Annotated in this window: 190 protein-coding genes, 5 tRNA genes, 1 other RNA gene and 1 pseudogene (2 of these 197 running past the window's edge); 83 read left to right on the top strand and 114 right to left on the bottom strand. The window is 47.7% G+C overall.

The window, feature by feature from the left end:
• From H6629_12270 to H6629_12260, 3 genes are all read left to right on the top strand, one after another.
• Positions 1-817, top strand: partial view of a S8 family serine peptidase gene (locus tag H6629_12270; GenBank protein MCB9068568.1) — the final stretch only. It extends 2,039 nt beyond the left edge of the window; the window shows 817 of its 2,856 coding nt (coding positions 2,040-2,856); the start codon falls outside the window, past its left edge; its stop codon occupies positions 815-817.
• A 152-nt stretch (positions 818-969) separates the two neighbouring features.
• Positions 970-1,455, top strand: a complete 486-nt coding sequence (locus H6629_12265) for an Lrp/AsnC family transcriptional regulator (GenBank protein MCB9068567.1) — start codon at positions 970-972, stop codon at positions 1,453-1,455.
• Positions 1,456-1,466: 11 nt separating this feature from the next.
• Positions 1,467-2,666, top strand: a complete 1,200-nt coding sequence (locus H6629_12260) for an aminotransferase class I/II-fold pyridoxal phosphate-dependent enzyme (GenBank protein MCB9068566.1) — start codon at positions 1,467-1,469, stop codon at positions 2,664-2,666.
• Between the two features lie 2 nt (positions 2,667-2,668).
• Here H6629_12260 and H6629_12255 read toward each other — a convergent pair whose 3' ends face one another.
• From H6629_12255 to H6629_12245, 3 genes are all read right to left on the bottom strand, one after another.
• The gene (locus H6629_12255) at positions 2,669-6,382 is read right to left on the bottom strand and encodes a glutamine synthetase adenylyltransferase (GenBank protein MCB9068565.1); all 3,714 of its coding nucleotides are present in this window, start codon (positions 6,380-6,382) and stop codon (positions 2,669-2,671) included.
• A 12-nt stretch (positions 6,383-6,394) separates the two neighbouring features.
• Positions 6,395-7,336, bottom strand: coding sequence for a carbamate kinase (arcC, locus tag H6629_12250; protein ID MCB9068564.1), 942 nt, complete (start codon positions 7,334-7,336; stop codon positions 6,395-6,397).
• 119 nt (positions 7,337-7,455) lie between these two features.
• Complete coding sequence (locus H6629_12245; GenBank protein ID MCB9068563.1) at positions 7,456-8,769, bottom strand: GTPase; 1,314 nt, start codon at positions 8,767-8,769, stop codon at positions 7,456-7,458.
• A 283-nt stretch (positions 8,770-9,052) separates the two neighbouring features.
• On the opposite strand from H6629_12245, the gene H6629_12240 reads away from it, so the two are divergent.
• Complete coding sequence (locus tag H6629_12240; protein ID MCB9068562.1) at positions 9,053-9,412, top strand: hypothetical protein; 360 nt, start codon at positions 9,053-9,055, stop codon at positions 9,410-9,412.
• Positions 9,413-9,489: 77 nt separating this feature from the next.
• Here H6629_12240 and H6629_12235 read toward each other — a convergent pair whose 3' ends face one another.
• Positions 9,490-10,362, bottom strand: a complete 873-nt coding sequence (locus H6629_12235) for a LytR C-terminal domain-containing protein (protein ID MCB9068561.1) — start codon at positions 10,360-10,362, stop codon at positions 9,490-9,492.
• The gene (locus tag H6629_12230; protein MCB9068560.1) at positions 10,359-11,606 is read right to left on the bottom strand and encodes an NERD domain-containing protein; all 1,248 of its coding nucleotides are present in this window, start codon (positions 11,604-11,606) and stop codon (positions 10,359-10,361) included. Before H6629_12230 ends, H6629_12235 begins: the two co-directional genes overlap by 4 nt.
• Positions 11,607-11,817: 211 nt before the next feature.
• On the opposite strand from H6629_12230, the gene H6629_12225 reads away from it, so the two are divergent.
• Positions 11,818-13,560 carry an ABC transporter ATP-binding protein gene (locus H6629_12225; GenBank protein MCB9068559.1) on the top strand — a complete coding sequence of 581 codons (1,743 nt, stop codon included), beginning with the start codon at positions 11,818-11,820 and terminating at the stop codon, positions 13,558-13,560.
• Positions 13,561-13,579: 19 nt separating this feature from the next.
• Here H6629_12225 and H6629_12220 read toward each other — a convergent pair whose 3' ends face one another.
• The 15 genes from H6629_12220 to H6629_12150 form a co-directional block, all read right to left on the bottom strand.
• Complete coding sequence (locus tag H6629_12220; protein ID MCB9068558.1) at positions 13,580-13,795, bottom strand: hypothetical protein; 216 nt, start codon at positions 13,793-13,795, stop codon at positions 13,580-13,582.
• A 12-nt stretch (positions 13,796-13,807) separates the two neighbouring features.
• A complete protein-coding gene (gene pepF / locus H6629_12215; GenBank protein ID MCB9068557.1) occupies positions 13,808-15,649 on the bottom strand; it encodes an oligoendopeptidase F in 1,842 nt (613 codons plus the stop codon).
• Between the two features lie 113 nt (positions 15,650-15,762).
• The gene (gene sohB, locus H6629_12210) at positions 15,763-16,803 is read right to left on the bottom strand and encodes a protease SohB (protein ID MCB9068556.1); all 1,041 of its coding nucleotides are present in this window, start codon (positions 16,801-16,803) and stop codon (positions 15,763-15,765) included.
• A 16-nt stretch (positions 16,804-16,819) separates the two neighbouring features.
• Complete coding sequence (locus H6629_12205) at positions 16,820-17,650, bottom strand: 2,4-dienoyl-CoA reductase (GenBank protein MCB9068555.1); 831 nt, start codon at positions 17,648-17,650, stop codon at positions 16,820-16,822.
• A 218-nt stretch (positions 17,651-17,868) separates the two neighbouring features.
• A complete protein-coding gene (locus H6629_12200) occupies positions 17,869-19,140 on the bottom strand; it encodes a tyrosine--tRNA ligase (protein MCB9068554.1) in 1,272 nt (423 codons plus the stop codon).
• A 94-nt stretch (positions 19,141-19,234) separates the two neighbouring features.
• On the bottom strand, positions 19,235-19,708 hold the full coding sequence (gene smpB / locus H6629_12195; GenBank protein ID MCB9068553.1) for an SsrA-binding protein SmpB: 474 nt from the start codon (positions 19,706-19,708) through the stop codon (positions 19,235-19,237).
• A 121-nt stretch (positions 19,709-19,829) separates the two neighbouring features.
• Positions 19,830-20,603: a sulfite exporter TauE/SafE family protein gene (locus H6629_12190; GenBank protein MCB9068552.1), complete on the bottom strand. Its 774-nt coding sequence runs from the start codon at positions 20,601-20,603 to the stop codon at positions 19,830-19,832.
• 11 nt (positions 20,604-20,614) lie between these two features.
• Complete coding sequence (locus H6629_12185) at positions 20,615-21,805, bottom strand: TraB/GumN family protein (protein ID MCB9068551.1); 1,191 nt, start codon at positions 21,803-21,805, stop codon at positions 20,615-20,617.
• Positions 21,806-21,970: 165 nt separating this feature from the next.
• Complete coding sequence (gene lgt, locus H6629_12180) at positions 21,971-22,843, bottom strand: prolipoprotein diacylglyceryl transferase (GenBank protein ID MCB9068550.1); 873 nt, start codon at positions 22,841-22,843, stop codon at positions 21,971-21,973.
• Between the two features lie 78 nt (positions 22,844-22,921).
• The gene (gene ugpC, locus H6629_12175; GenBank protein ID MCB9068549.1) at positions 22,922-24,022 is read right to left on the bottom strand and encodes a sn-glycerol-3-phosphate ABC transporter ATP-binding protein UgpC; all 1,101 of its coding nucleotides are present in this window, start codon (positions 24,020-24,022) and stop codon (positions 22,922-22,924) included.
• Between the two features lie 198 nt (positions 24,023-24,220).
• Positions 24,221-24,895, bottom strand: a complete 675-nt coding sequence (locus H6629_12170) for a M23 family metallopeptidase (GenBank protein MCB9068548.1) — start codon at positions 24,893-24,895, stop codon at positions 24,221-24,223.
• Between the two features lie 872 nt (positions 24,896-25,767).
• Positions 25,768-26,166, bottom strand: coding sequence for a BlaI/MecI/CopY family transcriptional regulator (locus H6629_12165; protein MCB9068547.1), 399 nt, complete (start codon positions 26,164-26,166; stop codon positions 25,768-25,770).
• Positions 26,167-26,374: 208 nt separating this feature from the next.
• Positions 26,375-27,214: a hypothetical protein gene (locus tag H6629_12160; protein ID MCB9068546.1), complete on the bottom strand. Its 840-nt coding sequence runs from the start codon at positions 27,212-27,214 to the stop codon at positions 26,375-26,377.
• A 193-nt stretch (positions 27,215-27,407) separates the two neighbouring features.
• Entirely contained in the window at positions 27,408-28,358 is a 951-nt protein-coding gene (locus H6629_12155) for a methylenetetrahydrofolate reductase (GenBank protein ID MCB9068545.1), read from the bottom strand.
• Positions 28,359-28,466: 108 nt separating this feature from the next.
• Complete coding sequence (locus H6629_12150) at positions 28,467-29,876, bottom strand: 6-phosphofructokinase (protein ID MCB9068544.1); 1,410 nt, start codon at positions 29,874-29,876, stop codon at positions 28,467-28,469.
• A gap of 308 nt (positions 29,877-30,184) precedes the next feature.
• On the opposite strand from H6629_12150, the gene H6629_12145 reads away from it, so the two are divergent.
• Both H6629_12145 and H6629_12140 read left to right on the top strand, forming a co-directional pair.
• The gene (locus tag H6629_12145; GenBank protein ID MCB9068543.1) at positions 30,185-30,823 is read left to right on the top strand and encodes an outer membrane protein transport protein; all 639 of its coding nucleotides are present in this window, start codon (positions 30,185-30,187) and stop codon (positions 30,821-30,823) included.
• Positions 30,824-31,055: 232 nt separating this feature from the next.
• Positions 31,056-31,442 carry an outer membrane protein transport protein gene (locus H6629_12140; GenBank protein ID MCB9068542.1) on the top strand — a complete coding sequence of 129 codons (387 nt, stop codon included), beginning with the start codon at positions 31,056-31,058 and terminating at the stop codon, positions 31,440-31,442.
• A 245-nt stretch (positions 31,443-31,687) separates the two neighbouring features.
• Here H6629_12140 and H6629_12135 read toward each other — a convergent pair whose 3' ends face one another.
• Positions 31,688-31,864 carry a hypothetical protein gene (locus H6629_12135; protein ID MCB9068541.1) on the bottom strand — a complete coding sequence of 59 codons (177 nt, stop codon included), beginning with the start codon at positions 31,862-31,864 and terminating at the stop codon, positions 31,688-31,690.
• Between the two features lie 476 nt (positions 31,865-32,340).
• Here H6629_12135 and H6629_12130 point away from each other — a divergent pair, with 476 nt between their 5' ends.
• Together H6629_12130 and H6629_12125 are read left to right on the top strand one after the other, a co-directional pair.
• Positions 32,341-32,904 (top strand): hypothetical protein, encoded by a 564-nt coding sequence (locus tag H6629_12130; protein MCB9068540.1) that lies wholly within the window; start codon positions 32,341-32,343, stop codon positions 32,902-32,904.
• A 306-nt stretch (positions 32,905-33,210) separates the two neighbouring features.
• Positions 33,211-33,768, top strand: coding sequence for a DNA alkylation repair protein (locus H6629_12125; GenBank protein ID MCB9068539.1), 558 nt, complete (start codon positions 33,211-33,213; stop codon positions 33,766-33,768).
• A 54-nt stretch (positions 33,769-33,822) separates the two neighbouring features.
• Here H6629_12125 and H6629_12120 read toward each other — a convergent pair whose 3' ends face one another.
• The 4 genes from H6629_12120 to H6629_12105 all read right to left on the bottom strand — a co-directional run bounded on the left by H6629_12120 (position 33,823) and on the right by H6629_12105 (position 39,208).
• Positions 33,823-35,130: a serine hydroxymethyltransferase gene (locus tag H6629_12120; GenBank protein MCB9068538.1), complete on the bottom strand. Its 1,308-nt coding sequence runs from the start codon at positions 35,128-35,130 to the stop codon at positions 33,823-33,825.
• 187 nt (positions 35,131-35,317) lie between these two features.
• A complete protein-coding gene (locus H6629_12115; GenBank protein ID MCB9068537.1) occupies positions 35,318-36,598 on the bottom strand; it encodes a tetratricopeptide repeat protein in 1,281 nt (426 codons plus the stop codon).
• Positions 36,599-36,713: 115 nt separating this feature from the next.
• Positions 36,714-37,919, bottom strand: coding sequence for a hypothetical protein (locus H6629_12110; protein ID MCB9068536.1), 1,206 nt, complete (start codon positions 37,917-37,919; stop codon positions 36,714-36,716).
• Between the two features lie 29 nt (positions 37,920-37,948).
• Complete coding sequence (locus H6629_12105; protein ID MCB9068535.1) at positions 37,949-39,208, bottom strand: hypothetical protein; 1,260 nt, start codon at positions 39,206-39,208, stop codon at positions 37,949-37,951.
• A gap of 244 nt (positions 39,209-39,452) precedes the next feature.
• On the opposite strand from H6629_12105, the gene H6629_12100 reads away from it, so the two are divergent.
• From H6629_12100 to selA, 10 genes are all read left to right on the top strand, one after another.
• Positions 39,453-40,556, top strand: a complete 1,104-nt coding sequence (locus H6629_12100; GenBank protein ID MCB9068534.1) for a histidine kinase — start codon at positions 39,453-39,455, stop codon at positions 40,554-40,556.
• 108 nt (positions 40,557-40,664) lie between these two features.
• On the top strand, positions 40,665-41,696 hold the full coding sequence (gene galT, locus H6629_12095; protein ID MCB9068533.1) for a galactose-1-phosphate uridylyltransferase: 1,032 nt from the start codon (positions 40,665-40,667) through the stop codon (positions 41,694-41,696).
• Positions 41,697-43,184 (top strand): glycogen synthase, encoded by a 1,488-nt coding sequence (locus tag H6629_12090; GenBank protein ID MCB9068532.1) that lies wholly within the window; start codon positions 41,697-41,699, stop codon positions 43,182-43,184.
• Positions 43,185-43,281: 97 nt separating this feature from the next.
• Positions 43,282-43,355: transfer RNA gene (locus H6629_12085), tRNA-Ile, on the top strand.
• Between the two features lie 182 nt (positions 43,356-43,537).
• Complete coding sequence (locus tag H6629_12080) at positions 43,538-44,248, top strand: hypothetical protein (GenBank protein ID MCB9068531.1); 711 nt, start codon at positions 43,538-43,540, stop codon at positions 44,246-44,248.
• 10 nt (positions 44,249-44,258) lie between these two features.
• An RNA gene (rnpB, locus tag H6629_12075) (RNase P RNA component class A) lies at positions 44,259-44,676 on the top strand.
• A gap of 163 nt (positions 44,677-44,839) precedes the next feature.
• Entirely contained in the window at positions 44,840-47,260 is a 2,421-nt protein-coding gene (locus H6629_12070) for an HDIG domain-containing protein (GenBank protein MCB9068530.1), read from the top strand.
• On the top strand, positions 47,244-47,687 hold the full coding sequence (gene ybeY / locus H6629_12065; GenBank protein MCB9068529.1) for an rRNA maturation RNase YbeY: 444 nt from the start codon (positions 47,244-47,246) through the stop codon (positions 47,685-47,687). The genes H6629_12070 and ybeY overlap by 17 nt, the downstream gene beginning before the upstream one ends.
• 86 nt (positions 47,688-47,773) lie before the next feature.
• Positions 47,774-49,078, top strand: a complete 1,305-nt coding sequence (locus H6629_12060; protein MCB9068528.1) for an HlyC/CorC family transporter — start codon at positions 47,774-47,776, stop codon at positions 49,076-49,078.
• Positions 49,062-50,453, top strand: coding sequence for an L-seryl-tRNA(Sec) selenium transferase (selA, locus tag H6629_12055; protein MCB9068527.1), 1,392 nt, complete (start codon positions 49,062-49,064; stop codon positions 50,451-50,453). The genes H6629_12060 and selA overlap by 17 nt, the downstream gene beginning before the upstream one ends.
• 9 nt (positions 50,454-50,462) lie before the next feature.
• Here selA and H6629_12050 read toward each other — a convergent pair whose 3' ends face one another.
• On the bottom strand, positions 50,463-50,630 hold the full coding sequence (locus tag H6629_12050) for a SelT/SelW/SelH family protein (protein ID MCB9068526.1): 168 nt from the start codon (positions 50,628-50,630) through the stop codon (positions 50,463-50,465).
• Positions 50,631-50,767: 137 nt separating this feature from the next.
• Positions 50,768-54,436, bottom strand: coding sequence for a hypothetical protein (locus tag H6629_12045; protein MCB9068525.1), 3,669 nt, complete (start codon positions 54,434-54,436; stop codon positions 50,768-50,770).
• Between the two features lie 447 nt (positions 54,437-54,883).
• Here H6629_12045 and lon point away from each other — a divergent pair, with 447 nt between their 5' ends.
• From lon to H6629_12030, 3 genes are all read left to right on the top strand, one after another.
• Entirely contained in the window at positions 54,884-57,307 is a 2,424-nt protein-coding gene (gene lon, locus H6629_12040) for an endopeptidase La (protein MCB9068524.1), read from the top strand.
• On the top strand, positions 57,304-58,233 hold the full coding sequence (locus tag H6629_12035; protein MCB9068523.1) for a J domain-containing protein: 930 nt from the start codon (positions 57,304-57,306) through the stop codon (positions 58,231-58,233). Before lon ends, H6629_12035 begins: the two co-directional genes overlap by 4 nt.
• 205 nt (positions 58,234-58,438) lie before the next feature.
• On the top strand, positions 58,439-59,527 hold the full coding sequence (locus tag H6629_12030; GenBank protein ID MCB9068522.1) for a hypothetical protein: 1,089 nt from the start codon (positions 58,439-58,441) through the stop codon (positions 59,525-59,527).
• An 88-nt stretch (positions 59,528-59,615) separates the two neighbouring features.
• Here the strand turns inward: H6629_12030 and H6629_12025 are convergent, their stop codons facing one another.
• From H6629_12025 to H6629_11960, 14 genes are all read right to left on the bottom strand, one after another.
• Entirely contained in the window at positions 59,616-61,715 is a 2,100-nt protein-coding gene (locus H6629_12025) for an ammonia-forming cytochrome c nitrite reductase subunit c552 (protein MCB9068521.1), read from the bottom strand.
• Entirely contained in the window at positions 61,712-63,406 is a 1,695-nt protein-coding gene (locus H6629_12020) for a c-type cytochrome (protein ID MCB9068520.1), read from the bottom strand. Before H6629_12020 ends, H6629_12025 begins: the two co-directional genes overlap by 4 nt.
• 16 nt (positions 63,407-63,422) lie before the next feature.
• On the bottom strand, positions 63,423-64,538 hold the full coding sequence (locus H6629_12015) for a PQQ-binding-like beta-propeller repeat protein (GenBank protein MCB9068519.1): 1,116 nt from the start codon (positions 64,536-64,538) through the stop codon (positions 63,423-63,425).
• Between the two features lie 121 nt (positions 64,539-64,659).
• Positions 64,660-65,928 carry a GWxTD domain-containing protein gene (locus tag H6629_12010; protein ID MCB9068518.1) on the bottom strand — a complete coding sequence of 423 codons (1,269 nt, stop codon included), beginning with the start codon at positions 65,926-65,928 and terminating at the stop codon, positions 64,660-64,662.
• Between the two features lie 314 nt (positions 65,929-66,242).
• The gene (locus H6629_12005; GenBank protein MCB9068517.1) at positions 66,243-67,277 is read right to left on the bottom strand and encodes a PorV/PorQ family protein; all 1,035 of its coding nucleotides are present in this window, start codon (positions 67,275-67,277) and stop codon (positions 66,243-66,245) included.
• Between the two features lie 75 nt (positions 67,278-67,352).
• On the bottom strand, positions 67,353-67,829 hold the full coding sequence (locus H6629_12000; protein ID MCB9068516.1) for a T9SS type A sorting domain-containing protein: 477 nt from the start codon (positions 67,827-67,829) through the stop codon (positions 67,353-67,355).
• Positions 67,792-68,031 carry a hypothetical protein gene (locus tag H6629_11995; protein ID MCB9068515.1) on the bottom strand — a complete coding sequence of 80 codons (240 nt, stop codon included), beginning with the start codon at positions 68,029-68,031 and terminating at the stop codon, positions 67,792-67,794. The genes H6629_12000 and H6629_11995 overlap by 38 nt, the downstream gene beginning before the upstream one ends.
• Positions 68,021-68,209: a hypothetical protein gene (locus H6629_11990; protein ID MCB9068514.1), complete on the bottom strand. Its 189-nt coding sequence runs from the start codon at positions 68,207-68,209 to the stop codon at positions 68,021-68,023. The genes H6629_11995 and H6629_11990 overlap by 11 nt, the downstream gene beginning before the upstream one ends.
• 373 nt (positions 68,210-68,582) lie before the next feature.
• Positions 68,583-69,068: a hypothetical protein gene (locus tag H6629_11985; GenBank protein ID MCB9068513.1), complete on the bottom strand. Its 486-nt coding sequence runs from the start codon at positions 69,066-69,068 to the stop codon at positions 68,583-68,585.
• A 148-nt stretch (positions 69,069-69,216) separates the two neighbouring features.
• The gene (locus tag H6629_11980) at positions 69,217-69,432 is read right to left on the bottom strand and encodes a hypothetical protein (GenBank protein ID MCB9068512.1); all 216 of its coding nucleotides are present in this window, start codon (positions 69,430-69,432) and stop codon (positions 69,217-69,219) included.
• Positions 69,433-69,481: 49 nt separating this feature from the next.
• A complete protein-coding gene (locus H6629_11975; protein MCB9068511.1) occupies positions 69,482-69,781 on the bottom strand; it encodes a hypothetical protein in 300 nt (99 codons plus the stop codon).
• A 231-nt stretch (positions 69,782-70,012) separates the two neighbouring features.
• Entirely contained in the window at positions 70,013-70,768 is a 756-nt protein-coding gene (locus H6629_11970; GenBank protein ID MCB9068510.1) for a hypothetical protein, read from the bottom strand.
• A 48-nt stretch (positions 70,769-70,816) separates the two neighbouring features.
• Entirely contained in the window at positions 70,817-71,575 is a 759-nt protein-coding gene (locus H6629_11965; GenBank protein ID MCB9068509.1) for a hypothetical protein, read from the bottom strand.
• Between the two features lie 37 nt (positions 71,576-71,612).
• Positions 71,613-73,817, bottom strand: a complete 2,205-nt coding sequence (locus H6629_11960) for a TonB-dependent receptor (GenBank protein ID MCB9068508.1) — start codon at positions 73,815-73,817, stop codon at positions 71,613-71,615.
• 750 nt (positions 73,818-74,567) lie between these two features.
• Here H6629_11960 and H6629_11955 point away from each other — a divergent pair.
• From H6629_11955 to amrB, 4 genes are all read left to right on the top strand, one after another.
• Complete coding sequence (locus H6629_11955; protein ID MCB9068507.1) at positions 74,568-75,866, top strand: GWxTD domain-containing protein; 1,299 nt, start codon at positions 74,568-74,570, stop codon at positions 75,864-75,866.
• A gap of 7 nt (positions 75,867-75,873) precedes the next feature.
• The gene (locus tag H6629_11950) at positions 75,874-76,899 is read left to right on the top strand and encodes a Gfo/Idh/MocA family oxidoreductase (GenBank protein MCB9068506.1); all 1,026 of its coding nucleotides are present in this window, start codon (positions 75,874-75,876) and stop codon (positions 76,897-76,899) included.
• Positions 76,856-77,467, top strand: a complete 612-nt coding sequence (locus H6629_11945; GenBank protein MCB9068505.1) for an isoprenylcysteine carboxylmethyltransferase family protein — start codon at positions 76,856-76,858, stop codon at positions 77,465-77,467. The genes H6629_11950 and H6629_11945 overlap by 44 nt, the downstream gene beginning before the upstream one ends.
• A gap of 159 nt (positions 77,468-77,626) precedes the next feature.
• A complete protein-coding gene (gene amrB, locus H6629_11940) occupies positions 77,627-78,901 on the top strand; it encodes an AmmeMemoRadiSam system protein B (protein ID MCB9068504.1) in 1,275 nt (424 codons plus the stop codon).
• On the opposite strand, the gene H6629_11935 is transcribed toward amrB, so the two are convergent.
• The 4 genes from H6629_11935 to H6629_11920 form a co-directional block, all read right to left on the bottom strand.
• A complete protein-coding gene (locus tag H6629_11935; protein MCB9068503.1) occupies positions 78,893-79,987 on the bottom strand; it encodes a response regulator in 1,095 nt (364 codons plus the stop codon). The genes amrB and H6629_11935 overlap by 9 nt on opposite strands.
• Positions 79,988-80,137: 150 nt before the next feature.
• A complete protein-coding gene (locus tag H6629_11930) occupies positions 80,138-81,298 on the bottom strand; it encodes a methionine adenosyltransferase (GenBank protein ID MCB9068502.1) in 1,161 nt (386 codons plus the stop codon).
• 88 nt (positions 81,299-81,386) lie between these two features.
• A complete protein-coding gene (locus tag H6629_11925) occupies positions 81,387-81,782 on the bottom strand; it encodes a VOC family protein (GenBank protein ID MCB9068501.1) in 396 nt (131 codons plus the stop codon).
• An 8-nt stretch (positions 81,783-81,790) separates the two neighbouring features.
• The gene (locus H6629_11920; protein MCB9068500.1) at positions 81,791-82,336 is read right to left on the bottom strand and encodes a DUF4920 domain-containing protein; all 546 of its coding nucleotides are present in this window, start codon (positions 82,334-82,336) and stop codon (positions 81,791-81,793) included.
• Positions 82,337-82,547: 211 nt separating this feature from the next.
• Between H6629_11920 and H6629_11915 the strand changes: the two genes are divergently transcribed.
• From H6629_11915 to H6629_11840, 16 genes are all read left to right on the top strand, one after another.
• Positions 82,548-83,045 carry a DUF177 domain-containing protein gene (locus H6629_11915; protein MCB9068499.1) on the top strand — a complete coding sequence of 166 codons (498 nt, stop codon included), beginning with the start codon at positions 82,548-82,550 and terminating at the stop codon, positions 83,043-83,045.
• Between the two features lie 94 nt (positions 83,046-83,139).
• A complete protein-coding gene (rpmF, locus tag H6629_11910) occupies positions 83,140-83,328 on the top strand; it encodes a 50S ribosomal protein L32 (GenBank protein MCB9068498.1) in 189 nt (62 codons plus the stop codon).
• 44 nt (positions 83,329-83,372) lie between these two features.
• Positions 83,373-84,404, top strand: a complete 1,032-nt coding sequence (gene plsX, locus H6629_11905) for a phosphate acyltransferase PlsX (protein ID MCB9068497.1) — start codon at positions 83,373-83,375, stop codon at positions 84,402-84,404.
• Positions 84,374-85,366 carry a ketoacyl-ACP synthase III gene (locus tag H6629_11900; protein MCB9068496.1) on the top strand — a complete coding sequence of 331 codons (993 nt, stop codon included), beginning with the start codon at positions 84,374-84,376 and terminating at the stop codon, positions 85,364-85,366. Before plsX ends, H6629_11900 begins: the two co-directional genes overlap by 31 nt.
• Positions 85,367-85,407: 41 nt before the next feature.
• Entirely contained in the window at positions 85,408-86,331 is a 924-nt protein-coding gene (gene fabD / locus H6629_11895; protein MCB9068495.1) for an ACP S-malonyltransferase, read from the top strand.
• A 73-nt stretch (positions 86,332-86,404) separates the two neighbouring features.
• Positions 86,405-87,154 carry a 3-oxoacyl-[acyl-carrier-protein] reductase gene (gene fabG, locus H6629_11890; GenBank protein ID MCB9068494.1) on the top strand — a complete coding sequence of 250 codons (750 nt, stop codon included), beginning with the start codon at positions 86,405-86,407 and terminating at the stop codon, positions 87,152-87,154.
• Positions 87,155-87,346: 192 nt separating this feature from the next.
• Entirely contained in the window at positions 87,347-87,583 is a 237-nt protein-coding gene (locus H6629_11885; protein ID MCB9068493.1) for an acyl carrier protein, read from the top strand.
• 114 nt (positions 87,584-87,697) lie between these two features.
• The gene (gene fabF / locus H6629_11880) at positions 87,698-88,933 is read left to right on the top strand and encodes a beta-ketoacyl-ACP synthase II (protein MCB9068492.1); all 1,236 of its coding nucleotides are present in this window, start codon (positions 87,698-87,700) and stop codon (positions 88,931-88,933) included.
• Between the two features lie 200 nt (positions 88,934-89,133).
• Positions 89,134-89,946, top strand: a complete 813-nt coding sequence (gene rnc / locus H6629_11875) for a ribonuclease III (protein MCB9068491.1) — start codon at positions 89,134-89,136, stop codon at positions 89,944-89,946.
• A 70-nt stretch (positions 89,947-90,016) separates the two neighbouring features.
• The gene (locus H6629_11870; GenBank protein ID MCB9068490.1) at positions 90,017-91,237 is read left to right on the top strand and encodes an SLBB domain-containing protein; all 1,221 of its coding nucleotides are present in this window, start codon (positions 90,017-90,019) and stop codon (positions 91,235-91,237) included.
• 59 nt (positions 91,238-91,296) lie between these two features.
• Complete coding sequence (locus H6629_11865) at positions 91,297-91,704, top strand: hypothetical protein (protein ID MCB9068489.1); 408 nt, start codon at positions 91,297-91,299, stop codon at positions 91,702-91,704.
• Positions 91,705-92,056: 352 nt separating this feature from the next.
• Positions 92,057-92,386, top strand: a complete 330-nt coding sequence (locus H6629_11860; protein MCB9068488.1) for a hypothetical protein — start codon at positions 92,057-92,059, stop codon at positions 92,384-92,386.
• Between the two features lie 95 nt (positions 92,387-92,481).
• Positions 92,482-93,738 carry an MOP flippase family protein gene (locus tag H6629_11855; GenBank protein MCB9068487.1) on the top strand — a complete coding sequence of 419 codons (1,257 nt, stop codon included), beginning with the start codon at positions 92,482-92,484 and terminating at the stop codon, positions 93,736-93,738.
• A 781-nt stretch (positions 93,739-94,519) separates the two neighbouring features.
• Entirely contained in the window at positions 94,520-95,020 is a 501-nt protein-coding gene (locus H6629_11850; protein MCB9068486.1) for an O-antigen ligase family protein, read from the top strand.
• 943 nt (positions 95,021-95,963) lie between these two features.
• Positions 95,964-96,425 (top strand): glycosyltransferase, encoded by a 462-nt coding sequence (locus H6629_11845; GenBank protein MCB9068485.1) that lies wholly within the window; start codon positions 95,964-95,966, stop codon positions 96,423-96,425.
• A gap of 230 nt (positions 96,426-96,655) precedes the next feature.
• Positions 96,656-97,015 (top strand): DUF1972 domain-containing protein, encoded by a 360-nt coding sequence (locus H6629_11840; protein MCB9068484.1) that lies wholly within the window; start codon positions 96,656-96,658, stop codon positions 97,013-97,015.
• A gap of 657 nt (positions 97,016-97,672) precedes the next feature.
• Here the strand turns inward: H6629_11840 and H6629_11835 are convergent.
• The 4 genes from H6629_11835 to H6629_11820 all read right to left on the bottom strand — a co-directional run bounded on the left by H6629_11835 (position 97,673) and on the right by H6629_11820 (position 100,005).
• A complete protein-coding gene (locus tag H6629_11835; GenBank protein MCB9068483.1) occupies positions 97,673-98,209 on the bottom strand; it encodes a hypothetical protein in 537 nt (178 codons plus the stop codon).
• Between the two features lie 303 nt (positions 98,210-98,512).
• Complete coding sequence (locus tag H6629_11830; GenBank protein MCB9068482.1) at positions 98,513-98,830, bottom strand: hypothetical protein; 318 nt, start codon at positions 98,828-98,830, stop codon at positions 98,513-98,515.
• Between the two features lie 94 nt (positions 98,831-98,924).
• A complete protein-coding gene (locus tag H6629_11825) occupies positions 98,925-99,212 on the bottom strand; it encodes a hypothetical protein (protein MCB9068481.1) in 288 nt (95 codons plus the stop codon).
• A 139-nt stretch (positions 99,213-99,351) separates the two neighbouring features.
• Entirely contained in the window at positions 99,352-100,005 is a 654-nt protein-coding gene (locus H6629_11820; GenBank protein ID MCB9068480.1) for a class I SAM-dependent methyltransferase, read from the bottom strand.
• Positions 100,006-100,467: 462 nt separating this feature from the next.
• Here H6629_11820 and H6629_11815 point away from each other — a divergent pair, with 462 nt between their 5' ends.
• The 6 genes from H6629_11815 to H6629_11790 all read left to right on the top strand — a co-directional run bounded on the left by H6629_11815 (position 100,468) and on the right by H6629_11790 (position 105,336).
• A complete protein-coding gene (locus H6629_11815) occupies positions 100,468-101,121 on the top strand; it encodes a hypothetical protein (GenBank protein MCB9068479.1) in 654 nt (217 codons plus the stop codon).
• A gap of 142 nt (positions 101,122-101,263) precedes the next feature.
• Positions 101,264-102,928 (top strand): hypothetical protein, encoded by a 1,665-nt coding sequence (locus H6629_11810; protein ID MCB9068478.1) that lies wholly within the window; start codon positions 101,264-101,266, stop codon positions 102,926-102,928.
• 160 nt (positions 102,929-103,088) lie between these two features.
• On the top strand, positions 103,089-103,484 hold the full coding sequence (locus H6629_11805; protein ID MCB9068477.1) for a hypothetical protein: 396 nt from the start codon (positions 103,089-103,091) through the stop codon (positions 103,482-103,484).
• Between the two features lie 32 nt (positions 103,485-103,516).
• A complete protein-coding gene (locus tag H6629_11800) occupies positions 103,517-103,822 on the top strand; it encodes a Rieske (2Fe-2S) protein (protein MCB9068476.1) in 306 nt (101 codons plus the stop codon).
• A 24-nt stretch (positions 103,823-103,846) separates the two neighbouring features.
• Positions 103,847-104,476, top strand: a complete 630-nt coding sequence (locus H6629_11795) for an O-methyltransferase (GenBank protein MCB9068475.1) — start codon at positions 103,847-103,849, stop codon at positions 104,474-104,476.
• Positions 104,477-104,481: 5 nt separating this feature from the next.
• Positions 104,482-105,336, top strand: coding sequence for a patatin-like phospholipase family protein (locus H6629_11790; protein ID MCB9068474.1), 855 nt, complete (start codon positions 104,482-104,484; stop codon positions 105,334-105,336).
• A 55-nt stretch (positions 105,337-105,391) separates the two neighbouring features.
• On the opposite strand, the gene H6629_11785 is transcribed toward H6629_11790, so the two are convergent.
• From H6629_11785 to lepA, 9 genes are all read right to left on the bottom strand, one after another.
• A complete protein-coding gene (locus tag H6629_11785; GenBank protein ID MCB9068473.1) occupies positions 105,392-106,681 on the bottom strand; it encodes a peptidylprolyl isomerase in 1,290 nt (429 codons plus the stop codon).
• 80 nt (positions 106,682-106,761) lie between these two features.
• Positions 106,762-107,589: a peptidyl-prolyl cis-trans isomerase gene (locus H6629_11780; protein ID MCB9068472.1), complete on the bottom strand. Its 828-nt coding sequence runs from the start codon at positions 107,587-107,589 to the stop codon at positions 106,762-106,764.
• A gap of 14 nt (positions 107,590-107,603) precedes the next feature.
• Positions 107,604-109,331: a peptidyl-prolyl cis-trans isomerase gene (locus tag H6629_11775; GenBank protein MCB9068471.1), complete on the bottom strand. Its 1,728-nt coding sequence runs from the start codon at positions 109,329-109,331 to the stop codon at positions 107,604-107,606.
• Between the two features lie 65 nt (positions 109,332-109,396).
• Positions 109,397-112,705 (bottom strand): transcription-repair coupling factor, encoded by a 3,309-nt coding sequence (mfd, locus tag H6629_11770; GenBank protein ID MCB9068470.1) that lies wholly within the window; start codon positions 112,703-112,705, stop codon positions 109,397-109,399.
• A 182-nt stretch (positions 112,706-112,887) separates the two neighbouring features.
• The gene (locus H6629_11765; protein ID MCB9068469.1) at positions 112,888-114,117 is read right to left on the bottom strand and encodes an asparagine synthetase B; all 1,230 of its coding nucleotides are present in this window, start codon (positions 114,115-114,117) and stop codon (positions 112,888-112,890) included.
• Positions 114,118-114,229: 112 nt separating this feature from the next.
• Complete coding sequence (locus H6629_11760; protein ID MCB9068468.1) at positions 114,230-116,068, bottom strand: tetratricopeptide repeat protein; 1,839 nt, start codon at positions 116,066-116,068, stop codon at positions 114,230-114,232.
• 79 nt (positions 116,069-116,147) lie between these two features.
• Positions 116,148-117,311 carry a radical SAM family heme chaperone HemW gene (hemW, locus tag H6629_11755; protein ID MCB9068467.1) on the bottom strand — a complete coding sequence of 388 codons (1,164 nt, stop codon included), beginning with the start codon at positions 117,309-117,311 and terminating at the stop codon, positions 116,148-116,150.
• 120 nt (positions 117,312-117,431) lie between these two features.
• Entirely contained in the window at positions 117,432-118,214 is a 783-nt protein-coding gene (gene lepB / locus H6629_11750; protein MCB9068466.1) for a signal peptidase I, read from the bottom strand.
• A gap of 102 nt (positions 118,215-118,316) precedes the next feature.
• Positions 118,317-120,113 carry an elongation factor 4 gene (gene lepA, locus H6629_11745; protein ID MCB9068465.1) on the bottom strand — a complete coding sequence of 599 codons (1,797 nt, stop codon included), beginning with the start codon at positions 120,111-120,113 and terminating at the stop codon, positions 118,317-118,319.
• Between the two features lie 187 nt (positions 120,114-120,300).
• On the opposite strand from lepA, the gene H6629_11740 reads away from it, so the two are divergent.
• Positions 120,301-121,332: a hypothetical protein gene (locus H6629_11740; GenBank protein MCB9068464.1), complete on the top strand. Its 1,032-nt coding sequence runs from the start codon at positions 120,301-120,303 to the stop codon at positions 121,330-121,332.
• A gap of 7 nt (positions 121,333-121,339) precedes the next feature.
• Positions 121,340-121,672 carry a hypothetical protein gene (locus H6629_11735; GenBank protein MCB9068463.1) on the top strand — a complete coding sequence of 111 codons (333 nt, stop codon included), beginning with the start codon at positions 121,340-121,342 and terminating at the stop codon, positions 121,670-121,672.
• Here H6629_11735 and H6629_11730 read toward each other — a convergent pair.
• Positions 121,669-122,520 (bottom strand): sulfurtransferase, encoded by an 852-nt coding sequence (locus H6629_11730; protein MCB9068462.1) that lies wholly within the window; start codon positions 122,518-122,520, stop codon positions 121,669-121,671. The genes H6629_11735 and H6629_11730 overlap by 4 nt on opposite strands.
• A 62-nt stretch (positions 122,521-122,582) precedes the next feature.
• On the bottom strand, positions 122,583-123,860 hold the full coding sequence (locus H6629_11725) for a hypothetical protein (protein MCB9068461.1): 1,278 nt from the start codon (positions 123,858-123,860) through the stop codon (positions 122,583-122,585).
• A gap of 308 nt (positions 123,861-124,168) precedes the next feature.
• Between H6629_11725 and H6629_11720 the strand changes: the two genes are divergently transcribed.
• The 5 genes from H6629_11720 to H6629_11700 all read left to right on the top strand — a co-directional run bounded on the left by H6629_11720 (position 124,169) and on the right by H6629_11700 (position 128,974).
• A complete protein-coding gene (locus H6629_11720) occupies positions 124,169-125,206 on the top strand; it encodes a branched-chain amino acid aminotransferase (GenBank protein ID MCB9068460.1) in 1,038 nt (345 codons plus the stop codon).
• A 162-nt stretch (positions 125,207-125,368) separates the two neighbouring features.
• The gene (locus H6629_11715) at positions 125,369-126,085 is read left to right on the top strand and encodes a hypothetical protein (protein ID MCB9068459.1); all 717 of its coding nucleotides are present in this window, start codon (positions 125,369-125,371) and stop codon (positions 126,083-126,085) included.
• A gap of 58 nt (positions 126,086-126,143) precedes the next feature.
• The gene (locus H6629_11710; protein MCB9068458.1) at positions 126,144-126,767 is read left to right on the top strand and encodes a hypothetical protein; all 624 of its coding nucleotides are present in this window, start codon (positions 126,144-126,146) and stop codon (positions 126,765-126,767) included.
• Positions 126,768-126,928: 161 nt separating this feature from the next.
• A complete protein-coding gene (locus tag H6629_11705) occupies positions 126,929-128,215 on the top strand; it encodes a SpoIID/LytB domain-containing protein (GenBank protein ID MCB9068457.1) in 1,287 nt (428 codons plus the stop codon).
• A 9-nt stretch (positions 128,216-128,224) separates the two neighbouring features.
• Positions 128,225-128,974, top strand: coding sequence for an SPOR domain-containing protein (locus H6629_11700; protein MCB9068456.1), 750 nt, complete (start codon positions 128,225-128,227; stop codon positions 128,972-128,974).
• 31 nt (positions 128,975-129,005) lie between these two features.
• On the opposite strand, the gene H6629_11695 is transcribed toward H6629_11700, so the two are convergent.
• The 16 genes from H6629_11695 to H6629_11620 all read right to left on the bottom strand — a co-directional run bounded on the left by H6629_11695 (position 129,006) and on the right by H6629_11620 (position 148,853).
• Entirely contained in the window at positions 129,006-131,366 is a 2,361-nt protein-coding gene (locus tag H6629_11695) for a PAS domain S-box protein (protein ID MCB9068455.1), read from the bottom strand.
• A 151-nt stretch (positions 131,367-131,517) separates the two neighbouring features.
• Complete coding sequence (locus H6629_11690; protein ID MCB9068454.1) at positions 131,518-133,545, bottom strand: PAS domain S-box protein; 2,028 nt, start codon at positions 133,543-133,545, stop codon at positions 131,518-131,520.
• Between the two features lie 516 nt (positions 133,546-134,061).
• Positions 134,062-135,594: an aldehyde dehydrogenase family protein gene (locus H6629_11685; GenBank protein ID MCB9068453.1), complete on the bottom strand. Its 1,533-nt coding sequence runs from the start codon at positions 135,592-135,594 to the stop codon at positions 134,062-134,064.
• 120 nt (positions 135,595-135,714) lie between these two features.
• Complete coding sequence (locus tag H6629_11680) at positions 135,715-137,406, bottom strand: HD domain-containing protein (GenBank protein ID MCB9068452.1); 1,692 nt, start codon at positions 137,404-137,406, stop codon at positions 135,715-135,717.
• A gap of 11 nt (positions 137,407-137,417) precedes the next feature.
• Positions 137,418-137,681 (bottom strand): hypothetical protein, encoded by a 264-nt coding sequence (locus tag H6629_11675; GenBank protein MCB9068451.1) that lies wholly within the window; start codon positions 137,679-137,681, stop codon positions 137,418-137,420.
• Positions 137,682-137,693: 12 nt separating this feature from the next.
• Positions 137,694-138,335: a deoxynucleoside kinase gene (locus tag H6629_11670; protein ID MCB9068450.1), complete on the bottom strand. Its 642-nt coding sequence runs from the start codon at positions 138,333-138,335 to the stop codon at positions 137,694-137,696.
• A complete protein-coding gene (folK, locus tag H6629_11665) occupies positions 138,325-138,834 on the bottom strand; it encodes a 2-amino-4-hydroxy-6-hydroxymethyldihydropteridine diphosphokinase (GenBank protein MCB9068449.1) in 510 nt (169 codons plus the stop codon). The genes H6629_11670 and folK overlap by 11 nt, the downstream gene beginning before the upstream one ends.
• Positions 138,831-139,193, bottom strand: coding sequence for a dihydroneopterin aldolase (folB, locus tag H6629_11660; GenBank protein ID MCB9068448.1), 363 nt, complete (start codon positions 139,191-139,193; stop codon positions 138,831-138,833). The genes folK and folB overlap by 4 nt, the downstream gene beginning before the upstream one ends.
• A 3-nt stretch (positions 139,194-139,196) precedes the next feature.
• Positions 139,197-140,579, bottom strand: a complete 1,383-nt coding sequence (purF, locus tag H6629_11655) for an amidophosphoribosyltransferase (GenBank protein MCB9068447.1) — start codon at positions 140,577-140,579, stop codon at positions 139,197-139,199.
• A 154-nt stretch (positions 140,580-140,733) separates the two neighbouring features.
• Entirely contained in the window at positions 140,734-142,485 is a 1,752-nt protein-coding gene (gene pabB / locus H6629_11650; protein ID MCB9068446.1) for an aminodeoxychorismate synthase component I, read from the bottom strand.
• Positions 142,486-142,606: 121 nt separating this feature from the next.
• On the bottom strand, positions 142,607-143,614 hold the full coding sequence (locus tag H6629_11645; protein MCB9068445.1) for a phosphatase PAP2 family protein: 1,008 nt from the start codon (positions 143,612-143,614) through the stop codon (positions 142,607-142,609).
• Between the two features lie 53 nt (positions 143,615-143,667).
• Positions 143,668-144,324: a phosphatase PAP2 family protein gene (locus H6629_11640; GenBank protein ID MCB9068444.1), complete on the bottom strand. Its 657-nt coding sequence runs from the start codon at positions 144,322-144,324 to the stop codon at positions 143,668-143,670.
• Between the two features lie 243 nt (positions 144,325-144,567).
• Positions 144,568-145,419, bottom strand: a complete 852-nt coding sequence (locus H6629_11635; protein ID MCB9068443.1) for a phosphatase PAP2 family protein — start codon at positions 145,417-145,419, stop codon at positions 144,568-144,570.
• A gap of 34 nt (positions 145,420-145,453) precedes the next feature.
• Entirely contained in the window at positions 145,454-146,506 is a 1,053-nt protein-coding gene (locus H6629_11630) for a sulfotransferase (GenBank protein ID MCB9068442.1), read from the bottom strand.
• 269 nt (positions 146,507-146,775) lie between these two features.
• The gene (locus H6629_11625) at positions 146,776-148,182 is read right to left on the bottom strand and encodes a HAMP domain-containing protein (GenBank protein MCB9068441.1); all 1,407 of its coding nucleotides are present in this window, start codon (positions 148,180-148,182) and stop codon (positions 146,776-146,778) included.
• Positions 148,179-148,853 carry a response regulator transcription factor gene (locus H6629_11620; protein MCB9068440.1) on the bottom strand — a complete coding sequence of 225 codons (675 nt, stop codon included), beginning with the start codon at positions 148,851-148,853 and terminating at the stop codon, positions 148,179-148,181. Before H6629_11620 ends, H6629_11625 begins: the two co-directional genes overlap by 4 nt.
• Before the next feature lie 383 nt (positions 148,854-149,236).
• On the opposite strand from H6629_11620, the gene H6629_11615 reads away from it, so the two are divergent.
• Entirely contained in the window at positions 149,237-151,417 is a 2,181-nt protein-coding gene (locus tag H6629_11615) for a S9 family peptidase (GenBank protein ID MCB9068439.1), read from the top strand.
• Entirely contained in the window at positions 151,418-151,906 is a 489-nt protein-coding gene (locus H6629_11610; protein ID MCB9068438.1) for an N-acetyltransferase, read from the top strand.
• A gap of 37 nt (positions 151,907-151,943) precedes the next feature.
• On the opposite strand, the gene H6629_11605 is transcribed toward H6629_11610, so the two are convergent.
• From H6629_11605 to H6629_11535, 15 genes are all read right to left on the bottom strand, one after another.
• Positions 151,944-152,795 carry a hypothetical protein gene (locus tag H6629_11605; GenBank protein ID MCB9068437.1) on the bottom strand — a complete coding sequence of 284 codons (852 nt, stop codon included), beginning with the start codon at positions 152,793-152,795 and terminating at the stop codon, positions 151,944-151,946.
• 176 nt (positions 152,796-152,971) lie between these two features.
• Positions 152,972-153,961, bottom strand: a complete 990-nt coding sequence (gene dusA, locus H6629_11600; GenBank protein MCB9068436.1) for a tRNA dihydrouridine(20/20a) synthase DusA — start codon at positions 153,959-153,961, stop codon at positions 152,972-152,974.
• A gap of 59 nt (positions 153,962-154,020) precedes the next feature.
• Positions 154,021-154,974 carry a thioredoxin-disulfide reductase gene (gene trxB / locus H6629_11595; GenBank protein ID MCB9068435.1) on the bottom strand — a complete coding sequence of 318 codons (954 nt, stop codon included), beginning with the start codon at positions 154,972-154,974 and terminating at the stop codon, positions 154,021-154,023.
• 104 nt (positions 154,975-155,078) lie between these two features.
• Positions 155,079-155,894 carry an LOG family protein gene (locus H6629_11590; GenBank protein MCB9068434.1) on the bottom strand — a complete coding sequence of 272 codons (816 nt, stop codon included), beginning with the start codon at positions 155,892-155,894 and terminating at the stop codon, positions 155,079-155,081.
• A gap of 118 nt (positions 155,895-156,012) precedes the next feature.
• Complete coding sequence (locus H6629_11585) at positions 156,013-157,701, bottom strand: S41 family peptidase (protein ID MCB9068433.1); 1,689 nt, start codon at positions 157,699-157,701, stop codon at positions 156,013-156,015.
• A 141-nt stretch (positions 157,702-157,842) separates the two neighbouring features.
• Positions 157,843-158,478, bottom strand: coding sequence for a dTMP kinase (locus tag H6629_11580; GenBank protein ID MCB9068432.1), 636 nt, complete (start codon positions 158,476-158,478; stop codon positions 157,843-157,845).
• Between the two features lie 2 nt (positions 158,479-158,480).
• Positions 158,481-159,827 (bottom strand): MATE family efflux transporter, encoded by a 1,347-nt coding sequence (locus H6629_11575; protein MCB9068431.1) that lies wholly within the window; start codon positions 159,825-159,827, stop codon positions 158,481-158,483.
• Positions 159,828-159,983: 156 nt separating this feature from the next.
• Positions 159,984-161,312: an inositol-3-phosphate synthase gene (locus H6629_11570; protein ID MCB9068430.1), complete on the bottom strand. Its 1,329-nt coding sequence runs from the start codon at positions 161,310-161,312 to the stop codon at positions 159,984-159,986.
• Positions 161,313-161,453: 141 nt separating this feature from the next.
• A complete protein-coding gene (locus H6629_11565; protein ID MCB9068429.1) occupies positions 161,454-162,083 on the bottom strand; it encodes a CDP-alcohol phosphatidyltransferase family protein in 630 nt (209 codons plus the stop codon).
• A 12-nt stretch (positions 162,084-162,095) separates the two neighbouring features.
• Positions 162,096-162,977, bottom strand: coding sequence for a 16S rRNA (cytidine(1402)-2'-O)-methyltransferase (rsmI, locus tag H6629_11560; protein ID MCB9068428.1), 882 nt, complete (start codon positions 162,975-162,977; stop codon positions 162,096-162,098).
• Complete coding sequence (locus H6629_11555) at positions 162,883-164,295, bottom strand: hypothetical protein (protein MCB9068427.1); 1,413 nt, start codon at positions 164,293-164,295, stop codon at positions 162,883-162,885. Before H6629_11555 ends, rsmI begins: the two co-directional genes overlap by 95 nt.
• Positions 164,288-164,965: a response regulator transcription factor gene (locus H6629_11550; GenBank protein ID MCB9068426.1), complete on the bottom strand. Its 678-nt coding sequence runs from the start codon at positions 164,963-164,965 to the stop codon at positions 164,288-164,290. Before H6629_11550 ends, H6629_11555 begins: the two co-directional genes overlap by 8 nt.
• Positions 164,966-165,045: 80 nt before the next feature.
• Entirely contained in the window at positions 165,046-168,168 is a 3,123-nt protein-coding gene (locus tag H6629_11545; GenBank protein MCB9068425.1) for an efflux RND transporter permease subunit, read from the bottom strand.
• A gap of 6 nt (positions 168,169-168,174) precedes the next feature.
• Positions 168,175-169,368 carry an efflux RND transporter periplasmic adaptor subunit gene (locus tag H6629_11540; protein ID MCB9068424.1) on the bottom strand — a complete coding sequence of 398 codons (1,194 nt, stop codon included), beginning with the start codon at positions 169,366-169,368 and terminating at the stop codon, positions 168,175-168,177.
• Between the two features lie 116 nt (positions 169,369-169,484).
• Positions 169,485-170,744 (bottom strand): TolC family protein, encoded by a 1,260-nt coding sequence (locus H6629_11535; GenBank protein ID MCB9068423.1) that lies wholly within the window; start codon positions 170,742-170,744, stop codon positions 169,485-169,487.
• Positions 170,745-170,958: 214 nt separating this feature from the next.
• Here H6629_11535 and queC point away from each other — a divergent pair, with 214 nt between their 5' ends.
• The 3 genes from queC (at position 170,959) to H6629_11520 (ending at position 172,770) form a co-directional block, all read left to right on the top strand.
• A complete protein-coding gene (gene queC / locus H6629_11530) occupies positions 170,959-171,657 on the top strand; it encodes a 7-cyano-7-deazaguanine synthase QueC (protein MCB9068422.1) in 699 nt (232 codons plus the stop codon).
• Between the two features lie 49 nt (positions 171,658-171,706).
• Positions 171,707-172,342 carry a 7-carboxy-7-deazaguanine synthase gene (gene queE / locus H6629_11525; GenBank protein MCB9068421.1) on the top strand — a complete coding sequence of 212 codons (636 nt, stop codon included), beginning with the start codon at positions 171,707-171,709 and terminating at the stop codon, positions 172,340-172,342.
• Positions 172,343-172,497: 155 nt separating this feature from the next.
• Positions 172,498-172,770 carry a Smr/MutS family protein gene (locus H6629_11520; protein MCB9068420.1) on the top strand — a complete coding sequence of 91 codons (273 nt, stop codon included), beginning with the start codon at positions 172,498-172,500 and terminating at the stop codon, positions 172,768-172,770.
• A 552-nt stretch (positions 172,771-173,322) separates the two neighbouring features.
• Here the strand turns inward: H6629_11520 and H6629_11515 are convergent.
• Entirely contained in the window at positions 173,323-174,432 is a 1,110-nt protein-coding gene (locus H6629_11515) for an aminotransferase class I/II-fold pyridoxal phosphate-dependent enzyme (protein MCB9068419.1), read from the bottom strand.
• Between the two features lie 166 nt (positions 174,433-174,598).
• Here H6629_11515 and H6629_11510 point away from each other — a divergent pair, with 166 nt between their 5' ends.
• The 4 genes from H6629_11510 (at position 174,599) to H6629_11495 (ending at position 180,124) form a co-directional block, all read left to right on the top strand.
• Entirely contained in the window at positions 174,599-175,873 is a 1,275-nt protein-coding gene (locus H6629_11510; protein MCB9068418.1) for a DUF4114 domain-containing protein, read from the top strand.
• Between the two features lie 14 nt (positions 175,874-175,887).
• The gene (locus H6629_11505) at positions 175,888-176,676 is read left to right on the top strand and encodes an LruC domain-containing protein (protein MCB9068417.1); all 789 of its coding nucleotides are present in this window, start codon (positions 175,888-175,890) and stop codon (positions 176,674-176,676) included.
• A gap of 127 nt (positions 176,677-176,803) precedes the next feature.
• Complete coding sequence (locus H6629_11500; GenBank protein ID MCB9068416.1) at positions 176,804-177,394, top strand: AraC family transcriptional regulator; 591 nt, start codon at positions 176,804-176,806, stop codon at positions 177,392-177,394.
• A 201-nt stretch (positions 177,395-177,595) separates the two neighbouring features.
• Entirely contained in the window at positions 177,596-180,124 is a 2,529-nt protein-coding gene (locus tag H6629_11495) for a copper-translocating P-type ATPase (GenBank protein ID MCB9068415.1), read from the top strand.
• A gap of 77 nt (positions 180,125-180,201) precedes the next feature.
• Here H6629_11495 and H6629_11490 read toward each other — a convergent pair whose 3' ends face one another.
• The 3 genes from H6629_11490 to H6629_11480 form a co-directional block, all read right to left on the bottom strand.
• Positions 180,202-181,284 (bottom strand): methyl-accepting chemotaxis protein, encoded by a 1,083-nt coding sequence (locus H6629_11490; protein MCB9068414.1) that lies wholly within the window; start codon positions 181,282-181,284, stop codon positions 180,202-180,204.
• Positions 181,218-182,507 (bottom strand): HAMP domain-containing protein, encoded by a 1,290-nt coding sequence (locus H6629_11485; protein MCB9068413.1) that lies wholly within the window; start codon positions 182,505-182,507, stop codon positions 181,218-181,220. Before H6629_11485 ends, H6629_11490 begins: the two co-directional genes overlap by 67 nt.
• 256 nt (positions 182,508-182,763) lie before the next feature.
• Positions 182,764-184,749, bottom strand: a complete 1,986-nt coding sequence (locus tag H6629_11480; protein ID MCB9068412.1) for an acyl-CoA synthetase — start codon at positions 184,747-184,749, stop codon at positions 182,764-182,766.
• Between the two features lie 337 nt (positions 184,750-185,086).
• Between H6629_11480 and H6629_11475 the strand changes: the two genes are divergently transcribed.
• Positions 185,087-186,607 carry a CHASE domain-containing protein gene (locus tag H6629_11475; protein MCB9068411.1) on the top strand — a complete coding sequence of 507 codons (1,521 nt, stop codon included), beginning with the start codon at positions 185,087-185,089 and terminating at the stop codon, positions 186,605-186,607.
• A 4-nt stretch (positions 186,608-186,611) separates the two neighbouring features.
• Positions 186,612-187,049, top strand: a complete 438-nt coding sequence (locus tag H6629_11470) for a response regulator (protein ID MCB9068410.1) — start codon at positions 186,612-186,614, stop codon at positions 187,047-187,049.
• A gap of 83 nt (positions 187,050-187,132) precedes the next feature.
• On the opposite strand, the gene H6629_11465 is transcribed toward H6629_11470, so the two are convergent.
• The 7 genes from H6629_11465 to H6629_11435 all read right to left on the bottom strand — a co-directional run bounded on the left by H6629_11465 (position 187,133) and on the right by H6629_11435 (position 193,737).
• On the bottom strand, positions 187,133-190,252 hold the full coding sequence (locus H6629_11465) for an efflux RND transporter permease subunit (GenBank protein ID MCB9068409.1): 3,120 nt from the start codon (positions 190,250-190,252) through the stop codon (positions 187,133-187,135).
• A gap of 48 nt (positions 190,253-190,300) precedes the next feature.
• Positions 190,301-191,380 carry an efflux RND transporter periplasmic adaptor subunit gene (locus H6629_11460; GenBank protein ID MCB9068408.1) on the bottom strand — a complete coding sequence of 360 codons (1,080 nt, stop codon included), beginning with the start codon at positions 191,378-191,380 and terminating at the stop codon, positions 190,301-190,303.
• A 12-nt stretch (positions 191,381-191,392) separates the two neighbouring features.
• Positions 191,393-192,994 carry a TolC family protein gene (locus H6629_11455; GenBank protein ID MCB9068407.1) on the bottom strand — a complete coding sequence of 534 codons (1,602 nt, stop codon included), beginning with the start codon at positions 192,992-192,994 and terminating at the stop codon, positions 191,393-191,395.
• A gap of 309 nt (positions 192,995-193,303) precedes the next feature.
• A tRNA-Glu gene (locus H6629_11450) sits at positions 193,304-193,376 on the bottom strand.
• A gap of 65 nt (positions 193,377-193,441) precedes the next feature.
• Positions 193,442-193,515: transfer RNA gene (locus tag H6629_11445), tRNA-His, on the bottom strand.
• Between the two features lie 63 nt (positions 193,516-193,578).
• Positions 193,579-193,651 (bottom strand) — tRNA-Arg (locus H6629_11440).
• Between the two features lie 9 nt (positions 193,652-193,660).
• Positions 193,661-193,737 (bottom strand) — tRNA-Pro (locus H6629_11435).
• Positions 193,738-193,852: 115 nt separating this feature from the next.
• Between H6629_11435 and H6629_11430 the strand changes: the two genes are divergently transcribed.
• Both H6629_11430 and H6629_11425 read left to right on the top strand, forming a co-directional pair.
• A complete protein-coding gene (locus tag H6629_11430; GenBank protein MCB9068406.1) occupies positions 193,853-194,440 on the top strand; it encodes a class IV adenylate cyclase in 588 nt (195 codons plus the stop codon).
• On the top strand, positions 194,441-195,037 hold the full coding sequence (locus H6629_11425) for an XTP/dITP diphosphatase (GenBank protein ID MCB9068405.1): 597 nt from the start codon (positions 194,441-194,443) through the stop codon (positions 195,035-195,037). It abuts the gene before it with no gap.
• A gap of 7 nt (positions 195,038-195,044) precedes the next feature.
• Here H6629_11425 and H6629_11420 read toward each other — a convergent pair whose 3' ends face one another.
• The 6 genes and pseudogenes from H6629_11420 to H6629_11395 form a co-directional block, all read right to left on the bottom strand.
• Complete coding sequence (locus H6629_11420; protein MCB9068404.1) at positions 195,045-197,219, bottom strand: TonB-dependent receptor; 2,175 nt, start codon at positions 197,217-197,219, stop codon at positions 195,045-195,047.
• 136 nt (positions 197,220-197,355) lie between these two features.
• Positions 197,356-198,420, bottom strand: coding sequence for a DUF4397 domain-containing protein (locus H6629_11415; protein ID MCB9068403.1), 1,065 nt, complete (start codon positions 198,418-198,420; stop codon positions 197,356-197,358).
• Positions 198,421-198,459: 39 nt separating this feature from the next.
• A complete protein-coding gene (locus H6629_11410; protein ID MCB9068402.1) occupies positions 198,460-198,972 on the bottom strand; it encodes a hypothetical protein in 513 nt (170 codons plus the stop codon).
• A gap of 42 nt (positions 198,973-199,014) precedes the next feature.
• Positions 199,015-199,701, bottom strand: a complete 687-nt coding sequence (locus H6629_11405) for a ribonuclease H-like domain-containing protein (GenBank protein MCB9068401.1) — start codon at positions 199,699-199,701, stop codon at positions 199,015-199,017.
• A 220-nt stretch (positions 199,702-199,921) separates the two neighbouring features.
• A pseudogene (locus tag H6629_11400) lies at positions 199,922-201,531 on the bottom strand (methylcrotonoyl-CoA carboxylase).
• A 189-nt stretch (positions 201,532-201,720) separates the two neighbouring features.
• On the bottom strand, positions 201,721-202,482 hold the full coding sequence (locus H6629_11395; protein MCB9068400.1) for a hypothetical protein: 762 nt from the start codon (positions 202,480-202,482) through the stop codon (positions 201,721-201,723).
• Between the two features lie 238 nt (positions 202,483-202,720).
• Here H6629_11395 and H6629_11390 point away from each other — a divergent pair, with 238 nt between their 5' ends.
• Together H6629_11390 and H6629_11385 are read left to right on the top strand one after the other, a co-directional pair.
• The gene (locus H6629_11390; protein MCB9068399.1) at positions 202,721-204,394 is read left to right on the top strand and encodes a M1 family metallopeptidase; all 1,674 of its coding nucleotides are present in this window, start codon (positions 202,721-202,723) and stop codon (positions 204,392-204,394) included.
• 42 nt (positions 204,395-204,436) lie between these two features.
• Positions 204,437-207,061, top strand: a complete 2,625-nt coding sequence (locus tag H6629_11385) for a glucosidase (GenBank protein ID MCB9068398.1) — start codon at positions 204,437-204,439, stop codon at positions 207,059-207,061.
• Positions 207,062-207,203: 142 nt separating this feature from the next.
• On the opposite strand, the gene H6629_11380 is transcribed toward H6629_11385, so the two are convergent.
• Entirely contained in the window at positions 207,204-208,220 is a 1,017-nt protein-coding gene (locus H6629_11380; GenBank protein MCB9068397.1) for a hypothetical protein, read from the bottom strand.
• A gap of 286 nt (positions 208,221-208,506) precedes the next feature.
• On the opposite strand from H6629_11380, the gene H6629_11375 reads away from it, so the two are divergent.
• Positions 208,507-210,531, top strand: coding sequence for a carboxy terminal-processing peptidase (locus H6629_11375; GenBank protein MCB9068396.1), 2,025 nt, complete (start codon positions 208,507-208,509; stop codon positions 210,529-210,531).
• Between the two features lie 14 nt (positions 210,532-210,545).
• Positions 210,546-210,872, top strand: coding sequence for a DUF1992 domain-containing protein (locus tag H6629_11370; protein ID MCB9068395.1), 327 nt, complete (start codon positions 210,546-210,548; stop codon positions 210,870-210,872).
• Here the strand turns inward: H6629_11370 and H6629_11365 are convergent.
• The 4 genes from H6629_11365 to H6629_11350 all read right to left on the bottom strand — a co-directional run bounded on the left by H6629_11365 (position 210,869) and on the right by H6629_11350 (position 216,911).
• Positions 210,869-215,263, bottom strand: coding sequence for a hypothetical protein (locus tag H6629_11365; protein MCB9068394.1), 4,395 nt, complete (start codon positions 215,261-215,263; stop codon positions 210,869-210,871). The two genes, H6629_11370 and H6629_11365, sit on opposite strands and share 4 nt — an antisense overlap.
• Positions 215,264-215,376: 113 nt before the next feature.
• On the bottom strand, positions 215,377-215,646 hold the full coding sequence (locus H6629_11360; protein MCB9068393.1) for a type II toxin-antitoxin system RelE/ParE family toxin: 270 nt from the start codon (positions 215,644-215,646) through the stop codon (positions 215,377-215,379).
• Entirely contained in the window at positions 215,643-215,843 is a 201-nt protein-coding gene (locus tag H6629_11355) for a hypothetical protein (GenBank protein ID MCB9068392.1), read from the bottom strand. The genes H6629_11360 and H6629_11355 overlap by 4 nt, the downstream gene beginning before the upstream one ends.
• A gap of 132 nt (positions 215,844-215,975) precedes the next feature.
• A complete protein-coding gene (locus H6629_11350; protein MCB9068391.1) occupies positions 215,976-216,911 on the bottom strand; it encodes an FAD-dependent thymidylate synthase in 936 nt (311 codons plus the stop codon).
• 555 nt (positions 216,912-217,466) lie between these two features.
• On the opposite strand from H6629_11350, the gene H6629_11345 reads away from it, so the two are divergent.
• From H6629_11345 to H6629_11300, 10 genes are all read left to right on the top strand, one after another.
• On the top strand, positions 217,467-217,910 hold the full coding sequence (locus tag H6629_11345) for a hypothetical protein (protein MCB9068390.1): 444 nt from the start codon (positions 217,467-217,469) through the stop codon (positions 217,908-217,910).
• Positions 217,911-218,000: 90 nt separating this feature from the next.
• Positions 218,001-219,344, top strand: a complete 1,344-nt coding sequence (locus H6629_11340; GenBank protein MCB9068389.1) for a type II secretion system F family protein — start codon at positions 218,001-218,003, stop codon at positions 219,342-219,344.
• A gap of 111 nt (positions 219,345-219,455) precedes the next feature.
• On the top strand, positions 219,456-221,234 hold the full coding sequence (tadA, locus tag H6629_11335) for a Flp pilus assembly complex ATPase component TadA (protein ID MCB9068388.1): 1,779 nt from the start codon (positions 219,456-219,458) through the stop codon (positions 221,232-221,234).
• Positions 221,235-221,297: 63 nt separating this feature from the next.
• A complete protein-coding gene (locus tag H6629_11330; protein ID MCB9068387.1) occupies positions 221,298-221,834 on the top strand; it encodes a hypothetical protein in 537 nt (178 codons plus the stop codon).
• A 10-nt stretch (positions 221,835-221,844) separates the two neighbouring features.
• A complete protein-coding gene (locus H6629_11325) occupies positions 221,845-222,540 on the top strand; it encodes a hypothetical protein (protein ID MCB9068386.1) in 696 nt (231 codons plus the stop codon).
• 66 nt (positions 222,541-222,606) lie between these two features.
• On the top strand, positions 222,607-223,833 hold the full coding sequence (locus H6629_11320) for a hypothetical protein (protein MCB9068385.1): 1,227 nt from the start codon (positions 222,607-222,609) through the stop codon (positions 223,831-223,833).
• 135 nt (positions 223,834-223,968) lie between these two features.
• Positions 223,969-225,213, top strand: coding sequence for a PilT/PilU family type 4a pilus ATPase (locus tag H6629_11315; protein MCB9068384.1), 1,245 nt, complete (start codon positions 223,969-223,971; stop codon positions 225,211-225,213).
• 81 nt (positions 225,214-225,294) lie between these two features.
• Entirely contained in the window at positions 225,295-226,893 is a 1,599-nt protein-coding gene (locus H6629_11310; protein MCB9068383.1) for a hypothetical protein, read from the top strand.
• Positions 226,894-227,029: 136 nt separating this feature from the next.
• Positions 227,030-227,845 carry a hypothetical protein gene (locus H6629_11305; protein ID MCB9068382.1) on the top strand — a complete coding sequence of 272 codons (816 nt, stop codon included), beginning with the start codon at positions 227,030-227,032 and terminating at the stop codon, positions 227,843-227,845.
• A 7-nt stretch (positions 227,846-227,852) separates the two neighbouring features.
• Entirely contained in the window at positions 227,853-229,106 is a 1,254-nt protein-coding gene (locus H6629_11300; protein MCB9068381.1) for a type II and III secretion system protein, read from the top strand.
• A 281-nt stretch (positions 229,107-229,387) separates the two neighbouring features.
• Here the strand turns inward: H6629_11300 and H6629_11295 are convergent, their stop codons facing one another.
• Complete coding sequence (locus H6629_11295) at positions 229,388-229,768, bottom strand: hypothetical protein (protein ID MCB9068380.1); 381 nt, start codon at positions 229,766-229,768, stop codon at positions 229,388-229,390.
• 483 nt (positions 229,769-230,251) lie between these two features.
• Here H6629_11295 and H6629_11290 point away from each other — a divergent pair, with 483 nt between their 5' ends.
• A protein-coding gene (locus H6629_11290; protein MCB9068379.1) for a VCBS repeat-containing protein crosses the window boundary here: on the top strand, positions 230,252-230,686 show its 5' portion. Its footprint extends 339 nt past the window's final position; the window shows 435 of its 774 coding nt (coding positions 1-435); its start codon is at positions 230,252-230,254; its stop codon lies beyond the right edge, outside the window.

Raw genomic sequence — 230,686 nt, 5'->3', positions numbered from 1 at the left:
TCTCCAAAAATCGTATGCCGATAACCGCACGGAAAACCAGGATTTCGTAATTTTTCATTACACCATTTTTAACAACAACGCCACTGCGCTGAACAACGTGCACGCCGGACTGTTTTTCGATTGGGACATCAACAGCACCGCCAACGATTACGTGCGCTACGACAGCGATCGCAACATGCTGTACGCGATGAACAACGCATCCGCACCCACGCGATTGGTGGGAACGCGATTGCTCACAAATGTCGCTGGTGGTTCGTTCAAAGCAGTCCACAATTCCAACGAAATTTATGATGGTTTTTCGGACAGCGAAAAATGGAATTTTTTGAGCGGCGGGCTGCAAACCCAATCGCTGGATAACACAGATATTTCCACCCTCGTTGGCACCGGACCACTGAGCATTCCGCCGAACAGTTCGGTGGAAATTGCGTTCGCCGTTATCGGCGCAAATACCCTCGCGGATTTGCAGCAACATGCAGATAACGCGCAAACGCTGTGGGACAATCCCACCGCCATCGACGATTTGCCGAATCCGGTTGCGGACGATTTTGAGCTGGCGCAGAATTACCCGAATCCGTTCAACCCGACCACAACCATCGAATACCGGTTGGCAACCGCCGGCAATATCTCATTGAAAATATTCAACATAGCCGGGCAGGAAGTGCGCACATTGGTGAACGCGGCACAAACCGCCGGACGTTACAGCGTCAATTGGGACGGGCGCGATAATCGTGGAATGCCGGTTGCCAGCGGCGTTTATTTTTATCGGCTGGAAACGCAGGCTGCAGTGCAGTCTCGAAAAATGCTGCTCATTCGCTGACAATCCCCACATTTTTTCTACTTCGGGGCGCTGAACCATCAGCGCCCTTTTTTGACCCGCCGAAATCACTTTTTACAATTATTCTTTTTTTTACGTTTTCACCTAATTATATTTGTCTGAAAATAAATTTTACAAAATATACTTAGGAAACAATGCAACAACCCGTTTACAATCTCGATGCCGTCGATCAGCAGATATTGCAGATCATGCAAAAAAAAGGGCGCATCACCAATGCGCAGCTCGCCGAAAAAGTGGGCATCTCCCCGCCGGCAATGCTGGAGCGCGTCAAACGGCTGGAAAAAGCCGGCGTCATCACCGGATACAGCGCCCGGGTCGATCCCAAAGCGGTGGGCATCGATATCACCGCGTGGATTTCCGTCACGCTGTCGATGCACCAGTTGCAATCCATCGATCTGTTCCAAAACGCCATTCACGAGCTGCCGGAAGTGCTGGAATGTTACCACATCACCGGTGAAGCTGATTTTCTGCTGAAAGTGGTGGCAGCGTCCATTTCTGATTACGAAAATTTTATTCTGCATAAATTGGCGAAAATTCCCGGAATGAGCAAAATGCAAACCACGCTGGTTCTTTCCGAGGTGAAAAATGTGCCGTCAATTCCAATAGAAACAACAAAATAAGGAGCGTCATCATGGCGTTTGATCCGGGAAGCAACATTCAGGATTATCTGGTTTTCGGCGAATTTGGCGATGTCAATCCTTCCATCACAGATTCATCGACTTACACTTTTCTCAGCCCAAAAACAATGGAAGAAGTGTTCGAGCACGAAATAGAAGGCTGTTTTTTGTATTCGCGACACTGGAACCCGAGCAACAAATATCTGGCGCAGGCACTGGCGCGAATGGAGGACAGCGAAGCTGCGCAGGTGACCGCTTCCGGCATGTCCGCAATCAGCTCCACGCTGCTGCAGCTTTGCCAAACCGGCGACGAAATTATTTCCAGTCGCACGATTTACGGCGGCAGCTATGCGCTGTTCAAGAATTTTTTCCCGCGTTTGGGTATCCGCACCACTTTTGTAAACGCACTCAATTTGGCGGAAGTTGAAGCCGCAATCACCCCGAAAACGCGGGTCATTTATTGCGAAACGATGAGCAATCCCTTGCTGGAAATCGCTGATATTCCTGCACTTAGCCGCATTGCCAAACGGCATAACCTGAAGCTGGTGGTGGACAATACCTTCAGCCCGATGATTTTTTCACCGATCCGGATGGGCGCGGATGTGGTGGTACACAGCATGACCAAATTTATCAACGGCACCAGCGATTGTGTGGCAGGTTGCGTTTGCGCCAGCAGCGAATTTATCAATCAATTGATGGATGTAAATTCCGGTGCGAATATGCTGCTCGGTCCGGTGCTGGACAGTTTCCGGGCAGCCAGCATTCTCAAAAATTTGCATTCGCTGCACATCCGGATGGAAAAACATTCCACCAACGCGCTGTGGCTGAGCAAACAATTGCACGAAGCCGGGCAAATTGTGCACTATCCCGGATTGCCGCATCATCCGCAATTCGATGTGATGAAATCGCTGATGAATCCGCAGTTTGGCTTTGGCGGGATGATGACGATCGACATGGGCGATGCCGAAACCGCCAACGCGCTGATGGTGAACATGCAGGAAGCCAAAGTGGGTTATCTGGCGGTGAGTTTGGGCTATTTTAAAACGCTGTTCAGCTCGCCGGGACACAGCACGTCATCCGAAATTCCGGTCGAAGAACGCGCGCAAATGGGTTTGAGCGAGGGTTTGGTGCGGATTTCGGTGGGATTGGACAGCGATATCCAACGCACGTTTGAGCGCATTGTGGGTTGCCTGAAAGCGGTCGGGAAGCTGTAAATTCAGCGCAGCAATTTTTTGCTGATTTTCTGGATGAACGCAGTGTGTGTCAGCATATCTTCGTGAAGGCGGTCGATATCGTCGCCGTAGTTGAGGCGTTTCGCCAGAAAATTGAACTCGTCGCTGTCTTCCGGCGGGATGGTCAGGTCTTTCGCGTTGCCGCGCACCATTCGCTGCGCCTCAATCAACCGGCGTAAAAATAGGTGCGCATCCATCAATCCGGCGTGATCTTTTTTGGATATGATGCCGCAATTTTCCAGCGCTGCCAACGCTTTTCGGGTGTTGGTCTGGCGCAGTTCCGGGTGATTTTTGCCGTGTAAAATCTGCAATCCTTGCACCAGATATTCCAGCTCGACCAACGCACCGGGGCTGAATTTGGCGTTCACGGTGCCGCCGGCGACGAGTTGGCGCACCTGTTTTTCGCGGATTGCACGCATCGCTGCAGCGTCGAAAGCGGCGCTTTCGTATAAAAATTGATCGCGCAGCGCCACTATTTTTTTTGCGAGCGCGTCATCGCCAAAAATCGGGCGCAGCCGCACCAGCGATTGCCGTTCGTAATTCCACGCCGGACCTTCCGGCGCAAAATATTCCGCAAATGCACTCAACAGCACCGCCATTCGCCCTGCTTTGCCGTAGGGTCGCAGCCGCAAATCGAGTTCAAAAATACCCTCTTTTCGCGCTTCGATGAGTTGCGCAATCGTGACGACCAGTTTTTCGAAATATTCTGTGTTCGTGAGTGATTTTTCGCCATCGGTGCTGCCGGTTTCGCTGAACAGGAACATCAGTTCCACATCGGATGCGAAACCCATTTCGCGCCCCCCGAATTTTCCCAATGCGCAAACGCACAGCGGACAGCGCGCGCCGGTTGCTGTGCGGGGAACGCCGTGCTGCGCTTCCAGTTCCGGCAGCGCAATTTCCACAGCTTGCCGGATAACGATTTCCACCAAATCGCTCAATTCTTCCGAAAAATCCCAAAAAGACCCGGTGAAACCCTGAATGTAGCGCATGTCGATGCGAAACATTTCGCGATCTTTAAACGCGTTGAGGATTTGGCGACGGGTTGTTGTATCGGCAGCGGTTTCGAGCGCAGATTTCAGATCGTTGCGCAATTCTTCCGGCGTTGCGGCTTCTTTCAGCAATTCGAGATTTTGCAGCACCGGAAACAGATTCGCGTGTTGCATCCGCAAAAAATCTTCCCACAAAAAATCGCTGACGCCGAGCAATCGCGCCAGTGCGTCCAGCACTTCCGGGCGTTCCAGCGTCGCCAGTTCCACATAACTTTCCGGCTGGCTGAACACCTGGCTGACAAACTGCTGGAAATGGAGCATCGCTGCGGCGGGATTGGGCGATTGCGGCAGCAAATGGGTGAACTGTTTCACCAAAACGGTTGCGGCGCGTAAACGGCGCTGTTTCTGGGGATCGGTAATTTTGTTGCCGCGCACATCGGTGACGAACAGCGTGTCGTGTGCCCGATTGCCCACCGAACGGATTTCCACCCGGATGAGGTCGATCCCGTTGAGCGCCAGCGCGTTGGTGAGTTCGTAGAGAAAACCGATCGTGTCCGGCGCGTCGATGCGCAGCACGGTAAAATCGGGTGAGGCGGTGTTGTCAATTTCGATATCCACCGGCAGCAGGGTTTGCGCTGCAGCGGACTCCGGCAGTGCTTTCGCGAACAATCGCGCCAGTTTGCCACGGGCTTCGTCGCGGCGCTGGTCGCGCAGCAGTTCCCAAAATTGGGTCAGCCGCTGCTGATAATTATCCCACGTTTCCGGCAAAGCCGGTTCGTTTCGCTGAACGGTCAGCACATCCAGCACCCGGCGTCCGGGCACGGCAACGGCTTTTTTTCGCAGATTTTGCAATTGGCTCATCGGCAATCTGCGCCGGCGATACACACCGGGTTTCGATTTATCGGGCGCATCGTAAGTAAAAATATGCCCTTCCACAATGTTGAAATGCTGCACAAACAGCAGCCCGCAAATCACCGACAGCACACCGAGATAATCGTAACCGACCACCGTGAGTTGCCAGCGATTCTCATCCAGTTGCAGCGTGTGGATTTTCACCGGCTGTTCCGGGCTAAGTTCCGCCGCCATTTGCTGGTGTTGGGTAATTTCAATTTGGGAAAAAAGGGTGTTGTAAACCGCATCCAAACTGAGCGCGGAGGGAATGGAAACCGGCTGTTGCGTCGTCTGGCTGCGCTGCATTTGTCCGGCGTAACCGGCATCGAGATAGCGCCGGTAAATTTCCCGGATCGCCTGCCGGTGCTGGCGATAGCGATTCACCAATTGGGTGCCGCTGTTTTTTCCCTCAAACCCGAGCCGCCGCGCGAGAAATTGCAATTCCCGTTCATCTTCCGGTAATTGGTGGGTTTGCTGGTTGTGCATCATCTGCAAATAATGTTCGATCGAGCGCAAAAAGGTGTAACCGTCCGTCAACACACGAAAATTCCGGGCGGGTAAAATATTCGCAGCAGCCATTCGCGCCAGCGCATCCAGCGTGCTGCGGGTCAAAATTTGCGGGTATTCGTCGCCGTAAATGAGCTGCAAATATTGGGTGGTAAATTCCACATCGCGGATGGAGCCGATACCGCTTTTCACTTCGCCAAACTCGCCGCCGTGCCGTTTGAGCTTCTGTTCGATTTTCTGTTTCATACCGTGAACTTCGCTGCGAACGGCATCTGTTCGCTGATCGTCCGGGGCTTTTCGCAAAAAAATCAGCGGGCGCGACTGGCGGGTAAACGCCTGCCCGATCGCCTCGTCCCCGGCGATAAACCGCGATTTAAGCAGCGCCTGTTTTTCCCAAGATTGGGCGTGCGTTTTCAAATACTCGAGATATTCTGCCAGCGCGGGCGTCAGCCGTCCGGCGTTTCCCCACGGGCGCAGCCGCATGTCCACGCGATACAAAAATCCTTCGGCGGTGGGGCGTGTTAGCAAATCAATCAGCTTTCGCCCGAGTTGCTGGGTAACATCCTCGCCGCTTTGCGATACGAAAACCAGATCGATATCCGAGCTGTAATTCAGCTCGCGCCCGCCGAGTTTGCCCATGCCCAGCACCGCAAAATGATGCGCTTCGGGTGGGAGATCGCTGAGGGATAATTTCAGGCAAATCTGGATAATCGCATCCGCAAGATTGGATAACTGGCGAATCACCGCGCGAAAATCGATGATGCTGAGCAAATCGCCCATGCCGATGCGCAGCAATTCTTTCCGCTGAAAACGGCGCAGCAGGTCAACCGAATCCAGTCCGGCGCTGTCTGTTTGCAAAAATGCGTTGCCTTCGGTGACCAGTTTTTCGGTGCTTTTGATGACCGCCAGTTGCCGGACATCGCTTAAATCATGCAAATACTCGGGATGGCGCAATAAAATATCGCTGAGAAACTGGCTGCCGGTAAACAGCGTGAGCAACATTTCCAGCAATCGCGGCTGCGACATCAGCGATTTCAGCATCGTTGCATCGCGGCTTTGGTCGATAAATCGTTCGAGATTGAGCAACGCGCGATTCGGGCTGGCGGTTTTCTCCAAACCCAAAAACAGGGCTGGCACAAAACTGTCGATCCAGTCCGCAACTGCTGGATGTACAGCAATCCGTTGCAGCGCTGAATGAGCCATTTCAACGTTATCAAACCCGTGCGCACGGTAGATTGCTTCCATTTCAGCAGGCGAAAACCCGTCCGGCTGAACCAGCTTTTCGTATGTTTCTCTCGGGAAAATTTCCATTGTTTATTTCTGTTACATGGTGATGACGGTGCCGTTGCGGCCGCGCAGCGCATCCGATGCATTTTCAACCGAAGTGATGAGCACTTTTTGCCCGCCGGATTCGACAAACTGGATCGCCGCCTCGATTTTTGGGCCCATGCTGCCTTTCGGGAAATGTCCGTCCGCCAAAAAATTACGGGCCATTTCCACCGTCAGGTGGTCGAACCAGGTTTCGCCGGGTTTGCCGTAATTGATGGCGACTTTGTCCACTCCGGTGAGGATGATCATTTCCTGTGCGCCGACATCCGCCGCCAGCACCGCCGATGCGAGATCTTTGTCCACCACCGCGTCAAGGCCTTCCAGCCAGCCGTTGTCTTCCAGATACACCGGAATGCCGCCACCGCCGGCCGCGATGACCACAATTTCGCTTTCCACCAATTGGCGAATAATATTTTTCTCGATGATTTGCAACGGTTTTGGCGATGGCACCACCCGCCGCCAGCCGCGCCCGGGATCTTCTTTCAGCGCCCAGCCACGGGTCCGGCGCAGGTTTTCGACTTCGTGCGCCTCATAAAATGGTCCCACAAATTTGGTGGGATTTTTCAACGAGGGATCACTTTTATCCACCAACGTTTGGGTGATGATGCAGGCAACCTGATTGTATAACCCGCGATCGTGCAGCACATTCAGCAAACATTGTTCGAGCATATAGCCCATGCCGCCCTGTGTATCCGCAACCAGCAGTCCGAGCGGCAGCTCCGGCACCAGATTGCTGGCGGATTCCACCCGGATGAGTTCGTTGCCCACTTGCGGGCCGTTTCCGTGGGTTAAAATTACCCGGTCGCCATTTTTCAGCAGATCGCAAACCACATCCATGCTGCTGCGAGTATTTGCAAACTGCTGATAAATGGTGCCTTTTTCGCCCTTTTGTTGAATGGCGTTCCCGCCGAGCGCAACCACAACTGTTTTTGCCAATTCCATTTCGGACCTTTCCTGAGCAACGGTTTTCGAAAGCACAAAATCAAAAAAGCTACCCGGGAAAAATCCCGGATAGCTTAAATAAAGACATTTTTTGTCGCGAATAAAATCAATATTTACAGGAACTTTGCCATTACTTCTTTTAAATCCGGCATGCCGATTTCCTGCAGATCGTAACTAACCCGGACACTCGGTTTGTTGAGCTTCAACAGCTTGCGCAAATCGATGGGCGTGCCAATAATAACGGCATCGCAATCGGCATTGTTAATCGTTTTTTCGAGATCGCGCATTTGCGTTTCGCCGTAGCCCATTGCCGGCAGCAGCGTACCTATTTCCGGATATTTCTCGAACGTATCGATAATTTTGCCGACCAAAAACGGTCGCGGATCGACAATTTCCGAAGCGCCGTATTTTTGCGCAGCGACGATGCCCGCGCCATACGCCATTTCGCCGTGGGTGAGCGTGGGTCCGTCTTCCACCACCAGCACCCGTTTGCCGCGAATTTGCGACGGGTCATCCACCGAAATCGGTGATGCGGCATCGATGATGATCGCATCCGGATTCACCGCACGAATGGACTCGCGAACCGCCTGAATGCCCTGCGGATCGGCCGTATCGATCTTGTTGATCAGCGCGACATCGGCCATCCGCAAATTTGCCTCGCCGGGATAATAATACAGCTCATCGCCGGGACGGTGCGGATCGACCAGCGTGATGTGCAGATCGGCGTGATAAAACGGCAGATCGTTATTGCCGCCGTCCCACACAATCACATCCGCTTCTTTTTCCGCTTCGCGGAGAATGGCTTCGTAATCGACACCTGCGTAAATCACATTACCGCGCACGATATGCGGCTCGTATTCCTCCCGTTCCTCGATGGTGCACTCATGCAAATCGAGGTCGGAGAGTTGCGCGAATCGCTGAACGCGCTGTTTGGCGAGATCGCCATACGGCATCGGGTGACGGATTGCAGCCACTTTTTTTCCGGCGGCGTGCAAAATTTCCACCACTTTGCGGGATGTCTGGCTTTTGCCAATGCCCGTTCGCACGGCGCAAACCGCAATCACCGGTTTTGTAGAGCGCACTGCTGTTTGTCGCGATCCCAGCAGCGAAAATTGCGCACCGGCGGCGTTCACCAACGCGGATTTGGACATCACATAATCATACGGCACGTCGGAATAGGAAAACACCACTTCATCAACATTGTATTTTTTGATGAGATCCGGCAATGCCGATTCGGGGTGAATGTCAATCCCCTTCGGATAATGTTCGCCGGCCAGTTCCGCCGGGTATTTGCGCCCGTCGATATCCGGAATTTGCGTCGCGGTAAATGCGACAACTTCAACAGCAGGGTTGTTGCGGAAACACACATTGAAATTGTGAAAATCGCGTCCTGCAGCCCCCATAATAATCACACGTTTACGTTGCATTTTGGCCCTCCTTATGCTGTTTCGGTGTGGGGAGAAATTTACAAAACGCAATATCGCTTTCCAAGCGTTCCCGACAAATCCCGGCTTGCGCACCCGTCCGAACCCGTTAAAAAAATATCCGAAAGCGGATTTTTATTTTGAGAATCCTCAAATTGTTGATATATTGCTCTGTGACATTCGTCAATTGAATATCGCTTCAGGGTTTTGCAGAAAATCACCTGCAAAACAGAAAAAACCAGCAAATCAATTATTTATTCACAGGGAAACGAGAAGAGGATTTCCAATGATCGTTTTACTTCCGGTTGTATTTTCAGTATTGCTCACCATTGGCATGATCGTTACGATTATGATTGGCACGTGGTTTTTCCGCTCCAATTATTTTAAGGCGAGCTATATTACGGCGGGTTTACTGTTGATTGCAGCCATCATTTTGGGTAACGAAGCCCTGACATTTTTTATGGATTTGCAGGATTACACAACGGCAAATGAATTGTTTGCCGGTCGTGTGCTGGCAATGAGTGCAGCAATTCCGGCAATTGTTGCGATGGTTGGCGGTTCTATTTTAACCGTAAATGCCGTTTACCGGCAATGGTCATATCGTCAACTGATGCAAAGCAGGCTCCGTGATATGGTCGAGGCCTGAGCAAAAAATTTAAGGCAGGTGATTCACCTGCCTTTTTTGTATCCAACCGTTAAAATTTACCCAACAAAACAACCAACCTATCGCCGGGCTTTCAGCGCCTGATAATCCCGCCCGATAACCACGGAAATATTATATCCCGGCCATTTGCCGCGACCGGGCTGGATACGCTCCACCGGAATGCCGAGCAGCCGGGCAACCTGCTGCGCTTCGTCGGGATAATCGCCGTTGAGGAAAATTAGCGAATTGCCGTATTGGAAATTGTCCGCATTTTCCGCGTTGGTTACGGCAAAATTTTCCGCGTTCAAAAAGTTGACAAAATTTTTGGCGACGCCATCTACCCCACAACCGTTGAGCACCTGAATTTTCGGCGCCACATAAGTGTTCGCGGGGGTTGTTACCGGCGTTTGGCGTTGCGGCTGTTGCGGTTCGACGGTGCGTTGCGGCATTGCAGTGGATGCGGTATTGTTAACCGGCGTTCCCTGATAAAAATACATAAACGCCGAAAAAAACAGCACGAACATCACCAAAATATTGATGAACAGGAAAAATTTCAGCTTGCGCACTTCCTGCCGGAGCATATCGCGATCCGGCGCCACAAACCGCGACAATTTCTCGTCGATATTTTGCAGCGTGGTTTGCAATCCCGCGTTGATGTTCCGGGTGAAATTCTGGCTCATTTCGTCCATATCCTTGCGTACCTGCTGGGATTTTTGCTGGGTAAACAGCAGCGCCCGGCGGGTTTCTTCAAAATGCTGGGTCATATCCGTTTGCGACTGCCCGAGCGCCCGAAAGGTTTTGCTCAATTCCTCAATTTCATGCGCCACATTTTGGGTGGCGCTGGATGCCGTATCGATGCTGTCCAACGCGGTTTTGTATTTGATCAGCTGTTTTTGCAAATCGCTGAGCAATTGGGCAATTTTGGTAATTTCACTTTCAGAAGGATTGGTCATTCTCTACTCCAGATACGTTGCAAAAGTTGTTGGTTGTTTTCCAAAAGATCGATGAGCACCCGCTCCAGCGCAGTTGCGCCCTCTCTCGACCAATTGCCGGTCGGGGCGACAGGCTCCGGTTGTGGTTTCGGCTGTGATTGCGGTTCGGTCACCCGGTTTTTTTCGTGCTCGATAACGGTTTGATACGGGAAAACTTCCCGACCGTCGCGCTCCTCTTCCAGAATTTCAGTTTCGTAATCGGAAAGCGCGTCGTGCTCAATTTCCGGGCGCGTTTCCGGCTCGGCATCCAATTCGTCATCTTCGATGATTTCCGGAACGCCGGATGCATCATCCGCATCATCCGGTTCATCGAAATCCAAAATGTTGTCGTCATCAGCTGCAACAGCCGGTTCGGGTTCAATTGGCTGCGTTTCTAATTCTGCAAATTCTTCCGATTGATCAAGCGGTGGCGTCATTTCCGGCGAAACGTCTTCATCAGAAAACGGGTCGCTTACTTCAATAAAATCAAGTGGTTGCGATGGCGCACTTTCAGCAAATATGTCGATCGGTTGCGGCTCACTGCGCTCCGGCAGTTCAGGCGCAATCCATTCGTCTGGCGAATCGTCAGCTTCCTCGCCGGTCAATTCGACACTCGGATTGAGCAACCGGTTGATCGCGGCGATCTGCGCTTTGGTCAGCCCGAGGTGGTTCAAAAATCGGGGCGAGCGTTTTTCGATGAGCAGGTTTTCCAGCTCAATCGCATCCATTTTGGGATTGCGGATCACATCCGCCGTGATAATCTGGTGCTCCGGGAACATCCCGTAAATATCCCGCGCTTCCATTTCCGCTTTGGACATGTTACTAAACACCACCACGTGATGCACCGGGAACAGCAAATTCCCCTCGAAACGCCCTTTTCCGTGCATCAGCAGCGGCTCATCAGCCAACAAATTGCGCACGGGATAGTGGTTTTCGCGGGCCTGGCGAATGGGATTGCGCTGCTCAACTTCCTGCCCGTTCATCTGCAGGCGGCAGGTTTCCGGGTCGATGCGCCGGAGCTGGTTGATCAGCCAATCTTTCACCTCAATCACCCAAACGCCGTATTTCGGATGCAGCAGCACCATATCGATTTCTTTTTGGGTTCGCGGCTCGATGATATTGTGCCAAACGTGAAAATAATCCGGCAGCGTTTGCGCAAAAAACTCGTACAAATGGCGTTCGCCATCGGTTTCTTTGCCGCGTAATTGGGTGTGCATTTTCGCCATTTTTCTCGCCAAACCTCTTGTTTGTTATGAAAATACGCACATAAATGTAGCAAAGCCAGCAGGGGATTTCAACGCTTTTTGTCACCCGTTTTGAGGAATAAATGGACTTTCAGCCAAAAATTTACGATGTTATATGGCTTTTTTGAAAAAATGAAACCCATTGCCCGGCAACTTTGCCGGGATAAAACAACCCGAAGCAGATTGATTTTTTATGAATACCGTTCGATTACTTCTGCCTTATGTCAAAAAATACCGTAACAAATACATTGCCGGCGTGTTTTTTCTTGTGTTCACGAACGCGTTTCGCATGGCTAACCCGAAAGTGGTACAACACGCCATCGATTATCTGAAACAGACATTTGTGCTGTCCGAATTGGCGATGTTTGCCGGTTTGATCATCCTGTTTGCTGCGCTGGAGGGCGTTTTCAGCTTTTTGATGCGCCGCAGTATTATTGTTGCATCGCGGGAAATTGAGAACGATTTGCGCAACGATTTTTTCGCGAAGCTGCTCACCTTGCCGCAATCGTATTACCAGAATCATCCCACCGGCGATATCATGTCCCGCGCAACCAACGACCTTTCCGCCGTGCGGATGATTTTTGGTCCGGGCATCGCCTATTCCACCAACACGGTGATGGCATTTCTGTTCGTCATTCCGATGATGCTGCACATCAGCCCGACGCTGACGATGTTTGCGCTCATCCCCTTCCCGATTGTCGCGATTTTGGTGAATCGCTTTGGCAAAGCCATTTACAAACGCTTCGAAAAAGTGCAGGAGCAGCTCGGCGACCTCACGACTGTTGCGCAGGAAAATTTGTCCGGAAACACCGTAATTAAGTGGTTTACGCAGGAAAAGCACGAGATCGAAAAATTCCGTGTCCAGAATGAAACATACATGCACCGCAGCATCGATCATGTGAAAGTGCAGGCGGCATTCCACCCGTCGCTGGCGCTGACCGCCGGTTTGGCACTCGCGATGATTATTTTGTTCGGCGGCAGACTGGTGATTAACGATCAAATTACGATTGGCGAGTTCACCGCATTTATGCTGTATGCCAGCATTTTGATTTGGCCGTTTATCGCGCTCGGTTGGGTGATCGGCGTGTTCCAGCAGGGCGCCGCATCGATGAAACGCATGCAAAAGGTGTTCGATGCGCAATCGGACATCATCGAAAAAGAAAACGCGCTGAAACCGGATGTGCTGCACGGCGAAATTGAATTCAGCAAACTGGCGTTTGAATATGAGGAAAATCGCCCGGTGCTCAGCGATATCACGCTGCACGTGCCAGCGCAGCAAACGCTCGGCGTTATCGGTCCGACCGGTTCCGGGAAAACCACGCTCATCAAACTGATTTCGCATTTGTATCCGCTACCGGATGGCGTGCTGAAAATCGACGGAAAGGACATCAACGATTACGCACTGTCCGCGCTGCGCGAATTTATCGGATATGTGCCGCAGGAAAACTTCCTGTTCTCCGCGTCCATCCGCGAAAATATCGCCTACGGACGAAAAGACGCGACGCAGGAAGACATCGAATGGGCAGCCAAAATGGCTGATATTCACGAGCAGATTGTGGAATTCCCCGATGGCTATGAATCGCTATTGGGTGAGAAAGGGCTGAACCTCAGTGGCGGGCAAAAGCAACGGATTTCCATCGCGCGGGCGATTTTGTGCAAACCGCGCATCCTTATTTTAGACGACGCATTTTCCGCACTCGATACCCACACCGAAGACCGGATTTTGGGAAATCTGGAAACATTTTTCCCGGATCGCACGGTGATTCTGGTGTCGCACCGCGTGTCCACCCTCCAAAATTGTGACCAGATTATTGTGCTGGAAGACGGGCGCATCACCGAAAAAGGCACCCACGAAGAACTGGTTCGCAACCGCAAACTTTACACCTGGATTTACGAAAAGCAGTTGCTGGAAGAAGAATTGGAACAGGTGGATTAATTGTTTGTTTTTACAAAAGTTACAGCGCGAAAATTTGTTGGTTTTCATTCCTGCGAAGGCGTCGAGGGTGCTTCTTTGGAGCAGGAATCTCCCCGTAAAAAACACAGCCTTCGACTGCGTTCAGGCTGACTGCCATTTCGCTCAGGCTGACCGTCATGCTGAGCGAAGTCGAAGCAATTATCAATTGTTGCAAAAAAAAGGCAAGCCAGCGGCTTGCCCCTAGAGATATTGACATTTTCAGAAAAATTTATCCTGCCACAATCGCTTCCATCTGGTCGAGCAATTCGTCCATTAACTTTGCTGTGGCGGCAATCGGCTCCGGCGAAGTCATGTCCACACCCGCATCCTTCAGCAAATTGATCGAATAATCCGAACAGCCGCGCGTCAAAAATCGCAGATACGCATCGCGTGCAGCGGTGTCGCCATCCAGAATTTTCCGCGACAGCGCAGTTGCCGCAGACAATCCCGTGGAATATTGATACACATAAAAATTGTAATAAAAATGGGGAATCCGGCACCAGTTGAACGGATACAGTTCGTCCATTTCAAACACATCGCCATAGTAGCGGGCGTATAAATCGCGCATCATTTCCGTGAACAGTTCAGCGGTCAGCGCCTCGCCGCTTTCGGCTTTTTCGTGAATCGCTTTCTCAAACGCGGCAAACAGCGACTGAATGAACACCGTTCCGCGAATCGTGTCCACATGCTGGTTGAGCAGGTAGAGCTTTTTCTGCGGATCGTCGGTGGTTTTGAGCAAATAATCCATCAACAGCGCCTCGTTCAGCGTGGAGGCGACTTCCGCCACAAAAATCGTGTAATTGCTGTAGTGATACGGCTGGTGGCGATTCGTGTAAAACGAGTGCATCGCGTGCCCGAGTTCGTGCGCGATGGTGAACATGTTGTCCAGCGTTTTGTTGTAATTCAACAAAATATAGGGATGCACGCCAAACGTTGACCACGAATACGCGCCGGAACGCTTGCCCTGATTTTCGAAAACATCGATCCAGCCATCGCGGAATGCGCTTTCCAGATCCGCCAGATAACCGTCGCCGAGCGGCGCAAGCCCGTTGCGGATGGTGTCTACCGCTTCGTTGTAGGGAATTTCCATTTTCATTTCGCTGAGCAGCGGAACGTTCATATCCCACGGCTTCAGCGCATCCAGCTTGAGCATTTTTTTGCGCAGCGCCGAATAGCGATGCAGCGGTTGCAAATTATCGCCGATGGTTTGCACCACATTTTCGTACACTTCGGCCGGAATATTGTCATCGTGGAGTGCGGCAGCCAACGCACCGGGATATTGTCGCGCCTGCGCGAAAAACATGTTGCGTTTCACCGCGCCGGAAAGCGTGGCAGCCAGCGTGTTCGTCCATTTGCGATATTCGCCATACATCGCTTCGTACGCGTCTTTGCGCACCCGGCGATCGGACGATTCCATCAGCACGCTCATGCGCCCTTTGGTCACTTCAATTTCCTGCCCGTTTTCATCGGTGATTGATGGAAATTTGATGTCCGCATTGTTGAACATGCTGAATACATTATACGGCGACTGCGCGATTTCGCCGGTCATCGCCAGCAGTTTTTCCTGCTCCGGCGGCAGCGTATGGGCTTTGGCGCGCAAAATATCTTCCAAATAATGGCGATAGTCGCCCAATCCGGCGGTTTCGCTAACATATTTCCGGAGATTGGCTTCGGGAATTGCCAGAATTTCCGGGCGAAAAAACGATGCCGCCTGCCCGTATTTCACCGAGAGAGATGTGGCGCGATCGCGAAATCCCTGATAGGTGGACACGCGGGTGTCCTGATCGCTTTTCAATCCGGCGTAGAGATAAAGTTGGTAGAGCAGCGCTTCCAATTCATCGCGGGTTTGCAGCGCTTTCAGCAGCGTTTCGCCGGATTCGCCAAGTTTGCCGGAGAATTCCTGCAATTTTGGCAAACCGGATTCCACGGTTTTGAACGCGGCATTCCAGCTATCGTCATCGGGAAAAATATCGCTCAATCGCCATTGATATGTGGCGTCCATTTCCTTCCGGTCGGGCAGCTTCCCGCCGCCGTTGTTCGCTGTTTCAAAAAATGGGTTGCTGAATTTCATGGGCTATCGAATCCGTTTAATTTTTTGTTTTTTCTCAATTTGTGGCTAATGCAAGGATAAAGGGTTAAGGATAAAGGATAAATAAATCCAAAATCCAGAATCCAGAGTCCAGCCTACTGCAACCGCAAATCCTGCAGCCGTTTCCAAATCGCGCCAAGGCTGTCGCGGAACAACTTGGTAAAGGGCAGGGCAATTTTTTCCTGCCACGGCGTCGGCTCGTGATATTCAATTTTGAGGATGTCTGCATCTTTGCGTTTGCCGAGCAGCCAGTCATCGCTGGTGATCAATTCGTCCACCAGTTTTAAATCGACCGCCTGACTGCCAAACCAGATTTCGCCGGTGGCCAGCTTTTCGATGTCCAATTCCGGGCGATGCTGCACCACATGCGTTTTGAACAGGCCGTGCATTTCGTTGAGTTCTTCGGTCAGTTTTTCGCGCCCTTTCGGGGTATTTTCGCCGAAAACCGTCAGCGTGCGTTTGAATTCCCCGGCGGTGATTTGTTCGTAATCGATGTCCAGTTTTTTGAGCAGGCGATTGACATTGGGCATCTCGGCAATCACGCCGATGGAGCCGACAATCGCGAACGGTGCCGCCACCAGTTTATCGGCGACGCAAGCCATCATGTATCCGCCGCTGGCGGCAACTTTGTCCACCGAAACAGTCAACGGAATTTTGCGTTCGCGAATGCGCTGCAACTGCGATGCGCCGAGTCCGTATCCGACCATCGTGCCGCCGCCGCTTTCCAGGCGCACGACCACTTCATCTTTTTCGGTAGCGTTGGTTAAAATTGCGGTGATTTCCTTCCGCAGCGAATCGACCTGATTGGCGCCGACATCACCCTCAAAATCCAGCACAAACACCCGTTTTTTGGGATCTTCCGGCTCTTTTTTCTGCTTTTTGGCTTTGGCTTTTTCGTCCTTTTTTTCCTGTTTGAGAAAGCGCTTCCACTCCGAATCGCTCATCAAAAAACTTTTGAGTTGGCGTTCCATATTGTCGTAAGTGTCATTCAGGTTTTTGATTTTAATGCGCGGTCGCTCTTCCATAAATTCGCGTTGGCGAATGGCGTTCACTGCAAAAGCAATTACGGCGACAACGCCCAAAACGATGGTAACCGTTTTCGCCAAAAACAACCCGTATTCATACAAAAATTCGATCATTTACATTTCCACATTATGATTGTTCACGTTTGGCGCGTTTGGCGGCTTCGCGCATTTGGACAAATTCGTCCAGATTTTCCACCATATCGCCGATGCCTTTGCCGAGCCACGCACCGCCGTCGATTGTCAGGCATTCGCCGGTGATGTACGATGCATACGGCGAACTCAGATAGAGCGCCGCTTGCGCTACTTCTTCCACACCAGCGAATCGTTTTAACGGCACTTTGTTGCGAATGTTCGCTTCGATTTCCTCAGTTGGCCACAGCCGCACTTTCGCGCCCTGCGAATCGAACGGTCCGGGTGCGATGGCGTTTACGCGAATGTTGTGCTGCGCCCATTCCACCGCAAGCGTTCGGGTCATTGCCAGTACACCGGCTTTGGCGCTGGCGCTGTGAATCGTTCCCGGTCCGCCGGTCCAGGCGTATGTTGCCAGAATGTTGAGAATTTGCCCGCTGTTCCGTTTGATCATTTCCTGCCCGATGATTTGCGAGCAGAAAAAGCTGCCGTTCAGCACGATGTCGATCACCGATTTCCAACCGCGCAGGGGCAGTTTTTCCGCCGGATAAATGAAGTTGCCGGCAGCATTGTTTACTAAAATATCGATGCGCCCGAAGCGCTCCATCACCGCTTTGGTGAATATTTTGATCTGGTCGGTTTCGCGAACGTCCAGTTGCCAGGTCATCACTTCCGCACCGGTTGTTTCTATATCCGCTTTGCCAGATTCGAGATGCTCCGCGCTGCGGCTGCAGATCACGATTTTCGCACCGTGTTTGGCGTACTGAACGGCTATGGCTTTGCCCAGTCCGGTGCCACCGCCGGTAACGATGGCAACTTGATCCTGCAAAATGGGTTTTTCAAACATGGGTTTTCGAAGGATAAAGGGTTAAGGAGAATGGATATTTTTTTATTTATACCTGGAAACAGACGAACCATTCCCACGTTTTTTTCGAGACTCTCTCTTTTATAGAATCTGGATGCCCGATAAAGACAATCGGGCATGACCAATAAATTGCATTTCTACTTATTTAATTCGAAGCCATTTGCGAAAAGTATGGCTCAAACTCAACCCACAATCCGCACAAACTGGTAATTTTTGCGCCCTTTACGGAGCACTAAAAACTGCCCGTCGATGCTGTCGTTCAGCGTTACGGATTGGGTCATTTCGGTTTTGCGGTTGTTGAGATACACACCGCCGCCCTGCAACAGTCGCCGCGCTTCGCCTTTGGATTTTGCTACGCCGGATTCTGCCAGCAGGTCAATCATGCTCATGCCTTCGCCTTCGAACGCGGTTTTGGCGATATCGCAGGATGGCACATCCTGGAAAATATCCTGCACTTCTGCGGCGCTCATGCCTTCAATTTCACCGCCGAACAGCACTTGCGAGGCTTTTTCGGCGCTGTCCACGCCATTTTGACCGTGCACCATTTGGGTTACTTCTTTTGCCAGCGTGCGTTGCGCTTCGCGCTGTTCCGGGCGTTCTTCGAGTGCGGATTGCAGTTCGGCAATTTCTGCCTGTTTCAGCCAGGTGAAATATTTGAGATACGGCAGCACGTCAGCGTCATCCGTATTCAGCCAGAACTGATAGAAGCGATACGGCGATGTCAATGCCGCATCCAGCCACACCGCACCGGCCTCAGTTTTCCCGAATTTCACGCCGGTCGAGGTAGTCACCAACGGCGATACAAGCCCGTAAGCTTTGGCACCGCGTAACCTGCGCACCAGATCCGCACCGGATACGATATTCCCCCACTGGTCGCTGCCGCCCATTTGCAACCGGCAATTGTGGCGATCGTAAAGCACCAGATAATCATACGATTGCAGCAAACTATAGCTGAATTCGGTGAACGAAATCCCGTCTTCCGATTCGATGCGGCGTTTAACAGATTCCTTTGCAAGCATCGAATTTACCGTGAAATATTTGCCGACATCCCGCAAAAAGTCCACAAAACTGATGCTGCCCAGCCAGTCGATATTGTTCAACAATTTGGCGGGATTTTGTTTCGCATCGAAATCCAGAAAGCGGGCGAGCTGATCGCGGATACCGGCGACATTTTCCTCGACATCCGCTTTGGTGAGCAACTGGCGCTCTTTGGTTTTCCCGCTGGGATCGCCGATGAGTCCGGTGCCGCCGCCAACCAGCGCGATGGGCGTGTGCCCGAATCGTTGAAATCGCGCCAAATTCATAATCTGCAGCAGGCTACCAACGTGCAGGCTTTTTGCCGTGGGATCGAACCCGATATATCCGGTCAATTTTTCTTTCGCGATCACTTCTGCCACACCTTCGGTTGCATCGTACAGTGCACCGCGCCACTTCAATTCGTCATACAAGCTCATGAATCCCAATCCTCTGTTCAGAACATTTGATAATTATAAAACGATCAAAAATTAGTATTACCCGTGGTAGGGGCAATTCATGAATTGCCTCTACTCACCGGACGCGGTATTGTTTCTCCAGCCGCTTCATTTCGCGATGCTGGTCGCGTTCCGCAATATCGTGCCGTTTGTCGTATTTGCGCTTTCCGCTGGCCAACCCGATTTCCACTTTCGCCCAGCCATTTTTGAAATATACTTTTAGCGGAATCAGCGTTATGCCTTTTTCCATCACTTTGCGATATAATTTGCTGATTTCGTCGCGATTGAGCAGCAATTTCCGTTTGGCGGTCGGGTCGTGCGTTACGTATCCCTGATTGTCGTACAGGCTGATGTTCAACCCGATAATCCACATTTCATCTTTAATCACCCGGCAATAGCTGTCGGTGATGTTGCATTTACCCGCCCGCAACGATTTTACCTCGGTGCCTTTGAGCACCAAACCGGCTTCCACGGTGTCGGAAATGTGATAATCGAACCGCGCTTTTTTGTTCGTGGTAACGATTTTTATATTGTTGTTTTCTGCTGACATATTCAAATTCCTCAATAAGTTAGCAAAAATAGAGAAAGACGCTCCGGTATTCAAGTAAAATGTGAATCTGCGAATGTGGAAAATTGGAAAGATTTTTTGGCAATTTGAAAAATTTTAGCGATCAGATGATACCGGCACCCAGCGCCAATCCCAATAAAATCAGCAAGATAGAAACGATCGTTTGCACGATATTCATCGTCACCTTTTTGAGCAATTTGCTACCGATGTATGCACCCAAAAACGCGGTGAGCATCGCGGCGATCAACAGTAAATAATTGCCCTCGAAATGCTGACCGGAAAATCGTTCGCTGTAAATGAAAATTCGTGAAATATCGATTACGCAGGCGATGACCACGCCGGTGGCGATGAACGCTTCTTTCGTGAGTCCGGCACGCAGCAAAAAGATGGAACGTAACGCGCCCTGATGCCCGGAAAGCCCGCCGAAAAATCCGCTGAGTGCGCCGCCAAACGGCAGCCATTTTTGTTCGAGAGAGAAATTTTTGAGGTTCGGCAGAATTTCCACGATTGCAAAAAGGATCATCAAAATGCCAATCGTCAAATTGACCGGTGTGATTGAAAAATGGAAATCTGCCATTTGCCAATTATAAATCGATGGCAAATTTGCGATGAAAAGCAACATTTTTGCGCCAATCAGCGCAGCGAAAATAGCCGGAATACCGAAACGCATCGCCACAGATTTATCCGCATGTTTGCCGAGCAGCGCAAATTTGAAAAGATTATTGGCGAGGTGCACAACTGCCGTCATCCCGACGGCGACTTCTGCGGGGAAAAATAGCGCAAATGCCGGCAGCAGCAACGTTCCCAACCCGAATCCGGAAAACAGGGTCAGCCCCGCCGCAATTAAAGAAACGCTGCAAATGATCAGATATTCCATTTGAATATGTGTTAGAATAGATTGCGAATAATTTCGTACGCGCCGACGTATGTGCCAATCAGGCTGCCGAGACTGGTGAGAATAAACACCAAAAATACCCGTAACAATTTATTTTTCCACCAGTTACGCGGCTCTGCAATATGCTCGCTGACCGTCTGAAATTCCCGCACAACCGGCGGCTGCAAATACGCCTGAACAAATGCACACACATATCCGGCGCCAATCACCGGCGTTAAGCTGGTGAACGGTGCGGCAAAAAATCCGGTTACGATCGTCAGCGGATGCGCCAGCGCGGCTATCCCGCCAATTGCACAGGGAATGCCGTTCGCCAAAAACCAGTACAGCGCGTTGTCGCCCGCTGCGCCCAGCCCTTTGCTCCAGCCGATATATGCGATCGAGGCGATAATAATTGCCGGAATGCCCCAGCCAACCACTTTCCACATCGGCGACATCGGCGGTATTTTTTCGATTTCTGCCAAATCGCGGGTGCGATGATTTTTTAACGTTTCCAGCATACCCTGAACGTGTCCGGCACCGACAATCGCCACAATTTTATCGCCCTTCGCATCACGGATTTTTTGGGCGAGATAGCTATCGCGCTCGTCAATCAGCACGGTTTTTAGGGTAGGCATGGCTTTGCCCATTTCGGCAATCAACTCTGTGAGCACATCTTTTTGGCGAATTTCCGCCAATTGTTCTTCGGAGATTTCCTGCTTTTCGAAAACACCCGCAAATCCGGCGGTGAGCAGCTTGGCTTTGTCCACAAATGTCATCGAATTCCATGCGCGGCGCAGCGTGACGCGAATATCACGGTCGCACAGCGCGATGGGAATATTGTTGTCTTCCGCAGCTTTGACGGCTTCCAGCAGCTCAACGCCGGGCTGAACGCCCAGCTGCTGCCCGAGCCGTTTTTGATACGATGCCAACAGCAAATTGATGAGCAGCGTCGCCAATTGTTTTTGGCGAATCACCGATTTCAGGTCGAGGTTTTCCCATTTGCGCTGTTCGGCGAGCGACTTGTATCGCTGTTGATCCAGTTCAACGCAAACGGTGTCCGGCTGCTCTTTTTCGATCACTTCGCGCACCAGCCGGGCGGATTCTTTGGAAATATGCGCCGTGCCAACCAGTATAAATTTGCGGTTGTCCAGTTCCACAACGTGAACGTCGGATGAGTATGTCTCTTCGGGAATTTGTTCAGTCATATGTTTCGATTCTCTCTTTTTTGGCGATCAAAAATCGCACAGAAACCACGACAATCCAAACGGAAAAATTTGCAAAAGGATACAAAATTCCCGCAAAAATGCGTCTGCCGCAAATTGGTATCTGCCGACGAAAGTTGGTTGTAAGTGATGTTTTGGAGAAAATTTCTATCGTTTTTTCCGTTTTCGGGAGCTGGCATTGTTTTCGGTTGCCGGTTTGGCGGGAGGTAACTCCGGTTCGCCGATTTGTTTCGCCCGATAAATCAGCCAGATACCCAGCAGCACAAACGGGATGCTCAGCCACTGTCCCATTTTCAACGGAATAGTTGCTTCCCACGCTTCCTGATATTCTTTTAAAAATTCCACAAAAAAACGAAATCCAAAAATCCCGACGAAAAAAATACCGAGCAGCAATCCCCGTTCGGTGCGCTCTTTTTTGGATTGGTAAATTTTGTATAAAAATATAAAAATCAACAGGTAAGCGATGGCTTCGTATAATTGGGCGGGATGCCGCGCGACCGGATTCATCGCGTATTGCGTGTTGTTCATCTGCTCATACAGCGGGAATTTGAATCCCCACGGCATTTCTGTCGGGCTGCCGACAATTTCGGAATTGAACAAATTGCCGAGCCGGATAAAAAATCCGGCCAACGCAACCACAATTACCACACGGTCGATCACCCACAAAAACGGCTGATCCGGGCGTTTCCGGGAGTACAGATACAGCGCAATCGGAATGCCGATTGCTGCGCCGTGGCTGGCTAATCCGCCTTCCCAAACTTTTAGAATTTCGATGGGATTGCTGAAATAAAATCCGGGGCTGTAAAAAAGGACGTGCCCCAATCGCGCACCAAAAACCGTGGCGATAAACGTGAAGAGAAACAGATCCTCCACATCGCTTTCGGGCTTGCCTTCCTGGCGGAAAAATTTGCGGGTCAAATAGTAGCCGGCTAAAAATGCCAGCATAAACATCAGGCTGTACCAACGTAAAGTAATCGGGCCGATGGAAAATACTTCCCGGCTCACATTCCATTCAATCAATTGTTTTTCCTGTCAATTTTGGGAATAGCAACAAACCATTCCGCACATTTTTGTTTGATAACCGATTCCGTCAAAAAATTAGACAATCCGTGCTTCGGTGTTCACATCAAAGAAATAGAGCTTGCCCAAATCCAGCGCGAACGAGAAATTTTCCCGCACCGTATAGGTTTGCTCCGGCGATGTGCGCATGCACAAATTTTCATTTCCGGCGTTGAAATAGACAAAAATTTCGTTGCCGATCGGTTCGACCACATCAATATTGGTTTCCTGTGTTTCGGAAATCAGCCGTCCGTTTTTGTTGCGCACATCGTGCAAATGTTCCGGGCGAACGCCCAAAATGACTTCCTGAGCGCCGTGTTTCTGGAGTTGTGCAGCTTTGTCTTCCGGCAGGGTAATTTGCAATTTGCCGGATTGGAACTGCATTTTGCCGGAATTCACCAGTTGTCCGCGAATAAAATTCATTGCCGGGCTGCCGATAAATCCGGCGACAAACAGGTTTGCCGGCTGATTATACAAATTCAGCGGCGAATCGACCTGCTGGATAACGCCATCTTTGAGCACGACAATTTTGTCGCCCATGGTCATCGCTTCGATCTGGTCGTGGGTCACATAAATCATGGTGGATTGCAGGCGGGTGTGCAACCGGTTGATTTCGATGCGCATTTGCACACGCAATTTGGCATCGAGATTGGAGAGCGGTTCGTCGAACAAAAAGACTTTCGGTTTGCGAACAATGGCGCGACCGAGCGCCACACGCTGGCGTTGTCCGCCGGAAAGCGCTTTCGGTTTGCGCTGCAAATATTCGCGGATGCCCAAAATTTCCGATGCGTCTTCCACCCGTTTCTGGATATCTTCTTTGGGAAATTTGCGCAGCTTTAGCCCGAACGCCATGTTGTCGAAAACGCTCATGTGCGGATAGAGCGCGTAATTCTGGAACACCATCGCGATATCGCGATCTTTCGGCGGAACATCGTTTACTTTACGACCGTCGATCACCAAATCGCCGCCGGAAATTTCTTCCAAACCGGCAATCATCCGCAGCAAAGTCGATTTGCCGCAACCGGACGGCCCGACCAGCACTACAAATTCTTTATCTTCGATAACAAGGTTTGCGTTTTTAATCGCGTGGACATTTTTGTCGTAATATTTATTAACATTTTGCAGTTCAACACGTGCCACTGGACTCTCCTTTTTGAATTCTGTTGGCATCTTATAGCCCCAAAAATTAGGCTTTTTGGGGCATATATGCAAGGTTTTTCGTGAGGTCTGAATTATGGCAACGTATCAAAACGTTATTGTTAAACAGGTATTTTGTCGTACCGCATGATGGGCATTTTCAACACCAAACTTGGTGCAGAAAGGTGAAAATGGTGCCAACTACTGATGATTAACGCGATCTTTTTTAAACGCTGAAAAATCAATGAGGCTTGCCGGGTTGATCGCTTTATCATTATTCAACACTTCAAAATGCAGGTGCGGCGCAGTTGACAAACCGGTACTGCCGACTTTTCCGATCATTTCCCCGGCTTTTACAATTTGACCGTTTTGAACTAACAACGTATCCATCGCGCTGTATCGGGTTAAATAGCCATCCGGATGCATCAGTTCGACCAGCAAACCATATTTCTCTTTCCTGTCGGAAAAAATAACTTTCCCGTCTGCCGCTGCGAAAACCGCTATCCCTTTCGGTGCAGCAACATCCACTCCCCTGTGGAACTGTTTCTTTTTGGTAACAGGATGAATGCGATCCCCGAAATCAGAGCTGATGTATCCTTGATGGATAGGCAAAACCCATTTGATTTCCGGTTCATCCGCAGCTTCTGCGGCATGTAGCTTGTTTAATGTTGGTGATAAATTTGCCATCGGCAGCAAAAAACATCCCAACATAACCAGTAAAAATGTGGTGACAAATACGGATTTTCTGGTGTGCATTGTTTTTCCCCTTTTGATATCGTTTATGCGTTGAAACAGTTGTTTTTGTTGTTTTCCAAACCCGGCTGTCCATTCCGGCGTTACCCCGCCAAACAGGTTTAATTGAAGAATTTGAAGCATACTTTTTCCATATTCCCTGGCGGAAATTACATTTTTCGACAAAACCATACGGTCACAAATTCTCTCACGTGCGTAACCCATTTGCCTGATCGCATACCAGCTAACCGGGTGAAAGAAAAAAATAATGTGTACCAGGTTTTGCAGTTTGATCCACATGGCATCGAAACGCTTGATGTGCGCTGCTTCGTGAGCGATAACTGCATTTAAAACAGATAGTTGGCCGTTTTGGATTAACTGGGTCGGCAAAAAAATTACCGGGTGAAATACGCCCATCGTAAAAGGTGAGAGAAAAGCATCCGAACAAACAAGCCGTATCGATCGGCGAATGCGGAATTGGCGTCGCCAATTTTCAACGAGAAGTTGCAATTGTGCATCCTGAATTGTTGAAGCCCGTCGCACCAAGCGCTTAATTCGAACAAGCTGCCAGAATAAAATTCCGCCGAACAATGCGCCACCGATCAGCCAACAGATGATAAAATATGTGCGCCAGGAAAATGAAGTCCGATTTTCCTGAACCAACGCAATATCACCGGTTGCATTTTGACCAGACTGAATCGTCATTTGTTGATTAGCTGCATCTGTCAGAATATTGTTTTTTAATGACGAAAGCACTCCGGCGGAATCTTCGAAATATACCAACAGTTGATCGAGCCCGTTACGCGCGCTGTATGTAAATGAGATATCCAAAGGCAGGACAAACCGGAGCAAAACCAACGCCCATAGTCCATAGAGCATCAATGGAAAACGCTTACGAATAAGCAACGACAACAGTAAAACGGGCACAAAAACAATTGTCACATAGACAGCTTGTTGTCGCAAAAAGTGAAAAATGGTATCGCAAACAATGATGAATCCAACCATAATGTCCGCCATTATTCGTTCTCCTCATCTTCCGGGTTTTCAGCCAACAGACGAGAAAGCTCTTCGATTTCTTCGGCGGAAACCAGTTTACTGCGGGCAAACAAAGCGATCACTGAACCGTAATCCAATTCCAACACCCGGTCAGCAAAATATTTTACCATTTTTACCAATCCCACCGGCTTTGAAATAAGCGGCTTATAAATGAACACACCGTGGAAATTTTTTCGGGCGAGCAATTCCTTTTTCACCATCCGACGCATCATTGTTTTTGTGGTGGAATATGCCCATTTGTTGGTTTCGCTCAATTGATCGTGAACTTCCCGCACACTTTGCTGACCATTCTGCCATAAAACGCTGAGGATGTCGTATTCCGCTTTTGAGAGATCGGGAAATACATTTTCTGAAGTCATAACAATCTCGCTAATGGTTAAATGAGTCGTTACATTGTAACAGCTCTGCGAATATAGGTTAACATTGTGAAAATGTCAAGATTTTTTTCGAGATGTGAAAAAAGTAGCTGGTCTTATTCGAGGGAAATATCCGGTTCGCATCACTGCAAACCGGATGTGCAATGCTTTTTGTTAATCGCCGCTCCGCTTTGCGGTGGCAAAAAACTGACTATTGGCAAGTGATGTCGATCAACCCGTTGTCGAGCGTATCCCAGCAGTGTCGGTCGGCGTCACCAAAATGCATCGGATCGATGATATTCCCGTGAAAATCGCTGCGATTCCATTCGATGTTGGTCAGGTTGTTCAGCTCAACATTCCAAATATCGTAAAATGCATTGAATGGGGAATTATTGGTAATTCCGTAAAAAATATAACCGCCGTTTCCGGGATTGTTGGGGATGACATTTGTGTAACGCACATCCGCTGTGCCCTGCTGCGGGTTGCGGTGCCACAAAATATCGATATACGGTTTGGGATCATTCGGCGAAAAATTCAACTGCCAGGTGCCTTCGGTCGCGGTGAGATTGGACACGCCGGTGAACCACAAAAAATCGGTGTATTGGTTGGGTTTGGTGATGCGCATTTCCCAATTAATCTCGTTGTTTTCGGCAAATGCGCGCAGTTTTGCGCTGTTCCCGATGCCAAAATTGTATGCCCACACCCACGATCCGTCGCTTTGCTGCACCGGTTCGTGTTTGAAGGATTCCACAAATGCGGCAACCGGAATCGCCAGATTAACCGTGATGACCACATTCCAGACACCCACTTTGAAACCCGCCCAACGCCAGTTGGCATCCTGTTGCTGAAGGGCATTTCCGCCAATTTTTGGCAATGCGGCTGTTGTATCGAAGCTGTTAAAATCCATCAGAAATGTGGACAGCGGCGGGATTTCCGGCGCTTCCTCCTGCGGATTGGTCGCTGCTTTGTCATCACATCCGGCAAAAAATATCAGCAAGACTACAAACAAAACCGGCAGTCCAAACCTGTTGTGTTGATTCATTGTTTTCATGACATATTCCTCCATTGGTTGTGTTCCGTTTTCCCATGGATTAAAGGACAAATTAAATGCCACATTTTTTTAACGCCGTATCAACAATTACGCAAGCGACTGTTTTTCAATCACTTGCGTTGATATTTTTCGATGTCGGTTTTCCGAAAGCGGGTGTGAATAATACTCACAGTAGCGGCAAAATTATCACAGGTCAGGCGTTTAGAGCCATCAACAAATCTTTGGTGGCGCGACCGCGACCCATCGTGTATAAATGGATGCCGGGCACTTTGTAATCGATTAATTGTTTGCACAACGTCGAAATTTTTTCCGTGGCAACCTTGCGAGCTTGCTCCGGTGTTTTGGCGGCTTCCATTCCGTCCACAATTTCGTTGGGAATAGTTACGTGGAATGTCCGGGGAATAGCGTGCAATTGTTTAACGCTGGACAGCGGTTTAATTCCCGGAATAATCGGAACGGTGATGCCGACATCGCGGGCTTTTTCCACAAAATTTTTGTAATACGAAAAATCGAAAAACATTTGGGTGATGATGTAATGCGCCCCTTGTTCCACTTTCTTTTTGAGGTGCAGCAAATCTTTTTCGCTATTGGGCGATTCAAAATGTTTTTCCGGATATCCGGCAACGCCGATGCAAAAATTGGTTGGCTGCGGATCTTCCAGATCTTCGATGTATAATCCGCGGTTCATATCGGTGATTTGTTTGACCAATTCCCACGCGAACCGGTGCCCGCCTTTTTCCGGAATAAACTGGTTGTAGCCCAACGGCGGATCGCCGCGTAGCGCCAGAATATTGTGCAAACCGAGGTAATGCAGATCGATCAGCGCATCTTCGGTTTCGTATTTATCGAAACCACCGCAGCTAAAATGCGGGACCATATCAATATTATAGCGGTTGGCAATGGATGCGCAAATCCCCACCGTTCCCGGTTTTTTGCGTTTCGGCACCCGGTGAATAACCCCGTCAATTTCTTCGTAAACCACCTGCGGCTGGTGATAAGTAACGTTAATAAACGCCGGATTGAACGGCATTAATTCATCCAGCGTTGTGTATAATTCATCGATGCTCGTGCCTTTATTTGGCGGCGTTATCTCCAATGAAATCAACATTTTTTTGGCATTTTTCAGCGCGTCAATAACATGCATTTCTGTTTGGATTCCTTTTCAACTGATGAAGGGGTAATTACGGAAATGCCCGGCGCTGCCGCTAACCGGCAGAATCCGGGCATTTATCCGAACGTTGGCTATGGCGAATCAGCCTTTCTTTTCGGTGTCCGCCTTCTTTTCGCTATCCGGTTTCTTTTTGGCTTTCTGTTCGTAAACGAGATTGCTTTCCGTTACCGTCGCTTTGATGATATCTTTCTCATTACTGTCATCTTTGCGGACGCGCTGTTTTACCTGATACAGTTTGTCGTTATCGATGATATTGCGGAAACGCTTCTCAAAATTTTTGAGCGACATCCCGCAGGTAGCGGCATATTTTGCCAATTCATGCGGATCTTCGAAATCGGATTTATTCAGGCGAAGCATGTATCGCCGGGCGATAAAAAACGATTCCGCACTGACATCCACCATCCGCACTTTGGTGCGTTTGGTTGTGGGATCGATGATATCTTTAAAATACAGCGGCACAAAATGCCCTTCCTGAATAGAAACCATTGCCGCGTTGCCGCCTTCCAGCACAAATTGGGCGGCGCAAAAACCGAGGTCGCGGGTGTATTCCATGTCGAACGGAATGGGATCGGCGCAGCGAAGTTCGTAGCCGATATTTTTGGCAACGATCGTGGTTTTCAGCGAAAGTTCTTTCAATTTTGCCTGAACGTGATATTTGAGGATTTCACCAAAGTTCACTTCGGCAAGCCGGACGTTATCGTGCGCATCGCGCTCCACATTCAGCAGCACTTCCAGATCAGCCGGATCCAGCCGTTCCACCAAACCTTCTGCGATGATGGCCACACCGTCCGAACGGCCGTAGCTCATCCGTTTGATGATGGCACCAACCAGAATATCCACCATTTGATCCAGCCGGATGGTTTCGTTCGGGAATTCTTCGGGAATAAGCGTCAGCGTTGCGCCGGCAGCTTTCCCGATGCCCAATGCCAGGTGCCCGGCTTTGCGACCCATGGATACCACAAAATACCAGCGGGATGTGGTTTGGGCATCTACCATCAGGCTTTTGACAATTTCCACGCCGATGTGCCGGGCGGTTTGGTAGCCGAATGTGGGAATGCCGTGCGGTAAATCCAGATCGTTATCGATGGTTTTGGGAACGTGGCAAACCCGGATGCGACCGGCAGCCATTTCTTCCACCTTCAGCGCGCTGTATGCGGTGTCGTCACCACCAATGGTGATCAACTTATCCACATTCAAACGCAACAGTGATGTTACGGTATTTTCCAGATGTTTGTCGTCTTTGGTCGGGTTATCGCGGGCAATGCCAATATATGATCCACCACGGAAATGAATCCGGCTGGTGTTATCGATTGTCAATTCGCGGGTATGATCGATATCTCCCTGCATTAACCATTTGAATCCGTCTAAAACACCAACAACTTCCACACCTTCCAGAATGGCGCGAATGGTGGCAGCACTGATAACACTATTGATACCCGGCGCAGGTCCCCCACCCACTAAAATAGCCAATTTTTTTGGCGCACGAGACATAAACAACTCCTTTCTTAGTCTGCATTTGGCAGATAACTGCATATTTTTGTTTACATGCGTAATATTTTAAATCATAAAGTTCAAAATTAACCCCAAACCGGGGTAAATTCAAACAGATTATGGTAATATTTGATATCGGTGGCGGGTGTTTCTAGTTGCCATTCGTTCACTGCACTTTGTTCTATTTTCATTGCATTTTGATTAATTTTTCACAAAATTTTCTAATCGTATTCTTATACATTATTAACTTAACGGAAATCCGTATTAAAAATGATTTCTCAATTAGGTCAACTGTTATTGGAGGACAAATGATGGGTAAATCTTTATTTTCAACAATCGCCTGCCTGTTGCTCAGCAGCTCGCTGATGGCTGGCGGGTTTAGCATTGGTGAATTTGGGGCGCGTTCCGCATCAATGGGAAATGCCGTTGTTGCACAGGCGTATGATGCATCCACGCTGTTTTATAACCCTGCAGGGCTTGGTTTTTTAAAGGGGACGCACTTTTATGGCGGTATTACGGGTATCGCTGCCAAATCCCGTTTTATTGGCGCTGACCCGGTTTTTGACCAGACGATCCACAAAGGAAAAGATCAGTTTTTCCCGCCGGTGGGTATCCACCTGACTCACCAGCTTACAGACAAGTTTGCGGCTGGTATTTCATTAACCAACCCCTTTGGACTGGGTGTGGCATGGAAAGATGATTTTCCGGGGCGTTTTATTTCCAAGGATGTGACCTTGCAAACTTTTTATTTGACACCCGTAGTTTCTTACCGGATAAACGAAAATCTGAGCATCGGCGTTGGGGCACAGATTATTTTTTCCAATGTAAATTTACAACGGAATATCCTCCTTTTCAATACGGAAGGTGTTGGCGGAACCGGCACAGAAGTTGGTACCGTTGAGTTGGATGGGGCGGCGACCCGACGTTTGGTTTTTCAGGCGGTTTAATGTACAAAACAGATCGGTTAGGGCTGGGACTAAGCTACAGCCACTCCGTAACAACCGAGTTTAATGAAGCAACCGCAGATTTTACGGTTTTGATAACCTTGATCCAAAACAGCAGCATTGGCCAATGGACTGTTTGTTGACCAAAAAGGCAGGCAGCTTATCGATATTCCCAATATATTGGCAACAGGTATCTATTATAAATTTATGGATAATTTCGGCGCAGAAATTGGCTATGCCTGGTATAACTGGAGCGTATTCGAAGAAAATCGACCTTTTGTTCGATGATGCCCGCCTGAATCAAACCATCCCGGAAGATTACGAGAATTCTTATCAAATCCGGTTGGGCGCCCATTATGACCTGAACACAATCTGGCAATTACGCGCCGGGTATATTTATGATAAAACTCCGCAGCCGATCCAATCTGTCAGCCCGTTGCTGCCGGACGACACCCGCAACGACTATTCCGTTGGTGTTGGGTATAAAGCAGGCAAATTTAATGTGGACGCCGGATATATGTTTGTGGACATTGGCAAACGTTCCACCGTCGAAGACGGCGTTGGCAAAACGACAACGGCTTTAATGGCGAATATAATTCCCGGGCAGATTTATTCATGCTGAGTTTTGGTTACCAGATTCGCTAATACAAACACGATTGAAAATTCTATATTTAGGAGAACTAAAATGAAAAAATTCTGACCTTTATATTATTTGCTGTGCTGGTCGTGTTTACTGCCTGTGAACTGAAAGACCCGACCCAGCCTGAAATTACTACCATTAAAAAGATCAACTGGCATTAAACAAAGTAGTGTTTATCGGCAACAGCCTGACTGCCGGTTTTCAATCCGGCGGTTTAGCGAAGATTTTCAGGTAAACAGTTTTCCGGCGCTCATCGCCCGGCAAATGGGAAAATCGGAACATTTCGAGCAACCGCTGATCGGCAATCCCGGTATCAGCAGCACACCGGGCGTTGGCGTGCTGGATTTAATTCCGCTACCGGACAATTGCACACGCGGACATACCAATCCATTAGCACTGCTCAAAATGCAACCCTCGCACGTCCGTATGACAATCTTGGCATTCCCGGTGCAAACTTAAATCAGGGACTCAATGCCACCGGCGCGGCAAGCGCAGGCAATAATCCATTCTTTGACCTCATCCTGCGCAATCCCAATTTGCCAATATGACTCAGGTGGAACAGCCAAAATTCTGAATCCGACACTTGTGGTGCCTGGCTGGGTAACAACGATGTTTTGGGCGCAGCCCTTGCTGGCGGCGACCTGACAAATCACCATCGCCAATTTTCAGGCAGATTATACCAAACTGATTCAGGAACTTGGCAAAATCCGCGATGGAAACGTCGGCATCGTTTTATTAAACATTCCCAACGTTACTGATATTCCTTACGTCAATATCCTCGACGGGCTATCTATAAAGAACGTCCCGGCATCGGCAGCCCGGTTCCGGTTGTATTTGATCCACTTCCCAACCCGTAGATTTTGATCCGGGTGCAGGCGAGTTGTATCTGCCTTTAATTACAGCAGAAACCGGCAGCACCATCAAACATATTCTTCTGCCGTTTATCGGCGAATATCGGGCAAACGGATTGGGCATTCCTGATTCAGCCGCAATTGCCATCCTGTTAATCAGCCTTGGCACGCCGCAGGCAGTTGCCGCAGCGCAGGCACAGGCAACCGTTCAGGGGATGATCGCAGGGATTAACCCCCAGCGGCATTTCAATTCCGACAGCCTGACGATTACTGCAGCCGAAGAAACTGCGTTGATTCAGGCGGTTGCGGAGTTTAATCAAATCATTTCGGCATTGCAGCCGCTGCCGGAATCCCTGGTAGATGCAAACGCCAAATTGACCGAACTGAACCAATCGGCATCGATGGATTTAGCGGCAGATTTGTTTTTCTCGATCCGGCGAATACCGCTTTCAGCTTGGACGGTGTCATCCCAACAGTGCAGGTTATGCCATCATTGCCAACGAAATCATCAAAAGAACTCACTCTCAGCAGATATTTCCATACCACTGGTTAATGCCGATGATTTCCGGGGACATATACCGGTGCACAGATGAGCAATTTCTCTGTTGAAGCAGCGAACCAGGCAAAAGCTATTTTCGTGCAATAGCCTGAATTAAATTTGCTTTCTATTTTTATTCGAGCCGCCGGATTTTCCGGCGGCTTTTTTATCCACCGCAATTGATTCGGTTGAAAAAATGGTTTATTTTTCAAATCGAAAAATCCGGAGACCAAATGACCGGAACAGATGTTTTGCAATTATTACAGAAAACCGCAACGAACGTGGTGTGGCTATTGGGAAAAATCACCGCAAATTCCTGGTTTGAGCAGCTTATGGCATCGGGTTAACCCAACTCAAAAAATTGGCCAAACAGGTTGGCAAAAATCACGAACTGGCAATGGAATTGTGGCATGAAACCAACTATGACGCAAAAATATTGGCAATTCTGATTGATGAAGCGAAACAAGTTACCCGTGAACAGGTTGACCGGCAGGTTGCAGAGCTTACACCCTGGTCTTTGACGCACGTGTATTGCAGCACGCTTCTCCCAAAAGTCGGATTTTTGGTGCCGCTTGCCGAAGATTGGATGACCAACAGCGACAGCCTGAAACGCAGTTGCGGCTTCCAGTTGCTTTACCAGATCGCCAAAAATGACAAAAAATTGCCCGATGACTATTTTTTGCCCTATATCGAACGCATCGAACGGGAGTTGCAAACGGAGGAAAATTTTGTAAAAGATGGAATGAATAGCGCGTTACTGATGATTGGGCAGCGCAGCAAACCGCTGTACGAACGCAGCGTTGCCGCCGCCCGCGCTATCGGCAAAGTAACGGTGGATTACGGCGACAATTCCTGCCAGGCGATGGACGTGCTGGCGCATCTCACCGGCGACCGTATCCGCAACAAATTTTCGGCATAAAAAAAGCGCCACTATTCATGGCGCTTTCGCAATAAACCTATGTTTTAGCTCAACTTACGATTTCATTTTTCCAAAATCATACAGCGGGAAACCTTTGCACATTTCGGCGATTTCGCCGCGAACCTGGGCGTACACCGTTTCGTTGCCCACATTTTTGAGCACCCGATCGATCATTTGTGCAATGCGTTTCATTTCATCTTCAGTGAATCCGCGAGTGGTCAGCGCGGCGGCGCCCAACCGGATGCCGCTGGTGACAAACGGGCTGCGCGAATCGAACGGCACCATATTTTTGTTCACGGTAATTCCTGCTTCGTGCAGCGCATCTTCCGCATCGCGGCCGGTAACGCCGCTTTCGGTCAAATCGACCAGCATCACGTGATTTTCTGTTCCGCCGGAAACGATTTTGTAACCATTTTCCACCAGTGCACTTGCCAAAGCTTGCGCATTTTTGATCACCTGTTTGGCATAAGCTTTAAACTCCGGCTGCAATGCTTCTTTAAATGCAACAGCTTTCGCAGCGATGATGTGCATCAGCGGTCCACCCTGAATCCCTGGCATCACGGTGCTGTCCATTATTTCGGAAAGCATTTTCACCCGCCCGGATTTCGGTGCGACAATGCCCATTTTATTTTCGCGATCTTTGCCCATCAAAATCATCCCACCGCGCGGACCCCGCAGGGTTTTGTGGGTAGTAGTGGTTACGACATCGCAGAACGGAATCGGCGAGGGATGCACACCGGCAGCAATGAGTCCGGCCGGATGGGCAATATCTGCCCATAAAATCGCACCCACTTCATCGGCAATTTCCCGGAATTTATCAAATTCATAAAAACGGCTGTATGCGCTGGCACCAACGATAATTAATCGCGGTTTGTGCTCGCGGGCTTTTTTGGCGACCTCATCCATATCAATTCGCCCGGTATCTTTACCGACGCCGTAAGGGACAATATTGTATAGTTTGCCAGAAAAATTAACCGGGCTGCCGTGGGTCAAATGACCGCCGTGCGCGAGATTCATTCCCAAAACCGTATCGCCGGGTTGGCAAAATGTGAAATACACCGCCTGATTTGCCTGCGCACCGGCATGCGGTTGAACATTCGCATATTCCGCACCGAACAGCGCTTTGGCGCGATCCCGTGCAAGGTCTTCGGCTATGTCCACAAATTCGCAACCGCCGTAATACCGTTTGGACGGGTAGCCTTCGGCGTATTTATTGGTCATCACACAACCGGCGGTTTCCAGCACGGCCTGGCTAACAAAATTTTCCGATGCGATCAATTCCAGCGTGGTATTTTCCCGCTGAACTTCTCCCTGAATTGCCGCAAACACCTCCGGATCGAACGCTTTCAAATGATCTAACATGGCTGCTCCATTGCTTTCGATTTGGCATTATTTCATTTACGAATAATTTGTAAAAATAGGTATGATTTCGGTTTTTTCATAACCGAAAAAGAATCTTTCATCTTGTCCGGCACATTGGCAGAAATAAAAAAACTCCTGCAGGATGCAAATGCAGGAGTTTTAGCAATTTTGTTTAAATCACATATTTTTAATAAGATAACCAGCTTGTGTAGCAGGCATCTTTGATGGTCGTGTTGTTCTGGCGAAGAAAAACTTGCTCTTTGGTGCGGTAAAACGGCTTCAGCGCATTAATGCGGCTATCGGCACGCGCCGCGTAATTCGGGTCGCGTTTGGCTTTGGCATATTCACGTCCGGCGATTTCGAATGCCAGATTATCATCATAATTGTATTCGTTTTTGCCGCGTTTGTTGGAGCAATAATCGATCGCTTCTTCAATAATTTGCCCGAGCGTGATAAACGGCAATCCGTTTTGGGAATCCATCGAAATAGCTTTGTTCACCTGCGATTTTGCCGCGGAAAAATTTTTGACACTGGCATAAGCCAACGCCAGAGAGCAATACGCATTTACATTGTCCGGATCGGCATTGGTAATTTCTCGATAGCTGGATATGGCATCGTTCATTCTGCCCAAACCTTCGAAAGCCTTCGCCTGGGAATCCAGCAGCGGAACATTGTTGGATTCAATTTTCAATCCTGCGGCAGCAGCGCGCAACACCAGTTCGTAGCTGCCCCGTTGCAACGCTTCGGTTGCCAGGTTAATGCAGACGGTCAAATTGGTGCTGTCTTTTTCAAAAGCTTCGACAACGGCTTTCATCGGATCGCGACCAAAGCGTTCCAAAATATTTTTGTATTTGAGCTGCTCTTCCAGTGAAGGATCCATTTCCGTCACTTTTTTCTGGGCGTCGATGGCTTGTTCGTCATCAACATCCAAATAAAGGTCAACCAGTGCTTTCAGATAATTTACTTCTTTCGGATATGCTTTGACCATTTCCTGATAATGCGGAATGGCGCATTCGCTTTGCCCGAGCCCGCGATGCAGGTTGCCGGCATGGAAATGGAGGCTGGCGTTATCCGGATATTTTTCCAGCCCGCGATAAATAACCAAAAATGTGCTGTCCAGATATACTTTGTTGTCGCTGGCTGTTTTACCGATATTTTTGTAACAATCGACCAGTTTGCCGTAGGTTACTTTTTCCAGACGTCCGGTTTGGTCGTTTACCATTACTTTCCAGTAATAAGAAACGGCTTTTTCCCACTGCTCATGTTTGTAATTTTCGTAAGCGTAGCTATACCAAATGTTCACCTGCTGGGGATCGAGGCTGTCGTCTTTAAATTTATCGTACGGCGATTCAAGGCTGGCGGGACGACAATCAGCGGGTTCGGATTCTTCTTCCTGGGCAAACCCGGATATGTTTATCATCAACAATGTTGTCGCCAAAAATAATAAAAAACCTTGCGTTGACTTCATTTTCTCGATATTCCTCCTCGTTAATTACCGCAAAAACACCGTATTGTTTTACGTAGGAACGCACCGTTATAATACGCCAATCGATGTAAATAGACAAGCAAAAAATGGCTGGTGTTTATCTGATTCTCTGGAACCATTGTTCGCCGATCGAAAGCGATATATTCATTTTTATAAAGCGTTCTTCAGCTAGATTTTTGGTCAGATCACCGCGAAATCCGCCGACAAACGCGACATCAAAGCGATTGGTATAGAAACCAAACGGGAATCCCATTCCCAGATGAAGCGCATATTCGGAAACCGTGTTTCCGTTAAATTTGTATCCGAGTTTTGCAGCTGAAAATCCGGCGCGCAAATCATTTCCGCCCAAAAAACCGGCTTTTCGTTCGCGCTTTGCTTCCCGTTCAAACCCGACACCAAACAGTTGCCAGGTATCAAAATCGGCATTGGGAACGGTAAGTGCATCTGCCCAGTTTTGGCTGGTGTAATCGATTGCGGCGTTCCAACCCTTTCCGAGATCGAACGCACTACCGATGCCAAACTGAAGCGGAAAGGAATCGAAATTGCGTTCTTCGTCGTCGGAAATCTGTAATGTGGATGTGTAACTTACCGCCAAATCGACCGATGGCTGGAAATCCACAAATCCGGCAATTCTGGCGCGGGAAATGGGCTGCCAATCCGCACCGATGCCAAATCCGGGACCGGAAAAACGGTAGGTGATTTTGTGACTGGTATCCCGAAAGCTGTTATCCTCAAAATCGAAATCGTACTGATCGTTCAGCGATCCGAAAAAATAGCTGTAGTTTGCAGAGATACCGAAGCTCGGCGTCGGCGCCCATGCCAAACTAAACTGCGCCCGGGACACATTTCCGGTGTAGGAACTGATTTGGGTAAACGTTTCACCGTCGCTGGTGATGGTGTTGTTTGTTTTAAAATCCATTTCAGCGTAGGGCGAAATAGATAAACCGATTGCCCATTTTTTGGAAACGAGCGGCACTGCAAGGTTCAATCCGCCAAAATCCGCAGTGGAATTGTAGGCTTCCGCACCGCCATCAAAATCCGAACTGATGCCCTGATAGGAAATACCGATTGTTGCCCGCGTGGTTGAGATATAACGCCACTGGGTAAGCGCAAAACTGTTGAGCTGTAAACTATCCGCAGATGCGATGCCGGTAAAACCCATTCCCATTCCGCGAACGCCGGTGTTGTATTGGCGAATGCCAATGCCTTTCGACTTTGTGGAAAAATAGGAACCGCCAAACAACGAAAAACCCACGGCGCTAAAGGTGATACATACAATTGTGTTGAGCAAAATTTGCTTCATTCCATCCTCGTGATAATCTTTTTTTCTGATTACAAACGTTCCTGCGGTAATTTTAGCAGCCGGAGAATCAGCCGTGGGCGTTTGGAAATATCCGCATCATTAAAGCGGTAAAATGAAAATTTGCGCAGTGTGGCTGTCGGGCTGAAATCCGAGATATAAAATCCGGCAAATGTTGTGGAATCGTTCAACAGCGGCTGAATATAATTGGCTGCAAGCTCTCGTTCTTCCGTTTCGGATGCGTTGAGCAACCGGGTTGAATCGGCGTTGAATCGCGTGAGTAAAATTTCGCTGCCAATCGAGTTCAGATAATCGTTATTAATGGTGTAATTATCCGATGTGAATCCGCTGGAATCGGCGAGCGGTAACAATTCCAGAAACCCGGTGTCGTAAAACGAATCATCGCCATCGATGGAAAGCTCCAGCGCGGCGCTTTCGACAATCACGCCATCGGGATAATCGCTCCACAGCGATCCGACGTTAAATTTCATAAGCGAAACGTAGCTGCTGCGCAACGTTGAGGTATAAATCCGGTTGGGTTGAGTGGGTACCTGACCTTCGTCGAGATAAACATCCAGCCCAACGAGCAATGTGTCAACTTTGGGAATACTGTCTGTGTAGTGCAAATAGAGGGTTGGTCCGGAGCTTCCCGATAAATCGCGGGCAAGAATTTCGACCATAAAATTTGCAGAATTGAAACCAAAACCCATTCCGTGATTATCGATGCCGCTGCTGGTATCTGCCCAACCCTGGAAAAAATTCAGCCCGGTTTGGTTCAGGCGCATCCGGACAATCTGGCTGTCTTCGGGTGCCAGCGTAAACTCGCCGAGCGGCTGCGCGATATCAATATTTGAATTGAAATCGTTATCCCGCCAGATCGCGGATGTATCTGCAACCCATTCTTCAGTGATGGGATATGCGGTTACGGTAAACCCTGTTGCCATCGCATCGCCGATAAATCTGCCGGTTTTCAGCTCGATAAATGCGCTGTCGAAAACGGCAATGCTTTCCGGCAGGGAGATAAAACGCATCAACGGGCGGCAGGTGATATCGGCAAAATTACCGATCAGCAATTTGCTGGTGCTCAATGTGGTCAGCGTTTCCCGGCTTCTTACGAAAGTTACATCAGATGTGGCGTAAAGTGTGTCCGTTACCAGTTCGGCGTTGCTGTCGTTCAAATTCACTGCTTCCGGATTCTCTTCGCAAGCCCAAAAAGCGCTTAAAACAAAGCAAAGTGTCGCAATTTGCCAAATCCGGCGGCGGATTGATGATGTGCTGTTAATCTGAATCAATACTTTCCCTTCTGTAGATTGATATACAAAGCAGCGAATATAAGTAAATAAACTTTATATTTCAAAGGTGGATTTCTTTTATCCGCTTCAAAATCCGGCTAATTATAACCCGGAAGCCGGTTTGTGGTTCCGCAAATCAACGCATTTGCCGCAATTTTTATCGAAATGTAAAAACGTTTTGAATTATCTGACGCGGATTTTATTTTCATTTCCTTTTTTTGAACATAAACAAATATGGATACAAATGCAGAAAAAACAATCTGTTACTATTCGCGTAAAACCGAACTTGCTGCCCGATGACGAACAAGTTTTCATCGTTGGAAATCACGAACAATTGGGAAACTGGCGCCCGGATGCCATCCCGATGGTGCCAAACCCGGAAGGTGACGGCTATTGGATTCGCGAATTCCAGTTCCGCAAAAATATAGAAATCGAATACAAATTCACGCGCGGCAGCTGGGATTCCGAAGCGGCAGATGAATCCGGAACTCCGGTCGGCAATTTCCGCTTTCTGGTAGACAGCGACGTCACCATTTCGCAGGAAGTGGACACATGGCGGGATATTGCCCGGCAAAACGCCGAAAAAACCGTCCACACCCGCGTTACCGGAACGGTAAAATATCACCGGGATCTCAGCGACGGCATACTCGCACAGCGCGATTTGATTGTCTGGCTGCCGGAAAGTTATGCGACGAACAGCGACAAACACTATCCGGTTTTATACATGCACGACGGGCAAAACGTGTTCGATCCGATTACCGCATACACCGGATACGATTGGCAAGCCGATGAAACCGCAACCCGGCTCATCCGGGAAGGTCGCATTCGCGACATCATTATTGTTGGCATTTACAACACAAACGACCGGCTGGAGGAATACTCCGCATCGCCGCTGGGCGAAGCATATCGGCGGTTTGTTGTGGAAACCGTCAAACCGCTGATCGACAGCAATTACCGGACATTGCCGGGGCGGGCACACACCGCAACCATCGGCTCATCGATGGGCGGGTTGGTTTCTTTTCTGCTGGCCTGGCATCACCCGGATATTTTTGGGATGGCCAGCTGCCTTTCGCCATCATTTATATTCCGGAAAAATCAGGCTATCCGGCAAATCAAAAAGAGCGCGTTACCGGCGCAACCGCTCAAAATTTTTATGGATTGCGGCGGTATCGGCGGGGAACGCCTGCTGCATCGCGGCTGCAAACGCGTGTTGCGCACCCTCCGTTTCAAAGGATTTATGGCGCACCACACGATTTATTTTTCATATTTTCGAAATCACCGCCATGCCGAACAAGACTGGGCGAAACGCCTGGAAAATCATTTGGAATTATTGTTTGGAGAGCAATAATCTGGCATCTCCTGCCTTTGTGCGCAAATTTTAAAACTTGATTATACAGCGTTATTTGCGTAAATTTTAAAATATTTTTGTTATAAGGATTAAATAAACAAGTAGGGCATGCCAGAATTTCGCAAAGATCCCATCTCCGGTAGATGGGTCATTATATCGACTGACCGTGGAAGCCGACCATCGGAGTTTTTGACGCACATACAGCACAATCCCAATCAAGATTCGCCTTTTTCGCCGGGAAACGAAGCGCAAACCCCGCCGGAAGTGCTGGCCTTTCGATTGCCGGAAACATTGCCAGATACACCGGGCTGGTCATTACGGGTTGTACCAAACAAGTATCCTGCCATCCACACAAATGGCGATACGAAAACCGGTGATATGCAGAGCGACGAATGGTTTTCGAATATTCCGGCAAGCGGTATTCACGAAGTAATTATCGAATCGACGGATGTCAAAGAAAAATTTTCAACAATGGATACCGGGCAGATTTTTGATGTGCTCCGGGCGTATCAGAAACGAATCCGATCGATCAAACAAGATACACGCTGGCAGTATGTCCAGATTTTCAAAAATCATGGTTATTTGGCGGGCGCAACGCTGCACCACCCGCATTCACAACTGATGGCATTGCCGTTTATCCCGCAAGTTGTTCAAACAGAGCTGGATGCGGCAGAAACACATTTTCGACATCACAACCGCTGTATTTTTTGCGACCTGCATCAGCAGGAACTAAAAAATAAGGATCGCGTAATTATTGAGGGTGAATTGTTTTCGGTAATTTCGGCTTATGCTGCACGGTTTTCATACGAATGCTGGATTTTGCCCAAAGCTCACCTGGCGCATTTCGAACTGGCCGGAGAGAAAAAATTGCGTGAACTATCGATCGTATTGAAAGACATTATCCAAAGGCTGGACACATTGCTCAGCAATCCTGCCTACAATATGATATTACACACCGCCCCGCTCCAATCGGCAGATACGGAACACTATCACTGGCATTTGGAAATTCTGCCACGACTGGCATTTGTGGCCGGATTTGAACAAAGCAGTGGCGTGTACATCAATTCGACATCTCCCGAACATGCCGCACAGCAGTTACGGGAAATTGTCACAAAATCGTTACCATTAAGAGGAATGTAAATGAAGTCGTTTAAAGTCTGCTACGTTTCATCGGAAATTACTCCCTTTGCCAAAACATCGATCGCCAACGGACTGGCTGCAACGTCCAGCGCGTTGCCTACGGCGTTAAAAGAAATGGAGCAGGACATTCGTTTGATGATGCCCAAATACAAATCGATCAACGACCGAAAATATGTCCTGCGCGAAGTGATTCGCCTTCGGGAAGTAAACATACAACTGGGTGACGCCACCCGGGTTGGCAACGGGAAAACGGCATTTTTACCCAATTCCAAAGTTCACGTTTATTTTTTATCCGTTCCGGAACTGTTTGACCGCAAAGGATTTTATGTCGATCCGCAATCCGGCGAACCATATGAAGACAACGCGGAACGCTTCGGCTTTTTTTGCAAATCCGTACTGGAAACGCTAAAGCTGCTTTACTGGCAACCGGATATCATCCATTGTGCAGACTGGAGCACGGCGCTCATTCCATTCTATTTGAAAACGCTTTACAAAGATGACGAATTTTTCGAAAACACCCGCACGGTTCTCACAGTGCACAACCTTTCGCAACAAGGTGTATTTGATAAAAAAATCGCTAAAACCATTGGCATCGACAGCGAACATGTAAAAAGCGGCGCAGCACTGGAACTGGAAGGAAAACTGAATTTTCTGAAAGGCGGGTTACTCTTTTCAGACATTATCAACCTGACCAGCAGCAGCCTCACTACCAACCTGCTCGCCAATGGCGATCCGGCATTCGGAATGGCAGAAGTGCTCAAAAAACGCAAAAAAGATATTTTCGGGATTGCCTCCGGGGCAGATTACGCAACCTGGAATCCGCTCGAAGATAAGCTGCTCACCGCCCAATTCGATGCAAAAACACTCGCGAAGCGGCTGGAAAACAAATCCACACTCGCAACCGAACTGCGACTTAACGATGACAGCAAAATTCCGTTGGTTGGCGTAATGCTTAACTTCCAGATTGCGGATGACGTAAGGTTGGTGCAGGAAACGTTACCGGGATTGCTGAAAGACGATGTGCAAGCCGTTGTGCTAAACACCGGAGAATTTCGCTCGATTACCGAACTAAAAGATCTGCAGAAACAATTTCCCGGCAAACTGGCACTCCGGGAACGTATGGATAAACGCATCGCCCACTTGCTGCTTGGCAGTGCGGATATCACCTTTATCCCATCGGAAATATCCGCCGGCGAACAATTTCATTTGAACAGCATGCGCTATGGTGCGATTCCGGTAGTCCAGCACAGCGGCAGCCTGGCAGATACCATTCACCAATTTTCCATCGAAAACGGAAAAGGCAACGGCTTCTGCTTCGATTCACCAACTGCCGAAATCGCTTTGGAAGCCATCCAGAATGCACTGCAAATCCGGGATTCCGCAAAAGCCTGGGCACGCGTTCAGCGAAACGCCATGAAAACCGATTTTTCCTGGGAGACAACTGCAAAAGATTATCTTAAACTGTACGAAAAGGCTCAAAAAAAATAAACATGGTATTATCCGAATAACATAATTCGGAATTGTAAAATGTCGCTTGATTTTTTAGGCTGCCATACATAAATTCATTTTTGCAATTGAGTTAATTGGGCCTATAGCTCAGTTGGTTAGAGCATCCGACTCATAATCGGACGGTCCCAGGTTCAAGTCCTGGTGGGCCCACTTTTGAAATGAGGAGATAGTTTTGCAGTATACTTCGCAGATCATGCGATCACTAGTTTTTTTCAAAATATCGATAACAAATAATTAAAAGATACAGTAGGTGCACCCGCTAAAACGAGTGCACCTTTTTTTATGCCGGTGGCCCCGTTATCTCAGTATTCGACCGGAAAGGAGGTTAGTGTATGAAAGAATTGGTGGCAGATTTAATCAAATTACAGGAGTATGACAATCGCCTAAATACCCTGGAACTGCAAAAAGGCGATCTTCCCACTGTTATTAAACAAATTGATAGCGATTTGCATCAAAAAAAGAGTCGCTCCACGGAGTTGGAAGAACAAACGCAAAAATTGCACAAAGACCGGAAGATTTTTGAGAAAGAAATAGAGGCCAGCAAGCAACAGCTAAAGAAGTATGAAGAACAACTGTATCATGTCCAAAACAACAAAGAATATGATGCCTTGACGCTCGAAATTGACACGAAAAAGATGGAAATTGAGAGCCTCGAGAACAAGATTATTCAATCGATGGAAGAAGAGGAGCGGGTAAAATCGGAGATTGAACAACTGGGTAGCGAAGTCGGGAATCTCGATGAACAATTGTCCACAAATCGCGACGAGCTTTCAGAAATCAACGATTATACCGAAGCTGAAGAATCGCGCCTGAAACGGATGCGTGATGAATTGGCAGCCAAAATAGACACCCGTTATTTACGGATGTATGAACGCATTCGTAAAGCAAAAGCCGGATTGGCTGTAGCTCCCGTCAAACGAAATTCCTGCAGTGGTTGTTTTTCTGCATTACCGCCACAGCGCATCGTTGAAATTCGCAAAGCAAACCGTTTGTACAACTGCGAACATTGCGGACGCATTTTGGTTTGGGACGAAACAGAATAAATTGGTATTAGCGACGGTTCAGGCGATCGCACCGGGTTTCTGGCAACAGCTATCCGGCGAGGAAAGTCCGAACGCCACAGAGCAGAATGCCCGGAGAGAATCCGGGGCATTTATTGCCCAAGCGATAAATGACGGAAAGTGTCACAGAAACGATACCGTCCCGGTTTTCCGGGATAAGGGTGAAATGGCAGGGTAAGAGCCTACCGGCCGGTTTCCGAAAGGAAATGCCGTTGGCATCAGCAATGACCGGGCCGGACAAACCCCATTCGGCGCAAGATCAAATAGGGTAGAATTTTCGTTCGCGAAAAACGTGGCTGCTCGCTGCGTTCCCCGGCTTGCCGGGGTGAACTTCCGGGTGGATCGCTTAGATAAATGATCGCCCTCCGGTCAACCGGAGACAGAATTCGGCTTATCGAACCGTCGCCGGTACCATAATTGAAGCAATTTCCTGCCTCAGCAATTAATTTATATCTCACAACTATCCGAAATTAAATTAGCGTATATTGAGAATAACCATTGCGATGCACTGGTTTCGCGCTTATTTTTGTTATTTTATTATATCTTTTTTCAGGATAATAGGATTTTTAAGGAATGAAAAACTGGCATAAACGCTGGAAAAATTTCGTTAACTTCCTTCAGGAAAACAAAATTCGCAACGTTTCTCTGGACGACCTGCTGCTAAAATTTATTTTTATCAGCGTGCTGGTAATTGCCACACTGTGGCTGATGCCTGCTGAACGCCCGTTCGAATACAGCAATCTGAACGTAAACAGCATCGCGCCGGAAGAAATTATTGCCCCGTTCAAATTTGCCATCCAAAAAACACCGGATGAGTTGGAAAAGGAACGCCAACAAGCCAATTTAAGCGTGCCCGTTCTGTTCGATCGCAACCCGGATATCCTCAGCCGCCAATCGCTGACGCTAAAGCAATTTCAGGAAGAGCTGGTTAATTTTCTAAAACGCAACAATCTGGATGGTCAGCAGCGCGATGATACGCTCACCCGAAACACAAAAGTTCCGGTCGATAGTTTTTTGCAGGTGCTCAACATAAAATATTCGCTTCAATTAAATTTTGATGCATTTCTGGATTTGTATGAGCTTCAGCGGGAAAACCTGTTATCGGGCTGGTTCAAAGTCGTTCGCAACAATTTAAGCCAGATGTATACAACCGGCATTCTCGATCGCAGCAAAGCGGAATTTCAGGAAAAACAAATCGTTGTGTCCGAAAACAGTATCGAAACAACTTATAATCCGGAAGATTTGCTGGAAATCCGCGAGGCAAACAATCTGGTAAAAAGCCAACTGCAAAACCAGTTCCCCCAAAACCAGCGGGTGCTTCGTTTGGCAGAGCAAATTTTGCCGGGGTTTCTGATTCCGAACCTGAATTACAACGAAAAAATTACCCAAACGCGTAAAGAAGAAGCCGTTCATGATGTGCCGCTAACCCGCGGCTATGTTGAGCAGGATGAACGAATCATCGACAGTAACGAAAAAATAACCGACGAAGTTTACCAGAAATTGCGGTCGCTGGAAATCGCCCAAAAAGAACGTTCCGCCACCCAACAAGGCTGGCAACAAATCAAGTTTCATGGCGGGCGGTTGCTGTTTGCGTTGACGATGATTTTTCTGACAGTTGTCTACCTTTATTATTATCGTCGGCAAATTTTCCGCAACAACTTGATGGTGGGGATGATCACCTTGATTTTCCTGATCGAATTATTTTTGGCCGGTTTGGTGGAAAAATTTACAGATTGGTCGCAACTGACAATCCCAATTATTCTGGCGCCAATGCTGCTGGCAATGCTGTTGGATTTTGGCGTTGCTTTTATCAGCGTTGTTACGCTGGGATTAATTTTGGGTTCTACTTTGGCTTACGATTATCAATTTACATTTATGGCGCTGATTGTCGGCAGTGTTTCCATTTTTTCGGTGCAAAAAATTCGCAATCGCCGGCAAATGTTCCGGGCCATTTTTTACATTTTGATGGGCTATTTTCTGGTTCACCTGATTTTTGGATTGATGCATTACAAACCCATCAACGAAATTTTTACGGAATTTATCTACTATTTGCTGCCCAACGCGATTTTGACACCCACAATCGTTTATTTTATGATCGGGATTTTCGAGCGATTTTTTGATGTTACCACAGACATTTCCCTTCTCGAATTATCCGATCTCAACCACCCGTTGCTAAAACAGCTTTCGGTTAAAGCGCCGGGCAGCTTTCACCACAGCATTGTTGTGGCCAATTTGGCGGAAGCCGGGGCATTGGCGATTCGCGCGAATGCGCTGCTGACCCGGGTGGGCTGCTATTTTCACGATGTTGGGAAAATGGACAAACCCGAATATTTTGTGGAAAATCAGCACGGCGGCATCAACAAACACGACAATTTATCGCCGCATATGAGCTACCTGATTTTGGTGAATCACGTTAAAGAAGGGCTCAAAATGGCGGAAAAGCACAAGCTGCCCAACGCAGTCCGGCAATTTGTGGCCGAACATCATGGCACAACGGTGGTATCGTATTTTTACAATAAAGCGATCCAAAATGCCGATGAAACCGAAGTTCGTGAAAGCGATTTCCGCTATCCCGGACCGATGCCGCAATCCAAAGAAACCGCTATTTGCATGCTGGCGGATACGGTCGAAGCCGCCTCCCGGACGCTAAAAGATCCGTCACCGCAACGTATTCGCAATATTGTGGAACAACTGGTGGATCACAAAATTAAGGAAAGCCAGTTGGACGAATGCGATCTGACATTTAAAGAAATTGATCAGATCAAAGAAGCATTTATTCCGATTTTGACAGGCATTCACCACCTGCGCATCGAATATCCGGAAAGCGACAAAGAGAAAAAAGGCAGCCGGGAAAAGAATGGCAAACCTGCGGAAACCTCCCGGGAAAAGCAGCAGCCTAAAGAAAAATCGACCAATGGTGACAGCAAATCGTCACAAACAGATACGCCCAATCCAGAAATTAAAAGCGACTCATCCCATGAAAACAACCATTGAAGTGTATAACGATTACAGCGAATTGCCATTATGGGATGAAGCCATTGTCGAGTTTATTCAGTTGATTCAGAAAGATGAGCAATTGGATGCGACGAGTATTACGGTAGTGCTGGTAACTGATGAATATTTGCGAAATTTACATCGCGAATATCTCGACGACGATACGGTAACGGATGTAATGACCTTTAACATGGTTGAAGGAAAACCGGTTGAGGGAGAAATTTATATTTCTGTTGATCGCGCATTGGATCAGGCGGCAGTTTATAACGCGAGCATCGAAACGGAATTGGCGCGATTGATTGTTCACGGTTTGTTGCATCTCAACGGAATGGATGATCATCTGGAAGAAGAACGCCTGATGATGCGCACCAGCGAAGATCATTATCTTGCAAAATATCGCCAAAAAATCAGCAATTTTTCTATGTGAAATTGGTTTTTCCCGCTCGGAAGATTATATTTTAAGCGGTCAAAAACAGTATTTATTGATACCAAACTGGGGGTAAAAAAACAGCAGTGGAATATGAAATATTCCTCTATATCCTTGTTTTTATTGGATTATTAGGACTTTCCGCTTTTTTTTCGGGTTCGGAAACCGCTTTTTTTGCGCTCTCTAAATCTGATATAGAAAAATTAAAACATTCGACGGACAAAGCAGAATTACGGGTTGCCAACCTGCTGCTTGATTCACGCCAGTTGCTGGTTACGATCGTTGTCGGTAATACCATCGTCAACATATCAACGGCATCGCTCGCTGCGGTTCTCACAACGCAAATAGCCCATCAATTCGGATTTAACCACAACATCGCACTTTTTGTTGATATTGTAGTGGTCACATTGGTGCTGCTCATTACCAGCGAAATTATCCCTAAAGTGATTGCCGTACGCAATCCGCACACTTATTCGCGAATTGCCGGCGCACCGTTGCAATTACTGCACTACATGTTTTTCCCGATCACTATTTTTCTCACAAATCTCAGCAAATTTGTGCAAAATTCATTGGGATTATCCGCAGACAAAACCCGGCTTTCAGAAGACGAATTGAAAACACTGGTGCTCCTCGGCGAAGAAGAGGGGCGTTTGGAAGCGGATGAAAAAGAGATGATCCACAGCATTTTCGAATTTGGCGAAACGACCGTGCGGGAAATTATGGTGCCGCGCACCGACATGGTTTGTGTAGAAGTAAACGCCACGCTGGACGAGGTGCTGGAAGATATTAAAGATAACCTGCTTTCAAGAATCCCGGTTTTTGAAGGGCGAATTGATAACGTGATCGGCATTTTATACGTAAAAGATTTGCTCCCGTTACTCAAAAAAAATCGCAGCGACAGCTTCAATCTGCGAACCATTGTCCGGGAAGCGTATTTTGTGCCGGAGCAAAAAATGATCGACGATTTGCTGCGGCATTTTCAAAAAGAGCGCATTCACATGGCGCTGGTGGTGGACGAATACGGCGGCATTTCCGGATTGGTAACGCTGGAAGATGTAATTGAAGAAATCGTTGGCGAAATTCAGGACGAATACGATGAGGAAGAACCATTGATCACTCCCGTCAACGACGAAACATATATTGTTGACGGCAGGCTGAATCTGGAAGAATTGAACGATGAACTGCACCTCAATTTGCCCACGGAAGAAGGGGTGGAAACCATCAGTGGATTTATCCTTAACCTGATTGGCGCACTGCCCCAGGAAAATGAAACCGTAAAATACAACGGTCACGAATTTACCGTGGAAATGATCGACCGAAACCGCATTCTGAAAGTGCGCATCGCCAGAAATAACACAGATACCGATGTCGAAAATGAAAAAATCGACTGATTTGCAGGCACTTTTTCGGGCGATTCCGTCTGTCCAGCAATTGTTGCAATCGGAATCGCTGAACCGGTTTCCCGTTTCGCCCATTTACCTCAAACGTATCATTCAGTCCGAAATCGATAACTTCCGACAGCAGCTGAACGAAAATTCCCGGATGTCACCGGAAGCGGTTCCGGCGATTCTCGAAAAGCGTATCTCCCAGAAAATACAGACATTTACCTCCCCTACTTTGCGACGTGCAATTAACGCAACGGGCATTATTTTGCACACAAACATGGGTCGCGCACCGTTGGCAACATCCGCGATAGCCGGATTGCTTTCCGCAGCGGAACACTATTGCAGCGTGGAATTTGATCTCGATAACGGCAAACGTGGCAGCCGGATGTCGCATGTGGAACACCTGATATGCCTGATTACCGGTGCGGAAGCTGCGGTGGTGGTTAACAACTGTGCGGCAGCAATTTTTTTGACGCTATCTGCGCTGTGCCGCCGGAAAGAAGTGCCCGTTTCGCGGGGCGAATTGGTGGAAATCGGCGGATCGTTTCGCATCCCCGAAGTGATGAAATCCAGCGGTGCAAAAATGCTGGAAATCGGCACCACCAACAAAACCCGGCTGGCGGATTACCGCGCGGTAATTTCCCCAAAAACCGGCGCGCTGCTAAAAGTGCACACCAGCAATTACCGAATTGTGGGGTTCACCGAAAGCGCATCGCTGGCGGAACTGGCGGAGTTGGCCAAATCACACGATATTCCGTTGATTTACGACATGGGCAGCGGCGCATTAACCGATCCCAAAAATTGGGGGCTTTCCGGCGAACCGCTCGCCGGCGACGTGCTCAACAGCGGAACAGATGTGATCACATTCAGCGGCGACAAACTGCTCGGCGGACCACAAACCGGTATCATCGCCGGGAAAAAACGGTTTGTCGAGAAAATTCGCAAACATCATTTGGCCCGGGCATTGCGCTGTGACAAATTGATTTTAGCCGCACTCGCTGAAACGTTACGGCTCTATTTGCAACCGGAAACGCTGACGGAAACACTCCCGGCAGCCAAATTGTTGTCGATGGAAGTTGAAAAAATACAACAGGTTGCGGAACTTGTCGTTCAACAGATCAACAATCCGGCAATTCAACTGGATATTATCGAAACCGTTTCTCAGGTGGGTAGCGGCGCGCTGCCGCTGGAGCAGTTGCCATCCATCGCGGTGCGCATTTTTGCCGCAAACGGAAAATCCGCGGACCAGCTCAGCCAACGATTACGCGAATGGGAAACGCCGGTCATCGGCTATATTCAGGATGATGCGCTGCTGCTAAACCTGCGCACCGTTCGCGATGACGAGGTGCCGATCATCATTAGGGCGTTGAATTCGCTGTAAAATTTGCGTTCAACGATTATTCTTCAACATCTCGAGAATTTCTTCATGCATGGGAAACCGTTTTTCCCGTTTTTTGGAAAAAATCAGCCTGTCCCCCACTTTCACCTCAAAAACACCACCGCTGGATTCAATCAGTAATGCTTCAATGCCAACAGCATTTTTTAGCGTAGCCGCCAAACTGACAGCTTTGGGTTGATAATTTCACATCACACAATATTCAATACTAACTTGCTTCATGCTATTGTTCCTATTGGATTTAACAGATTTTTATTGAACGAAAAACGCGGGAAGAATCGGCGAGCGAATGAGGAAATCTATTTTTTTTTCAACAAATTTTGCAACTGCAAAACAGCTTCTGCGTTGAGCGTCCCGTTAACGGTTTGGATGGCGTGCAACAATTCTTTGCGCATTTCGCTGTCGATAATCAATCGGCTGTTCCGGAGAAAATCGGGCAGATAGAGCAGCTGTCGTGCAGCATCCGACAATTGGCCGCCGCTCAGGTTCAGTCGCAACACTTCGCGCCAGCAGGAAAAAGCTTCGGCTGCCAAGCCTTGCTTTTGATTTACGATGCTCAGCAAAAACAAACACTTACGTATCCAAAAAGTATTGGATTTTTCTCTGAAAATTGCCAATGCGGCAGTTAGCAGGTTAGTTGCAGTCGCAAATTGTTCGCGCTCCAGCGCTATTTCGCCCAGCGAATAATTGGACTCGGCAAGCTCATCTGTCATTTTCAGCCGGTCAGCCAAATTTTTGCATTGCCGGAAAACGGTTGCTGCCGATTCAAAATTCCGGAGTTCCATGAAATGCTGCCCGATTTTCCGGAGCGTTTGGCACTCACATTCCAAATTACCGACAATCCGGCAGAGATTCAATTGTTCATCGAGAAAGTGCAAAATGCGCTGATATTCGTTGCGATGCCCGGCAATATCGATGAGGTGCGAAAGCACTTTTTTACACAGTGATCGATCGGCAATTTCCTGCCCGATGGTTAGTGCAGCTTCAAAATCTTTTGTCGCTTCGGATAGCTCGCCATTCAGACGGTATAATTTTCCCCGGAGAAAATGGGTTTGGGCGATTTTACTGCGAAAATTTTGCCGGGTGGCATTTTCGAGTGCCAAATCCAGTTCATTCAGCGCATCATCGGTGTTGCCCTGCATTTCAAAAGCATCGGATAATTTGGTTTGAATATGCCATATTTCCCGCGGATCGTTCAGTTTTTCGGCAAGCTTTTGGGCATTTTGTAACTGTTTTACGGCTGCAGATTTATCGCCCAACACCAAATTTAACTCACCGAGTGAGCGCAGTATTCGACATTCCGCAACGGTATCCTGCAGTTCACGGCACAATTTGAGGCAGGCTAAATACATTTTTTTTGCGGTTTGAACATCTGCCGTTTTGTGGCAGTTTTCAGCAATTCCCTCGTAGGCGATTCGCATAAATTGGCGATTTTTTTCCCGGTTTGCCCGTTGCAGCAGTTGGTGCCAGGTTTTCTGGGCGGCGGGATAGCGTTCCAGCTTCGATAACAAATCTGCGAGCTGGCGCAGTTCTACCATCCCAAAACGGCTGGCGGAAACGCTGTTCATTCGCCGCAAAACCTCGATTGCTGCATCAAAATTACCATCAGTAATCAATTGTTTGATGAGCAATTGTCCGGTTTTTTTTGCCAACAGCGATTCACCGGCAATCGAATATTGTTCAAATGCGCATTTCAATTCGGTAAGGGATTCGCCCAAAAAACGATAGCTGCGAAAATGATAATGTCCGGCTTCCAGTGCGTCGAACGGTAAATGGGTCAACTGCGATGCTAACAGCATCAAACGGTTTGGCAAAATTTCCGTAACTTGATAATATTCAATATGATAAACTGGATCAAGCCTGACTTCCAGCAAGCCCAAATTCGTCAATTGCGCCAGCATATCGAGCAGCGTTGTCCGAAATTCCATATCGTTTTCGGCAGCCTGGAATTGCCCGGTCAGGGCGTCTGTTTGCACAGCAATCCGAAATTGCGACAGCATGAACAGCAGCGCCTGCAATTGCGGATCGAGCTGCACGAGCATTTCATCCAACAAATCCTGCGCATTTTTTTGGGGAACTATCCGTTGTTTTTTGGCGACGGGCGCTTCCGGTGCAACCAGCCATTCGGAGAGCCTATGCGTATCTGCGCGGCTGCAAATTTTTAACGAAACGGCGTTGCCGTTGCAATTTCCCACCAGTTTGTCCCACAATTGGCGGATATTTGGCGCATCATTTTCGGCAGCGGATTGGTTGGCAATCGAGCGGCAGGCATCCGCAAAAACTTGCAAATCTTCCCAAAGTGGTGCGGGCGCGCCATCCGGCGATATACTTTTCAACGCTGACAACGCTTTTGGCACCGTTTTTCCGGTGAAAATCAACGGAAACCGGCGACTCCGGCACAGGTATTCTGCCAATTTGGCGATGTCTGAATATTCGGGTAACCATTGGTCGTTACGGGTGAGTTCATCAATATTCGCGAAGCAAAATGCCAACGGCTGCAGCGCAGCCAGCTCATGTGCGAGGTGCAGGAATTGGGCTTCGCTATCCGGCTGATAATTCAGGTTTTCCAGCGCGGCATCGGCATTTTTGTTTTTCAGCTCATTTTTTAGCAATTGAATGATTGTCCGGGCATCGCGGATTTGTTTCGCATCAATCCAAACGGTGATAGCGTTTGGATACGCATCAGCAAATTGCTGCAGCAGCCATTGCGCCAGCGCCGTTTTACCGGAGCCGGTTTTGCCGCGCAAAAATAAGCCGGTATGATGTTCTATCGCATCGAGCATGCTGCGCTTCAACTGGCGACTCATCACAGGGAACATCTGCGTTTGCGGGCTGATTTCGTAATGTTTGGCTAACAGATTTGTTTTCGGAACGACTTGCTGTGGCGATTGGGGTTTCGCCTGCCAATCCACAGGATAATGAACGATTAGATTTTCAAAAATATTTGGGAAAGCCCACGTAAATTGCCCGGTTTTCGCCTGCAGCGATTCGATGGCGTAAGCAAAACTTTCCTGCAGCGTTTGTCGTTTGGCGAGTTCGCGGAACAATTGCTCCGCAAAGCTGATCGCAGTTGATGGCGATAGCATTTCGCCGGTGCTGATAACGGCGGGAATGCCCGCTCGGCAAAACGTTTCGATGCCGGAAAGCTGATCCTGCTCCGTTCCGGCGGGCGAATCCGGGTAGAAACTCCACATCAGCAGCGGCACCGGATTTGCCGGATTTCGCAACAACGCGGCAACATCCGAGGTGAGTACCCATTCGGTTTCCAGCGTCAGCGGGTTTTCAAATGCCAAATAATTTTCGCCGTTTTCGACCGCGCCGCCGCCCCAATAGTACACAATGTGGCAGGGATGCTGATCCAATTCCCGCGCCAGTGCAGCACGTGTGGGCGATGGCAAAATGCGGATTTCCACATCGCAATCGGCAATTAGCGACAGCAACATTTCCCGAAGGCGTTTTTCATAATAATACGGTTGGCGAGATTCTTCATCGACCGGTTGATAAGCATGCGAGGGTAAAATTAACAAAATTTTGAGCGGCGGCGGAATGACGGGTAAAAACACATCCGCCAGATTTGCGGGTTCACCGGTTTGCAAATGTTTGCGCACAGTGCGGTATTGCCATTCGCTGTGCAAATCGGCTTCCAACGTTGCACGATGCTGCATCGGTAAACCGAGCAATTGAATATCCGGGTGCGTTATCCGATAACCGGTGTTTGGCGGTAAAGCCGTTTCATTTGCAGAAATATCGGTAAATACTGTTGCGCATTGCTGCAAAAAATCCTGCAAATCCTGCGTTTCGGGCGTTTCGCCACTGCGGATAATCGCCAGCAACTGCCGGTAGCGGCGCTGCAACGCGGTGTAGGAATTAACCACCGGTTGGCTGGCAACTTCGGTTGTTTCGGCGTTTTCTGCTGACTCGGGCAATTTCTCCGGCTCATCAGCAGAAAAAAAATCTGCGAATTTCATCATCCCGATCCACATCACCCCAGTCGAAGCTCCATTTCGTTAACGTTGCATCAATTATGAATACAAACTCTGTTTTTATAATAATAAGAGAATTTTTTTCCAATTATAAATGATCGACTGCACATAACTTTAATTTATCATTGAAACGAATTAAAAACAGCAGCAAATTCTGCATTTTATCGCAAAAATATATTACATTCGAAATACAGGAACAGACGTTTCAGAGAAAACCTAATTTTTGTCATATTGATATACGATGACAGACATTTTGACAGATCAGTCTCCGAAGCAGTGTTTTTCATAACTTTATTAAATACAATAAATTAAATCTGTTTTGGCATTTGGCACTATTTTTGTGACTTATAAATGGTTGCGAAACAAGACTGACAATATGAACGATTTTTGAGATAATAAAATATTAATGAAAGGATACATCTGATTATGTCCATGAATATCAAAAAGATTACAAAAGGTGAAATACCGGAAGTGCTGCCGATTATTTCGGTACGAAACACGGTATTTTTCCCGCATCAATTTATCCCGCTGGCGATTGGCCGTCCGAAATCGCTGCGATTGATAGAATATGCCGTTCGGGAAGATTCGCTGATCGGCGTGGTTGCCCAACGCGATGGCACCATCGACGATCCGAACAAAGAAGATTTATACAAAATAGGCACCATCGCCAGGGTTCTGAAAGTTATTGATCTGCCGGACGGCAGCAAAAGCGCTTTCATTCAGGGGCTGATCCGGTTTAAAATTACCCGTTACACGGAAACAGAGCCGTTTTTTGCAGCGGAAATTGAAGCGCTGGACGACATCGTTCCCGAAGATGAACTGAACATCGAAGCGATGGCGACCAACCTGAAAAACCAGTTTCAACGGGCATCGGATCTGGCGCCGGAAATAACTACCGAACATCAGGCGATGATCGCGAATTTGCACGAACCGGGAATTGTGAGCGATTTGATTATTGCGTTTTCCAATGTGCAAGTTGAGCAAAAACAACAAATTCTGGAAATTGTAAATCTGGAAGAACGACTGAAAAAGGTCACCACTTTTTTCAATCGGTATTTGCAAACACTAGAATTGGGCAAAAAAATTCAGTCGGATGTGCAAGACGAAATCAATCGCGGACAGCGGGAAATGTATCTGCGCCAGCAGCTGAAAGCCATCCAGAAAGAGCTGGGTGAATTTGATGATTCCTCCGACGTGAGCGAATTGCGCAAACGATTGGAAGAAATAAAAATGCCCGATGAAGCCCGCAAAGTTGCGGAAAAAGAAATGGATCGCCTGTCCCGCATGCATCCGGCTTCGGCTGAATATACGGTTGCCCGGACATATCTGGACTGGTTGCTGGACCTGCCGTGGTTTGTGAGCTCGGAAGATAATCTCGATATCAAATTGGTAAACGAACAACTGGAATCCGACCATTTTGGTTTGGAAAATGTCAAAAAACGGATTCTGGAATACCTCGCGGTGCGCAAATTGAAAAACGATATGCGCGGTCCGATTCTCTGTTTTGTCGGCCCTCCCGGCGTCGGAAAAACATCGTTGGGACGTTCGATTGCCGATTCGCTCGGGCGGAAATTTGTGCGGCTGTCGCTGGGCGGCATCCGTGACGAAGCGGAAATTCGCGGGCATCGCCGAACCTACATCGGGGCGTTACCGGGACGCATTATCCAGGGCATTAAACGCGCAGGAACCAATAATCCGGTGTTCATGCTGGATGAAATCGACAAAGTGGGTTCGGATTTCCGGGGCGATCCTTCTGCCGCGTTGCTGGAAGTGCTCGATCCCGAACAAAATCACACATTCAGCGACCACTATCTGGAAGTGCCGTTCGACCTGACAAAAGTGATGTTTATCGCCACCGCGAACATGCAGGAAACCATCATTCCGGCACTGCGCGACCGGATGGAAGTCATCGAAATTCCCAGTTACATCGAGCAAGAAAAGGTCGAAATCGCCAAACGCTTTTTGTTGCCGAAACAAATTAAAGAACACGGTTTGAGCGAAGAATCAGTGACCATTACCGATGACGCTATCCGCACGGTGATTTCCGGGCATACCCGCGAAGCCGGCGTCCGGAATCTGGAGCGCAAAATTGCCGGTATTTGTCGCGGTATTGCGAAAGATGTCGCTGCAGGCACTGCTACTTCCGCAACTGTGGACGACGGCGATGTACAACGGTATCTCGGTGCCGAAAAATTTTACAGCGAAGTTGCCGAGCGCATTGACGAACCCGGCATTGCAACCGGGCTTTCATGGACGCCCTCCGGCGGTGCGATTTTGTTTATCGAAGCGCACAAAATGCCCGGCAAAGGCAAGCTGGTGCTCACCGGACAACTGGGCGATGTGATGAAAGAATCGGCGCAGGCGGCGCTGAGTTACATTCGTGCCCGCACGGAAGATTTCGATATCGAAGCGGATTTTCACGATAAATACGACATCCATATTCACGTGCCCGCGGGCGCAATTCCCAAAGATGGTCCATCTGCCGGAATCACACTGTTTACGGCGCTGCTCTCGCTGCTGAAAGGCAAACGCGTCGGCAACGACATCGCCATGACCGGCGAAATCAGCCTTCGCGGGAAAGTGCTGCCGGTTGGCGGCATCAAAGAAAAAGTGCTGGCAGCGCATCGTGCCGGCATCAAAAAAATTATTTTACCGGAACGAAATCGCGCCGATCTGGAAGAAATTCCGGAAACCGTGATGAAAGAAATGACCTTTATTCTCGTCAAAAACATGAACGAAGTGCGGAAGATTGCCATCGATGGTGCTTCCATCAATTTCAAACCGGATTCTGTCATTGAAAGCTGGAACGATCCGGAAATTATTCATACGGGTGTGGCGCAGGAGGTTCAGGCATGAGTGCCCAAAGGGATTATTACAAGGTGCTTGGCGTAAGCGAAACGGCTTCTCAGGATGAGATAAAGCAGGCGTATCGCCGGTTGGCGAAACAACACCATCCGGATTCGCAGGGTGGCAACAAAGCCGCCGAAGAAAAGTTCAAGATGATCAGCGAAGCGTACAGCGTTTTGGGTGACGCGGAAAAACGCCAAAAATATGACATGATGCGCCGCCATGGCTTTTCGAGCGACGGATTCAATTTTGGCGGAAATTCCCGGCGTGGCGAACCCGGTCAAAATCCTTTTGGGGGCGGTTTCTCCGGTAATTTGCATGATATTTTCAGCAATTTATTTGGTGACAGCCCCGAAGATAATCCCTTTAGCGGCGGCGGTTTCGATGACCGGTTTACCCGAACCCAACGCCAGAAAGTCGCGCGCGGCGCAGATATGGAATCGACCATCACCGTTCCGTTCGAAATGGCGGTAAACGGCGGCGAAACCGTAATCAAAACCGGCAGCGGCAAACGTATCAAAATCAAAATCCCGGAAGGCGCAGAAGACGGGAAAAAAATCCGGCTGCGCGGACAGGGCGCGCCATCGCCAAATAGCGGCGAGCCCGGCGATTTGTATTTAACAATCAAAGTTGCCGCACATGCGGAATTCGAGCGGCGTGGATTTGATATTTATTCCAATGTATATATCAATATTGCAGAGGCTGTGTTAGGCACAGAAGTTTTTGCAAATACCGTTTCCGGGAAAAAAGTAAAGCTGAAAATTCCACCGGGAACCAGCAGCGGCAAAGTTTTCCGTTTGCCGAATATGGGTATTAAAGCGGAAGGCAAAGAGGGCAACCACTACGTTCGCATCGAAATTGATGTGCCACCCAACCTGTCCATGGGACAAAAACGGGAATTTAAATCTTGGGCAAAAAAACTCGGATTGATTTAATACATTTCCTCACTTGACCCACGTTTTAATTTTTTTAATCAAACGCCATTATTACTTCAGAAAGAGCGGGTAATAGCACGCTCTTTCTGGTTTTGCAACAGTTAAAAAATGTAAATTTTTAAGAAAAATGTCATTTTCCTTAAAATGTGATTTATCTTTAACATCATTTTTCAACACAATTTAACCAACTAAGGGAGTCTGATTTATGGATAATTTCTCTACTCGAATGAATGAGATTGCACGGTTTTTGAGTATTGTATTTTTCGCCTTACTGGTTGTGCAACCAATTTTCGCACAAGATGTTGAGGACACAATAGAATCGTTACCAGAAGATCCGCTGAAAAAATTTATACAACCATTAACCAACGCTGTTGGTGCAAATCTCAATACCGGTTGGATAAATTTGGCACCCGAAAACAAAATTAAAGGATTGGACATCCGATTCGGATTGGTTGGTGCAGGCGCATTTATCGATTCGGATGAACAGGTGTTTCAATTGATCGATATCTTTTTTCCGCTCAGCGAATCGAGCGCAACATCTGTTGCACAGTCCATAACTTCAAATACTGCGTTGCAAAATGAGATCAAAAATGGACTGATGTCCGGTGATATTGATTTGAAAAACGAAATTACCAGCCCCACTGTTTTTGGCAGCGAAGATGATTTTTTGGTCATTCGATATCCCGAGCAGCAAGTTACTGTGCAAGGGCAAACGTTTACAGTGCCTGAACAAACCATCAATTTAGAAGATGTTCGCGGTGTTTTAAATGATCCCGGCATTTTCCCGACGGTTGTGCCACAACTAAGTATTGGGACATTTTATGGCACACAGGCGACATTTCGCTGGCTGCCCAACATTAAAATTAATGAAGAAGTGGGTGAACTGGCGTATTTTGGTTTCGGCATTCAGCACAATCCAGCTGCTTTGCTAAACGCTCAATTACCGGTCGATCTTTCACTCTCGTTTTTTACCCAGACACTGGAAATCGGCACTGGTATTCTGGATGTCACCACAACGGCTTTTGGCTTGAATGCCAGCAAAACCTTCGGCACTTTTGCTGCCAGCGTAACGCCATACGCCGGATTCCTCATCGAAAAATCGAATATGGATATTAGTTACGATTACGAACCCTCTCCGGGAAATACATTTCCGATTTCAATTGAGCTGGAAGGCGATAACAAATCCCGGTTTGTTTTGGGATTGGGTTTAAACCTTTTTGGGGTAAACATTTTTACAGATTACAACTTCTCGGATACCAACACATTTAACGCGACACTGATGTATGGATTTTAGATAAACACCATACAAACAAATAATTACGCAATAAAAAAGGGCGATTTTTTTCGCCCTTTTTTATTTACTGACATATTTTCAAACACATTTAATTGGACAGTTGCCGTTCAATTCGGGTGAGTTGCTGTTGTAAATCCGGGTTATCCGGGGAGATTCGCAAACCGTTTTCGACGGTTTCCCGCGCTTGTTGAGCTTGCCCGTTTTGCAAATACACATCGCTCAATTCCAGATACAGCGATATCGATTGCGGCTTCAGTTCAATCAGCTTTTCATAGCATTCAGCAGCAGCGGAAATATTGGGCAATTGCCGAAACACCTGCGCCAGATTCAGCAGAACAAAATACTCATCCGGCTGAATGTCCAATGCTTTTTGGTAGCACACAATTGCACTCTGCAAATCGTTGTTCAGAAAATATTGCGTCCCCAGATAATCCAACCCCAACACCCAGCGCCGCCGAACCGGGAAATCCTGCGCACCGAGCGCGGCAAGCTGATCGTGCAAAAATTGCCTCACATCCAGATTATTGCCATATCCAAAATGCAGCGCCATCAACGAAAACGCTTTCAAATCGACATCGGTGCTGTGGGCAAGCTGGCGCAATTTGTCAATCACAACCGGATCACCATTGCTCATTTGGGCACGCAAAAAGCGGCGAATATAGACAAACAGCGAGCGCACCTGGGCAATCGGGTGCCGCGCATCGGGCTGCAACAGCAGATCTGCGGCTGTTTTGTGATCGCGGATGTTCAGCGCATCAATAAACGCCTGCACCACTGCGTTCCGAGGTTTCAGATCGCCATACCATTCGCGGGTTTTTGCTTCCAACTGATCTATCGACATATTTTGATGGCATTTCTGGCAGGCGTTTTCCAGCCCTATCGATGCATCAAACGCTGGACGTGGAATGGCGATGGTGTGATCCGAACGCGCGTATGGAATTTCGCTACCGACCCCTTTTTCCTGCAAATACGGCATGTGGCAATGCACGCAGCGGCTGCCATCGGAATTCATGGGATGTTTGGTGTGCTCCGGCGAATCGATGTAACTCGGATGGCAACCGGTACACTGACCGTCATCGAAGCGGCTGGCCAGCGGTTTGCCGAAATTATCGCGATAATTCAGCGAATGCGGCGAGTGGCAATCCACGCAAGTCATCGATCCGTTGATGTAGCAATCGCTGAACAGGTGGTTTTCCTGATAACTGAACCCGATCACGCGCCCGTCAACGGTGTGCTGCTCCTCCGCCAGCAACGGCAATTTCAGCGAGAAATAATCTTCCAACGGTTTGCCGTCGATGTAACCCGGTTGCAGTTCATCTTTGATGGCGTGACAGCGAAAACACAGCTCCAGCGAGGCATCTTTGCTCAGCGTGGCGAGCGAGTTAAGTCCAATATTTTCAAATGTTTCATGTCCGGGCTGATTCATCAGTATCACATGCTGTTTTCCCGGACCGTGGCACGATTCGCAGTTGATGCTGAGACTGGTGTATTCCGTTTCGTAGCGCTGCGTTTCCGCATTCAGCGCAACGGTCACCTGACTGGCGTGACAATTTTGGCAGTTCGAATAATTTTCCAGCGAGCCCAACATGCGGTGGGGCGGCCAATTTGCCAAATCGGTCAGCGCGATATTTTCAGAAATGGGCATCCAGTGCAAATTATCGCGGAGTTGCGCAAACCAGATGCCGCGATGTCGACTAAAATCGAACGGCAAAAATCGCATTGTGCCATCCGGCGCCTGCACAAAAAATGTTTGTGTGCCGCCGCCAACCATGTGCCCGCCCCCCACTACAGCAACTACCGGAATTTCAAATGTTGGCTGTCCGTTCGGCTCGATCGCAAAAAAATATTTACCGTCGCGTTTTAGCGGAGTGACTGTCGCATCTTTAAACCGGAGGGGTTGCCCGTCAAATTTGGCGATAATTTTCACTGCATCCGGCTCACCGCCGGCTTTTCCGTGGGTTGATTCCTTCCATTCAAGATATTGCGCTTCATGGCAACCGCCGCAAACTGCGGCACCCACAAAATCTTCTCTGGCAATTTCGGTTGACGAGTAGGGTTTTACCGCCGGAAATTTGATTGGTTTATCGCTGTTTTCGCCACCACAGCCAGAGAAAACAATGGAAAAAAAACTCATCGCAAAAACAAAACTTACCCAGATCAGCGGTTGCCTTCTCAAATTTGTTTTCATCGGCTGCCATCCCGCGACCAGCTCGGCGCTTCGCAATTGCATAGCTTACGCATATATTTCACTAAATCGGCAATTTGCGCTTTGGTTAACGTTTCCAGAAATGGCGGCATGGCGTGGCTACGGTTCATTACAAATCCGCCGGCGGCGATGCCATCATACAATGCGGCATCCTGCCGGGTGGACATATAGGCTGAATCGCTGTGAGCCGTGGGTGAAACGGGCAAATAGCGGGCGTTGTAGCCGTTGCCATCGCCGGTTTCGCCGTGGCAGATGCCACACATTTGAGCGTACAGCTCAGCCGTATTTTTATTTTCACCGGGCAGCGTAACCGGGTGGTTGACCAGTGATAAGTACGTAGCTTCGGTTGTTGTTGCGGCATTACTTTGTTGATGCAAAAACTTAAAAATATTCTCACGCCAGCTTTCCGGCATGGGAATTTTGGGCATGTGGTTGTGAGGCAGCACGGCCTGCGGATCGGAAATAATTGCCCAGAGGTAATCGGGCATCAATCGCAAATTTACTGAATTCAGGTTTGGCCCGATTTTCCCGCCCGTTTCGCCAATCGTGTGGCAACCGATGCAGGGCAATTTTTCATTCAGCAATTGGGTGGTTTTATTCATCGAAAATCCCGAAAGCGGCGTGATTTCAAAAGGGATTTCCGGCAATCTTCGGGACGATTTTACGGTCAGCAAATACGCTGCGATGGTTTCGGCTTCCGCATCTGTCAACCGGAAATCCGGCATTCGGCTGCCGCTCCCCGGCTGGTATCCGAACGGGCGGATCGCGTGCGATTTTTTCAGATATTCTTTCAGCCATTCCGGTTGAACCCGATCGCCAAGTCCCGTTAAATCCGGCGCTAATTGCCGATTTGCTGCAGAAATTTGCGAATGGTTATGGCAGCCAACGCACTGTTGTGACCGGAAAATAGTTTCGCCGGTCGCAACCGTTGCCGCCGGAAATTTTTCTTTTGCGGCAGCAAAAACCTGCTCCATTTTGCTGCGCTGCTCTTTTCCAGTTGCCATCAGAAATGCAGTCAGATTCTGAACGCGGGTGGCAGCATCGGGATAACGCGGTTCGAACGCATTTTCCGGCGCAAAAAACTGGGGCGGCATCACCGCTGCGGCAATGCCAAAAACCGCCGGCGATGCGAGATATTGTTGCACAAATTCCGGTTTTAGCCGGTAACCGATAGTTGCCAAATCTACGGAAATCTGTTCACCTGCACCGTTGAAACTGTGGCAGCTCAAACAGGCGTATTCGCTGCGAATTTTTTGATCAATTTCCGAAATCTCGACAGCCGGATTTTCCCATTTTTGGAGCGTCTCGGGAATTTCACCGGCGCTCTGCGGTACAAATTGTTGTTCGCTCAAAAAAAGGGTTAGCGCCAATGCCTCATCGGGTTGCAGGTGAAAATCAGGCATTCGGGAATTCCCGATGTGCTTCCGTATTTTTTGAGGATTTTGCAGATATTCAAACAAATAGGCGGGTTGGTATCGCAATCCGGCAAAGCTCAAATCCGGAATTTGCGCTGTCAGATGTGTCGCAGGCAAATTGGCGTGGCAGCCGGCGCAACCCAGTTCCGCGATCAGCGAGTCCGGCACTTGCGGCGATGCAAACAGTGCATTACTGAAACATAGAAAGGTTGCCGCAACAAATTCGGCGATCCGTTTGCATATTACATTTGATTTCAAAATTTGTGTCATCGGGTTATTGTAGTGCGTATAACTTGCGATCCTGGCTTCCGAAATAAATCACACCATCGTGAACCAGCGGCGTGCAGGAGACGCTGAATTCCGCTTTAAATCGCCAATATTCCAATCCGTTTCGGGCATCCAACGCGTATACGTTGCCGCCTTTATCACCAAAATAGAGAACATTTTCGACCAGCGCGGCAGAGCCCAAAATCTGATCATCACATTCAAATTGCCATTTCCGGGCACCGGTTTCCAAATTCAGGGCATAAAAATGCGTGTCCCAACTGCCGATGTAAACCGTGCCATTGCTGATCACCGGAGCGGTGGAAACAGCGTGTCCGGTGCCAAACTGCCAAACGGTTTCGCCGCTATTTTGGCTGAGGCAATATATGCTGCCGTTCATGCCGCCAAAAACCAACAGGGTATCTGTCAACGCAGGTGATCCCAAAATATTCCCGGAGAATTGTTTTTTCCATTTTTCTTTGCCGGATAGCAGATCGACACAATATAACCAGCCATCCTCGTTGGTGATAAACGCATTGTTACCGCTGATTGCCGGTGTTCCGAAAATTTTTGCGCCGGTATCGACCCGCCAAAAAACTTCGCCGGATTCCCGGTTTAATGCATAATAATGGCCGTCGCTACTGGCATAATATACTGTTTTATCAACAACTTTGGGCGAGGCATAAACACCGTCTTTACCTTCTGTTGCGGTTTGCCAGATTTCCTGTCCGTTTTCGATGTCAATACAAATCATACGACCTTCCATCGTTCCGATGTAAACCATATTGTCAACGACTGCCGGTGTGGAATACAACGTTCCATTCGCACGATATTCCCATAATTTCTCGCTGTTCATGTCCAGCGCAAAAAACTGACCGTTGGTGACCGGCACCAAAATTTTATTATTTGCGATAACCGGCGATGCAAAAATCCAGTCGGTCGTTTTAAATTCCCATTTCAGCTTTGGGCGTTTATTGATCGGGGATTGGTTTTTAATGACACCCGTATTTTGCAAATCGCTACGGAACATTGTTTCTTTGGATGAATCGAAACTACCGCAACTTACGATTATTATACCAGAAATGATAATTACCAAAAACCGAACAAATTGCTGCTGTACTGTCATAAACGATTACCCTTTTTCGTTACCGTTTCAGTGATCAAAAAAAAGTCCACCGGAAAGCGCCTGCTTTGGGTGGACTTTCAATGTATCGCAGATTTACAAAATAATCAACAGGTTACATAAATTACGGCTGAGAGTTTAACAGTAATTCGTCATAGCTGGCATCGTAAATTTCACCGCGAAGGGTGGAACTAACCAGCCGGTAATCGCCGAAACCAGATTCGTCAATAAACAGGAATCTGGCACCGCCATCCAGATTGTGATAAAACCAGACGATGTAGGGGCGATATTCCCTGCTATTGGGTTGACGGTCGATCTGATTCGGCTCGCCATATTTAACATAAATTCTGCCGCGATCCGATTCCCAGCCATCGAGTGTGGAAAATGCATACAAATCATTTGCGTATGCGACACGCGCGTAATATTCGTGCCGTAAACCGGGGCTTTCCTGCTCACGGTCCGCCCAAAAGCGGAAGAGGAACATACGTTTGGACTCAACGGTATCTAGGCTTTGATAAATTTGCACTTCTTCTTTATTGGCAATATACCCTGCCTGATCAAACATTTCGTCCAGTTCGGCTTCCGATGCAGTTGCAAACTCGCTTTGCGGAAATAAGGTCAGAAATTCCTGATCGGTTTGTCCGGGTTTCATAATGTAAAAATTTGCCCGGGTGTAAACCGAATAATTCGATGTTTTATCAACGACAGCGTAAATAAGGGTATATAATCCGTTTTTGTAATCAGAAACATCAAAACTGCCAACTTCAACGGCCGATTCCTGAGTCTGATTTTTACTGTAGCGTTTGTTGGTAATAATTTTGCCATCGGTATCGGCAATGGCAATTTCGACATCTACTTTTGCGCCGGGAACTTCACTTTTCAAATTATACATTTCGAGATAGTAAAATAGGCGTGGCGTTTCTTCATTATACATTCGCATCGGATTTGGGTAAACTTCCATCGTATTTTTATAAAATAACCCATTACGATTTACTGCGCCTGTTTTAATATTGGAGCACAATTCGATATCGCTTAACACGATTTTATTTTCTTTCGAGAAAGTAGGTGCCGTAATTTCGTGATATAAGGAGTCGATACCCGTCATTTTATCATCCGACATCCGGACCATTTTGATGCTGTAACGCCCCTCCGGCAAAACCGTTTTTATCACACTCCCCTGAATTCCGTTTTCTCCTGTTGCCGATGGTGGTTCCATCGTAACTTTCAGGTTATTTTTTGCCAATAACGAATCTTTTGAGATATCTTGCAAATAGAATTCAAGATTGACTTCGCGGGTACCCACCTGATTGGGATCCAGATTATAGAGCATGTAATAAATTTCGAGATATGTGTGATGTTCATCGTAGCGGAAGCGGGCAAAATCCAGAAACATCCGAACATCCTTGGCAACAGCGATTTGGCAAAACAGTGCAATAATAACAGAAGTAAAAATTAATTTAGTTAATATTTTTTTCAACGGAACACCTCGATTAATTGTTTAATTCGGATACAATGCATCACCTCAAAATAGGCCTTAAACCAACCGATTGAGAGAAGCATCAAAATGTCGATTCGCTCAACCATGCACCAATTTAAACAATTTTGATGAGATATTCCATACCCCAATTATGGGATTTCCAGTTTGTCCCTAAAAACAAAAAGGCTGGCAAAAGCCAGCCTTTTTGCAGAAAAAATGTATTTCAGATATTAGAATCCAACCGTCAATGAGAACAGGTTGTTGCCATCGAAATACTGGGAATCGCGGAAGGCATAGTCTAACGCGAGGTTGGTGCCACCGTAGTTGTAATTCAGGCCAACACCAAGGGTAAAGCGATAGAGCTGGTCTTCGGAATCGATTTTCTGGGTAGCCAAATAACCGCCACGCAGGAAAATCAGGTCTGAATAAGAATATTCAGCACCGAATTTGAAATCGTCGTTACCGAAGTTATTGCTGACAAAATTGCCGTTAAAAACGATGCTGTTTTGCTCGTTGATATCACGGCGATAGCCAACACCCAACTCAATGTTTGCCGGCAACTGATGCGAAGCTGTGGGGATTTCCACAAAGCTTGCTGCACCGGTTCCGGATTGCTGGATCAGGAACGCCGAACCGCCATACTGCAAGTTGGTTCCAATGTTTTTTACAACCAAGCCCATGGAAAGGCCATTGAAACCACCCAGTTCGTGATACTGAATACCAACATCAAACGCGAATGCGCTGGCGCTGGCGCGCGGCACGCTTTCGTTTACCAATTTACCCGTAAGACCAACCTGAATGGCATCGTTTACTTTACGGGAATAGGTAACAGCCATTGTCATAAATGAAGGCGAAAACGTTGCTCCGGAGGAGCCATTATAGTCTTCATTTGTTGTTAATGGAATGTCGCCGAAATCAAATGCTTTGATGCTGAATCCAACATGGCCCATACGGCCGGCGTTGAAGCCCAAAGCAAGATAGTTAACGTTGACATCATTAAAAACAGACATTGTTGAGAAAGTACCCATTGCATTGCTTTTCTGCGAAGAAAAACCAGCCGGGTTCCAATAGATAGCATCTAAGCCGGACGAGAATGCCACGTTGGAGCCGCCCATTCCTAAATCACGAGCGCCAACCGGAACGAGCAATTGATCGCCACCAGCAGTTCCGATCCGGGCAGGGTCGCCGCCATACAGCGGGGATACCCCTAAGAAGAAGGCAGTCACTGCGAGTGCAATGATGCTAATCATCTTTCTTGTTTTCATATCTACTCCTTTAATCATTTGCTATAACAGGTTTTTAAAAATGCTTCGTTCTAAGTGATTTAAATTATGCAACGATTAGAAATATTGCAGAATTTCTTCGCCCTGAACAACAAACACTTTTAAGACCTTGGTTGCGCCCAGATCGGGCATTTCAACGTGAACCATGTAAATACCGCTTGCAACTGGCAGACCGGACTCGTTACGCAGATCCCAGCGCATAAACTGGCTATCGGACGTAATTTTGTCGCTTTCGGTCAGTTTACGTACCTGAACACCTGACAGCGAGAAAATACGAACCGTAATACTGCCGGTTTCGGGCATGTTTGTGAAGGTTACAAAACGGTTAAAGCGGCTGGTTTCTGAAGGATTTTGTGCATAATACGGGTTCGGGAACACGTTAATGTTATCAACATCCTCTTTCGCCAGATCTTCGCTTTTCACAACAGCAGGTGCTGTAAATTCGAACACGTCGTTAGGCGTGTTGATTTTACCGGGGAAGATCGCAAATTCATCTTCAGCTGTTGCATTCGGCGAGAACGGCACAGCAGCCACGACGGTTGACCGACAGCCAATACATAACAGGCATATCGCCGTTGCCAATAAGTTCCTGCTGGAATGTTGGGTTCGGCGTCTCGCTATAATCAGCATCCAAGATAAACAGCCATTCGCGGGACCGCCACGCAACATTATCATATCCGTTATCTCCTGGGAAATATTTTCCATCAACCAGACCGGCGGGCTGATTATTTTCCATAAACGCCACTGCCAAACGGCGGGGTTTTCAGGATCATCAATGTCATACGCGCCAACGGAACATTGCGTTCGAAGGTTTGTAGGCATATCCACCACCGGTGTTCAAGATGATGGTGCGAATTCCGGTAATGCGGGTGCAGCTCCAGCGCCACGCAAGAAGCGATAACCAAAAGATACATTCGGGTCGCCACCACTTGATCAAATGTCGGATTTAATGCTACACTGCCGTCTGGCACACTAGCCAAAACCAACAATACATTTTAAGAGTAGATGCAGGCACGACATCGTTTTGATCGAATGCACCGAATACGCTGGAAGCAGCCCAACCAATAGCGCCACGGAAGCCTTCAAACCAAAATCAGCGTTTGCCCAGGTAAAGCGACGGTGCACAGCCGGGATATCCCAGCCCCACTTCTCATATCATCAGTTTCAAACATATCTGATGTTTTAACGCCCGGTGCAGGACCGGCAACGCATTTGCAAACCATCAACAATCGGTTGGCATGGGTTTCTTCAACATCTGCAACTTGCGGCTGGTTGCTTAATACCGTGTTACCGGTTGCAGTATTGCGCAGGTTCCACAGAATTTCGCCGGTATCTTCGGTGAAGAAACTTCATATTTTGCACCAGTTGTTGCTGCGGGGTTGATAACGATGGATTTACAACGCCATCGCTAACGCCTGCAGCCTGGGATACTGCCAAATCACCAACATCACCGGTTCTTACGCCCGGCTTGTTGCCTTGCGGAACAACTGTAATCACGTTCAATGCGCTTTCGATGGATGATTCAGGAACATCTGTATCAACGATTCCGTCGCCATCCAGGTCTTTTGCATTATAGGCGGTTACCGCAAAATAGTATTCGTTTCCTGCGTGTAACGGCTTGCCGGAGAATACATCTGTTGTAATTGTGGTGAAGCGCTGAATCCCGGTGTTGGTTCCAGCTTGAACCGGCATTTCGACCAGATCGCCAAATTCCGGCAAGAATGAAATCTGGGTAATTTGGTCAATTGTATTGTTTACGTCAAAAGTCAACAATTTTACAGCTTGAGATTTTGTAGCTGTCGGCTGGGCAATTGATAAACATTATAGCCTTCAAAATTGAAGCCCAACTGCGGATCATCGGCTTCGGTTTGGGCAACACGGGTGGTGTTGGAACCCCATTCCAGAATAACTTCGTTTTCGGTTACGGCTGTTTTACATCCGGTGCCGCAGGCGGCGTCGGAATACCTTCGAAGTTTGTGCTGAACAGGAACTGTGCCAAACCGTCGTTCAATTTCAATTGAGCAACCGCGTTACGGTTGTTTCCACCGGCTTGTGCAACAATACCACCAACAACGCCGACCACGATTTCCTGAACATCGCCAGGCTGCATCGTGAACGGACCGGAAGCCAATACCATCCGGCGGTCACCCGGCGGAATAAGGAATCCGTCGATGTCGCCGCACGTTTTACAGCATCACCAGCCAACGGAATTTGGTCGGGTTACCGGCATTTGCGCCAAATACTGCGGTATAAGGCTGCACGGTAACTTCCGGCAAATAACCATTCAGCAGGTTATACCATTCGAGAGTTCCGTCATAGTCAAAGGACGGGTCATCGATGGATGTTCCAGCTGCAAAATAACCGAACGAGGTCATCGGCAGGTTAATTTTACCAGGTCCAACTCTTTCGAGACCAAAGGTTCCGAAATCATCAGCATCATCAATACCGTTACCGTTCAAATCCTGACCGGCAACGCCATCCAGCAACGGACCCTGGAAGAAGTCATATCCGCCTGCTGCCGGGGGAATTCCGAAAGCGTCATAGTCGCCGTCTGTCAGGTTACCACTGAAAGCAAAGCCAAGGCTCAGATCAATATCGCAACCAACGAGGTCATCTGTAAAGATACCGACGTCGGGTCAGACCACTGACCAACAAACATCGAGTCGACCTGGAATCCGGATTTGTTAATCAATTTGTATTTTTGAAGATAACCTGCTCTAACTGTGCGCCGGGCTGGTTGTAAGCCCAGGTCGTAACCTGAAGTTCCAAACCGATCGGCGGGGAGTTATACAGTGTTTCGGAATTACCGTCGTTAACAACAAACCAGATAACCTGATCTGCACCGGCAATACCGGGGTTCCGTCATCTTCGGTCGGTGCGCCTAAACTTACTGGCCAGTTATTCCAGGCCCAGGCGTATCCGTCGAGTAATTCTTGCTGCATTTCTGCCGTTACATCACCGACAGAAACTTCATTGATGCTTGCAGCATCGTTGATCAAAGATGCATCACCGATGGAAAGACTTTCCCAGTCTTTACGGATACGGTAGATGTATGCAGCGTTTGCATCTGCCAAAACAGGCGCTGTTGTTGCTGTTCCCGGTGTTACGATATGTCCGGGTAAACAACCGGTACGGTAGGTTTGACCACCGACACGGAGTTTAACAGCCGAAGGGTTACGGGTATCGTTGTTTACGAAACCGCCCCAGACAAAACCGTCCTGATAAATTACAGCAGCGGTGTTTGCAGGATAAATACCACCGGAGTTGTCATCCGGGGTATGGGCAGAGCGACCATCTACCCGCATCCAATATTGCCAATTGGAAATGTTGGACATCGTGATGATTGCTTCTGTCTGAGAGGTTTTGGATATTTTCTGGCCAACTTTCTGACCAGGAACTTCTCTTGCAAGAAGAACCCCGGTTGAAATGAACCAGAGCATTCCAAACACCATTAATGATACTTTTATCTTCATTAGTTACTCCTTCTAAAATTGACTGAGTTGATTGGCAATACCAACAGATTAATAGCTCAGCTTAATACCGAAGAAAATTTGACGCGGATTTCCATACAACTCTTGCCCAATTGCATCCCAATAGGATTGACCATTAACAATATTAATCGCTTTATATTGTTCGAGCCATGCTTCACCATAGGTGTTAAGACGGGATTGACGTTGTTCCAGATTGGAATTGTTGTAGAATCCGTCATCATCAGCAAGACCGGAAGCATTATAAACGTTGATAACGTTTTTGGTATTGAACAAGTTGTTTACGCGCATATAAACTGTAGCCTGCAATTCTTTTGCAATATTGAAGGATTTGTCCAACCGCAGGTCAAAGTTATAATTAAACGGCGTGCGAGAGCTACCAACGGCTTCCAAAGCACGGCGGGAACGCACGTCATTCATATAATCAACACCGGCATCATATGCATTCGATTGACCCACTTCTGATTCGGAGAATGTAAAGGGGTGACCGCTGTTGAATGTAAACAACATATTTGCGCCAAAATTACTGAATACAGGACCACCATCGTCGTTGCCAAAACGATAATCCAAAATGGCAGAACCACGGTGAGCTTGTTCGTAATCCAACGGGCTGATAACTGTCGGACGTGAAGTTGAACGTTCGACCGCAGCAACACCGGAAGTACGGGCAGAACCGGTACCTTCAGCCTGGGTAAGGGTATAGTTCAACGATGCCTGAATGCGATTAACGCGGCGCAAATTCAAGCTAAATTCCATACCTTTTGTTGTTGCAAAGTCGCCGTTAACCAACATGTTAAATCCAGAAAGTCCTTCGGGGAGATTCTGTCAATCAACACTTGTCCTTTGATATTGCGATAAAAACCTGCGATATCAAATGCAGCAACCTGGCTGATTTGCTGGCGGAAACCGATTTCATAAGAGGTTGTGCGAATCGGTTCCAATCCAATACCAAACGGGTTTTGATGGACAAACCAGCGCTCAGGAAGTCACGGCTTAAGCGGTTATCGCTGGCGTAAATGGTTTCCAACTCGGGCATTTGCACAAATTTGCCATACTGAGCATAGAAAACGGTTTTTTCATTTACCGGAAAAGAGAAACCTAAACGCGGGCTAACTTGCTGGAAGGCATCCATGTCTTCGAAAGTTTCATCGGTAAATTTGTTGGTATTTGCATCGAAAACGATATTGTTAAGATCTCTGAAACGACGAGCCTGAGAATCGAAATATTCATAACGCAAACCAGCGTTGATGATCAGGTCGTTGTATTCAATTTTATCCTGAATATAGAATGATGCTAATTTGGGCTTTTTGGGAGCATCTGCAATTTTTACACCGCCTTCAAACTTGTCAGCATCAGCTTCGTTGCCATAAATATCATAACCATAGTTATTTGCCAATGCAGAGTTTACCCATGTGTTCGGGTTAAGTTCTTCAATTGTGGCAACGTTGTTATCCGTCAACAATGAAATAGCACCAGGCTGAACATCAAATTGACGCAACTTGTAGCCACGGTAATCCCCACCAACTTTTACTTCATGGTGACGACCCATTTGGCTGGTCAGGTTACCTGCAAAACCCAAATAATTTTGGTCGCGGGTGATATAACGACCATGCGGATCACCATTTCTGGCGAAGAAGAAGTCATCACCATTGAACATGTAGTTGTCTTTTTTGCGGTATGCTTCGCGATAAGTAACTTCACCGTTTGTATGGTTGGATACTGCGGTTGAGTCATACCATTTCCGCCAGTCGTTGCCAAAATAGCTATCTTCATAATCAAATTTCGAATCGAAATAGCTTAAGGATACGTCGGCAATGGTTTTGGGGTTGACAACATAAGTCAATTTTGTTGACAGCAACGTGTTTGTGAAAACCTGATCGTAATACCGGTCATTCAATACATCCAGCATTGGCGTAGTGCTTGCAACACCAGAAGTAAACTGGCGGGTGCGATCGCTGAACGATCCGCTGATCCGCAGTTGAACCGGGCTCAGGTTAAACGAAACAGTACCTTGAACTGCCCAAAGATCTTCTTCCTGCTTCGGAGTAAACCCATCAGGATATACATAAGCGCTGATGGTGTCTTTCACGCTATTACCAGGATTGATATCAACAAGCGGGCCGCCGGTCAGATCAACCAGGTCGAATCCTTCGCTGAAACGTACTGCACGGTCGCCCTGGAATGCATTTTCACCGGCAATAAAGAAGCTGATTTTGTCGTTGAACAGCGGACCGCTGATCGTTGCGACACCGGTATGATGGCGATAGCTGTGGGTGCCGAGGAAGGTTTTGCCTTCATCTGCAAATTTATCGGTCTGGAAATCAACCGAAAATTTCATGTTTTTGCCACCGGTTTTCAATTCTGTACGAACGATACCGGCGTTAGCGCCACCAAACTCAGCCGTATAACCGCCTGCCAACACCTGAAATTCTTCTACTGCTTCCTGAATAATGTAGAGGGATTGGGTATTGGTAAGGGGGTTAACGGAAGATGCACCGTCGATGTAGAATCCGACTTCGTCATCACGACCACCGCGGATGTGGATGTTACCATCCTGAACAACAACGCTATTTTGGGTAGCGATAACTTGATTGAAACCACGAACCGGAATGTTTTCCAAATCTTCCGAAGTTACCAACGACACGCTTTGCGTGGTGTATTTCTCAACCAGCGGCTTTTCCGCGGTAATCACCACAGCCTGTCCTTCAATGGCTGCTTCTTCGAGGGAATAATTCACTTCTGTGGTTTTATCAGCAGTGATACGAACACCCTGCTGAACGACATCGCCATAACCAACAAAGTTAGCGCGAATATCGTAAACACCGACAGGCACATTCAAAATAACAAAATAACCATCAACATCTGTAGCTGCACCATATTGGGAGCCCTCTATGCTGATGTTAACACCCGGCAATGCCTCTCCGGATGTTTTATCTTTTACAACGCCCACAACTTTACCTGACGACTGCGCGAACAGATAAAGCGGAGCGATTGCCAGCACTAATGCTAGCAAGAGCACTTTCGTTTTACTCATCTCTCTGTCTCCATACAAAATAGTTGAACATTTAGATTGAACAAACTCTACGACAAAAAAACGTTACGTCATACATGTCCTCCGATTTTAACTAACTATATAATTATTAATAGCTTAACAATACTAAATACTATTGAAGGATACTGCAAAAATAATGATCAATGGTGTGTAAATACAAAGGTTTGACGGAAATACGTTAGATTTTTTTGAAACAAAAGTGGAAAAACAGCTGTATAGTTATGAATACTCAATACCTTCTCCTCTTATTTTCAGACACAAACCGCAAACAATACAAAAACCGTGCAATACTTTGTCGAACCGATGTTAAACCGAATCAAAACAATTATTTAACAAAAATTTAACATTGACTCTAAAAATTGATTCAGATCAATTTTTCCTATCCAGGTAGGAAAAATTTTTCCCATTCAGGCATTTTATTGCCGGAAAACAGCAAATCACGTAATTGTTGGGCTAATGAATTATGCATAGGTCGGAAGTTTAACAGGTTTCAATCACATTTACAATAGGTGGCGAAAGATTTTTTGCGAGTCCCGCTATTCATCCCCACAAAAATCCACCTTATCCCTTTTGGTTTCACAAAATTTTGGCGTTTTTAAGCGATTGCAAATTCATTCAAAAATTGTTAAGATTTATATCCATTTTATCTTACCCTTTAATTGGATCTGAACATTATTTCAATGATAGCGTAAGAGATGGAAAATTTTGATTACTTAACAAAGGGCAAAAAAAATGCTGCGAATTCTGATGATCGTTTTTTGGGGAGTTGTCTCTACATTAAATATATATGCCCAGTCTCCGTATCGTGAAACGTTTGAGAAAACATTTTTTGATACAAAATATCCGCAAAAGCTGCCGGTGCTTTTTCGTGCATATCCGGTTTACGGCGCAGAAAACCAGTTTCAGGTTTATCTGACCGTTCAAATTCAGTATAATTTTTTGCAATTTGTTGTAAAAGAAGGGCGATACGAAGCCTCTGCGGAAATTGAATTCCGGTTTCAGCCGGAAAAAGGGAACACATCGGCTGAGCAAATCTGGAAAACAACGATTACCGCTCCCAACTTTCCGGCAACTCGCGATCCGCAGCTAACCCACACCACACTGGATTCCGTGACTTTGCCTGAAGGACGATACAATATTATTGTTAAATATCGTGATTTAAATGGTGAGCGTCAGCTTGCGTTCACTCAAAAACTGACAATTTCGTCTGAACAAAACCTGTTTATTTCTCCGGCTTTGTTTACCGAAGCCAACGACGGAAGCGCCGGATTGCTATCTTTTCTGCCGGAAGATGTTAGCCCTTCACCGTTGATCGGTCATTGGCATTTTAACCGGCCGTTGGGCATATTGCTTCAGGGTTATCAAACGACCGCAAACAATCAGCAACGCATCAAAACCGAATTGATTCGCACGGATGACGGTGTGACACTTTTTGCGATCGATTCGACGGTTGCGGTTCGCGATGGCCGGTTCAGCCTGTCACTGGCAATCCCGGAAACATCAATTGCTGAAGGTAAATACCGCCTCAGGACTGTTTATTTCACCGAAAACGATTCGATCCGGCGGGTAGCGCCATTCGATGTCATCTGGTTCGATAAACCCGCAAGTCTGTGGGATGCCGAACTTGCGCTGCGTCCGCTGCAATACATTACTGATGAAGAAACATTCGAAAAACTGAACGATGGCAACGAAACCGAAAAGCAAAACCATCTCGCAAACTTCTGGAAAGATCGCGATCCGACACCCGAAACCCCGTTTAATGAATTGATGGTGGAATTTTACTCGCGCGTCGATTCATCGATTACACGCTTTTCGACCCGCCGGAAACTGGGCTGGAATACCGATCCGGGAAAAATTTACATCGCCATGGGACCACCGACAGAAGTTGACGATCACAGCCTCGATCCCATCCCAAATCCATATATGCGCTGGATTTACAAGCTGGAAGACAAAGAATTGATCTACACATTTCGCGCGGTGGACGGGCGAAAAGAATATGAATTGACACATTCTGCCGAACGCAATTTGTGAGGAAAAAATGAGCGCGGAAAAAATAAATATCGGCGTAATTGGCGTCGGGCATTTGGGTCGGCTGCATGTTCAGCAGTTGCAACACGTCCCGGAGGCAAATTTAGTCGGCATTTTTGATGCAGATGCCGAACGCGCGCAATCCATTGCCGATGAATTTGGCACAACCGCGTTTGCTTCGCCGGAATTGTTGATGAACGCTGCGGAAGCACTAACCGTGGTTACGCCAACCACCACCCATTTCGAGATTGCAAAAACAGCATTGGGCAGCGGCAAACATTTGTTTATTGAAAAACCGATGATGGAAACGCTGGATCAGGCGGACGAAATTATCCGGCTGCGCGATGCGGCAGGCGCCAAAATTCAGGTCGGGCATATCGAGCGGTTCAATCCGGCGATAATGGCGTTGCATCCGCTCACCATCAATCCGCTATTTATTGAAGCACACCGGATGGCTAATTTTAACCCGCGCGGTACTGATGTCGCAGTGGTAATGGATTTGATGATTCACGACATCGACCTGATTCTCAGCTTTGTGAAAAGCAAGGTAAAAACGGTTGACGCCAGCGGCGCGTCGATCATTTCGCCGACAGAAGATATCGCCAACTGCCGCATTTTGTTTGAAAACGGCTGCGTTGCCAACGTTACCGCCAGCCGTATCTCCGCCCGGAAAATGCGAAAAATGCGCTTTTTTCAACCGGACGCATATATTTCAGTTGATTTTCTGGAAGGCATTTCGGAGATTTATCATATTGAAAAAGATGAATTTAAGCCATCAAAAGAAACCCTGGCGTTTTCGCTGGGTCAAATTCAACAGGGAACAGAACAGCGTAACATCCGATATTCGCGGCTGGAAAAAGCGGATCTCAATCCGCTGCAATATGAACTTCAGCAATTTTGTCAATCGATTATTAACGACCAAACACCACCGGTAACCGCGGAAGACGGACGACGGGCGCTGCACGTTGCCCGGTTGATTCTAAACAGCATCGATGAACATACAGAACTGGTCAAAAAACACTGGCAGCTTCGGTAAACGGCTGTTTCGCCTGCGCGGATACACGCCATACCCAATTGTGCTCCTGTTTTTTTTCCTCGCACAACCCACGCCAAACAGTTTTGCGGCGGGAATTTTTTGGGTTATTGCGGGCGAGATATTGCGCATCTGGAGCGTTGCCTACACCGGAAAAGAAACCCGCCAACACATCATCAACACCCCAAAATTAGCCGTCGGCGGACCGTACGCATTTGTCCGCAATCCCATTTACATCGGGAATCTGATTATCTATAGCGGCGTAACAATTATTGCCAATTTGTGGCTGCCATTTTTCCTGTTTTTTGTGTGGCTATATTTTGGCTTGCAATATATATTTATCGTCCGGGCGGAAGAAAATGCGCTGCAATCTGCGTTTGGAGCTGCATATGATCGTTACCGGCAGGCTGTTCCGGCGTGGCTTCCGGCACTGAAACCATATCCGGGAGAGCGCGAAACAGCAGATTATCGCGAGGCGTTCCGGTCAGAGTCCAGCACGTTTTGGAGTATCGCCGGGTTTTTGGGTGTGTTGTTTTGGCGAATGAATGTTATCAATCAATCAATCGGATAAGCGACCCTTTTTGCAGGAGTTGGTGGGTTCCCACCGATCAAAAAATCAAATCAAAACGAATGGCGAAATCGCGATTCACACAGAAAACGCCGGCAATTATCGGTTGTTTTCGCAAAAAATATTTTTTCTAAGCATTTGTTTACAAAGGAGATACGCTGCATGATAGACATGATGAACCGACCGGTGATGCGCTATGTGGACGCCTTCCCTTACGAAGAAGGCGGCGACTCGCTTTTTTATATCCGCGATCCCCAGGAAATTGCCACATCACCGTTAGTCGTGTCACCCGCGGAACTGTTTATCCTGTCCATGTTCGACGGGCAACACTCCCCCCGCGATATTAAAATGGAGTTTGCCAGCCAGTTTCAAGGCATTTTGCTCGACGACGAACACATCTTTCAATTGATCCAGATTCTCGATGAAAACTACTACCTGAACAGCCCCCGTTTCCGGGATTATTATGAGGAGTTGCAGATGGATTTCCGAAAAGCTACTGTTCGCCCGGCATGGCATGCGGGTGGTTCCTATCCCAAAGATTCCGAAATGTTGCGCGCCCAAATCGATGCATTTTATAATGATACGGAAGGCGCCGGACTACCGTTGCGCAACGGCAAGCTCAACGCACATCCGGTAACCCATAATCTGGTGGCAATTATGGCGCCGCATATCGACCTGCGGGTGGGCGGCACATGTTACACCCACGCTTACAAACCATTGATCGAAGCCGGAAACCCGGCGGACGTATACATTATATTAGGCGTTGCACATTATGGCGGCGGCGGTTTTTTTACCGCAACGGCTAAGGATTTTGAAACGCCGCTGGGCGTTGTGCAAACAGATCGCGCGTTCATCGAAAAATGGGGCGAATACGCCGGAACAGATTTCACCAAAGGCGATTGGGCGCACCGGACTGAACATTCTATCGAATTTCAGTTGCCGTTTTTGCAGCACAGTTTTAGCCATTCCTATCAAATTGTGCCGATTTTATGCGGCTCGCCGGAACCGCACATCCGCGCCGGGAAACAACTGGATCAGGTGCCGGAAATCAACAAAGCTATTTCTGCGTTAAAACGCGTAATTTTGGAAGATGGTCGCAATATTCAAATTATTTTAAGTGTCGATCTGGCGCACATGGGACCCAAATTTGACGATCCGTTCAAAGTGGACGAAACGAAAGCAGCCGAAATCCGCACAGCGGACGAAACCATGTTCCGGATTATCAGTGAATTTGACCCCGAAGAATTTCACAATTTGATGGAAAAGGATTTGTTGAAACGGAATGTAGATGCCTGCTCGGCAATTTTCACATTGATGCAGTTGATGAAGAAAAGTTCAGTAAAAACAGTCGGTTATCAGCAAAATTTACAGCCGGATACCCAATCTATTGTCACCTTTGGCAGCATGGTTTTTTACGGGGAACTGGCATCACAATAAATTCGCCAGCTCTTTGAGATGCTTTTTAACTTCGACACGCATAAAACCACTGTTCACACCTTCCCGGCCAATAACGGATAAATATGCATCCTGCCGGGGAATTTTGAACATCACCAGCGTGCGTTTTTCAAACTGCATTTCCCAATAATCCAGTCGCCCGCCTTTCAAAAATCGGGTCGATTTGATAATGCCTTCCAAAACATTGGCAATATAATTGCCCAAATCGCTGATAATTTCCGGGCGTTCCGAAATATTCCCATCATAAAAAAGCGGAAAACCGGCGCGGGAGTGAATCAGCACATGTTCAACATTTTCTGCATTGCAAATTTTTTCAACGATTGTTTTGAGGCGGTTTTGGCGACGTTGTTTTTCGCGCTCCGCTTCCTGTTTGGCGAGGTCGGAGCTTTCGTCCAGCCGGCGCAGACTTTCCAGCAACAGGCTTTGCCAGCCGCGTGTGATGGTTTCGCGAGGCGGCAGTTGGTTGCGCATCACCTGAAATTCTCCACCCTGCCAGCTCATGATGTGGTAAAACGCGCTCTCGCCTTCGAAACGCGGCGTTTCGGCGTGCACAATATTGCCTTCCTGAAAAAATATCATGCCCACTTCGTCATCGCAAATGACCCGCAATCCGGAGCTGATTCTGCCGTAACAATTCAACTGGATGATGTCGCTCAACTGGAAATCCGACACACTGCCTTTGAAACCTTTTTTCTGCTCCAGCGCCTCAAGAATTTGCCTGCGTAACTCGTTGATTTCAAACGGTTTCTCGATATAATTAAAGCATCCTTGCGAGGTGGCATTTTTCTTCACATCGGACGATCCGTACGCTGTCATGATGATCACTTTGGTAGACGGATAAAGGTCTTTCACCTGGGTCAACAATTCCAAACCGCTAACTTCGGGCATGCGAACATCGGTAATCACCAGATCAAACGGCACCTGATTGAGCACTTCGATGGCTTCGCGCCCCGAGTTGACACACATAACATCAAATTTATCACTGTCTTTGGATAATTTTTTAGATAGCGTCCAGGTCAAATCTTCTTCATCATCAACGATCAGAACGCGTTTCTGGCGCTCGGGCATTTGCATCCTCCGGGGCATTCAAAAGATTCATTTTTCGTTACAAAACACTACCTTATTATCGGTCAAAATTAAAAAAGCGGAGAGAAAAAATAACGCTTTTCTGCCCCGCTTTTCACAAAAACCGGTAATTTACACATTCATTCCAATTGTTTACATCATCTTACGGATCGCATCAACTTTATCCACAGATTCCCAGGTAAACCGCGATTCGCTGCGGCCAAAATGACCGTAAGCTGCTGTTTGGCGATAGCCGGGGCTTTGCAGTTTCAATGCTTCCATGATGCCGCGCGGGCGCAGGTCAAATACGTTTTCAACGATTTCGACGATGCGGCTTTCTGCAATTTTGTGAGTACCGAAACACTCCACCATCACCGAAACCGGATCTGCGTGACCAATAACGTAGGCAACCTGAATTTCCACCCGATCCGCAACGCCGGCAGCTACCAGATTTTTGGCAACATAACGCGCTGCGTATGCACCGGAGCGATCCACTTTGGAAGGATCTTTTCCGGAAAATGCGCCGCCGCCGTGGCGACCCATTCCGCCATAGGTATCGACGATAATTTTACGTCCGGTCAAACCGGCATCGGATACCGGACCACCGATTGTCCAAACACCGGTGCCATTCACAATATAGCTGTTTTCGGAGCGATCGAAAGGCAAACCGTATTCCTTTAGTAAAGGCGTAACGATTTGATTATAAACAACTTCTTTTACGTCATCATTGGTTTTGGAGGGATGATGCGGCACTGCCACCACCACTTTTTCGATAGCAACCGGTTTCCAGTCTTCGTAACGCACGGTTACCTGCGATTTGCCGTCCGGGCGCAAAAACGGGATTTTGCCGTTCAGTCGCGATTCATCCAGCGCGCGAACAATTTTGTGGGCCATGGTAATGGGCAATGGCATCAGTTCCGGCGTTTCGTTGGTTGCATAACCGAACATCATGCCCTGATCCCCGGCGCCGCCGCTATCCACGCCAACAGCAATTTCCGGTGATTGTTTGTGAACCCGGTTAATAATTTCGCAGTTGTGGTCAAATTGAAGTTCGGCATTGTCGTAACCGATTTCCCGTATGGCTTTGCGCGCCAGTGCTTCGTAATCGATTTCCACGCCGTCGGGAATTTTTACTTCGCCGGTGAGCACGGTCAGGTTTTTGGTTACCATTGTTTCGATGGCTGCGCGATTGCCGCGCACATCGCCGCCCGATTCAAAAATAGCGTCCACAATGGTATCCGAAACGCAATCACAAACCTTGTCCGGATGTCCGGCGGAAACCGACTCCGAAGTGAACAGGAAATTCTTTTTCATTCAAGATACTCCTTCTACCTGTTAATCATAATATTACGTATGTTAAGTATTATTGTTTTTTGCCCAAAATTCTGGTTTGCCATTTGCATCAATACCCCCAGGTTTTGGGTGTAATCAGTTCCACGCTATTGTTCGCCGGATCGCGGAAATAAATTGAGATGCCGCCGTTTGGCCACTCGATTTCCATTTCGATTGACACGTTATTGTCGGCAAGTTTTTCCCGCCATTTCCCGACCTGGTCTTCGCGCATCGCGAACGCGACGTGCCCTTCGCCATATGCGCCGTGCGGCGGAATATCGCTTCCCGGCGACATCGTGTTATCGGGATTAAAAACGAGCAGCATCGCATTGGCCAATTTGAAAAACACGTGTCGGTCAGGCTCTTTTGTCAGCACCTCGCAACCGAGAACAGTTGTATAAAATGCTTCTGCGGCGACCAAATCCCTGCAATAAATGCAGGTTTCCATTATGCGTTGAACTTTCATGAACGATCTCAGGATTTTGCCTGAATAACTGCGCCGGCGCCTTTAATTCGCCAGATGGTTAAAGGTCCGGTAACGCTGGTGGAATCGAATGCTTCACCCTTTTCTTCGGCTTCGTGCGCCAGCCATTCGACAGCTTTTTCCCGGGAGAGATCCAATCTTTCAACCATTCCTTCAACAGCGGCTTCATGTCCTACAGCGCTGAGCGGGAAAACAATATCGCCATCTCTTACTTTTATACGAATTTTTTCCGCACCGCTGGCAACATCCATCCAGCAACCGCGCATTGCACAAACTTCGGCAACTTCGCCTTTCACCAACACGGTTTTGCCTTCGAAAGCTTCCGGTTCTGCGAGAATTGCCGCAATCTCCGTTGCTTCGGTTACTGCCACACCTTTGCCATATTCACCCGCAGGATCGGCTTTTTCCAGAAGTGATTTTTCATCCATTTCGCTGGTTTCGTTGCTTTTTGCATCTGCCGAAGCTTCCGTTTGCGGCTGCTGCTGGCAGCTTGCGACAAACAGTACCAGGATGAATAGGAACAATACCTTACGCATAATTAATTTCTCCCATTTTGCAGGAATCTTTCACATGTATTATCAAATTTGATTTAGTCAGGAAAAATTAACACCCTCTGCCGGGAAAACAAGTTATTTTTTACAAAAGCAAAAAATGAAACTCGCACTTTTCAACAACGAGAATTAACAAAGCGCTTGACAAAACTGGCGTTGTAAACTAAATTGATAAATTGTATTATAGGGAATGATAATGAAGTTGCCAATTTTACATTTGCAGGACGGAATCCATCATTTCAGCGAATCCGTTCTATTGGATGCACTGGACTTTTTTCGGAAAGAGTTGTATCCGAATCCGGTAAAAACCAATGTAATGCTGAACAAATACGGCAACACGATTCAGGCAGAGATAACTGCAGAAACAACAGCGGTTTACATCTGCGACAGATGCCTGACAGAATACGAAAAACCGGTGAATATTGAATTTTCAATGCTGATTCAGATCGGCGAAAACGCCGTTGAAACAGACGAAGAAAACGTCATTCATTTGCCAAAAGACACGGCAGAGCTATCCATTACCGATTGGCTGGTTGAATATTTGATCATCAACACGCCAATGAAAATGCTCTGCGACGAGGACTGCAAAGGTATTTGCGCCGGATGCGGTGCGAATCTGAACACTGAGCCATGTAGTTGCAGTAACGACGGTATCGATCCGCGCTGGGAGAAACTTGGCGCATTGCGCAAGTAAATCGATGTTTTTTTCGAAATAAATCCTTGCGATATCCAAATTAGACGGTTAAATAACATTACTATATCAAGACATGTTTTAGGAGATTGAAGAGATGGCGAATCCAAAACGCAAAATATCCAAGTCGAAGCGTGACATGCGCCGGGCAAATTGGTACCGGAAACTGACAGCGCCCAGCCTGACCGAATGCACCAACTGTGGCGAATCAAAACTGCCGCACCACGCCTGCCCGAAATGTGGCGTATACAAAAATCAACGCATTACAGATGCAGAAGAAGCCTAAATAACGGCTGATTAACACCCGGCTAACCACACAGGAGCAGCAAATTGCGCATAGTTGTAGATGCAATGGGTGGTGATCTGGCCCCGAAAGCCCCGGTTCATGGGGCGATTTTATATGATCGCGAAGAACGCGGTAGAGATCAGGTAATCCTTGTTGGCGATAAAACGGCAATTGAGGAAGAGATCGCCAGCCACATCATATCTCCCCACAATATCCGGGTTGTGCATGCCACAGAAGTAATTGACATGCACGACCAGCCAGCCACGGCGGTCCGCAAAAAAAAGGACTCGTCCATGGTTAAAGGCATTCGCATGATCCGCGATGGTGAAGCAGATGCCTTTGTAAGCGCCGGAAGCACCGGTGCCCAAATGGCTGCCAGCCTGCTGACACTCGGGCGAATAAAAGGCGTCAGCCGACCGGCGATTGGGGCATTTTTGCCACGCGAGAGCGGTGTTGTTTTGCTCATCGATGTGGGTGCGAATGCAGATTGCAAACCGATCAACCTGCTGCAATTTGGGATTATGGGCGGTATTTTTATTGAATATGCCACCAATCTCGCCAAATCCCGGGTGGCTTTGCTGAGCATCGGCGAGGAAAAATCCAAAGGCAATGAACTGGTGCTCGCCGCACACGACCTGATGCAAAAGCATCTGGAAAATTTTATCGGAAACATCGAAGGGCGGGACATTCTGCATGATAAAGCGGATGTCATCGTTACCGACGGATTTACCGGAAACGTAGTGCTCAAATTTGCGGAAAGCATTGTGGGTATTTTTGGCAACAGCCTGAAACGGCGAATCAAACAAAATTTATTTTCACTGACGGGGGCATTTTTGATGCGTCCGGCTTTCCGCGCAATGAAACGCGCATACGATTACGAAGAATACGGCGGCGTACCGCTGCTCGGCATCGATGGCATTTCCATCATTTGCCACGGCAGCTCCTCCGCAAAGGCCCTGAAAAATGCTATTCACGTGGCAAAAATCATGGGCGAAAAGCAGGTAAACAAACATATCGAAGAAGAGCTAAGCGCAAGAGGTCTCTTATGGGGCGAAACGCAATCATCACAGGCGTAGGCCATTATGTACCATCCAAGGTATTAACAAATAAAGATTTAGAGAAACTCGTAGAAACCAATGATGAGTGGATTGTCAGCCGAACCGGTATTCGCGAACGGCGCATTCTGGAGGAAGACAAAGCCACATCATACATGGCGTGGCAAGCCGCCAAAATGATTCTCGATGAAAAACAAATCGATCCGAATGAAATCGATCTGGTTATCGTGGCAACCGTAACGCCGGATACATTTTTCCCGAGCACAGGCTGCCGGGTTCAGGACATGCTCGGCGCAAATCGCGCATGGGGAATGGATTTGAACGGCGCATGCACCGGATTTGTGTATGCATTGGCAACAGGTGCCCAGTTTATCGAAAGCGGCATGTATAAAAAAGTGCTGGTGATCGGGGCGGATAAAATGAGCTCGATTCTCGATTTTACCGATCGCACCACCTGCATTTTGTTTGGCGATGCTGCCGGCGCCGTTTTGCTGGAACCATCCGAAGACGAAAATTACGGCGTGCTCGATTCCATTTTGCGCAGCGATGGCTCCGGGGGACAATTTCTGCACATGATGGGCGGCGGCAGTTTGCACCCCGCATCCCACGAAACCGTGGACAGTCGCCTGCACTATATTTATCAGGATGGGCGAACCGTTTACAAATTCGCGGTAACCCGCATGGCGGATGTTGCTGCGGAAATAATTGAAAAAAATCAACTTACCGGCGAAGATATCAAATTTTTTATCCCGCATCAGGCCAATTTGCGGATTATCGACGCCGCCGCAAAACGCATGAAATTGCGCGAAGATCAGGTGGTGATCAACATCGATCGGTTTGGCAACACCACAGCCGCCACCATTCCGCTGGCACTTTCGGAAGTGTATCAGGCCGGAAAATTGAACAAAGGTGACAACATCGTGATGGCTGCATTTGGCGCCGGATTCACCTGGGGCAGCTCACTGATTCGCTGGGCAATCTGATCCTTTTATCCATTTGAATCGCAAAATAAACGGTTGAGAATATGAGCAACACAGCATTTTTATTTCCCGGACAGGGATCGCAATTTGTGGGGATGGCAAAAGATTTGTACGAACAATTTGCCGACGCAAAAAAAATATTCGATCTGGCAGAAGAAATTCTGGAATTTCCGCTCAAACGGCTTTGTTTTGAGGGACCGGAAGATGAACTGAAGCAAACCAAATTCACCCAACCGGCGATTTTCACCCACAGCATTGCTGTCGATAAATTATTAAAAGATAAAGGCTTACAACCGAAAGCGACAGCCGGACACAGCCTCGGTGAATATTCGGCATTGGTTAGCGCCGGTGCACTCAGTTTTGAAGACGGTTTGCGTTTGGTCAAAATTCGCGGTGCGCTGATGCAGATCGCCGGAGAGAAAAATCCCGGCACAATGGCCGCGATTATCGGCGGGACGCCGGAAGCCGTCACCGAAGCCTGCAACGAAGCATCTGCTGCTGGCGTTGTGCAACCGGCGAATTTCAACAGTCCCGGACAAATTGTCATTTCCGGCAGCATTCCCGGCGTTCACAAAGCCATGGAAATTGCCAAAACCAAAGGCGCGCGCATGGCGAAAGAACTGGTGGTCAGCGGCGCATTTCATTCTCCGCTGATGGCGGATGCGCTCTCCGGATTGATTGAAGCATTGGAAAAAGTGACCATCAACAACCCGAAAATCCCGGTTTACAGCAATGTGGAAGCGACGCCGGCAACCGATGCCGCCCACATCCGGAAATTGTTGCAACAACAATTAACCGCGCCGGTTTTGTGGGAAACCATCGCTCAAAATATGATTTCGGACGGATTTGCGCCATTTTACGAAGTGGGTCCCGGCAAAGTGCTGCAGGGCTTGCACAAACGCATCAATCGCGAAGCCAGTTGCGAAGCATACGGCACCGCCGATGAAATTGCGGGATTTTCCATTTAGCTTTTTTCCGGAACAATCGTTTTGGACAGAACCGAAAAAATTGACACACAATAACAAAATCAGGAAACGAGCCATGCACCAACATTTATCCGGCAAAATTGCCATCGTTACCGGTTCCACCAAAGGCATCGGTAAAGAAATTGCATTGGAATTTGCCCGGGAAGGCGCCAAAGTAGTGATTTCCGGACGAAATGAAGAACGTGCCAACGAAGTGGTTGCGGAAATCAAAAATGCCGGCGGTGAAGCTTTGGCGGTCATTGGCGATGTGAGTGTGATGGCAGACGCCCAATCGCTCATCGACGAAACCGTGAAAGCTTTCGGGCAGGTGGATATTCTGATCAACAATGCGGGCATCACCCGCGACAATTTGTTGATGCGGATGAAAGAAGAAGATTGGGACACCGTGCTGAACATCAATTTGAAAGGCACGTTTAATACCATTAAATCCGTTACCCGGCAAATGATGAAACAGCGCAGCGGACGGATTGTAAACATCACATCCGTTGTCGGGCAAATCGGCAACGCTGGGCAGGCAAATTATGCCGCATCCAAAGCGGGCATCATCGGGTTAACCAAATCGGTTGCCAAAGAACTGGCGTCGCGCGGCATCACCTGCAACGCCATCGCACCCGGATTTATCGATACCGATATGACCGAAGTGCTCGGCGAAAAAACCCGCGAAGCGCTGCTCACCCAAATTCCGCTGGCGCGGTTGGGCAATGTGCTCGATATTGCCAAAGCGGCAGTTTTTCTCTCCGGCGACGATGCCGGATACATCACCGGACAAACGCTGAATGTTGACGGCGGCATGGTGATGCAGTAAAAAATTATCAGGCAATAGCTGATTTTTACGAAAAAAAATCGCCGGCGATGGAACCAAATCTGGTTTTTCGGTTAAAAAGGGAGCTTTTTAAGCCTGTTTTTAGCAATTTGGCATTTATTTTTTTAGGATGATTGATTAAATTCTTGGGCTGTAATAATACTTAGGTTAACTAATTTAACGAGGAGGCATTAAATGTCGCTTTCTGACAAAGTAAAAGATATCATCGTAGACAAATTGGGTGTAGACGCTGATAAAGTAAAAGAAGACGCTCATTTTATCGACGATTTGGGCGCAGATTCGCTGGATACAGTGGAACTGGTTATGGCTTTCGAAGAGGAATTTGGTGTAGAAATTCCCGACGATGACGCCCAGCAAATCACCACTGTCAAAAAAGCAGTGGATTATTTGCAATCAAAAATCGAAGACTAATTTCGAATGATTTGACATTCATTGAATAAGCATTTGGCGCTTTGGAGTTCGCTTTTGGCGGGTAACAAAGCGCCTCGTTTTGTTACCAGTTTTTACGCAAGTTAGAGAATGTGTATGACCAGACGGGTTGTCATCACCGGTTTAGGCGTTGTATCTGCCATCGGGAATACCGCAACAGATTTCTGGGAAGGCGTGCTTTCCGGTCGGAATGGGGTAGATATTATCACCCACTTCGATCCATCAGCACACAGTACGCGCTTTGGTGCCGAAGTTAAACATCTGCAGTTGGACGGCATCATTGATGCCCGGGAATCGCGGCGAATGGATTTATTTACCCAATACGCAATGGTTGCCGCACACGAAGCAATGGCAGACGCAGCGTTTGATCTCAACGCTATCGATTTGACGATGGCCGGCGTTGTTGTCGGCTCCGGGATCGGCGGCATCCAGTCTTTTGCAACGGAACACCAGAAATATCTCGCCGGCGGACCGCGCAAGGTCAGCCCGTATTTTGTAACCCAAATGATCTCTGATATTGCCACCGGACAAATCTCCATCCGATACGGATTCAAAGGTCCCAATTACGCAACAGTTTCCGCATGCGCAACGGCTTCCCATGCCATTGGCGATGCAGCCAGGCTCATCAAATACGGCGATGCCGATGTGATGATCACCGGCGGCACCGAAGCACCGATTACCGGGATGGGCGTTGCCGGATTTGCCGCGATGAAAGCGCTTTCAACCCGCAACGATGATCCGCAACACGCCAGCCGCCCGTTCGACAAAGATCGCGACGGTTTTGTGATTGGCGAAGGCGCGGGCATTTTGGTGCTGGAAGAATTCGAGCATGCCAAAAAACGCGGTGCGAATATTTACGCGGAAATCCGGGGCATCGGCTTCACCGGCGATGCGCATCATGTAACCGCGCCCGCACCGGGCGGCGAAGGGGCTGTTCGTGCGATGCAGCGCTGCATGCGTGACGGCGGATTTAATCCGGAAGACATTGATTACATCAACGCGCACGGAACCTCCACGCCGTATAACGACAAAAACGAAACGGCCGCAATCAAAACAGCGTTTGGTGATCATGCGTATAAACTGAACGTAAGTTCAACAAAATCAATGATCGGGCACTTGCTCGGCGCCGCCGGTGCTGTCGAATTAATCGCAACCGCACTTGCAGTGAAACACAATATTGTGCCGCCGACCATAAACTACCAAACACCCGATCCGGAGTGCGATTTGAACATTACACCAAATGTTCCGCAGGAACGGATCATCAACGCGGCGATATCCAACACCTTTGGTTTTGGCGGACATAACGCCTGTATTTCGTTGGGCAAAGTATAAATGAATTAAATGATCTAATTTTCGGAAACCTGCAAAATGCCGGGTTTCGAAATCTGGCCATCGCGGCCAGCTTGCGGAATCCTGCATTTGCCACTTCGTGCCATTTTTTGGGTATTTGCAATATTGCAACGGCATTGAAAATATCCAAAAATCCGGCCGGAATATTAACAAAACCATTTTCCATTTCTGTCGGAGAAATTTTGAGCTGGATTAAAAATTTTGTATCCAAACTGATTGGCAGTCGGGATGATGCTGCCCGTGCATCAAATGCACAAACCCAGGAATATCCTAAACTTACACCGGAAGAATCGAGCGCAGTTAACAGGTTCGAAGCGCAATTCAAAATCCGTTTTAACGATCACAGACAGATCACAACGGCGCTAAAACACCGTTCGTTTTTGAACATGACCAATGAATCGCGGGCATTTTCCAACGAACGGCTGGAGTTTTTGGGCGATGCGGTGCTGGATCTTGTGGTAACGCATTTTCTGTATCAGAAATTTCCCAACAAAACCGAAGGTCATCTTTCGAAAGTCAAATCGATTTTGGTCAGCAAGCCGGTAATGGCCGATATCGCACAAGATCAAATGAAGCTGGGTGATCTGATTTTGATGAATCGCGGTGAAGAAAAAACCGGCGGGCGACAGCGGAAATCCATTTTGGCAGATGCTTTTGAGGCGATCATCGGCGCTATTTATCTCGATAAAGGCCTGGATGAAGCTGAAAAATTTATACAGACATACCTGCTCGCAGATTACAAAAAAATTTTGCGGAAAGGCTTGTATAAGAATTACAAAAGCATTTTATTGGAGCACGCTCAGGGAATCGGGCAGGGCTTGCCGGAATATCGTGTTGTTGAAGAAAACGGTCCCGATCATGCCAAAGAGTTTGTCATTTCCGTCGCCATTGGTAAGGAAATACTCGGCGAAGGCAAGGGTAAAAGCAAAAAAATCGCCGAACAGGAAGCCGCCAAACGTGCGGTTAAAAAATTGGCTATTGAAGAGAAAATGTGAGAAATTTATTTGCTTTATCGCTGCTTTTCATCTAAACTCAGAGCGACCCATTCATAACGAGAGATTGAGATTGAGACACCCTTTTTTATTCATTATCATTGTATTTCTGTTCAGCATAACCGTATTTGCCCAACGCGAACAAACCGCCCAGGAACGTCAATCTGTTTTTGATGTTGATTTGGAGCAGGCACAAAAATCCAACGAACAATTTATCCCCCAACAGCAGCTTTTGGAACAGGCTTTTGAGAAAGCGATTGATCCGGAGCAATATACTTTGGGTCCCGGTGATCAATTGTTGATCAAAGTGGCCGGCGTTATCGAAAACCAGTTTATTGCATCCGTATCCCCGGAAGGTTTTTTAACACCGGCTGTTTCAGAAGTATATGTTTCCGGTGAAACACTCGCAAATGCCTCAGAGATGATCAAAACAGCACTTGCAAAAACCTTTTTAAACGCGACATTTACCGTGAAATTGGTAAAATTGCGTAAATTTCGGGTGTATGTTGTTGGTCAGGTTCGTAATCCGGGAACGTATTACCTTCGTGCGATCGATCGTCTCAGCGACGCCATTCAACTTGCCGGCGGCATCATCGATTGGGGCGATGATACACGCATCGAAATCAAACACAATGATGATTCAAAATCATTGGTTAATATGAGCGAGTTTTATCTCACCGGCAGTCTGGAATACAACAATTTTCTGGAAGGCGGGGATGTTATTTACGTTCCGCAAATCGACCTGAAAAAAAATTATGTGATCATCGAAGGTAATGTAGGCTCACAAGGCATATATCAAACCCGTGAAAACGAAACATTGTTTGGTTTCCTGACGCGCCTGCAGGCGATTAATCGCCGATCCAACATCGAAAACATCGTTTTGGTAAGAAGTGGAGAACAGTACAGTTACAATTTGCTGGACAACACCTCTGACATCCGGACAAAGACGTTGCAGACCGGTGACAGGATCATTATTCCATCGACAAGGGATCGTGTTTATGTTCGCGGGGAAGTAATTCAGCCCGGTCCGTTTGCCTATCTCGCAAATTATACAACAAAAGATTATGCCGGTCTGGCAGGTATATTGGAAACGGCTAAAGGTCTTAACGATCTGTATGTGATTAGAGCTGAAACCGGCGATGTGGAATATGGCAGGGATGTCATCGTGAATAATGGCGATATTGTTGTCGTTCCCCGCCGCGCCCGGGAAACGTTTAAAGATTATCTAACTATATTAACGCCGATTATTAGCATTGCAATTTCAGCTTATGCGATAATGCAAGCTGGAAAATAAGGGTTTTCATAAAATTGATTAGAAGTTGAAATTTCACAGTTATTTTTCCCCGAGACAATATGGATTCAAATTACAACGAAATTAGTATTTATGAGTATTATAAAACAATTAATACGAATCGTTCTATACTGCTAAAAATAAACGCGACAGTATTAATTGTGACATTAATTCTCCTTCTCGTTTTACCAAATGTTTATCGTTCAGAGGCAATAATTATCCCACCTCTTGATAACAATTCACTTGGGTTAATGAATATCTTAAATGAGATTCCTTTTGATATTGGAGTTAGCGATAATGAAAGCGAGATATATACCTATGTAGCTATTATTAAAAGCAGGACTTTAATAGGCAAAATTGTTAAAGATTATAATTTAATAGAATATTATGGTGTGGATAACATAGAAGACGCGATAAAAGAGCTAAGAGGCAATATAAATATTGAATTAACAGATGAAGGCATTTTTTAGCACTATCGGTTGACCACCCATCAAAATGGTTTGGACTATTTGTTAATACCTATGATACCCAAATACAAGTTCAGGAAATAACAAACGCCATTATATTTGAACTTGATCAAATATATAGAAATTTGAAAAATCAGCAAGCAAGAACTAATCGTATTTTTTTGTAGAAAATCGTTATAACCAAAACATTAAAGACCTATATAACGCAGAAGAAAAATTAAAGACATTCCAAGAGGAAAATAATATAATTGCATTCCAACCTCAATTAGAGGAATCATTTAAAATTTACGGCGCACTGTTTCAAGAGAAAACAGACTTAGATATTCAATTTGATTATCTAAAAGATAATCTTGACTTGAATAATTCTCAACTTCAAATGATTAAATCTAAAAATGAAGCTATTGAAACAAAAATTAAGGACCTTTTATCAAAAAGTTTTAGAAACACCGAAGAAAACAGAAACAACTATATTCTATCATTTAGGGATTCACCAGAGTTAGGTGTTAAATACCTGAGGCTAACAAGAGAGGTTGAGATACAAAATAAAATTTTTCAGTTTCTTACCCAGCAATATGAAGAAGCAAAAGTAATGGAAGCAAAAGACTCACCTATAATTCAAATTTTGGATTCCCCAAATTTTCCTACAAGAAACACACACCCAAAAGATTTACTCTATTGGTGTTAGCAATGATATTGTCTACCATTTTAAGTATCATTTATGTTTTTATTAGGGATTCCTTTCTTAAGAAAATTCATAAATAATTGCAAGTCAGTATTTAAATGTCATTAAAATTAATTGCATTCAAAAATCTTAAATGGAATTCCATTTCTTCCATTTTTGTGATTGTTAATCAACTTGTTTTAATCCTTGTATTAGCAAAGCTATTGACAATTGAAGAGTTTGGAATAATTGGGATTATAATGGCATTTACAAGCTTACTACACTCCTTTTCAGATTTGGGCTTGGGTAGTGCCATTATACATAAACAAACTTCTACCCAAGAAGAACTCTCTACTTTGTATTTTATTAGTTTAATGGCAGGCGTTTTGCAATTAATCATAATAAATTTCTCTGCTCCATATATTGCTTATTTTTTTTCAATTGAGATACTTGCACCGCTTATCAAGTTAACATCTATAGTTTTTGTAATAATACCTATAGGTCAACAATTTAACTTGCTTTTGCAAAGAGAACTTAAATTTAATATTATTGCAAAAATTGAAATTATATCAACTCTTATCTCCACAATATCTGTTTTGTCATTTACATATTATGGCTATGGCGTTTATTCAATAATTTATGGTCTTATCATTCAGCACTCTATTAAAAGTTTTATATATTTTATTTTAGGATACCAAAAACACAAATTAAGGTTTTGTTTCAATTTAAAAGGAGTAATTTATTACCTAAAATTCAGGATTTTTCAAATTGGTGAACGTATAATTATTGTTTTATCGAACTATCTTGACATACTATTTATTAGTAAATTTTTAGGCTCCGAAATTCTCGGATATTATACGTTGGGAACTCAATTAGTTATGACTCCCTTTCAAAAAATTAATCCAATATTTACGAAGGTATTATTCCCTGTTTTATCTAGATTACAAACAAATATCGAATCGCTTAAAAATGCATATTTTAAATCTTTGAAAATAATAGTAATAATTACATTTTTACTAGTCATGTTAATTGCAATTAATGCTGAATCATTTATAAATTTGTTCTTTGGAGAAAAGTGGATGAGCAGTATTAATATCATTCAACTTATTTCTCTTTTAGCCTTGTTAAAGAGCAGGCACAACCCAAACGGGTCTCTGTTATTAGCTATAGGAAGAGCTGACCTTGGGTTTAAATGGCACTTATTTACATTGTCGATTAGCTTTATTGTTATGCTAACAATGATTAAACATGGTATTTACCCTCTAATAATTTCCTTGATTATCCTGAACTTATTTTTCTGGTATTTGTCATATTTTACCCTTTACAAAAATTCGATTGGGGAATGCTTTCATGAGTATTTTATAGAAACCTCCTAAAACCGATACTATATATTCTTTTTTTCTGCTACAACTACTTATTTGACAATGAACTTATTCAATTTAGATTTATATAAATTAATTTGTGGTATCTTAATGGCAGTATTAACATATTTAATATTAATTTATAAATTTGAAAAATTTTTAATTCAAGAAATCGTTAGAATTCGTTAATTAGAAACACATTTAGTCAATCGGTTAATATGGATTTTCCATTAAAAATATTTCTTATATCCTACTCGGAATTATATTAGTTCTACCTCAGCTTGATACATTTGGTATTGATATTGGGATTACAACTATCTATTATGAAGAAATTGTATATGCTTTATTAATATTTGTTTTTTTATTGTGCGTTATTAAAAATAAAAAGTTGTGGTTGATCAGTCCGTAATTTTAGCATTATTTATCCTTATCTTATCCATATTACCTGGTCTATATATTGGTATAAGTAAAAATGGGATTTTGAGAGCGTTACAAGATTTTAGACCTATGTTATATTATACATCCATTATCCCTTTTGTATTCTTACTAAAAGATATAGATAAAAAACGATTTTTTAATATCATTTTGGTATTAATTTGGATTCACTTTATCATTTTATTCTCAGTTTACCTACTAAGGGAGAAACACTTTCTTGCAGACGTTTATGCCTTGAGTATTAATAGAGGTGAAAGATTCGTTGGGGAAAAAAACGAAATCATATTAGCTTTAATATTTTCGTATTATTTATCATTTCTTTTATATAGATATCACAACAAAATTAATATTGTTAAATTTTTTGCTAATTCTAATCCCTGTTTCTGCAACAATATATATGACTCAAACAAGAGCAGTATTCATTGCATTAGTTGTTTCTATAATAATTTCAATATTAATGTTATTTAGATTTAAACTCATACGATTTAGCTATATAATGAGATTGTTATTTTTAATTTTACCCTTTATACTGATTTATCTAATTAGAGCACATTTTATTGAAATTGATTATAATAAAAACATAATTTCAAGATTTACTACCAGTAAATCGCTTCTACAAGATTCATCAGTAATCGCCAGATTTTATTCTTCATACGAAGCTTATAACCTTATAAGAACAAGCCCAATATTAGGTGTTGGTTATGGTCAGGAAATTATAATTGTTCCCGAATGGCTAGCTGGTTATGAATCCCGGTCATATTATATTGATAATTCCTTAATTACAATAGCGGTTAAATCCGGTTTATTAGGCTTCTTGGGGCTCTTATTCTTTTTTTTCCTATTTTATTATAAGAGCATATAGATATTTGGTAAACAATATCAAAGAATTAAACTATTTGGATATTATTTACGAAATATTTCTCATCACAACACTAATAACTATCTTAGTTTTCTCATTAGCAGATAGAATTTTAATTAACACTAGAAATATTTTTCTAATAATGGCATTTATTGGAATTTCCACATCCTTAAACAAACGATCCATTTTAAATTTTACGAATGAGAAGATGAATGAAAATTAATCTTGTTTGTTTTCCAATGGTAGATTGGAAACAATCTGAAAAATATGGCTTTAGAACTAGAGATGCTCATCTTTATCATTCTTTCTCATTAGATGAGAGAATACATAAACTGTTAGTTATCAATAGACCACTAAGCATCTCAGAAAAGATAATAAGACAACAGCATTGGCTACGAATGATGGTAATTTATATTACAAAAACAAAAATATTGTCATCAAACAAATAAATGACAAAACATACGTTTTAGACGTACTTTCATATTCAGTTTTTAGACCAGTATTCCAGCAACGGAATTGGATACCAAACTTCTATAAAAGAAATGAATTTCAAAAACCATTAATCATAGCTTGCTGTTATTGGGGATTAACGACTTTGTTCATTTTCATGGAATCCATTACACTATCACCTTTATAAAAATATTGGTGAAAAAATTTTTGTTTTTGATTCATTAGATAATTGGTTAGAACACCCCAATATGATTAAAAGCAAAATGCACATTCAAAGAGGATATAATATAATTAATGATAAGGCAGATGTCGTTTTTGTAAATGCAAAAAGAATTTAAACCTTTTTCCATCAGTAATAAACAAACTTTATGTAAGTAATGGTGTTGATTTTAATAGATTTCAAACCCCTCACCCATGCCCTGAAGATCTAAGCACAATAAATGGGATAAGAGTAGCATACATAGGTAAAATCGGAACTCGTTTAGATTCAGAGTTAATGTCACATTTGATCGAATCGAGACCAAATTATAATTTTATATTCATTGGACCGATTTATGAAAAAAAATCTGTCCATAATTTTTATAAGGCACCAAACACATTCTTTTTAGGTGATAAACATTATAACATATTACCCTCATACTTGAACAATATTGATATATGTATATTACCACATAAAGTTGGCGGTTTTGATGCTGACCATATTAAGCTTTATGAATATCTGTCCGCAAATAAACCAGTAATAACCACTGCTGCAATTGGTGTAATGAAGTTTAAAGATCATATTAAAATATCAGCAAATAAAAATGATTTTTTGAATAATTTAGATGAATCAATAGACAGTTTAAACACTTTCAGTGGATACTCCAGAGATCTAATTGAAAAGCTACAAAATGAATACTCATGGAAAACGAAGTCTTTACAAATGATAGATATTATTCAACAGAAAATGCTATCATGATTTCTCAATAGTTAGTAAAGGTAGAATACTAAACAATATGAAAGACAGAAACCGAACATACAAAATTGCAATTTTAGGAAGTAGAGGAATTCCGCAAAATATGGTGGATTTGAAACCTTTGCAGAATATTTATCATTAGGCTTAGTGAATCGTGGCTTTGAAATAACTGTTTTTTGTGAAGGAAACACCAATGAAAAAACTCCGTTTATAACGGAGTTAATCTAGTTAATATCTCAACTCAAGAAATTGGAGTTTTTACGACAATATGGTATGATCTAAAATGTATAATTCAAGCAACTTTAGATAATCGCTATGATGTAATTTACATGTTAGGCTATGGCACTAGCGTGTTTTGTTTTATACCAAAATTATTTGGAAAAGTTGTTTGCATCAACATGGATGGGTTGGAATGGAAAAGATCTAAGTGGAGCAAAATCGCCAAGATCTATTTTAGATTTATGGAGTATCTTTCAACAATTACAGCAAATTACTTAATAGCCGATTCAAGTGAAATCCAACAGTATTTAGTACTAAATACAGAATTCAAAAAAAAAAGTATTTTATTTATCATATGGAGCGAAATTGTTTGATAGAGATAAGCTTAATAGTAATAATAACTTTAATCTTACAGAAAAAAGTTACTATTTAGTTGTCAGTAGATTAGAACCGGAAAATATGATAATAGAAATACTTAAAGGCTTCACACATTCTGAATCTAACAAAAAGTTAGTAATTGTTGGAAACATCGATATAAAAACCCATATATTGAATTACTTTTGAAATACAAAGCCTATAAACAAATAACGTTCTTGGGTGGCGTTTATGACAAGTCTTTATTATATGAATTAAGAATAAATGCATTTTGTTATATTCATGGACATTCAGTTGGTGGAACAAACCCATCATTATTAGAAGCCATGGCTTCTAAAAAGCATAGTGCTCGCACATGACAATGTTTTTAATAAAGAAGTCTGTGGTGAATTTGCATATTATTTTAGTAATTCTGTAGATATTTCACGAAAATTAAATGATATTGAAAAAAACACACATAAAAATATATTTTATTCTGAAAAGCTGTATCATCGATTTTTAGAGAATTATACTTGGGATAAAATTGTTACTGATTATGAAGCTTTTTTCAACTTATTTTAGATAAACATAAATCTGGATAATATTGTTTTTATAATTGATTCCTTTTAAGGGTAGTGCTACATTTTATTGTAATAAAATTTATTACTTGAACTAATTCACGCATCAATATTATTCAACAACAATTTTAGGATCGATCTGAATCCCGCCGCTAAAAAAAAGAACATCACTCCACCATCAAATACTTCTTTGTTTTCAATTTGATATTGAAATTTCTTTTTTAGTGATTCTAGGATTTGTCCCTTATGATACATAACACTGCCGATCAATTTGACATCTCCTAATATATTTTTTTGTTTTATTGCAACTTCTTTGCTTTCATTATATCCACATACTGCATAATCAATACCCAAAGTTCTCATTTTATTCCAATCAAGACTGTATATTTCCTTACAGGTTTCACCATAATATATTTTATCCTGATATCCACTATATACATATACTTTAACATTTGAATTGTTTTTAATGTTGTAATTCTGAGTTATTTTGACATAGTCATTGATGTATTTTTGCATATTAATTGATTGAAAATCTACCCAAAGTTTTCTAATATTAATTAATTTTTCTGTAGGTGGGTTAGGCGAATATGTTCTAAACCATAAATCGGTTTCATTCTTCATTGATTGCCATGACAACTTTCCACCTCTAAAATATTTTCCTTTATGATATTTATTGTCACTTGAACTATCTAATTTATAATAACTTTGGTTAGGCTTCCTGAACTACTTCTACTTTTATATTCTAAAACAAACGCATATGTTTTTGATGTATCTAGTTCGCCTATTTCTAGTGGATTAAAATAAAGTTTAATAATTGAATTATCATTAATTTTATTATTTGAATGATTTACAATTTGCTCACTAAATATTGTTTTCTTTTCTTTTGAGGCAGACCTATTTTTCTTGCTAAGTCAGGAACATATATTTCGGTTTTTGGATTTAATTTGCTATATACTTTTTAGTTTCTGTGATATAATACAATATATCACCTGAAAAAATGTCGTTCTCAAGAGAATTTGAGACTCTCCAAATCTTAATATCTATCCTACTAAGCATAGGCTTGTTCGGTTTAAACGTTTGCGCTACTACATCATACATCCCATTAAACTTTTCATTCTCAATACCAAATATTTCTTCAGAATTAACACTTGCTTGAGAAATGTCAATTTCAGGAAATGTAAATTCGATATCATCTCTATACAGATACCCATAATTTTTATAACCTAGGCTGTCTAAATAATTATAAAAGGATGCCATAAAGCATTTTTAATATCATTTTTGTTACCGATTCTATATTCAAATTCTTCATATGGATTATATGGGTATAATGTATTAGTAATATCAGAGCCATTTACATCATACTTTCTAGTAATAAATGGATATCTTCAATATCATCATCCACAATTCCTGAAATAGCTTTACCATGTTCTTCTAAATATGCTACAAACTGCTGTTTAACAATTTCATATTCAATTGGATTCATAAAAGGACTAACAGATCTTAAACTAAATTCATCATTTATTTGTCTATTATAACCTAAGTCGACACGTTGAATAACTTTTAATGAATCTTTAAGAAAAAATGAATACAAATCGAAAAATCCATCAAATTTTTTAATTTCCCTTTCCTCTTTTAGCACAACATGAGTAAACCCTCTTGTAAAAACATTTTGGGATTGGATATGGTTTTTATAAAGATACTCCCTCTCCAGTAAATAAATTGCCTTTGAGAGATCAAGTTACTAGATAAAAAGAGAATTAGAAGAAGATACATTTTTTTCATAATGATATCCTATATTTTAACAATTTTTTCACCACAAAATAAACCTCAAAATTAACCCCCAAAGGCAATTTAGGGTTGGGGCTGCCATAAGTTTGCGAAATCGAGAAATACTGCGAAAGGATTTTGCGAAACTTACGATAGTCAAAACCCAAATGCCGTAGATAATAAGGATATCCGCCAAAATCAACAACCGGGCGATCTTTTGGCGGAAAACCGATGCCCGCACGCAATACATTTCCGATCCGGGCATCGTCCGCACCGTAACGTCGGCGCATCCTAAAGGTACCTTTAATCAACGCGGGTAAAAAAATTTCATTCGGCACCCCAATTATCAATTTACCATCCGGTTTGAGCAACTGTTTCATAGTTGCCAGTGCATCCAGCGTTTGTTGGAGTGGCAGATGTTCAAAAACTTCAAGACAAAAGATAAAATCAAAGGTTGCCGGGGAATAACCATTCAAATTGCTAACAATGCGAATGTCACTCATTCCGGCTAATAAGTCATGGGCTTGTTTACGTAGGTTACCAACCGGTTCATAACAAACAAGCTGAGCTTTCGGTAATTTCTCCCGAATACGTTGACACAGGATGCCATTTCCTGCACCAAAATCGAGGATTGTTCCGGAAAAATCGGGTAATAAATCTGACAAAATCCGAAGCCCGTCGTTCAAGCGATTGCTCTGCAGCAACCGTTTAATGGGATTGCGGTCACCGGTTGTAATTTTTGCGTAGTCAACATTTGTATAATTTGTCATCGTTCGTTCAATTTTTCCGTTGTTTATAATAATTTAGAACCGAATAAAAAATTTTCCTACCAAAACCTTCAGATCATTTTCCTACTGACGATATTGTAAAACATGAAGCGATACAATAAAATCACCAATTGATGCTATAAAAATATCGAAAACGACAAAATAATAACAAAAACGTGTTCATAAATGATAGTTATACGAAAAAAATAGTAAAATCAGCATATAACTGACAAAAATCGTTTCATAATTTACATAAACGCCTCAAAAAAGAATAAACCGGTTTAAAAAATCATTATTTTCACTGAAAATTTAACGAATCAGTGATTTATCTATTCATTTCATACTTCACAAGGAGAGTGCATGAAACTAAATTCCCAAAACTTTAATGAACGCATAACCGCGACCAGCATTTTCTTTGAAAATGCACTGGGAGATCCGGAAATGCTCAGCGGATTTGAAAACCATGGCTACACCGCCGAAAAACTTGGCGAAGGTAAAACAGTGCTGGATGTAGTGCAACAAAAACAAATCACTAAAAACACAGCGCACGCTGCCAAACATGCGGCAACGCAAACATTCAGGACAAGTCGTCAGGCTGCCCATAAGGTTTTTATGCGGCTGGTTGGGTTTTCCAATGTAGCGTTCTCAGCAGACACAGAAACCCGGGAAAAACTAGGTATCCATAAACGTATTCCCGCAAAATATGCAGACTGGTTGATTACCGTTGAACAATTTTATACAGTCCTGTTAGCCGATGAATCATTACAGACAAAACTTGCGGCCATTGGTATAAAATTGGAAGAAATTCAGGCTGGTCAGCAACTGGTTCTGGACACAAAAGCGGCGGCAAATGCACGCGTGCAAAAAGATGGCAAAGCACAACAATCCACCAAAGAACGAAATATTGAGTTTCATAAACTAGAAGATTTTATGAGCAATTGCATCTCCATCGCAAAGCTGGCATTTGCCGACAAACCGCAATTTCTGGAACGTCTCGGCATTGTCAAACGATAGCTCCTTTCATGGTTACAAAACCTTGAAGTGTTACACAAACCTTTGAGGTTTTGTTTTACAAAAAATTCCCTTTGAAACCCACCCCTAAAATCGTAAAATAATCCGCAAATTCGCAGATATGTTAACCAAATGATGTGACAGAATGAAAATCATAAAACGATTTCTCCCCAAATTTTACTTTTTACTTTTTACCTTTTACCTTTTCACTTCCCCCCTTTTTTCCCAAACCGCTTTTGAGCCGTTGCACAGCGAAGTTTACGGATTTCTGGATCGATTGAGTGCACGGGGCATCATCGAATATCACGATCTGATAACACCCGTTTCCCGGATGACGATTGCGGAAAAGCTCCGGGAATTATCCCAAATGCAGGATGAATTAACCGCGCTGGAGAAACAGGAACTCGCATTTCTTCTGCAAGATTTCAAATTTGAATTGGATCGTTTGAACACCGTCGAAATAACCGGCGAAGATTTTAGCTATCTGGGAAAAGATGTGGCCGGACGCTGGCGGGCGTTATCGTATCGCGATGATCATTTTTCCATCAATTTCAGCCCGATTTACGGCGTGCGTTACGGACAAAATGACGGCAAAAGCCAGTCGCACCGCTGGAACGGCGCGTATTTGTATGGCTATCTCGGCGAAAACTGGGCGTTCAGCTTCGATTTTCGGGATAATCGGGAAGCCGGCGATAATGTGGACGAAAGCAAATCGTTCTCTCCGGTAACCGGCATCGACGTTGACGAACGCGATCTGGCAACCGGCAACGCCATCGAATACAGCGAAGTGCGCACAACGCTCTCATACGATTGGTCGTGGGGACGGGCAGTGTTCGGTAAAGATTTTATTAATTGGGGATATGCCCAAAACGGCAAAGTGGTGCTGTCCGATAAAGCGCCGTCGTTCCCGTTTTTGCGATTGGATATCAATCCGACGCACTGGCTGAAATTCAATTACTTTCACGGCTGGCTGGAATCGGACGTGGTGGATTCCACCGCTATTTACCCGACACTTCGCGAAAACGCCAACAGCTTTGGCTTCCGCGAGAAATTTTTGGCGTCGCACACTGTTACGCTTACGCCAAAACGCGGGCTGGATTTTTCCATCGGCGAATCGATCATTTACAGCGATCAACTGGAAGTTGCATATCTGATGCCCCTGATGTTTTTCCGGCTCGCCGATCACTATTTGAGCGATCGCCAGAACAGCGCCGGCAGCAATGCCCAACTGTTTTTCGCTGCAAGTGCCCGAAATCTGATCCCCAAAACGCATATTTATGGTGAGCTGCTGATCGACGATCTATCTGTAGCCAATATTTTCAATGCGGAAAAGCAAATCAATCATTTGGGCGGCAGCGTTGGCGCGATGATTACAGATCTTCCCGTCAACAACCTCAGCGTTCGCGCAGAATATTCGCGGATCAATCCGTTTGTTTACAAACATTTTATCCCAACGTTGCTGTACACCAGTTCATCGTATCCGTTGGGGCACTGGCTGGGGCACAATGCCGACATTCTTTTTGGCGAAATCAGCTATCGTTTCCGGCGGGGAATTTCCGCAAAAATTTGGGGACAAAACATCCGCAAAGGCGGCGAAGGTCAAGTTGAAGATCAATATACGCTGCCGCACAAGCCATTTTTGTTCGGTCCCGTTCAGAAATTTACGGATTGGGGTGCCAGCCTCCGTTACGAAATTCTGCACGATTTGATAGCAGAACTGAAATATGAATCGCTGCAATCGCAACGCATCGAAATAACGAATGGCAAAACCCAAAACCACATTTCTCTGGCAATATTTTACGGGATGTAGCCGCTACGTTCGCAACCCGTTTTCGCCCGATTTTTATCTCCCCTGTTGCGTTAAAGCATCCTTTTTTCTTATTTTAGATTGGGTTTGATAGCAACGCAGTTACCTCAAATCACCCGTTTCCGGCGACAAAAGCGCCCAACCCCAACACGGAGGAACCGGTATGGCCGATCTGTTTTCACCAGATGAAAACGACCGTTTTCAAGCTGCGGCAATGAGCGATATGCGCATCATCGCCGGGCAAATAAGCACCTGGCTGCGGTTTTTGAGCATCGTATTTATTTTTATCGGCGCGTTGCTAACCTTTACAATCGTTGCGCTGCCCGTTGCGGTTGTGCAAATCTGGCTGGGAATTGTGCTGTTTCAGGCTGCGGAGCGCGCGGTACAGGCGCAAAAAACCGGTGATTTGGCAGTATTCGCCGCACTTTTGGATAAAATGAAACGCTATTTTGTATTATCCAGCGCATTGCTCATCGTTTCCATCGCTTTTATCGCAACGGGAATTTTTTTCGCGGAAGAGTGGGTTGGCAGCCTTTTGGGCAGCGTTTTAGCGCTGTGACAATTTTTATAACCATCAACGCCTGCATTTAAATGACAAGATTATACCTTTGCGAAACAGCCGACATCAAAAAAAAACATTCGCGTGTTTTTGAACTGGAAAATGGATTGAACATCGTGGTTTTTCACACAAAAAAAGGCTTTTTTGCACTGGAAAATCGTTGTCCGCATGCCGGCGCGGCGTTGAATGACGGCATGATAAAAAAAGATGTGCTGATGTGCATTTGGCATGGCTGGAAATTTAATCTGCAAACCGGTGCGTGCCTCAATCAGCCGCAAAATCCGGCGCGCACTTTCCCGCTATTCATCGAAAATAATGCGTTATATATTGCGATATAAACTGTTGTAAATTAAGGAGCTTATATGATCGTAAATCCGGATATCGAGCAGTATTTGTCCCAGCTTGGCGCACTGCCCCACGCAATTTTGGGGGACATGGAAGCGGAAGGTTTGGAGCGAAATTTCCCCATTGTCGGGCCGCTGGTCGGGCGATTGCTGGTTTCGTTGATCAAGTTTGGGCATGTGCACACCGTTTTGGAATGCGGCAGCGGCTTCGGCTATTCCGCGATGTGGATGGCAATTGCGCTCTCCGAAAACGGTAAAATTACCTGCATCGAATACGATCCGGTGAATATTGAGCGGGCAAAATCCTATTTCGAAAAAGCGGGATTGGCACACAAAGTTACGTTTATTCAGGGCAACGCAATGGAAATTGTGCCCACGCTATCGGACACTTACGATCTGATTATGAATGATGTCGATAAACCGCAATACCCGCAACTGCTTCCCCTTTTGCTCGATCGCCTGCGGGTTGGCGGCATGCTGATTGCCGATAACGTGCTGTGGAAAGGCAAAGTTACCCAACCGGCGGTAGATGGCGAAACCCGTGCGATTCAGGAATTTAACGAAAACCTGGTTTGGGAAAAGAATTTGTGGAGCACCTTTTTACCGCTACGCGACGGGCTTTCGCTGAGCATTAAGTTGCGTAAGTAACTGATATGAAATGGTTTAACAAAAACGACACCGAACGCCAACAGCCGAAGCTCGGATTGGCACTCAGCGGCGGTGCAACCCGGGGCATGGCGCACATTGGTGTGTTGAAAGTGTTGCAAGAGGCAAATATTCGTCCGGCATTTCTGGCCGGAACCAGCATTGGTGCGCTGGTTGCTGCGTTTCAGGCATTCGATATCCCCATTGATGAAATGTATGATCAGGCAAAGGAAATGAGCTGGACATCCATTTCCACATTTTCCCCCTCCCGCGCCGGCTTTTTATCGAACCGGGTCATCGGCGAAATTATTGAGCGACACATCGGCGATGTGAACATAGAAGACGCCAACACGCCGCTGGCGATCGTGGCGACGGATATTCATAATGGCGATAAAATTATCCTCCGCAAAGGCAATCTTGCCACCGCCGTGATGGCCAGTTCTTCCATTCCCGGCATTTTTACGCCGGTGGAAATTGACGGCAGAAAATTAGTGGATGGTTTTTTGGTCGAAAATGTGCCGGTTTCCCCATTACAGGAAATGGGTGCAGATGTCATTCTCGGCGTTAGCCTGAGCACACTTCGCGAATATCGCGAACCGAGCGGGATGATTAATATTTTGATGAACGCGTTCGAAATTGCGGTGGATGAAAATGTGCGCATGCTGCTCAAAAATGTCGATTTGCTGATTACTCCGGCGTTGGGCGATATCGCCATCGACGATGAAATCCGCCCGCAAGCGTTATTTGACGAAGGCTACGCTGCTGCGCAAGAGAAAATTACGGTGCTGTCGGAGATCCTTCGCAAAAAAGAGAAGAAGCTCAATCGGGGATTTTGGCACAAATTATTATTGTCATTCAAATAAAAAACGCCGGAGCAGTGTTGCCCCGGCGTTCTGATTTGCTATATTTTGGTGCACCTCAAATCTGAATTTTTACATCAATCGGCACATTTTCCCGCAAATTTTTCAACATGTCTTCAAATGCCTGGTTGCGTTTGTATTCTTTGGCGATGTTTTCGATCTGCTGCCAATCTTTTTCGAGCGTTAGCACGCGGGCATCATTTTTCTTGTTGAGTTTGATAATGTGATACCCAAACTCCGTGCGCACCGGCTCAGAAATATCACCGACTTTCAACGTTTTCAGCGCTTGCTCAAATGCCTTCACCTGAAAATTATTCACTTCAAAATCGCCCAAATCGCCGCGATCCTGTTGCACATTCGGGTCGTCCGAATATTCCAGCGCCATTTCGCCAAAGGTTGCTTCGCCATTCAAAATTTTCTGGCGAATTTCTTTCAGCTTTTCCACTGTTTTCTGTTCGTCTGCAGCGGTTGGCTGCAGTTGGATAAGAATATGGCGGGCATTAATTTTTTCGCCCTGACGGTTGAGCAATTGAATAATGTGGAACCCAAACTGGCTTTGCACAATATCCGAAATTTCGTCCACTTCCAGCGCGTATGCGGCTTCTTCAAATTCCTTCACAAAATCGCCCCGCGATGTCCAGCCCAAATTTCCTTTGTTGGATTTGGCGCTGGGGTCTTCCGAATATTTGAGCGCCAGTTCGCCAAAATCCTGCCCTTCATCCAACATCTGGCGGATGCGGGTGATTTTTTCCATCGCTGTGCCGATGGCGTCATCGCTGGGCTTAACCTTCATTAAAATATGGGAGATATTGGCTGTTTCGCCAATACGCGGCATGCTATCCTGATATTGGGTGTAAAATTTTTCCACTTCCCTGCGGGAAACGTTGATGCTGCCAAATTGCCTGTCGCGCAGTTTTTCGATAACAATCTGGTTCGCAACCCGCTTGCGCATTTCCCGTTTAATCAGCGGCAGCGACATGCCGTAATATTCTTCCAGCGCTTCCTGCGATCCGGCTTGTTGCATAAATCCGTTCACCTGCTGTTCCACTACCTGATCCACCCGTTCGTCCTCGGCAATCAGGGTATCTTCTTCTGCGCGGATGAGCAGCAATTTTTCGTCAATCATCCGGTCCAACACCTGTTTGCTCAACCGGTTCAGTAATGCTTCATCCTTAAACGGGTTAACCTTGTTTTGCATGGCATATTGGGTGAGCATGGTGTTGATATCGGAAATGAGGATAATTTCCTTGCCAACAACGGCTGCGACACCGTCTATCGGCTGTTGGGCCAGCGCAGGTGTGAGCAACATTGCCACTGCACCCAATTGTAAAATCCATTGTCGAATCATAAAAAATACTCTCGTTTCGTTTCGGTTACTCAACATTTCTAATGTATCTTTTCTTTTGCACCAATGAAATTGGTATTCCTTTAAAGAATATTTTCGTAAAAAGTTTCGGCTTTGAAATTTTTGCGGGCACTTTCTTTGGCATCGCGAATGAGGTCGTGGCGTTTGGCGGCGATCAGCAAATTGCGGATTTCCGGCGTTACCAGGCTTAAACTGCGAATCGATTCCGCCGGTTGCCGGTCGATCACCTGCAAATAATGATATCCCAAACTGGTTTTGACGGGGCCGTAAATGAGCCCGGTTTTGGTGCCGCGAATCGCTTTCTGAAATTCCGGGCGAATTTGCTCGACCGGCAGAAAACCCAGATCGCCGTTTGGCTCTACCGATCGGGTAATCTGGGTATCGAGATAATTTTTTTCGATCACTTCCAGCAGGTCTTTTGAGCTTTTGATTTCATCGACGATGGCGTTATCCAATTGCTCAAAAAACAGGTGAACCAGGTGAACTTCATCTTTGCTGCGGCGAAATTGTTCGGGATTGGCTGTGTAATAATCTTCGATTTCGCGATCGGTCACCGGAAAATCGTTGCGTACTTTCATATTCAGATAGTGATTGGCGAGCATTTCGGCTTCCAGTTTTTCAATTTGCCAGCGATCGCGGGTGTTGAGGGCAATACCGTCTTCCACCGCAGCGGCTGCAAATGTGTGGCTGTCCACCCATTGCTCAACAATTTTTTTGATAAAAAACTCCCGTTCCGATCCGCTCAAACTTTCGGGAATGAGTTGCAGAACGACATCGCGAAGCAAATAGGTATCACCCACGCGAGCGACAATTTCGCCGGGTTTGGGCTGGTCGCTGCTGCATGCTGCCAACATCAGCACTACGAAAATTAATGGTACGATACGCCGCATTGTTTTATTCCTCATCAACCGATTGCCTTTAGCACATCGCTGTGAACTTCTGCGCTGACTGCTGCGCTGATTTCCGATTCGACCTGTTCGCGGCGTTTGCCGCGTTTTTCATTCAGCACCGCCGCCTGAACAGAGCTTCGCACAGATGCCAGATCTTTTACTTTTTCAGGTTCAAACTTGCCGGTTTTAATAATGTGGTAACTATTATTAAATTCAACAGGTTGGGTGAGGTTGTTTCCACCGGCTGCAAATGCGGCATCCGCGATTTCTTTCATCCGGTGCGTCGGGGTAATCATTCCCAATTCATATCGATGGGTCACCGGCACATTTGCTTTCCCGACAAATTCATCATACAGCGCTTTAAAATCTTCGCCGTTGCGGGCGCGTTCGTAAACTTGTTGGGCAACGGGCTGCGCGTTTACGACAATCTGCCAAACCTCGACGCGCGCCGGGGCGCTAAATTTATCGGGATTTTCCCGGTAATACGTTTCGATCTCCGCTTCCGTCACTTCCGTCACATGCTCGTTCACTTCTTTATCTTCGATCATCCGGGCTAACCGGCCCAAAGTGAAGCGTTCCATTTCTTCCAGATATTTCGGATTTTTGTCCTGCCCTGCTGCTTTTGCTTCCAAAACCCAGCTTCTCAAATTGAGTTCCTGCATCAAGAATCGCTCTTTGATGCTGCTGAAATTGCCAATAACGCTGTAATCGCGGGTCAGCATATCGCTCGCAAAATCGAGGAAACCACCGGAGTAGATGGGTTCGCCCTGAACCTCGCCGATGATAATTTTTCGTTGCTCATCGCTGAAATCCGTAATTTTCGGTTGCGGCGATTTTCCCCATTGGTTGATGGTGTTCACCAACTCATTTATTCCGGCATCGTATGCAATAGCGTTGTATTTTCTCCGGAATTGTTCAGATAATGCATTAAATTTGCTCGCTTCTTCGTTGCGCTGCTGCCCCCGGAAAATGCGCAGCAGTTCGCCGCGAACGCTATCGAGTGTGCGATCTTTTTCGCGCGTTTGTTTCTCCAATACCTTCACCAAAACCAGCGCTTCCGACAATTTGACGGGTCCGCCAACGCTGCCGACCGCGGTGTTAAATATCAGGCTGTCGCCTTTCATCGGCATTCGCCCGATGGTGTAGGGATTGGCAAGCACGGCTTTTTTGTTGCCTTCGGATAGCGTTTTGGCGGCCAGCACCGCATCCTGACTGATTGCCAGTTCGCTGGCGTATTTTTCAGCGAGTTCGTAAGCTTCCGCTTCGCTGCGGTCTTCGTTGATTCCCGCGCCGCGAAATCCGATTTTTACCACAACCGCTTTCACATCGGTGAAAAACCAGTCGTAATATTTTTCCATCATGGCGCTGGGGAACATCTCGTCGATCACTTTTTCCTGATACAAACTCATTGCAAGCGTGCGATCGGAAAATTTTTCCAGCTCCGTCTGATACGCCGGATCTTTTTCCAGTTGCTGGCGAACAGCCCACACCGCTTTCCGGCGAACATCGATCAGTTTATCCAGTGACTGCTGTTTTTCTTCGGCGGTAATTTCGCTGATGGCTTTGTCTTTATAATCCTGTTCGAGGCGGTTTTTCAGCTCCGCGACGGTAATTTTGTAATCGCCGACTTCAGCGACAATGGCTGTGTCATCCGGTTTTTGGCTATCGCCGCAACTGTTCAAAACCACGGACAGCAGCAGCGCAGCCGTGCAAGCGACAATCCATTTTTTCATATTTTTCATTTTTGGCCTCACAAATTTTCCATTGACTTTGTTCCAGATGGCGCAATCTCTAAGTTATGTTTGCCTCATATATTCTGCAAGAAAAATTTAGCAAAGCTGATGCGGTCGTTGTCATCGCGACCTTTTAACGTAACATGTGCTTTCAATTGTTCCGTTTGCACAAATTTTAGCGGCGCTATTGTCTGGTCGATATATTTTGGCAATTGTTTTTCGATAAACGCATCTTTTGCGGTGGCACGTTCGTCGAAAACCAGTATCATTTTTTGTTTGCTGACTTTCACGGATTTGATGAACAATCGCGACGCCAGTTTTTTGATTTTGACCATTTCCACCAACCGTTCGGCAGGTTCCGGCAACGGCCCGAAACGGTCGCGCAGTTCAGAAACCAGGTTGTCGATCATGGTCATTTCATCGAGATTCACCAACCGGTGATAGATAATCACCTTCTCATTCGGCGCGCCGATGTAATCATCCGGCAGATACATTTCCACATCAATTTCCACCGATGCATCCACGCGCGGCATGCGATCTTCGAGGAAGTTTTCCGGCAGCGTTTCGTTTTGGATGGCTTCCACGGCTTCCTGCAAAATTTTGCGATACAAATCGTAACCGACCGCGTTGATGAACCCGCTTTGTTTGTGCCCGAGCAAATTGCCCGCACCGCGAATTTCCAGATCGCGCATCGCGATTTTCAGCCCGGAGCCGAGATCGCCAAATTCCTCGATGGCGTACAGCCGTTTCAGCGAGGTATCGCTAAGGCGTTCCTGTGGCGGGATGATCAAATAAGCGTACGCCTGGCGATCCGATCGCCCGACCCGTCCGCGCAACTGATACAATTGCGCCAGCCCGAACCGATCCGCCCGGTTGATGATAATCGTGTTGCAATTGGGAATATCCACCCCGTTTTCGATGATCATTGTGGCGATGAGCACGTCGTATTTTTTGTGGTAAAAGCGATCCATTATGTCTTCCAGCTCGTGCTCGTTCATTTGCCCGTGGGCAACGGCAATGCGCGCTTTCGGGACGATGGCTTTCACGGTATTCGCAACCGCATCGATGCTTTGCACGCGATTGTGCACAAAAAATACCTGTCCGCCGCGATTCATTTCGTAGGTGATCGCTTTGTAAACCAGTTCGGAATCCCATGTGGTAATTTCGGTCATGATCGGCAGGCGGTTGCCCGGCGGCGTATCCACAATCGATAAATCGCGCGCGCCCATCAGCGACATGTGCAGCGTTCTGGGAATCGGCGTCGCGGTGAGTGTCAGCGTATCCACATTAATCTTGAGCTGTTTCAATTTCTCTTTGTGGGTCACGCCAAATCGCTGTTCTTCATCGATAACCAGAAGCCCTAATTCCTTAAATTTCACATCTTTAGAAAGCAGACGATGGGTACCGATGATGATATCCACCTGACCACGTTCCAGTTTATCCAGCGCCTCTTTTTGCTCCTTTTTGCTGCGGAAACGTGACACCACTTCCACCCGGACCGGAAAATTAGCCACCCGTTCCGAAAAGGTGTTGAAATGCTGCTGCGCCAAAATGGTGGTGGGCACGAGCACGGCAACCTGCTTTCCTTCCATCACCGCTTTGAAAGCGGCACGAACCGCGATTTCGGTTTTGCCGTAACCGACATCGCCGCAAACGAGGCGATCCATCGGTTTAATTTTTTCCATATCCTGCTTTACTTCGGCGGCGGCTTTGGCCTGATCCGGCGTATCTTCAAACGGGAACGATGCTTCCATTTCCTTTTGCCAAAGCGTATCTTCGCTGAATGCGAATCCCTGTTGTGAGAGTCGTTTGGCATACAATTCCACCAATTCCCGCGCCACGCCTTCCACGGATTTTCGGGTGCGGCTTTTCACCCGTTCCCATTCCGCGCTGCCGAGTTTGGTCAGTTTTGGCGTGAAACCTTCTTCGCTGACGTATCGCTGAATGCGGTTGAGTTTGTCCAGCGTTACGTAAAGCACGTCGTCATCGAGGTAAAGCAGCTTGATGCATTCTTTCTCGAACCCGACCACTTTGATGCGCTCCGTGCCCACGTATTTGCCCACACCGTAATCGATGTGCACCACGTAATCGCCGTATTCCATAGTTTGCAGATTCCGGATCAAACTTCCGGAAACCCGAAGCCGCCGTTTTTTGCGGCGCATCCGCAGGCGATTGAATACTTCGTGATCGGTGAGGCATTCCAGATTGTGCTGCGGCAGCGCGAAACCGTCGTGCAGTTCGCCATCGTAAAATTGCATCGGTGGAATAAACCCGACTTCCGCCGCGAGAATATCTTCCAACCTGTTGCGCGATGCTTTTCCGTCGTGCAGCAGCCAGATTTCCCGGCGTTCGTTTTGCGGCGGTTTGATGAGCGTTCGCTGCAGGTGATCGACCAGCAATTTCATGTTGCCGTGGAACGCCGCTGGCGGTGTCGATTGAAAATCCAGATCGGATTGTCCGCGATTGCCGAGGTGTTCGTGGGTGAGCGGTTGCAGTTTTGTGACGGCTGTTTCAAATTCATTCGCGTTCAAATACGCCTGGTCCGGTTCGGTGAAACCGAGATCTTTTCCGTGGGTATCGAACCGGGCGGCGGCATCTTCCCACCAATTTTGCAGGGCAATTTTGCAACGGGCAGGATCTTCCCAAAACAGGATGTTGTTTTTCGAAAAATAGTCAAAAATGGTTGCGGTGTCGGTATCTTCCGGCGATTTGCCGAGCAGCCGCACCTGCGGCACCTGATCGATCGATAACTGCGAAAGCACGTCAAATTCCCGCAAAGACTCGATGGTGTCGCCAAAAAATTCGATGCGACAGGGCACTTCCGATTCAAACGAGAACACATCCAGAATGCCGCCGCGAACGCTGAACTGCCCGATTTCTTCGATAATCGGCATGCGAATGTAACCGCTTTCCGCCAGCCATTCGATCAGCAATTCCCGCTCGAAATCTTCACCGACTTTCAGCCGCACAATGTTCCGCTGAAACGATTGCGGCATTGGCACGCGGCGCAACAATCCCGGCGGCGTGGTGACCAGCACCGGCGCAGGTTGCTCCACTGCTGCCGCCAGCGCATTCATTCGCATGCTGTATAGCGCGGGTGTGAACATGCCTTTATCGAACGGCACAACTTCCGCAGACGGGAAATACACCGCGTGCGATTCCGGCATAAATGCCCGCAGATCGTCCACCAGTTTTTCGGCTTCGTCGGCTTCCGGCAGCACAATCAATTGCGGTTTTTCGTGGTGTTCGCGAATAAAATTGATGACAAACGCCAGAAACGAGCCATAAATCCCGCGCAGGCGCACAGGCTTTCCGGTGTTGATCAGCGTGAGCAACTGACGGAATTCCGGCAGTTCATAAAAGGAGGGTTTTAATTTTAGCATAATTCCGGGTTTTTACTTCCTCAGCATTCATTGTAAAGACGCTTAATTTACGATATGTTCGCCCGGAATTCAAATAAGGAATGGTTTTGTAAGTGAACGGAAATGTTTGAGTGTTCACGTATTTCAGTGGTGCTGGTGCACCGGCAAACTGCAACACGATAACACTCGAACACGCTCGTTTTTCACGTTTTCAACTTCTTCTTTTTCGCAGCCGGGAACAGCACGTTGTTGAGAATCAGCCGGTAACCGGGTGAATTTTTGTGCAATTCCAACTGGGTGGGCGGATCGCCGACGGCGTGGGTGTAGTCCTCCGGATCGTGTCCGCCGTAAAATGTGAAGGTGCCTTTTCCGGCATTTCCGTGAATGTAGCGCACTTCGTCCGTGCCTTCCACCTCGCCCATCACCACAATCGACGGCTTGATTTTGGCGCGATTGAACATCGTGGTTTGTCCCATAAAACCTTTCACCACACTCACATGATTTTGGGTGAGCATTGTTGGCACCGGATCGTATTTCGCCGAAAACTGGAACAGGGTGAAATAGTCCATTTCGGGATCGCGGATGCGCGGCGCATAACTCGGCGGAATATCGATATCGGAAAATTCGTATAAATTCGGATCGGGATACAATTTGAAATTTTCGAATGCCAGCGTTTTGCTAAAGTCCAGTGCCTGCTGATAGTTACCCTGAATCGGCGTGCCGTCGAACGGTGTTTCAACGATGTCCACCCCTTCCGCGGAAAGCGCGATATCGAGCGCATCCGTTGCGGAGCACATCGCAAAAATGAAGCCGCCGCCAACAATATATTGTTTGATCTCCCGCGCCACGCTTTTTTTCAGCTCGGAAACGCTGGAAAATCCGTGTTTGTGGGCCATCGCTTCATTCACCCGCACTTCTTCCTGATACCACGCCGCATTGCGAAATGCGCTGTAAAACTTGCCGTACTGTCCGGTAAAATCTTCGTGGTGAAGGTGCAGCCAGTCGTATTCGCTCAGTTTTCCGTCCAGCATTTCATCGTCATAAATTTTGTCATACGGCACCTCGGCGTAAGTGAGCGCGAGGGTTACGGCATCATCCCAGGGTTGTTTGTTGGTGGGTGTATAAATGGCAATTTTGGGCGCTTTTTCCAGCAGCACCCGTTCCATATTTTCGCCTTCGATGGTGGCGTAAATATTGTTCACTTCCGTTGGACCAACCAGCTCGTATTTGATGCCGCGAATCCGGCATTCGCTTTCCAATCCCGGAAAGGCGGGCATCAAAAAAGCACCGCTGCGGTAATTGAGCAGCCACTCCACGTTGATGCCTTTGGTGAGCGTCCAATACGCCAATCCATAGGCTTTCAGGTGATCGGATTGCACAAAATCCATCGGAATCAACAGATGCTGTGCGCCACCAAACGTTGGAAACAACATAAACCAGACGGTTGAAATGGTGATAAAAATTTTGTTTTTCATAATGATGTAATTGTTTGGAAATTCAAGATTTACGTTTTTTTATGAAACACGGCATGCCGTGTCGCTACTGCTACGGTACCAATTCCGGATATTGAACCCGCATTTTTCGCAGCCGGTCGCGGGCCGGAATCGCGAACTGGCTGTTCGGGAAATCCGCCAAAATCTGGTCGTACAACCGGAACGCCTGCGGCACATCGTTCAGTCGGTTATCGGTGATGGTTGCCATGATGAACAGCGCTTCATCGGCGTATAAATTCAATTCCGCATCCTGAACCACCCGGTTGCAGTATTCCAGCGCATCGGGAAATTTACCGACAGATTCCGCCAATCGTGCAGCTTCCAGCAAAATTTTCACCCGGAAATGCGCCGGCGGATTGGTATCCAGCGCTTTTTGGAGCTGGGTAATCGCCTCGTTTTTTTTCTGCTGAAACAGCAGCCAGTTTGCCGCAACATAAAATTTGAGTGCATCGGGTGCCAGCGATTGGTTGACCAGCAAGGTTTGCAGCGCCAGCGCATCGTTGGTTTCTTCGCCTTCGATGCCCGCTTTACCCAACACCTGCCCGATCAGCTCGTTTGCCGTGTCGAAATCGTTGCGATACATCGCGATTCGCGCTTTCAGCAGCAGCGCCCGACCGGCCATCGCACCTTCGCCAACCTGATCGAGTTCGGCTTCGGCGCGATTGAGATCACCGCGCATCATGTAACTTTCGCCGGATTTGAACTGCGCCTCATCGCTGACGCGCCGGTGATTGGCGTATTGTTTTGCAACATCATTATAAATATCAATTGCCCGATCCAGATCGAAGAAAAAATCGCGATACACATCGCCTTCCAGCAAAGCTAAACTGCCCAGATTGGCGTTATCGGGATATTTTTGCTGCACCTGTTTAATCATATCGATCGTTTGGCGGGCGTATTTTTGATCGCTGTTTTCATGTGCCAGCGACAAATTGCACTGCGCCGCGCCCAGATAAGCCGTCAGCGCCAGATTGGATTTCGGGAATCGCTCGATGATGCGCTGATACGCCCGCAGCGCCAGCGCATACGATGAATCCGAGCGCGCAGTTCGGGCAAATTCTTCCAAATATCGCCCGGATGACTGGTCTGTTTCCAACGATTCCAAAATGGACAGCGCCTGATCGTAGCGTTTGTGTTTCTGGAAAAATTTGGCTGCCAGCAGTTGCACCTGCGGCTCTTTGCTGCGCCGGATTTTCTGTTCAAAAATATCGGAAAGCGTGTCGATTTGGGCATTTTCAAGCTCGAACGAGAGAACCGCCCGTGCCGCACTCTGGAAATTTTGCGGCTCTAACTCAACATATTGCAAATACATATCCAGCGCATTGCGAAATTCCAGCCGCTGCCGGTGAAAATCGGCAAGACTGCGGACCAGAAATGATTTATCGGGAAATTTTTTGATGGCATCGCGATAGAGCACAACGGTTTCGTCATACAGCCGATTTTCGATATATGCATTCGCCAAAAGGGTGTAAACGCTGATGTCATTCGACTCTTTTTTGAGCAAATCACTCCAGATTTTTCGGGCACCCGCCTGATCGCCGGATTTGTAGCGAACATCCCCGGCATCAACAATGTAGCGGGGATTTTCCGGGTATCGGGAAACCTGCGCATCTACCAAATTAAAGGCGTTATCAAATTGTTTTAACTTGAGATAGGCATCCAGTAATGCGGCGTAATAACGGACATCCCCGGGTCGTTTTTGCAACAAAGGCTTGAGAATTTGAATCACGTAATCGAATTGGCTGTTGCGCTGATATCGCTGTGCCAGCCGATATTGCTGCTCTTCTCGGATATCGTTGGGATCTTGTTTTTCGCGGGCGTTTTGGGCCGGCAACATGCCGGAAAATGCGGTTGCAATCAGCAACATCAGCATAAAAATACGTGATTTCAACTTCCCTCCGGTTGTTGGTGGTGAAACCATTTGCAGGTTTGAAGATGAAAATTGCCAGCCAAAACCTGCAGATTTACTGTTAAAAATAAGCCGCAACTTCATCCGCGAGCATCCAGCCTTTGGTGGATAGTCGCAGATGCGAATCGCTGGTTTCGATCAATCCTTCCGATTGCAATTTGGCAATGGTTGCCGCAAATTCGATACGAAAATCGCTGCCGAATTGCTGCGCAAAACGATCGAAACGCATGCCTTCCTTTAAACGCAGATTCAGAAAAATATATTCAAATTTTAATTGATCGTGCGTTAATTCTTCGCGGAAATCTTCTGCCAGTTTGCCGGCTGCCAGATTTTTGAGGTAAACAGCCAACGATCGCTTGTTGCTAAATCGTGCATTATTGTAAAATGAATGCGCCGAAGGTCCCATTCCCAAATACGGGCGATGCTGCCAGTATGCCAAATTGTGCCGGCAAATCAGCGCTGTTTCACGGGCGAAATTGGAAATTTCATATTGCTGATAACCGGCTTCGCCGAGAATTTCCGCTGCAAGTTCGTAATATCCGGCTTCGTCTTCCTCCGCCATCGGCGTCAATTCGCCGCGCTGCATTCGTTTGAAAAATACGGTTCCCGGTTCAAAAATGAGCGTGTAACAGGCGATGTGCTCCGGCGCCAGCGCTTTTGCCTGCGCTAAACTGCGCAAAAATGAGTCGTGCGAAATGCCGGGAAACGCAGTCATCAGATCGATATTGATGTTCTGAAAACCGGCTTTTCGGGCGTTGGCGAAATTTTCCAGCACATCCGCAACGTTGTGGATGCGCCCCAAAAATTTCAGCTCATCCGGATTAAAGCTCTGCACACCCATGCTCAACCGGTTGAACCCGAGGTCGCGAAAGGTTTGCAGCTTCTCAAAACTGAGCGTACCGGGATTCGATTCGATGCTGCATTCCGCGTTCGGATGAATATCGAACAACGCTGTCATTCGCTGCCAAATGCGGGTCAATTGCGCCGGTGAGAGCAGCGACGGCGTTCCGCCGCCAAAAAACACGGTGGAAAATTGCACACCGGAAAATTGCGGCGCACGCAGTTCCATTTCCGTCAACAGCGCTTCGGTGAACGCTTCAATTTGATCGAGTTGGGTGAGGGAATAAAAATCGCAGTATTCGCATTTTTGCTCGCAAAACGGCACGTGCACATACAGCCCCGCACCTTCCGGCGTAACCGGAACGGGATGTTCAACGTTTACCATTTTATCTGCGATCGTATTTGCAAGCATCATTATTACGTAAATTAGGGTATAAACAGCAAAGGCGAACGCCGTTCGCCCTTACATAAAATTATTGTCGGAAGCAAAGTCAAACGCGCAAAATCAGCGCAGCACCATGCCAAGCCGCTCCCAACGAATTTTTTCGTAAAAGCGGTAGCCTGGCACCAATCCGTCCCACGATAGCCAGATCATCAGCGGTTTACCCACCACCTGGCTGCGATCAACAAATCCCCAACTGCGGCTGTCCAGACTGTTATCGCGATTATCACCCATCATAAAAAAGTGGTTTTCCGGAACGGTCAATCGCGCCATCCGGTCGCGGCGCGGGCCGTTCATCATAAAATGGCGAATGGTGTATGGATTACCATCGTCATACGGATCGACATGGGTGTAAATGACGGTGAGCCGCTCGTTGGGATCGGGATCGAACTTGCGACCCATCGGCGTAAATTCGCCTTCCGGTTTGTCGTCAAGATACAAAATACCGTCTTTTACCTCGACCGACTGACCGCCGACAGCCACACATCTTTTGATGTAATCCTGTTTGATATTTTTGGGGTAATCGAAAACGATGATGTCTGTGCGCTCCGGTTCGGCGATGGCCGGCAGCCGGAAATGCGGGGTTTCAAAACCGATATCGGTGAACGGAATGCCAAACCAGATCGGTGAGCGTGCGCCGTAAATAAATTTGTTGACGAACATAAAATCGCCGATGAGGATGGTATCTTTCATGGAACCGGTGGGAACATTATACGATGCGATAACAAATTGGCGCAATACCAGCGCCGCAAACAGGGCGATTAATAACGCTTTTACAGTTTCAGATTTTTTTTCGCCGGTGCCGGCGCCGCGTTTCTCTTTTGAATTGCCATTGGTTGATTTCAAAAAATTATTCTCCAATTGATTTCGGGACAATGTTTCTCGATGTAGTTATTCGGGAAAATGTCCCGCAAAGTTCCGGCAAATTGCCATTTTTGGGATGAGCCATCAACTTTCGTCGGTGGACAATACGGAAAGGAACGCTTCCTGCGGAATTTCTACCCGTCCGACCTGCTTCATGCGTTTTTTACCTTCCTTCTGCTTTTCCAGCAACTTACGCTTCCGGGTGATGTCGCCGCCGTAGCATTTTGCCAACACGTTTTTGCGCAACGCTTTTACGGTTTCGCGGGCGATAATTTTGGTACCGATACCCGCCTGAATGGCCACTTCGAACATTTGCCGGGGAATGAGTTTGCGCAATTTCTGGCAAACGGCTTTGCCCTGTTCAAACGCTTTATCGCGGTGAACAATAATGGAAAGCGCGTCCAGCACTTCGCCGTTGATAAAAATATCCAGCTTCACCAGTTTGGACGGACGGTAGCCGAGCAACTCATAATCCAGCGATGCGTAACCGCGCGTTACGGATTTCAACCGGTCGAAGAAATCGAACACCACTTCCGCCAGCGGAATGTGGTAGTGCAAATCCGCACGAGTAGGATCGAGATATTGCTGGTTTTTCAGCTCGCCGCGTTTGTCCGCACACAATTTCATAATGTTACCGATAAATTCCGGCGGCGTAATGATGTGCGCATCGATAAACGGTTCTTCCAGTTTTTCCAATCGTCCGGGATCGGGCAGGTTGGTGGGATTTTCCACTTTGTGCAACACACCGTCCGAAGTTGTGGCATGATACACCACATTCGGCGTGGTGACGATAATGGTTTGGTCAAATTCTCGCTCCAGCCGTTCCTGCACAATTTCCATGTGCAGCAATCCCAAAAATCCGCAGCGAAAGCCAAAACCGAGCGCTTTGGAGGTTTCCGGCTCCCAGATTAATGAAGAATCGTTGAGGGTCAGCTTTTCCAGCGACTGGCGTAAGTCTTCAAATTCTGAGCTTTCCACGGGATAAATGCCGGCGTACACCATCGGTTTTACCTGGCGGTAGCCGGGCAACGGCGCATCCGCTTTGCGTTGGGTGTGCGTTACAGTATCGCCCACTTTTATGTCGCGAACGTTTTTTGCGCCGCAAATGAGGTAACCGACCTCGCCGGTTTTGAGGCTGCCGGTGCGCACCCGTTTTAACAGCAGGTGCCCGACTTCTTCCACCTCAAATTCCCGTTTGGTAATCATAAATGTAATTTTGTCTTTTTCTTTGATTTCGCCGTTGAACACGCGAATCAGCGAAACGACGCCGCGATAGCTATCGAATTGCGAATCGAAACTGAGCGCCTGCAGCGGTGCGCCCGGTTCGCCCTTTGGCGCCGGAATGCGGTCGATAATCGCCTGCACAATCTCCGGAATCCCGATGCCGTTTTTGGCGCTGGCCATCAAAATTTCTTCCTCATCGCAGCCGATCAAATCGATGATTTGCTGTTTCACGCGATCGATTTCCGCGCTGGGCAAATCGATTTTGTTGATGATCGGGATGATCACCAAATCGTTATCAATCGCCTGATACAGCGTGCTGATCGTTTGCGCTTCCACGCCTTGCGCCGCATCGACCAGCAGCAGCGCACCTTCGGCGGAGGCCAGGCTTCGGGAAACTTCGTAGCTAAAATCGACGTGTCCGGGCGTATCAACCAGATTAAACGCGTAAGTGTTGCCATCTGCCGCTTTATAATTCATGCGGATGGCGTGCGATTTTATGGTGATGCCACGTTCGCGTTCCAGATCCATGCTGTCCAGCACTTGCGCCTGCATTTCCCGCTGCTGCAGCGTGCCCGTAAATTCCAGCAAACGATCCGCCAAAGTAGATTTGCCGTGGTCAATGTGTGCAATAATGCAAAAGTTGCGGATAAATTCCATCCGTGTATCTCGATTCTAATGGTTATTTTTTTTCAATTCCAACAAACGCTATATCGAATGTAATATTTGATAATTAAGCGAATTTCGCTTAATTTCCATACGAAACAAAAAATTTACAATAATTCAATTCGAATGTCAATTGCTGTTTATTCGAACCGTTTTCCGAGTTCAAACCAGAGATGAAAAAATGAAACAAATATCTGCAAAAAATGAGCAGTGGCATCAATTGTTCGACATTGTCGCCCGCTTAAAAAAATTGGCGCCGTGGGACTGGATGTACGATTCAGATATTTTTGGCGTCGAAGATCCGGCAACCGGCACCATCGGCTATTGCTACGTGTTGGGCGCCGCCGGCGAAGAATTCGGAATTGTGGTGCATCCCGGATCTGCCGGATTGATGAGTTATTTGCAAATAATGGAAGCAGACGAACAGCCATCGCAGGAGTTGATGGACAACCTGAACTGCCTGCAATTGACATTCGACGACCGCGATTACGTCACGGAACAGGATCGCGAAGTGTATAAAAAACTTGATCTTAAGTTTCGCGGAAAAAAAAGCTGGCCAATCATTCGCAGCTACGTTCCCGGATACAGCCCGTGGATTCCCAATCAGGAGGAAGTTCAGTTTTTGATCAATATTTTGAACGAAGCCATCCGCGTTTGCGAACGCGCCCGTGAACACCCGGAAAGCATCCGCCCCCGCGAATCCGGCGATATGCTGGAATTGATGGTTCGCAAATCACTGAAATCTGATGCGCTGTTTTCCTGGGAGAGCGAATGGATAATCCCCGATGAGCCGGAACAGGATGTGGAAATTCCAGAAACCGATGTGACACGGTTGCGTGATTTGGGGAAAGATGTATCGTTCCGGAAAAATATTTGGGAATTTGACGCGTGGTTTTTCCCGCAGGCAACGCTCGACAATAAAGATGAGCGCCCGTATTTCCCGCTGATTTTGCTGTGGGCAGACCAAACCAGCGGCGCCATTCTCAGCCAGGAAATTGCCCGAATTGACGAAATCGCTAAAGTATCCCACGAGATGTTTTACCAATTGCTGGCATCGTCCAAAATTGTGCCGGCGGAAATATGGGTCAGCCGTTTCGATTTGCTCGATATTTTGACGCCCATTTGTGAAGCCGCAAAAATTCAGTTGGAAGCCTACGACCAGTTGATTGCCATCGGCACCATCCGCGCATTCATGCAAAACTCGATGAGCTAAACCGACAATGATCAAATTTCTCGAATGGCATCTGGATGAATGGTTTTCCCGGCAAGGCAGCTTTTTGCCGCACGACAAACTGGAGCATTTTCTGCTGGCGCTGATCGGAATGGCTGTTTTTTTACTGATGTTCAAATGGTCGCTGCGCAAAAGTGTGCTCATCGCGGTGTTGCTCAGCATCGGCTGGGAAATTAAAGATGGCGTTTTTCCGTATGATTGGCAATTGGGGTTGATTCAGGGATTCAGTTGGAAAGATCTCGTCGCGGATATTGCGGGAATTTTGCTCGGCAGCATGTTTGCGTGGCAACGCCAAAAAGTTGCGGGAACAGAACGCGGCTAATTTTCGCCTGTTGCGATGGCGCGGCTTTTGTCGGTAATCCACTCACTCCACGATCCCGGATAGAGCAGCGCATCCGGAAATCCGGCATGTTTCATCGCCAGCAAATTGTGGCATGCGGTTACGCCGGAGCCGCAGTAAGTGGCTGTTTTTTCCGCACTTCGCTCACCTAATATTGATTCATATTTTTGGCGCAGCATTTCCGGTGACAGAAAAAATCCGTTTTCGTCGAGATTTTCTGCGAACGGCACATTCAACGCGCCGGGAATGTGTCCGGCAACCGGATCGATGGTTTCCTGCTCGCCGGTGAACCGCGATGCAGCGCGGGCATCCATCACACAATGGTGCGAATCGTTGCTTGCGGCGGTAATCCAATCCGCATCGACCACCCAATTTTCGCGAATATTTGGCACAAAATTGCGCTTCGACCGAACGGTTGTTTCACCGGAAACCGGAAAATTTGCGGCAATCCAGGCGTTCCAGCCGCCGTCCAAAACAGCAACAGCATCGTGCCCGAGCCATCGGAGCATCCACCACAACCGCGATGCCACGCCACCACCGGCATCGTCGTATGCAACTACCTGCACAGTTTTGTCTACTCCCCATTCGGATAATTTTTCGGCAAACTTTTCCGGCGACGGTAACGGGTGCCGTCCGGTTTTACCCGGAATAATTGGCGCGGATAAATCCGCATCCAGATGTGCGTAAATCGCGCCGGGAATATGCGATAGCCGGTAATCGCGTTTGCCGCGCTCTGTATCGTTCAGCGAAAAACGGCAGTCGATAACCAACCAGTCCGGGTCAATTAAATTTGTGCGTAAGTCGTTGATTGATATAATAGTTGTGAACATTAATTTTCCTGTGATTTTTATAAATTTCCGCTTTCGCGGGAATGCCAAATCCCGTGAAACGCCTATCGCAAAAAGAGGAATTTTTGGCGAATCGTGCCGAGTTCCGTGCTGATCTGCACAAAATAAATGCCCGATGCGACGCGATGCCCCTGCTCATTTCGCCCGTCCCAGGTAACGGTGTGACGCCCGCATTCGTGCATTTCCAGCCGTACGGTTGCCATCGATGCGCCGTTATAATTGAGGATTTCCACTTTTACCGGCACTTCGCGATACACCCGATAGCAAATTTTTACCGGCTGTTCGTAATGCGTAGCGTCTTCCACCGAAATAATTTCCACGTTCGGCAAATATTCTTTGGAAACGCTGGATTCCGTTGCAGTCCGGGGAATCCCGAATGCCTCGGAATGTTTTTTGAGCGTTTCACGCAAATGCAGATCAGCAAATTTCCAGTTGTGATGCGCATCCGTGCTCAAAATCAGCGATGGTACATGATTGTAAATGCCATGCAAATGAAGCAATGTAATGAGATGCACGTTTCTGTCACGATTTCCCTGCGAATCGTCAAATGCTGCGGATGTGATATAAAACCGGGTCGAGCGCAACAAAATTTTCTGTTCGTCCGAGTGTTTTTCGATGATATTCAGCGGATTGTATTTCAGCAACTGGGCAGTATCATATTTCTTTTTGCCGGATTTGCGGAACGCCGGTGCGAACATATCGTCTTTGCGAAACCACAAAAAATCGTCCGGACCGCCATAATCGTGGCGCGGATCGTCCAGATTGTGGAACATGTGGCTGCCATCGTAACTGCCGACCGAACAAAATAATTCGGGATGTTTCACCGCCATCATCACCGAAAGATATCCGCCCAGCGAAAAACCGTCCGCACCGCGAAATGCGCGTCCCGTTCGGGTACGATAGGTTTTGTCGATATACGGAATCAAATCTTCGATAAAATAATCCTCGAACCGCCCGTTGCCCACACCGCTGTGACCGGCGGCGGCTTTCGGATTCAGAAAATTGACGCCCAACCCGAAAACATGCCCGTCATCCGATGTCATGCTAACGCCAACGATAATCATTTCGCCGATGGCGCCGGAGCGAATCAGCTCATCCGCAAGATGCTGCACCGCACGCCCGCCGCGGCTGTGATCCTGATAGGGATCGAACCACTCGTTTTCGTGCCCGCGAAACAAATACAGCACCGGATACCGGCGATCGGAAACGTAATAATTTGGCGGTAAATAAATTTTGTATTTTTTTTCGACACCCAGCGTGTGGCTAAAAAAACTTCCGGTGTGAACAGTCGCATCCGTTTTTGGCAGCACCGCGTTGGACATGTAATCGCTTCCTTATTAAATAGCTCGTTATTCAATTATATCGTGGAAAATCAATAAATATCATCAAAGAATCAAGTTGAAATTCCCGAATCTCAAATTTACATCCGGGAACCAATTCCGGCGTGACGGGCATTCTGAAAAATGAATTTACTTTTGAAAGGTGAATGAATATATTCGACGATATGTCGAAAATGAAAGCTGTTTGGTTCGAATGTTGAAAATCTGCTGCACCGATTTTCAGATAAATCCAAAAATATTTCCTGAATCGCAGAATACCCCTAAACCGGGAAAAATCAACAGGAGGTCGCATGGCTGCGCCGCGTAAATTTGAGAATTTGAAATTTGCACTCTACCCGAATCCGGAAGAAACCTGGATGTTCGAAAGCTACTATCGCAATGGCGAATGGGATGCCGGAAAAGTGTCCCATTATCACCCGCTTCAACTGGCGCCGGCGGCGAACATTCTCAATTACGGCCAGGGTATTTTTGAAGGGATGAAAGCCTATCGCACCGCAGATAATGCAATCGTGATGTTTCGCCCGGAGGAGAACGCCAAACGTTTCGCCAATAGCTGCGAGGCAATGGCAATGGCGCGCGTTCCCGAAGAAAAATTCCTGCAGGCAGTGAAAGATACCGTCGTCGCCAATGCCGAATTTGTGCCGGAAACCACAGACGGCAGCCGGAGTTTGTATTTGCGTCCGGTGTGCATCGGTATTGAGCCGCAACTGGGCGTAAAAGCCGCAAAGGAATATTTATTCTACATTTACGTGAGCCCGGTTGGGCCATATTACGAAGGTGTCGGCGTTATCGATTTGCTGGTGACAGACACACATCGCGCAGCGCCGCATGGCACCGGACACGCCAAAGCCGTTTGCAACTACGCCGGCAGCATGCGCCCGGCCCGCGAGGCTGTTGCGCAAGGTTTTAACGGCGTGCTGTTTTTGGACGCCCGGCACGACCAATACGTTGAAGAAGCCGGCGCAGCCAACCTTTTCGCGCTGATGGAAGACAATGTTCTGGTAACCCCGAAACTCGGTTCCATTTTGCCGGGCATCACCCGGGAATCGATTATCCGGCTGGCAAAAGAGCAGTACGGCATGCGGGTTGAGGAACGCAATCTGCCCATCGATGAATTGTGCAACGATGCGCTGGAATGCTTTGTTTGCGGCACCGGCGCGATTATCACATCGGTTCGCAAAGTATCGTGGGAAAGCAACATTTTCAACATTAACCGCAACGATTACCAACTGGCGCACCGGGTTTATGATGACCTGATCGGCATCCAGCTTCAGCAAAAGCCGGATCCGTATCATTGGGTGCAAACCATCGTTCCGGCACAAAAGTGATTTTTGGCATTGCAAATCATTTGTAATCCGTTCAAATTTGCGAAAATTTTATGTAACTGCTTATTTTTTCAACAATTCGGTAGGCAGTTGGCTGAATAAATACTTTTTTTTTCACAACGCTTTTTCTATATTAGTGCAGCAAATGGCGTTGGAGAATTGAATATGAAATTATGGAAACTGACATTATTACTGGTCGCCTGCCTCGGTGGAATGGCATTGGCTCAAAGCCGTATTGAAATTTTACGGAATGAAACCCGTTCACCCGAGATGAATTCCGCCCCATATCTTGAGCTAAAAGCCGGTGGATTAACACCAAAAGATGTGGAAACCGGTTTTCTCGGTGGCATGAGCATTGGTCGTAATATTGACGACCGTTTTTTTTGGGGACTGGAAGCAGACGTGTTCAAAACCAATTACCGGAAAGAAACCGTTATTGCGGAATTTGTAGATCCTTCGAACCAGATTTCCTACAACGAAATTCAGGTTGAGCTGGATTTCAGCACAACCATCACCTCGTTTTACTGGCAAATTTATTACGAAACCGCCGTTTCCAACAACGTGCTGTTTTTGCGCGGCCTTTCCGGAATCGGCTGGTCGTTCATCTGGAACAAAGAAAATAATTTTGTAGATGATGTCAAACGCACCCGCTTTTTCAACGGTTTCACCTGGCAGGCATCTGCCGGGTTGGGTGTTCGTGCCAGCAAGCTGGGGCTCGTTTTTGTGGATTTATATTATCAGAATGCCAAACCACGTAAATCGGATAACCGTGTCGAAGAAAATCTTCCCATATTTCAGGAAATAGACCTGACTGGATTCGGCATTCGCGTTGGTGTTAACTTTTTAATGATGCGCTCCCGCTTTTTGGGTTTTCTCCAATAAATACAGGCAAAAATAAATGTTGCGTCAATCTGCAAGTGTCATCTTTTTATTGATAATCATGGCTTTGTTGAACAGCACATTGCTGGCACAAAGCGATTCCCGGCGTTCCTTTATGGAATTTAAAGCCGGTTTTTTACGTCCGGAAGATACATCGGCCAGTAATTTGCTGGGGTTAAGTTTTGGGCGAAAGCTGGATGACAAATTGTATTATGGCATCGAAGCGAATTATATGACATCCAATTATCGCAAAACGACAACCATCACCGAGTCCGACAGCGGCGGCATCAGCTTTACCGATAAACAGCTGGAACTGGATTTCCGCACCCGGATAATGTCCATTTTGCTGCAACTTAGTTTTGAATCCAAATTAGACGCTGCCTCCACTGTATTTATGCGGGCGTCTGCCGGTGGCGGTTTGCAAATGGTCTGGAATAACGAAAATAATTATGTGGATCAAATTGAACGGACTCGTTTTTTTAGCGGGCTTGGCTGGCAGTTAACAGCAGGTTTGGGTGTGCCCATCAGCCGTACGGGAATGGTTTTCGTTGATGCCATTTACAATCATGCCTTGCTCAGCAAAAGCCAGGGCGAAAGCGATTTGGGCTTGCCGACTTTCCGGGAAATCGATTTGTCGGGGTTTGGGCTGCGTGCCGGCATCAATCTGATCGGCATCGGAATGTAATTTTTTTACGATCCCAAACAATTGATTTTTCCGAACTTAACAATAGAACGTTACACCGCATTTAACTCATTACGTTCCGGCTAAGCGAATTTTCCGATTAATCCAACAATTGTAATCCAAAACATTAATCAGATGCAATCCAAACCAAACGGATTGAATAAATGAAGCGAAACTTGCACAAGTATTTCCGTTATACCACCATTCGATTTTGGCTGTCCGGCAGTTTAGCCTTGATTGTTGCAGTGGGTTGTTCATCATCATCAAAGCTGGGCGCTCCCTCCGTTTCCGGTATATCGCCGGAACCGCTTATCCGGGCAGGTTTACCCAACCCGCCTGTGGAAAACTCCCGGTTGAAATTTGATGGCACCTATGTTCTCGAATTGGAAGAAGCCCGCTATCAACTTGATGGCGATGCGGGGATTTTCGAGCTGATTCCCAGAGAAAACCAGATCGTTTTGAAAGGTGAACGCCGCTATTTTAGTCTGGAAACGCCAAAATCCCTCACCTTTAAAGCGACTTCGCCAGGTGCCAAATTTGTCTGGAATGGCATCGTTTTTACGGGCGATTTGACACTCGTTTCCAACAATGGCAAACTTCAGGCAGTGAACCGGGTGCCAATGGAAACGTATTTGGCAGGTGTGGTACCCAGCGAAATTCCCAGCTATCAAACCGAATATAAATCTGCGGTTTATGCCCAGGCTGTTGCGGCACGCAGCTATGCGCTTTTCCGGTTGGACAACCCGGTTTCCCCGTTATTTGATGTTTGGGCGGATGAGCGCGATCAGGTGTACAGCGGTGTTTCAAAAGCATCGCCCATGGCAACCGAAGCTGTAAATAACACACGGGGCATGGCGCTCACCGAAAGCGGACGTTCGGCGCAAACGCTCTATCACAGCAGCTCCGGCGGAATTTTGGAACGAATCCCCACTGCGGCAGATTCGCTGAACCCCGTTGGCACACCGGCTGTGGCGTATGACATTACAGACGGGCAGCAAAACGATAAGGTATCGCCGTACTACCGTTGGGTGGAAAGCCGCACAGCAGAAGAAATTTTGCAAAATCTTCAGCGCGAAAAAATTATTGAACCTGTTCAATTTGCCACATGGCTGGATAATGGCTTCGATTTGCGGATCGATATTGCGGAACGCAGCGAAAGCGGCAGGGTTGGCCAACTGGTTATTGCGATTGATAAACAGACGCTTCCGGTCAGCGGATTGGCAATTCGCCGGGTTTTGGGCGATGCCGCCGGTAAACCGTTGCCGAGCAACCTCTTTTTCCTGAAAACATCTTCATCTAATCCGGATAAATTTTTTATCATTGGCGCCGGTGCGGGTCACGGGAGGGGAATGTCCCAATGGGGCGCTATCGGCATGTCTTTACGCGGGCGCACTTATGAGAGTATTTTATCGTTTTATTACCCGAATCTTGTCATCAAAAAATTTTATTAGGCTAAAAAAATGCTGAGATTATTGATTGTATGCGGACTGTTTGCCGGCAGCTTCCTGTTTGCCCAAACGCCCAACGAGGACTTGAAAAAGGATCTGAAATCGTTTTTGGAAAACAAAAGTTTTCCGGAACTGCTCAACGAGTTCAAACAGGAAACCATTCAACTGACGGTAACCGGTCGGCAGGAACGCAGTATTGCCAGACGCCCGTATCATATGCAGGATGGGTATCGCTGCCAGGTTTTTGCCGGAACATCGTTGCCGAGCGCCGAAAAAATCGCGAACCAGTTGAAGGCGCTGAATCTGGATTCCGTTTATGTGCTGCAGGATGAATCCTTATTTAAAGTGCAGGTCGGTAATTTCCAGCAACGCACGGATGCAGAAGCGTTGCTTACCCAACTGCAAAATGCCGGATACTCGGGCGCATGGATTATCGAAGGCGATGTGCGGGTAGCCAAATCGGAAGCAGAACAGCAGGCAATCGCCGAACAGGAAAATAAGCTGGAACAACAATTCAGCAGCGAGCAAAATTATTATTACGCCATTCAGGTTATGGCAACGGTCGATTCGGAAAAAGCGAAACAATTGAGCAGAGATATGGAGCTGCGAACACAACAACCGGTTCAGGCGGCTCCGCAAGGCAGTATATGGAAAGTATTGGTCGGCAAATTCAATTCCCGCACAGATGCGGAACAGTTGCTTCGGGAATTAAAAAAGGGTGGTTTTAACGATGCATGGGTAACCCAAATAAGCTCACACTGATTTTTGCTGACAGTAAAAACAAACCTGTAACCTATTGTAAATTACTAGCTTTACCAGCATTTAGCTGATCAGAAATAATCGACAACAGCGATTCCCGGGTGTAAGGCTTTTGCAGAAATGCGACAGCACCTGTTTGCACAAACGTATTTGCCCGGTCGTCCTCGATATATCCGCTGGATGCAATTATTGGCACATCCTTTTTGATTTTCCGTAATCCCTCGATTGTTGCCACACCGTCCATCACCGGCATCATCATATCCGTAATTACCAGATCAACTTCATTTTTGTGGCGGGCAAAAATGCCCAAAGCTTCGGCGCCGTCGCTGGCAGCCAGCACTCGGTAACCGTGCGATTCCAGCGTCATTTGGGCAATTTCCAGTACGGATGGCTCATCATCAATAAACAGAATCGTTTCTCCCTGCCCCATCGGCAAGTCAACCGGTTTATTTTCAATTTTGGGAAAATGCTCCTCAATCAGTGCCGGCAAATATATTTCAAATGTGGTTCCGGCAAGCTGCTCGCTTTCCACATTTATAAAACCTTCGTGACTTTTTACGATTGCCAAAACCGTGGACAATCCCAAACCCGTGCCTTTTCCGGTTTCTTTTGTAGTAAAAAACGGTTCGAAAATGCGGTTCAGCAACGCTTCAGAAATTCCGACACCGGTATCCGAAACGGAAATACGGACAAATCTACCCGGTCTTGCCTCAAGAATGGTTCGGGCAAAATGGTCATCGATCGTCAAATTATCCAATCCGATAGATAAAATCCCGCCATCCGGCATGGCATCGCGGGCATTAACACACAAATTCAGCAGCACCTGATGCAACTGGGTCATATCGCCGGAGACATTCCACAGTTCCGGTTCGACATCCATTTGAATATCGATGCTTTTTGGAAAGGTATCGCGGGAAATTTTGGCAACATCCTCGATTAATCCGGTGAGTTGCAGCGGCATCCGGTCACCTTCGACACCACGGGCAAAAGCGAGGATTTGCTTTACCATATCCACACCGCGCTTCACATTTCCTTCGATGGTATCGAGAATTTTTAGGTTGCGCTCGTCTTCGCCCAACCGAACCTGCAATATTTGAACTGCGGTTAATATCGGAGCGAGCACATTGTTCAAATCATGGGCAATACCGCCGGCAAGTGAGCCGATGCTTTCCATTCGCTGCGCCCGCAAAAATTGGGCTTCGATCTGTTTTCGTTCGGTGATATCTGAATTTACGATCAGAATTGAGCGCGATCGCCGGATATTGTTGACCAGCGTCCAACGGCTTTCCACCACAATTTCCCGCTGATTTTTGGTCATCTGGCGCATTTCGCCATGCCACTCACCTTTTTTCAGCGTGGCCTGACGGGCTTCTGCAAAGCGCGGCGAATTGCGTTTGAACAACATCGCAAATCCGTCGTTACCCAATGCTTCTTCCACTTTCCAGCCGTATAATCGCTCTGCACTTTTATTCCAATAAACAATGTAATTGTTTAAATCGATCAGCAAAATGGCGTCCTGGGCTTTGTCCAGCAGTGCCGCCTGTTCCCGCAATTGCATTTCTGTTCGGCGGCGGGCAGTGATGTCCCGGGCGATTGCCATTATTGCCGGACGACGGTTAAATTTGAACAGGTGCGCGCTGATTTCGACCGGAATTGTATTCCCCGTGTTGGGGATCAGGGTTTCTTCGAACAGCACGTGTTTTTCTTTGATGATGCGCGCCAACAGCTCATCCGGGTTGTTTTGCTGAATCAGTTGCGGAAGCGAGAGGCGCATCAGCGCTTCGCGGGTAAAACCGAGCATCCGGCAGGCGATATCGTTCACTTCGATAAATTTACCGGGCATCCCGTTTTCGTCGGGATAAAAGACAAAAACAGCATCGTTGCCGCTGTTGAATAGCAATCGAAACCGCTTTTCGCTCTCCAACAGCCACACTTCCGCGCGTTTTCGCATGGTGATATCCGTTACGATGCCACACGATCCGAACATCTCGCCCTGCACGTTATAAATCGGCGATCCGCTGATATGCACCCACAATTCTTTTCCGGATTTGCATCGCATGGTGATTTCATAACGATCGGCGATGCCCTTTTTACGCATGTTGAGCTTGTCGAGAATTATGGGTTGTTTTTTCTCGCTGAATAACATTTTATGAGCAGTTTTACCCAATAATTCTTCGCCGGAATAGCCGGTCATTTCGCAAAAGCGGCGATTGACAAAGCGGATATAATCGTTAACATCAACGATCATAACGCCATCCGGCATATTTTCGATTAATGTTTGAAAGCGGATTTCAGATTCGAGGTGTGCGTATTCAGCCGGTAATCGGGAATGTTCAGTGTTTTCCAAATCACGGTTTTGTGCAAGATCAGCATTCAGGGCTGTTGGGCTTTTCATTATCACAAGTCAGCTTTTTGATATTATTTTGCCAGTTTCATCAATTTTACGATGACTAAAACCGGCTAGTTCTGCACAGATTTTAATATATTACACAGAACATCGGCTGGCGTTTGTGACTGTTGACGGTTGTTATTGTTCACAAAATATCTTATTTGCTCGCTTTTTTATCCAGAATTTCCCGCACTGTTTTCAAAATATCCAACGGCGAGTAGGGCTTCTGGATAATTTTTTCGACACCGTTATCGATCATTTGGGAGCGAACCTCCGGTTCAAAAAAACCGCTGGCGAAAACGGCGCGCGCCGCCGGGTCGATCTGCCGGATACGGTTGAAGGCTTCCCACCCGTTTAAGCGGGGCAATCCGGAATCCGAAAAAATGAGGTCAATTTTACCGATATTTTTTTGATAGGTGGAGATGGCTTCCAACCCGTCCCGGGCAACCAAAATAGAATAACCGCTATCTTCAAACGTTGCAGAAAGCAGATCGACCAACATTTCTTCATCTTCAACAATCAATATGGTTTCATTGCCGAGAATGGGCTTTTCTGTCTTTGGTTCGTTATCAACCACTATTTCTTCCTCGTTTTGGGTTTGGGGGAAATACAGCGAAAAAGTAGTGCCATTACCCGGTTCGCTTTCCACCTCCACAAAACCAAAATGGCTGGAGATAATGCCATAAACAACGGATAACCCCAAACCGGTACCCTGATTTCGCTGTTTGGTGGAGTAAAACGGCTCAAATAACCGTTCGCGGGTTTGTTCATCCATTCCGGTGCCGTTGTCAGCAACGTCAATGACCACATATTTATCTGCCTGAGCATCGGGATATTTCAACTTGAGTTGTTCGCCATTTACCAGCCGGGTGGAGATGGTAATTGTGCCGCCGGTTTGCATGGCATCGCGCGCATTGATGCACAAGTTGAGCAACGCCTGATGTATTTGCCCCTGATCTGCGCGAATAAAATAGGCATCGGTTAATTTCAGGTTAAAATCGATGGTTCGGGGAAATGTGCCGGAAAGCAGGCTAACGATTTCCTGAATAACCGAACCAACATTTACCGCTTTAAAATCGATATCCGCTTTGCGGGCAAAAGTAAGAATTTGCTCAACCAATTGGGCACCGCGATCAACCGCCTGATGAATAGATTGGACGCTGCTGTTTAAATCTACCGTTTTATCTATTTTGCCGGTTTGTATCAGCGTGGCGTGTCCTTTAATAATGCTCAGGATGTTATTGAAATCGTGCGCCACACCGCCAGCCAACGTGCCAATTCCCTGCATCTTTTGGAAATGCAACAGTTGTGTTTCCAGATGCTTCCGCTCTGTGTTGTTAAAAATGTATCCGCGAATACCGGTGAGGTTGTCATCATCATCGAAAATACCGATGGCATTTTCGATAATGTAAACGGTATTGCCGTGTTTATCAATTAACTGGTCTTCGTAATACTGGAGATTTTCTTTTTTATTGAGCAAATCCAGAAATGCCTGAAATGATTGCGGAGATGGGTAAAGTGATGCAAACGATTGTTCTAACGCTTCATCCACGGAGTCGAATCCGAACATGCTTGCGAACGCCGGATTGCAGGACAGGATATTCCCTTTTACCGTTGCAATAAAATCACCGGTGAGATCCTGTTCAAAAAACAGGCGATAACGCTCTTCGCTTTCCTGCAATGCAGCCCGGGTTTTCTCCCTTTCGGTCACGTTCCGGGCGATGCCGCGAACCGCAACGGGCTTATCATCTTCTTTGACCAACGTATTGCGATAATCAAATATTTTATGGGTACCGTTTTTGGAACGAATTTGAACCAATCCGCTAAATTCGCCCAATCGCTGAACGCCTTCGAGGTAATTGCCAAGTAGGGGATTATTTTCCGGTGTGACAAACTCGAGCATCGATTTTCCGATAACTTCTTCCGGATTATAGCCGAGTTCCTTTGTAACGGTTAGGTTTACTTCTTCAACAATCCCATCCAGCGTATGAATAAATACAATATCTGATACATTATTGAACAGACTTGTGTATTTACTTTCGCTTTTTTCCAGTTTTTGAAGCTGATGATCCCGGATGAGCCGGTTTTCTTTCCAGCTTTTTACCAGATAAATACTGACAAAAGCTGCCAGCACAACAAAAACGAGCGCAAAGATAGTAACTGTAAAAAACAAAGGCGCTGCCATCAACAGGCTCCTCTCACCCAAAATTCTTATAACTTCAACAATTCACCCTAATTTCGGGGCTTCCGCCCCGTTCACCACAGCAATCAGCAAACGAAGATCCGTATTATTTTCCATTTGAGAAAGTCGAACGCCAAAAACCCGGTTGATGAATTACCGGATCCGACATCTCGCCATTTATCATTTATGCAGAGAGTAAACACCATTTTATCATCGGCGGGTTAAGTACAAAACTTGAAATCAATAAATGACCCGAGAATAAAAAACGTAAAGATTGGTGCGATATATTCAAAGATAATTTGAGCGACCGGGAGATCCGCAGCCACTACCGTTCAAAAAGAAAAAAGAGGTTACATTAGCTATTAACAAAAATCTACATTTTGTTTACAAAAAAAACAATAAAATTTGACATTTAAAGGCAAGAAAATCAATTTTTTTCTGTAGCAAAAACAAAACCCCCGTTTTCCAACTGAATGGTAATGAAAACGGGGGTTTTTAAAGGTTAACTGTTACAAAAAATTACAAATCAAATTTAATACCCTGTGCGAGCGGCAAATTGGTGCTGTAATTAATGGTGTTGGTTTGTCTGCGCATGTAGGCTTTCCAGGAATCGGAGCCGGACTCGCGACCACCGCCGGTTTCTTTTTCGCCGCCAAATGCACCACCGATTTCGGCGCCGGAGGTGCCGATATTCACGTTGGCAATACCGCAATCAGAACCGCGCTGGCTTAAAAACGTTTCGGCTTCCCGCATGTTATTTGTGAAAATAGAAGAAGACAATCCCTGACGAACGCCATTCTGCAACGCGATCGCTTCGTTCACATCGCCGGAGTAGCGGATGAGATACAAAATCGGCGCGAAGGTTTCTTCCTGCACAATTTCAAATTCATTTTTCGCTTCAACAATGGCGGGCACAACATAACAGCCCGATTCGTAGCCTTTACCTTCCAGCACTTTATTTCCGTAAATCACATTTCCGCCTTCTTTTTTGGCGGCTTCGATGGCGTCCAGATAGGCTTTCACCGCGTTTTTGTCGATCAACGGGCCAACGTGATTGTTCTGATCCAGCGGATTTCCGATGCGCAAACTCTGATACGCTTTCACCACCGAATTTTTCACCTGATCATAAATGCTGTCGTGAACAATCAATCGGCGGGTGGTGGTGCATCGCTGTCCGGCAGTGCCGACCGCGCCAAAAACAACTGCGGGAATCGCCAGTTTCAAATCGGCGTTTTCAGTCATAATAATGGCGTTGTTGCCACCCAGTTCCAGAATATATTTCCCGAAACGGCGCGAAACCGTTTCCGCGACATGGCGTCCCACCCATGTTGAACCGGTGAACGAAATCATCGGAATGCGTTCGTCGTTGAGCAAACGATCGCCGGCAACATCGTGGCTGCCGATAATCAGGCTGAAAACGCCTTCGGGAATATTGTTTTCCTTCAAAACATCGTGAATAATATGCTGGCAGGCAATTGCCGAAAGCGGCACTTTGTGCGATGGTTTCCACAAATTAACGTTACCGCAAACCGCGGAAATCATTGCATTCCATGCCCAAACGGCTACCGGAAAATTAAAGGAGGTGATAATTCCCACAATGCCCAATGGATGATACTGGTCGTACATGCGGTGATCTTCCCGTTCCGATTGCATCGTGAAGCCATACAATTGGCGCGATTGACCCACTGCGAAATCGCAGATGTCGATCATTTCCTGCACTTCGCCGAGACCTTCCTGCAGCGATTTGCCCATTTCGTACGAAACGAGCGTACCGAGCGGCTCTTTGTATTCACGCAGTTTCAGCCCGATTTGCCGGACGATTTCGCCGCGTTTGGGCGCAGGAACATCTCGCCAAATCAGGAATGCTTCCTGTGCCTTCTTCAGTACTGCGTCGTAATCTGCGCTGGATGCCTTGTAAACCGAGCCGATCGGTTCGTTTGTTGCCGGCGAAACGATATGCGCTTCACCCTGATCCGTTGTTTCGAACCATTTTAAGCCGGTGGATGTGCCATAATTTTTTGATTTTATGCCCAACTGCTTTAAAAATTCCATGAATTGCCTCCTGTAGGTTGTATTTTTCGTTGTCGCTTTTTTTAATTTTTCGGACGTTTCGTAAAACGCCCTCGTTATCGTTTTTCATTTTTTAGGCGTTTCGTGAAACGCCTCTACGGTTTAGGATTTTTCTTTATTTATTTCTACATCAATTTGTTCCTGATTCAGCTCTTCCCGGGCATAGCGCATAAATTCGCCGCTATTCATAAACAAATCAAAAACATCGCGGTCGATGTGGTTCCGGTCGCACATATCGCGCAAAATGCTGAGCGCCTGCGAAAGCTTCATCGGTTTTTTGTACGGGCGATCTTTGGCAGTGAGCGCCTCAAAAATATCTGCGATTGCCATAATTCGCGACTGCAACGCCAACTGATCTGCGGTTAGCCCAAACGGATAGCCGGAGCCATCCAACTTTTCGTGATGCCCGCCGGCGTATTCCGGCACTTTGGACATTTTACGCGGAAATGGCACCTGCTTCAACATTTTGATGCTCACAAGTACATGATTTTCAATGATTTTACGCTCCGAATCCGTGAGCGTGCCTTTGCGGATGGACAAATTTTTCAACTCATCGTCAGTGAGGTACGGGTGCGTTTCGCCGTTTAATTGGAAATTTTTATGGGAGATTCGCTGAATTCGCTCCAATCGTTCGTTATCCAGAAACTCGAATCCGAGATTACAGCGTGCGATAAATTCCAGATCCGATTTCAGAATTGCCAGTTCGGCAGTCAATTTATCATCAAGTTGTTGCAGCGCACCGCTATCCGGATTGCCCGATTGCAGCAGGTGCACTTTTTGCTGAAGCGTCGCATTTTCCATTTGCGCGGCAATCAGCGCAAAACGCTGTTCCACCAATTCAAGACGGTCAAAAATGCCCTGCAGTTTGGTGGCTTTATCCACCACATATTCGGGTGTGGTAATTTTGCCGACATCGTGCAACCATGCCGCCACCCGCAATTCTTCCATTTCATCTTCATTAAAAAAAGTATCTTCAAAAACACCGGCGTTGGATTTGTTGACCTGCGATGCAATCATCATCGTCAGTTTGGCAACCCGACGAATGTGTCCGGCAGTGTACGCTGACTTTTCATCGATAGCCGTTGCGATACTTTCGATAAAGGCATCAAATAACCCCTGTAATCCGGCGATAAGCCGCGCATTTTCCAACGCAACCGCCGCCTGCGATGCCAACGAAATAATCATCGTTTCCCGATTTTTGGGGAATGGGACAACTTCATCGCTGCCCTGCACTTTGGCGTTGAGCAACTGCAACACACCGATAATTTCGTTTTCATGATTTTTCATCGGGACAACCAGCATCGATTTGGAACGATAGCCGGTTTGTGCATCGTATTTTTTTGTGCCGGAAAAATCCAGCCCGATGGCTTCGTACACATCGGGAATGTTGATCACCTCGCCAGTGAGCGCCGCCTGCGACGATGCGTTGGTGAGATTTGCCAATCCGTCAATTTCCAGCGGAACCGGTGGCAGCGTTACAGCTTGCCCGCTCGTGCCGCCGGCATGAATCTTAAGTGTCTGATTTTTAAGAATTTGAAAAACGAGCTCATTCCGGTCATAATCAACCACATACAGCGTGCCCGCATCTGCATTGCTGAAAGCCATCGCTTCGTCGATGATCATCTCCAGCAAAATATCGGTGTCGCGTTCTGCCGAAAGCGCAATGCCGATATCCGCCAGCCGCTGAATTTGGGCGGTTTGCGAATCCAGCAACAACTGAAATTCCTGCCGGACAGCTTCCAATGCTGCTTCGTTGTTGTGTTTTTGGGAACCCGATTGCAAGTTATCATCCATGATTGCCATTTTCAGTCACCATCTTTCTTTTTCTTAACTTCTTTAAAAACAACATCTTCAACATTCCGAGGGTCGTATGGCGGCGGCATGTTTTCCGGTTGAGCATTTTCCCGGATAGTTGGCTTCGGACGTTTTTTTCCTGTTGATAAAAATCGGCGGATCAGGCGAAGTGCGTAATAAATAATGATTGTGTATAAAAAAATTCTAAATAAAAATCCCATAAATGCACCCTGTTTAACAGCAGGTGATAATTTATTTTTGTTAAAATTCGGCAAAATGTGGACAGATTACAAATCAAAACTTACGTTTTTCCGTCCGTTACGGTGCCGGCTGATTTCCTGAAAAATACGCTGCAAATGATCGTCGTTGTTGACAAAATCCAGATTTTCCGCATTAATAATTAATAACGGCGTTTCGTCGTAATTCCAGAAAAATTCGTCGTATAGCCTGCCCAGCGATGTGAGGTAGTTGCTTTCGATATGCTTTTCGTAGCTGCGGCCGCGTTTGGCGATGTTTTGCATCAGCCGGTCGGTGCGGCAGCGCAGGTAAATGGCCAGATCCGGACGGGTTACCCGTTTTTCGAGGATTCGCGCCAGCATATCGTATAAATTCATCTCTTTGGGATTGAGCGTTTGCGTGGCAAAAATGCGGTCTTTGTGGAACATATAATCTGCAATAACGCGGGTTTCGAACATATCGTATTGAAACAAATGTTCCTGCTGGCGAAAGCGGCTCAACAAAAAAAACAGCTGCGTTTGGAAAGCGTATCGCGCCGGTTCGCGGTAAAAATCTTCCAGAAAGGGGTTTTCCTCAAATTCCTCCAGCAGTAGGCTGCCGCCGATTGCCGATTGCAGTTTTTGCGCCAGCGACGTTTTGCCAACGCCGATTACGCCTTCAACAGCAATGTAGCGAAGGTGGTCAAAGTTCAGTTCCATTGGTCGTCCAGTTGGTTTGCAGGTGCCGGAGAAGTGCCGTATCCGGGCAATTTTCCAATAATTGATGCAGTGTTTGCCGGGCGTCCGGCGCCACAACATCTGCGGCGATATCGCACAGCGGCTGCAGCACAAATCGCCGTTGGCGATAGTCGGGATGCGGAATTTGCAGATCCGGCAGATTCACCAGTTGCTGCCCATAAAATATAATGTCGATGTCGATTTCCCGCGGTCCCCAGCGAAAGCGCTGCTTTCGTCCGGTTTTTTGCTCGATGGATTTTACCGCTTTCAACAAATCTTCCGGCGATAATTGCGTATCGATTTCGATGGCAGAATTGAGAAATCCCGGCTGCTGCCGTACGCCGAACGGCTCGCTTTCGTACAGCGCTGCGATGTGTTGAATCTCGCCAATTTCGCGGATTTTCGCAATCGCCCGCCGCAAAAAAGTCAATCGCGGCGGCACGTTGCTGCCCAATGCCAGAAACGCGCGGCTCATTTTTGCTGCCGGCGGTAAATTTCCACTTCCACGTTGTCCAAAAATCCGTTCATTGCAACTTGCGGTTTTCGTACCCGGATGCGAATGGCGCTGATCGCAAAATGGCCGAGAATTTCCCTGGCGATGGTTTCGGCGAGCGTTTCCAGCAAGGTAAATTTTTCGCTGTTGAACAGTTCGGAAACGCGTTCATACACCCGGCGGTAATTCACCGCATCGTCCAGATTGTCGCTGGTTACCGCGCGGCTGAAATCGCATTCCATCTCAATATCCAGTTCAAATTTTTGCCCGAGTTCCTGCTCCGCGCGATAATAGCCGTGGTGGGCGTAAAAAATCATGTTATTGAGCCGAATGATATCCATCGATCAACCTTTTTTGGGAATGGGATAATTGCCGTCGAAACAGGCGTAGCAGAAGCCTTCGGGACGTTTAACGCATTTCTCCAAGTCTTCTTTTTTCAAATACTTAACTGAATCTGCGCAGATGTAATCGCGGATTTCATCGATGCTCATTCTGTTGGCAATCAGCTCTTCGCGATTGGGCGTATCGATGCCGTAATAGCAGGAATGCGCCACCGGCGGCGATCCGATTCGCAAATGCACTTCCGATGCGCCGGCGCCTTTGATCATCCGCACCAGCTTGCGAATGGTTGTGCCGCGAACGATGGAATCGTCCACCAAAACCACCCGTTTGTTTTCGAAAAAATCTTTCAGCGGATTGAATTTCTGGCGAACCGATTCGTCCCGCGCATATTGATCGGGGCGAATAAAGGTGCGTCCGACGTAATGATTGCGGATCAGCCCCATGTTGAATGGCAAATTGCGGGCGTTGGCATAACCCATCGCGATAAAATTGGCGGAATCCGGTACGGGCAACACCACATCGGCCGGCTGATCGACATCGTATTCTGCCAGTTTCGCCCCGATTTTCTGGCGAACGTTGTACACATATTCGCCGAATTCGGCGCTGTCCGGACGTGCAAAATAGATCAGTTCAAAAACACAGTGGTGGGTTTGCCGTTTGCCGTCATCCAGCAATGGCAAAATGTTCGTATGTGTTGAATATTCGTTAGTTTGGGTGATAATCATAATTTCGCCGGGCGCGATTTCCCGGGTTTCGGTGGCGCGCAAAATATCCATCGCACAGGATTCGGAGGCAATGGCAACATCGCCATCTACATTTCCGGTCCACATCGGGCGAAAGCCGTAGGCATCGCGGAACGCATACAGCCGGTCGCGGGTGAGAAACACCGCAGAATACGCCCCTTTTACGCGTTTCATCAACAATTTTATGGCATCGACAATTTCCATATTTTGGCGTTCGTGATAATACACGATGAATCTGCCGAGCAACTCGCCATCATTTTTTGATGAAAAATAGACCCCTTTTGTGCGCAAATCGTTGGCAACTTCATCGTAATTCACGATATCGCCATTGCTGGCGATCGCATAAATCGGACCGCTAAGTGTTTCAATAATATAGGGTTGCGTATTGCCGATCACCGAGCTGCCACGGGTAGGATACCGTGCGTGCCCAATAGCAATATTGCTGGCCAGCTTGTTCAGTACCTTCTCGTTGAAAGCTTCTTTAACATAACCCATCGCCCGGTGGTTTCGCAGGCTGGTGCCGGTGCTGACCGCCATTCCGCAACTTTCCTGCCCGCGATGTTGCTGGGCATACAATGCCAGCATCACCTGATTGGCTGCTCCGTCTGTATTTCTGCTATAATATCCGGCAATACCGCACATGCCGTTTTCCTTTCATTGCTGATACTTCGGAATGAAAAAAGGATCAGAAACACAATTTAACCTTTTTCCACTGACAGCCAAAAAATTAACATTCCACACAACAATTTCCAAATGTTTTGGGAATCCGTTTTTTGGAACAAAGAGCAACATTTTTCTATCTGTAAGTTGAGCCAACCAACACCGCATTCCGCCATTTGCGCACCGAATTGATCAGCACAATTTCTTCCGCACTTGCCAGCTCATCTTTCAAAATAATGCGTTCGCGAATATCGCCGCAATCGAGCAAATATTGGCGATACGTGCCGTTGAGCAATCCGCAATCTACCGGCGGCGTGAACCACTCGCCATCGAATTTCACCAAAACATTGTAAATGCAGCCCTCGGTAATTTCACCGCGCTCGTTCCAAAGGAGCACATCATCTGCGTGTTGCGCGGCTGTTTTGGCAGTCGCGTAAACTGCACGATGGGTCGTTTTGTGAAATAAAAACGGATCAGATGAATCCACCGGCTTTGCTGCCAGCGCAATTTTCAGCGGTGATTGCGGATCGATATCGCTGATTTTGGCTGCTTCGCAGAAAATACCGCCGTTGCGAAACAGCAGCAGCCGGACTTTGTGCAGCGCCTTCGGCAGCGAATTGGCGATATTCGCCAAACTCCTCCGAATCGCGGTTTCGTCGAATGGGAAATCAAAATATGCCGCGCTGTCGTGCATGCGCCGGATGTGCGCATCGCACAAAAAATAACCGGAATCCGGTGACCAACGCAGGCTTTCCAGCAGCGAGAAGTCCGGTTTTTGTTGCGGTTTGACAATCACCCGCGCTTTTACGCGACATTCCTGATATTCCTGCGCCGCATCCGAATCCCACACCACACCGCTGCCGATGCCGTATTCGATGCGCCCGTTTCGTTTGTCAATCAGCGCCGTCCGGATAGCAACGTTGAACTGCGCATCGCCGTCCGGCGAGATAAAACCGATAGTTCCGGTGTAAATTTTTCGGGGTGTATCTTCAATATCTGCAATAATTTGCATCGTGCGAATTTTGGGTGCGCCGGTGATCGATGCGCAGGGAAACATCGCCCGGAAAATTTCTGAAATCGACACATCCGTTTGTCCGGTAACGGTGGTAGTCATCTGCCAAACGGTGGGATATTTTTCGATGCGGAACGCATCGCGAACGGCAACACTGCCGGTTGCGGCAATTCGCCCGATGTCGTTGCGAATCATGTCCACGATCATCGCGTTTTCCGCGCGATCTTTTTCGGATGTTGCCAAAAAATCGCGCAGTTGCAAATCTTCGGCAAAGGTGCGTCCGCGGGCGGCGGTGCCTTTCATCGGGCGGGAAATGATTTCTTTGCCGCATTTCTCAAAAAACAATTCCGGCGATGCGGAGCAAATCGTGAAATCCGGCAAATCGATAAACGCAGCAAACGGCGCATCTGCGGCAATTGCGCTGAACAGCGCCAATGGGTCGCCGGAAAATCCGGCAATTTGGCGGATGGTGTAATTCACCTGATAGGTATCGCCACGGGCAATCGCGGATTTGATGTGCGCGATCGCAGATTGATATTTTTCGAACGCTGTTGTGACCTGCCAATCGAGAGAAAAATTTGCGCTAATCTCCGGTAATTCAACCACTTCCGGCTGCGAAAAAATACCGAAAAAGAGCAGCGGAAAATTGGTGTCAAAATATGTGCGGAACGCCGGATCGAACGCCGGTGCGGCTTCGTAGCTGATAAATCCTGCGGCAAATTTGCCGGATGTTGTGGCGGTTTGCACCTTTTCCAAAGCGGGCAGCACGTCGTCAATGTTGTTCGCAACCACAATTTCCAGCGGCTCGCGAAACGCCAGCCATCGCCCGTTGCGGGCATCGCGGAGCAATATTTGTGCGGATTGTTTTGCCTTCATTTCACCCAAATTTACGCATTCACGGCAAAAGAAAGCGAAAATTTTGGATAAACGGCAACTGCTATTTTTTTTGTGCTATTTCGGTGTGAAAAATTATAGGCGAATTTTCAGAATTCTTTTCTCAAAAAGCAACTGCGAGTCCGATGCCATCACGTTGCAAATATGGAAAAATTGTGGTGTGTCGGGTTGAGTGTTTTTGATTGGATGCTGCTGAATCTACTGATTTTCTTCCGCGCGCGACTGCAATTTTGCCCAGCGAATATCCCATTGCCAACGCCAGCGGATAATCGCTGACCCAGTGAACACCGTTGTTCACCATTTCAAAAGAAAGAATCGTAAGTAACGTATAACCAACAGGTTTGACAATTTTACTATGCGGATAATTTTCATTGATTACAGTGAACGTCATCATCGCGGTAGCGAGGTGACCGGAGGGAAAAGCATCGTATGCCGGCACATTTTTGTGATATTTGATCTGGTCGGGAAAAGGGCGCCATTTGCCACCCGGTGCGGTTGCTTTAAACGGGCTTTCGCGTCCGGTGATGTGCTTTAGCAATTGCGTGGTTAATCCGGTGGTGATCATCCCGCAGGCAATTTGGCTGGCCGTTTGCAACGCCCGGCTGTTTTTATTGATCAATCCATATCCCAAAAACAATCCGGCAATTGAGGTGTGTGTCCAGCCATCACCGATAAAATATAGCGCGGTGTCTTTATCGTGCGGTAACTCTATCGGTAATCCGAAAACGTAAAACGCCCTGTTCATTCGATTGTTTCCGGTCAGCCCGATTCTGCGCCCGAATCGCTGGGTTTCATCCAGCATTTGCTGATCGTATGCCACCAGCAACGCGGTTACCGAAACCATCGCACCAATGTTAAACAGGTTTTCCTGACGAAAGGTGTCTTTCGAATATTTAATAACATTGCCGGGGAAAAACTTGATAAAATCAAATGTGCCGGGATTTTCGTACACATATGTTTCGTCACCCAACTGGTAATAATTATTACTGGTTAGATCGCTACCAAAATCCGGATTTTCATTTTTCGGTTGGGCAAAAAAAGCACTGGAAAACAGTGATGCCAATACGACAAAGGCACCTAAAGATATATTTGGCAAACCACTTTTTAACATAAATCTCCATCGACCGATTAGAATGAGTACAAACAAACTGAATAAATTTCAGGTCAAAAATTCATCGACACCCCTAATGTTTTCCGGCCGATGGGTGCAATCACTACAAAATTGTGTTTGTTGCTGGCTTTTCCGTGATTGACGATCCAGCTGCCGACACAATAGCCGAGGGCACCGCCAAACAGCACATCGGACGCCCAATGTTTACGATCGAGCATTCGCTGAAATGCCACGGCAGAAGCAAGCGTGTAAGATGCAGATTTCACCAAAACAGAGCTGCTCCGTTTGGCTAAAACAGTCATCAACGCAAAAACGCTGGATGTGTGACCGGACGGAAAAGACATTTTGGTGGTATTCATGACAAAAAATTTCGGATCAAATTCATACGGGCCATTGTTCATATACGGGCGTTGCCTGCCTATATTTACCTTCAAAAGATAGGTAATTGCGGATGTGATCGCCAATGATTCCCACATTTGAAAAACGGTTTTTCGCATTTCCGGCTTATTTTTAAACCAGCTGTATCCGATTGCCGTAACAGATGCACTACCCAACGCCAGAAAGGTGTATTTCGAATCGTACCAATGTCCCAACTGCCCGAGTGCATCGAGAATGCCAAACGGTGAAGCATCTCTTTCGAGCGAATATTCTTCATCAATCGCATAGTCCGATCCAGAAATAATCAGCGCACCCATACCGGCACATGCCAACGTTCGTAACGTTCTGAAATCCCAAAACTTAACGACTGAATTTCTGGTATTTGGGTCCAGATTAACATCTACTTTAATTGCATTTGTATGCGGTAAAGGTTCAGCAAAAAACCTGGTTTGCTGAGCAAAACAATAAACAGAACAGAACGCACACAACACCAACATCCTGATAACAACCATTTCCCTGTCGTCCCTTTCAATCTTCCCGGTTACTCTAAAATCATGGCATTACTAGCGGATAAATCAGAAATAAACCGACATCCCTATTCTATTTATCGAATAAATTGCTGATATTTTTAAGGGGTTTCTTTTCCGGGTTTGGTGAGTTACCAACAGATTGCCAACCCAATAACCGATAGCGCCACCTACCAGCACATCTGATGCCCAGTGCTGGCGATCGTTCATTCGTTGCAAAGCTACTGATGTTGCCCAAAAATATGCCGGATATTTGACCCACCACTGGCTGTACTGTTTGGCGATTACCGTCATCACAGAAAATGCGCTGGTTGCATGACCGGATGGCATCGACCGGTATTCCCGATTGCTGTTGCCGGAACCAAACAGATCAAACTCCGACGCACCCTGATTTGCAAATGGCCGCGCCCTGCCGATGGCCCGTTTGCTCCAATATGTGATTGTGCTGGCAATCAACAATGATTCCAACATCAAACGTGTGGTTTCCCGCAACTTTTTGTTTTTAAAAATAATACCGCCGGTAAGCATTCCAGCGGAAAGACCCAACGCAACATTTTGGGTGCCAATGTTGTCATAAACTTCGCCAACTTTGGCCATCCATTTGGCGGGCTTTAGTACACCGTGATAGCCTTCCAGCGCCAATTCTTCATCGGCTTCGGCATCACCAAAAGTGATTAATCCGGCATTGAACGCGGCAAACGACAACACTGATACAGCATCTTTTTTGGATAATTTGAAAGGTGAGCTGGCAACGTGCCAAAAATCCCCCACAACGGTTGTTAAAAATCGATGCGCTGGATTTGACTTGGTATTATCGATAGCGGATTGGGGGCGTATCACGCCTATCGATGAAAACAACAGTACCCAAACCAAATTCCAGCGCAGCAAATATTTTGTCATTCTCAGTTTTACCGGGAATTCCCGCGATACATCATTAATTGATACGCAACGCCTTCGATGTTGAATTCAACAAAAAACGAAGCTTAACGATTGATTTTCGCATCCACTTTCCTGAACGGACAAAAAGCCCTTTAAACCCTTGTCCCATAAGCAGCTTACGCAATATGTTTTCCAGATAATCAACCGCCAATTGCGTTTTTGTTAGCGGCTGTGATATTTCTTCGTCGGAAAATATCGTTTTATAATTCAAATTTTGCAAGAGCTTTCCGGCAACCTGCTCGAACAAACGAATGTGCCGCCGGGACATCTGCGTTTTCCATTTGTTGAAATTATCGCGGCGAACCTTGCCGACAATCCCGCGATTAAATTGATCGATAATTTTGTAGCGGTCATCTTCCCAATCGAGAAAATGGATCAGGTTTTCAAAAATTTCCTCTGGAAATTGCACCAAATGTTCGTATCGAATTTCCAGATATTGGCTGTCGTCCAGCTTTCGCCCGAAGTTGCACGCCGCTTCGACGCGTTCTTTCCAATGTTTGGCAGCCACAATCGGCGATTTTGCACCCCAATCCAGCCGGAACAGCGACAGCGCCACATCGCGCCCGTCGCGGATGATGTGCACAAATTTGGCATCCGGAAAAAGCTGGAGCAGCTCTGCCGTGTAAACTGAGTAATCCGGTGTTTTGCCGCCCCAACGATCCGCACCTTTCAGATACGCCCATTCGGCGTAAAACCGGCGCACCAGTTCGGGATAAGTTCGTTCGTCCATCTGGCTGATGAACACATCCACATCAATTTCCAGCCCCGGAAAGCGGCGTTTCACATCCGGTTCGTTGAGAATATCGGTGAGCAAGCGACGAAGATTGGCATCATTTTTCAGGTCGCCGTAATAATTGAGCATTTTCATTTTGCGGACGAACAGCCCGTTGTCGCGCCCGAATCCGATTTTCAGATATTTCTGGATCAATCGATACAAAAATGACGTGCCCGACCGGTGCGAACCAATCACAAAAACCGGCGCGGAATCTTTGATTTCGCGAATTTTTTCCGCTTTGAGTGCTCGTTCCAGATTCAGAACCGTTTCCATCGACAATCTCCTGTCATTCATTTATTTCCATTTCAAACTACGATAGAATAATAATGAATGAAACTGAACTGAAACTGAATTTTGGGCGGGTGATTCACATTTTTACGAATTTTTTACCAAAACAACGGCAGGTGCAAACAGATGTCACAATTTCAAACCGAATCAAATAGAAAACATTTTACGAAACCCAACTGAACTGAAACTGAATTTTATTAAAAAAGCAGGCTTACCAAATCATTTCTGCACCAACATTTTTACCTTGTCCTTTATCAAAACTCATTTCCCGGAAAATCCACTGTAAACGTACTGCCGACGCCCAATTTGCTTTCCGCAGAAATGCTGCCGCCGTGCGCAGCGACAATCCAGCGGCAAATCGACAGTCCCAAACCGCTGCCGGAAAAACCGCTTCGGGCGTTATCCACCCGGAAAAAGCGATCAAAAATATGCGGCAATTTTTCCGGCGGAATACCGCAGCCGGTATCGCTGATACGAATTTTGACATTTCCGGATTTGCGGATCAGGCTGAGCGAAATTGCGCCGCGCTCGGTGTTTTTCAGCGCGTTATCCACCAAATTGAGCAGCAATCGCCGAATGAGCTGCTCATCACCTGAAAAATCGATTTTGTCGCAGCGATCGAGTTGCACGCTGATGGGGCGGTCATCCGCAAGAATCTGGCAATCCTCCGCGATTTCCCGCATCACATCATCAAGCCTAAACTTCTGTTTTTTCAGCGGATAGGCTTTGGAATCCGATTGTGCAAGCAACATCAGGTTTTCGACAATTTTGCTCATCGAAATTGCCCGCTCCAGCGTTCTCTGGATGGCAACGCGATTGTCTTCGGAAATTGTGTTCTGCTCATACAGCAATTCCAACTCGCCGCGCTGAATGGTCAACGGCGTTCGGAGTTCGTGCGCGGCATCTTGCGTAAACTGGCGGATCTGGTTTACGCCTTCCTCAATTCGTGCAATCATGCCGTTTAGCGTGGTTACAAGAATCCCGAATTCGTCTTTTCCGACGTAATCCGGCAGCCGTTGCTCCAGATTGGACAGTGTGATATTTTTCGCCGTTTTTGCAGCATTCACCACCGGAACCATCACCAGTTTTGCCAAAAACCAACTGCCGAGCAACACAATCGCCAGCGTTACGGGAATACCAACCAGTAGCGTATTTTCGAGATGACCGGCAATTTCATAAAACGTGCGGTTTTCCAGCCCGACAACCAGCGTTCCCCACGGATTTTGGCTGATGTTAACCCGGTAGCGCCGGTTGTTCAGCACTTTGTTGAAAAATTCATCCGATTTATCAAAAAAAACCGCCGGGATTTGGGCAATTTCCACATCGTGACGGGAGTCCGAAAACCGGCGTGTTGTGCCGTTTTTTACGACAACATTCAGCAGCACGAACTGGTTTTTAAAGCCAATAATTTCGTCCAGATCTTCCTCAAGTTCGTGCTGGATTTGGGCCGCTTCTGCCGAGTCCGCTTCGATAATGCCGGAAAATTCCCGCTCGAACAATTCCCGGACAAAATTGCGCTCCCGCCGCAATTCCCGGTCGATCTCGCCGGTCATACCGAGGTATATCGCCAGCATTTCCGACGACAGCAGCAATACCAAAACGCTGATAAACACGAAGGTAATGAGCAGCGTAATCCGGGCGCGGATGGACATTTTCATCATTGGTCGTATTTCAAAATATAGCCGCCGTTGCGGACGGTCTGGATGAGTTGTTTACCGAGCGGTTTCTCGATTTTCTGGCGCAGCCGTCGAATGTAAACTTCGATGAGATTGTAATCGCTGTCGAACTGGTAATCCCACACGTGATCGGCGATCATGCCCTTGCTGATCAGCCGGTTTTTATTGCGGATGAGGTATTCCAGAATGGCGTATTCCCGGGTGGTGATTTCCACCGGATTTCCGGCAACGGTTACTTCGCGCGCAACGGTGTCCAGCGTAATTTCGTCGAACCGGAGTTGCGGCGATTTTTCCGTTGAATGGCGGCGCAGCAATGCCCGGACCCGAGCACGTAACTCCGCTACTGCAAAGGGTTTAACGAGATAATCATCCGCACCGACATCCAGCCCTTTTACGCGATCTGCCACTTCGCTGCGGGCGGTGAGCATCATCACCGGTGTGGCAATTCCGGCAGTACGCAGCGTTTTCAGGATGTCGAATCCCTCTTTTCCGGGTAGCATCACATCCAGAATAATCAGGTCGTACGGCTCCACATGCGCGAGGTCTTCCCCGGTTCGGGCGTCGAACGCCACATCCACCGCGTGCGATTCTTCCTGCAAAACCTTTTGCACAAATGCTGCAATTTCCCGGTCATCTTCAACAATTAAAATCCGCAAAGTTTCACCCTGTTTGTAGTTTTCGAAATATCTGATGTTACGTATCAACTGTTTTGCCACAGAGACATGGAGAATCGCAGAGAAATATCACGGTAACCTTTTCTTTAATAAAGGCCTGTCTTTAATGATAATAGCCTTTTCTTCTCAAACCGTTTTTAGATTTTTTTATCTCCGTGTTCCTCTCCTTCTCTGTGACGAAATTGTGTATCATCAGTTAATAATTTGCGCAATCCTGTCTCAAAAATCAACGAATGAAACGCCGGGACGTGGCAACACATCTCACATTCTGCAAAGTGATTTTTTTCGCGACAGAAACCGTTCATGCTATTTCATTCGAAATCGATTTGTCGTATATTTTTTGATCATAAAGAGGAGACAGAGACATGCACTTTTCACAAAAACTGCGGCGTGCGGCGCTGGTTACGCTGCTCGTTGCTCCGGCGTTGTTCGCCCAAAAGCAGGCGGTAACGCTGGATGACGTGCTTTCATACAGCCCGTGGGGCAAATCACCGGCAAATTTGAAATGGCAACCGGATGGCGAGGCGTTCACCCACCTCAAGCGAAACCGGGAAACACGTTCGCTGGAATTGCTGCAGCACAGCATGAAAACCGGCGAAGAAAAAGCACTGCTAAATTCAGCAGATATTGAATTTATGGGCGGGAATTTCAGCGATTACCGCTGGCTGCCGGACGGCAGCGGATTGCTGCTGCTCAGCAAAGGCGATGCGTGGCTGTATTATTTGAAGGATAAATCTTCCCGCCGGTTGCTGGAAACCGAAGCGGCTGAAGAATTAATCGATCTCTCGCCGGACGGATCGTATATTTCATTTGTTCGCGATGGCAATTTGTTTGTGAAATCCACCGCCGGCGGTGACGAGAAACAACTCACCACCGATGGCAACGATATTATTCTCAACGGCAAATTTGATTGGGTCTATCAGGAAGAGCTGGTCGGACGCGGTCAGTTTAAAGCCTATTACTGGTCCCCGGATGGCAAAAATATCGCGTTTTTGCGATTCGACCAATCGCCGGTGCCAAGCTACCCGCTGGTGAACTGGGACGAAGCGCATGCGACCGTGACCAACATGAGCTACCCGAAGGCGGGTGACCCCAATTCTCTGGTGAAGCTGGGCGTGGTGAATGTGCAGTCCGGCGAAACCCGCTGGCTCGACGACAACAGCGCAACCGACGATTATTATCCGCGGGTGTACTGGCTGCCGGACAGCAAAAATGTGGCGTACATGCGGCTGGATCGCCGCCAGCAGAAGCTGGAATTGGTGCGCGCCGATGCGCAATCCGGCGAGAAAAAAGTGCTCATCACTGAAAGCGATCCGCATTGGGTGAACGTTGGCGATTGCGTTTATTTCTACAAAAACAAACCGCAATTGTTGTGGGGATCGGAACGCGGCAACGGCTATAACCATTTGTATTTATACGACTTGGATGGCAACCTGATTCGCCAGGTCACTTCCGGCGAGTGGCTGGTGGATGATTTTCTGGCGGTCGATGAACAACACGATCTCATCTATTTTACCGCTACGGAAAAGGATTTGCGCGAGCGTCATTTGTATCACGTAAAATCGAGCGGCAGCAGTTTCCAGCGGCTCACCAAAGCGGACGGTTCGCACCGGATCAACATGCCGGATGCGGCGCAATATTTTATCGATACGCACAGCAGCATCACCCAACCGTCTGAAATCACGGCGCACAAAGCCAACGGCAAACTGCTGCACACCATTCGCGAAGATGACGGCGAACTCAACAAATATGATCTTTCCACGCCGGAAATGATCACCTTCACCGGAGATAACGGGCTCGAATATTACGGCATGCTGATCAAACCGCAGAATTTCGATCCTTCCAAAAAATATCCGGTGCTCGTTTATACGTACGGTGGTCCACATTCGCAGGTAATCAGTAACAGTTACGGACGATTTGGCTCGCTGTGGCACCAGTTTTTGGCGCAGCAAGGGTACGTTATTTTCGCGATGGACAATCGCGGTGCAGCCGGTCGCGGGCACGCGTGGGAATCACCAATCCATCTGGAAATGGGCAAAATTGAGCTGGAAGACCAGCTTCGCGGGGTAGATTATCTCAAATCGCAGCCGTTTGTGGATGCGCAACGCATCGGCATTTGGGGCTGGAGCTACGGCGGCTACATGACGCTCTATGCGATGACCCATTCAGATGCGTTCGCAGCGGGTATTTCCGGCGCACCGCCGGCTCACTGGCGCAATTACGATACGGCATACACCGAGCGATACATGGGTTTACCGCAGGAAAATGAAGAAGGCTATCGCCTCAGCGCACCGGTAAATGCGGCGGAGAACCTCAGCGGATCGCTGCTACTGCTCCACGGCACCGGTGATGACAACGTGCACATGTCCAATTCCATCCAGATGATTGACGCGCTGATCAGCGCCGGGAAAATTTTCCAGTCGCAATTTTACCCGAACCAGATGCACGGTTTTCACGGGAAAGCGCGCGTTCACCAATACAAAACCATGTTCAATTTTCTGGAAACACATTTGAAAAACGCCAAAACCGGAGATTCAGCGGAATAAATGCGAGCGCGATTAGCAACATACGCAGACCGGGCGGAAATCGCCCGGATTTACAACGAAGGCATCGCAGAGCGCATCGCCACGTTTGAAACGCGGGACCGCACAGCGAAAGACATCGGCAAATGGATGGATGGCAAACATCCCGTGATTGTGGTTGGCGAACCCGGCAAAATTTTCGGGTTCGCGGCGACATTCCCGTACAGCGCGCGAGAATGTTACGCGGGCGTTGCGGAATTTTCTGTTTATGTGGATCGCAATTATCGCGGGCGTGGTGTCGGCAAATTTGCCATGAATTATTTGATCGAACAAGCTGCGGCAGCCGGTTTTCACAAACTGCTGTCGCGGATTTTTGTGGAAAATGCTGCCAGCCTTAAACTGATGAAATCATTGGGTTTCCGAGAGGTGGGCGTCTATCGCAATCACGCCAAGCTGGATGGCATTTGGCGCGATGTTGTCATCGTTGAATATTTGATCGAACGAAATTTATAGGGACGATCGGCGATCGCCCCTGTATTTTCTCAACCCATTACAAAAACAATTTCACACCGGTCGTTACACCGTCGATCACCACATTTCCGGCGGACCAATATTGGTAACCCACCGAAAACGCCATCCGGCGATAATGCAGGTTCAGCGCACCGTAAAATTCCGGCACATATCGCTCGCTGATAAATCCGCCACTGTATTGCAATTCCAGACTGAGCGGTTCTTTGAAATACCACTCCATTCCGGAGTTAAACGCGAAGCCGGTGCGGGTGTTATCGCCGCGCAAGCCCATCACGCCCAATCCCCAACGCAACCCGAAACGGTTGAGCCGGAAACGGTTGTAATTGACAAATGCGCCGAACAACTGCAGCCGGTCATCGTATCCGTTCAGCTCTTCGCGGATATCGGCGAAATGCACTTCTGCGCCATACAACGGATTCGGCGAAAATTGCGCCCGCAGCGCCAGCCCGTCCAAATCCGATTCGCTGTAAAAATAATTCCCGGTGATGTTGATCGATTGTTTGCGCCCGTCGTTTTGCGAAAAATGCCCCTCGCCATCAACAGCGTAAGGGAAATCACTGAAAAAACTGTTTTTGTAGCTGCCGTTATAAAAATAGCGCGATTCGCCGGGAAACTGAACCAGCAATCCGTAAGTAATGCGCCCCAGCAGCAGGTAATCGTCGATGGAAATCCAGCTGTGAACGTGGTCGTCGTCATCGTCATCGTTGTCCGATTTTTTCTTTTTGCCGTCAACCTCGTCCTCAAAATCGCCGAGTTTGCCTTCTTTTTTGGTTTTCTCTTTGCGTTCCCGCTCCTGTGCAATCCCCGTTACGCCGAAACCCAGCCAAATGCCGAGCATCAACAAAATCAAAATTGTTGTTTTTTGTTTCATCCCAAATATCCCCAAAAATAATGGTTTTTACACAACTATACGATTCACAATTCCACAAGTTGCCACTTTTGTGCCAACAAAAAAGCGCCTGCAAACACGGTATTTTCGACCATTTCGTTTACAGGCGCGACATTCGGGTTCGACAATTCGTCAAATTTGTCGAGATGTTTTTTTTGCTAAACGGCTTCCGCCAACGCTATTTCGGCGGGATTCGGGCGTTCGTCCAGCACTTCGTCGGGGATATCGGCGATGGCATCGCGGAGAATTTCGCCGGTGGTTTCCGGTTTGTGAGCATTTTCGCTGAGATAGCGCCGCCAGGCTTTGTTACCGCGCTGGTGTGAAAACAACCCAAACATGTGCCGGATGATCCGGTTGGGAAACAGCTCATTTTCCCGCCATTCTTCAATGTACGGAATCATCGCTTCGACAATTTCCCGGCGGGTTTTGGCGGGATACTTTTCACCGAAAAATAACTGGTCCATGCTGCTAAAAATAAACGGGTTATGATACGCTGCACGTCCGAGCATCACACCATCCACATGTGGCAATTGTGCGGTAATTTCCGTGTGCGTTTTGATGCCGCCGTTGATTTCCACGATCGTATCCGGGAAATCGGTTTTTAGCCGGTGCACATCTTCGTACCGCAGCGGCGGTACTTCCCGGTTTTCTTTGGGATTCAACCCTTTCAGCCAGGCAATGCGGGCGTGAACGGTAATCCGGTCCGCGCCGGCGGCAACCACTTTTTCCACAAAATTTGCCATAAATTCGTAGCTTTGCTGCCGATCGATGCCGATGCGGTGTTTCACACCCACCGGAATTTTTACAACATTGCGCATTGCGGATACGCATTCGGCAACCACATCCGGCGTGCTCATCAAACACGCGCCAAAATTGCCTTTTTGCACCCGTTCGCTCGGGCATCCGACGTTAATATTCACTTCGTCATATCCGTAATCTTCCGCGATTTTGGCACATTCAGCCATTTCTGCCGGATCATCACCGCCGATTTGCAGCACCAGCGGTTTCTCAAAATCGGAAAACCCGATGATTTTCTCCCGTTCGCCGTGTAAAATGGCACCGGTGGTTTTCATTTCGGTGTAAAGCAAAGTGCGGCGCGTCATTTGGCGCATAAAAGCGCGAAAATGGCGGTCGCTCCACTCCATCATCGGCGCGACGCTCACCGGAAAAACGGTTGCCCGGGAAGATTTTTGGGATACAACTGTCACTATTCTTCGCCCTCAAATTCCAATTCGCTGAGGTAACGTTCCGCGTCGATGGCTGCCATACAGCCGGAGCCAGCAGCCGTTACCGCTTGTCGATAAACGGAATCTTGCACATCGCCGCAGGCGAAAACGCCGGGGATTTCGGTTTTGGATGAGCCCGGTATCGTTTGCAGATAGCCGCTGTCATCCATCTTTAGTAAACCTTTGAAAATTTGCGAGTTAGGCGTATGCCCGATCGCCAGAAAAAAGCCTTCGCAGGCAAATTCCGTTTCTTCTCCGTTGACGGTATCTTTCAGCCGCAAACCGGTAACGCCGCCTTCGCGAGTGCCAAGCACCTCGACAACATCCTTATTCCAGACAAAATCAATTTTCTCATTTTTGAATGCGCGTTCCTGCATAATTTTCGATGCCCGCAGCTCTTCCCGGCGGTGAATAACCGTTACTTTGCTGGCAAATTTGGTGAGAAAATTAGCTTCTTCCATCGCGGAATCGCCGCCGCCGACCACCACAACATGTTTTTCTTTGAAGAAAAATCCGTCACAGGTTGCGCATGCGGAAACGCCGTAACCCATCAGCTCTTTTTCGGAAGGCAGGCCGAGCAATTTCGCGGATGCGCCGGTGGCGATAATTACCGCATCGGCTGTGTAAGTCACATCTTCCGCTTCAATTACAAACGGACGTTTGCTGAAATCGACTTTGGTGACGGTTTTGTAAACGAATTCGGTACCAAATTTTTGTGCCTGTTGATGAAACCGGTGCATCATTTCCGGTCCCATTATGCCATCGGGAAATCCGGGGAAATTTTCAACTTCTGTGGTGATGGTTAATTGTCCACCCGGCTGGCTGCCGGAAATCAGCAGCGGTTTCAGCTCTGCCCGCGCCGCGTACAACGCCGCCGTGTCCCCCGCCGGTCCGGATCCAATAACGATAACTTTTCGATGATTCTCATTGCCCATTTTCAATCTCCTGTTCGGTCGTAATTTTTATCCAATCAATATGTTTTGGATGCAAAAATCTACGCAAAGATACGCCGTTTCTCAAATGGTTTTGAACGACACCTTTACTCCGAATCACCGTTCAGGTGGGATGTCAAATAATCGAACGCATCCTGATTGGATTCGGCGAAATAGATCAAATCCATATCTTCTTTGTTGATCATCATGTTTTCCACCAGCGCATCGAAGTTGATCAGGTTGTGCCAATATTCCTTGCCATACAACACCACCGGCAATTTTTTGTTCACTTTGCGGGTTTGGATGAGCGTGAGCACCTCGAACAGTTCATCCAGCGTACCGAATCCGCCGGGATACGCCACAATCGCTTTGGCGAGATAAATGAACCAGAATTTCCGCATAAAAAAGTAGTGAAATTCAAAATTGAGATCATCGGTGATGTAGGGATTGCAGCCCTGTTCCATTGGCAGAGAAATGTTCAGCCCGACGGACTCGCCGCCATCGGCTTCGGATGCACCGCGATTGGCAGCTTCCATCATCCCCGGACCGCCGCCGCTGGCGATATAATAGCTGTTTTCGCCGTTGCCACGTTTTATTGACCACTCGGTTAACATTTTTGCCAACTCACGGCAATCTTCATAATATTGGGAAAGCTCAACCCGTTTTTCCGCCATTTTTACAGCCAGCGCATTATCGGGATTTGGCGTTTTTTTGTGCTTATTTTTCGCAGATTTCAGCGCTTCCAGCGCAGATTCCCGGGGGAGCGTTCGTGCAGAGCCGAACATCACAATCGTGTTTTCAACATCATGCTTGGTGAAACGCACGCGCGGTTCGAGATATTCGGATAAAATGCGGATCATCCGGGCTTCGGAACTGTTCAGAAATGACAGATTCTTATACGCCTTTGGGGGCAGTTTTCCCATTTTCAATCCTCAACTATTCAGTGTAATTTTGATGAATTTAGATGTAAAACCAAAGGGCGAAACCTGTGTTCGCCCTTTCAGATGGTAACAAATATGATAAAAAAGGTTGGTTCAAAAATCAACGGATAGCCAAAATTTCCCGATATTCCTGTCCGTTTTTGAGCACTTGCAACGCGCCCTGCAACTGGTTGTCGAACGGCATGTTCGCCACAATCCGCGATGCCAGCCCACCGGATTTTTCGGCAAATTCGGCAATCAGCAGTTCCCGGATTTGCGGTTTGAATTTGTTAAATTGACGCTCTTTTTCTTTGCGCAATTTTTCCAGCGCAACGCCGACCAAATCTTTGATATCGCGATCCTGAAATTTTTCGTCCGCAGCAATTTTGAGAAATTTGCTCAACTGTTCTTCGCCTTCCATATCGAAAGAGAAGTTGCGCTCCATTGCATATTTCCGGAAATCCTCCAGCACTTTGTCGGTTACCGGCACGTTTCGCGGGTCACTGTATTCCGAATGATCGCTCAGATAATCTACGGTAAATTGGAAAAAATAACCTTTCGCCAACAGCGTTTGCAGAAAACGGGTGATGTTTTCCCGATCGACAACCACATCCGGATAGATGCCGCCGCCACCGTGAACAACCCGGCGATTTTGGGTGAAGTAATCAACTTTTTGATCGTACTCGGTGCTGTCGGAGTGATCCACAAAAAAATCTGTATCCTTTTTGTAATCTTCTTTTTGAATGCAGCGTCCGGACGGCACATAATATTTTGCCGTGGTTATTTTCAAATACGCCTGGTTGATGCGATCGATGGGATATACTTTTTGTACCAGCCCTTTGCCAAATGTTTCGCTGCCGACCAGCACACCGCGATCCCAATCCTGAATGGCGCCAGCGACGATTTCGGATGCGCTGGCGCTGGATTCGTTGATCAAAACAACCAGCGGCTGGTCCGGCAACAACGGCGATTCGTTGGTGTAAAATTTATGTTCACTTTCGTGAATACCACGGGTAGAAACAACCAACTGTCCCGGCGGCAGAAAAATATTGGCGATATCCACTGCTGCGGTCAACAGCCCGCCCGGATTGCTTCGCAAATCCAGAATAACCCGTTGAATGGGCATATCTGCCTGTAATTCGTGAATCGCCGATTTCAGCTCTTCGCTGGCTTTATCGGAAAAAGCAGACAGCCGGAAATATGCCGTTCCCGGTTCCACAAATCCGGCGTAGGTAACATCTTCGAGGGTAATTTCTTCGCGTATCAGCGTGATTTCCAGCGGTTTATCCAGTCCGGGGCGCATAAATTCGAGCATCACCGGCGTCCCGACTTTCCCGCGCAAATGCTCCGATGCATCCTGCAAATTGAGGCTGTTGGTAAGCACGCCGTCAATTTTGGTAACAATATCACCGGCACGGATGCCGGCACGCTGAGCAGGCGAGCCTTCCATCGGCGAAATAACCACAACTTGTTGGCTCTGCACGCTGATTTCCATCCCGACGCCGCCGTATTTTCCCCGGGTAATCATGCGCATTTGCTGCGAACCGGGATCTTTAAAAAACACGGTATATGGATCGAAATTTTCCAGCATGCCCTCGATTGCGGCTTTGCTGAGCACTTCGGGGTCTACTTCGTCCACATAATTTCGGGCGATGGTTTCGAACACTTCCCGCAAATAATGGAGACCTTTATCTATTTTATAGTATTTTTCTTCGTTGCCGCCCGCCATCGAATAGCTAAAAAACCAGCCAATCAATACAAATACGGTTATCGTTATCGTCAACGTTGTAAATTTTGCCCGCTGGAACATCCTAACAACCTCCTGATGAATCAATTCGGAAAAAACCAATACTAATTTAGATCACTTTGGCGCCCAAAAAGTTTCCGGAAGAAACAACTGGACGAACAATTTGTCTTTTAATAGTTAAGTTCGGATGAAAACAGGAATAGTTTATGCGATAGTCCACAGTTCGCAAATTTTTTTCCAAATTTCTACGGCGATGCTGTCCACATCTCGTTCGCCGGAAATGATAACAAATCGGTTAGGAAAATCGTTTGCAAGTTGGTGATAGGCAGTGTGGATAGCCTGAAAAAAGGTGAGGCTTTCGCTGTCCAGCCGATCGCTGCCGCGACCGGAATGTTGGCGGCGACGCAGTGCTTCGTCAGGGGAAATATCGATCAGGAATGTTTTGTAGGGCATCAGTCCGGAGGTCGCAAATGTGTTGAGTGAGCGAACAAACGTGAGATCGAGGTTGCGCCCGAATCCCTGATAAACGGTTGTTGAATCAAAAAAACGGTCGGCGATAACGGTTGCGCCGGATTGCAGCAACGGCAGCAATTTCTGATGCACCAGTTGCGCTCTCGCGGCGGAATACAGCAAAATTTCGGCTTTGGCGTGCATTTCGGTGTGCGATTTGTCCAGCAAAATTTCCCGGATTTTTTCGGAGATGACGGTTCCGCCGGGTTCGCGGAGCAATTGGGCATCGATGCCGGATTGCTGCAACCGTGCCAGCAGCAATTTCAGCTGAGTGGTTTTTCCGGAATAGTCGATGCCTTCGAATGATATGAATTGCCGGAATTCTGCCATCGTTACAACATATCCTTTATTTTCCATTTTCGCTGGTGAAAGCGCCAGAAATTGCAGAACAGCCGTGAGGCTTCGTCCATTCCCTGCACCATCCAAATGCCGATCAGCGATAATTCGCAAACAAAAGCAAAATAGTAAGAGCCGATAATTTCAAAAATAGTGACACTGGAAATAGCCAGCCACATCAGCCAGTTGAGGTCGCCGCCGCCGCGCAAATTTCCGGTAAACACCATGTTCATTGCTTTGGGCATTTGGATAATTGCCAGCACAATTACTGCGCTGGTGCCAAAGGTTACCACAGCTTCGTTTTTGGTGAAAATAGAGAACCACCACTGTTCGGTCAGCATCAGTCCCGCGCCAATCAGCATTGCCGTAGCCAACGCTACCCAGCCGGTTTGCCAACCGGCTTTGATTGCGGCGTCATCATCGCCAGCACCAATGCTGCGCCCAACCAGCGACATCGATGCCAAACCGAATCCCTGAAACGCCATTGTCAGCACCGACTGCACCCGCACAAAAACCTGGTGCGCTGCCAGCACAACAATTCCCAACAAACCGGCGTAAAAGCTGAGCACCAATTGACCGAACGCCCAGACCAGTTGTTCAACGGTTGTCGGTAAACCCAATTTATACAATCGTTTAAACGTTTCAAAATTGGGTGTGGCGTATTCCGTAAACGATAAAAATAACGATACTTTTCGGCTGCGCAGCATGTAAAGCGTAATAAAAAACGCGATTGAATGAGCGATGCCCACTGCCAGTGCTGCGCCCTCTGCTTCCATTCGCGGCATTCCGAACAGCCCAAAAATGAGAATAGACGCCAACGTCAGGTGCAAAATATTGGTAAACAGATTGATTTTCATGGTGACGACGGTATCGCCGACCATCCGCAAAATGCCCAATCCCATAAAGTTGAGAATTACCAGCGGACCGAAATAGGAAATTATTTTGAGATATTGCACGCCGTAAATCCGGGCGGATGGCTCCTCTTCGCGGATGGCCAGAAAAACCTGCGTTCCGCCAAAATACCATAGCAAGCTGATGACGAATGCCATTATCGTTCCGACCATCATCGCCTGAGCCAGCACATGATTGGCGTTCCAATGGTCTTCCGCACCCAAATATTGATTGATAATAATGGATGCGCCAACCACAAATGTCAACACAACTGTAAAAGTGAGGATAACTATTTGGAGTGCCAGCCCGACACCTGCCAAAGCAGCTGCGGAAATATTGCCGATCAAAATAGCTTCGATAAGCCAGGCAACTGTTTGCGATGACAAATCAATAACAGCCGGCAGCGAAGTTTTTAGAATGTTCTTGAGCGGAGATTTCTGCGATGAACTCACGTGTGTCACCTGTTTTGATAAACGACCGGCGGGTAATTTTTCAGCAGCAGCTTCCGTTTAGCACCGAAAAAAAAACGCGGCGCAATACCCTCTGAAACTGATAGCCCCGGAACGATTTCGCCCGGGGCAAACCAGAATACCCGTTGGTAAAAACGTTTATTTGTAATTTTGATAATAATCCGCGCCCAGGTGCGTTATTTGTTCTTCGCCCATCATAAAACGAAGGGTGTTTTTCAGCTTCATGTGCTGAATAAAAATGTCGTGCTCGGGATATAATCCCGGCTTAACGAGCGGGCTTTTGAAATAAAATGAGAGCCATTCCTGGATGCCCTGAAATCCGGCGCGTTTGGCCAAATCCATAAATAGCGCAAGATCCAGCACAATCGGGGCGGCCAAAATACTGTCCCGGCACAGGAAGTCGATTTTGATTTGCATCGGGTAATTCAGCCAGCCAAAAATATCGATGTTATCCCAACCTTCTTTGTTATCACCGCGCGGGGGATAGTAGTTGATCCGCACTTTGTGGTAAAAATCTTTGTATAAATCGGGATACAATTCCGGCTGCAGAATTTGTTCCAGCACCGAAAGCTTGCTTTCTTCTTTGGTTTTGAAAGATTCCGGATCATCCAGCACTTCGCCATCACGGTTGCCCAAAATATTGGTGGAGAACCAGCCGGAAAGCCCGAGCAGACGGGTTTTCAATCCCGGTGCGAGGATGGTTTTCATCAGTGTTTGGCCGGTTTTGAAATCTTTTCCGTGAATGGGTGTTTGGGTTTCTTTTGCCAACTGGTGCAATGCCGGAACATCGACAGACAGGTTCGGTGCGCCGTTCGCATAAGGCACGCCCATTTTAACTGCGGCGTATGCGTAAATCATGCTCGGCGGAATCGCCGGATGGTTTTCTTTCAGCGCTTTTTCGAAGCTTTCCAAATCGTTGTGGATTTCGTGCGGCTTCATGTAAATTTCGGTACTGCCGCACCAGACCATCACCAATCGATCCAGATTGTTATCTTCTTTAAATTTTTTCATATCATCCATCAGCATTTGGGCGTAATCCCATTTTGTGCCGCCGGATTTTACGTAAGTGCCGTTCAGTTTTTTTACATAATTTTGATCAAAAACGCCTTTCCACGGCTTAATTGCCTGAAGTTCCGGACGAATTTTGTCCAGCAAATCCTTTTCCAAAACACCGGCGTTTACCGCGGATTCGTATGCGTCATCCGGGAAAATATCCCATCCGCCAAATACGATATCGTTTAAATCTGTCAATGGCACAAACTCTTTGATCATCGGCGCGCGGTGTTCCGTGCGCTTGCCCAACCGGATGGTGCCCATTTGGGTTAACGAGCCAATCGGCTTGCCCAATCCTTTGCGAACGGCTATTACACCGGCAATAAATGTGGTAGCCACGGCACCCATTCCCGGTGTTACGATACCCATTTTCCCTTTGGCAGGCTGGATTTCAAGTGCTTGTTTTTTAGACATAATGTAAAACTCCTTCTAAAATTATTGCCGCATCAATTTTTGCGCGCAAGTTAAACGGATGCTCTTTTTAAAGAACATCTGTCATCACTCTTAATTTAAATAAATAAAAATCAACAGGTTAGATAAACCACACACCATCGTTTACTTTTTTCGCAGTTCTTCTTTTTCCTCTTTCCAAACAGAATGGATGCGTTGGATAGCTGTAATATTTGCAAACAAAGCAACAATCCACACCACACCGATCAGTGCGTATTCATGCACCAGCGACGCAATACCGATCAGCACAATGCGTTCTGCCCGTTGCATCATCCCTACCTTGCCTTCCATGCCCAATCCTTCTGCGCGGGCGCGGACATAGCTGACCATAATCGATCCCATCAGCGCAAAAAAAGCGATGATCGATGTCCAGTAATGCAGCGGCGTATCAATACGCATCAGATAAATCATGATACCGAGGAACATCAAAAATTCCGCATAGCGATCCAGGCTGGAATCCAAAACAGCACCGAACTTGGTGGCAATGTTTCGGGTTCGGGCGATTTTTCCATCAAACGTATCGCTGATACCGCCGATCAGGATAAAAACACCTCCCCAAACCAAATACCCTTCCGCATAAAAAAATGCCCCGACACCCGATAATACGAGGCCGAGGATGGTGAAAAAATTGGGGCTGACGTTCCGTTTAATAAAAAAATCTACAGGCTTCTCGATAACTTTAATAAACCCATCTTTGATCCCGGGCGTTATCAGGCGAAATTCACGTTTAGGCATTCAACGTTTCTTTCATTCTTCAATTGGTTTAAAATCTGTCCCGGCAATCAACAGCACGATCTCACCTTTTAATGTATGACTTTCCATTTTGCCGAGCACATCTTCCGCTGATCCGCGAATAAACTCTTCAAATTTCTTGGTCAGTTCACGCGAAACAACAATATAACGATTTCCCATGATCTTTACAATATCTCGAATTGTTTTTTCCAGCCGCAGGGCTGACTCATATATAATGATAGTGCCGGGTTCTTCCGCCAGTTGTTGCAGTTTGGTTTGGCGCCCTTTTTTTCTGGGCAGAAATCCTTCAAAAACAAAGCGTTGTGACGGCAAACCAGATGCCGTTATTGCAGGAATTAGCGCCGTTGCGCCGGGAATCGGGACGATCGGGATTTGCGATTGGATCGCAGCTTTTACCAACCGGTGACCGGGATCGGAGATACCCGGCGTGCCTGCATCGGTAACCAAAGCGATCTGCTGGCCGTCTTTCATGTATCCGATAACCTGGGGAATTCTGCCGGTTTCGTTGTGGGCGTGGTAGCTCATCATCCGGTTTTTTATTTCAAAATGTGCGAGTAAACGTCCGGTGGTGCGGGTGTCTTCTGCGAGAATCAAATCGGATTCTTTGAGAATCCGCAGCGCTCGCAGGGTAATATCTTCGAGGTTTCCGATGGGTGTGCTGACTAAATATAATGTGCCGTTGCTCAAAACTTTTCCTTCATTTGCAAAACGCCCGATAATCTGCGGTGCATTTGATAAAAAGTCAAGCGCCAAAATGAAATTCGCTATTCTGCAATTCAGGTCAGTTGGGCTCGTATACAACGGAGGGAAATGTGATCGTAAAACAACTGCCTTTTCCGGGATCGCTACTGACGGAAATGCTGCCGTTATGTTCATCCACAATCCATTTTACGATAGCCAAACCGAGTCCGCTGCCGCCGTATTCGCGCGAGCGGGCTTTATCGACCCGGTAAAACCGTTCAAAAATTTTATCCTGATCTTCCCGGGGAATGCCGATTCCGTTGTCCGAAATTTTCAGCACTGCCTGCTCGCCACCGGCGGTTAACGAAACGGTTACCGTTCCGCCATCGCGATTATATTTGATGGCGTTGTCCAATAAATTGAGCAGCACTTCCGACAACCTGCGGGTGTTGCCGACAACTTCGATGGGTTGGCAGATATCGCATTCGATGGCAATTTTGTGCTTTTTCCCGATCAGCGCCATTTGTTCGAGGTTTTCGCGAACCAGTTCGTCGAGTTTCACAACGGTCATTTCCATTGGTGCAGAATCCGCATCGATCCGCGCCAGTAGCAACAAATTGTTGACGATACCGCTCATCCGCAACACTTCGTCGAGCAGTTCGCTAAGCGTTTCGCGGTATTCAATGGCGGTGCGTTCCCGGCTGAGGCACACCTCGATGTGCCCGCGCAAAATGGTTAACGGCGTGCGCAACTCGTGCGATGCATTCGCGGAAAATTGTTTGATTTGCTCGAACGAATCTTCCAGTTTCGCAAACAAATGGTTGAGCGTGCTGACCAACTTTGCTAATTCCTCATCCGGGCGATGGTCATCGATGCGCACGTTCAGATCACCGGATTCTATTATTTGCCCGGCAATATTGGCGATCCGGGCAATCGGTTTCAGCGAGCGCAAAGAAATTCGCCAAATGCCAAACAACGCAATACCAATGCAAATTGGTGTAAAAATCAGAAATGCGTTGATCATCGATGCCAGAAAATCTTCCACATCATCCAGCAAAATAGCTGCGGTTATCCACCCGACATTTTTACCGCTGTGCACCAGCGGCACTTCCGCCATCCGGAATGTGTGATCCGAAACTCTCTGGTTCCGGTATTCCGGGCTTGCCGGATTGTTGTTGCCGAAAACGCCAAACACCAATCCGAGGTTTATCATATTTTGGGTTCGCCGGACTGTTTCACCGGTTTCGCCGGTGATTTGAACATAAAGGGCGTGTTCGCCAAATTCCACATGTTCCCGTTCTTCCCACTCATCTTCATCAAAATGACCGAGTTTTCCGTTACGGTAAACGATGCCCGCTTTCATTTCCACACATTCGGCGCGCAATGTGGCATCAAATTTTGAATAGAGATAATCCCGCAGGTAAAAATAGCTGAGCAATTCCGCAGCGACCAAAACAGAGATGAGCACCGTCGCATTCCACAAAATTATTTTGCCTTTGATACTCTTAAGCATGAACATCTTTCATAATATAACCGCTGCCGCGAATGGTAAAAATCAGCTGGCGACCGGAGCCGGCCTTAAGTTTGTTCCGCAGATAATTGACATAAACATCGATGTAATTGGTGCCGGTATCGAAATGGATATCCCATACGTTTTCGGCGAGCATTTGGCGGGAAATAACCTTATTGCGGTTTTTGAGGAAATACACCAACAGATCGAATTCTTTGGCGGAAAGGTAAATTTCTTCTCCGCTGCGAAACGCTTTCCGGGTGAGCACATCAACGGTTAAATCGTCGATAACCAGCATCGGCGCATCTTTCCGTTCCACCCGGCGAGCCAGTGCGCGCAGCCGCGCAATCAGTTCGTCAAAAGAAAAGGGCTTGGTGAGATAGTCATCCGCGCCGCATTCCAATCCGCGAACTTTATCTTCCACGGTATCGCGGGCGGTGAGCATCAGCACCGGTATTTTGGTGTCGTATTGGCGAAGTTCCCGGCAAACATCCAGCCCGGATTTTCCCGGCAACATCAAATCGAGAATAACAAGATCAAACGAATTGGACATTGCCATTGCTAAACCGGCATCGCCATCGTTGACCACTGCAACCTCAAAATTTTCTTCAGAAAGTCCCCGTTCGATAAATTGGGCAACTTTTTTTTCATCTTCAACAATCAATACTTTCATTCGCTAACCTGATCGATATTCAGTTAAAACATACCGTTTTGTATTATAAAAAGCATCTGTTTTTTGACTATCCCTAAAAATTACATTGCACCGTTAACCAGTTCGCCTTCTTCTTCAAACGTTTCTTCGGTGGGCATCCGGGGAATTCGGTCGTCCTTTTCCAGCCAGTTGTAAATGGTTGGCAAAACGAACAGCGTGAGAAATGTTGCGGTGATCAGCCCGCCGATAACCACGGTTGCCAACGGTCGCTGCACTTCCGATCCCGGTCCGACATTGAAGGCCATCGGGATAAACCCGAGGCTGGCGACCAGCGCGGTCATCAGCACGGGACGGAGACGATCGGCTGAGCCTTCGATGACCGTATCGTGCACATTTTTACCCTGGCGACGCATTTCGTTGAGGTGCGAAACCAGCACAATACCGTTGAGCACCGCTACACCGAATAGCGCCACAAATCCGATACTCGCAGAAACCGATAGATAAAATCCGCGCACCCACAGCAGGAAAATCCCGCCGGAGAGCGCAAACGGCAAATTGAGGAAAATGAGGAAAACATAGCGCATTTCGCCGAACATCATATACATCAACCCCAAAATGATGAACAGCGATAGCGGCACAACGATCATCAAATGGCGCATCGCGCGCTGCTGGTTTTCGAACGCGCCGCTGAATTCCAGAAAATAACCGGGCGGCACATCCACCTGCGTATCGATGGCGGTTTGCAAATTGGCGACATACGTGCCGATATCCATATCGCGAAGGTTCGCGCCGACGATCACACGCCGCCAGCCGTTTTCGCGGGCGATTTCGCGCGGGCCTTCCTGCGCCACAATTTTGGCAACCCGCTTCAGCGGAATAAATCCGCCGCTGGGCAAATAAACGGGAATCTGCATGATCTTCTCAAAATTATCGCGCAAATCCTCCGGAAAACGCACGACGATATCGAATCGCCGCTGACCTTCGAACACTTCGCTGACGGTTTGCCCGCCGATGCCCGTTTCGATAACGCGCTGCACGTCATTCACATTCAGCCCGAACGCGGCAACCGCTTCGCGATCAATGTCGATGTTCAGATACGGCTGACCGGTGGTTTGTTCGAGAAAATAATTGTCCGTTCCCGGCAGCTTTTCGACCACTTTGGCAATCGCCTCGCCAACGCGATTGAGAATGTCCATTTCTTCGCCATAAATTTTTACGGCGACATCGGATTTCACGCCGCTGGTCAGCTCATCCACCCGCATGGCGATCGGCTGGGTAAAATTGTAAGCCAACCCCGGTTCCGTTTCCAGATACGGCTGGATTTCTTCCGCAATTTTCTCTTTGGTCATACCCGGACGCCACTCGTCCATCGGTTTGAGCAGCACCCAAACATCGGTTTGGTGCACACCCATCCAGTCGTTGGCGAGATCCGAACGCCCGGTTTTGGGCACCACCGATTTAATTTCGGGAATATTACGAACCAGCTCGCCGCCGAACCAGTTGGCATTTTCGACCGATTCGCGCAGGGTTACGCTGGGCAAACGGATTTGTTCAACCAAAATCGAGCCTTCGTCGAGCTCCGGCAAAAATTCCGTGCCGGTGAAAAACATCAGCACAATCGACAGCGCGAACACGCCAACCGCGCCGGCCAACACCGGTTTGCGGTGAGCAATGTGCCATTTCAGCAACTTCACATATCGCGGTTTCAGCCAATCCAAAATGATGTTTCTTTTCACTTTAACGCCGTTGCGGAACACGATTGCCGAAATCGCCGGAATGAAAACGAACGCCAAAATCAGCGAGCCGAAAACGGCAGTGGCAACGGTAATCGCCATCGGGCGAAAGAGAATCCCTTCCATGCCTTCGAAGGTCATGATGGGCACATACACCATCAAAATAATCAGCACGCCGAAAAAAATGGGGCGGGCAACTTCGTGGGCAGCGCGCCGCATGATCGCCAGCCGCGAGCCTTTATCGTGCTGCAGGCGATGCACCATGTTTTCGACCATTACCACAGAGCCGTCCACCACCATCCCGAAGTCGATAGCGCCGAGGCTCATCAAATTGGCAGCCAGCCCGAATTCGCGCATGCCGATAAAGGCAAAGAGCATCGAAAACGGAATCACCGCCGCAACAATCAGCGCACCGCGAATTTCGCCGAGCAGCGCGAGCAGCACAACAATGACCAGAAATCCGCCTTCAACGAGGTTGGTTGCCAGCGTGTTGGTGGTGCGGTCAACCAGATCGGACTGGTCGTAAAATTTTTCGATATGCACGCCTTCCGGCAAACCTTTGTTGACCTGCGCAATGCGCGTTTCGATATCGTTGATCACTTCGCGACCGTTGCCGCCGCGCAGCATCATCACAATGCCGGTGACCACTTCGCCGTGACCGTCTTTGGTGACCGCGCCCTGACGCAATTGTTTGCCAAGCTGGATGTCTGCGATATCCCGCAGATACACCGGTCGCTGCTCCAGTTCTTTCACAATAATTTGTTCGAGATCGGACGCGTTGCGGATTTGCCCGAATCCGCGAATGATGTATTGCTCGCGATTGTGTTCGAGAAAATTGCCGCCGGAAACGCTGTTGTTATCGGCGATGGCGTCCATCACTTCTTTCAAACTGATGCCGTAAGTGCGTAATTTTCCTGGCATTACGATCACATCGTATTGCTTCACAAATCCGCCAAACGAATTGATTTCCGTAACGCCTTTTACGGTTTTGAGCTGCGGCGCGATCAGCCAATCCTGTATCGTGCGCAGTTCCGTAAGCGTGTGTCCGTCACCGTGAACGGCGTACTGGTAAATTTCGCCGAGCGCGGTGGAAATGGGACCGAGTTGCGGCGCGGAAACGCCCGCTGGCAGTTCATCCACGATACTCTGCAACCGCTGGCTGATCATCTGCCGGGCGAAATAAATATCCGTATCTTCCTGAAATTCGACGGTTACAGCGGAGAGCCCGAACTGGGAAATCGAGCGCACTTCTTTCACATCCGGCAGTCCGTTCATCGCGGTTTCGATGGGATAACTGACCAGCTTTTCCACATCAAACGGCGAGTAGCGACCTGCTTTGGTAATCACCAAAACCTGCACCGGCGTTACGTCCGGCAGCGAGTTGATGGGAATTTGCTGCAACGCCTGAAATCCACCGAAACCCATGAGCGCAACCAGCGCCAGCGCAACGTATTTTTGGCGCAAACTGAAATCGATAACCCGTTGTAAAATCACAATTTATTCCTCCGCAAACTCTTCGTATTTCGCCAACGCTTTCAGGCTGAATACCTGACTGATTGCCACCGTTTCGCCGGGTTGCAAGCCGCTGGCGACGATCACGTTTTCGCCCATCAGCCGGGTGGCGCGGATGTTCCGTTTTTCAAACGTATGTTCGCCGGTTTTCACGAAAACGGCAGCGTCGTCGCCCTCAAATTCCACTGCAGAAACGGGCACACGCAGCACATCCTGCGGATATTTCGCAATGATATTCAGCCGCACGGTTTGTCCGGGTCGCGGCCAGTTGTCGGTCGTTTTGGTGAGCACATTTACGGTGAGCGATTTGTTGAGTTCGTCGAGCGTGGGCACAACCGTTTCGATACGCGTTTCGATAAATTGATCGGGCATTTCCCGCAACGCGATGCGCACTTTGTCGCCCGGTTGCAGCAATGCGCCTTCCTCCGGATCGACGTATCCTTTGATGAGCACTTGCGAAGTGTTCACCAGCGTTCCCATTTTTTGGTAGGCATTCACCGCCTGTCCCATATCGATGAGGTGTTCGGTGATGATTCCGTCAATTTGCGCGGTGATGGGCAGATGGGCGTGGGCGCGTTCGCCGGTTTCCCATTGCGAAATCAATTTTTCGGATGCGCCGAGCGCCAGCAATCGTGCGTAACTAGCCTGAACGGCGGCTTTTGCGCGAATCGCATCGGCTTCTGCGCGTTCCAGATCGCGTTGCGGGCGAATATTTTTTTCCACCAGCAATTTCATGCGATCGAGTTGCTTTTGGTAAAACGTATCGTCTGCACGCGCAATCAGGTGATCGGCAACCAGATTGGCAATTTCCAGACTTTCCAGTTCCAGCAGCGTTTGACCGCGTCGCACCGCCTCGCCTTCGTGGGCGTGAATGGCAATCACCAATCCGTCGATCGGCGCACTGAGCACCGAAATATGTTCCGGCGATGGAAACACAACACCCGGAACGGTGAGATTGTATTCGAACTGCCCTTTTTCGACGGTGGCCGTGCGGATATTCAGCGCGGTCGCCTGCTCCGGCGTCAGGCGAATGGTTTTGACTGCGCCGCTAACTTCCGCATCACTCAACGACGGCGGCAGCGCAACCGGTTCTGCCGTATTCTCCTCCACCGTCGGGCGGGAGCACGATGCTGACAGCAGCAGCGCCGCAATCACCATCAAATATAAAATGTGCTTCATTGTTTTATTCCTCGATGTATTTGCTTTTTAATTCGAAATGGATAATTCCGGGATACAATCCGGAGATTTCTGCCTGCGCAGGAATGACAACATTTCCCCAATTTCTCCTTTTTCCTTTACCCTTTTTCCTTGAACACAAGCTCCTCTCCCAACACCCGTTCCAGCGCGATCAACTGGCGATAATAATCGCGCAACGCTTTTTGGTAACGCTGCTGGCTGTCCAGATACGTGCGTTGGCTGTCCAGCAAATTCAGCACATCAATTTCACCGAGCTGATAGGCTTCGCGGGTGAGTTGCAGCAACTGTTCCGCCTGCCGGCGAATCACGTTGTCAAACCGTTCGATCACTTCCAGACTCGCCTGATAGCTGTGCCAGGCATTTTCGATATCCGCTTTCAGTTGCAACAACACGCGCTGGCGCTCCCATTTCGCCTCATTTTGAACCGCGTGCGCCCGCTGGATTTCGCCGCGCTGGTTGAACGGGAACCACAACGGAATACTCAGCCCGACTTCGTATCCGTTGAAATCGTAGCCGCTGCCGTAATCCTGTTTGTAAAAGGATAGCGAAATATCCGGCAAAAAACTGCTCCACGCCTCGCGCGATTGGAATTTTGCCGCACGGAACGCAGCGTCCCGGCTGACCAGTTGCGGCTGATCCGGCAGTTGCCGCAGCGCGCTTTCCTGATCCACCGTCACCGCGAAAAACCGCAGCGTGTCGGTAAACGCAACATCGTACGACTGCTCATCGGGATCGATGCCCATCAGCCGGAACAGCTCGTATCGCGCCTGCTCGTAGCTATTTTCCGCATCGGTGAGGTCATTTTCCGCTTCTGCCAACTGGATGTTGATTTTCAGCAATTCCAGCGCAGCAGCCTCACCAACATCTACCCGCGTTTGCGCGATACCCTGCAAATCGTTGAAAATATCGAATTGCTGTTTTCGCAAATCACGCAATTTTAACGCATAGGCAACATCCGCATAAGCATTTTTCAATTGCGCAACGAGATCGCGGTGGTAGGCTGCAAGTTCTGCGCTGCGCGACTGGCGTTCAGCCCGCAATCGCTGCATGCGAAAAAAACTTTGCAGGGGAAAATCAACCTGTTGGGAAATCGTCCAACGCCGTTCGGCGAAACCGTCACCGTCAGTCGGCATGCCTTCGCTCAAATATGAAATTTCCGGCGATGCCAACCCAATGCCCTGCCACCATTCGCCGCGTTTTGCCTGCACCCGCGCCTCAAATTGTTTGAGTTGCGGATGGTTTTCCAGCGCGATATCCAGCACATCGCCGAACCGGAAAACTGCCGGAACGTTGTCTTGTGCGGATACGCCAAAAATGCCGCCGAGCAGCAAAAATATCATCAAAGAAAAGTGTTTCATGGCTCACTTGTGATTTTTTTATCGATATCGAAACTTACGCCCGAGGCCAATAACAAGCCAGTTAGAATTTTCTAATCGATTTGCAACACTGTGGCATTTTAAAATCGCATTCCCGCTTGACTTCCGGGCAATTTGCCCGCAACTTTATATTTGTTTAAAATTGGAACAGTATTCACAAAAGTGTTGAGAGAGTTGCCGAACAACGGAGAAAGCTTTGACTTCAGATAATAAAAATGCGGTGGTGTTGCTCAGCGGCGGGCTGGATTCCAGCACGACATTGGCAATCGCCAAAAGCGCCGGTTTTGTGCCGTTTGCGCTCACCTTTCGCTATGGACAGAAACACCAGATTGAGTTGGATGCCGCCAAAAGAATCGCCGCAGCGATGGGCGTTGCCCGGCACGTCATCGCCGATATCGATTTACGCATTTTCGGTGGCTCTGCGCTGACAGATTTTATTGAGGTTCCCAAAAATCGCGAAGAAAATGAGATGAACGCGGAAATTCCGGTCACTTACGTGCCGGCGCGCAACACGATTTTTCTCTCGTTTGCGCTGGCGTGGGCGGAGGTGCTCAACGCCAACGATATTTTTATTGGCGTGAACGCGGTGGATTACAGCGGCTATCCGGACTGCCGGCCGGAATACATTGCGGCGTATGAGAAAATGGCGAATTTGGCCACCAAAGCCGGCACGCAGGATCACAAATTGTTGCGTATCCACACGCCGCTGATCGATCTCTCCAAAGCGGAAATCATCCGCAAAGGCTTGTCGCTGAACGTGGATTATTCGCTCACCAGCACCTGTTACGATCCCGCGCCGGACGGCACCGCCTGCGGTGAATGCGATGCGTGCATCCTCCGCAAAAAAGGATTCGCGGAAGCCGGCAGCGTCGATCCGGTTCCCTATTTGAAATAAAAAAGGATAAAGGGTGACGGATAAATTTCCCATCACCCGTTTACGAATCATGGCATATTCAGTAAAAGAAATATATTACACATTGCAGGGCGAAGGCGCGCACACCGGGCGTCCGGCGGTGTTTTGCCGATTTGCCGGCTGCAATTTGTGGACGGGTCGCGAGGCAGATCGCCACGCGGCTACCTGCAAATTTTGTGATACGGATTTTGTGGGAACGGACGGCATCAATGGCGGGAAATTTGCCACAGCGGCGGATCTGGCGGCAGCAGTTTTGGCGCAGTGGCCGAAAAACCAGCGCGCCCATCCGTTTGTGGTCTGCACCGGCGGCGAACCGCTATTGCAAATCGATGACGATCTGGTTGCCGCCTTTCACGATCGCAATTTTGAAATCGCCATCGAAACCAACGGCACGTTGCTCCCGCCCGACGGTATCGACTGGATTTGTGTGAGCCCCAAAGCCGGCGCAGAATTTCAACTGCGCAGCGGCAACGAGCTGAAGCTGGTTTTTCCGCAGCCCGGAGCTGAGCCGGAACGTTTTTGCGGACTGGATTTTGAGCACTTTTTTTTGCAACCGATGGACGGCGAACACACCGAACGCAACATCCGGCTGGCAATGGATTATTGCCTGAAACATCCGCAATGGCGGCTGAGCCTGCAAACTCATAAATTGCTCAATATTCCGTGAAATTGGAAATTCGAAACTTGAAATTGGGAATTTGATAAAAACAGCATAATGCAACAGCATAACGAACCTTTTGTTTATTAATCTTTTACCCTTTATCCTTTATCCTTTATCCTTCACCTTTATCCTTTTAACTTTTAACTTTCCCTTAGGCAACCATGGACGACGCAGTTGAATATCCGATAGACGGCGTGCTGGATTTGCACCAATTTCACCCCCGCGATGTGAAAGATTTGGTGCCGGATTACATCGCCGAATGCCGGGAACGCGGCATTTTCCAGATTCGCATTGTCCACGGAAAAGGCAAAGGCGTACTGCGCGAAATTGTTCACAGTATCCTCAAAAAACACCCGGATGTACTGAATTTTTGGCAGGAAGGCAGCGCCGGATCGTGGGGCGCAACGGTGGTAAGTTTGCGGGAAAATGATTGAGGATATCGAAATTCAGATTTTCTTTAAGGTCTTTTTAATAATCCCGCATAAAATACACAACCAAAAACAGGATATAAAACAAACCAACACCAGCATGTTTGGTGAGTAGAGCCATTGTCCAAAAATACCTGTGTAAGATTCGACAAACTCCAGAGTTTCGTATGGGTTTAACAAAAGTTTAGCATTGAAAACTAAATCAATTATTATCAGAGTAATAATAAATGCATTCAAAAGATAGAATCTCAACCGATACAAAAAATACAAAACGATTGCAGCAAGAATACATTCCCAGCACTGCTGAATATAGAAAATTAGCAGGTTGAGGCAGTCCAATAGTTGCTGGACAATCAACTGAAAAATATCGGATGGTTCAAATTCCATGAGCAGCCGCCAAAGACCGGAAAAAATGCTGCAACAGAAAACGAATAACAGCATCTATCTCCAAAAAAGCCATCGAGTTAAATGTCAGTGAGTCGTAACAAGATAGCCATTTTGTGGCAATTTTACAACGGTTGAGGCCGTAAAAAACCGACCGCCATCAGATAGCAACTTTCACAGATCAATCAACAATTTTTCCAGCGCATTGAGCGCAGCGGGAAAAGATGTTCGCCCCAACCCAACCCGAAAATGGTTGCCGGAAAAATCAAAAACGCTGCCGGGCAACAGCATCAAATTTTGCCGCGAAACGGCTGTTTCGGCAAATTGATCCACCGGTATTTCGGAGCGCAACCGGGGAAAAGCGGTGCTGCTGCCCTGCGGTTCGATCCACTCTAATTTTTCCGAATATTCCGAAAAAAATGATTTGGCAAGCTGCAAATTATTGGCGATCAGCTTCCGGTTATTTGCTAAAATTTGGGATTTCGCACGCAGTGCGATAATCGATAAAATCTCCGATGGCGCGCTGTTGCAAATGGTTGTGTAATCTTTGTACATCAGAAAATTATTGCGCAACGCGTCGTTGCGGGTCGCCAGCCAGCCGATACGTAAACCCGGTAAAGCCAACGACTTGGACATCCCACAGAGCGATACGCCCTGATCGTAAATGTCACAAATTGCGGGCAAACGGCTTGCCGGATCATGCTCCAGCCCGCGATACATTTCATCGGAAAAAATCCACAAATTGTGTTCGGCAGCAATGTCGATCAGCGCGTCAAATTCCGCCCGCGACGGAATAAATCCGGTGGGATTGTGCGGAAAATTTATCACCAGCAATCGCGATCGGCGGGTGATGTTCCGGCGCAGTTCATCCAAATCCAGATGCCAGCGACCATTTTCTGCACGCAATGTCAACGGGTGAGGTTTGCAACCGGACGTCCCGGCGATTTCAAACAACGATTGATACGCTGGCGCCACATAAAAAAACTGCTCACTTTTTCGCAACATGATGTGCATCGCGATAAAAATGGCTTCTTCCGGCGCGCAAACCAGCAGGTTTTCAGGGGACATTGTTTCGTACAGCCGGGCAATTTCGGTCCGCAGCAGCGGGTGTCCGGCAGAATCCGTGTAGCTGAATCGAAGGTTTTCCCACAATTCCCGTATTTCGGCATCGGCCATTTTCAGCAGTTCCGGCATGGCCAACGGCTCGCAATCGGACGGGCTAAGCAAGTGTTCCACCGCGAACTCGTATTTCGCGAAATAACGTTCCAACAAAAAAGGGCGCATTCTTTCTCCCAAAATTATTCTCGAAGCCGAATTCAAGAGAACCCGGTGCCGTTCCGATACTTCAATAGTTAAGTGACATAAAAATGTATCATTATAAATGTATTGTATCATCACACCAATCATTATTTTGTGATTTTTGGTGATCTGAAGAACAGGGAGTGTCAATATGCACAGGAAAGAACTATTCCAATCCATTCTCGTTGCGTTTTTGGCATTGGTGTTTTTGGGTGCCGGTTGCAAAAAAATCAGCACCAAACCTGACGATACAACGGAGTTGAGCGCTCCGGAAAATTTTGAATATAATTCCAGTAAAACGATCAGCACGGTGTTTATCGCAAAAGATCCAGACGGAAACCCGTTGCCGAAATTGCGCTGCAATGTATATCTCGCAGCAGCGTTTCAGGATTTCACTTCCGAAAAACCGTACGCCACAGGTTTCACAGATGCCAACGGAATGATGGGCACAACCGTTCAGGTTCCGGCAGGCACGGACAGTTTGTATCTGGAAATCGAATATATCGGCATGTTGAATAATGCCATTGCATCGACAAATGATGTAAATATCGTGTTCGAGCTTGGCAAAGGTGTGCAGGGTCAATTTTACAAACGCCCGCGACTTTCCGGGAAAAGCAATTTTATTCTAAATCGTTTATTTTCAGGAACATCGACATCGCAAAACAACCCGGAATTGAAAGTGTTGGGCACATGGGATAATCGGGGAATTCCGGATTATCTGGAATCTGTTGCGGATTCTTTCGATGCAAATTTTTTGCAGCGATTAAATTATTCGCTCCCCGAACGGGTGTCTATCCCAAATACATATCCTGAATTTTTGGCGGCGGGTAACGAAACCAATATCGACATTTCGGACACCACGGATGTGTGGGTAACATTTTTGCACGAAGGTGCCGGTTACAGAAACGTATTTTGCTATTACAGCTACGAAACAGCAAATCCGCCAATATCCACGGCGAATATCGATACGATGACGGTTATTTTCCCAAATGTGAGCTATCAATCGGGTTTTGGCTCCGGTGCCAAAGTTTACCTCGGTAAATTTCAGCCGGGACAAACCATCGGCTGGTCGATTATCGTAAATGGCTGGGGAAACAGCAGCATCGATTTCAACAACGGCATCCTTTATTCTGATCCGGCGCTCAACCCCGGAACAACAGACTATCAGCAACATTTGATTTTTTTGTATGATTCGCTGACCACCAAATACATCATTGGATTTGAAGATATCGTCCGGGACCCGGACATCACCAATCGCGCTTCCGATGAAGATTTTAACGATGTGGTGTTTACCGTTACGCTCGATCCGGTTCCGCCGCCAATTCCGGTGTTCCCAATACCATCGATCCGCCGCCGGATTGCGATAACGACGGCATCCCCGATTTTTACGACGCCTATCCCTGCGATGAAAACCGGGCATTTTTGATTATCACGGATTGGATGACCATTGCATTTGATGATGAGTGGCCAAATCTCGGCAATCGCGATTTTAATGATTTGGTGGTTGATGCCAAATATCACATCACCTGCGATGCCAACAACGAAATCACCGATATCATTGGTTATTTTATCCTCAAAGCGATGGGAACCACAAAGCAGAACGGTTTTGCGTTGCAATTTCCGTATCCCAAATCCGGTGTGGAAAGCGTTACCGGCATGCAAATTACGGATAACTATTTATCGTTGAGCCCGAAAGGCTTTGAAAACGTCGGGCATAATCTGGTTGCGTTTATTTTCGACAACGGCACGGATTTGATGGCGCGCCCCGAACCGGGCATCGGCATCAATACGGAGGAAGGCTACCAGTTTATCACACCGGATACGCTTTCCGTGCAAATTTTGTTTAAATCGCCGGTTCAGGCATGGGAAATCGGCTCGCCGCCATATAACCCGTTTGTGATCGTCAATCGCAATCGCGGGCACGAAATTCATTTGAACAATCACGCACCCTCCGAAGCGGTCGATGTGTCGCTGTTTGGCACCGGTGACGACAACAGCAGCGTTGCCAACGGTATTTATTACCGGAGCAGCGGAAATTTATCCTGGGCAATGGATTTCCCGGAAGTTTGGGATTACCCGTTTGAGGACACGGACGTGCAAAATGCCTATTTTAATTTCTACAATTGGGTGACCAGTGGCGGCACATCCAACCCGGATTGGTTTGAAAATGTATCCGGCAATCGCGATGAATCGCTGATTTATCGCCCGTACGGAATCAGCAAAAAATAAACAAATATCAGAATAGTTTTTGTCAAGCGGTTGTGACCGGTTTCCCACGGCGCAACCGCTTTTCTTTTGTTGCATTATTGGTTCCGTAGCGATATTTTTGAAAAGCTGTGAGTAAAACGGAAAAACAATGAGCAACGAAACCCGGACTTTGCATATCAAAAACATGGTTTGCCCGCGCTGCATTCAGGCGGTAAAAACCATTTTGACAGATTTGGGCTACAGCGTCCGCGCCATCGATTTGGGTTGGGCGGAAATTGCCATCACCGATAAACCGGTTGATCTTCCGGCAATCGCCAAGTCCTTACAAAACAGCGGTTTCGAGCTGCTGCAGAATCGTGAAAAACAACTTGTGGAGCAAATAAAAAACACACTGCTGACATATATTTACAGCCTCGAAAAAGCGGATGCACCGGAAAACGCATCGGAATTTCTGGGTGAAAAACTGGGTTTCAGTTATGCCTACCTCAGCAAATTATTTTCGCAAATTGAGCACGTCACGATCGAGAAATATCTCATCCACCTGAAAATTGAGCGCGTCAAAGAGCTGCTCAGCTACGGCGAACTGACGCTCAGCGAAATCGCTTTTCGCCTGCAATACAGCAGTTCGCAGCACCTTTCCCGCCAATTTAAACAGATCACCGGCATCACTGTCAGCGAGTTCAAATCGCAGCCGTATGTGCATCGCCATTCGCTGGACGGCTTGCAGTTTGATGCGTAATTTTTTTGCCACAGAGACACCGAGAACGCAGAGAAAATAACTGGATTGCCCTCAGTGTCCTCTGTGCCTCTGTGGCTTCTTTTCTTTCGATCGAATGATCCCATTTTCCAAAAAATTCTGCACATCTTTTTCCGAATTCTGTACGGGTTCGCCGGTTGGCATTCGGTAAATTTTAATTGAATGTTTGAAAAGGAGCGACCGATGAACCATAAAAATAATCCCGTGACCGATGCGGAAAATTGCCCGGTTGATTTGCAACCGGCACCGCAAACGGAACCAAATAATCAACAATCCGTCACCATCGATGTGGATGGAATGATGTGCGCATCCTGCGTTTCGCATGTGGAAAAAGCCATCAAAAAAGTGGCGGGCGTGCAGAATGCCAGCGCAAATCTGGCCACACATCAGGCAAAAATCAGTTTCGACAATGCGAATCTCGGCGAAATTGTGGACGCCGTTCGCAACGCCGGATACGAAGTTGGCACGGAAACGCAATCGCTGGACATCGGCGAAATGAGCTGTGCATCCTGCGTTTCGCATATGGAAAAAGCACTGAAAAACGTGCCCGGCGTGCTCGATGCCGTCGTCAATCTGGCGACCGAAAAAGCCACCGTTACCGTCGCCAAAGGCGCGGTTTCGCGTTCCGACCTCAAAAAAGCGGTGATCAACGCCGGATACACCGTTCGGGAACCGCAATCCCAAACCGCTGATTTTTCTGAAGATAGCGGCGCGGCAGCAGACGAAGAAAAATTTCGCATCGCCCGAAAACGAATGATCGTCGCGTGGGCGTTCACCATCCCGATTATGGCGTGGATGCTGGCGCACATGATTTTCGGTGTGATGTGGCCGAATGCGCTCATCTTCCAGATCGGGATGATTGCACTGAACATTCCGGTGCTGTTTTGGGCGGGTGCACAAACCTATCGCAGCGGATTGCTGAGCGTTCGCCACGGCAACGCAAATATGGATACGCTGATTTTGCTCGGCAGCGCAGTGTCGTTTCTCACCGGTCCGGCGTCGTTCTTTTTCCCGATCGCCAGTTACGCGGGCATCGCCGGAATGATCATGACTTTCCACCTGACCGGGCGATTTGTGGAGGAAAAAGCCAAAGGGCGCGCGTCTGACGCGATTCGCAAATTGATCAATCTCGGCGCGAAATCGGCAAATGTGCTGCGCGACGGCAGCGAAGTGCAGGTGCCGATCGACGCGGTGCAGCCCGGCGATGTGCTTATCGTTCGCCCCGGCGAAAAAATTCCCACTGACGGCGTAGTGATCTCCGGTGAAAGCGCCGTTGACGAATCGATGGCAACCGGCGAAAGCCTTCCCGTCACCCGTCGCAGCGGTGACGAAGTGATTGGCGCCACCGTCAACCGCGAAGGGCTGCTGAAAATCCGCGCAACCCGCGTCGGCAGCGACACATTTTTGGCGCAGGTCGTCAAATTGGTCGAAGAATGCCAGACCAGCAAAGTGCCCATTCAGGCGTTCGCGGACAAAGTGACATCCGTTTTCGTGCCGGCGGTGCTCGCCGTTGCGCTGCTCACGCTGCTCGCATGGCTGGCTTTTCCCGGCGTGATGAGCGGGTTGCTGGCTGGCGGTGCATTTTTGCCGTGGGTGAATCTCGAATTGGGCATCGTAACGCTGGCGGTGGTCGCGATGGTGGCGGTGCTGGTCATCGCCTGCCCGTGCGCACTCGGTTTGGCAACGCCAACCGCGCTGATGGTCGGCAGCGGACTTGGGGCACAAAACGGCATTTTGTTCCGCTCCGGCGAAGCCATCCAAATGTTGAAAGATGCCAAAGTGGTTGCGTTTGACAAAACCGGTACGCTCACCAACGGTCAGCCGGAAGTGACTGATGTGCAGGTTTTCGGCGAATTTTCCGATGAACAATTGCTGCAACTGGCGGCATCCGCGGAGTTCGGCAGCGAGCATCCGCTCGGCAAAGCAATTGTGCAGGCTGCCAGCGCGCTGGAAATTTTGCCGGAAGAACCGGCGAATTTCGAGGCGATCAGCGGGAAAGGCATTCGGGCGACGGTCGGAGAAACTGCCGTGTTTCTCGGCACGCGCGCGCTATTCAACGAAAACGGCATCGATATTTCTGGTGCAGATGCCATCATGCAAACTTGGGAAGCTGACGGCAAAACCGCGATGCTCATCGCCGCGAACGGCAAACTGGCGGGCATCATCGCGGTGGCAGATGCACTGAAATCCGGTACGATTGCCGCCATCGAACAGTTGCACAAAATGGGCATCCAGACCGCGATGCTCACCGGCGACAATCGACGAACCGCCGAAGCCATCGCCAAACTGGCGGGCATCGATCACGTTTTGGCGGAAGTATTACCGGACGGCAAAGTAAATGAAATCAGACGTTTACAGGAAAAATTCGGCACGGTCGCATTTGTCGGCGACGGCATCAATGATGCACCGGCGCTCACGCAGGCGAACATCGGCATCGCCATTGGCACGGGGACGGATGTTGCCATCGAAGCCAGCGATGTGACGCTCGTTCGCGGCGAACTCGGCGGCATCGTGAACGCCATCCGGCTCAGCAAAGCGACGTTTCGCAAAATTCGCCAGAACCTGTTTTGGGCATTTTTCTACAATGTAATTATGGTGCCGCTGGCAATTATCGGGTGGATGCATCCGGTACTGGCGGAAATCGCAATGGCGATGTCATCCATTACGGTAGTGAGCAATGCCAATTTACTACGGCGCTTTAAGCTGTTGTAAATATTTAACTTGATCAATAAAAAAAAAAGGGCGAATTTTCATTCGCCCTTTTGTGTTTTTGCTAATTTACATTTAACCTATCCGACAAATTCATCATCATGAACATGGTTGTGAAATTCGTTTTCGCTAAAACCGGTGTCATTTCCCAGTTTGAAGCGTTGAATCATCTCGTTCAATTTTCCGGTGAGCTGGTTGAGGTTTTCCGTGGTTCTGGCAATTTGGGTAACACCAACTGCTGATTCTGCGGAGACTGCCGAAATTGCATCCACATTGCGGGAAATTTCTTCGCTGGTGGTGGATTGTTCTTCTGTCGCTGCCGCCATTTGGTTAATCAGCGAAACAACTTCATCTGATTTTGTGACAATTGTGTTGAGCGCTTCCCCGGCGCGATCCGCCAGTTCCATTCCTTCGCTAACTTCTTTGTCACCGCGTTTCATCGCCTGCACGGTTTCCTCGGTTTCACGTTGGACAGTCTGGATCATATCGGCAATTTTTCTAGTCGCTTCGGAGGTGCGCTCCGCCAATCGGCGAACTTCATCCGCAACTACCGCAAAACCCCGTCCCTGATCTCCGGCGCGCGCAGCTTCGATCGCTGCGTTCAGTGCCAGCAAGTTGGTTTGATCAGCAATATCGTCGATCACCGACACAATTTCGCCGATTTTTGTGCTCGAATCGCCGAGTTGCTGCACGGTTTTCACTGATTCTTTCACGACAAAGGCGATTTCCTTAATTTTGCTGACCGTTTTCTCCACAACCACTCCGCCATCTTTGGCATATTTCCCGCTTTCGTTGGCGGTGTTGGCGGTTTGTGTGGCAACGCGGGCATTCTCAACGATGGTTCGCGCCATTTCTTCCACGGCTGCGGCAACATCGCTGGACTGGCTGGATTGTTCTTGCGTTGCGGTTGCCAGTTCATCCGCCGATCCGCGAATCTGGTAAGTTGCAGCAGAAACGGACTGCGCGATTTCCACAACCTGACGAATCATTTTGCTGATGTTGCCCACCGCTTTATTGAATCCGTCGAACAAATTGCCAATATCGTCATTCCTATTCACAGGCAGATGAACCGTTAAATCGCCGTCTGCAAACTTGTTCATTTCATCAAGAATCTGGCTGACGCTATTTGATTGATATTCCTGCTGTTCTTTGATTTTACCCAACAGTTTTCCGTAATGTCTGCAACAATTTCTATTGCACCGACAATTTCATTGTGTTTATCCCTGACCGGTGCGCCGGTATACATAATAGGCGTTTCGCCATTATTGGCACAAGATACCGTTTCACCCATACGAACATCATTGTTTTCCATCGCCTGTTTCAGCCGACATTCGTCTGTATTGCAATGTTTGGTTTTAAACAAATCGTAACATTTCGCATTTGTGCATTGTTCTTTCGATTTGTTCACAAATTTGCTGGCGGCTTTATTAATGTATTGAACATTATATTTTTTATCGATCACCATCACCGGTGTGGGAATATTTTCCAGATAACCGATCTGTTGTTTGATAGTGTTGATCATTTCATTCATCGCATTGGCCAGCACACCGATTTCATCGCTCGAAGTGACATCCAGTTCTTGGTTCAGATCGCCGTTGGCGATTGCTTTTGCGGCGTTGGTAATCCGGGTGATCGGGTGCGAGATCGTATAATTCAGGAAAAATCCGATAACCAGCGCCAGCGTAAACCCGACCACAATTCCTGTAACCGCTGTCGATTGGGAAACCTCTGCAACATCATCTGATGCTTTTACCGCCGCAGCAATATTTGCGCGGGAACGGACTTCTATTTCACCAAGAATCTCCAAAACCGTTTCGGCAGACTGATCTGCCTCAAAATCGAGATTATTGATAACCTTGGTCAATCCCTCAATCTTTTGGCGATTTTTCACGAACACATCAGATCCCACAACCAACTGTTTTTGTTGATCTTGAATGCTCAATACATCCAGCATCAATTCGTGAATCCGGAGCGCCCGGCTGTTAAATTCTTTGTTGTGAAGGTCATCCGCCTGCTTTACGATCTCGCGTAACCGTTCATCGGTAGTGGCAACGATTAACCCTTCCGATGTTTCTGCGCCATTAACAATCGCTTCTGCGAACTTATCAAACAGGTCCCGCATCGCTTTGTAATCACTCAGCGCATTGTTCAGCTCCACCGTGGAGGTGGATGTAACCATCTCCATTACAACTTGCGTGCCCCGGGCGAGGGCAAATTTCATCTCCATTGCCGCATCGATTAACGGCACGGTTTCAACAATGGTTGTGGTTTTTTCCGTCATTTTATTAATACTGGTGTAACCCACCCAACCGACTGTTAATACAACACATGCGACAATTAAAAAAGAGATAAGAAGTTTAACTTTAAGCGAAATATGTTTTAACATGATAAAAATCCTTCCATGGCATCCGCTAAATGATACATATTATATTTACTGAAATTTATTGCAGCGTGAGGACGAGTCAAAAAGGTGATATGACCGTTTTTTTCCGTAGGTTGCAAACGGGTTGCAACTGCTTTTGTTGACAACGGAACACTGGTTTTTAGGCGGCTCACAACAATCTATACTCCCTGTTTCCAAACCTGTTAATCAACATTTTCGGAGGGAAGCTTGGCAGCTTTACCTAATTTATACTTTAACGTTATATATATTTCAATTCTAATATTTCTAATTCAAAGTGAATCGCATAATTGCCGAGCTTCCGGGCAATTTCCAGTTTCAGGCTGTCAGGTGCGCAACCATTTTCAGGAAACACTTTTATTTTAGCAACCGTTCCGTGAACCATGTCGGAACTAACGATAACATCAACGGAATTCACACCTTCAATCGTCCGGATTTCAGCGGTAAACACATCGCGGATTTCCCGGTGAACCAGCGCCGGTTTGAATATTTTTCCCACCGCCGTTAACGGCATCGGATCGATGATGTGAATTTTTTTGGGGATTGCTGCGCGTTCGCCGATACGCTGTTTCACGAAATCGAGCAGCGCAGTTTCTGTGATGGTTTTGCCCGGCGACAGTTGCACATACGCAACGGGCACTTCGCCGACGATCGGATCGGGGCGCCCGATTGCCGCTGCCATCGCCACTGCCGGATGTTCGGATAACGGTTCCTCAATCAGCTTTGCATCGATATTGTGTCCACCGCGAATGATCACTTCTTTTTGCCGTCCGGTGATAAAAAAGAAACCCTCCGGGTCCACATGCCCCAAATCGCCGGTGTTCAGCCAATTGCCGTTTCCGTCGCCGGTGTCCACCCAAATATCGGTGTTGTGCACCGCCAGTTTGTATCCCGGAAAAATATTCGGACCGCGCACAATAATGGTGCCGTTTTCATCCGCAGCGCATTCGCGCAGAAATTGTTTTTTTTCGTCGAGCTGCGCCACTTTTATTTCCTGATAGGCAAAGCGCAACCCGATGGAACCGATTTTTCGCTCGCCGTACGGCATGTTTGCGGTGCAGAGCGAGGTTGCTTCTGTCAACCCGTATCCTTCAACAATGCGTAAATTACAGTGCGTCTCAAATCGATGAAACAATTCCGTCGGCAACATTGCCGCACCGCAAAGGGCGTATTCCAGCGAACGGATATTGGCGTTGCCGACCGGCACATTCAACAATGCGGCAAAAACTGCCGGCACGCCGATAAAGCTGTTCAGCCGGTAGTGCTCTGCAATTTTCCAAAAATTTTTGACAATTCCCGGTCCGCGATAGCCCGCCGGCGAACCGACAACCAGCGTTACACCCGCGCTGAGTGGTCCCAACGTGCCGGCGTTAAATCCGCCGTTGTGAAACAGCGGTAATCCGCAAAACACCGTTTTTTCGGCGGCATTTTCCAGCAGCAGCACTTCCGCCCAGGCGTTGGCCACTTCGTTAAAATGGGTGCGGGGCGCAAGCTTCGGTATACCGGTTGTGCCACCCGTGTGAAAATAAGATGCAATATCCTGCGGATCAATTTTCCGGGAAAAAGCGAGGGAATCACCGGATTGCTGCGACATCAATTTATCGGCATCCAACACCGGCTGGCGGGGTTTTGCGGTTTTCCGGGCGATGTTTTTGCTTGCCAGATTTACCAAAAATTGCAACGGCTGCGGCAAATACTGCCCGAGATTCACTGTTAAAACCGTTTCCAGCGTGGGCACTTTTTCGGCGATGTGCGCCACTTTTTGCCAAATATCCGTTTTGGGAAACGCAGCGAGCGTGACCAGCACTTTCGATTCGCAGGCGTTCATAATTTCCGCAATTACCTGTGGTTCCAGCAGCGGATTTACCGGATTCACAATGCCCGCCGTTTCCGCACCGATCATCAGGCTATAGGTTTGCGGCATATTTGGCAACATCACCGAAATCACATCGGTTTTGGCAACGCCAATCGCGGCAAACATGTTGGCCGCGCGGGTAATTTGCTGCATCAATTCGCGATAGGTGATATCGTGCGATCGCCGGAAATGAGTGCCGCGCAACAAATAACGAATGGCAAATTTTTCCGGATTGATTGCCGCACCGCGCCGAACCAGTTCGTAGGTGCTTTCCGGCAAATCCCGCGCCGTAAGCGGCGTTTGCTCCAGTTGAATAATATCATCCAGCGATCGCAAAACAAACGCACCGGATTGCGGATTAGCTGCTGTCATTCTCATCTCCTGCCATTAGTTTTTTTTCGAAAACCGAAAAGCATCGCAATTTAATATACCGAATTGCTGTCAATTTTGGAAATATCATTTTGGGAGCATTTTTGATCGATTTATCTAATTGTATTTTAAATACTTACACACGTTTTCAATCGACAAACTTGCATAGCCAACCTGCGCAAAAAATCAGTAAAAGGTTATCCTTAAATTGTGGGTTTCCGTGAAATTTTTCCCTATATTGGTTCAGACACAGAGTGAAATACCACACAAACAGGACTTACATTTCAACCGGTAACTGCATACACTCGCTCAATACAACAGAACTCAATATCGAAACATCATGATCAAGCACTTTCGATTACTCTTTTTCATTTTTTTGACCGCGATAGTGTTATCCGGCACTTATATGTGGTTCAATTTTAAAGAAAAACATCAGGTTGAAATTGATTATGTTGTCGACGAAATTTTGATCACCATTGCCAACCGGCTCAAAGGAAATGAAGATTACATCCAGTTGTTGGCGCAAATGCGCAATCGGGACGAGCTAACCCTCGCAAATTTTGAACGGTTTGCCAAACCCTATCTGGATAAACATCCGGAGTTGATAAACATCACCTGGATTGATGAAGATTTTTACATTCGGTCGGTTGTCCCAATGGAAGGAAATGAGCAAATTATCGGTCTGCATCTGGATTTGCCGGAACCGGCACGGGCATCCCAACAGGCCAAAGAAACGCAGGAACCCGTTTACACCAAACCTTTTGAGGCGATTCAGGGCAATTGCTCTTTCGAAATTTGGGTGCCGGTTTTTCGCGGCGATCAATTTTTGGGGTTATTTGCCGGAGTGTATTCCTGCCAAAAGCTATTGGAAAGTCCAATATTACCAGGCGTTTACGCGCAGTACGGTTTTCAAATTGTTGACGACAATAACGCCATTCTCGCGAAGCGCGAAAATATGAACGCCAGATTCAGCGGCGTTACCCACAAACGGGAATTCTCGCTCGGAAACAGTATGCATTTATCCGTCCAGGATTATTCGCGTGAGCAATGGGACTTCAATTTGCTAACGCTGCTGTTAGCCACACTGATCTCCGGATCGCTGACACTATGGAGCATCGTTAAATTGCAAAACGAAGTGAAGAACAGAATTGTGGTGCAGAAAAATCTGGAGCGGGCCAACAGCGAATTGCTGCTGTTTGCTTACCACACATCGCACGACCTCCGCTCACCGCTGGCATCCATCCGGGGATTGGCAAATTTTATCCGGGAAGATGTGGCAGCCGGCGATACCGACGAAGTAAAAATAAACGCCTCCAAAATTTCCGGGCTGGCGAAGAAACTGGAAAACCTCATCGACGACATCACCCAAATTACCCGCGTGCAGCACGAAAATCTGGAAACGGAACAATTGGATTTTGATGAAATACTAAACCAGATCCGCGAAAAATGGACTGGGTTGATGACCGAAAACCAGGTTCATTTTTCCGCCACTGTCGATCTTTCAACACCATTTGAGGGAGAAAGAGCCCGATTCAGCATCATGTTGGACAATCTCATTTCCAACAGCATCAAATATTGTGATCTGGCAAAAGCGCATCGGTTTATCAAAGTGCACATCACAAACGACACAGATACGTTGTTTATCGATATCGTGGATAACGGCTTAGGTATTCCCGCAGAATTTCAGAGCAAAGTATTCGAGATGTTCAAACGCTTTCATCCCCAAATTGCATTTGGCAGCGGTTTAGGGTTGTATCTTGTTAATAAACACATCCAGAAAATGAACGGAAATATCCGGCTCGAAAGCTCCGGGGATGGCACCGTAATTTATATAACGATTCCGAAAAATTACTGGAGATGATCGAATGCCACTTCCTTCGGTTTTAATTGTGGACGATTCCGAAACAGATCGTTACATCATGAAACGCCTGTTGACCAAAGCCAACATCACCGATGTTATTTTCGAAGCGGAGAACGGCTACAAAGCCATCCGGTTTCTGGAAAATTTTTCCGAAAACGCCGAACAATACCCGGAATGTTTTCCCCCGCAACTGGTTTTTCTGGATATCAACATGCACCTGATGAACGGGTTTGAATTTCTGGCGGATTTTGCCAATATGCGGGAAGAAAATCCGGAGCTTCAGTCGCTCGTTTTGATGATTTTTACATCGTCAAATGCGGAAAGTGAACTGAGCCGTATTTCGCAATTCCCTTTTGTAAAATGTGCGATAAAAAAAATGCCCGATTCCGCAAACGATCTAAAAAAAGTGGTCAAAAAATTTTTTCCGGCATTGGATGACTGAGCGTTTACCCGTTCTTTGCACCATAACTGGCAATTGATCAAAAAAAAGGCGTTCAAATGAACGCCTTTTTTAATTAATTCCGGTTAACCGGTTTTTTCAGTAGACAACGCTTCCCCGGTTTGCGGCAGCGTTTCTGCGGAACGTAATTGATGATCCGGTTTCACATCTGTGAATTTTGAGAGCAGTTTGTAAACGACGGGTACAATCACCAACGTCAGAAAAGTGGAAAACAACAGCCCGCCGACCACAGCAATACCCAACGGACGCCGCGCTTCGCCACCGGCGCCCAAGCCAATCGCAATCGGCAAAACCCCAAAAATAGTTGCAAAAGATGTCATCAAAATCGGGCGGAGCCGAATGGTTGCAGCCTCCAATACTGCGGCGCCAACGGCTAATCCGCGTTCGCGGAGCTGGTTGGAAAACTCCACAATCAATATTGAGTTTTTGGTCACCAAACCGACGAGCATGATCAGCCCGATCTGCGAATAAATATTCAGCGTTTCTCCAAAAACGAACAGCGAAAGCAACGCACCGAACACCGCCAGCGGCACAGAAAGCAGGATGGTGAACGGGTGCACAAAGCTTTCGAACTGGGCAGCCAGCACCAAATAAATAAACACAATTGCCAGCATAAACATAAAATAAAGCGTTCCGCTGGATGATTTGAATTCCAGCGATTGCCCAGCATATTCGCGATTGATGCCGGCCGGCAGCGCATTGGCGGCAATTTCATCGAGATCATCCAACGCATCTCCAAGGCTTACGCCAGGAACAAGATTGGCGCTGATGGTTGCGGACCGCACCCGGTTGTAATGGTTCAACTCCTTCGGCGATACGGTTTCGCGAATTTTCACAACATTAGCCAGCTGCACCAAACCATCCGAACTGCGGATGTAAATATCGTCGATCGCATCCGGGCGCGACCGATCCGACGGTTTCATCTGCACGATAACGTCATATTGTTTGGCGCCGCGTTTGAAATTGGTCACCACTCGTCCGCCGAGAAATGTTTCCAGCGTCAGGCCGATATCCGTCACTGAAACGCCCAAACCGGCGGCACGCTCCCGGTCAATCGTGATATCCAGTTGCGGTTTGTTCAGCCGCAAATCGGAATCCAGATTGACCAGATAACCAAGCTCCGATGCTTTTCCCATCATGGTTTGCACAGCCTGGTTCAACTGTTCGTAATTATCTGCCTGAAGCACATATTCCACAGGGCTCGAAGAAAAACGCCCGCCCAAACTCGGCGGATTAATCACAAATGCCAGCACACCGGGAATGGACAGCAATTGCGGAAACAACGATTGCACAATTTCCTGCTGACTGCGTTGGCGTTCATCGCGCGGTTTGAGCCCCACAAAGAGGAAGCCGTTTGTGACGCGTCCCGGACCGCCAAAACCCAATCCCAATGCAGTAAAAACACCTTTACGTTCCGGCAGAGGCAGCAACCGCGATTCCACCTGCCGCATATACCGGTCGGTGTAATCCAAAGTGGAGCCTTCCGGCGCGATAACGATACCGAAAGCAATACCGCGATCTTCGGTCGGCACCAGTTCGCTCGGCATCATTTTGAACAAGACAGCGCTAACCGCCACCAAAAGCACCGCGGCAAACACCAACACCGCCGGGTGCGCCAGCGACCATTTCAGAATACGTTCATAAATGTGATTCAATTTATCAAAAAAAGCATCGAATGAGCGGCTGGCCCAGCCTTCTCCGGTGCCGTGCAGCGGTTTCAAAAATTTTGATGCCAGCATTGGCGAAAGGGTTAATGCAACAAATCCGGAAATCAAAATTGCTACGGCCAGCATCAGCCCAAATTCGTTGAACAGACGCCCCACCGATCCGGTGAGAAAAGCAACCGGCACAAAAACCGCAACTAACGAAATAGTTGTGGCGAGCACAGCGAACCCGATTTCCCGGGTGCCGTCGAGCGCGGCCTGCCAGCGATCTTTGCCCATTTCCATGTGGCGATAAATATTTTCCAACACCACAATGGCATCGTCCACCACCAAACCGATGGCTAAAACCAGCGCCAGCAGCGTCAAAATATTGATGGTAAAGCCAAAGAAAAACGCGGAAACAAACGCCCCGATGATCGAAATGGGAATGGCGACGGTAGGAATCAGCGTTGCGCGAAAGCTTTTCAGAAACGCCAGCACCACCAAAATCACCAGCACCATCGCGATGAGAATGGTTTCCGCCACTTCGTTGATCGAATCTTTGATAAAAATTGAAGAATCGAACGCCACATCCAGTTGAATGCCTTCCGGCATGCTGGCGCGTAATTCATCGAGCGTTGCGCGGACAACATCGGCAACATCTACAGTGCTGGCTTTGGATTGTTTAACAATGCCCAATCCGACCGCCGGGCGACCGTTGAAACGCGCCAGACTGCGTTCATCTTCTGCGCCGACCTGCACATCGGCAACATCGCCCAATCGCACGCGATCACCCTCATTTTGCGAAACGATGATATTGGCAAATTCTTCCGGTGTGTTCAGTTCGCCACGGGTTCTCACCGCAAATTCGCGCTCGGCGCCTTCCACCCGGCCACCGGGAATTTCGGCATTTTCCCGCCGGATGGCAGCTTCGACATCCTGCGTGGTCAGGTTGAACGCCGCCATCCGCAACGGATTCAGCCAAATGCGCATGGCATATCGCCGCTCACCGCCGATGATCACCGACCCGACGCCCGGCAATCGCTGGATCCGTTCCTTTAGCACCCGATCGGCAATGTCGCTCAACTCCAGTCCGCTGTGGCGATCGCTCGAAAGCGCCAGCCAGACAATCGCCTGCGCATTAGCGTCCACTTTGGAAATAACCGGATCGTCCACTTCCCGGGGAAGCTGTCCGCGAATTCGCGACACACGATCGCGAACATCGTTTGCCGCTTCATCAACATCGCGATTGAGCTCAAATTCGATGGTAATCACCGAGCCCTGTTCCTGACTGGACGACGTGAGGGTTTTCACCCCTTCCAGCGTTGCGAACTGCTCCTCCAAAATATTGGTGATTTCCGTTTCCACAACGCTCGGGCTTGCGCCGCGATAAAATGTTACCACAGAAATGATCGGTGGATCGATATCCGGGTATTCGCGCACCGGCAGACGGGTAAACGAGATGATCCCGAACAATAAAATTGTCAGGCTCATTACCGATGCCAACACCGGGCGCTTTATAGATAAATCACTGATTTTCATGGGAATAGCTTCCTAAATAGTGATGATTATTTTGTGTTGAAAACCAACTTATTTGGCAGCCGATTGCTCAGGCTGGCTGATTACCGGCATTACTTTCGCGCCGTCGTACAGCTTTTGGTGACCGGCACGAACGATGCGTTGCCCGGTTTGCAACCCGTCCAAAACTTCCACTACATCCGAAAGCCGGGTGCCGAGCGACAGCGCCGCACGGGCAACCGTGCTGTCATCTTTCACAACAAAAACAAATGCCTGATCGCCATTTACAAAAACGGATTCGTTGGGAATTGCCAGCGCATTCGGGCGTTCGCTGAGAATTGCGGTGACATCTGCCGACATTCCCGGGCGGAGTTTTCGTCCGGCGTTGGTTACCTTGGCAATAATCCGGACACTGCGGGTTGCCGCATCCAGCGTCGGTTCGATCACTTCGATTTTCCCGCTTTGCTCAACACCGGGAAAAGCAGTGGTCGAAATTTTCACTTCGGCACCGCGATTGAGTTGTCCCAAAAATCGCTCCGGCGCAGAGAAATACACCCGCAACTCGTCGATATTTGCCATTTCGGTAATGGCCTGTCCGCCGCGCAAAAAAGCGCCCGGACTCACTTTGCGTGCGCCCACCATTCCCGAAAACGGTGCGGTAATGCGGGTTTTTGCAAATCTTGCGGCTGCCAGCGCACGGTTTGCTTCCGCAACTTTCAGCGTGGCGGCGGCATCGTCGAGATCCTGCGGTGCGCCGGCGTTTTGCGCCACAACCGATTTAATCCGTTCGTAAGAATTGCGGCTTTGCGAGACCAACGCGTCGGCACGCCGTAATTCCGCGGCAAGCTGAGTGGTATCGATCAGTGCAATCAGCGCGCCTTTCGGCAGATAATCACCTTCCTTAAACGGAATGCTGATGACTGCGCCATCGATTTCAGAAACGATGGTAACCGCTTTTTCGGCTTCGATGGTTCCGACGACTTCAAATTTATCTGAAATATCCCGGGGCTGAACAACAGCAACTTCCACCGGCGTCGGCGGCATGGCAAAACCGCCACCCTGCGCGCCGCCCGGACCACCACCGCAACTGACCACCGCCGCCAACAGCAGCATCAACCCTGCCCCGATACATATATTTTTAATGTTGAACATGAAAAGCTCTCCTTACCGGTTGTCAAAACTTGCAGGATATGCACCTGCAGTAAGTTGTTTTAATGTTGCGGCAGCTTTGGCGTTGCGAACCAGCGCCTGTGAATATCGCTGTTGGGACAATGCCAAATCGGCTGCCAGCCGTACCAATTCAAATGCAGTGGCGCGTCCGTTCCGATATTCAATCATGCCGATGCGAACCTGTTCCTGTGCGGCTGCCACACCGCTGCGGGCAAATTCTACACGTTGCGCGCCATGCGCAAGCTCGCGATAACTGGCGAGCACCCGATCTTCCAAATCGCGTTTTAAAGCAATATAGCGCTCCTGCGATTGCACAACCTGAGCTTTCAGGCGATCGCGTTCTGCGCGTCCGCTGCGCATCCCGATCGGAATGCGAATTTCCACACCCACGCTCCAACTGGGGAACTCTCTTTTGATGGCTTCGCTGAGTGCATCGCCATTGGTGCCGGAACGCGTGGTTCGCAGCGTATCGCCGCCGAAAACAACATTTTGCGCCGATCCGGAAAGCCCGTTGCCGCCAAGGGTACCAACCAAATCGACACTGGGCAAGGCTTCCCAACCGGCAGCCCGCGACAGCACTTTCAGCGATTCAATATCTTTTTGGGCAGCCTGCAAACCGAGGTTCCGGGAAAATGCTTCATTTAACATATCATTTACATCTGCTAATTGGAAATTGCCCGGCGGTCGATCCAGTGCGCGATAGCGACGCTGGTCACCGGTTGGCCGCTCGCCGATCAGCGAAGCCAGTTCATCGGAAATTTGATCCAGTTGCTCTTCCCGGTCAATGACCGCCAGCTCCTGTTCCGCCAAAAATACCCGGGCATTTGCAACCTGATTGGGTCCCACCAAACCGGCTTTGGAGCGAACGACCGCTTCCGACAGCAACGCATTCGCCCGATCGCGAACGAGTTGTTGCACCGCGAAATCGCGTTCAGCGGCATATAAATCCCAATATTTGAGAGCGACATTCGCTTCTGCATCCGCAACAGCCTGATCGTAGCGTGCCTGCGCGGCATCCCGTTCACGCTCTGCCTGCGATAACGATTTGCGACCGGAGCGCCATAATCCGCTCAGTAGCGATTGCCGAACCGTCAGACTCCCAAAAGCCGTGTATTGCGGATTGAGAAATGCAAAGCCGGAATTGGTTTTCAATCGCACATTGTTGACTGCTGCTTCAAACTCGGTCCCGGTCGGTAACTGCCAGCGCAAACCGCCGCGGGTGGTGGTTTGCTGGGTTTCCAAAACCGATGCACCGGAAAAAAATGATGCGGTCGGCTGGTTGTCATCCTGATGAGTAAAACTGACAAACAACTCCGGATCGAACACACCTTTTTCCCGTCGCACCGTGGCGTTTGCGGCATTGCGAACCGCTTCGGCCTGTCGCAATGGGGCATTGTTTTGCAAAGCTTTTTGCTGTGCATCCGCCAGCGAAAGCGGGGCACCGTGCAGTTGTCCGAGAATATTTGCCAGCGCGCTATCCGGATTAGCGGGTTGCCGGTGCTCAAAATCCTGACCATTGACACTTGCCAGAATGCAGAGCAGCATCAGCAGGGCTTTTCCCGCTTGGCTACGCCATCGGGCAATTTTGTTTAACATTATATATCATCCTTCATTTGTTACCGTTGGGCATAAAAAAATGCTGAATAAAAAAACAAATAGTGAACATTAATATACTAACAAAAATTTTAGATTTTTACAACACTATTATTATTTTGGATATTTTTTTCTTTATATCAGAAGAGTGCTATTTTGGAGTAGTAATGACGATCTATCGTAATCTGAGGAGTATGATGCCGAACTGCTTTCAGCGTTTAATTTAAGTCTTCAAATATACAACTAAATTCACAACCGATCAGGCGCTAAAAAGAAAAAGGCGAAAATGATTTCATTTCCGCCTTTTTTGCGCGCTCCCAAGGGGATTCGAACCCCTGTTACCGGCGTGAAAGGCCAGTGTCCTAGGCCTCTAGACGATGGGAGCGTTTCTGTTCTCAAAAAGAGCCCCAAATATAAATGTCGATTTGGGACTTGTCAAGATTTTTTTTGGGTGAGTGATGGGATTTGAACCCACGACCCCCAGGGCCACAACCTGGTGCTCTAACCAACTGAGCTACACCCACCATGAAAAGCGCGCAAAATATATAGAAAATATTTCCGTCTGTCAACAAGTTAAAAATAATCAGCGCTCCCTAGAGGATTCGAACCTCTAACCAACAGCTTAGAAGGCTGCTGCTCTATCCATTGAGCTAAGGGAGCGTCAAAAAATGGTCGGGGCGACTGGATTCGAACCAGCGGCCCCCTGCTCCCAAAGCAGGTGCGCTACCAGACTGCGCCACGCCCCGATATTAGATGTGATGATTTTTAATCGACAGACGAAGAATATAATTTGCCGCTTATCCAAATCAAAGCAAAAAAAACGATTGCCAGGTTTTATGCTGCAACATCGGAAATTCATTTTTGATTGTATTTTTGGCGCTTTCGGGCTATCATTTTCTGAACCAAAAGGAAAAAATGCAGAATATTGAGATCAAATACCACACTGAACAATTGGCGGAATTGCAAAATTTTTTAGTGAATTCGTTGAAAATTACCCACGAATTCCGGCATCGCCAGCGCGATATCTATTTTGCCGTTCCGGAGGGACGGTTGAAAATTCGTATTCAGGATGAGCAGCAACCGCATTTGATCCGCTATTTTCGCCCCGATATCGCCGAAACACGCATCAGCGATTATACGATCGAGATGCTCGACGATGCCGAGCAAACGATCACAGAACTTCAACAAAAACATCATGTTCTGGCAACAGTTGAAAAAGTCCGCACGTTGTTTCTCTACAAAAATGTGCGCATTCATCTCGATGAAGTTGCGCTGCTCGGCAATTTTGTGGAGTTCGAATCGGTGATCAGCGATAGCTGCGATGCGGCAACCGCACAACGCAATCTCGATGAAATTATGCAACTGCTGCAACCGTATCTCGGCACACCGGAATCCGGCGGTTATTTGAATTTGCTGCTCGCGCACCCATCAACCCAAAAAGGAACGTAAATGGAAATATTGCTCGCATCGCACAACCAGCATAAAATTGTGGAAATCCGCGAAATTTTGAAAGGCTTGCCAATCCAACTGCGGTCGATGGACGATTTTCCGGACATCGCAGAGGTGGAAGAAACCGGTAGCACATTTGAAGAAAATGCGCTGCTGAAAGCGCGTGAAGTGCATCGCCAAACCGGTTTGCTCACGCTGTCCGACGATTCCGGGTTGGAAGTGGATGCGCTGAACGGTGCGCCCGGCGTGTATTCCGCACGATACGCCGGCGAAGCAAAAAGCACGGCTGCGAACAACGAAAAGTTGCTTTGGGAGCTGGCACAAGTGCCGCCGGAAAATCGCGGTGCGCAGTTTCGATGTGTGGTAGCGATTGTTGCAGACGGTTTCGAAACGACAGTTGAAGGTATCGCGAGAGGTAAAATCATCGCCGATTTTCGCGGGGATGGCGGCTTTGGCTACGATCCGCTGTTTGTGCCGGAAGATTATTCAGAAACATTTGCCGAATTGGGCGCAGCTGTGAAAAACCGCATCAGTCATCGCGCGAAGGCGTTTTTGGCGGCGAAAGAAGTGCTACAGAAACAATTAAATTTGGGCTGAATTCATATCAAAAAACGGTATCCAACGTCAATTCGAGGCGGCGAGGCGGCGCGAGCGATCCGACAAAATCCAGATAATTGTAGTTTAGCGCATTTTTGAGCTGCAGCGAAATATTCAGCGGCGTTCCGCTGAATTTCAGCGCGGCACCTGCCCGAAAGTCAACCACATGCGCTGCAACCCGGGTATCCGCATCTGAAATAAACAGCCCCAAACTTTTGTTCACGCGATCGTATTTGCTGACGTAACGATAATCTCCACCGAGCCGCAGCATACCCAAATTTCCCTGCAATTTCCCGTAAAAAATGTGTCGCGGACGGAATTCGAGATAATCGTCGATCACTTCGTTTCGCGATTCGACATACGAATATCCGGCGCCCCACTGCAGTTTTCGTCGCCAAAATTGCCCGTTCAGCGCGGTTTCGACGCCGGCAATCCGGGCGTCGAACACATTATTAAATTGAATCACGCCGCGCGGGAGAAATCCCGGTTCGATCAAATCCTCGAACCGGTTGTAAAACGCGGCGATATCCGCGATCATCGAAGTGCCGAAAATCTGGTTCAACCCAAATTCGAAATATATGCTTTTTTCCGGCTTCAACCCGGTGTTCGGCACAATGCGGATGCCACTGGCGATGGTCGAGGTAAACGCTTCCGCCATCGACGGCGCGCGAAATCCGGTGCCCGCTGCCGCGCGAATCGCGGTGCCAACAACCGGCTGAAAAACGATGCCCAGTTTGGGATTCCAGCGAACGTTGGACGACTCCAGCGAATCGATATCAAAATAATCCAGCCGCCAACCGAGCGTGGCTTTCCAGCGCTCCGATAGCGGAATTTCCGCCTGCTGATACAGCGCGCCGCCAACGCCGTCGTGTTCGCCAAAACGGTCGGAATCGATGGAGCTCCAGTTGCCTTCGCCACCGATCGTCATAAAAATATTGCCGATTTGGGTGTTGTATTGCAGTTCGCCGTTGAGCGTTTTGGCGATGGCAACCACTTCTGATGCATCTTCGCTGACGGAATCGCCGACACGGTTGCGGAACCACACCCCGCGAAAGGTCCAGAATCGTTTTGGCGAAATCACATGCCGGTAAATCGCGGTGAGGTAGTAGCGTTTGGAATCCACTTCGTCATCTTCCTGCCCGGATGCGGGCACCAGCGCATTCTGCTGATCCTGCCAGTACAAAAAATTCCCGCGCTCCTGATGCATGTAATTCCCGGACAGCGTGAGCCGGCTGAACGGCGACATTTCCCACTGCAATTTGCCGCTGCCGGACCAGCGACGGCTCCAATTGTTGAGCTGATAACCGTCATCCTCGTCGCGGGAAATACCGGCTAACACACCAATTTTATTGATCTTACGGGAGTAGCTGGCGCTGACGCCGTTGGTAAACTGAGTGTCGTTTGTCCATTTCCATTGATTATGCGACGGCTCGCTGTAAACGCCGCCATAGGTTCGCAGGTGGAATTTTGGGGAATCATCGATATCGCGGGTGATCACGTTGATCACGCCGCCGATGGCGCTGGAACCATACAACGCCGAGCCCGCGCCTTTGAGCACTTCCACATGATCGAGCAGATAAGTGGGCACCACGCTGAATACGATGTCCCGGGTATCCGCCGTGAGCAGCGGCACACCGTCGATGAGCATCAGCACCCGGCTGCCCGCGCCGCGACTGTAGCCGGTGGAGCCGCGAATGCTGAGCTGCCCGCCGTTGAGGTTGACGCCGGAAACATATGCCAGCGCCTGATCAATGGTGGTGATGTTGCGCGCCTGCAATTCCTGCTGATTGACGGTGCTGATGCTGGCGGGAATGTCCTGAATTTTCTGCTCATATTTTCCGGCGGTGACCACCACCGGCTCGTTGGCGATGACCGTTGGCACGAGTTCAATCGTTCCGGCATCGATACGCGCGGTGCCGCTAACGCTGATGTCGCTGCGATATTCGCGATAGCCGATCAAATTGACCACCAGCGAATAGCGGCCTTCCGGAACACCTGAAATCCGGAAAACGCCGTCGTTATCAGTCGCGCTGCCGAGAATCGTGCCTTCGAGATAGACGTTCGCGCCGATGAGCGGACGGTCGTCCGCTTCGACAATTCGCCCGATAATTTCCGCAGTTTGCGCAGAAATCTGGCAAATCAACATCGCATTTAACATCAGTATGAACAGGTGTTTGCGCATCGCAATTCTCCGGCAGCATTACATTTGCAACATCATTTTTCGATGACATGACTTGATAAAAAACGGTTCGCATATATGCGAACCCTACATTTAAAATAGCCGCATTTGTAGGGAACGCATAAATGCGTTCCGTTTACTATTTCACCAACATCAACTTACGAATCTGGCTAAAATTCTGCGTCTGCAATCGATAAAAATATGCGCCGCTGGGCAAATTTTTTGCCGACCAATTATACCGGTGCAATCCGGCGTTCACCGGCTCATCGAGCAGGGTTGCCACGCGTTTTCCGGTGATGTCGAATACGGCAAGCGTGACGTGCTCGCTCACCGGCAGCGCAAATTCGATCGTCGTGGACGGGTTGAACGGATTCGGGTAATTCTGCGCCAATCGATAGGCGTTCGCCACTGCGCCGGGTTCATCGTCGATGCCCGTTGTCACCCGGGGAAATTCAACTGTTCCGCCGAGCGGATTTGTGGCAAACAATCCCAACGCTGCGCCGTCCTGATTTTGCGATGGATCGGCAAATCCGGATGCGTAAATTGTCATCACTGTTCCGGCGGCGCTGCTCAAATCTGCGGTAAAAACACCCAACACATTCGTTCCGCTGGCATCGGTAATTTCCAACGTATGAACACCAGGCGGCAGCGAAACGTAACTACCGAAATCGCCATATTGAATATCATTTGCGATGGTTGCGCCACCAACTACCCGAACATCTATCGCAGGTGCGTCGGTTACGCCGTGCATGAACAGCACATCAACTACGCCGGCAGAACTGGCTGACAGTTTGGCATTTTCGTAAACGAACAAATTTACTTCGGTATCGCGACCATCGGGATTCGGCGCAAATTGAGCCGGATTGAGCACGCCCGCACCAATCCCGAGATAATTTTTATCATTTTCCAAAATGACGGTAAATTTTTTCAGGGTATCCTGAACGCTGCCGCTGGTGCTGTCGGCTAATCCGAGGTCAATCGGGATGCCCGCCAGCCCCACAATCGTATCGGTTGATGTGCGATAGGCAAAATTATCCAGCGTTGTCAACACAATAATTGAAACACTCACATACAAATCTATTTTGTCCAGAGACGGGTCGGACACGTTGTGGATAGCCTGAATTGTGGGAAGCGTTTGCGCCCGGACGTTGCCAACCATCGCCAGCAATAAAAATACAAATAATAGTCGAGTACAGCGTTTCATACTGATTTCCTCCGAAAAAAATAATAGATGATTGAAAAATTAAAATGGCTGAATCGGTAAATGGTCGAAATCCACGCCGATGACAAGATTGCGGGTAACGGCGTTTTCATCCACATTGAGCGGCGAAGGCAGCGAATCTGCATCAACATCATACTGGCCAACGGCACGCCAGTCCAGCAACAGGTTACTGCCATATTGCTGCGCAACCACCAAATAGCCATACTCACCCGGCGGAAGCTCAAACTCGAACTCGTATCGATCAACGAAAAAGGGAATGTGGGTTGTATCTGTAATTGAAGGATAGGCATAAGCTTGTTCGGATAACAGCTCAACAAAAATGTTTTCCGGCGGAAAATTGCGAAATGCCACCAACCGAAGGTCATACAGGCTGTCCGGCGACGGCCAATTTTCGAATAAAATTGTGCCCTGAATACCGTTGGAAATGCCCAAACTTTCCGCTTCCGGCGCCAAACCTTTATCGCAACTGTGGAACACCACAGCGCAAAAAATAATGAGAATCGGGATTATTTTCATATTTGCGTAATTACGCATATTTTTCCCAAAAGGCAATATTGAGAGAAAAATAACAAAAGATTATTTTTTGCCGGCACCGCTGAGAATATAATTGCTGTCCGGAATCACCGGTTGGTAGCGGTAAACTTTGTTCCACAAATTGAGGGTTGTCGCCACGTCGCGTTCGCAATATTCACAAATGCGATCCCATTCGTTGTTCTGGTAAGCGTCGTACACTTTATCACCGCTCAAATCCTCTTTCGGACTGGGAATCCCGTGCAGTTCGGAAAGCACGCCCAGCGGCAGCACCTTGGTCATATCCCAATTGTAATACCACATCATGATATCGAAATGCGGCTCCATGGAATAGCGTCGCAAATTGGCGAAACGGTCGCTGGCGGGGCGAACGCGATGGTGCGCCATTCGCTGCAAAACAAATGGAATATCGAAGTTTAGCCCGTTGTAATGCACATACGTGCCGTTAAATCCGCTGATAATTTTGTTGAATTCATCGAGGATCGCGAACTCGTCGTGACCGTGCAGCGATTTCAATTTGATCTTCTCGCCTTCGAGAATGTAGCCCAGCGAAATGCAGATAATTTTCCCGAAATCGCCATGCGTGCTGGCGAAATATTTGAAATCGAAATCCGGGTTGCGTTCCTGCTGGCGCTCGATTTTTTGGGTAATTTTTTCCTGAATCGTTTCGCTGTATTCGGATAAATCCGCAGCGGGAACCGTTTCGATGTCCAGTGCCATGTGGGTAATCATTTGGATTTCCTCCGTTTCGCCGGGGTTGATTTTCTTAAATTTGACAGGATAACAGGATTGACCGGATGTTGGAAAATGGGAACCAAATATAAATTTATTTGATTCGGGCAGGAGATTCCTGCCTTCGCAGGAATGACAAAAATTATAACTTATCCAGTCAATCCTGTAATCCTGTCTAAAAAATTTATCCTTTATCCTTCACCCTTTATCCTTGCTTTCCTTACATGCGGAAAACGCCGAATTTTTGATCGGGAATCGGTGCGTTCAGCGACATCGCGATGCCCAGCGCCAACGCCTCGCGGGTTTTGGCGGGATCGATAATGCCATCGTCCCAAATGCGGGCTGTGCTGTAATAGGGGCTGGCTTCGGCTTCGTACTGCGCCAAAATTTCCGCGCGATATTCGGCAAATTCCTCTGCCGAAACCGATTTGCCCTGCTTTTCCAGCGAGCGTTTTTTGACGGTTGCCAACACATCTGCGGCCTGTTCGCCGCCCATCACGCTGATGCGCCCGTTTGGCCACATCCACAGCAATCGCGGATCGTAGCCGCGACCGCACATGCCGTAATTGCCCGCGCCATACGAACCGCCGACAATCACGGTAAATTTGGGCACCTGCGCGTTGGCAACTGCATGCACCAGTTTGGCGCCGTTGCGGGCGATGCCGCCGTGTTCGTATTCTTTCCCAACGATAAATCCGGTGATGTTCTGCAAAAACAGCAGCGGAATTTTGCGCTGGGTGCACAAATTGATGAAGTGCGCGCCCTTCACGGAACTTTCGCTGAACAGCACGCCGTTGTTGGCGATGATGCCGACGGGATAGCCCAACATCCGGGCAAATCCGCACACCAGCGTCGGACCGTAAAGCGCTTTAAATTCCTGAAAACGGCTGCCATCCACCATCCTCGCGATGATTTCGCGGGCGTCGTAGGGTTTGCGCACATCTTTGGGAATGATCCCCGCAATTCTTCGGGATCGTAATACGGGTCTTCCGGTTCGCGCATATCCAGCTTTGCGGGCTGATCCGGCAAGTTGAGATTTTCCATCAGGTTACGGGTGATTTCAAACGCGTGTTCTTCATTCATCGCGTAATGATCGGCAACACCGGAAACGCGGGCGTGAACATCCGCGCCGCCCAAATCTTCGTCAGTGACGACTTCGCCGGTTGCCGCTTTCACCAACGGTGGCCCGCCGATGTAAATGTAGCCTTGTTTGCGAACGATCACCACTTCATCACTCATCGCCGGTTGATAGGCACCGCCGGCAGTGCTGCTGCCCAACACCACAGAAATCTGCGGAATGCCTTCGGCAGACATGCGCGCCTGATTGAAAAATATCCGCCCGAAGTGCTCGCGATCCGGGAATGTCTCCGATTGATACGGCAGAAAAATGCCGCCGGAATCGACCAGATAGACACAGGGCAGGCGGTTTTGCATGGCGATTTCCTGCGCCCGCAGATGTTTTTTGATGGTCATCGGGAAATATGTGCCGCCTTTTACGGTGGCATCGTGCGCGACAACCAGCACCTCGCGACCGTGCACAACGCCAACGCCGGTCACCATTCCGGCGCCGGGCGCATCGTTGTCGTACATATCCAGCGCTGCCAGCGAGGAAAATTCCAGAAACGGGGACTGCGGATCGAACAATCGCGCCAGCCGATCGCGGACAAACAGTTTGCCGCGTTTTTCGTGCGCTTTGTGCGCGTGCGGCGGACCGCCCTGCTGCACAGTTGTAATCCGCTTTTTCAACTCCGAAACAAGCTGTAAATTGTGCTCCCGGTTGGATTTAAAATCCGTGCTATTTGTGTCTATTTTGGATTCGATTCGATACATGTGTACCATCTGGTCCTAGTTCTATACCATACGCTTCACCACCTTCATAAGTTCGCACAATCTGGGTAAACGTATGCGGCAGTTGCGCATTCGCAATTGCCGTTAAACAAAGCAGAAACATCATATAGAATCGCGTCATAAACCCCTCCTAAAAAGTTTTCTGAATCAACTCAAATAGTGTATTTTTAATTACAACGGAATGGCAAACTGCAGCGAGAGCGACAAAATCAGTCCGTCGATGTTGCTGTGCAGCCCCGAGTAGTTCGGTTGGGTGGCATATTCCTCAAAATTGCTCGGGAAAATTTCTGTGCCGATGGCCTGTTTTTCCGGGCTGTCGGATCGAACAAAAGAATCATCCCCGCCGGTAAACACCGGATACAGCACTTTTATGCCAATAACAAACGGCTCTTTCAACGCACCCAATGAAATGCCAGCATGTGCGGAACGGGTTGTCGGGCTGACGTAATCACCATCCAATGATCCAGCCAACGGCGTTTCGCGGGCGCTGTGGGTTGCCTCAATTTCAACTTTCCGACGGAACGCGTAGCGCAATACGCCATTCACAAAATACTGATCGATCTGTTTTCCAAATTCCAGCTCGGAAAAAATGCCGGTAAATGTAAATTTCAGATCGCGCGTTGTTTGATCGCCAAATTCTGCTCCGTCGCGAATCATATTGCGCTGATACCCAAAATTGATGGCCAAATGAAATTGGTTGTAATGCCGGAAACCCGCTTCCATCTGGTACCCGATTGCACCATTGCCCACGCCATTTAATTCCTGGGCAGTACCGACAACATTGTAGGCATTGTAGGTATCGGTAAAATTATCGAGCTCATCCGAAAGGACAAACAGGCTGCTGACACCGCCGCCAAAAGTGATGAACGGCTGTGCTAACAGCGGAATGCTGGACATCCAGCACATCAACAAAGTGAGTTTGAAATAGTTCATGTGATCGATTTTTTTGGTTGATTGTTGATTCATTTTCGTGTGGAATATAGCCCGTGGAACCACCAATTGCTATCAAATTTTAACGCTGAAAGTGACGCATTTTTGACAATTTCACAGCCAAAAGCAAGACAACTTGTGGAAATGTGCAGGATTGTATATATTTTTCGAATGGAACCCGACGGTACAGCACGAATGCTGATGTTTAAAAAATAACAGGTTCAGCAACAAAGGAAAACTTATGAAAACCTCTTTTAACATCTTGTTTTTATTGCTGATATGCACCATTTCGCTGCAGGCGCAGCGCTATCTGGGCGTTAGCCCGACTGAATCCGGCGGGCCGCTGATGCCGGAGCAAGCCGGATACGATGTCACATTTTACGATCTTGCGCTGTCTGTGAATCCCGCGGACAGCTCGATTGCCGGCGAATTGACGGCAACCGCGCACATCGTGCAGCCACTGGAATGGTTTGTTCAACAATTGGATACGGTATTTTCTGTGATAAAAGTGGAAATGCTTACGGCTGACGGATCAGCCAAAGCCATGCATTTTAAGCATCACGATGGCGAATTGTGGACACATTTCGGCGGCACCAAACAACCCGGCGAAATTGTGCAAATTCGCGTGAGTTACAGCGGAAAACCGCGCGTTGCCCAACGTCCGCCGTGGGTCGGCGGTTTCACATGGTCAAAAACAGAGGACGGTCAGCCGTGGATTGCCACATCCGTTCAGTCCGACGGCGCGGATTTGTGGTGGCCCTGCAAAGATCACCCGTCCGACGAGCCGGACAGCATGGCGCTGCACATCACCGTTCCGAAACCGCTGGTGGTTGCCGCAAGCGGTCGTTCACTCGGTCACGAAGCCAATGCCGATGGCACAATGACGTATCACTGGTTTGTGTCCACGCCCATCAATAATTATAGCATGGCAATTAACATCGCGCCATATCGCACCATCGAGGAAACTTACGTTAGTGTTAGCGGCGATACTATTCCGGTAACGTTTTGGGTGCTCCCGCAGGATTACGCCAAGGGCAAAATTCTGATGCCGCAAATTATCGAGCATCTCGCGTGGTATGAAAAATTGCTCGGGCCGTATCCGTTCCGGGCGGATAAATACGGCGTTGCCCACACACCGTTTTACGGAATGGAACACCAGACGATTATCGCATACGGTGCCAATTTTTCCAACGCGCCGCACGGTTACGATATTTTGCATCATCACGAATTGGGACATGAATGGTGGGGCAATTTGGTGACTGCGCTCGACTGGCGGGATTTCTGGCTGCACGAAGGCTTGTGCAGCTACATGCACCCGCTGTATGTTGAGCATCTGCGCGGAATAGAGGCATATCACAACACGATGGGCGGACCATTGCCGCGCATCCGCAATCGTGCGGCCATCGCGCCGAGGGATGCCAAAACAACCAAAGAAATGTATTTTCTGCCGCCGGATTATGTGGAATCTGAAGGCGATATTTACAACAAAGGCGTGTGGGTGCTGCACTCGCTGCGCTATTTGATGGGCGACGAAGCGTTTTTTAAAGCACTGCGGCGAATGGCATATCCCGATCCCGCGATGGAAAAAATCACCGACGGCAGCCAGTGCCGTTTTGCCACAACGGACGATTTTGTGCAAATTTGCGAAGACATTTACGGCTCGGAACTGGACTGGTTTTTCGAGGTTTACGTCCGGCAACCGCATTTGCCGAAACTGAACGTCACCCGCGCTGGTAAAATGGTGACGCTGCGCTGGGAAACACCGGACAATCTGCTTTTCCCGATGCCGGTTGAGGCGCTGGTTGGCAAATCCCGCCGCCGCATTGCGATGCCAAACGGCAGCGCAACCATCGAAGTGCTTGCTCGTGACGAAGTTGTGCCGGATCCGGATAACTGGATTTTGAAAAAAGATTAATGTAGGAGGCGAACGGCCGTTCGCCCGAAAAATGCAGGTTATATGACAAAAGAACAACAACGCCTCAGCGAATCTGTCGCCGGAAAAAAGAACTGGAAATTTTGGGGACCGTATCTTAGCGAACGCCAGTGGGGAACGGTCCGCGAAGATTACAGCCGCGATGGCGATGCCTGGGAATTTATCAATTACGAAGAATCCCGCAGTAAAGCCTATCGCTGGGGCGAGGATGGCATCGCCGGGATCTCCGACGACCAGCAGCGGCTCTGTTTTGCACTGGCAATGTGGAACAAGCGCGATCCGTTTATCAAAGAACGGTTGTTCGGGCTGAGCGGACCGCAAGGCAATCACGGCGAGGATGTGAAAGAATATTATTATTATCTGGATAGCACGCCGACGCATTCCTATATGAAAATGCTTTACAAATATCCACAAAGCGAATTTCCCTATCGCGATTTGCTGGATCGCAATACCCATCGCGGGCTCAATGATCCGGAATACGAGTTGATCGACACCGGCATTTTTGATGAGAATCGCTATTTTGATGTGTTCGTTGAATACGCCAAAACAGCGCCGGAAGATACGCTCATCCAGATTACCGTGCACAATCGCGGCGATGCGGATGCACCGCTGCACCTGCTGCCAACGCTGTGGTTTCGCAACACCTGGGCATGGGGTCGCGATTCGCGGAAACCGCTGTTGGCAAAAAAAGGTAAATCCGCCATCGCCGCCGATCACCACGATTTGGGCAACTATTTTCTCTTCGCGGAAAACGCCCCGGAGCTGCTGTTTTGTGATAACGCAACCAATATCCAACGGCTCTACAACGCATCAAATCCAGCCGGATTTTTTAAAGATGGCATCAACGATTTTCTCGTTTGGGGCGATCAATCCGGCGTGAACCCTAATCAAAAAGGCACAAAAGCTGCGGTTTTTTACAAATTGATCGTACCGGCAAACGGCTCGCAAGCCGTTCGGCTGCGATTGGTAAATCGCGACATCGCCAAACCATTCGATGGGTTCGAAAAGCTGTTTCGCCAATGCCAAAAAGATGCGGATGAATTTTACGCCGATCTGCAAAAAAACATCGCCAATGACGACGCAAAGCGGGTGCAACGGCAGGCTTTCGCCGGAATGTTGTGGACCAAACAATATTATTATTACGATATCAGCCAATGGCTGCAGGGCGATCCCGGGCAGCCGGAACCACCGAAATCCCGATTAAAAGGGCGCAATCGAGAGTGGATTCACCTCAACAATGCGGAAATTATTTCGATGCCGGACAAATGGGAATACCCGTGGTATGCCGCGTGGGATCTGGCGTTTCACTGCATTCCGCTGGCAATGGTCGATCCGCAATTCGCCAAAAACCAGCTCGTGCTGCTCACCCGCGAGTGGTACATGCACCCCAACGGGCAACTGCCGGCGTACGAATGGGCGTTCGGCGATGTGAATCCGCCGGTACATGCATGGGCAACCTGGCGCGTTTACAAAATGGATCAAAAACGCAGCGGCCGCAGCGATACCGATTTTCTGGAACGCGTCTTTCACAAATTGCTGCTCAATTTTACCTGGTGGGTGAACCGCAAGGATGAGGGCGATAACAATATTTTTCAGGGTGGCTTTTTGGGGTTGGACAACATCGGCGTTTTCAATCGCAGCGAGGAATTGCCCACCGGCGGGCATTTGGAGCAGGCAGACGGCACCGCGTGGATGGCCATGTATTCGCTGAACATGATGCGCATTGCGCTGGAACTGGCTGCGGAAAAACCGATTTACCAGGATTTAGCAACCAAATTTTTCGAGCACTTTTTATACATCGCGGAGGCGATGACCAATTTGGGCGGCAAAGGCATCAACTTGTGGGATGCGGATGACGCGTTTTTTTACGATGTGCTGCACACACCCAACAACCAGTTTTTTCCGCTGAAAGTGCGCTCGATGGTCGGGCTGATTCCGCTGTTCGCAGTGGAAGTACTCGAACCGGATTACATCGACAAATTACCGGAATTCAAAAAACGTCTGGAATGGTTTTTCGAAGACCGGAAAGATTTGGCAGAACTCGTTTCCCGCTGGCAATCGCCCGGTAAAGGCGAACGGCGGCTGCTCTCGCTGCTGCGCGGTCACCGGATGAAACGGCTGCTCAAACGCATGCTCGACGAAACGGAATTTCTCTCGGATTACGGGATTCGCAGCATGTCGAAAATCTACGAAAACAACCCCTATCATTTCCGGATGAACGGCAGCGAAATTTCCGTGAAATATTTGCCGGCGGAATCGGATTCATACATGTTCGGCGGAAATTCCAACTGGCGCGGACCGATCTGGTTTCCGGTCAATTTTTTGATCATCGAGGCGCTGCAACGCTTTCACCATTATTACGGTGATGATTTTAAAGTGGAATATCCCACCGATTCCGGCAATTATTTGACGATTCTGCAAATCGCGGACGCGATTTCCGAACGACTCACCCGCATTTTTTTGCGCGACGAATCGGGTAAACGAGCGGTTTTTGGCGATCATCCCACATTCCAGAACGACCCGCATTTCCGCGATTACCTGCTGTTTTACGAATATTTTCACGGGGATAACGGGCGCGGTGTCGGCGCATCCCACCAGACCGGTTGGACGGGTTTGATTGCCAAATTGCTGCAACCGCGGGATGAATAATTGGGTTGATCTGCTGTAACATTGGTTACGAAAGGCGGTTGGCATTCGGAGGAAATTCCGGAACAATCTCGGAATGACGATAATCATTTTTTGTCATTCCTGCGAAGGCAGGAATCTCCAGAAATTAATAATTATCCAAATATCAACCGCTTCCCTCTTCCCTTTCCCGCATTTCCCGGAGCTTCCATTGTTGAATTTGCACCTGCTCCTTCACCAGTTCCAGCGCCTGCACCAGCGCTTCGTTGACAATTTTATCGATGCGTTGATCCGCTTCTTCCATCATCAGCGCGTCGATGGTGATGTCGGCAACTTCTTCCACAATCGCCTGATTTTTGGATGAACCCAAATCTTCAATCAACCCGCTGATGGTGTTGAATGTGATATCGCTGATGGCCTTTTCCAGATTGCCGGATATGACTTTGCCCACCACCGGAATCATTCCGATTGCGGCAATTTCCGGGTTGTTCTCCACTGCATTTTTAACCCGCAAATGCAAATATTCCCTAAAATCCTCTTTATACGCCGCATGTGCATTGCTGGCGATATGCTGCAACCGGTGCGATAACCACAGCACAATGCTTTCCTTCTGCGGCAGCACTACTTCCTGAATAATCCGGTCGGTTACCGGGCTGCCGTCGCGGATTTCCGCCTGAACATCTTTGATCACGTTTATCACCACGCGATCGGAAATTTCCTCGACCACCACATTCACATATTTATTGAATTGCCCATACAGGTAAGTTCTTGTAATATCAATAATTTGCAACCGTTGCAAACGGATGATAATCCCGATAATCCGCAGCAATCGCAAAAAGCGCAGCGAGCCCACGGGAATGCAGCCGATCAGGTCGTACCAGTGAATAAACGGGTAGAAAAACCATTTGTAATAGGTGCGCCGGTGAATGGCAATCCCCCATCGCAAAAAGAATTCGATGAGAAAAATTGCCACAAATCCGAGATCGATCATCGCAAAATCGGCGTGAATCCGGTCACGGTAAACCGCAAAAAAATTGGGTAAATAAGCACTCAACACTTTTTGAACGGTAATGCTCAGAAAAATCCAGTCGAAGATAATCAGACCCAGATTTAACAACAGCAATACCAGCATCACCATATCGAGGATCAGCAAATGCGTTTCGCGTTTGTCCCGTTTTTTCATTAAAAATGGCTTCCGTCAAAAAAATATTATGGATACGCAGCAACCCAAATTAAATTGATGCATCAAATTTAACAAAATCAAAATCGAATTCGTGACCGAAAACGTCCATCTGTTATCAAAAATAGACAATTATTTAATAATCCATAGTCATTTGGTTCAAAATTTACAACGATAAATCGAAACAAAATACGATCTTTGCGTTTAATTTAAGACATCCCGATGGAACGGCCGCAAGAAAGCGCCGCTCCCGACAATGTAGATTGAGTTAATAAAGGGGCATTATTCTATGAAAAAATGGTTGATTTTATTGATTTTAGGCATTGCAACAGAACTGATGTTCGCACAAAGCGATTCAACAGATATAGCATTTGCAGAACTGAAACCCGAGCCGGAACACCGCCGGGTGAGCCAACTGGTAACTACCATTCTTCAGCGCAACCACTACCAAAAAAAGCCCATCAACGACGAAATGAGCTCGGAAATGTTCGACCGGTTTTTTGAAAAACTGGATTACAACCGCCTCTATTTTCTGGCGTCGGACCTTGCCGAATTTGAACCCTATCGCAATGAATTTGATGAAGTTGTGCGATCCGGTCAGGTGAGCATCGCTTATGATATTTTCAACCGGTATGAGCAACGCGCATCGGAACGGCTGGAATTTGTGTTCGCCACGCTGGAATCGCCGTTCGATTTTTCCACAGATGAAATGCTCGCGCTGGACAGGGAAGACGCGCCATGGGCAAAAACTACTGAAGAACTGGATGATTTGTGGCGGAAGCGCCTCAAAAATCAGGCGTTGAGCCTGAAATTGGCCGGAAAAGAGCCGGATGGCATCGCCAAAACGCTGACCAATCGCTACAAACGGTTGGAGAAAAATATCTCGCAATCGCAAAGCGAAGATGTATTTCAAATTTTGATGAACTCCTTCGCGGAATCTTTTGACCCGCACACCAATTATTTTTCGCCGAAAGATTACGACGATTTCAAGATTCGCATGAGCCAGTCGCTGGAAGGCATCGGCGCACGACTGGTCAGCGAAGATGATTACACCCGCGTGGTGGAAATTGTGGCCGGCGGTCCGGCGGATAAAAGCGGCTTGCTGCACCAAAACGATAAAATTATCGGTGTCGGACAGGATTACGACGGCGAAATTGTGGACGTTGTCGGCTGGCGCATCGACGATGTGGTTCAGCTCATTCGCGGCAAAAAATCTACCGTTGTGCGGCTGCAAGTGCTCGCGCACGATGCCAAACCCGGCGTTCCGCCAGATACCATTGCGCTGGTTCGCGATAAAATTAAACTCGAAGATCAGTCCGCAAAATCGGATACGCTGCACATCAAACACAACGGCAAAAATTTGCTGTTTGGCGTGATCACTATCCCCACATTTTATTCGGACTTTGACGCCATGCGTCGCGGCGATAAAGATTTCAAAAGCACCTCCGGCGATGTCGCAAAATTGCTGGAAGAGCTGAAAACCCAAAATGTGGATGGCGTGATCATCGATTTGCGCCGCAACGGTGGCGGATTTTTGAACGAAGCGGTCGATTTGACAGGTTTGTTTATCGATCGCGGTCCGGTGGTGCAGGTCAGCTATTCGGACGGACGTAAAGAAATAGAACAGGATAACTCATCCGGCGTGGTTTACGACGGCCCACTGGCGGTAATGGTTGACCGGCTGAGTGCATCCGCATCGGAAATTTTTGCGGCAGCCATTCAGGATTACGGTCGCGGATTGATTATTGGCAGCCAGACATTTGGCAAAGGCACGGTTCAACGCCCGATCGATCTCAATCGTTTTATTCGCGATCCCGAACTGAAACTCGGGCAGATCAAATTGACCATCGCCAAATTTTACCGGGTGGACGGCCGCAGCACCCAACATGCCGGCGTAACGCCGGATATCAACTTTCCGTCGCGTTTCGGCGCAATGGAAATTGGCGAAAGTTCGCAGCCAAACGCGTTAATTTGGGATCAGATTGACGGCGTACCGTTCAACAAATATGGCGATTTTACGACGTTTGTGCCGGAACTGCAAAAGCAGGTTAACGCCCGTTTGCAAACCAATCCGGAATACGCCAAATTGCTGGCGGAACTCGAAGAATTTGAGCGTCAGCAGAACGAAAAATTTATCTCGTTGAACGAAGCCATCCGCCGCGCCGAAGCCAAAGCAGATAAAAATGAAGACGAGGAAGATGCCGTTCATGACAGCACAGCCGACAAACACAAAGATTTGGTATTGACCGAAAGTGCGCATGTGCTGGGCGATCTCGTCATTCTCAAAAAAGCAAAATTGAGTGACAGACAATAATTTCAGGCATGTAAATGGACGCATTTCGGAAAATCGCAGAAGATCGCATCCGCGAAGCGCAGGAAAACGGTGCGTTTGATAATTTGCCGGGAAAAGGCAAACCCGTTGATTTGCGGGACTATTTCAACACTGCACCGGACATGCGGATGGCGCACAATCTGCTCAAAAATGCTGCCGTTTTGCCGCAAGAGATCGAGCTGAAAAAAGAAATTGAATTATTGAAAATGCTGCGTGCCGCTGTTGGTTCCGACGAACAGCGGCGCCGGCAAATCACCCGCGAGATCAACGAGAAAAACACATATCTGGAATTGTTGATCGAGCGTTCGAATACCCGCCGTTAAATCCACACCCGCATTTTGCTGCAATCGTAACGCCGTTTTTGGCGATAACAAATCCGGCAAACATCCTCGTCCCGGCCCGGGCGCTTTTCTTTTCCGTCATATTTTTTGTTGAAATGCTGTTTCTTTTCCGCGCTGTCGCGTTTGATAACGATGAGAATCGGGAAGCTGCTGCGCTGTTCCGCATCAAATTGCGGTTCGACAAATTCATCCAGCTTATCTTCATTAAAAACATGAGATTGGCGATTTTCATCGAACCAGTAAAAAATGAATTTTTCCCGTTGGTACGGTTCGGGAATTTCGTCTTCCAGCGCGTTCAAAAACTGGTGCAGCGCGCGGGCGTAAAAATACCATTGTTTGGCAGAACTCACTTCGCCGATAGGCAAAATGCGAATCACGTTCAGCGGCAATCGTTCCGTCAGGCGAATGCCGTTTTCCGGCTCGACAACCGTCTGATTTTCGAAAATACCGAACAGCCGGTTTAGCGAAAAATAGCTGTTCTGGCAACTGATGTGGCTGAAATAATCGATGTTGATTCGCCAGTTATCTTCTTTTCGCTGCGCGAGATTGAGCAGGCGTTCGTGAAATCTGGTGAAATTTTCCGCACCCAAAATTTCTTTCAGTTTGGCTTTGAACAGCACAACATCTTCGTTTACGAGATCCATTTGCTGATCGTCGAGAAATTGCTGCAGATCATCCGCGCAGCGCTGCAGCACCACCGATTTGCTGTGCGACCGAAATTTGTTGATCACGGCTGCGTTCAACCGGTAGGTTACCCGCAATTTGGGAAATTTGCGGAATTGCAACGCATTGAGGATTTGCGCCATCATCCCGGTTTTTGCGCCATCCTGGCAGCAAACAAAAATTCTGGCGTTGGCCGGATTCACGGTTGGCTGCGCCGGCAGCTTTTTGTCGTCGAGCATTTCGGTGCAGCAGGCATAGTTGCGGGCATGCCACAGCTCGTTTCGCACTGTTTGAGCAGGCGATGGTTTGCCATCTCCATCGGCGATATCAGGATCAGCCCCGAGCCGCCGGTTGTTGCCAGCTGCAACATAATTTTGGTATGCGGCAATCCGGCAAATGTTCATCGACGGGCAGGCAAATTTGCCATCGTGACGGGTATCGAGCAGCGTCTCGGTAAATTCGCTGATGGTATTTTTGTCTTCGTTGCGATCCTGTTTGGCAACCCGCCGAAGCACGTCGGTTACGGTTGGTGGTTTGGGATCGCGGATATTGTCCAGCACATCAATCGTAAATTGTGTCTGCAACGATTCCGGGTAGCCTTCCAGCGGATCAATCACGTTTTCCACATATTTGCGCCCGTCCGTTACAAACATGCGCGCGGTGAGGCTTTTGCCTTTGGTTGAGGCAAACACATCCGGCAGTCCGTTGGTGGGGATGAGCGTTGCGTATCCGTTGATCATAAAACCGGATTGATCGGGATCGTCCAGCTTTATGTGCTGCAAATACTGGAACGCCGGCAGCGCGGGTTCGGTAATTTGCCACAATTTGCTCAACTCGCTTTCCACCGGCGGATCGAACGTGAGGCGCGCCAGCCGTGCGGTGTAATCCGCCAGCGATCGCGGTGTGTTCGGCAAACATGCGCTGGATTCCACAAATCCGCTTTGCTCGCCATTGTTTTTTTCGCCGTTCGCCTGATGCGGCATAAAGCTGCGGCGGGCGCCGGCAATCATTTCCGCAGCGTCTGAATGCGAATCGGTGATGGTTTCGCCATGCAATTCCCGGCTGAAATGATCGAACCGGGCATGGGCCGGATAGCTCATATCCGACGCCAGTTTTTCGTTGTGCATCCGGCAAATGGCGTCGTAAAACCGGGAGGAATCGCCCAGCGTCAGCTGTTCGCGTTCGTCGCCGCGCGTGGTTGCGGAAAGGATGATCGGCAGCTCAAATGTTTTGCGTCCGGCTTTTTCTTCACCCAGATAGCGCACTTTCAGCCGCTCCAGCGCACGGATAAAGCGCATCAGCACCAGCGATGATTTTTCCACATCTTCGTGATTTACCATCAGAATATCCGGGCGAAAATCGTCCAAACATTCTTCCAGCGCAGCCACATCCACATCGTTGATGATCTGCACCTTAATTTCGGGATTCAGCGGGTTATCATTTTCCGCCAGCGGAAACGGCAGCCGGCTGCCCGAAAAATACGATCCGAGCATGTGCGAGCCAAACGGACGGAACTGCTGCCCGTCGTTGATGGACGGATATTGCCCGGTGCCTTCATCCGTCAGCACCACAAATTTCAGGTTTTCGCGGGTGATAGTTTCTTTCATGTATGCCGAAACGGGCAGCAGCGACCACAACGTTTCGATCATAAAATGATTGGATTTGTTGTTACCGACAATCAGAATTTTTGGCCACACATTGCCGCGCATGTTGCGGATCGCCCGCACTTTTTGCACGGTCGCCCACAGCCGGAAACCGAGCGTATCTCCCTGATTATGTTTGGGATAGACCAACACAATTTGCCGGTGACGCGCGCGATACGTGTAATAGGTAATCTGGTTGCTGCTGCCCACACAAATGATGGCAGGCACCTTGCTGAGATTCGCGTGCTCAAAAATATGCTGCACACTTTCCCAATCCGGGATGGTGCTGATCAGCAGCCGGGCACGTTCCAGATTCCCGCGCGAAAACACAAACGGCTCGTTTGCTTCGCCGATGAGCACCGGCACCAGCGATCGCTTTTCGAGATAAATCACGTTGCCCTGCAAATCTTTGGTGCGATAATTAGCCTGCCGCGCGCCAACCACGCCGTATTTGCCGAGCAGCTGATTTTCGCTGGAATAGAGCACATCTTCCGGCGAACGCTCCACCACAACCACGCTGCTGCAAACCAGTTCCAGCCGCAAATCCGGCGTCACAATTTCCACAAATTGACGTTTTTTGGGATGAGGAAGCTGCTCATCTTCCAATAATTTTATCTCTCGATCGAGCACCCGTTTTCCCAAATTCCCGATGCCCATCAATCCGATGTGCCCCTGCACCTGCATCAGGTGGTCGGCAATCCGGTGATTGAAATATTCCCCAAACGTGATATCCGGCTGAATGAGCGCGTTGATCAACGGACTGATCCACGCCAAAAAAATCCCGAAAATGAGCACCACAACATCAATCTGGATAATCATCCCGAGTTCTTTGGGATGATCTGTCGCCAGAAACAACACCGGTGTCAGCAAAAACAGGACCGAAATTCCTAAACTGCCGAACAGCAGAAATGTGTATTTTGCGATCATCGCCCGCCAAAAATGGTAAAAATAATTTTTGGTTTTCATGAGAATGCCGAGCACGTCGCGCTCCTGAAACGTGACCGGAATGAGGATATTTTTCATCATCCGGTTGGAGATGCCGGCAGTAAGAAAATACAGGATCGTGCAAAACAGCGCGATGCAAATCCAGGTGATCACAAACAGCCGGCGATTATCCCGTTTTTCTTCCTGAATTTCCGGTGTATGAGTTTTCGAAATTTCATATTTGAGTCCCGCCAAATGGTTGTGTTGGTGATCGATCGAGAACAGGAATTCGGAAATAACATTGAATGATTGAAAGGCAAATTTCACCATCGATGATGACTGCGCTGTACCGGACGGCTGCGCAATCGCGGCTGAATCCGGCAGTGTTTCCGGGGCAATCACATCTGCGGAAACAATATCAAAACCGGCAAGCTGTTTCGACGTGCAGGAGAGGTAAGTTCCGGCAGAACAACGGTTTATCTTCTGGTTTGTCGTGTTGGATAGTGCCCACAATTCAATAAAAAATATGCCCAGGAACATGACGATCAAAATCAGCGATTCGTACAGGCTGGAGCGTTCCGGATTGCGCCGCTGCCTCGGCGCTTTGCCCATCTGGATTTCGTAAAATGCGGATTTTTTGTGATTTCTGCGGATAAACCAGAATAACCCGCCGATCACCGAAAACAACACGGACCAGTAAATGATCTGGAATGTCAGGCTTTCTGTGTAATCTGCACCGGCAAAAAACAGCCCCACAATTTCATGCGGAAACAGCAGCACAAACAGCGCAATGGTCAGCACATTTTTGATCATCACCCAACGGTTTTCGCGGGATTCCGGCCAATCTTTTACAGCCAAAAATTCTGGCACCCACAGCAGCACGGAAAAAAGTGTCAGAATTGCGGCGTGGCAAAAAAATATTTTCACTTGCAGCCATCCGTCGAAATCTGCCCATTGCCATTTGGCGATCACAATGCCGAGCAGCATATTTAACGCAGCTGCGCCGATTGCCGGGAGGATCACAAAATACAGCAGCAACTTCAATTTGCCGTATTTATCATCGCGCAGCGGATATTCGTAAATATTATTATTGCGGGTACTTATCAGAAAAAAACGGGTAAACCAATTCCGTAAACCTGCCATAAATCTCCCCCGAGATGCATGCGTTAACAGCGATTCGAAATTTGTGTGGTTGTTTGTAGTTTAACGGGTTCGGTAGAGAGAAGCAATAGTAAGAAAATAAAACGACGGCTAAATCAGGTGTGAAAAAAACGCAGTATATCGCGATAATGCAGCGCACGCACGAAAATAACCGCGTTGGCATCCAGCTTTAATCCGAGGCGATAATTGCCAATGGCGATGCTGTAATAATTACCGTTTTTGGCGATGGATTTCAACTCGCCGATATCTTTTGGTGAAGCTGCCGATTCAACCTGGCGAATGGTTAGTCGGATACCGCGCAACGCGTATTGACTGTTGATTTCCTGTAAATCGTTTAAAAACTGCTCTTTAAAGCCGACGTTCATAAATTGCCCTTAAAAAATTCAGCGATCGCAGCACGTTTGATTAACGGTGTTTCCTCGCCGGATTGAATGGCGCTGACCAGCGCCACGTTGTCCAGCGCATCCTCGACGAGTTTCACCAGCAAATCCTGGCGCTCTTCCAGCACTTCGACCAACGCTTCTTTTAACACTGTTTTTAGTTGATGATTATCGATTTTCATTGCGCACCTTTTTTTCTGACGATTTCATCATCGGCAGCGGTGCAAATTTGTGCAGGGGAAATTGACGAGGTTGAAAATGGCGTGGCGAAACGGGCGCTTCGCCACGGATTTTTGCCAATCAAACAAAAAATTTTACAAACGATCTTTCCAGGGAATTTCCATGTTGAGCAAGGTTAGTTTTTGTTCAAACTCCAGCCGCTCGCGATTGCGTTTCGGCTGTTCATCGGCGGATTTGGGCAGCCAACCGAAATCGATGGCGAGTTGTTGCACTTTTTCCGCATCACCGGAATTGATGGCCTGGATGAGCGCAACTTCCGGTCCGGTAAGCGCCTGCGCATTCACCCGGTAATCCAGAAATGCCTGCCAAACAGTGGGGCACCACTGGCTTAAAATTTCTTTTCCGATGGTCTCCGCATAACAGCGGATTTCAAACTGGGCGTGTTCGTCCATACGTAACCATAAAAAATGCAACAGGTTATGCAAATCCACTTTCCAGTATGCTTCGGTGTAAGTGGATAACGGCAGATCTTTCCGGGCTTGCTCGCGGGCGATACCGGCGTTCAGCCGTTCTTCGTAAATATCGCGGGAAAGCTGCTGCAATTCGCTTTCACGTTTGGTGAATTGGGCGCCGGTTGTTTCATCCATAAATCCGGCGCTGCCCTGGCGGTTGCCGGTTGCCTGAACCCGCCATTCGTTTGGCGGCGTGGTTTGGGCGGCATCGATGGCGATGGAGTAACGGGTGCTGTATTCGTTTACATTGGCGGTGCGGTGGCGAATCCACTGGCGCCAGCAATCCATCGGCACACGGATGTGCAGTTTCAGTTCGCACATTTCGAACGGCGTGGTGTGCCAGTGGCGCATCAGGTAGCGAATCAATCCGCGATCTTCGTGGATTTTTTTGGTGCCTTCGCCATAGGAAACCCGCGCAGCCTGAACAATGGCGGCATCGTTTCCCATGTAATCAATCAATCGGACAAAACCGTCATCGAGTACTTTGAGCGGTTTCCCGAGAAGGGCTTCCATCGCTTCTACCCGTGGGCGGGTTAAATCTGTTGCTTCCGTGGACATTCGCATTCGCTCCGTTGGCGTTTGTTTTTTTGATGCAAAATATAGTCAGCCGAAAAACGGAAACCAAATTATGAGACAAAAATTTCGCAGTACTTGCATTTACGGCAGATATCACCGGCTGCAAAAAACCCGCCAGCAGATACAAGTATAATAAACAAAACAAGATACCACATTTCCCGTAACGCACGTTTTACAGATATTTAGCAATTTACAAATAATTTCTGCGATTATTCGCAAGTTCTCCAATTTTATACCGAAAATCTAAATTGCGACGTTTTAACAGGCTCAAGCGATCATCAAAAGCGTCGAAGATTCAACAACAGGTGATGATATTTTGATCACAAAATTGTGCGGTAACAGTGTAAAATGAAAAAATATGGCGATTTAAAACAATTTTCTAATCTGGTACAGTTTTTGATCGAAAATGGTGGAGGCAGTCAAAATTTAAACCGGCTGTTTCGTAACAGAAAACTCATGGTGAAAGGATTCACCACTTTTTTAACTTACATGCTATAACCCAAAGTTCAATCAAACCCTACAAGGAGGTATCTTTAAATGGGTCAACAGCAGCTCTTACTCATCGTTCTTAGTGTAATCATCGTTGGTGTCGCTATTGCCGTCGGTGTAACCCAGTTCCAAAGCAACGCCGTAGAATCGAATCGCCAGGCAGTGATCAGCGATTTGGTAAACTATTCGGCGAAAGCGCAGCGTTTTTACCGTACACCCACCCAATTGGGCGGTGGTTCGCAAAACTTCAACGGCTTTACCATGAGCCCGTTGGATACTGCAAACGCAAACGGTAACTACATTGTAACCGCCACAGCGCCTACTGGCACTGCAGCAATTGCGGCTGGCGGCACATTGCCGACCATTGGCTCTGCTGCAACCACCATTTACATTGCGGGCAGCGGTCAGGAAATGGGTAATAACGGTACAACGCCGGTAAAGGCATATGCAACCGTTACAGCGAACTCGATTACCACGACTATCTTGAACTAAGAAACTTGAAGTTAAGCGGGCGTGCGTAACGATTATTAAACGTTGGCACGCCCTTTTTTTGTCACAGGCGCAAATTGAGGAAACGGTAGGATGCCAGATTTTCGGTTTGAAGGAACAACGCTCAATGGTCGCGCCATCCAGGGAACAGTGGTGGCGGAGAGTCTTTCGGAAGCCAAAACCAAAGTCCGGAAGCTGGCGGATAAACACAAAGTTAAAGTGTCCGCAATCCAGAAGCGTAAAACCTTCCTTTTCAAAGCACAAAAAGCAGGCGAAGAGCCTTTTAAAGGTGAACAAAAAGCCTTTACCAAAGACGAAGTTCAACGGGCATTGGAACGTTTGGGCTACAAGGTTTTGTCTGTCCAACCCAAATTAATCGATTTTAAACTTCCCCCGCCAGAAGCCGATGTGGTGACGTTTGTTCGCGTAAGTGCGGATATGCTGCGGGAAAACCTGCAATTCAACGAAGTGTTGCAAATGCTGGTAAACGATACAGAAAACGTCACGCTTCGCGAAGCGATCAAAGAAATTAACAACGACTTGCGGCAGGGGAAGGACAGCGAAGAAGCATTTATCAAACAGGAAAAAGCGTTGGGCGCATTTGCGGCACGGATGCTCGGTTTGGCATCCAAAAGCGGTAACATGGTGTCCATTTACGAAAGTACCGCCAAATTTCTGGAACGAAATGCCGAATTTAAACGCAACCTGAAAAGCGCGCTAATTATGCCGCTGTTCACCGTGCTGATTTTGATGGGTGCGGTGTTTTACTACGTCGGTTTTATTTTCCCCGAAACCGCCAAACTGTTCATGAAACTGGGCACGGAGCTGCCGCCGATGACTTCCGCAACGCTCGCGTTGAGCGATTTTATGGTGGAAAACATCTGGATTATTATGCTTTTGCTGCTCTCGGGTACCGGCTTGCTGGTGTATTATTTTGTATTCAATCCCAAAGGGCGGTTTGTGCGGGACAGGTATATTTTAAAAATGCCGTTTTTGGGATCACTGATTCACAAAACGGTCATCGAAATTTTTTGCCGGGTATTTTACGCGCTGTATAGCGGCTCCGGCGAAAACATCGATGCCATCAAATTAGCCGCTGAAGCTAGCGGCAATCGCTATTTTGAAAAGCAGATCAAAACCATCGCAATCCCGATGATGTTGAACAAAGGGCTTGGGTTGGTGCAGGCGTTTGAGGCAACCGGCGTTTTCACAAAAACAGCGCTGGCGCGGTTCAACTCCGGTTCCGAAACCGGCACAGTGAAAAATTCCGCACTGCAAATTGCCAATTATTACGAAAAAGAAACGGTGTACAAACTGAAAAACGCAATCGAATTTATTCAGTTGACCATCGCGATGTTTATTATGATTGTGATCACGGCGCTGACCCTGATTTCTGCAGAAACAGCGTTGATGAAACCCAAAACACCTTACGGTTGATATCATTCAAACAACCGGACAACAGATTGTTGGATAATTTAAACTCAATAAAAACAGTTACTAAAAGACAGGATAAGAGAGTTAGCTTTGTTGCAAGGAACCGATAAACGCATGCAAGACAGCAATTACAAGCTGGGCGTTGCCTTGGTCAAAAAGAACATCCTCGATTTTGAAACGCTCCAACGGGCGTTGAAAATCAAACAGGATGGTGAACCCAATGACCGGCGCAATCTCGCACAAATTTTGGTCAAAGAGTTCAATGTTGACCACAATAGCGTGTATCGGGAAGTTGCGGAAATGTACGGTTTCCAGCAGGTTCATCTCGATAAACAGCCGTTGAGCGAAAAGCAGATCGAATACATCCGCAAATTGCTCGATGCCCTGCCGGAATCGCTGCGCACCCTCATGGAAACCGAAAACATTATGATTTTCGGGCAGGAGGAAAAACCGGGCAACAAGCTGATCATCGTTTCTGTCGATCCGACCAACAACAATATTCCCACACTTGCGCGGGCAGTTGGCGCCAAACGATATGATGTGTGTTACATCAGCCCGGCAGATTTTAAAGCGCTGATTAGCGAGGTCGCACCAAAAGAGAATGAATTTCTGAAAATTCTCGAAGACAGCGACATCGAAATCAACGAGATGGAAGACAAGGATGCCAACATCGAGGAAGAAGATCTCGATGCGGAAATCAACAAAAGCCTGCTGGTACATTTGGTGGAAGGCATGTTGGTGGAATCGGTTCGTACCGGTGCCAGCGACATTCACGTTATCCCCAAAGATCCCAAAACAACGGAAGTCCATTTTCGGGTCGATGGCAAACTGAAGCTGTGGCATGTGCAAAAAGGCGTCCGTCCGGAAGCTGTTGCCGCAGTCATCAAAGATCGTTCACGAAATGTGGACCGTTTCGAGCGGGAAGTTGCCCAGGACGGTTTTATCCAGCGCAAAATTGACGGTCACCACATCCGTTTTCGTGTATCCATTTTGCCGATTGTGGGACGGGAATTTCAGTACAAATTCGAAAGTATCGTCATCCGGATTCTGGACGACCGGAATGTTATTACCGATTTGAGCAAACTCGGTTTGCAGGGCAGCGCAAACGAATTTTTTATAAAAGCGATCAGCAAGCCACAGGGTATGGTTATCGTTACCGGTCCCACGGGAAGCGGTAAATCGACCACTTTGATTGCCGCGCTGAGCTACATTGTTACGCCAGAAGTAAACGTGCTGACGGTTGAAGATCCGGTGGAATATATCATTCCCGGTGTTCGTCAATTGAAAATCAGCATGAAAAACAATTTCGAAAAAGCCCTGCGGGCCATTCTCCGGCACGACCCGGATGTGGTTATGGTTGGTGAAATTCGGGATAAAGAGACAGCAGAAACCGGCATCAAGCTGGCAAACACCGGTCACTTAACGTTTTCCACGTTGCACACCAACGATGCACCGAGTGCGGTTTCGCGATTGTATAAAATGGGCATCGAGCCGTTTTTGATTGCGTATGCTATCAACTTGATCATCGCCCAGCGATTAATCCGGCGGGTTTGCCAACACTGCAAACGACCGGCAAAAGATTTGCGTCCTGCGGTGCCGCTGGGTTTGGGTTTCACGCTGCAGGAAATCCGCGATACCGTTTTTTACGAAGCCGTTGGCTGTGAGCATTGCAACGGGGGCTACAAAGGGCGGGCAGCCATTCACGAAGCTTTATATTTTAGCAAAGGCATCCGCGATCTTATTTTCAAAAGCGGAAAAAATATTGACGAAGAAGCGATCCGCAACCTCGCTGTAAAAGAAGGTATGCTAACCCTTCGCGCAGCAGCGCGGGAACGTGTAAAAGAGGGCTCGACAACCCTCGAAGAAATTGCCAAAGCAACCAGCTCGGACTAGCGTTGCTAACTGCAATATTTATTGCATGTTACTGTTGGCAAACAGAAAACCAGGGAAGGTGAAATGGGAACCGGACAAACCATATTATCCATCGGAGCATTGATGATGCTCTCCTTTGCGGTGCTCAATTTGAACCGGAGCATCAGCAATGTGGATATCTCAATTTCGCAAAATAAATATCGCGCAGAAGCATTGGCCCTGTTGAACGCCCACGCCGAAGCCGCCAAACGCTACTATTTTGACGAAACCACCCTCGATACCACCAGTAATAAAGAACTAACTGATTTCGCGGAGCCGAATGCACTGGGATTGGATATGAACGATTTGGGCGTGATTGACGATTTTGATGATTACAACAACTTAACCATCGCGGATACGGGGCTTAGCGGTGTGATTTACAACGTCCAATTTGAAGTTGATTATGTCACTTTTGCGGGCAATCAGATGGTTCCGGATAACAACAAACAATTCCACAAACGCATGCGAATTTCCATATGCGACGTTTTTACAGACCCGCTGCTATTTCGCGTAACTGCCAGCGGCATTGTTCGCGATACCATAAGAATAGAATTTGTAAATAGTTATTGGTTTTATAATTAGGTGAAAAAATATGTCATCCTATTTAGACATCCTTAGTGGAACGATTATCGGCGGAATGGTGATGTTAATTGCGCTGACAGCATCGGATCTGGGGCTGCGCAGAATGTATAACCACAACGCCGACGAGATTCTGCAAAGCAATCTCAAGCGCATCACCCAGGTGATTGAATTCGACCTGCGGAAAATGGGTTTCGGCGTGCCGGATGACGAACTCCCGAATATTATTCAGATAAAAGACCCGGATCGTCTTAAATTTCTCGTTCAATTAAACATGGACACCGACACGTTTTACCCGGCAGCCGGCATAACCACTACAGATGCGCAGGTGGACACATTAGAATACCGGATTCAAAACGGCACAACCATAACCGTCGCCGATTCCAACGTGGTTTTATACGAAGTTGTCCGACTGGTAAAATTTAATGGCGCAGCCACGCAAACGCACTCGCTCGGGTTTATCAGCAACAACGATGTGTTTACCTATCTGGATCAGGCCGGAAATGAGACGTCGCTTACACCGGCTGTCCGAATGATTGAAATTTCTTTAGCCGCGCTAAACCCGCAAGTGATGATTACACCTGAACTGGTGAGCGCCAGCCTTGGCGGCATTGCAGACGAAGATTTCCGCCGGCAGGAATTATTACGACTGTTACAACCGGCATATTGGCAAAATCGCCGGCTGATTTCGCGGAACTTGTTCCGTTAATTCTAAACCCGTAATTGCAGTTTTCAGGATAGAGCTATGTTTGGAAAAGGTGCTATACTAATCGTAATGAGCTTCACAATTTCATTCTCAATTTACCAATTGAAAATGAGCCGTGCAGTGTTCAATTCGATGGACAGCTTCAATCAACAATATGTCGATAACGAACTGTATCACGCCAAACTGAGCGCAATGAACGTGGGTGTAAACCGGGTTTGGGATGAAAACATCACGTCCGGCAGTTTTAATGTAAATGCGGATGATTGCAGTTCGATGGTTTCCATTACTCCTGTGGGATTAGACACCGTAAAATTGAAAGTTATCACCCGGACGAATATTTTTGACGAAGACAACTTCGCCGTAAACGGCGCATTGCTGGAAAAACGGGATTCTGTCATCGCATTTTTCAAATACCGGTCACCGGTGTCCAGCTTTTTCTGGTTCACGGAAAACGAGGGCAATATTCACTGGGTTTCCGGCGACACCGTTTGGGGACCGCTCCACACCAACGGATTGCTGAAAGTATCCGGCTCCCCCGTTTTTAACGGAAAAGTTACCGCAACACTCGGAATAACGCCACTTCCGACCGACCCATCCAACACTGCCAGCTATTTAGGGGGTTACGAAATTGGCAATTCCAACGTTGTAACAACCGATATGTCTACCATTATCACAGCCGCAACCAACGGGAATGGCGCCGCCGCCATCAATACCCGTTCGCTGTATGACCGGGAAATTACCCTCGAATTTCTGGATGACGGGCGGGTTATCCGCACTGTCGAAACCGATCCGCCGGACACTTTGGCGTTATCGGTACTGGCGCCCACCGGCGCGCTGTACAGCACGGAAACCGTTCACGTAAAGGGCGATTTTAACGGGGAATTGAGCGTTTATACGTCACAGAATATTTACATCGAAGGCAACCTGGCTTACGCTGACGATCCGATGGTCAATCCGCATTCCGACGACATGCTGGGGCTTATCGCCGGGCAAAATGTGATTGTCGCCGACAATGCAGATACCCAGGGCGACGTCACGGTTCAGGCATCCATCATGGCGATGTCCGGCAGTTTTATGGCTGAGAATTATAACACCCGCGCCGTAAACGGCTCGTTGCGGCTGTTGGGCAGCATTTACCAGCAGGATCGCGGAGCAATCGGCACATTTGACTGGGGAACCAATAACAGGCTCAGCGGATTCCAGAAAAATTACCGGTTTGACGACCGGTTAAGCTCAGCCGCGCCACCGTATTATCCGTTTGTCCGTAATTTGCAATTGATCGCCTGGTGGGAATAATTCCCTCACCCGTTTAAATCTCTTTTTACAAAATCCACCCCTATTTTCTGCTAATTAAGCGGCTTTGGATACCGATATTAATAGATATCGAAATATTTAACGTATGTGAGAGTTACTTTGGAACTGAATCAAAACATCGTTACACAGGCACAAAACGTACTGCGGGCTTGCAGCGCACAGTTGCCGCCATCCCTTTACGGGCTGGAACGCATTGTTTTTCTCTGCCGGGAAGTGTTGAGCAAATTACCGGAACAGCAACGCCAAACCCTCCGGAACCTGTTTGATACATATCTGGAAAAAATGCGTCAGCTCGAAGCATCGGATATCGATTTGGGTGGTCCCGGTGCCAACGGTCAAATATGGCTGCGGATTCACGGCAACAAACGCCCCGCGCTCGATTTTGGTTTGCTGACGCTCGAAGAATCGGATATTCTCATTCTGGCGCTGATTTCTGCGCAAGAACGCGAAGTTCTGTTAAAAAGTATGAACTATGATTTCTCATACGTTGCCAAACACGCGGACCAGAAAGATCATCGTTTCCGGGCAACCATATATGTGGAGCTGAATCATCTGGCGCTGAATATGCGGGCAATCAACACCCAAATCCGCCCGTTCCAGCAATATCGCTTTCACCAGAATGTAACCAAATTGCTGAGCTTATCGCACACGAAAGAAGGGCTGACGCTCATCACCGGAATAACCGGCTCCGGCAAAAGCACCACGCTGGATTCCATTGTGGATATGAACAACCAGCTCGTAAATGCGCATATTGTCATCATCGCATCACCGATTGAATATGTTCACAAATCCAAAAAATGCACCATCAAACACCGCGAAGTCGGGGCGGACACCACGTCATTCAAAAACGGCGCGAAAGAATCGCTGCGGCAGGATCCGGACATCATCGTTATTGGCGAAATGCGCGATGCAGAAACGATCATCACCGCGCTCGAGGTTGCAGATAGCGGTCACAAAGTATTCTCTACACTGCACACTTCATCGGCTGTGGAAAGCATTGATCGCATCATCGGCGAAATGCCGCCATTGGAGCAAAACAGGGTGCAAAATCGCCTCAGCGATATTCTGCGATGCGTCATTTCGCAAAAACTGGCGCCCAGCACAGACGGCCGCCGGGTGCTCGCAAAAGAAGTGCTGGTAATGACGCCATCCGTCCGTGCGGCAATCAGAAATGAAAATATCCAGGAAATCTATCAAATGATAAACGAGGGAAAAGATTACGGCATGATTACGCTGGAGCAGGATTTATTGCAGCTTTACCGTGCCCGGCAAATCACCCTGGAAACCGCGCTAAACTACGCAAATAACAAAAGACGCATGAAACAATTGCTCCACGACAAGCTGTTATTAAGAAGCATGTAAAGTTTCGCCGGTTTCTTTCGATATATTAGTGTACTCAAAAGGGATTTTTGAAAAGGATTCAGAATAAGGTTAGGATGACCAATGGGAAAAAAAGCAAAATATGCTGTTGGTGTATTTGTAGAAGGTACTTACCTCCACTTCGTTTGTTTAATGCAAAAAGATGGCGATGTTCGCCTGGTTGATGCGGAAATTTCCCGTATTGCCGTCAAGATGGATGCTGTTGGCGCAACACAGGAGCTGATACCGGATTATTCCGATGGGCTGGATGGCGATATGGGCGGCGATATGGAAGGGATTTCCCTATCCAACGAACTGTCCGGACCGGATATTTTGCTTTCCGATGTGGAAAATGAAATAGTGGAAGCCAATGCAGAAGCGCTGGGCGCGCTGCTGGCAAAATACGCCGACAAAAAATATAAAATGGCTATCAGCCTTGCCGAGCCACAAATCTATTACGCCTACTTTAATTCCGACTGGAATTTAAAAGGCGAAAAGCTAAAAAAACGCGTCATTGAAGAACTGGCGAAAGTTCGTCCGGATGCGGATTTATTAAAGCCACAGGATATCAACCTCATCAAATTGCAGGATGGCCGCCTGATGGCCATCGTCCGTGATGGCGAAATCAGCGTTATTGGCGAGCTGGAAGCGGCAGAATCGGGTATTTCCAAACGCATTTCTTTTGTGGAAAGCGCCGAAGTTTCGCTCGTTAACCTCATCAAACAAAGCTACCAGTTTCCCGAAGAAACCATCAACCTGATTATTTACATCGGGCATGAGTTCAGCCGCCTCACCTTTATGCGCGGTTCCGAAATTGTCAACATTTCCTATATTATTGGTGTCGGGCTTGATTCCGAGAACATCGTGAATACCATTTACAGTCGTATTTTGCTGGAACAGGATAACCTGAACCTGCCAATGCTCGATCACGTCATCCTTACCGGTCAGGCGTTTGACGCAGGCATTGACGATTTTCTGCGCCAAAAATTCCCCACGGAAACCGTTATCGAATATATCAACCTGCAACAGCTGGGGCTTGCCGGCAGCGATCCGCTATCTTCGCGATTTGCCATTCCCATCGGCTCCGCGTTGCGCGCGCTGGATGATAAATCCAAAAATTATTATGTTATGGACCTCACTCCGCATGAGGTAAAAGAGAGTAAAAAGAAGTTCAAACTAGGCATTTCCGGCTGGGTGATTTTGGCGCTGATCCCGATAATCACCTTTTTCTCTACCATCAAAATTGCCGAACAGCAAAGCACGCTGAACCAGCAGGAAATGCAAATTCGCTCCAAAAAAGTGGAATTAGCAGAGCTGCAGGAAATGGAAATGCGGCTTAACCTGCTCCGCCAGAAGCTCAGCACGTTCGATAAAACGCTGGGCGTGCTCGATTCCATCCCGCTGCACAACAGCACATGGAGCCAGTTTTTGGCGCAAATTTCCAACGTCGCCCAAAAAACCCAACATGTGTGGATTACCGATGCATCCCGCGAAGGTTTGGAAAAAGTGGTCATGAGAGGCTATTCCGTCTATCGTGATAAAATTCCGCTGTTCGTCAATTCGCTGGAAAATGCCCGGCTAAAGCGGGTGGAAGTTCAGGAAATCCGCGACAAAACCGTCTATAATTTTGAACTTGAAATATTTATTGATCAAAAATCATTTGCCCTGAATCGCGTAAAATAAAGAGTTAGCCATGAAACGGTCATGTTTACATAATAATTTTGAAAGCCGGGGGGAATAGACCGTGCAATATAAAACCAGAAATCTGATAGTGTTGTTGAGTGTTATGTTTATCGTAATGCTTTTTGGCGGATATTTCGTGGTTTGGTCTTACCCCAGCCGTATCGAAAAATCGCAAAATGAGTTAAATGATATCCAACGCAAAATTAAACAGTTGGATGGTATCGACACCGAGTTTTTCACTCTGGAAAAATTACTGTTGGAAAAAGAAGAAAAGCTGGCCAGCATCGATAAACAAATTGAAGCAGATATCACTACTGCAAATGTGTACGATTATCTCAACAAAATTTTGAATTACAGCGGCATCATCGAATTCAACCTGAGCTTCAAAGAGCAAAAAAACTTTGGCTCGTACGGATTCAACACATACAACTTGCAAGGCGACGCAGAATTCCGGCGGATATATAATTTTATCAACTATCTGGAACAGGGGCCTCACGTTTACGAAATCGTCCGGCTGAAGCTGCAAGGCATGGAAAGTAAAAATGAAGAAACCGATAAAATGGAATTGATTCTGCCGTTCGACATGGAAATTAAAGCGTATTTCGCAACGGTGGAAGATTTACAGAACGACGCTAAAAAACTTAGCGATGTAAAAGTGGCTACGGCGCAAGACCCATTTTATCCGTCAATATTGCGCAACTTGCCATTAAACACAGACGCGCTGCTGGAAGTGGAACAGGCATCATTGAAAGCCATCATTCCCGGCAAAGCGCTGATTGCGGATAACGGCGGCGAAATTCATGTCTTGCGAGAGGGTGACCGGGTGTATTTGGGATACCTCACCCGAATCGACACAGAAAATAACCTCGTTGAGTTCACCTTGAACAAGGGTGGGATTATCGAAAAAATTGTACTAAATCTCGAATTCGATGCAAACAAGGATAAAAAGTGAGTTGGCAATGAAAAGGATTTTCATCATCGGACTAATTTTAGCGGGATTTTTCGGAAGCGCATATGCGCAAACCGGAATGCCCAGAGAATTGCGGAAAGTTTCATCCGCCCCGGAAGAGATTGTATCTTTTCTGCAAACAACGTCGTTTGATCTCGCGATTGAATCACTCAATGATTTAAGCAAGAAATACCTCGGCAAAATAATTGTGGATCCGGAAACGCGGACACAGGGCATCGGGATTGATATTAACCAGATGCACTGGCTAACCGCGCTGGAACTGATTTTGAAAAACAATAATTTGTGGTATGAGCAGCACGAAGATTATATCAAAATTGTCAGTACCGATAGTGATCTGCAATCGATGTCCAAAGAAGAACGCGAAGCGGTTGAGCGATTCAAAACCCGAGAGGTGTCGATCTCGGCGGTTTTCTTCGAAGCAGATATGTCCAAATTGCGCGAGATGGGGATGAGCTGGTTGTTAAATCGCACCAATGATGTTAATTTATCGGCAACCAATATTGCCAGCGGCGGTCTTACTTTGGGTGACGCTTCCTCATCATCCAGCAGTGGCACAGAAGCCGGGAAGCTGTTTCAGGTTAAATTTGAGCCTGCCAACCTGGCGTTTGGCGATGTCCGTGCAACTTTCGACGCGTTGGAAACAAACAGCGCCGGCGAAGTGATTGCCAGCCCGCAGGTTACGGTTGGCTCCGGCGAATCCGGACGGATTCAGGTGGGTAGCGATATCGCCGTTACCGTCCAAGATTTTGCGGGTAACTCGGTCACTCAATTCTTTTCGACCGGTTCGATCATCAAAGTAACGCCACAGGTTATCGAACACGATTCGGTCGAATTTATTTATCTCGAATTAGAAATTGAACGCAGCAGCAGCGCCCGCGATGCCGAAGGCGGATTGGAAATCCGCAAATCCGTTGCGGAAACCAAAATAATGCTGCTGGACGGCGAAGAAACGATTATTGGCGGCTTGTTTATTAATGAAGAAGGCAACTCGAGAGCCGGTGTGCCATTTTTAAAAGATCTGCCGTGGTGGTTTTTTGGCCTGCGCTATGTTTTCGGATATGAATCGACAAGTCTCGTTAAAAAAGAATTGCTGATTTTGATCCGTGCGGAGCTATTACCGACACTGAAAGATCGTTACAAAGCCAAATTGGAAGGCCTGGATGTAAAAGATAAATTCAGAATCGAGCGTGAAAAAAATCAGGATCGCATGAAAGATTACATGAATCAAGTGAAAGAAAAATAATGCTTTAGCAACACAACATTCCAGATAAAAAAGCCGGGAACTCCCGGCTTTTTTTATTGCCGTCATATTATCGTTGTTGTTTGATATGTGCTACCTTAGGCAATGTTTTTTAAACCATAGTATGCTTACGCAATTGCAATAACGCAAATACTCAACTGATTTCGATTTAAATCAATTGCATTCTTTGGCATGTTTATGGAGTATTTTCGGTGGGATAACAACACAAACGGCTATGAATTCACGTGAAAACATAGCCGGTAAGCATTTTTCAGTTCAAAAAATCAGATGATCCCGGTTAACGCAAAGGACAATGTGCGGGTTTCTGCATCCTCAACAGTATTGGTAATTTCTAATGCTTTAAAGAAGCCAAATGAATTGAGATTGTCGACATAATTGGCAAGTGATTGTTTGCCATCCGAGTAGGGTGAAAAAATTTCGCCATTTACCTGTACCCGATACTGATAGCCGCTCATTCGCAACATTTGGGCTTCCACACCAGAAATACTATCTTGCAATCGTTGAAACCCCATATTCACAATTCGGATATGTGAGGGAGTTTCATAACTGAATAATTGCAAAACTTCCAGCATCACCGGCTGTTTTTTATCATTCGTATGAAGCGTTTGAATGCTTAAATCGAGTAATTCCATTTGCTTAAACATATCGAATCCTTTCATTGATAAAACTGCAAAAATATTTACAACGAGTGCAATTATTTTAAATCGTCAATAGCCTTCGAAACAATTTCTCCGGACAGTAAATACTAAAAATTTGTTTGTGAACGTATGTTTTTCAGAAAGAGAAGTATTAAAAACGAACCAGGTAACGAACAACAAAAATTTCGAGCATCCTTGCTCGCCTTCCCAGGTCCCTCTCTGGACGGATTTATGCAAAATTAGTGCCACTACATAAACAGTAACATTTCATCCGTAATCAGTGCATTTTTCCTAAAAAATATCATTTTCTGCCGAAATTTGCACATTGCCTGACGAAAATTGCGACAGGTTTAAAATTTCAGAAGCGAATCAGTTTTGTAAATAAGTATAGAAAAAAAACTAATATTGTATTTGAAAATGTTTTGAGTTATCTTTCACAAGATCTATTTAAAATAATATCCATAACATCGATTGGTCAGGGAGTTTGCAATGCTTAAGAGACTATTTCCCAAACAGAAGGCTATAATTATTTTAAGTATCTTTTGGCTCGGGCAATTATCGGCACAATCAACATTTACAGACATTGCTGCACAGAACAATACACAAGATATTGGTGCAGGCTTTGCTTCTGCATGGGGGGATTATAACAACGATGGTTTTTTGGATTTATATATATCAAACACAGATGGCGCAAACCTGTTTTATATAAACAACGGAAATTTTGGATTTACCGAACTTGCAGATTCATTAGGAATTGCTGCTAAATCAAAATTCGCCTATATGGCTCTTTGGGGAGACTTTGATAATGACGATGATCTTGATTTGTATCTGGCAAATAATGGATTAAACACTCTGTATGAAAATGACAATGGTATATTTAAGGATGTTACAAATGTTACAGGACTTACTGATGCAATTAATTCT

This window comes from Calditrichia bacterium, assembly GCA_020634975.1.
In the GTDB taxonomy this organism is placed as follows: Bacteria; Calditrichota; Calditrichia; order RBG-13-44-9; family J075; genus JACKAQ01.
This window is presented reverse-complemented; position numbering and strand designations above follow the sequence as displayed.

Excerpts from the sequence above, each read along its gene's own strand:
- H6629_11385 (MCB9068398.1), top strand. The coding sequence starts at position 204,437 with ATGACAAAAGAACAACAACGCCTCAGCGAATCTGTCGCCGGAAAAAAG.
- H6629_11730 (MCB9068462.1), bottom strand. The coding sequence starts at position 122,520 with ATGTTCACAACTATTATATCAATCAACGACTTACGCACAAATTTAATT.
- H6629_11510 (MCB9068418.1), top strand. The coding sequence starts at position 174,599 with ATGCACAGGAAAGAACTATTCCAATCCATTCTCGTTGCGTTTTTGGCA.
- H6629_12045 (MCB9068525.1), bottom strand. The coding sequence starts at position 54,436 with ATGAAATTCGCAGATTTTTTTTCTGCTGATGAGCCGGAGAAATTGCCC.
- H6629_11320 (MCB9068385.1), top strand. The coding sequence starts at position 222,607 with ATGAGCTTCACAATTTCATTCTCAATTTACCAATTGAAAATGAGCCGT.
- H6629_12235 (MCB9068561.1), bottom strand. The coding sequence starts at position 10,362 with ATGACCAATCCTTCTGAAAGTGAAATTACCAAAATTGCCCAATTGCTC.
- H6629_12010 (MCB9068518.1), bottom strand. The coding sequence starts at position 65,928 with ATGTTTCTGGATTTTGCCCGCTTCCGCTACGATGAACATCACACATAT.
- H6629_12160 (MCB9068546.1), bottom strand. The coding sequence starts at position 27,214 with ATGAAAACAATGAATCAACACAACAGGTTTGGACTGCCGGTTTTGTTT.
- H6629_11415 (MCB9068403.1), bottom strand. The coding sequence starts at position 198,420 with ATGAAACGCTGTACTCGACTATTATTTGTATTTTTATTGCTGGCGATG.
- galT (MCB9068533.1), top strand. The coding sequence starts at position 40,665 with ATGCCAGAATTTCGCAAAGATCCCATCTCCGGTAGATGGGTCATTATA.
- queE (MCB9068421.1), top strand. The coding sequence starts at position 171,707 with ATGGCATATTCAGTAAAAGAAATATATTACACATTGCAGGGCGAAGGC.
- H6629_11570 (MCB9068430.1), bottom strand. The coding sequence starts at position 161,312 with ATGTCTAAAAAACAAGCACTTGAAATCCAGCCTGCCAAAGGGAAAATG.
- H6629_11410 (MCB9068402.1), bottom strand. The coding sequence starts at position 198,972 with ATGCGTAATTACGCAAATATGAAAATAATCCCGATTCTCATTATTTTT.
- H6629_12070 (MCB9068530.1), top strand. The coding sequence starts at position 44,840 with ATGAAAAACTGGCATAAACGCTGGAAAAATTTCGTTAACTTCCTTCAG.
- H6629_11405 (MCB9068401.1), bottom strand. The coding sequence starts at position 199,701 with ATGATTACCCACATGGCACTGGACATCGAAACGGTTCCCGCTGCGGAT.
- H6629_12165 (MCB9068547.1), bottom strand. The coding sequence starts at position 26,166 with ATGACTTCAGAAAATGTATTTCCCGATCTCTCAAAAGCGGAATACGAC.
- H6629_11995 (MCB9068515.1), bottom strand. The coding sequence starts at position 68,031 with ATGGAAAATAATCAGCCCGCCGGTCTGGTTGATGGAAAATATTTCCCA.
- tadA (MCB9068388.1), top strand. The coding sequence starts at position 219,456 with ATGCAAGACAGCAATTACAAGCTGGGCGTTGCCTTGGTCAAAAAGAAC.
- folK (MCB9068449.1), bottom strand. The coding sequence starts at position 138,834 with ATGAGCCGCGCGTTTCTGGCATTGGGCAGCAACGTGCCGCCGCGATTG.
- H6629_11590 (MCB9068434.1), bottom strand. The coding sequence starts at position 155,894 with ATGGGAAAACTGCCCCCAAAGGCGTATAAGAATCTGTCATTTCTGAAC.
- H6629_11715 (MCB9068459.1), top strand. The coding sequence starts at position 125,369 with ATGAAATTATGGAAACTGACATTATTACTGGTCGCCTGCCTCGGTGGA.
- H6629_11625 (MCB9068441.1), bottom strand. The coding sequence starts at position 148,182 with ATGATGAAAATGTCCATCCGCGCCCGGATTACGCTGCTCATTACCTTC.
- H6629_11685 (MCB9068453.1), bottom strand. The coding sequence starts at position 135,594 with ATGGAATTTTTAAAGCAGTTGGGCATAAAATCAAAAAATTATGGCACA.
- H6629_11325 (MCB9068386.1), top strand. The coding sequence starts at position 221,845 with ATGTCATCCTATTTAGACATCCTTAGTGGAACGATTATCGGCGGAATG.
- H6629_11345 (MCB9068390.1), top strand. The coding sequence starts at position 217,467 with ATGGGTCAACAGCAGCTCTTACTCATCGTTCTTAGTGTAATCATCGTT.
- H6629_11500 (MCB9068416.1), top strand. The coding sequence starts at position 176,804 with ATGAGCAACGAAACCCGGACTTTGCATATCAAAAACATGGTTTGCCCG.
- pabB (MCB9068446.1), bottom strand. The coding sequence starts at position 142,485 with ATGAAGGCAAAACAATCCGCACAAATATTGCTCCGCGATGCCCGCAAC.
- H6629_11925 (MCB9068501.1), bottom strand. The coding sequence starts at position 81,782 with ATGAAAGTTCAACGCATAATGGAAACCTGCATTTATTGCAGGGATTTG.
- H6629_12255 (MCB9068565.1), bottom strand. The coding sequence starts at position 6,382 with ATGGAAATTTTCCCGAGAGAAACATACGAAAAGCTGGTTCAGCCGGAC.
- H6629_11460 (MCB9068408.1), bottom strand. The coding sequence starts at position 191,380 with ATGTTCAACATTAAAAATATATGTATCGGGGCAGGGTTGATGCTGCTG.
- H6629_11885 (MCB9068493.1), top strand. The coding sequence starts at position 87,347 with ATGTCGCTTTCTGACAAAGTAAAAGATATCATCGTAGACAAATTGGGT.
- H6629_11785 (MCB9068473.1), bottom strand. The coding sequence starts at position 106,681 with ATGATTCGACAATGGATTTTACAATTGGGTGCAGTGGCAATGTTGCTC.
- H6629_12245 (MCB9068563.1), bottom strand. The coding sequence starts at position 8,769 with ATGCAACGTAAACGTGTGATTATTATGGGGGCTGCAGGACGCGATTTT.
- H6629_11470 (MCB9068410.1), top strand. The coding sequence starts at position 186,612 with ATGCCACTTCCTTCGGTTTTAATTGTGGACGATTCCGAAACAGATCGT.
- H6629_11370 (MCB9068395.1), top strand. The coding sequence starts at position 210,546 with ATGGACGCATTTCGGAAAATCGCAGAAGATCGCATCCGCGAAGCGCAG.
- H6629_12225 (MCB9068559.1), top strand. The coding sequence starts at position 11,818 with ATGAATACCGTTCGATTACTTCTGCCTTATGTCAAAAAATACCGTAAC.
- H6629_11635 (MCB9068443.1), bottom strand. The coding sequence starts at position 145,419 with ATGACAAAATATTTGCTGCGCTGGAATTTGGTTTGGGTACTGTTGTTT.
- H6629_11555 (MCB9068427.1), bottom strand. The coding sequence starts at position 164,295 with ATGCTTAAGAGTATCAAAGGCAAAATAATTTTGTGGAATGCGACGGTG.
- H6629_11810 (MCB9068478.1), top strand. The coding sequence starts at position 101,264 with ATGAAAATCATAAAACGATTTCTCCCCAAATTTTACTTTTTACTTTTT.
- H6629_11830 (MCB9068482.1), bottom strand. The coding sequence starts at position 98,830 with ATGGCATCCTTTTATAATTATTTAGACAGCCTAGGTTATAAAAATTAT.
- H6629_11955 (MCB9068507.1), top strand. The coding sequence starts at position 74,568 with ATGCTGCGAATTCTGATGATCGTTTTTTGGGGAGTTGTCTCTACATTA.
- H6629_11375 (MCB9068396.1), top strand. The coding sequence starts at position 208,507 with ATGAAAAAATGGTTGATTTTATTGATTTTAGGCATTGCAACAGAACTG.
- amrB (MCB9068504.1), top strand. The coding sequence starts at position 77,627 with ATGATAGACATGATGAACCGACCGGTGATGCGCTATGTGGACGCCTTC.
- H6629_11720 (MCB9068460.1), top strand. The coding sequence starts at position 124,169 with ATGGCTGCGCCGCGTAAATTTGAGAATTTGAAATTTGCACTCTACCCG.
- H6629_11630 (MCB9068442.1), bottom strand. The coding sequence starts at position 146,506 with ATGGAAACGGTTCTGAATCTGGAACGAGCACTCAAAGCGGAAAAAATT.
- H6629_11425 (MCB9068405.1), top strand. The coding sequence starts at position 194,441 with ATGGAAATATTGCTCGCATCGCACAACCAGCATAAAATTGTGGAAATC.
- H6629_11610 (MCB9068438.1), top strand. The coding sequence starts at position 151,418 with ATGCGAGCGCGATTAGCAACATACGCAGACCGGGCGGAAATCGCCCGG.
- H6629_12015 (MCB9068519.1), bottom strand. The coding sequence starts at position 64,538 with ATGACAGTACAGCAGCAATTTGTTCGGTTTTTGGTAATTATCATTTCT.
- H6629_11455 (MCB9068407.1), bottom strand. The coding sequence starts at position 192,994 with ATGTTAAACAAAATTGCCCGATGGCGTAGCCAAGCGGGAAAAGCCCTG.
- H6629_12150 (MCB9068544.1), bottom strand. The coding sequence starts at position 29,876 with ATGTCTCGTGCGCCAAAAAAATTGGCTATTTTAGTGGGTGGGGGACCT.
- H6629_12220 (MCB9068558.1), bottom strand. The coding sequence starts at position 13,795 with ATGTCAATATCTCTAGGGGCAAGCCGCTGGCTTGCCTTTTTTTTGCAA.
- H6629_11775 (MCB9068471.1), bottom strand. The coding sequence starts at position 109,331 with ATGAAAAATATGAAAAAATGGATTGTCGCTTGCACGGCTGCGCTGCTG.
- H6629_11645 (MCB9068445.1), bottom strand. The coding sequence starts at position 143,614 with ATGTTAAAAAGTGGTTTGCCAAATATATCTTTAGGTGCCTTTGTCGTA.
- H6629_11965 (MCB9068509.1), bottom strand. The coding sequence starts at position 71,575 with ATGTTGGTTAACGGCGACTTTGCAACAACAAAAGGTATGGAATTTAGC.
- H6629_12190 (MCB9068552.1), bottom strand. The coding sequence starts at position 20,603 with ATGGAATATCTGATCATTTGCAGCGTTTCTTTAATTGCGGCGGGGCTG.
- H6629_11930 (MCB9068502.1), bottom strand. The coding sequence starts at position 81,298 with ATGAAAAAGAATTTCCTGTTCACTTCGGAGTCGGTTTCCGCCGGACAT.
- H6629_11585 (MCB9068433.1), bottom strand. The coding sequence starts at position 157,701 with ATGTTCCAGCGGGCAAAATTTACAACGTTGACGATAACGATAACCGTA.
- smpB (MCB9068553.1), bottom strand. The coding sequence starts at position 19,708 with ATGTCAGCAGAAAACAACAATATAAAAATCGTTACCACGAACAAAAAA.
- H6629_11485 (MCB9068413.1), bottom strand. The coding sequence starts at position 182,507 with ATGTTAAAACATATTTCGCTTAAAGTTAAACTTCTTATCTCTTTTTTA.
- H6629_11465 (MCB9068409.1), bottom strand. The coding sequence starts at position 190,252 with ATGAAAATCAGTGATTTATCTATAAAGCGCCCGGTGTTGGCATCGGTA.
- H6629_11535 (MCB9068423.1), bottom strand. The coding sequence starts at position 170,744 with ATGAAACACTTTTCTTTGATGATATTTTTGCTGCTCGGCGGCATTTTT.
- H6629_11865 (MCB9068489.1), top strand. The coding sequence starts at position 91,297 with ATGGATTCAAATTACAACGAAATTAGTATTTATGAGTATTATAAAACA.
- purF (MCB9068447.1), bottom strand. The coding sequence starts at position 140,579 with ATGTGCGGTATTGCCGGATATTATAGCAGAAATACAGACGGAGCAGCC.
- H6629_11740 (MCB9068464.1), top strand. The coding sequence starts at position 120,301 with ATGAAACAAATATCTGCAAAAAATGAGCAGTGGCATCAATTGTTCGAC.
- H6629_12230 (MCB9068560.1), bottom strand. The coding sequence starts at position 11,606 with ATGGCGAAAATGCACACCCAATTACGCGGCAAAGAAACCGATGGCGAA.
- H6629_11915 (MCB9068499.1), top strand. The coding sequence starts at position 82,548 with ATGAAGTTGCCAATTTTACATTTGCAGGACGGAATCCATCATTTCAGC.
- H6629_11710 (MCB9068458.1), top strand. The coding sequence starts at position 126,144 with ATGGCTTTGTTGAACAGCACATTGCTGGCACAAAGCGATTCCCGGCGT.
- H6629_11355 (MCB9068392.1), bottom strand. The coding sequence starts at position 215,843 with ATGAAAATCGATAATCATCAACTAAAAACAGTGTTAAAAGAAGCGTTG.
- H6629_11935 (MCB9068503.1), bottom strand. The coding sequence starts at position 79,987 with ATGCCCGAGCGCCAGAAACGCGTTCTGATCGTTGATGATGAAGAAGAT.
- H6629_11380 (MCB9068397.1), bottom strand. The coding sequence starts at position 208,220 with ATGAAAAAACGGGACAAACGCGAAACGCATTTGCTGATCCTCGATATG.
- hemW (MCB9068467.1), bottom strand. The coding sequence starts at position 117,311 with ATGGTAAACGTTGAACATCCCGTTCCGGTTACGCCGGAAGGTGCGGGG.
- H6629_12265 (MCB9068567.1), top strand. The coding sequence starts at position 970 with ATGCAACAACCCGTTTACAATCTCGATGCCGTCGATCAGCAGATATTG.
- fabG (MCB9068494.1), top strand. The coding sequence starts at position 86,405 with ATGCACCAACATTTATCCGGCAAAATTGCCATCGTTACCGGTTCCACC.
- trxB (MCB9068435.1), bottom strand. The coding sequence starts at position 154,974 with ATGGGCAATGAGAATCATCGAAAAGTTATCGTTATTGGATCCGGACCG.
- H6629_12260 (MCB9068566.1), top strand. The coding sequence starts at position 1,467 with ATGGCGTTTGATCCGGGAAGCAACATTCAGGATTATCTGGTTTTCGGC.
- mfd (MCB9068470.1), bottom strand. The coding sequence starts at position 112,705 with ATGCTAAAATTAAAACCCTCCTTTTATGAACTGCCGGAATTCCGTCAG.
- H6629_12090 (MCB9068532.1), top strand. The coding sequence starts at position 41,697 with ATGAAGTCGTTTAAAGTCTGCTACGTTTCATCGGAAATTACTCCCTTT.
- H6629_12030 (MCB9068522.1), top strand. The coding sequence starts at position 58,439 with ATGGATAATTTCTCTACTCGAATGAATGAGATTGCACGGTTTTTGAGT.
- H6629_11420 (MCB9068404.1), bottom strand. The coding sequence starts at position 197,219 with ATGCGCAAACACCTGTTCATACTGATGTTAAATGCGATGTTGATTTGC.
- H6629_11845 (MCB9068485.1), top strand. The coding sequence starts at position 95,964 with ATGTCACATTTGATCGAATCGAGACCAAATTATAATTTTATATTCATT.
- H6629_12185 (MCB9068551.1), bottom strand. The coding sequence starts at position 21,805 with ATGACTGAACAAATTCCCGAAGAGACATACTCATCCGACGTTCACGTT.
- H6629_11800 (MCB9068476.1), top strand. The coding sequence starts at position 103,517 with ATGACAAGATTATACCTTTGCGAAACAGCCGACATCAAAAAAAAACAT.
- H6629_11475 (MCB9068411.1), top strand. The coding sequence starts at position 185,087 with ATGATCAAGCACTTTCGATTACTCTTTTTCATTTTTTTGACCGCGATA.
- H6629_11615 (MCB9068439.1), top strand. The coding sequence starts at position 149,237 with ATGCACTTTTCACAAAAACTGCGGCGTGCGGCGCTGGTTACGCTGCTC.
- H6629_11790 (MCB9068474.1), top strand. The coding sequence starts at position 104,482 with ATGAAATGGTTTAACAAAAACGACACCGAACGCCAACAGCCGAAGCTC.
- H6629_11950 (MCB9068506.1), top strand. The coding sequence starts at position 75,874 with ATGAGCGCGGAAAAAATAAATATCGGCGTAATTGGCGTCGGGCATTTG.
- H6629_11360 (MCB9068393.1), bottom strand. The coding sequence starts at position 215,646 with ATGAACGTCGGCTTTAAAGAGCAGTTTTTAAACGATTTACAGGAAATC.
- H6629_11390 (MCB9068399.1), top strand. The coding sequence starts at position 202,721 with ATGAAAACCTCTTTTAACATCTTGTTTTTATTGCTGATATGCACCATT.
- dusA (MCB9068436.1), bottom strand. The coding sequence starts at position 153,961 with ATGATGGAGTGGAGCGACCGCCATTTTCGCGCTTTTATGCGCCAAATG.
- H6629_11815 (MCB9068479.1), top strand. The coding sequence starts at position 100,468 with ATGAAACTAAATTCCCAAAACTTTAATGAACGCATAACCGCGACCAGC.
- H6629_12035 (MCB9068523.1), top strand. The coding sequence starts at position 57,304 with ATGAGTGCCCAAAGGGATTATTACAAGGTGCTTGGCGTAAGCGAAACG.
- H6629_11990 (MCB9068514.1), bottom strand. The coding sequence starts at position 68,209 with ATGTATCTTTTGGTTATCGCTTCTTGCGTGGCGCTGGAGCTGCACCCG.
- H6629_11365 (MCB9068394.1), bottom strand. The coding sequence starts at position 215,263 with ATGGCAGGTTTACGGAATTGGTTTACCCGTTTTTTTCTGATAAGTACC.
- H6629_11495 (MCB9068415.1), top strand. The coding sequence starts at position 177,596 with ATGAACCATAAAAATAATCCCGTGACCGATGCGGAAAATTGCCCGGTT.
- H6629_12140 (MCB9068542.1), top strand. The coding sequence starts at position 31,056 with ATGCCTGGTATAACTGGAGCGTATTCGAAGAAAATCGACCTTTTGTTC.
- H6629_11945 (MCB9068505.1), top strand. The coding sequence starts at position 76,856 with ATGAACATACAGAACTGGTCAAAAAACACTGGCAGCTTCGGTAAACGG.
- H6629_12100 (MCB9068534.1), top strand. The coding sequence starts at position 39,453 with ATGCAGAAAAAACAATCTGTTACTATTCGCGTAAAACCGAACTTGCTG.
- rsmI (MCB9068428.1), bottom strand. The coding sequence starts at position 162,977 with ATGAACATAACGGCAGCATTTCCGTCAGTAGCGATCCCGGAAAAGGCA.
- H6629_12110 (MCB9068536.1), bottom strand. The coding sequence starts at position 37,919 with ATGAAGCAAATTTTGCTCAACACAATTGTATGTATCACCTTTAGCGCC.
- H6629_11960 (MCB9068508.1), bottom strand. The coding sequence starts at position 73,817 with ATGAGTAAAACGAAAGTGCTCTTGCTAGCATTAGTGCTGGCAATCGCT.
- H6629_11705 (MCB9068457.1), top strand. The coding sequence starts at position 126,929 with ATGAAGCGAAACTTGCACAAGTATTTCCGTTATACCACCATTCGATTT.
- H6629_12200 (MCB9068554.1), bottom strand. The coding sequence starts at position 19,140 with ATGAGCTTGTATGACGAATTGAAGTGGCGCGGTGCACTGTACGATGCA.
- H6629_11805 (MCB9068477.1), top strand. The coding sequence starts at position 103,089 with ATGGCCGATCTGTTTTCACCAGATGAAAACGACCGTTTTCAAGCTGCG.
- H6629_12005 (MCB9068517.1), bottom strand. The coding sequence starts at position 67,277 with ATGAAAACAAGAAAGATGATTAGCATCATTGCACTCGCAGTGACTGCC.
- H6629_11580 (MCB9068432.1), bottom strand. The coding sequence starts at position 158,478 with ATGGCAGAATTCCGGCAATTCATATCATTCGAAGGCATCGACTATTCC.
- H6629_11920 (MCB9068500.1), bottom strand. The coding sequence starts at position 82,336 with ATGCGTAAGGTATTGTTCCTATTCATCCTGGTACTGTTTGTCGCAAGC.
- H6629_12115 (MCB9068537.1), bottom strand. The coding sequence starts at position 36,598 with ATGAAGTCAACGCAAGGTTTTTTATTATTTTTGGCGACAACATTGTTG.
- H6629_11520 (MCB9068420.1), top strand. The coding sequence starts at position 172,498 with ATGGACGACGCAGTTGAATATCCGATAGACGGCGTGCTGGATTTGCAC.
- folB (MCB9068448.1), bottom strand. The coding sequence starts at position 139,193 with ATGGATATCATTCGGCTCAATAACATGATTTTTTACGCCCACCACGGC.
- H6629_12240 (MCB9068562.1), top strand. The coding sequence starts at position 9,053 with ATGATCGTTTTACTTCCGGTTGTATTTTCAGTATTGCTCACCATTGGC.
- fabD (MCB9068495.1), top strand. The coding sequence starts at position 85,408 with ATGAGCAACACAGCATTTTTATTTCCCGGACAGGGATCGCAATTTGTG.
- H6629_11780 (MCB9068472.1), bottom strand. The coding sequence starts at position 107,589 with ATGCGGCGTATCGTACCATTAATTTTCGTAGTGCTGATGTTGGCAGCA.
- fabF (MCB9068492.1), top strand. The coding sequence starts at position 87,698 with ATGACCAGACGGGTTGTCATCACCGGTTTAGGCGTTGTATCTGCCATC.
- H6629_11310 (MCB9068383.1), top strand. The coding sequence starts at position 225,295 with ATGGGAAAAAAAGCAAAATATGCTGTTGGTGTATTTGTAGAAGGTACT.
- H6629_11540 (MCB9068424.1), bottom strand. The coding sequence starts at position 169,368 with ATGAAGCACATTTTATATTTGATGGTGATTGCGGCGCTGCTGCTGTCA.
- H6629_11565 (MCB9068429.1), bottom strand. The coding sequence starts at position 162,083 with ATGCCTAAACGTGAATTTCGCCTGATAACGCCCGGGATCAAAGATGGG.
- H6629_11480 (MCB9068412.1), bottom strand. The coding sequence starts at position 184,749 with ATGACAGCAGCTAATCCGCAATCCGGTGCGTTTGTTTTGCGATCGCTG.
- ybeY (MCB9068529.1), top strand. The coding sequence starts at position 47,244 with ATGAAAACAACCATTGAAGTGTATAACGATTACAGCGAATTGCCATTA.
- H6629_12170 (MCB9068548.1), bottom strand. The coding sequence starts at position 24,895 with ATGCTTCAAATTCTTCAATTAAACCTGTTTGGCGGGGTAACGCCGGAA.
- H6629_11505 (MCB9068417.1), top strand. The coding sequence starts at position 175,888 with ATGACCATTGCATTTGATGATGAGTGGCCAAATCTCGGCAATCGCGAT.
- H6629_11605 (MCB9068437.1), bottom strand. The coding sequence starts at position 152,795 with ATGAAACAAAAAACAACAATTTTGATTTTGTTGATGCTCGGCATTTGG.
- H6629_12080 (MCB9068531.1), top strand. The coding sequence starts at position 43,538 with ATGAAAGAATTGGTGGCAGATTTAATCAAATTACAGGAGTATGACAAT.
- lepA (MCB9068465.1), bottom strand. The coding sequence starts at position 120,113 with ATGGAATTTATCCGCAACTTTTGCATTATTGCACACATTGACCACGGC.
- H6629_11735 (MCB9068463.1), top strand. The coding sequence starts at position 121,340 with ATGATCAAATTTCTCGAATGGCATCTGGATGAATGGTTTTCCCGGCAA.
- H6629_11680 (MCB9068452.1), bottom strand. The coding sequence starts at position 137,406 with ATGGATGATAACTTGCAATCGGGTTCCCAAAAACACAACAACGAAGCA.
- lon (MCB9068524.1), top strand. The coding sequence starts at position 54,884 with ATGAATATCAAAAAGATTACAAAAGGTGAAATACCGGAAGTGCTGCCG.
- H6629_11550 (MCB9068426.1), bottom strand. The coding sequence starts at position 164,965 with ATGAAAGTATTGATTGTTGAAGATGAAAAAAAAGTTGCCCAATTTATC.
- H6629_11765 (MCB9068469.1), bottom strand. The coding sequence starts at position 114,117 with ATGTTGTTTCCAACGTTTGGTGGCGCACAGCATCTGTTGATTCCGATG.
- pepF (MCB9068557.1), bottom strand. The coding sequence starts at position 15,649 with ATGAAATTCAGCAACCCATTTTTTGAAACAGCGAACAACGGCGGCGGG.
- H6629_11330 (MCB9068387.1), top strand. The coding sequence starts at position 221,298 with ATGGGAACCGGACAAACCATATTATCCATCGGAGCATTGATGATGCTC.
- rpmF (MCB9068498.1), top strand. The coding sequence starts at position 83,140 with ATGGCGAATCCAAAACGCAAAATATCCAAGTCGAAGCGTGACATGCGC.
- H6629_11795 (MCB9068475.1), top strand. The coding sequence starts at position 103,847 with ATGATCGTAAATCCGGATATCGAGCAGTATTTGTCCCAGCTTGGCGCA.
- H6629_11690 (MCB9068454.1), bottom strand. The coding sequence starts at position 133,545 with ATGGCAGCGCCTTTGTTTTTTACAGTTACTATCTTTGCGCTCGTTTTT.
- H6629_12155 (MCB9068545.1), bottom strand. The coding sequence starts at position 28,358 with ATGCATGTTATTGACGCGCTGAAAAATGCCAAAAAAATGTTGATTTCA.
- H6629_11725 (MCB9068461.1), bottom strand. The coding sequence starts at position 123,860 with ATGTCCAACGCGGTGCTGCCAAAAACGGATGCGACTGTTCACACCGGA.
- H6629_11855 (MCB9068487.1), top strand. The coding sequence starts at position 92,482 with ATGTCATTAAAATTAATTGCATTCAAAAATCTTAAATGGAATTCCATT.
- H6629_11700 (MCB9068456.1), top strand. The coding sequence starts at position 128,225 with ATGCTGAGATTATTGATTGTATGCGGACTGTTTGCCGGCAGCTTCCTG.
- H6629_11295 (MCB9068380.1), bottom strand. The coding sequence starts at position 229,768 with ATGTTTAAGCAAATGGAATTACTCGATTTAAGCATTCAAACGCTTCAT.
- selA (MCB9068527.1), top strand. The coding sequence starts at position 49,062 with ATGAAAAAATCGACTGATTTGCAGGCACTTTTTCGGGCGATTCCGTCT.
- H6629_12120 (MCB9068538.1), bottom strand. The coding sequence starts at position 35,130 with ATGTTAGATCATTTGAAAGCGTTCGATCCGGAGGTGTTTGCGGCAATT.
- H6629_11300 (MCB9068381.1), top strand. The coding sequence starts at position 227,853 with ATGAAAAGGATTTTCATCATCGGACTAATTTTAGCGGGATTTTTCGGA.
- H6629_11900 (MCB9068496.1), top strand. The coding sequence starts at position 84,374 with ATGGGGCGAAACGCAATCATCACAGGCGTAGGCCATTATGTACCATCC.
- H6629_12025 (MCB9068521.1), bottom strand. The coding sequence starts at position 61,715 with ATGAAAACAAATTTGAGAAGGCAACCGCTGATCTGGGTAAGTTTTGTT.
- H6629_11970 (MCB9068510.1), bottom strand. The coding sequence starts at position 70,768 with ATGAAGATAAAAGTATCATTAATGGTGTTTGGAATGCTCTGGTTCATT.
- H6629_11395 (MCB9068400.1), bottom strand. The coding sequence starts at position 202,482 with ATGAACTATTTCAAACTCACTTTGTTGATGTGCTGGATGTCCAGCATT.
- H6629_11340 (MCB9068389.1), top strand. The coding sequence starts at position 218,001 with ATGCCAGATTTTCGGTTTGAAGGAACAACGCTCAATGGTCGCGCCATC.
- H6629_11515 (MCB9068419.1), bottom strand. The coding sequence starts at position 174,432 with ATGCGCCCTTTTTTGTTGGAACGTTATTTCGCGAAATACGAGTTCGCG.
- H6629_12145 (MCB9068543.1), top strand. The coding sequence starts at position 30,185 with ATGATGGGTAAATCTTTATTTTCAACAATCGCCTGCCTGTTGCTCAGC.
- H6629_11350 (MCB9068391.1), bottom strand. The coding sequence starts at position 216,911 with ATGTCCACGGAAGCAACAGATTTAACCCGCCCACGGGTAGAAGCGATG.
- H6629_11695 (MCB9068455.1), bottom strand. The coding sequence starts at position 131,366 with ATGAAAAGCCCAACAGCCCTGAATGCTGATCTTGCACAAAACCGTGAT.
- H6629_11980 (MCB9068512.1), bottom strand. The coding sequence starts at position 69,432 with ATGGTATTGGCTTCCGGTCCGTTCACGATGCAGCCTGGCGATGTTCAG.